The following is a 222,198-nucleotide window of genomic DNA, read 5'->3' on the forward strand; positions in this document are numbered from 1 at the left end:
CGGCTACCGTTGCTGGCATGAACTACAAGGTCCGTTCCATGCGCGCCGACGAGTGGCGCGAAGTGAAGGCGCTGCGGCTGGCCTCGCTGCGGGATCCGGTGGCGCACCTCGCCTTCCTCGAGACCTACGAGCAGGCCGCCGCCCACCCCGATTCCTTCTGGCAGGAGCGTGCCGTCAGTGGTGCCGAGGGAGCCGTCGGTGTGCAGCAGATCATCGCCGAGGGTCCGGACGGCGAGTGGGTCGGGACGTTGACCGTGCTGATCGAGGAGGCCGGGTCGACCGACTGGGCCGGCTTTCCGGTGGAGCGGAAGCAGGGGCATGTCGTCGGGGTGTACGTACGGCCCGAGTGCCGGGGCATAGGGCTGACGGAGGTCCTGTTCGACGCCGGGCTGGAGTGGGCCTGGGCGCAGGGCGTGGAGCGGGTGCGGCTCATCGTGCACGAGGACAACACGCGGGCCCAGCGGCTGTATCGGAAGGTCGGGTTCGCACCGACCGGGGTGACCGTGCCGTTGGCGCAGGCCAAGGGGGAGTTGGAGCTGGAGTACGCCCTGGAGCGGGAAGCCGACTGAGCGGAGCCGGAAGGCGACGGAGGGCCTCACACCGGCAGTTCGTCGTGGGGCCAGCGGGCGCGGCCCTGTTCGCGGGAGCGGAGCAGGGCCAGCGTCGGCAGGCCCCGGTCCGCTCCGGTGGCCAGCAGCTCCGGCAGCTGAGGCAGCGGCGCCACGGCGGCGACGTCGTCCAGGACGAGCGTGAGTGGTGGGTCGAGGCGACCGGAGGATGACCGTTCGGCCATGCGCCGGCCGCGCTCGACCACGCTTGAGACGAGAGCCGTCAAGAGGGGCATCGCGCCCGGGTTGGTCCTGGGGTCCTCGATGGATTCCCCCACCACATAAAGCGTGCCCCCTTCGTCCACGAAGGAATCCAAGGCGAGGGCATCGGTTCGGTTTGGAGTGCACGCCTCTCGGATGTTGACCGTGAAGAGTGAGGACAGTGCGCGGCTGGTCAACTCCTGAGCCATGTCACGGCGTTCGGGGTGGGCGGTGAGCTCCGCTTCGAGCTCGCCGGCGGAGCCGGGGGACGCCTTGGGGTTCGTGCGCAGGATGCGGACCGCGTCCTGGACCTGGGTGCCCTGGGACCAGCGGTGGACGTGGCGGATGGTGCGGCCGTCCACGGCGGCGGCGTGCAGGTAGCTGCGCAGGAGCGTTTCGGCGGTCGCCGAGAGGGCCTGGTCGAGCTTGGCGGTGGGGCGGACGGGGGCGAGTATCGCGGCGGCTCTCGCGGTGGCCGTCTGTCTGTCCTCGCAGCCCGCGGTGGGGGACCAGTGGAGACGGGCCGGGGTGTCGCAGAGGTGGGTGGGGTCGTAGAGGAGGATCGGGCCCAGTTTCGCGCGGGCGTCCTTGGTGTCCGACCAGACGGCCGGGTTGGAGGTGATGACGAGGGCCGGGCCCTCGGCGTCGCGTACGGCCTGGGTGGCGGCCGGTCGGCGGCTCGCAGGGGGTCCGTAGTGCACCGCGCCGTTCGGCAGGCCCAGGACCGGCTCCGTGGGCAGCGCCGGCGCGGGTTCCGTGCGCTGTACGGGCACCTCGTGCACGACCGCGACCGGCGCCTCGTACACCTGCGTCGGCGCAGGTGTCGGCTCCGGCTCCTCCCGCACGGCCTCGGCCGCGGCCGTCGCCTTCCCGAGCGCCGTCGTCCGCTCGGCGCGCCGCCTTATGCGCCCCGCGCGCCAACGGGCCAGCGTCCCCATCGCGAACACGGTCAGGACGAACAGGACCATCAGCTGGCCGATGAACAGGCCCCAGAACAGGCCGTACCCCGACAGCTGGGCGGTCGGGGTGTCCGGCCAGGCGCCGGCGATGTCGTGCGGCCGGCCGATGAGGTGGCGCATGGCCAGGGGGGTGCGGGTGAAGGTGACGCCGGTGGGCCAGGAGCCCTGGGCGAACAGCCCGGCCAGTCCGGTCGCCGACCAGACCAGCAGGGTCATGCCGAGCAGGAAGGCGAGTATGCCGACCAGCAGCCCGTCGGGGATGCCGCCCTGGCCCTCCCGGCCTTCCCGCCGGCGGTCCTCCGGTCTGACCACTGCCGCCTCCCTACGCCACCGTCGACTCGGAGTCCCCGACGTGCTGCTCCACGAAGGCCGCCGCCCGCTCCTCGGCCTCCAGTTCCGCGGCGCGCAGGGCGTCGTCGGCCAGGTCGCTGGAGGACTCGGTCATCGCGCGGTCGGTGAAGACCAGCGGGCGTTCGGTCTCGGTGACCAGGTGCTTGACCACCTGGACGTTGCCGTTGACGTCCCAGACCGCGATGCCGGGGGTGAGGGTGGGGATGATCTCCACCGCCCACCTGGGCAGGCCCAGGACCCGGCCCGTCGCCCGTGCCTCGTCGGCCTTCTGGGCGTAGATCGTCCGTGTCGACGCCATCTTCAGGATCGCGGCCGCCTCCTTGGCCGCCGCGCCGTCCACGACGTCGGACAGGTGGTGGACGACCGCCACGAAGGACAGGCCCAGACGGCGGCCGAACTTCAGCAGCCGCTGGAACAGCTGGGCCACGAACGGGCTGTTGATGATGTGCCAGGCCTCTTCGACCAGGAAGATGCGCTTCTTGCGGTCGGGGCGGATCCAGGTGTGCTCCAGCCACACGCCGACGATCGCCATCAGGATGGGCATGGCGATGGAGTTGCGGTCGATGTGGGACAGGTCGAACACGATGAGCGGCGCGTCGAGGTCGATGCCGACCGTGGTGGGGCCGTCGAACATGCCGCGCAGGTCACCGTCGACGAGACGGTCCAGCACCAGGGCGACGTCGAGCCCCCACGCCCGTACGTCCTCTATGTCGACGTTCATCGCCTCGGCCGACTCCGGCTCGGGGTGCCGTAGCTGCTCGACGATGTCCGTCAGGATCGGCTGGCGTTCGACGATCGTCTCGTTGACGTAGGCGTGCGCGACCTTGAGGGCGAAGCCGGAGCGCTCGTCGAGGCCGTGGCCCATCGCGACCTCGATGATCGTCCGGAGCAGCGCCAGCTGGCCGGTGGTGGTGATCGCCGGGTCGAGCGGGTTGAGGCGGATGCCGTGGTCCAGGGCGGCCGTGGGGTCGAGCCGGATGGGCGTTATCCCCAGCTCCTCCGCGATGAGGTTCCACTCGCCCACCCCGTCCTCGCCCTGTGCGTCGAGGACGACGACCTGGCGGTCGCGGAAGCGCAGCTGGCGCAGGACGTACGTCTTCTCCAGCGCCGACTTGCCGTTGCCGGACTCGCCGAGGACCAGCCAGTGGGGGGCGGGGAGCTGCTGGCCGTAGAGCTGGAAGGGGTCGTAGATGTAGCCCTTGCCGGAGTACACCTCGCGGCCGATGATCACGCCCGAGTCGCCGAGGCCGGGAGCGGCCGTGGGCAGGTAGACGGCCTGGGCCTGGCCGGTGGAGGTGCGGACCGGCAGGCGGGTCGTCTCCACCTTGCCGAACAGGAACGACGTGAAGGCCTCGGTGAGGACGGACAGCGGATCCCGCATCAGAGCTCAGCCCCTACCTTCGGATGCCGGTGGCGAACGGGAGTGTGTTCACGAAGGCGCGGTGGTGCTCGCGGTCGCACCACTCCAGCTTCAGGTACGACTTTCCGGCCGAGGCGCGGATGGTCCGCTTGTCGCGGGCCAGGGCCTCGGGGGAGCGGGAGGAGACGGTGATGTAGCCGACCAGGTTGACGCCGGCGGCCCCGCTGGCGAGGTCCTCGCCGCGCTGGTCGAGGCGGGTGTGGGCGGCCACGTCGCGGGGGTCGACGGTGCGGTTCATCTTGGCGGCGCGGGAGGCTTCGGCCTCGTCGTTGGTCTTCTCGGTCAGCATGCGTTCGATGGCTACCTCGGTGGGTTCGAGATCCATCGTCACGGCGACCGTTCGGATGACGTCCGGGGTGTGGACCAGCAGCGGGGCCAGGAAGTTCACGCCGACCGGGGTCATCGGCCACTCCTTCACCCAGGCGGTGGCGTGGCACCAGGGCGCGCGGGTGGACGACTCGCGGGTCTTGGCCTGGAGGTAGGTGGGCTCCATGGCGTCGAGCTCGGCCGGCCAGGCGTTGCGCTTGGTCATCGCCTGGATGTGGTCGATCGGGTGGTCGGGGTCGTACATGGAGTGGATGAGGGAGGCGAGCCGGCCCTGCCCGAGGGGCTGGCGGACGCGGATGTCGGCCTCCTGCAGGCGCGAGCAGATGTCGGTGAGCTCGCGGGCCATGACGACGGCCAGTCCCGCGTCCCGGTCGACCTTGCGGCCGCTGTGCGGGCGGGCCGCCCGCGCCATGGCCTGCGCCTCGGCCGCCAGCTCGCGGGTGTAGTGCATGCAGGCGACCAGGTAGGCGCGGTGCTGCTCGCTGCTGGTCGACACCATGGACTGAAGCTGGTCGTACGACTGCTGGAGCCATCCCGGCGCCTTGTCGTCCCCGCGGACGGCGACGTCCTTGGCGTGGGCGTCGGGGTCGGCGGGGAGGGTGCGGGCGAGCATCTGGAGGCGGGTGACGAAGCCGTCGCCGTTGGCCACGTGCTTGAGCAGGGTGCCGAAGCGGTCGACGAGGGCTTCCTGGTCCTCGGAGTCGCGCAGGCCCACGCCGGGGCCCTCGATCTCGATGGCGGCGGTGACCGTCTTGCGGTCCGCGTGCAGCAGGACGGCGATCTCGTCGGGGCCGAAGGGGGCGGCGAGCCAGGTGATACGGCCGATGCCGGGCGGCGGTCCGATCTCGACCTCCCGCCCGTCCAGGCGCGTGCCGGCCTCCATGGCCGCCGAGCGGTAGACCGTGCCCTGCTTGAGGGTGCGCTTGTAGCTGCGGTTGATCTCGAACCACTTGTAGAACGTGCGGTTCTTGTACGGCACGTAGACCGCCGCCAGCGCCAGCAGCGGGAAGCCCATCAGCAGCACGATGCGCAGGGAGAGGACGGGGACGACGAGCCCGCACATCATGCCGAGGAACGCGCCCGCGATGATCAGCGCGATCTCGCCGGACTCGCGGTTCCGGCCGATGATCGCGTTCGGCCGGGCGCGGCCGATGAGATATGTACGGCGGGGCGTGACCGGATGGGACAGGTGGGACTCGGTCGTCAACGCCCTTCACCTCCCGTGCGGTTGGTACTGCTGTTGCGGGTGTTGCTGGCGTGCGGGGTGTTCACCGGGCTGGCCGAACGGGGTGCGGGTGCGGCGGAGGGGACAGATCCGCCGCCACCACCGTTCGGGGTGCGGGTGCTGTGCGCCGCGACGCCGCCGGTGGCCGGGTTGGCCGGGCGGGGGCCGCCGCCGCCCGAGGACGACTGGCCGCCGCCCCCGTTGTCGTTGGCCCGGGTGCTGTGGGTCTTGATGCCCTGGGCGACCAGGGTGGCGGGGCTGCTGATGACCGCGGCGGCCTTGCTCTCGGCGCCCTGCATGATGCGGTTGCTGCGGCTGTTGGCGATCTCGTCGCCGAAGCCGGGGACGAAGCGGTAGATCATCGCGCTGGCGAAGATGGCGAGCAGGATGATGGCGAGGCCGGAGACGACGGCGGAGAAGGCGTCCGGGCCGTTGTCGGACGACAGGGCGCCGGCCAGGCCGAGGACGATGACGATGACCGGCTTGACCAGGATGACGGCGATCATGATGCCGGCCCAGCGGCGGACGTGGCCCCACAGGTTCTTGTCGACCAGGCCGGCGTAGACGACGGTGCCGAGGAGGGCGCCGACGTAGAGGAGGGCGGCTCTGATGACGAGCTCCAGCCACAGGACGCCGGCGGCGAGGATGCTGACCAGGGAGACGACGATCAGCATGATGGGGCCGCCGCCGATGTCGGTGCCCTGGTTGAGGGCGCCGGAGAAGGTGCCGAAGAACGTGTCCGCCTGGTCGCCGGTCGCCTTCGCGAGGACGTCGGTGACGCCGTCCGCGGCGGAGACGACGGTGTAGAGGATCAGGGGGGTGAAGGCGGAGGCCAGCACGGTCAGCCAGAGGAAGCCGACGGCTTCGGAGATGGCGGTGGTCAGGGGGACGCCCCTGACGGCTCGCTTGGCGACGGCGAGGAGCCACAGCAGGAGGGTGAGGATGGAGGAGGCGGCGAACACGACGGCGTACTGCTGAAGGAACTTCTGGTTCGTGAAGTCGACGTTGGCGGTCTCCTTCACGGCGTCACTGAGCTTCCCGATGGTCCAGGACGCGGCCTTGGCACAGCCCTTGGCGAGGGAGGAGAGGGGGTCGAGGGTGGAGGTGGGGTCGAGCGAAGTGGACCCACCGGCGCCCTTGTCGTTGTTGCCGCGTTCGCAGTACTGCTTGGCGGGGCCGACGATGAGGTCGCACTTGTCGTCCGACGCCGTAGGTGAGGGAGAGGGCGCGGCGGCGGCACGCGTGGCCAACAGTACGGCCGTGGTCTGTACGGCTGCGAGAACAGCGGTGATCTTGAGTGCGCGGCTACCGGGCATAGGTGAAGCCTCCGTACTCCTGGACGGCCTTGGCCATTTCGTCGGCGCTGGACGCCTTGTCGTCGCCCGGGACGGGGGCGGGGCCGTCCTTCTGCGAGAAGCTGTCGACCTTCCAGTCACTGTCCGCCCAGCGCAGCTGGAGCGTCATGGTGAACCAGTCGCTGGTCACAGGGTTGGTCGAGGTCTCCCCCGCTGTGCCGTAGAGCCCGGTGCACCAGACGTCAAGCGTGGCCGTGGTGTCCGAATAGCCGACGGTTTTGGTGCCGATCGGAACGGTGCGTGACACGTAGGCGTTGCCGGCGGCTGCGTTGCCGTTCTGATCCAGCCCGAGCTTGCTCAGGAAGTCCTTTGAGTACGCCTTGTCGAGCTGGCTCTGGAGCGCGGCCTGTTTGTCGGCCACGAAGACCTGGTGGACGATCTGGGCCCGCCTGGCCGGCTTGAGGATGTCGGCAGAGACCAGCACCGTGGCGTAATTGGCCGCCGCACTCTGCGCCCCCTGTTCGTCATGCGCGAACCCCGTCGGGATGCCGCCGGCCTTTGTTGTGACCGGCTTTGTGCCGGAGGCTGTTGTGGAGGATGTGTCCGGCTTGGAGCCGGCGGTGTTCTCGCCGGCGGAGTCGTCGCCTCCGCGGTTCGCGAAGGCGATTGCTGCGATCAGGAGGACCACCACGCCGACCACCGTCACCAGGCTCCGGGACGACGACCGGCCCCCCCTCCGTGCGCCTCCGTACACGTCGCCGCCGTCCGGCAGCGTGGTCCGGGTGTGCCCCTCGTCTCCGAGACTCATGCCGCGTACGCCCTCTCCACCTCGTAGACATACGACGGTAGCCGTGCTGGTTCCCGCGCGGGCGCGGTGTGGTGACTCGACATCAGGGAAACGCAACCTCAGCCGGGAGGGGACGACCGGGCGTGCCCGGGGAGGGAGGGGGAAGGGCCTGCTAGACGGCCATGCCGTACACGATGGTGAAGAGCGTGCCCAGGGATCCGATGATGAAGACCCCGGTCAGCCCGGCGATGATGAGGCCTTTGCCCTGCTCCGCGCTGAAGGTGTCGCGCAGCGCCGTCGCGCCGATGCGCTGCTTGGCCGCGCCCCACACGGCGATGCCGAGGCAGAGCAGGATGGCGACCGCCATCACGACCTCGATCATGACCTTGGCCTCGTTGCCCAGGCTGCCGAAGGGGCCCCAGTCCGGAGCGATCCCGCCGATGATGGTGTTGATGTCTCCCTTGTCGGCCGCAAAGAGCATGTAAGTCACCGCCCCTGGTGGGTAGTTCCGTTCCTCGGTCCCCTGCGGGGATGCAGAGGTCAGGCTCATTCTCGCTGACGATGCCGCCGTCGTATGTCGACTTGGCGCCATTGCCTGGCGGGTTTCGTACGAAAAGCACGCTCGGTCACTCTGTGTATCACGGCTGGTCACGCCGGGCAATGAGGCCTGAGCGGAACCTTTGTGTGATTTCGTCGTTGACCTTCCTTACGGCCCGGTCGGGTCGGTGACGGCCGTTCAGGTGAGGTTTCGGGTCGATGTTCTCATGCGGGACGGGTGGAGGGGGAACAGGCGGAGGGGGCCCCGGCGCTCGGGCGCCGGGGCCCCCTCACCGGGGCGGGGCGGTCAGCCGGTGAAGGCCGAGACGCCCTCCGGGGTGCCCCAGCCGGTCGGGCCGTCGTACCCCGACTGGGCGGTGCACAGGTAGGTGGTGGTGCAGGAGCCGTTGTTCCCGCTGGTCACGTCGTTGAGGGCGGAGGTGCCGGCCTTCGCGTAGGGGAAGGAGGCCGGGTAGGAGGACGAGGACGGGGTGCCGGCGAGGGCGTAGACGCCGGCGATGATCGGCGCGGAGGCGCTGGTGCCGCCGAAGGTGTACCAGCCGGCGGTGATGCCGTAGGAGTCGTAGACCGAGACGCCGGTCGCCGGGTCGGCCACCGCGGAGACGTCCGAGATCGTGCGCTTGGAGCAGCCGGTGTCGGTCTGCCAGGTCGGCTTCGCGTCGTACGAGGAGCAGCCGGAGCCGGTTCCCTCGGTGCTGGAGGTCTTCCAGACGGTCTCGGTCCAGCCGCGGGTGGTGGAGGAGGACGTCGAGAGCTTGGTGCCGCCCACGGAGGTCACGTACTTCGACGCGGCCGGGTACTCCGCGCCGTAGCCGCTGTCGCCGGCGCTGACGGTGATGGCGACGCCGGGGTGGTTGAAGTACGAGGAGTCGTACGAGGTGTCGCTGGAGGACTCCGAGCCGCCGTAGCTGTTGGAGACGTACTTGGCGCCCAGGGTGACCGCACGGTTCACGGCCGTACCGAGGTTGGCCATGGTGGCGGAGGTCGCCTCGACGAGGAGGATGTTGCACTTCGGGCAGATGGCGGAGGCCATGTCGAGGTCGAGGGAGATCTCCTCGGCCCAGCCGGTGTTGGCGGAGGGCAGGGAGGTCGTCGAGCCGGTCTGGCTGACCTTCTTGAAGCAGCCGTTCGCCGTCGTGCAGGCGGACAGACCGTAGTACGAGCGGTAGGTGGCGAGGTCGGCCTCGGCGTTGGGGTCGTCGTAGGCGTCGACGATGGCGATGGTCTCGCCGGAGCCGTTGGAGGCGGCCGCGGAGGTCAGGCCGTAGGCGGCCTGGAGGTTGGTGGGGCCGTACCCGGAGGGGGTGGAGGCGTCGGCGGCCTTGGGGGTGACGCCGGTGCGTGCCGCCTGCTGCTTCTGGAAGGCGGTCAGACCGCCCGTCACACGGTAGGAGTTGCAGGCGAGTTCGCCCTTGTGCGCCGGGACGGAGCAGGGGGTGGCGGTGTACGTCACCTTCGTCGGGGCGGCGGACTGTGCCGCGTCGGCCTGGACGGCGGTGCCGAAGCCGGTGAGGAGCAGGGCGGCCGTCGCCGCTGTGGCGGTGCCTATGCGGCGCCAGCCCCGTCGGGTGGACGGTCTGTTGGGGGGAGTGGAACGCATCGAGCAGCCTCCTGATGTTCCTGATGGGGTGGAACAGGACGTGCGGGTGCGTGCCGCCGGTACGGGTTCCCCGGCGGCGGGCGGCGGCCCGCGTCGAGGCTCTCTTGTTGAGTACGCGACAACAAGGGAGTTACGGAATCCTGACTTCCGGCTTACTGAAGCTGGTTCAGGCTTTTACTCAACACACAGGCGGTTCAAGGGAGTTGCATGGAAAGCGCACGGGCCGGCGCGGAAAAAACGGGTCACGGCCGGCTGCCGTGACCCGTTCCTCCTGCCGTGCGCGCGGGAAGGCCCCACGCACTCCCCGCACGGGCGGCGCGCTCGGCCGGTGAAGGCGTCCACGCCCTCGGGGTGCCGTAGCCGATCGCGGGATGTCGGCGGACGCCTTCGGGGGGACGGCGGCCGGCCTGACGCCCTTCCTCGCGGCCTGTTCCGGAGGCGGCGGCCCGCGACGACGATCCCTTGTTGAGTACGCGACAAACAAGGCGGGTCCGGGAATTCTGACTTCCGCATTACTGAAGGGCGTTGGCGGTTTAGGGGGCGATGGGGGCCGGATGGAGGGGGGATGGGAGCGGCTTGACCCTGGGCACAGAGGACGCACAGCTTGGCGCGCGTTGGTCGGATGCCGGTCGGGTGCTGGGCGGCGTCAGAGGGCGGGGGTGAGCACGATCCGTCGACCGGTCGGAACGGGGGCCCGCCAGATCTGCTCGACGTCCTTGAGGGGGACGGGCGCCGGGTCGACCGCGAAGGCGCCGGAGGTGATCTCCGCGGCCAGGGCGGGGAGTTCGGCGAGGATGCCGGCCGTGCTGACGGAACCCTGGCCGCTGCCCAGGAGGTGGAGGTCGGCGGCGCGCAGGTACTGCGAGGGCAGGGTGAGTTCGGTGCCCGCCATGGAGCCGATCTGGATCCAGGTGAGCGGCTTGGCGCGGTCGGTGCGGGCGGTGAGCAGGACGGGCAGGGCGGCCTCGGTGGCCCGGCCCCAGAGGTAGTCGAGGACGACGTCGGCGTCGGCGGCGACCGCGAGGCCCCGGGGGTCGTCGAGCGGGACGGTGGCGTCGGCGCCCAGGCCGGCCAGCAGGGCGAGGCGTTCGGGGTCGCGGCCGGCGGCGGTGACACGGCCGGCGCCGAGATGTCTGGCGATCTGGACGGCGAGCCGCCCCGCGTTGCCGGTCGCGCCCAGGACCAGCACGTGGGCGCCGGGCGCGAGGGCGGTACGGCGGCGCAGGGCGACCCAGGAGGACATGCCGGGGTTCATCGCGGCGGCGACGGCGACGGGATCGGTGCCCGGAGGCAGGGCGACGGCCCGGCGGCGGTCGGCGAGGGCCTGCTCGGCCATGGTGCCGGGGGCGTCGTCGGGGGCGACGAAGTAGAGCAGCTCGCCGTCGGGAGCGCGGCCGACGGCGTCGACGCCGGGGACGAGGGGGAGGGTGCCGGCGGAGGTGTAGTGGGTGCCGTCGGCGGCGGAACGGACGCGGGGGTGGAGACCGGCGGCGAGGACGTCGACGAGGGTTTCGTCGGGCGTGCGGGGGGTGGGCGCGGGGACGGTGTCGTAGCGGGGCGGGGCGTCGAAGGAATGGACGACGGCTGCGTGCATGGGCGGGCTCCCTGTCGGACGACGTCTGTCGGGGGTGTCGCGCTGCGGCATGAATGGTTTGTGTCGCGTACTACTTCCGTCCGCGACGGTAGTTTGCGGCGCGTACTAGGTCAAGAGGTTTGTGACACGTACTATCTGGGGGTTGCCGGATACGGGAAGCGAGGAGGCCCTGTGTCGGACACCGACGTGGAAGCGCAGAAGACGGTGGACTCCCTGGTCCAGCTGTCGTTCCTGGTGCAGGGGCTGCTGGCGGACGTCGCCGCCGCGCACGACCTCTCGATGGCGCAGGTCCGTCTGCTCGGCATCCTGCGCGACCGGCGGCCCGGCATGCTCGAACTCGCCCGGCACCTCGGTCTGGACAAGTCCTCGATGACGGGGCTGGTCGGGCGCGCGGAGAAGCGGGGGCTGGTGCGGCGGGCGCCGTCGCCGGTGGACGGCAGGGGCGTACTGGTCGGCCTGACGCCGGACGGGCGGGAGCTGGCGGAGGCGTGCACGGCCGAGATGAGCCGGCGGGTGGCGGAACTGACGGCCGCGCTGACGGGGGAGGAGCGGGTACGGCTGCGGGCACTGGCCGGGAAACTGCTCACCGCCGCCCCCGCGGACCCGGACGGGCCGCGGCCCTGACCGCGTTCCGATCGCGCCGGTCACATGCGCCGGGCTCCGGCCGTCAGGGAGGTGACGGAACGGGGAGCCGGGAGGTGACGCCATGCGCGGGGTCGGGTACTGGACGGCGACGTCGCTGGTCAGCGCGGAGCTGGTGACCGGCGGGGTGTGGGACGTGCTGAGGGTGCCGGAGGTGCGGGGGGTGGTGGAGCACCTCGGCTACCCCTCGTACTTCCTGGTCATCCTCGGCACCTGGAAACTCCTGGCCGCCCCGGCCCTCCTCGCGCCGGGCTTCCCGCTCCTGAAGGAGTGGGCCTACGCGGGCGTCTTCTTCGCCGACACCGGCGCGATCGCCTCCCACCTCGCCGCGGACTACCAGCTCTCGGAACTGGCGTTCCTGGTCCCCCTGACCGCACTGACGGTGCTTTCGTGGGGGTTGCGGCCGGCCTCCCGGCACTGCGGAGGCGGGGGTGCTCGGGGCGTCGTATCGTGAGTGTGGTGTCTGACCGGTTCGGCTGGTTTGTCTGACGTTCCTCTCACCTTCGTACGACACAGTGGCCCCGATGAAGCGCACTCACCGCATCACCAGTCCCCTGTACGTCGCGATCGTGCTGGTCGCGTCGGGTGTCACCTCCGCCTCGCTCGCCTCGGCCGATGACGGGCCCGGGCCGCTCGGGGTCACCGTGGTGGCCGCGGCCACGGCGCAGAGCGCGCGGGTCGGGGCGCTGTTCGGTGCCGGCCGGGCCCCTTCGCGGCTCGCCGGGGGGCACTTCTGCACCGCCTCCGTCGTGCGCAGTCCGCACCGCGACCTCATCGTCACCGCCGCGCACTGCCTGGACGGGGACGACGCCGGCGATCTCGTGTTCGTGCCCGGGTACGGGGACGGCCGGGCGCCCCACGGCGTCTGGAAGGTGCGGCGGCGGTTCCTGCCCGACGGGTGGGCCGACGGGCAGGACGAGGACAGCGACGTCGCCTTCGCCGTCCTCGAGGACCGGGACGGCAAGGGGGTCGAAGACGTCGTCGGGGGGAACCGGTTCGCGACCCGGACCGCCACCGGGGCCACCGCCGTCACCGTCACCGGGTACCCCAGCTCCCGCGAGGTGCCGATCAGCTGCACCAACAAGCCGACCGCCCACAGCCGTACCCAGCAGCGCATAGCCTGCCCCGACTTCACCGGCGGGACCAGCGGCAGCCCCTGGGTCAACGGCGACGGGCAGGTGGTCGGGGTCGTCGGCGGGCACGAGCACGGCGGGGCCACCGCCGACATCTCCTACAGCGTGGTGCTGGGGACCGAGGCGGCCGAGCTGTACGAGGACGCGGCCGCCGATCCGTGACGGTCGTCAGTAGTTCGACTGGTTCCAGACGTACAGGGCCAGCCACAGCACCGGCAGGAGCAGCGGTACATAGGCGAGCGGACGGTGGAAGACCGGCTTGCCCGGGTCCAGCACCACGCCCGTCGGCGACGGTGACGGCTGCGGGAACCTCGCCAGCCTGAAGTGCACGAACAGGTTCCACAGCAGGGTGAGCGGGGCGGCGAGCAGCGACACCGGGCTCCACCAGCCGGCCGCCAGCGTGTGGGTCGTCATCTCACGGTGCACGGCGACCCCGCAGGAACGGCACAGCGGCCCTTCCACCTTCCCCCAGCGCAGGGCGACCAGCAGTCCCGTGTGCCGGCGGATGGTGATCTCGCGGGCCGGGAACGCACCGCATATGCGGCAGGAGAGGGCGGGGGCGGGAGCGGGCACGGGAGCGGCCGGTGCGTACGCCTGCGGTGCCGCGCCGAACCCCTGCGGCCCGCCCGGACCTTGCGGCACTCCGTACCCCTGCGGCACCCCGTAGGCCGGATACTGCCCCCCGCCTGTCCCATAACCCCCTTGCGTCGCGTACGGGTTGCCCGGAACCGGGTTCTGGGGCGGGTATGGCGTCGCCACGTGCGGTTTCTCCTTCTGCGTGATCACCCCGGATGACAGGAGGCGCCCCTACACTGACGTGGGCGACGGACTCCGGCGTGCAGAGGGGCGGTTGACGGTGCGTAAGGCATGGATCGTAGCGACCGTTGCGGTCGGCGCCGCACTGTCCTTCGTGATGCTGCTCGTCGTGGGGGTCTACGTCGTCGCCGGGAACCTCGTCAACGGGGTCGGCGGGAGCACGAAGGCGCTCGCCAAGGGGTCCGTGCCGGCCGCCTACTCGGCCATCGTGCAGAAGTGGGGCAACCTGTGCTCCGCCCTCAACCCGGCCCTCCTCGCCGCCCAGCTCTACCAGGAGAGCGGCTTCAACCCGAACGCGAGGAGTGCGGCGGCCGCCGAAGGGATAGCGCAGTTCATTCCCGGCACCTGGGCCACCCACGGGATCGACGGGAACGGGGACGGCAAGAAGGACGTGTGGGATCCGGAGGATGCCATTCCGTCCGCGGCGTCGTACGACTGCAAGCTGGCGTCGTACGTGAAGGACGTACCCGGGAATCTGACCGAAAACATGCTCGCCTCGTACAACGCCGGGGCCTACGCGGTGATCAAGTACGGAGGCGTGCCGCCGTACAAGGAGACGCAGAACTACGTCAAGACGATCACCACGCTGGAGGAGAGCTTCGCCGCGCCCGTGACCCGGGTGGACCCGAGCAAGCAGGCCGCCGGGGCCATCTACTACGCGCAGAAGAAGCTCGGCACGCCCTACCTCTGGGGCGGCAACGGCACCGCCGCCGACGGCGGTCGTTTCGACTGCTCGGGGCTGACCAAGGCCGCGTACGAGAGCGTGGGGATCGAGCTGCCGCGGGTGGCCAACGACCAGTACAACGCCGGGCCGCACCCCGCACGGGACGAGCTGCTCCCCGGCGACCTGGTCTTCTTCTCCAACGACCCCACCAACTCCCGCGCCATCCACCACGTGGGCATCTACGTGGGCGGCGGGTACATGATCGACGCGCCGCGGACCGGTGCCGTGATCCGGTTCGACCCCATCGACACCGCGGACTACTTCGGCGCCACCCGGGTCACCGAAGATGGCGCGAAAGCACTCCCCACGACGGTCTGAACCGAGTGTGAAACTCCCCCCTGAGCTGCAGTGATGTGTCTCTCTTCGATAACGTCTGCGTGATCATTCGGTGGAGTGTGGAACGTATCAACCGGGGCCGTGCGTTCCTGTTGACGGAGCCGACCACGGGGGTGGCAGCAGCGGCGTGCGCACGAGCACGCCGAGAGAGACGACGAAGGGGCCGCAGCACGATGGCTGGACTCGCCGAATCCGGGTCGAACCCCGACGTCGACCTGCTCTATGACATCAACGGCCTCGCCAAGGACGCCCCGCACTGGTTCGACCGGATCATGGAGTTCGTCGGCGAGTACGGACTGCTGCTCGCCCTGGTGCTGCTGGTGCTGTGGTGCTGGTGGTCCGTGCGCCGGAAGGGCGGCGAGGACGCCGCCGCCTCCGTGGCCGCCCTGGTGTGGGCGCCGCTCGCGGCCGGGCTCGCGGTGCTGGTGAACGTGCCGATACGGGGGTTCGTGGAGCGGCCCCGGCCGTTCCGGGAGCACCAGGGGCTGGACGTCCTCGTCTCCGGCAAGACCGACTACTCGTTCGTCAGCGACCACGCGACCATCGCCATGGCCCTGGGTGTCGGACTCTTCGTCGCCCACCGGAGGTTCGGGCTCGCCGGCATCGCTCTCGCGCTGCTCGAAGGGTTCTGCCGGGTCTACATGGGCGTGCACTACCCGACCGACGTCGTCGGCGGGTTCGCGCTCGGCACGGCGGTCGCGCTGCTGCTGTCGCCGCTCGCCATGGCCCTGCTCACCCCGCTGATGAAGGCCGTGGAGCGCTCGCCGCACGGGCGGTGGCTGGTCCGCGCCGGAGGGCGGGGGTCCGTGGAGCGGGAGGCGGTGATCCCGGGCGCCCGCAAAGAGGCCGTGAGCTCGGAGGAGCGGGACCTGGCGGCCTGACGAGGCGTCGGGCCGGGCCGCTCAGAGCGCTTGCGGGTAGGTGAAGAAGCGGTCCGGGTCGTACTGCTTCTTCAGCTGTGCCAGGCGGCCCGCCGCGTCGCCGTAGTACGCCTTGCGCCAGTCCGTCAGCGTCGGGTCCGTGTAGTTCTGGTACGCGGCCCCCGAGGCGTACGGCTTCATCGCGCCGTGCGCCGACGTCAGCCAGGACTGGGCCGTCGTGCCGGACGTGCCCGGCTGCCAGGAGGCGATGTACTGGGCCAGCATCCGCGAGCGGCGGTGCACGAAGGCCGTCGCCGTCGGCGCCACACGGTTGACCGCGCCGCCGAGCGCGGTGAGGGCGACGCTGCCCGAGCCGCCGCGCACCGCCGCGACCTGCCGGAGCAGGGTCTGGACGCCGGCCGAGGAGATCGAGCGGTCGAAGAAGTCGGAGCGGGCCGCGTACGTCTCCCGGTTCAGCGCCCCCCGCGGGCTGCGGCCCGGCGTCGAACCGGGCAGATGGCACTGGGCCTCGGTCGGGAAGGACGAGCAGCCGGCGTAGGCCTCCATCGCCTCCTCGTACGAGTGCCGCCTGAGCGTCACGCTGCGTGCGGCGGCGCCGACCTTCGCGGCCAGCCGGTCCAGCGCGTTCTGCAGCTCGCCGTAGGTGCCGAGGGAGAACGCGGCGACGGCGACGGAGGGCGAACCGCCGTTCTCCAGATGGCAGGAGGACCAGATCTCGTCCGGCTGGTCCGGACCCCACTCCTGCCAGGCCCGCACCACCGCCGCCGCCCGCGACCACGGCCAGGTCACGTACGCCGACACGGCCTGCGGCGCCGGGTGGGTCCGGAAGTGCAGCTCGGTCACCACGCCGAAGTTGCCGTTGCCCGCGCCGCGCAGCGCCCAGAACAGGTCCTTGTTCTCGCGCGCGTTCGCCACCAGCTGCCTGCCGTCCGCCGTGACGAGCGTGGCCTGGGTGAGGCTGTCGCAGGTCAGCCCGTAGGCCCGGGAGACCACGCCGTGGCCGCCGCCGAGGACCAGGCCCGAGACGCCGACGGTGGGGCAGGAGCCGGCGGGTATGGTCACGCCCTTCGCCGCCAGGCCCCGGTAGACGTCGATCAGTTTGGCGCCGGCGCCGACGACGGCCGAACCGCCGCCGACCCGCAGGGAGTTCAGCCGGGAGACGTCGAGGACCAGCGTGCCGTTGCCCGAGGACCAGCCGGCGTAGGAGTGGCCGCCGTTGCGGACGGCGACCCGGACGCCGTGGGCGCGGGCGTAGGCCAGGACCGTCCGGATGTCGTCCGTGTGGGCGACGTAGGCGACCGCCGCCGGTTTCAGCGTGTCGAAGCGGGTGTTGTACAGGCGGCGGGCGGTGTTCCACTGCGCGTCGCCCGGCCGCACCAGGCTGCCGTCGAGATCGCGGGCCAGGGCGGACCAGTTCGCGGCGGCCCGGACCGGCGCACCGGACGCGGAGACGGCCCTCGTGCCGCTCGCCGCGTCGGCGGAGCCGCCACCCCGGCAGGCGGCCATGGTGACCCCCGCGACGGCCGCCGCGCCGCCGCCTATGAACGTACGCCGTTCCATGTTCTGCCTCCCGATGGCTCTCGGGGAACGAGACGGCTCGCCGGACGCAGGGGTTCCAGGAGAACTGTCACTCCTGTGTCACCGTGGGGCCGGAACCTCCACGTGCCCTCCCCGTGAGCGTTCCGTGACCTAACCACAACGTCTGCAGGGGTTCACCTTGCGTTCATTTACGGCCATAGGCGCCTTCACCTGATCTGCCTAATTTCGGCCTTACGCGATGCGGGCCGCCTCCGAGGACGTGTCCCCATCATCCGGACTTTCGCACGCCGCCGATTCAGGACGGCGGCTACTGGAAGGATCTCCCTCAAGTGAAGCTTCAGCGCATGAACCGGCGGGCCCTTGCTCTCGGTGCTCTCGCCGCCACCGGCGCCCTGGTCCTCACGGCGTGCGGCTCGGACGACACCAGCAGCGGCAGCGACAGCAGCGCGTCCGCCACGACCGGCGCGAGCTCGATCAAGTGTGACAACGCCAAGGGCCAGCTGCTGTCCGACGGCTCCTCCGCGCAGAAGAACGCCATCGACGCGTGGGTGGCGAACTTCTCCAAGGCCTGTGGCGTCCAGATCAACTACAAGGCCGGCGGTTCCGGTGCGGGTGTCACCTCCTTCACCCAGGGCCAGCTCGCCTTCGCCGGCTCCGACTCCGCGCTGAAGCCCGAAGAGGTCACCGCGTCCAAGAAGGTCTGCTCCGGCGGCCAGGGCATCGACCTGCCGATGGTCGGCGGCCCGATCGCGGTCGGCTACAACCTCTCCGGCGTGGACAACCTGGTCCTCGACGCCTCGACCCTCGCCAAGATCTTCGACAGCAAGATCTCCTACTGGGACGACGCGGCCATCAAGAAGCTGAACCCGTCGGCGAAGCTTCCGCACACCAAGATCCAGGCCTTCCACCGCTCGGACGAGTCCGGCACCACGGACAACTTCACCAAGTACCTGATCGCCGCCGCGCCGAACGACTGGAAGTACTCCGGCGGCAAGGCCTGGCAGGCCAAGGGCGGTCAGTCCGCCGCGCAGTCCTCCGGTGTCGCGGCCCAGGTCAAGCAGACCAACGGTGCCATCGGCTACTTCGAGCTGTCCTACGTCGCCGACGGCATGAAGGCCGTCAGCATCGACACCGGCGCCGGCTCCGCCGTGGCCCCGAGCAGCGACTCCGCCTCCAAGGCGATCGCCGACGCCAAGGTCGTGGGTACGGGCAAGGACCTGTCGCTCCAGCTGAACTACGCCACCAAGGCCGACGGCGCCTACCCGATCACCCTGGTCACCTACGAGATCGTCTGTGACAAGGGCAACAAGGCGGACACCCTGCCCGCCACCAAGGCGTTCCTGCGCTACATCGCCTCCGAGGACGGCCAGAACGTCCTCACCGGCCTGAAGTACGCCCCCATCCCCGACGACATCATCTCCAAGGTCCGCACCACCATCGAGGGCCTGAGCTGATCTGAGTGTGCGGTCCGGTCCCGGGCCAGACCCCGGGACCGGACCGCACCGTCCGGTGCACCGCCGCCAGCAAGCCGTACGCCGAGTACGGCTTCGTGAGGCCGCTGAACAGCGGCTTCGCAGACCGGAGAACCCGATGGACATAACCACCAAGAACGTAGAAGACACACCACCCCCTCTCCCGCAGCCGACCGAGGCCGAGCAGAAGCGCAACGCCCGCGGTGCCACCCGGCCCGGCGACCGGATCTTCCTCGGTCTCTCCCGTGGGTCGGGCATCCTGCTGCTGGTGATCATGGCCGCGATCGCGGTCTTCCTCACCTACCGTGCGTACCTCGCCATCAGCAAGGACCACGGCAACTTCCTCACCACCTTCGAGTGGAACACCAACGTCACGCCGCCGAGCTTCGGCATCGCGGTGCTGGCCTACGGCACGGTGATCTCCTCGATCATCGCCATGGTCATCGCGGTCCCCATCGCCGTGGCCATCGCGCTGTTCCTCACGCACTACGCCCCGCGCCGGCTGAGCGGTCCCATCGCCTACGTGATCGACCTGCTCGCCGCGGTGCCCTCCATCGTCTACGGCCTGTGGGGCGCGCTGATCCTGGTGCCGCACATGACCGGCCTGTTCAGCTGGCTCGACGACTACTTCGGCTGGACCGGCATCCTCTCCTGGGACGGCGGTGCCCCGCGCTCGCTGCTCACCGTGGGCGTGCTGCTCGCGATCATGATCCTGCCGATCATCACCAACGTCAGCCGCGAGGTCTTCCGGCAGGTCCCGCAGATGCACGAGGAGGCGGCCCTGGCGCTCGGCGCCACGCGCTGGGAGGTCATCCGCATGGCCGTCCTGCCCTTCGGCCGCTCCGGTGTGATCTCCGCCTCGATGCTCGGCCTCGGCCGTGCCCTCGGCGAGACGATGGCCGTCGCCACCGTCCTGTCCCCGGACTTCCTGATCCACGGCAGCCTGCTCAACCCGGGCGGCGGCACCTTCGCCCAGAACATCGCCAGCAAGTTCGGCGAGGCGACCGAGTACGGCCGTGACGCGCTGATCGCCTCCGGTCTGGTCCTGTTCGTCATCACCCTGCTGGTCAACGGCGCGGCCCGCATGATCATCGCCCGCCGCAAGGAGTACTCGGGGGCCAACGCATGAGCACCGCCGCCATCGCCGACAAGCGCCCCAGCACCCTGCGCGGCGCCTCCCTGCCGAAGTGGTCGCCGTGGGCGATCGCCGCCGGCTCCGTGGTCGTGGCCGTCGTCATCGGCGTGGCCGCCGACCTGTCCAGCAAGGTCCAGTGGGGCCTGATCGCGGGCCTGGTCTTCCTGGTCGCCACCTATGGCATCGCCGCCAAGGTCGAGGGCCGCCGCCAGGCCAAGGACCGCATCGCCACCGGCCTGGTCTGGGTGGCCTTCCTGCTCGCCGTCGTGCCGCTGGTCTCCCTGGTGTGGGTCACCGTCGCACGCGGTGTGAAGGTCCTCGACCTCTACTTCCTGACGCACTCGATGGGCGTCGTCGCCGACTCCCAGCCCGGCGGTGGCATCTACCACGCCATCATCGGCAGCCTGGAGCAGGTCGGTCTGGCGACGATCATCGCCGCGCCGATCGGTGTGCTCACCGCGATCTACCTGGTCGAGTACGGCCGCGGCAACCTCGCCCGGTCCGTCACCTTCTTCGTCGACGTCATGACCGGCATCCCGTCGATCGTCGCGGGTCTGTTCATCCTGTCGCTGATGCTGATCTTCGACATGGAGCCCTTCGGCTTCGCCGGTTCGCTGGCCCTGGCCATCCTGATGATGCCGGTGGTCGTGCGCTCCACGGAGGAGATGCTCAAGCTCGTCCCGAACGAGCTGCGCGAGGCGTCCCTGGCGCTCGGCGTCCCGAAGTGGCGCACCATCCTGAAGGTGGTCCTGCCGACCTCCATCGGCGGCATCACGACCGGCATCATGCTGGCGATCGCCCGTATCGCCGGTGAGACCGCGCCCGTGCTGCTGCTGGTGTTCGGCAACCGGTTCATCAACAACAACCCGTTCGAAGGTGCGCAGCAGTCGCTTCCGCTGTACATCTACCAGCAGTACGCGAACAGCGCGGGCGCGAACGCGGCGTACGACCGGGCCTGGGCGGCGTCCCTCACGCTGATCGCCTTCGTGATGATCCTGAACCTGGTGGCCCGCGGCATCGCCCGCTGGAAGGCCCCGAAGACCGGTCGCTGACCGGCCGACAGCGACCGATCAAGACTTTTTCTGGAAGTGACGTAATCATGGCCAAGCGAATCGACGTAAGCGGGCTGACCGCCTACTACGGCTCCCACAAGGCGATCGAGGACATCTCGATGACCGTCGAGCCCCGCACGGTGACGGCCTTCATCGGCCCCTCCGGCTGCGGCAAGTCGACGTTCCTGCGCACCCTCAACCGGATGCACGAGGTCACCTCGGGCGGCCGGGTCGAGGGCAAGGTCCTGCTGGACGACGAGGACCTGTACGGGCCCGGGATCGACCCGGTGTCCGTGCGCCGCGAGGTCGGCATGGTCTTCCAGCGCCCGAACCCCTTCCCCACGATGTCGATCTTCGACAACGTGGCCGCGGGCCTGCGCCTGAACGGCAACTACAAGAAGAGCGAACTGCACGACGTCGTCGAGAAGTCGCTCAAGGGCGCCAACCTCTGGAACGAGGTCAAGGACCGCCTGAACAAGCCCGGCTCCGGCCTCTCCGGCGGCCAGCAGCAGCGTCTGTGCATCGCCCGCGCGATCGCGGTCGAGCCGAAGGTGCTGCTGATGGACGAGCCCTGCTCCGCCCTGGACCCGATCTCCACCCTCGCCATCGAGGACCTGATCGGCGAGCTGAAGGAGCGCTTCACGATCGTCATCGTGACGCACAACATGCAGCAGGCGGCGCGCGTCTCGGACCGTACGGCCTTCTTCAACCTCGCGGCGGTCGGCCAGCCCGGCAAGCTGATCGAGATAGACGACACCGAGCGCATCTTCTCCAACCCCTCGGTCCAGGCCACCGAGGACTACATCTCCGGCCGCTTCGGCTGACCGAGACCCCTCGCGGTGCTGCATGGCGGTGCCACCGCGAGGACGGTGAAGGGCCCGCCCCCTGCACAGGGGGCGGGCCCGTCGTCGTAGGACCTGTGCCGGCCCAGCGCTCCGCGGGATGTGCGGCGACGGACCGTCCTTCGGCCGCGGCGCCGGCGACTTCACCGGGTCCGCTCAGAGGAACGCCAGGTTCACCAGGCCGAAGGCGCCCGCCGCCACCAGTGCCGCGGCCGGCATGGTGATGAACCAGCCCAGGACGATGTTCTTCGCGACGCCCCAGCGCACCGCGTTGAGCCGCTTGGTCGCGCCGACGCCCATGATGGCCGAGGTGATGACGTGGGTGGTGGAGATCGGCGCCTTGAACAGGAAGGCCGTACCGAACATGATCGACGCGCCGGTGGCCTCCGCGGCGAAGCCCTGCGGCGGGTCCAGCTCGATGATCTTGCGGCCGAGGGTGCGCATGATGCGCCAGCCGCCCGCGTAGGTGCCCAGCGACAGCATCACCGCGGAGACGATCTTCACCCAGACCGGGATCGGGTCGCCGAAGGTCTCGTGGCCGGAGATCACCAGGGCCATCACCACGACGCCCATGGTCTTCTGCGCGTCCTGCAGGCCGTGCCCGAGGGCCATGCCGGCCGCGGAGACGGTCTGCGCGATCCGGAAGCCGCGCTTGGCCTTGTGCGGGTTGGCCCGGCGGAAGATCCACATGATGGCCGTCATCACCAGGTAGCCGACGAGCAGGCCGACCACCGGGGACAGGAACATCGGGATGACGACCTTGTCCAGGACGCCGTGCCACAGCACGTCCGTGCCGCCGGCCAGCGCCGCGCCCACCAGGCCGCCGAACAGGGCGTGGGAGGACGAGGAGGGCAGGCCGTAGTACCAGGTGACCAGGTTCCACACGATCGCGCCCAGCAGGGCCGCGAAGAGGATGCCCATCCCCTTGGAGCCGTCCGGGGTCTCGATCAGGCCCTCGCTGACGGTCTTGGCGACCCCGGAGCCGAGGAAGGCGCCCGCGAGGTTCATCACGGCGGCCATCAGCAGGGCCGCCCGCGGGGTCAGCGCCCGGGTGGAGACGGAGGTCGCGATGGCGTTCGCGGAGTCGTGGAAGCCGTTGGTGTACGTGAAGAACAGCGCGACCGCGACGGTCACGATGAGAGCGAAGGTGTCCATCGACGCCTCAGGACTCCTTGACGGCGATGGTCTCCACCGTGTTCGCCACGTGCTCGAAAGCGTCGGCGGCCTCTTCCAGGACGTCCACGATCTGCTTGAGCTTGAGCACCTCGATGGCGTCGTACTTGCCGTTGAACAGGTGCGCGAGCAGCTTCCGGTGGATCTGGTCGGCCTGGTTCTCCAGCCGGTTGACCTCGATCCAGTACTCGGTGAGGTTGTCCAGCGTCCGCAGGTTCGGCATGGCCTCCGCCGTGAGCTCGGCGGCCCGCGCGAGGACCTCGATCTGCTGCTCGACGCCCTTCGGCAGCTCCTCGACGTTGTAGAGGACGACCAGGTCGACGGCCTCCTCCATGAAGTCCATGATGTCGTCGAGGGAGGAGGCGAGGGAGTAGATGTCCTCGCGGTCGAACGGCGTGATGAAGGAGGAGTTCAGCTGGTGGAAGATCGCGTGCGTGGCGTCGTCACCTGCGTGTTCCGCGGCCCGCATACGCTCTGCGATCTCGGCTCGGGCAGGTGCGTCCGCCCCGAGCAGTTCCATCAGGAGCTTGGAGCCGGTGACGATGTTGTCCGCGGATGCGGCGAACATGTCGTAGAAGCTCGTCTCCCTGGGGGTCAGACGAAATCGCACAAGGGGTCCTCGGGGTGCATCGGTTTCGGTCAGGCTGATGCTAAGTGCATCATCCGGCCACGGCTATCGGGCCGCCCACCAGTGTCGCCCATCAGGCAGAGTGATCAGTACGGGGGCGTACCAAGGGCCCTATACCCAGCAAACTTCGTTACGATATACCCTCTAGGGGTATATGCCGCAAACTCGTCTCCACAATCTTCGACAAGGGGGCCGCGATGACGACCACCGAGGCCGGCGCGACGGCGCCCTCCGAGAACCCCGCCCACGTGACGCACGGGTACCACAAGCAGAAGGACGAGCACCTCAAGCGGCTGCGCCGGATCGAGGGCCAGATCCGCGGCCTGCAGCGGATGGTCGACGAGGACGTCTACTGCATCGACATACTCACCCAGGTCTCCGCCTCCACCAAGGCCCTGCAGTCCTTCGCGCTGCAACTCCTCGAGGAGCACCTGCGGCACTGCGTCGCGGACGCGGCCCTCAGGGGAGGCGACGAGATCGACGCCAAGGTGGACGAGGCGACGAAGGCGATCGCCCGCCTCCTGCGCACCTGACGGGCGTCAGTCGCGGGAGGCGGCGTCGCGTTCCTCGGTCACCCTCAGCACCTCGTCGATGCTCTCCAGGCTGAGCCGGTCCCCGCGGGCGGCCGAGGCCGCGATGATCAGCTCTCCGCACAGCTCGATCTCGGCGAGGGCGACGTGGTCCTGAACTGCCGTACCGCCGACCGGAGCCACGTGCATCACCTCATCTCTGCCGTCACCGACTTCCTAGAGTAGGGAGTGGCCTACACAACGCGCATGGCACGGACGGGCTAGTTCTCGACGCCCGTCACCGCGACGCGGCACCGTATCACTGCTCGGCGATCTTCCCGGCGTAGATGTCCCGCGGGTCCGGCAGCCGTACGGTGACGGGGGTGCCGAAGTCGTACAGCAGCGTCGTCGACCACACCGCGACGGCGTCCTTCTGCCGCCCGTTGACGAACCGGAAGCGGTGCCGGATCTTGCGGATGCGGCCCTGTTCGTCGAGGTAGACGTCGAACGGCACCGCCCGCCCGGCGAACCCTTTCGCCACCGCCGGCGCCAGCTCGGTCGTCCCGCGGTAGTGCCACACCCGCGTGCCCGCGAACTCCGTCCGGCCCAGATACGTCGCCGAGCGCGTCGAGCGCAGCAACTCGGCCGCGGCGTACGGGTCGGTGGCCCCGCCGGTGACCAGGTTGCCGTCGGTGAGCGTGGCCGTGTCCACTCGCACCCACTTGTCGGCGGGGACGCCGGCGCCCCGGTTCTTCATGAACAGGGCGCCGGGCGCGAGGAGTTCCGTGATGGGCCGGTGTTCGGCGGCGCCGGCGGGGTCCCGCGGCAGCTCCACCCGCAGCCGGCCCAGCTGCCGGCGGTAGTCGTACACGCCCTCGCCGCGGATGGTGACCCGGGTGCCGCCGGAGGCCATCTCCATCGACGTGCTCGCCTTGGAGCTGCCCGCCGCGACCAGCGTGCCGGCCGCCCGCCGCACGGTCGCGACCGGGTCGGCGGACGCCCTGGAGTCGTCGGTGCCGTGGCCGGCACAGCCGCAGGCCCAGACCAGCAGTCCCGCCGTGACGACCGCGTGCGTGTGCTGCCGCCTAGCCATCGCCTGCCCTACCCCCAGCCGGTACGTCCGTCACGGGTGCCCCGTCGTCGGGTTAACGAGGGGTGGGAAGGGCCGTCACGCCTCACATCCGGCGTTTACCCGGCCTGGGTAACGTTGTCGGCGTGGCTCAGCCGGAACACCGCACACAGACCGTCGAAGAGGGCCGTTTCTGCGTGGCCCGGTGCAGTTGCGGATGGCGTGGTCCGGCCCGCAGAGCCCGCAGCCAGGCCCGGACGGACGCCGAGCACCACTCGGAGTTACAGCGGCAGTAGCTCGTCGATGAGGGTCCGGTCGCGGAACTGGGTCAGACGGCTGCGGGCGGCGGCCGGGGAGAGCCACAGGATGCGGTCCACCTCGTCGTTCGGGGTGAAGTGACCGCCGGTGGCCTCCGCCGACCAGTAACGAACCTGCTTGGGGCGGCCGTTGGCCATGTAGCGCACGGTGGGCAGCTCGGCCCCGGGCGACGCGCGGTACCCGGTCTCCTCCTCGACCTCGCGCAGCGCGCCGGCCAGCGGGTCCTCGCCGCGCCTCAACTTGCCCTTGGGATGCGACCAGTCGTCGTACTTGGGCCGGTGGACGAGGCAGATCTCCCGTTCTCCGTCGATCGGGGAGCGGCGCCACAGGACGCAGCCGGCCGCCTGGACGAGGGTGTGGTCGGTATCGGTCACGTACTCACCACCTGCTTCTGCCAACACTGCTGGAACGCGAACCGGGCGGCCTCCACTTCGTGTCGCTGGTCCGCGTGGAGCACGCCGAGCGCGTAGGCCGTCGCCGGCGCGATGCGCGGGGTACGGGCCGCCGAGGCCGCGGCGGCCGCCGCCTCCGAGGCGTCCCGGTGCCGGTCCAGGGCCTGGCCCGCGGTGAGCAGCCGCACGTCCAGCGGGGCCTCGTCGCCGTACAGGGCCTCGCGGGCGTAGCGGTGCAGGCGCAGCAGCAGGCGCACCTGGTGCCAGGGGGCGTCCTGGGGGTGCGGGGCGGGGTCGGGGGAGAGGCCGTGGACGAGGGCCTCCGCGTTGTAGGGGTGGCCGGCGGTGACCAGGGGCAGCGCGGCGATGGCGTCGGTGAGGCGCTCCTCGGCCGCGGCGGCGAGGGGGCGCAGGTCGGTGCCGGGCGCGCCGGGCGTGAGCGGGACCTCGCTGGCGAGTACGGCGATCTTGTCGGCGACGGCGTGGAAGCGGCTGGAGCCGAGGGCCTGCAGGGCGGTGCTGTGGGCGCGCGTCTTGGCGAGGGTGAGCTGGCGTTCCAGCAGGGCGCCCGCCTTCGCCGCGCCCACGGTGAGGTTGCCGCGGTCCGGGGCGGGGGGCGCTGCGTGCGACGGCACGGCGGGCGGGGCGGCCGTCGCCGCGGCCGCCGACTGGGCCGGGAAGACCGCCGCCCCCGACAGCCGGTGCAGCGCCAGCAGCAGCCGCTCCAGGCGGCCCGCGTACGCGTGCTCCATCGACAACGTCCCCGACAGCCAGGCCAGTTCGGGCCGCAGGGCCTCGGACCAGTCGGCGTCCAGCAGGGGGCGGTAGGTGTGCAGGCTGCCGCTGATGCGGCGGACCGAGCGGCGCAGGGCGCGCGCCGCGTCGACGGACTCCTCCGGGGGGTGTCCCGCGGTGCCTCCGTTGCCCCCGGCCGTACCGGTCTCCCGGTGCAGCCGCAGGGCGCGGAGGAACTCGGTGGCCTGGGCCCGCAGGTAGCCCGCGAGGGCGTCGCCTGTCGCCGGCCCGGCCGTGGGGTCCGTCGGGTCAAGGTGTTGCTGTGCCACGCCGGCGCCTCCGGGCGTCTATGAGCATCTCCTGGATGTTCCGCAGGGGTTGGCCGTCCGCGTCGGTGGCGTGCCGGGTCCACGCGCCGTCCGGGCCAAGGTGCCAGGACGCGGTGGTGTCGGACATGCCGGTCTCCAACAGCCGGTTCAGGGCTGCGCGGTGGGCCGGGTCGGTGACCCTGACCAGGGCCTCGATACGGCGGTCGAGGTTGCGGTGCATCATGTCGGCGCTGCCGATCCACACCTCCGGCTCGCCGCCGTTGCCGAAGGCGAACACCCGTGAGTGTTCGAGGAACCGGCCGAGGATCGAGCGGACCCGGATGTTCTCCGAAAGGCCCGTGACACCCGGGCGGATGGCGCAGATGCCGCGCACCCAGATGTCGACCGGCACACCGGCCTGGGACGCTCGGTAGAGCGCGTCGATGACGGCCTCGTCGACGATCGAGTTGACCTTGATGCGGATGAACGCCGGACGTCCGGCACGGTGGTGCTGGACCTCCTTGTTGATCCGTGAGATCAGGCCGTCACGAAGGGACTTGGGGGCCACCAGCAGGCGGCGGTAGGTCTCCCGGCGGGAGTAGCCGGACAGGCGGTTGAAGAGGTCCGAGAGGTCCGCGCCGACCTGCGGGTCGGCCGTCAGCAGGCCCAGGTCCTCGTACAGCCGTGCCGTCTTGGGGTGGTAGTTGCCCGTGCCGACGTGGCTGTAGCGCCGTAGCGTGTCGCCTTCCTGACGGACCACCAGGGACAGCTTGCAGTGGGTCTTCAGGCCGACCAGGCCGTACACCACATGGCAGCCGGCCTCCTCCAGGCGCTTGGCCCACTTGATGTTCGCGTGCTCGTCGAAGCGGGCCTTGATCTCGACCAGGACGAGGACCTGCTTGCCGGCCTCGGCCGCGTCGATGAGCGCGTTGACGATGGGGGAGTCGCCCGACGTCCGGTACAGCGTCTGCTTGATGGCGAGGACGTCGGGGTCCTCGGCCGCCTGCTCCAGGAAGGCCTGCACCGACGTGGAGAAGGAGTCGTAGGGGTGGTGCAGCAGCACGTCCCGGGTGCGCAGGGCGGCGAAGATGTCGGGCGCGGAGGCCGACTCGACCTCGGCGAGGTCGCGGTGGACGCCGGCGATGAACTTCTTGTACTTCAGCTCGGGCCGGTCCAGGCCGTGGATGCGGAACAGGCCGGTGAGGTCGAGCGGGCCGGGCAGCGGGTAGACCTCCGCCTCGGAGATCTTCAGTTCGCGCACCAGCAGGTCGAGCACCTCGCGGTCGATGGACTCCTCGACCTCCAGGCGCACCGGCGGCCCGAAGCGGCGCCGCATGAGCTCCTTCTCCAGCGCCTGGAGCAGGTTCTCGGCGTCGTCCTCCTCGACCTCCAGGTCCTCGTTCCGGGTGAGCCGGAAGGCGTGGTGCTCCAGCACCTCCATGCCCGGGAACAGCTCCTCCAGGTGGGCGGCGATGACGTCCTCGATGGGGACGTAGCGGCCCGGGGAGCTCTCCAGGAAGCGGGAGAGCAGCGGCGGCACCTTCACGCGGGCGAAGTGCCGGTGGCCGGTGACGGGGTTGCGGACGACGACCGCGAGGTTGAGCGACAGGCCGGAGATGTACGGGAAGGGGTGCGCGGGGTCGACGGCCAGCGGGGTGAGGACGGGGAAGATCTGGTGCCGGAAGAGCGTGAACAGGCGCGCCTGCTCCTTCTCGGTCAGCTCGCTCCAGCGGATCAGGTGGATGCCCTCCTCCGCGAGGGCGGGGGCGACGTCCTCGTGGAAGCAGGCGGCGTGCCGGGCCATCAGCTCGCGGGAGCGGGCCCAGATCATCTCCAGCACCTCGCGCGGCTGGAGGCCGGAGGCGGAGCGGGTGGCGACGCCGGTGGCGATACGGCGCTTCAGGCCGGCCACCCGGACCATGAAGAACTCGTCCAGGTTGCTGGCGAAGATGGCGAGGAAGTTCGCCCGTTCCAGCAGGGGCGTGTTCGGGTCCTCGGCCAGTTCGAGGACCCGCTCGTTGAACGCGAGCCAGCTGCGCTCCCGGTCGAGGAAACGACCCTGCGGGAGCTGGACGCCGTCCTGCTGGGTCTCCTCGTAGGCGTCGAGATCGGCGTCGATGTCGGGGATGTCGGGCTCCAGATCGGAGACCGTGGCAGCCACCGTGTGCGGGCGGTGCGCCGCTATGGAGCCCACGGAGGGCTGGACGTGCTGGACCTCTGCCTGGGGGTTCGACTGGCTCATGGACCCATTCTTCCGCGCAACGGGCATGACGGGCGCGTCGGAAGCGGCGGGTTCGAGAGCGGTCACGGAGCGGCGGGCGTCCCCGTTCCCCGCGCTCCCCTCGGGGGGCGGCGAAGGCTCTGGCACGGCGGGCGTCATTGGCCGAGCGTCGCAAGCCCGTCTGAACCATTGGTTACGGCGACATGGCGTGCGGGAAATCTGGAGGCGGCTCCCGCGCGTCCACATGACGGGGGCGCCGCCACCCGCGGCTCACCTCGACGCGCGTCGCACCACCCGGAACGCGGCGGTCACCGCGAGCGCCGCCAGGGCCAGCAGGACGCCGGTCTCCAGCAGCTGGCGGGGCCAGTAGTCCGGCGACGGCAGGTATTCCCGGCCGAAACGGACGACGTCGTGGTGCGCGAGGCACTTCAGGCTGTCCTGGCAGCCGGGGTCGTCGATTTCGGCGCCGGTGGACGTGACCGCCCAGCTGTGGGAGGTGAGGTCCGGCTGCCGGTAGCGGCCCTGGAAGGGCCAGTGGTTGCCCCGGAAGGCGTAGACGAGGAAGTACGCGAGGCCGCTGAGCGTCATCGCGGGCAGGACGCGGCGCACGGCGAGGCCGATGAGCGCGCCGAGGGCCAGGCCGAGCAGCGGCGCGGCGACGGTGGCCGGACCGAGGGAGAAGTACAGGGAGCGCGGTCCGATACCGGCCGCCAGCAGGTTGCTGTGGGCCGCCCACAGCCGCCGGTAGAGCAGGACCAGCAGCCCCGTGCCGAGGACGACGAAGCACGCCGGCACGGTGAGCTTGGCGGCGAGCCAGCGGGCCGGGGAGACGGACTGCGTCCAGGCCAGCTGCGCGGTGCCGTTCTCCAGCTCGCGGGCGGTCAGCGGGCCGGCCGCGAACAGGGCCAGGGCGAAGGAGGCCAGGGTGATGAGGGTGTCGGGGTTGTAGAAGAGGTCGTTGTACGCGCCGGAGGTGAAGGAGCCGATCGTGCCGGCGCTCCAGGCGGCCTCCAGGACCCCGCTGTAGCCGTACGTCTCCAGTTTCCGCTGCGTGGCGTCGGCGCCGGGCCCGGTCAGCCACAGCAGGAACCCGGCGGTGGCGGCGACGAAGAGGAGCCAGAGGGTGAGGGCGGTGCGGTGCAGCCGCAGGACCGTCCAGGTCAGGCCGCGGGGGCGGACCGGTAGGCGGCGGCCCGCGGCGGCGGTGCGGGGAGCGGGGGCGAGGGTGGTCATGCGGTCACCGCCTGGGGGGTCGTCGTCACGGTCGTGCCCGGCGTGAGCAGGGCGGGGGTGCCGGGGGAGCGCAGGTGGGCGAGGAGGAGTTCCTCCAGGGACGGCTCCTCGGTGACCCAGCCCCCGGCGACCGGGCCCTCGCGGCGGATCAGCGCCGTCAGCCCGCGGCCGGTGGCGCGGGACTCGACGACCGTGTGCGGGGCGAGGTCGGCGGGCGTGCCCCGGCCGGTGACCAGGGTGTGCGCGGCGAGCAGGTCGTCGATGCCGCCGCCGAGCCGGATCCGGCCGCCGTTCAGGAGCAGCAGGTGGTCGCAGGCGTCGGCGAGTTCGCTGACGATGTGCGAGGACATCAGCACCGTCGTGCCGTGCTCGGCGGCGTCGGCCATCAGCGTGCCCATCAGTTCGTGCCGGGCCAGCGGGTCGAGGTCGGCCATCGGCTCGTCGAGCAGCAGCAGCCCGGGCCGCTTGCCGAGGGCGAGGGCGAGTGCGACCCGGGTGCGCTGGCCGCCGGAGAGCTCGCGGACCTTCAGCGCCGGGTCGAGGGCGCCCTGCTCGACGATTGCCGCGGCGTGGGCCGCGTCCCAGTGGACGGGGTTGAGCTCGGCGCCCAGCCGCAGGGTCTCGGCGACGGTCAGCCGCGGGTAGAGGGGCTTGTCCTGGCCCAGGTAGGAGACGCGCTCGCGCAGCTCGCCGGGCGGTGCGCCGAAGACGGTGAGCGTGCCGGAGGTGGGCCGCAGCAGGCCGGCGGCCATCCGCAGCAGGGTGGACTTGCCCGCGCCGTTGGGGCCGACCAGTGCGCTGACCCGGCCCGCGGGCAGCCGGAACGTACAGCCGTCCAGGGCGTGGGCGCCCCGGCGGCCGTAGCGCATGCCGAGCCCGGTCGCCTCCAGGGCGACGGCCGGGGTGGTGCGGGTGGAACTCACTGGTCCCCCTTCGGGAGGTGCTCGTCGGGTTTGGGGAAGTGCTCGTCCAGCGCGGCGGTGAACAGCGCGTCCACGTCCTCGCGGCCGAGGCCGGCCGCCTGTGCGCGCCGGGCCCAGTCGGCGAGCTCGGCCCGCAGCGGGGAGTCGGCGGGGGCGGTGCTCAGGCCCTGGCGGACGAACGTGCCGAGGCCGCGGCGGGCCTCGACCAGGCCCTCGCGCTCCAGTTCCCGGTAGGCCTTCAGGACGGTGTTGGGGTTGATCGCGGTGGCCTCCACGACCTCGCGGGCCGTGGGCAGCCGGTCCCCCGGCTCCAGCAGGCCCAGGCGCAGGGCCTGTTTGGTCTGCTGGACGATCTGCAGATAGGTGGCGACGCCGGAGCGCCGGTCGATGCGGTACTCGACCACCCGTACAACCACCCTTTCACTAATTGAGTAGTGAAAGGGTGGTGGCAGGGGTCTGCGAAAGTCAAGCCCGGCCGTGTGAACCGATCGGCCCGCGCCGTCCGATGAGGAGACGTGAGCGAAACGAGAAGCGACGGGGAGCTGCTGCGGGCCGCCGCGGACGGCGACCGGCGGGCCTTCGAGGAGCTGTACCGCCGGTACGCCCCCTGGCTGACGGCCCGGCTGCGCGGCCGCTGCGCGGACCCGGCCGTCGTCGACGACGTCGTCCAGGAGACGTTCCTGGCGATCTGGCGGGGCACGGCCCGCTACCGGGACGACGTCGCCTCGGCGGACGCGGCCGGCTGGCTGTGGCGCATCGGGTCGCGGCGGCTGGTCGACGCGCTGCGCGGCGACGGGGCGCGCGGCCGGCTGCGGCAGGCGCTGGCGCGGCTGCGGCACCGGGACGAGGCGTCCGCGGAGGAACGCGTGCTCGCGGGGGTGGAGCACGGGGACCTCGCGGGCGCCCTCGTCCGGCTGTCGCCGGAACTGCGCGCGGTGCTGCAGGCGACGGTCGTCGACGGGCTGACCACCCGCGAGGCCGCCGTCCTGCTCGGCATCCCGCCGGGGACGGTCAAGACACGGGCGATGCGGGCCCGGAAGCAACTGCGGGAGGCGCTGGCATGACCTGGCATGTGGCCGAAGAGGATCTACGAGCCTACGTCCGCGGCGAGTTGGCGGCCCCGTCCCTGTGGTCCGCCGACACCCACCTCGTCTCCTGCGCCCGCTGCCGGGGCGTGGTCGCCGACCTGACCGACCCCACCGGCCTCGACGCCGGCTGGGCCCGCCTGGACGCCGAACTGGACGCGCCACGCCCCGGCGTGGCCGAGCGGCTGCTGACGCGGCTCGGGGTGCCCGAGCACACCGCACGGCTGCTCACGGCGACCCCCGTGCTGCGCCGCTCCTGGCTGCTGGCGGTGGTGTCCGTGCTGGTCATGACGGTGCTGATGGTGCACACGGCGGACTCGCCCGCCCTCTTCCTCGCCCTGGCCCCGCTGCTGCCCCTCGCGGGCGTCGCCATGGCCTACGGCCCCGGGCTCGACCCCACCCACGAGATGACCGTCGTCGCCCCGCTGCACGGCTTCCGGCTGCTGATGATCCGCACGGTGGCCGTCCTCGCCGCGGGCCTCGCCCTCAACGGCCTGGCCACCCTCGCCCTGCCCGAGTACGGGCTGCGCGCCCTGGCCTGGCTGCTGCCCGCCCTCGCCCTCACCGGCACCGGGCTGGCGCTGATGCCCCGGCTCGGCCCGGTCTTCGCGCCCGCGCTGACCGGCGGGGCGTGGCTCGGGCTGCTGGTGGCCGCACACGCGGCGGCCCACGGCGCGACACCGGCGCCCTTCACGGCGGCCGGACAGACGGCGGCGGGCGTGCTCGCCGTGGGTGCCGCGCTGCTGCTGCACCGGCTGCGGGACCGGTTCGACGCCCCCAAGTCCGCCTTCACGCACGGGAGTTCCGTATGACGTCCACCGTCACCGCCACCGGCCTGACCCTCCGCTACGGCGGCACGCCCGCCCTGGACGACGTCTCGCTGCGCCTGGGCGAGGGCGTCACCGGGCTGCTCGGACCCAACGGGGCCGGCAAGACCACGCTGCTCAGGGTTCTCGCCACCGCGATCCCCGCCGACCGGGGCACCTTCACCGTGCTCGGCCACGACCCCGGCACGGCGGCCGGCCGCCACCAGGTGCGCCGCGCGCTCGGCTACCTCCCGCAGAGCCCCGGGTTCCACCCGGACTTCACCGCCTTCGAGTTCGTCGACTACGTGGCGATCCTCAAGGAGCTGACCGACCGCACCGCCCGCCACCGCGAGGTGCGCCGGGTGCTGGACGCCGTCGACCTCGCCGACGTGCGCGGCAGGCGCATGAAGCGCCTGTCGGGCGGGATGCGCCAGCGGGTGGCGCTCGCCGCGGCCCTCGTCGGCGACCCCGGCTTCCTCGTCCTGGACGAGCCGACGGTCGGCCTGGACCCCGAACAGCGCGTCCGCTTCCGGGAGTTGGTCGCCCAGTCCGGCGAGGGCCGCACGGTGCTGCTGTCCACGCACCAGACGGAGGACGTGGCGATGCTCTGCCACCGCGTGATCGTGCTGGCCGAGGGCCGCGTCCGCTTCCAGGGCACCCCCGCCGAGCTGACCGCACGGGCCGCGGGCCGCGTGTGGAGCAGCACCGAGCGCGACCCCGCCGCCCGGGCCGGCTGGCGCACCGGCACCGGCTCCTTCCGCAACGTCGGCGATCCGCCCGAGGGCGCCGACCTGCTCGAACCGACCCTGGAGGACGGCTATCTGCTCACCCTCGACGCGCGGACCACGGAGGTGACCGCATGAGCACCACCCTCACCAGACCGGCGCCGGCGCTGCGGGTGCGGGAGGCGGGCGAGTGGCGGGCGGTGCCGGCCCTGGCCCGCTTCGAGGCCCGCGAACTCGCCCTGCAGATCCCGGTGTTCGTCTTCCTGACCGGGTACGTGGCCTACCGGGCGTGGATGCTGGTCTCCCGGGGCTACACCTACCCCGCCCTCCAGGACGTCGACCGCTCCACCCAGTTCGGCCCCGAACTGGTCGGCCTCGCCCTGCTGGTGTGCGTCAACCGGGCCACCCTGCGCTCCCACCGGCACGGCACCGACGCCCACTTCGACGTCCTGCCGCTCGCGCCCTGGCGGCGCACGCTCGCCCACGCCCTCTCCGTCGTGCCGTACGCGCTCGTCGTCGCCGTCGTCGTCACCGTCCAGTTCACCTGGGCGGCGCTGCAACCGGGCGCGGTGGGCCACGGCTCGCCCGCCGAACTGGCCACCGGTCCGCTGTCCGTCCTGCTGCTGGGCGTGACCGGCACCCTGCTGGCCCGGATGTTCCGCACCACCCTGGCCACCGTCCTGTTCGTGGCGGGCGGCTACGTGGCCTTCGCCCTGGCGCTGACACAGGCGGGCGACGCGCACTGGCTGACCTGGCTGATGCCGTCCGTCACCGACAGCGGCGCCGACCCGGTCCCCTCCGCCCTGGTGGGCCGCCCGGCCGCCTGGCACGCGCTGTACCTGGCCGGACTGACCGTGCTGCTGGCGTGCCTCGCGGTCCTGCTCGGCGGCGGCCGCACCCGGGCGGTCAAGGCGGTGACCGGCCTCGCGCTCGCGGCGACGGCGGCCGGCGTCGCGGGCCAGTCCCCGGGCGACCCGGCCGCCCTCACGGCGGCGCGGCGGGCGGCGACCGTGGCTCCGCAGCACCAGCAGACCTGCGTCCCGCACGGCACCTCCACCTACTGCGCCTTCCCGGAGTGGTCCGGCCGCACCGCCGACTGGGCCGCCGTCGTCGCCGACGTGCAGCGTTACGCGGGCGGTACGGCGGCGCACGCCCGGCTGACGGTACGGCAGCGGATCGACGCCACGGCCGGCCTGACCTCCGACAGCGCGCTCAGCCCGGCCACCACGCCCGGCCAGGTCACCGTCGGCACGAACTGGGGCGGCACACGCGTCCACGAGTTCGCCGCCGGTGTCGCCACCGTCCTGGTCACCGGCGACGAGGCGGCGGGCGGCGGCCAGTTGTGCGACGCGCGCACCGTGACGATCACCTGGCTGGCGCTGGCGGCGCAGGAGCACCCGCTGGCGGCGTTCCGCGACGTCCGCCTGGACGACAGCGTGCGCGGTTCGGGAGTCGTGCTGACCCCGACGAACCCGTACGTCCTCGACGCCCGGCAGACGGACGTGGTGCGGGAGTCGCTGAGCCGCCCGCGCGACGAGGTGGCCGCCGCCGTGCGGGCGCACTGGAGCGAACTGACCTCCGCGCGGACGCCGTTGGCGAGGGTGGCCGAGGTGCTGGGCGTCAAGGCGCCGAAGGGGGGCGGCGATTCGTGCGGGGAGTAGGGAGCGGGACGTTCGCCGTGGCGCGTGCGCTGCTGTTGCCCGTCGCGCGGTCGCTGCCCCGGGGGCGGCCGGCCGCGGGGGCCGGGCTCGGGCTGCTGCTGGCGGGGGTGGCCCGGATGCACGGCGCGGACGGCCTGGCGCTGCTGCGGGGCGCCGCCGTGTGCTTCGCCGCCGGGGCCGCCTTCCTGCTGGACGACCCCGCCCGCCGCACCACGGAGGCCGTGCCGACCGGACGCCCGCTGCGGACGGGGCTGCGGGTGACGCTGCTCGTGCCGGCCGCCGCGCTCTGGTGGACGGCGGCCGTGCTCCTCGTACCGGCACCGGCCCGCCCGCCGGTGGGCGCGGTGACCCTGGAGGCGGCGGCCCTCACGGGCTGCGCGCTGGCCCTGGCGACGGCGGCCGTGCGGTGCACGGAACGCGAGCGGCCGGGCGGGAGCGTGCTGGTACGGCTGCTGACCCTCACGGCCGCGGTGATGCTCGTACCGGAGCGGTGGGGGCTGTTCGTCGGGGCGGACAGCCCGAGGTGGGGCGCGGCGCACGGATGGTGGGCGGCCGTGCTGGGCGGAGGGCTCGTGGTGGCGGTGGTGTGCGTACGGGAGCCGCTGAGACGCCGGTGGGCGCACCTCGGACCCGTACGCGGGTGAGGCGCGTCCCCCGTCGGCTCAGGTCTCGGTCCGGTACATCAGGTCCGTCTCGTACGTCTCGAAGCCCAGCCGTTCGTACACCGACACCGCCGCCTTGTTGTCGGCGTCGACGTACAGCATCGCCGTCGGCAGCCCCTGCGCCGCCAGGTGCCGCAGCCCGATCGTGGTGAGCGCCTTGCCCAGGCCCCCGCCCTGCGCGCCCGGCCGCACCCCGAGGACGTACACCTCGCCCAGCCCCTCCTCCGCGTGCACCTTCGTCCAGTGGAAGCCGACGAGTTCGGCATCGCGGAAGGCGAGGAAGAAGCCGGCCGGATCGAACCACGGCTCGCCCATGCGGTCGTCCAGGTCCCGCTGGACCAGGGAGCCCTGCTCGGGATGGTGGGCGAAGGCCGCCGCGTTCACGGCGAGCCACTGCGCGTCGTCCCGCCCGGGCTCGAAGGTCCGCACGGTCACCCCCGCGGGCAGCACCGGCTCCGGCAGGTCGAGACCCGTCAACGGCCGCCGCATCTGGCGCAGTTCGCGGAAGAGGGTGAGCCCGAGGACCTGGGCGAGGTGGCGGGCGGCGGAGTGCCCGCCGTGGGCCCACACCCGCAGCCGCTTGCCGGACGCGGCGAGCAGGGCCGTGCCCAGCGCCCGCCCGTGCCCCCGCCCCCGGTGCGAGGGGTGGACGACCAGCTCGGCGGCCGGCGCCTCCACCGGGTCGGTGTCCTCCAGCTGCGCGTAGCCGACGAGTTCGTCGTCGGCCGTCAGCAGCAGGTGGGAGATGCCCTCGCGCGGGCCGCCGCGCAGTTGCAGCCGCCCCTGCTCGGACACCGCCTGCCGGCCGTCGTACCGGGCGGCCTCCGCCAGCAGGGCGAGGACGGCCTCGGTCTGCCGCGGGGAGAGTTCGACGAAGGTCTCGATGGAGCGGGTCCGGCCGGGGCGTGCGGTGTCGTCGCTGGTCATGCGTACGAGGGTAAGGGGCGCGTCGGCCAAAGTGGCGAAACGGGGAAGAGGAACGACCAGGCAAAGCAGAGGGCAAAGGGAAACCAGGATGTAACCAAGAACCCCCTGTCGCGCTACGCGCGTTGACCCTAGGCTGCGCCGGACGGTCCACCACCACAGCAGACCCACAGGGGGGCGTATGCCAGCCACTGCCCAGCCGAACCCGCGCCGCAGACGGCCCTACCGCCTGCTCGCCGCGGCCGCGGCGCTCGCCACCGCCGGCGCCCTGGCCGCCGCGCTGCCGGCCGACGCGCACGAGGCACGGCCGGACGGCCGGCTGCCCGGCCGCTACCAGGACGTGCAACTGCTGTCCTTCAACGACCTGCACGGCAACCTTGAGCCGCCGTCGGGCTCCTCCGGGCGCGTGAGCGAACTCCAGCCCGACGGCACGACGAAGACACTCGACGCGGGCGGCGTCGAGTACCTCGCCACGCATCTGCGCGAGGCCCGCAAGGGACACCCGTACTCCGTCACCGCCGCCGGCGGCGACATGGTCGGCGCCTCCCCGCTGATCTCGGGCCTCTTCCACGACGAGCCCACCATCGAGGCGCTCAACAAGCTCGACCTGGACGTCACCAGCGTCGGCAACCACGAGTTCGACGAGGGCGCGCGCGAGCTCGCCCGGCTGCAGAACGGCGGCTGCCACCCCACCGACGGCTGCTACACCGACGAGGGCTTCGCGGGCGCCGACTTCCCCTACCTCGCCGCGAACGTCCTCGACGAGAAGACGAACAAGCCGATCCTCAAGCCGTACTGGGTGTGGAAGAAGAAGGACGTCCGCATCGGGTTCATCGGCGTGACCCTGGAGGGCACTCCGGGCATCGTCTCCGCCGACGGGGTCAAGGGCCTGTCCTTCAAGGACGAGGTCGAGACGATCAACAAGTACGCCAGGGTGCTGCGGGCCCAGGGCGTGAACTCCATCGTCGCCCTGATCCACGAGGGCGGCCTGCCGGCCTCCGGCGCGTACAACTACGACTGCGACTCCTCGGGCGCCGGCGCCGGCATCTCCGGCCCGATCGTGGACATCGCGAAGAACATCAGCCCGTCCGTCGACGCCCTCGTCACCGGCCACACCCACGCGGCGTACGTCTGCACGATCCCGGACCCGTCCGGCAAGCCCCGCATGGTCACCTCGGCCGCGTCCTTCGGCCGCCTCTACACCGACACCACGCTGACCTACGACCGCGTCACCGGTGACATCGCGCGTACGTCGGTGAAGTCGGCGAACCACGTGGTCACCCGGACCGTCGCCAAGGCGCCGGACATGACCGAGCTGATCGGCAAGTGGAACACCCTGGCCGCGCCGATCGGCGACCGCCCCATCGGCTACATCTCCGCCGACGTCCCCAACACCGGCACCGAGTCCCCGATGGGCGACCTGATCGCCGACGCGCAGCTCGCGTACGGCAGGAAGCTGGACGCGGAGACCGACCTCGCGCTGATGAACCCGGGCGGGGTGCGGGCCGGACTGACCTACGCGGCCAAGGGCAGTGAGGGCGACGGGGTCGTCACCTACGCCGAGGGCTTCACCGTGCAGCCCTTCGCCAACACCGTGAACCTCCAGGACTTCACGGGCGCCCAGCTGATCCAGGTGCTCAGGGAGCAGGTGAGCGGGGCGAACGCGTCGGCGCCGAAGATCCTCCAGCCGTCGGCGAACCTGACGTACACCCTCGACCTGACGAAGACGGGCGCGGACCGCGTGGTCACCGACTCCATCAGGCTGAACGGCGCCGCGATCGACCCGGCCGCCACCTACCGCGTCGCCACCAACAGCTTCCTCGCGGGCGGCGGCGACGGCTTCACCACGCTGGGCCAGGGCGTCAACGACCTCGTCGGCACGGACGACCTGGCGGCCCTGGCGGAGTATCTGACGGCGAACTCGTCGGCGTCCGGCCCGCTGGCGCCGCCGGCCGCGAACCGCATCACGATCGTCCAGTAGCCCGCACGTCCCTCTCCAGGCGGCCGCGTCCTCGACGCGGCCGCCTTTCGCATGTGCGACGCGCGGGCCCGACGTAAAGCCTGTGTGAGCCCCGGTTCAGTTCCCGCACCTCTGTAGCAGTTTAGTTTCAGAGGCAATTCACATCGCTTCTTATTGACGTCTAAGGCGATTTGGCTTTTCCGGCTTCGGAAATGCCGTAGTGTTTTCCATGTCGAAAGCGAACGGCGCGGACGACACGAAAGCGAAGGAGAGAACGATGAGCTTCCACAAGATCGCCCCGGTGAAGAAGACCCGCAAGCCCGCTCCGGCACCGAAGAAGGCGGCGCCGAAGAAGGCGGCCCCGGCCCCCAAGCGCCGCCCGGTCGGCCAGAAGTAAGCAGAAGTAAGCACCCCGTAAAAGAATTCAGGGAGGGAAACACCATGAGCTTCCACAAGATCGTCCCCGTCAAGAAGACCCGCAAGCCCGCTCCCGCGCCCAAGAAGGCCGCCCCGAAGAAGGCGGCGCCGAAGCGGCGCCCGGTCGAGCACAAGAACTAACGCAGAATTCACTGACGTAAAGCACAGGCAATTGCAGCAGATCGGTTGAAGGACTGTTGCACAACCACGGCGAAGAGGGACACAGACATGAGCTTCCACAAGATCACCCCGGTGAAGAAGACCCGCAAGCCGGCTCCGGCAGCGAAGGCCGCCGCCAGGAAGCCCGCGCCGAAGAAGGCCGCCAAGCGCCGCCCCGTCGGCCACCAGGGCTGAGGCACGCCGTGAGGCGGGGTCACCGGTCAGCGGGCAGCACCCGCCCGGTGGCCCCGCCTCGGCCATGCCGTCGGGCACCATCCGAAGGAGTCGACCATGAGGGAAGTCCGCCAGGCCTTCCGCCGCTTCTGGCCGCTGACCCGCGGCGACCGCAGGTGGCTGGCGGTGATCATCGCCTGCGTCGTGCTGTCCGCGCTCGCCGAGACCGCCTCGATCCTGCTGTTCGCCGACCTCACCGACAACGCCCTGAAGGCCGGCTCGCTCTCCGCCTTCTGGGGCCCGGCCGGCGCCTGGCTGGGCGTGGCCGCGCTCGGCGCGCTCGTCGGCTACCTCGGCAACTCGCTCGCCACCTGGACCGCCGAGAGATTCGTGCTGCGCCTGCGCGCGACGGTCTTCCGGCACGTCCAGACCCTGCCGCCGCACTTCTTCCAGCGGCACCGCCAGGGCGACCTGGTGGAACGCCTGACCGGGGACGTCGAGGCCATCGAACAGATGGTCGTCTCCGGCGTCGTCGGCACGGTCGCCGCCGCCTTCTCGGCCGTCTTCTACTCCGCCGCCGCCCTCTACCTGCGCTGGGACCTGGCCCTGGCCACCTTCGTCCTCGCGCCCCTGTTCCTGCTCGCCGCCCGCCGCTTCTCCGGCCGCATCCGCACCGCCTCCCGGGACGAGCGGGTCGCCGACGGCGCCATCACCTCCGTCGTCGAGGAGTCGCTCGGCAACATCGTCCTCACCCAGGCCTACAACCGCCGCCGCGACGAGGAACAGCGCCTGGACCGCGAGGCCCGCGCCTGGATGCGGGCGTCCGTGCGGGGCGCCCGGCTGAGCGAGATGTACGAGCAGTTCGTCGAGGTCGTCGAGACCCTGTGCGTGCTCGCCGTGATCGGCCTGGGCGTGTGGGAGATCTCCGCCGACCGCATGACGCTGGGCCAGTTGCTGGCGTTCGCCGCCTTCATCGGCTACCTCTACCCGCCGGTGCGCAACCTCGGCCAGCTCGGCCTCACCCTCACCGCGGCCACCGCCGGCGCCCAGCGCCTGAACGACATCCTCGACACCCGCCCGGCCGTCACCGACCCCGCCGAACCGGTCGCGAAGTGGCCCGTGCGCGGCTGGGTCGGCTTCCACAACGTCTCGTTCCGCTACCCCGAGTCCCGCCGCGCCTCCCTGCGCGACGTCAGCTTCACCGCGGGCCCCGGCGAGCTGGTCATCGTCACCGGATCGAGCGGCGCCGGCAAGTCCACCCTCTCCAAGCTGCTGACCCGCTTCTACGACCCCTCGCAGGGCACCGTCACCCTCGACGGCGTCCCGCTCGCGGACATGCCGCTGGAGTTCCTGCGCGAGAACGTGGCCCTGCTGCCCCAGGAGACCCTCGTCCTCAACGGCACCATCCGGGAGAACATCGCCTGCGGGCGCCCCGGCGCGAGCGAGGAGGAGATCCGGCAGGCGGCGCGGGAGGCGGCGGCGCACAACTTCATCACCGCCCTGCCCGAGGGCTACGACACCCCCCTCGCCCCCGGCACGGCCGCCCTCTCCGGCGGTCAGCTCCAGCGCGTCGCCATCGCCCGCGCCATGCTGCGCGCCGCACCGGTCCTCGTCCTGGACGAGCCGACGGCCGGGCTGGACGCGGTCGCCGCCCGTCAGGTCGTGCAGCCGCTGCGCAGGCTCATGGCGGGCCGTACGACGATCATGATCACCCACGATCTGAGCCTCGCGCCGGACGCGGACCGCATCGTGGTCGTCGACCGCGGCCGGCTGGTGGAGACGGGCACCCACGAGGAACTGCTCGCCCGGGGCGGCGCCTACGCCCGGCTCGCCGAGCCGCTGCCGGACGCGGTGGCCGACGCGCCGCCGGCCCACGACGAGACCATGATCCTCAGGTGGTGACGATGCTCAGGCGATGACGACTCTCAGGTGGTCACGCGGAGGCTGTAGCCCAGCCCCCGCACGGTCTGGACGAGCCGCGGTGCGCCGCGGCTCTCCAGCTTCCGGCGCAGGTACATGACGTACACGTCGAGGGTGTTGGAGGTGGGCTCGAAGTCGAAGCCCCAGACGTGCTTGAGGATCTGCCTGCGGGTGAGCACCTTGCCCGGGTGCCGCATCAGGTACTCCAGCAGCAGGTACTCGGTCTTGGTGAGGTCCAGCGGACGCCCGCCGCGGGTGACGGTCCGGGTGCGCCGGCACAGCGAGACGTCCGCGAAGACCAGCCGGTCGCCGGCCTCGGGGGCGCGGGCGGGGGGCTCCTTCGGGGAGCGCCGCAGCAGCGCCCGTACCCGCGCCAGCAGTTCCTCCGCGGCGAACGGCTTCATCAGATAGCCGTCGGCGCCGTTGTCGAGGGCGACGATCCGGTCGCCGACCGCGTCCCGCCCGGTGATCATCAGGATCGGCACGGTGGATCCGGAGGCCCGGATCCGCCGCGTCGCGGCCAGTCCGTCCAGGACCGGCATGGTCACGTCCATCAGGATGAGGTCGGGCGGGTCCGCCACCAGGTCCAGCGCGGCCCGTCCGTCCTCGGCGAGAAGCGTCTCGTACCCCTCGAACCTCAGCAGCCGTCCGATGCCTTCCCTCACGGCCGCGTCGTCGTCGGCCAGCAGAATCTTCCGTGCCATCCCCTCACGGTGGGACGCGGGGCTGTGCCGGGGCTGGCAGCCGGATATGGCTGAGCTGGGGGCGGGGGTTCAGGAAGCCGGTACAGGCGTTGACCAGGACGCCCTTGCGGCCGGCCGCGGTGGACGGCGCCGTGACGTACCCGGCCGAGGAGCCGTCCGGGCCAGGAAGTCGTCGGCCTCGACGGTGACGGTGGCGCTGCCGCCGGTGCCCCGGATGGTGACGTGCGGCTTGATCACCACGCGGGAGGGGCTGTCGGCCGGTACGGCGTTCACGGCGGCCGCCGTGGAGACCGCCGTGCTCACGCAACTCCGCGGACCCCCAACGGACTTGACGATGCCCGGCACACCGGCGGCGGTCGTCACCCGTCCGCGGAAGGCTGCCGGGGCGTGGGCGCGGTGTGCGCGCTCTCGCGGTTCTGGCGGCTCAACTGGACGGCGTGCAGCAGCGTGCCGACCGCGGCGAGGCCACTGAGCAGGGAGCCGAGGGAGGTCATCAGGTCACTGCCGCCGCCCCCGCCGCCACCGGGACTGACGGCGACGACGGTCTGGGTGACGACCGGGGCGGGACCGGGACCGGTCGCGGCCCCGGCGGTGGGCTCCTCCGTGTACCAGCTCGTCGACGGCCGGCCGCCGCCCATCGAACCGCCGCCGTCCCGGTCCGCCACCGCCGAGACGAGCAGCGACACCGCGAGCGCCAGCAACACGACGCCCAGGGCGGCCCACAGCGCGATGTTCCGGCGCGAGTTCTTCACCATCACTCCCCCTCGCCCCAAGGGTATGGGTGATCACCCAACGCTGCCTACGGCACCTCGGGTGGCGGGGTCGGGGCGCCCGGCAGGCGTACCGTCGCCACCGTGCCGCCGCCGTCCGCGCGGGCCAGGGTGACCTCGCCGCCGGCCTGTTCCACGGTGCGGGCCACGATGGACAGGCCGAGGCCCGACCCCGGCAGGGCGCGGGCGCTCGGGGAGCGCCAGAAGCGGTCGAAGACGTGCGGGAGTTCGTCCTCCGCGATGCCGGGGCCGTGGTCGCGGACGGTCAGGACGCCGTCGGTGAGCTCGACCTCGATCGTGCCGGCCTCGGGGCTGAACTTCACCGCGTTGTCCAGGATGTTGACCACCGCGCGCTCCAGCGCGGCCGGTTCCGCCCGCGTGTACCACGGCTGGAGGTGCGCGGTGATCGTCAGCTCCGGTCCGCGCAGCCGCGCCCGGCGCAGGGCCGCCTCGACGGTGTCCTCCAGCGAGACGACCTGCACGCGCTCGCCGCGCTGGCCCTCCGACCGCGACAGCTCCTGCAGGTCGCCGATGAGGGAGGCCAGTTCGGTCATCTGCGCCTTCACCGACGCCAGCAGCGCCTTGCGGTCCGCCTCGGGGATCGGGCGGCCCGTCTCCTCGCTGCGGGTGAGCAGTTCGATGTTGGTGCGCAGGGAGGTGAGGGGGGTGCGCAGCTCGTGCCCGGCGTCGGCGATCAGCTGCTGCTGGAGCTCGCGGGAGCTGGCCAGGGAGGAGGTCATGGAGTTGAAGGAACGGGAGAGCCGGGCCACCTCGTCCTCGCGGTCCTCCGCCACGGGGATGCGGATGCTCAGGTCCTCGGTCCGGGCCACGTGCTCGACGGCCTCGGTGAGCTTGTCGACGGGCCGCAGCCCGGCCCGCGCGACGGCGAGCCCGGCGGCCCCGGCACCGAGCACGCCGATGCCGGAGACGAGGAGGAGGATGAGGGCGAGGTCGTTGAGGGTGTTCTGGGTGCCCTTCAGCGGTACGGCGACGATGAAACCGACGTTCGGCCCGGCCGTCCCGGAGGTCGTGGTGGTGGCGCCCAGCGGCTGGACCATCACGCGGACGTCGTTGCCGTCCTCATCGGTGCCGTTGCGGAAGAAGACCTTCTGGAAGTCCCCGCCCTTGATCTCGTTCTTGTCGGCCTGGGTCACCTTGACGGCGCCCGCCGAGTCCTGCGTGACGCAGACCTTGCCGTTCTCCGTCACGACCTGGGAGTAGTTGTTGCCGAAGAACCCGTCACCGCCCTGCGCGGTCTGCGAGCAGTCGTTCAGAGCGGCCTGGGCCCGCGCGATCTGCGGACCCCGCATGCCCCTCTGGAGGTCGTTGTCGACCTGCTCGTACAGCTTCCCCTGCACGATGAACCAGCACGTCACCGACACCGCCGCCACCGCGAACGCCACCGCCGCCGCGACCAGCATCGCCAGCCGTGCCCGGATCGGCAGGGAGCGGTACCGGCGTACCAGCTTGCTCACTCCGCGCCGCCCTGTCGCAACACGTACCCCACCCCGCGCACGGTGTGGACGAGCCTCGGCTCACCCCCGGCCTCGGTCTTGCGGCGCAGGTACATCACGTACACGTCCAGCGAGTTGGACGACGGCTCGAAGTCGAAGCCCCACACCGCCTTCAGGATCTGCTCGCGGGTGAGGACCTGGCGCGGATGCGCCATGAACATCTCCAGCAGCGTGAACTCCGTACGGGTCAGCTCCACCGGCCGCCCCCCGCGCGTGACCTCCCGCGTCGCCAGATCCATCCGCAGGTCGGCGAAGGTCAGCGCCTCGTCCTCCTGCTCCGCGCCCGCCGCGGCCGCCGCCGCGTAGGAGCTGCGGCGCAGCAGCGCCCGGACCCGGGCGAAGAGTTCGTCGAGTTCGAAGGGCTTGACCAGGTAGTCGTCGGCCCCGGCGTCGAGGCCCGTGACCCGGTCGCCGACGGTGTCCCGGGCCGTCAGCATGAGGATCGGCGTCGTGTCGCCCGCGCCGCGGATGCGCCGCGCGGCGGTGAGCCCGTCCATGCGGGGCATCTGGATGTCCAGGACGACCAGGTCGGGCTTGTAGACGGTCGCCTTGTCCAGCGCGTCGGCGCCGTCGACCGCCACCTCGGTGTCGTACCCCTCGAAGGCGAGGCTGCGCTGGAGTGCTTCGCGCACGGCCGGCTCGTCGTCGACGATCAGGATGCGCTGGGGGTCACGGTCGCCTTCGGCGGGGCTCATGGGCGGGTTCCTCGGGTGCGGTGGTCTGTCCGGGCTGACGATCTCAGCCTCGCACGGTTTCAGCCTCGGACGGTACGGCGCCGGGTGGCCCGCGCGGCCGTGGCCCGGCGTCCGGCGGCCAGGGCGGGGGCCACCTCCGGGGCGCGGCCGGCCGGCGCGTGCAGTGCGTACGCCACCTCTAGGGCCAGGGCGAAGCCGGCCGGGTCGGTGCCGGCGACGGTGTGGGAAACCTGCTTGATCATGACGTACTCCCTGTCGGTGGGGTGGCGGCCGGGGCTCAGCTGTCGCTGCCGCCGGCCCGGAGGGTGGCGAGGTCCGCCTTGACGGTGTTGATGGGGATGGCGAAGCCGAGGCCGACGCTGCCGGCGTCCGAGGACGAGGAGGAGCCGGAACTGGCCGAGTACATCGCGGAGTTGATGCCGATGATGTTGCCGCTGGCGTCGATGAGCGCGCCGCCGGAGTTGCCGGGGTTCAGGGACGCGTCGGTCTGGATCGCCTTGTAGGTCGTGGTCGAGGAGCCGGTGTCGCCGTTGAACTGCTGGCCGCCGAACTGGAACGGCCAGTTGCCGTCGCCGCCCTGGTTCTGGCCCTGGTTCTCGTCGGTCGAGACGGTGACGTCACGGTTGAGGGCGGAGACGATGCCGCTGGTGACCGTGCCGGTCAGGCCCTCGGGGGAGCCGATCGCGACGACCGTGTCGCCGACCTGGACGCCGTCGGAGTTGCCGAGGGTGGCCGGCGTGAGGCCGGAGGCGCCCTCCAGCTTGATCAGGGCGAGGTCCTTCTTGCTGTCGGTGCCGACGACCTGCGCGGTGTACGACTTGCCGTCGCTGGTGGTCACCTTGATCGAGGACGCGCCGGAGATGACGTGGTTGTTGGTGATGATCTCGCCGTTGCTGGTGATGATCACGCCGGAACCGGTCGAGGAGCCGTTGCTGAGCGTGGCGTTGATCTCGACGACGCTGGGGCTGACGGCCGCGGCGATGGCGGCGACGTCGCCCTTCTTGCTGGAGGGCACGACGTTGGTGGTGGTGCTGCTGGTGGCGACGGTGTCGTTGCCGGTGAGCTCCTGGATGCCGTACGCGGTGCCGCCGCCTATGGCCGCGGCGACGATCGCGACGGCCGCGAGGAGGGCGATGGGGCCGCGGTTGCGCTTCTTCGGCGTAGCCGCGGGCGCCGGCGCGGCGGGCTCGGCCGGGGCCGCGGTGAGGACGGCCGTACCGCCGCCGCCCGCGCCGTCGCCGCCGAACGCCTCGCCGCCCTGCGCGGCGAAACCGGCCGGCGCGGCGGCCTGGGAGGCGTGGGCCGGCCACACGGTGGTGCCGGGCTCGACGGTGACCGGCTCCACGGGCTGCGCGGCCTGCTGGGCGGGCGGCTGCGCCGGCGGGGGCGGCCACTCGGGGTTCACGGGGGAGGAGGCGTGCTGCTGCTGGGCGCCCTGGTACGGGGTGTCGTAGTCGCCGCTGCGGCGGAAGCTCTCGGTCATGGCACACAGCTTGTCCCGCGACCATGAGAGCCCCCTGAGGGCCCGCTGAGAACGCCGCCAGAACCTCGTATGCCCGATATAAAGACGCTTCTCGGCGCTCGCGGAGCCCTCTCAGGAAGCTCTCAGAAATCCCTCAGGAAGGCCCGTGCGGCCCTCATGCGCACCCGCAGGACCGGCGCACCACCAGCCGCGACGGGAACACCTTCAGCCGCTCCCGGCGCGAGCCCGCCACCCGCAGACCGTCGTCGAGGACCAGGTCGACCGCCTCGCGGGCCATCGCCGAGCGGTCCGAGGCGACGGTCGTCAGCGGCGGATCCGCGAGCGCCGCCTCCTTGATGTCGTCGAAGCCGGCCACCGCCAGCTCGCCCGGCACGTCGATGCGCAGCTCGCGGGCGGCCCGCAGCACGCCGATGGCCTGGTCGTCGGTGGAGCAGAAGATCGCCGGCGGGCGCCGGGGCCCGGCGAGGATCTCCAGGGCGATCCGGTAGGCGTCGTAGCGGTTGTACGGCGCCTCGAACAGCCGTCCCTCGGTCGGCAGCCCGGCCTCCTCCATCGCGCGCCGCCAGCCCTCGACGTGGTCGGAGACGGGGTCGCCGACGGAGGGGGTCTCGGCGGTGCCGCCCATACAGGCGACGTAGTCGTAGCCGTGCTCCAGCAGATGGGTGACGGCGTGCTTCGCGCCGGTGAGGTCGTCGAGGACGACGGCGACGTCGTCGATCGCCTCGGGCCGCTCGTGCAGCAGCACCACCCGCGCGTCCCACGCCTCGATCTCGGCGGCGGCCAGGTCGTTGAGCTGGTGGCTGACCAGGATGAGCCCGGAGACGCGCATGCCGAGGAACGCCCGCAGGTAGTGGGTCTCGCGCTCGGCGACGTAGTCGGTGTTGCCGACGAGGACCATCTTCCCCCGCTCGGCGGCGGCCTGTTCGACCGCGTGCGCCATCTCCCCGAAGAAGGGCTGGCGCGCGTCCGGGATGATCAGGCCTATGAGATCGGTGCGCCGGGACGCCATCGCCTGGGCGACCCGGTCGGGCCGGTACCCCAGCTCCTTGATCGCGGCGAGGACACGCTCGCGCGTGGCCGGGGCGACCGGCCGGGGTCCGTTGTTGATGACATAGCTCACGACGGCGGTGGATGTTCCCGCCAGTCGTGCCACGTCATCCCGAGTCACCTTGGCCACGCGCGGAGTCTACGCGGAGAGACCCGCTCTGGGCAGGGCGTGAGGGAGCTTCGCGGGCGCCCGCGGCGCGGTGCCGTGGGGGAGCGATGCCCTGCCCGGGGCGCGTTCATGCCTCCGCGTGGACCTCGGCGCCCTCCAGGGCCGCCGTCTCGTCCGCATCCTCCGCCTTTGCGCGCTCCGCCTTGGCCTTGGCCTCGTCGGAGACGCGGTCGCCCTTCTCGGGAGTAACGAATCGATAACCGACGTTCCGGACGGTTCCGATCAGCGACTCGTGCTCGGGCCCGAGTTTGGCGCGCAGCCGTCGTACGTGGACGTCGACCGTCCGGGTGCCGCCGAAGTAGTCGTAGCCCCAGACCTCCTGTAGCAGCTGCGCGCGCGTGAAGACGCGGCCCGGGTGCTGGGCGAGGTACTTCAGGAGCTCGAACTCCTTGAAGGTCAGGTCCAGGACCCGGCCCTTGAGCTTGGCGCTGTAGGTCGCCTCGTCGACCGACAGGTCGCCGTTGCGGATCTCCATCGGGGAGTCGTCGTTGACGATCTGCTGACGGCCCATGGCGAGCCGGAGGCGGGCTTCCACCTCCGCGGGGCCCGCGGTGTCGAGGAGGACGTCGTCGATGCCCCAGTCGGCCGTGACGGCGGCCAGGCCGCCCTCGGTGACGACGAGGATGAGCGGGCAGCCGGGGCCGGTGGAGCGCAGCAGCTGGCACAGGCTGCGCACCTGGGGCAGGTCACGGCGTCCGTCGATGAGGATGACGTCGGCACCGGGGGTGTCGACGAGGGCGGGGCCTTCCGCCGGCGCCACGCGCACGTTGTGCAGCAGCAGGCCGAGCGCGGGAAGCACTTCTGTGGACGGCTGAAGGGCATTGGTCAGGAGCAGCAGAGAACTCATACGTCTGGTTCCTCCTCGGTCCCTGCGAGGACGCGTGCGGTACGTCACCTGCTCTGCGATCCCGGCGGCCCCGTACACCAGCGGTCACCTGGAGTTTCCCGCTTCGTATACAACGCTTCCGAAAGCACAAAAGGACCCGGGGGCTACGCTGCCCGAGTCCTCTGTCCAGCAGAATAGCCCACATGAGCGCTGGCACGGCAGGTCATGTGGCACGATCCACCGTTCGTCCGAACTCCGAGACGACCAGACGCACACCTATGCGGACGTTTCTGCACACAGACGACGGGGTGACGATCGATTCCGTATACGAACCAGGAGACGTCGTATACGACTCCTCCCGGCCACCCACGCGTGACCTGGTGTTCGTGATCGCGCACGGCTTCACGGGCGACGCCGACAAGCCGCACGTGCGGCGCGTGGCGAAGGCGTTCGCCCAGTACGGCGCCGTGGTCACCTTCTCCTTCCGCGGCCACGGGGCCTCCGGCGGGCGCTCCACGGTCGGCGACCGGGAGGTGCTCGACCTGGCCGCCGCGGTGGCCTGGGCGCGGGAGCTCGGGCACGCGCGCGTGGCGACCGTCGGCTTCTCCATGGGCGGTTCGGTGGTGCTGCGACATGCGGCGCTGTACGGACCGCAGCGCGGGGGGCGCACCGGAGCGGGCACGGACGCGGTGGTCTCGGTGAGCGCGCCGGCCCGCTGGTACTACCGGGGCACGGCCCCCATGCGGAAGCTGCACTGGCTGGTGACGCGCCCGGAGGGCCGCCTGGTCGGCCGCTACGGCTTCGGTACGCGCATCCACCACCGGGAGTGGGACCCGGTGCCGCTCTCCCCGGTGGAGGCGGTCCCGCGGATCGCCCCCACCCCCCTGCTGATCGTGCACGGCGACCGGGACGGCTACTTCCCCGTCGACCATCCCCGCATGCTCGCCGAGGCCGCCGGCGGCCACGCGGACCTGTGGATCGAGCCGATGGGCCACGCCGAACACGCGTCCTCCGACGAGTTGCTGAGCCGCATCGGGGAGTGGGCCGTCGGTCATGGCGGACAGGCCCTAACCTTGCCCGGTACACAGCCGAACTGATTGAGGAACCGATGCCAAAGGTCACGGTGCGCTACTGGGCCGCCGCCAAGGCCGCGGCCGGGGTCGCCGAGGAGCCGTACGAGGCGGGCACGCTCGCCGAGGCGCTGGACGCCGTGCGCGGACGACACCCCGGCGAACTCGCGCGCGTACTTCAGCGATGCTCGTTCCTCGTGGACGGTGACCCCGTGGGCACCCGCGGACATGAGACGGTACGGCTGGCCGACGGCGGCACGGTCGAGGTGCTCCCGCCGTTCGCAGGAGGGTGACGATGACCGAGCAGCCGTATCCCCACGACCAGGGCCAGAACCCGTATCAGCAGGGTTACGACCCGCAGTGGCAACAGGCGTACGACGATCCGTACGCCGCCCAGCAGTACACGCAGCAGTGGCAGGGCCAGACCTGGGAGACGCAGGTCCAGGCACCGGTGCCGGCGGCGGAGACGGCGTACCTGCCGCAGCAGGAGGCGCCGGCCCCGCAGGGCTACGGCACGCCCGCCTGGCACCAGCCGCAGCCGCAACCACTGCCCCAGCCCCAGCCCCCTGCCTCCACCCCGGGCCCCGAGCCCGCCTACGGTCCCGCCACTCTCGCCGGCAACGCGCGCGTCACCGACGCCCAGCGGGCCCGTCTGGAGGGCCGTTCCCCGGTCATCGAGCCCGGCATGCAGCCGGCCGCGCTCACGGCGCTGCTGGGGCTGCTGCTGTCCGGCACGGCGGCGATCGGCTCGTACGCGCTGCTCGTGCCGCTCGTCGTGCTGCAGGGCGTCACCGCGGCGGGCTGGTTCCGGCTGAACGGCATGTGGCCGGCCCGCCAGGGCATCGCCCTGGCCTTCCTCGGCGCGCTCGTCGCGGACGTGGCGCTGCTCGCCGCGGGCCGTGAGCACGGACCGGCGGCCATCCTCGGCACCCTCGGCGTGTGGGTCCTGCTCTGCCTGGTCCTGCAACTGCGCTCGCACGCGGACCCGGACGAGCGGATGTACGGCCTGATGGCGACGGTCGCCTCCGCGGCCCTGTCGATCGTGGCGGCCGGTCACCTCGCGGCCGACGCGGACGCGGTGACGGTCGGCGCGGCGGCGGTCGCGGTGGCGGTCCTGGCGCGCGCGCTGCCGCTGCCGACCCCGGCGTCGGTGGTGGTGTCCCTGCTCGCCGCGGCGGGCGCGGGGATCGCGGTCGGCGGGATGACCGACCTGGGCGCGAAGGGGGCGCTGCTGGGCGCGGGGGCGGCGGTGTGCGCGCTGATCGGGCACCGGGTGGCCAGTTACGACTACCCGTCCCGCTTCGTCCACTTCACCGCGGGCGTGGCCCTGCCCCTGGCGGCCGCGGCCCCGGCGGTCTACGTGCTGGGCCGGGCCTTCGGCTGACCCCGGCCGTCAGGGCCGCTTCTTGCCGTCCAGCTCGTCCCACCACTCGTCGGACTTGGGGTCCCCGGACGGGTCGTCCCACCACCGGTCGTCGGGCCCCCGCCGGTTGGCCACCATCGCGGCGACCGGCGGGATGACCATGGCGACGACGCACATCCCCACGGCCGCCGGGACGGACCAGATCCGTACGACCCCCCACGCCAGGACGAACAGCGCGATGCAGACCCCCATCATCGCGAAGTAGGTGTGCCGCCTGCGTGCGTACATGCCTCCAGGGTAGGCCGGGGGTCCGGACGTGGCGAAGGGCCGCACCTCCGGGGATCAGCCGTGAGGTGCGGCCCTTCGGGACGCCGGGGTCAGACCGCGATGGCGACCTCGGCCAGGCCGCCCTGCTGGGCGACGACCGTGCGGTCGGCCGTGGCGCCGGGCACGAGGGCGCGGACGGTCCAGGTGCCCTCGGCCGCGTAGAAGCGGAACTGTCCGGTGGCGGAGGTCGGGACCTCCGCGGTGAACTCGCCGGTCGAGTCGAGCAGGCGCACGTAGCCCTGCACCGGCTCGCCGTCGCGGGTCACCTGGCCCTGGATCGTGGTCTCACCGGGCTTGATCGTCGAGGCGTCGGGGCCGCCGGCCTTCGCACCGCACATGTCGAACTCCTAGAGGGGTAAAGGTCGGAAGGACTTACTTGCCGGCGCCGAGCTCGATCGGCACGCCGACGAGGGAGCCGTACTCGGTCCAGGAGCCGTCGTAGTTCTTGACGTTCTCCACGCCGAGCAGCTCGTGCAGCACGAACCAGGTCAGCGCCGAGCGCTCACCGATGCGGCAGTAGGCGATCGTGTCCTTGGCGAGGTCCACGTTCTCCTCGGCGTAGAGCTCCTTGAGCTCCTCGTCCGACTTGAAGGTGCCGTCGTCGTTGGCGTTCTTCGACCACGGGATGTTCTTCGCGGACGGGACGTGACCGGGACGCTGCGACTGCTCCTGCGGCAGGTGCGCCGGCGCGAGCAGCTTGCCGGAGAACTCGTCGGGCGAGCGCACGTCGACGAGGTTGTGCGAGCCGATGGCCGCCACGACGTCGTCGCGGAAGGCGCGGATCGCGGTGTTCTGCGGCTTGGCCTTGTACTCGGTCGCCGGCCGCTCGGGCACCTCGGTGCCGTCGACCAGCTCGCGGGCGTCCAGCTCCCACTTCTTGCGGCCGCCGTCGAGGAGCTTGACGTTCTCGTGGCCGTAGAGCTTGAAGTACCAGTAGGCGTAGGACGCGAACCAGTTGTTGTTGCCGCCGTAGAGGATCACCAGCGTGTCGTTGGCGATGCCCTTCGCCGACAGGAGTTTCTCGAAGCCCTCCTGGTCGATGAAGTCACGGCGGACCGGGTCCTGGAGGTCCTTGGTCCAGTCGATCCGGATCGCGTTCCTGATGTGGTTCTTCTCGTAGGCGGACGTGTCCTCGTCGACCTCGACAATGGCGATGTCCGGGTCGTCCAGGTGGTCCTGCAGCCAGTCGGCGTCTACCAGGACGTCGCTGCGGCTCATGCTCTTTCTCCTCCGGGGCAGTTGCGGCGGGGCGTGCGGGTGTGCGGGGTGCGCGCGCTCCGCTCGGGCGCGGGCGGCGCACGGATGCCCTGGGCAGGGCGGGGGGACGCGGAAGCCGGTGCTTCCGCTCAGAAGGGGCGACAGAGCATGGCGGCAACGCGGCACAGGTCTACTGCCCGCCGCTTCGTGAGATCCGCCTGTCGCTTCATGCCGTCGATCGTAGGGACGGACAGCGTGGCGTGTCACCGGCGTGTCGTATTCTGAGACGCGATCGTCCGGGATGTGGGAAAGGATCAGGCGCAGGGCCGTCGCCGCACGGGATTCGGCCCGTTGTATCCGTCGTCACATCTACGCTGCGGACACGGCCGTCTCACGCTGCGGACGCCGTCGCGGACGGCCCTTCGGACGCCCGGTGGAGCGCGCCGCCCGTCGTCCTACCCGGCCAGCTTGACGTTCGAACCCTTCACCTTGATCTCCACACCGTCCTGCGCGGCCCGCACACTGTCCAGCTTGATGCCGCCCGGCAGCTGGTCGATGGTCTGCTGGAAGTCGGTGATCGTCCGGATCCGGGACTCGGCGAGGTCCACGACCAGCCTGGGCAGCGAGTCGGCGTGCACCTGCACCGTGTCTCCCTCGACCGTCACCGAGCTGAGCACGGGGTACGTCTGCGAGGCGCCGGCCACCGTGACCTTGATCTCTACCTTGATCTTGCCGTTGCCGCCGTCGGAGAGGCCGACGACCTGGGCGTGGACGCCGGGGAAGATCCGCGTCGGCTCGGACTTGGCCGCCTTGACGAGCTCGTCGTAGGAGACGAGGGCGGTGCCGGTGGCGTGGGCCGCGGTGGCGGAGCTGTAGTCGCCGGAGAAGCTGACGCCCTTCATGTCGGCCTTGAGGTCGTCGATCCGGATCGTCTTGGGGCCGCCGCTGCTTCCGGCGCCGGTGTCCGCGTCGTAGTCCTTGATGCCCACCTGGACGTCGTCGAGCTCGCCGGAGGCGACCTGGGTGAGGAAGGGGAAGCCCTTGATGGAGACGTCGGGGGTGGAGTCCAGCCCTTCGGTCGTCCGGATCTTGTCCGCGGCCTCGTTCTGGGCGAGGTGCACCGCGACCCGGTCCGCGATCACGAACAGGCCGCCCAGGATCACGACGACGATCAGGAGTATTCGCAGGGCGCGCATTCCGTGTTCCCCCACCTAGGCGGACATCGACGAGACCGGACACGGACGACCGGGTGGCCGCCCCGGCGCGAGCGTAACCCTGGCCGGGGGCCCGACCGGAGGACTGTAGATCAGTTGTGACAGCCGATTGCGGGCCGTCCACGTGATTGCGGGCCGCCCGCGGGCTGCGATACGAAGACCTCCATGTCGCTCCCCAAGCTGTCCGCCACCGTGATGGACGCGCCGGATGCGCATGTCCTCGCCGACTTCTACGCACGCCTGCTCGGCTTCGTCGTCCGCGACGACGAGCCCGACTGGGTGGCCATCGAACCGCCGGGCGGGGGCATGAGGCTGTCCTTCCAGACGGAACCCGAGTACGTGCCGCCGGTGTGGCCCACCCGCAGGCCCGGGGAACAGCAGATGATGCTGCATCTCGACATCGAGGTGGACGACCTGGAGGCCGAGGTCGCGCGAGCCGTGGCCGGGGGCGCGCGGCTGGCGGAGTTCCAGCCGCAGGCCGATGTGCGGGTGCTCTTCGATCCTGCCGGGCATCCCTTCTGTCTGTGGACGCGGGAAGTGCCGTAGGCCGGGGCGGGGCTCAGTAGACGAGCGCCTGGGTCTCGTCCGCCAGTGCCTCCTGGACGAAGACCTGGGCGCCCGCGATGCGTACGCCTTCGATGACGTCCTTCTCCGTGATGTCCCGGCGGGCCGCGCACTGCGTGCACAGGGTGACGCGGCCGCCCGCCAGGAGGGCGTCGAGGAGGTCGGGGAGCGGTGCCGCGTGCGGGAGCTCGAACTCGGCGGCCCGGCCAGGCAGGGCGAACCACGCGGACTCGCCGGTCAGCCACAGGGAGACGTCGACACCGCTGGCCACGGCCACGGCGGCGACCGTGAAGGCCTGGGAGCAGCGTTCGGGGGCGTCCGCCCCCGCCGTCACCTTGATCACGAGCTTCTTCGGCATGGCCGAATCGTAATCACTTCGCCCACAACTCCGGTCGTCGGCCGTGAGTCTCCTGTGCAGCGCGCAGACGGAATGCGCGCTTCACCTTCTGTGGGGGAACGTCTTGGAAGAACCCGAAGAGCCCGCCGACGCCCCGGACGCGCCGGACGTGCCGGTCGCGCCCGATACGCCCGAGGCTCCCGGTGCGCCCCGGCCCCGGTCCCGTCGGCGTCGCCGCACCGCGCTGTTCCTCGCCGGTGCCGCCGTCCTCGGCGTCGTCGCCGGCACCTGCACCGGATACCTCGTCCAGGCCCACCGTGCGCCCACCAAGCTGCCCTCCCTCGCGCAGCCCGCCCTCGCGCAGGCGAAGGGCGACGGCCCCGAACCGCTGTCGGCCGCGCAGGACCGCCGGGTGCGGACCGACGGCGACCTGCGCACCCTGCTGCTGAAGAAGCCGGCCGGCGCCCGCAAGGCCGAGTGGCTGGGCGGCAGCGACGGCTGGATGGACCTGGCCGACTACGCCGAGAGCTACGACAAGCCCGCCGGCGCGTTCGGCGACCTGATCAGCGCCGAGTTCCGCCGCGCGGCCCTCACCGGCTGGGACGTCGGCAGCCACCGGACCGTGGAGATCCGGCTGGTGCAGTACCGCCAGCTGGAGTCCACGGAGGCCGCCGACGCCGTCGACAACGCGCAGTACTGGGCGGGGAAGGGCGGCGGCACGGACAGCTGGCCCCTGCCCGGCACCGGCAGCGGCCAGGTGTACGTGCAGACCAGGCCGCACACCGAGGCCGGCTACCTGCCGACGTACACCGCCGAGGCGCACGCCTACCGCGGCGACATCGCCATGGAGATGTGGATCACCGACACCCGGCCCGTCACCAAGGCCACGATCATGGACCTGGCGAAGCGGCAGATGGAGCGGCTGTGAACGCGAACGAGACCGAGAGCCCGAGCGAGCCGGTGGGCGAGAGACCGGGTGGGCCGGTGGGTGAAGTGGGGCCCGTCGAGCTCGCGTACGGCGGCGATCCCGCCGCCTCCGTCCCGGACCCCGGCCGTCGCGGCCGCCGTGGCCGTGCCGCCGTGATCGCCGGCTCCGCCCTGCTGGCCGCGGCCCTCCTCGGCGGCGTCGGATACACCGTGGTCACCGTCCATGGCGCCGACCGCGACGCGGGTGCCCCGGTGTGGACGTTTCCCAAGGACAAGGCCGCGGACACCAAGGCGGCTCCCGCCAAGGGCCTCGCCGGGCTGCTCGTGCCGTACGGGGCCGACGGCTGGAGCCGCGGGCCCGACATCGGCGAGTTCGGCTCCGACGCGCAGCTCGACGGCGCCCAGGCGACGGCCCTGCGCAAGGAGGCGCTCGCCGGGCTGCCCCGCTCCCGGCGCACCCGCCTGGAGCAGCAGATCGACAAGCAGCGCATCCAGGGGATGGCCATGCGCAGCTACGTCAGCACCGACGAGCTCGCGTCGGTCTACACGGCCCAGGCGTCCACCGTGAGCATTCAGCTGGTCAGGATGGAGAACAGGGCGGCCGTCCGGAACATCTCGCAGTTCCAGAACGAGTTCCTCGCCGCTCTCGACGTCTTCCGCGAGGGTCCGCGCGTCGAGGGCCACAAGAACGCCCGCTGCTTCCTGCCGCCCAAGGACAAGGACGAGAAGCTCGACGCCATGTACTGCTCCGCCTACCAGGGAGACGTCCTGGTCACCCTCACCGCCGAGAGCGCCAAGCCGCTGCAGACGTACGGGGTCGCCAGGCTGCTGAAGGAACAGCTCGACCGCATCGGCGAGCCGGGGGAGTCGGTATGAGCGAGCAGACGCACCAGGACGAACAGACGCTCACGCCGGCACCGACGGCCCCCTCCGCACCGGCTGCGCCCCCCGCACAGCCCCCGGCGCCGAAGGACCGGCGGCGGCTTCGGGCCGTGGCGCGCTGGGTCGCCGGCGCCGTCGTGTTCGCCGTGGCCGGGGCCGGCACGGCGTACGGCATCACCGGCATGGAGCGGACCGACGTACCGGGACTGGCGACCGCCTCGGACGGGCGGTGGGACTACCCGACGCTCACCAGGCCGGCGCTGCCGGCGGGCAGCCCGGAGCCCTTCGCCGCGTCGAACAAGGCCGGGGCCCACTACGCCGACCTGCGGGAACTGGTGCTGCCCGCGCCCGAGGGGGCGACGGAGGACAAGGCGCTGCGCGGCGCGGACGGCTGGCTGGCGACGAAGGACTTCCTCGCCGAGTACGCCGGCGGGACGGAGCGCGCCGAGCTGGGGCACAAGCTCGTCGACGGCGGCCTGCGGCACATCGCGGCCCGCGGCTGGACCACCGCCGACGGCACGCACACCCGCGTCTACCTGCTGCAGTTCGACACCGCCGCGGTCGTGGACGGCGTCTTCGGCGAGGACATCGCCCCCTACGGCGCACCGGGCTACCTGCTGCGCGGCGCCGGCGCCTCCGGCTTCGACGCCGGTTTCGCATCGGACGCGCAGGTCGACCACGTCCAGCGCAGCGCCTACGTCGAGCAGAAGCCCTACGGCGCCGAGCAGGTCCGGCAGGCCTACCTCGCCGCCGGTGACGTCCTCGCCCTGGTCGTGCAGTCCAGGAAGGGCGGCGCGCGGGCCGTGCCGTTCCAGCAGACGGTCGTCCTGCAGAGCCAGCTGCTGGGCTGAGGGCCGGGGCGGCGTACCTCACCACGAGCGCCGGGCCCCGGCCGCGTAAGCTGGGGCCCGGCTCTCGTACCGCCCACTGTCGCTCACCAAGGAGCACCCCGTGCTTGAGGCATTCTTCGAAACCCTGCTGGTCCTGGTCTGCGTCGGCGTCCTCGCCTTCGCCTACCTGACCGTGAAGAAGCTGTACCAGGGCCAGCGCTGACCCCTTCCTAGGAACCCCGCTCATGATCGAGATCCCGTCCGACCTCCACAAGGACCTCGTCCCCCTCGCCTTCCTGCTCGGCACCTGGGCGGGCGCGGGCGTGCACGACTTCCCCGGCTCCGAGAAGTGCAACTTCGGGCAGGAGGTCACCTTCACCCACGACGGCCGGGACTTCCTGGAGTACCACTCCCGCACCTGGGTGCTGGACAACGACGGCAACAAGGTCCGTCCCCTGGAGTCGGAGTACGGCTACTGGCGCATCGACGCCGACCGCAAGGTCGAGGTGACGATGACCCGCGACGACGGCGTCATCGAGATCTGGTACGGCGAGCTCGCCGACAAGAAGCCGCAGATCGACCTGGTGACGGACGCGGTGGCGCGCACGGCGGCCGCCGAGCCCTACAGCGGCGGCAAGCGGCTGTACGGCTACGTCAAGAGCGACCTGATGTGGGTCGGCGAGAAGCAGACCCCCGAGGTCGAGCTGCGCCCCTACATGTCGGCGCACCTGAAGAAGGTCGTCACCCCCGAGGAGGTCGAGCGCTGGGCGAAGGCCCTGCCGGACGACCTGCCGGACGACGGGATCGCCTTCTTCAAGTAGTTCTAGACTCGTCGGTGTGGTGAGCACCGACTGGAAGAGTGATCTGCGGCAGCGCGGCTACCGGCTGACCCCGCAGCGGCAACTTGTGCTCGAAGCCGTGGACACCCTTGAGCACGCGACCCCCGACGACATCCTCACGGAAGTGAAGAAGACGGCGTCGGGGGTCAACATTTCCACGGTCTACCGGACCCTGGAGCTCCTGGAGGAGCTCGGGCTGGTCTCCCACGCCCATCTCGGCCACGGCGCGCCCACGTACCACCTGGCCGACCGGCACCACCACATCCACCTGGTCTGCCGGGACTGCCAGAACGTGATCGAGGCCGATGTGTCGGTGGCGGCGGAGTTCACGGCGAAGCTGCGGCGGGAGTTCGGCTTCGAGACGGACATGAAGCACTTCGCGATCTTCGGGCGCTGCCGGGACTGCTCGCTCAAGACTTCAACTACCGAGTCGTAGGCTTGTGGATATGAAGAGCCCCCTGCTGTCCCTGCCCGGCGCCGTCCCCGCGGAGGGCGTGGACGAAGGCGTCGCCGCCCACTACGGCGACCTGTTCCGCGAGCAGCGCGCCCTCTCCGACGGCACCGGATTCGTCGACCTCTCGCACCGCGGGGTCGTCACCGTCTCCGGCGAGGACCGGCTGAGCTGGCTGCACCTGCTCCTCACCCAGCACGTGAGCGAACTGCCCGCCGGCCAGGCCACCGAGGCCCTGATCCTGTCCGCCCACGGCCACATCGAGCACGCGCTCTACCTGGTCGACGACGGCACGACGGTCTGGGCCCACGTGGAGCCCGGCACACAGGACGCGCTGATCGCGTACCTGGAGTCGATGAAGTTCTTCTACAGGGTCGAAGTCGCCGACCGCACGGCCGAGTTCGCGGTCGTCCACGTGCCGGCCGGCTCGATCGCGGAGATCCCGCCCGGGGTCGTCGTCCGCGAGACCCCGTACGGCCGCGACCTCTTCCTCCCCCGCGCGGACCTGGAGCCCTACGCCGAGAAGGCCGGCCCGCCGGCCGGGATCCTCGCCTACGAGGCGCTGCGCGTCGAACACCACCGCCCCCGCCTCGGCTTCGAGACCGACCACCGCACCATCCCGCACGAGCTGGGCTGGATCGGCACGGCCGTCCACCTCCAGAAGGGCTGCTACCGGGGTCAGGAGACGGTCGCCCGCGTCCAGAACCTGGGCAGGCCGCCGCGCCGCCTGGTCTTCCTCCACCTGGACGGCAGCGAGGTCCACCTCCCCGTCCCCGGCACCGACCTCCACCTCGCCGAGGAGGGCCCCGACGGCCGCAAGATCGGCTTCGTCACGTCCTCCGCCCGCCACCACGAACTGGGCCCGATCGCCTTGGCGCTGGTCAAGCGGAACGTGCCCCTGGACGCACGCCTGATGGCGGGGGAGACGGCGGCGGCACAGGAGGTCGTCGTCGAGCCGTAGGGACCGTGGCGCTCGCGGACCCGGCGGCTCAGATGTCGAGCAGGACGGTGAACGGGCCGTCGTTGGTCAGGGAGACCCGCATCTTGGCGCCGAAGCGGCCGGTGGCCACCGTGGCGCCCAGGGCGCGGAGTTGGGCGACGACCTCGTCGACCAGGGGCTCGGCGACGTCGCCGGGGGCGGCGGCGTTCCAGGTGGGACGGCGGCCCTTGCGGGCGTCGCCGTAGAGGGTGAACTGGCTGACGACCAGGAGCGGGGCGTCGACGTCGCTGCACGACCTCTCGTCGTTCAGCACGCGCAGGGACCAGAGCTTGCGGGCGAGCTGGGCCGCCTTCTCCTTGGTGTCCTCGTGTGTCACACCGACCAGGACGCACAGCCCCTCGCCGGTGATCTCCCCGACCGTCTCGCCGTCCACGACGACGCTCGCGCCGTCCACTCTCTGCACCACTGCACGCATGGGCCCATGATGCCGTGCGGCCCCGACAGCCTCGTCGGGGCCCTTCTTTTTGATCCTTAACCCCCCATCTGGGGCCGTTCGGGGGCACTCGGTCACATAGCGGCCACTTGGGGTGGCACGATGCTTCCCACACGCCGGTCGAGGGGACGGTAGAGGCACATGAGCACACCGAGTACCGGGCAGCCGCCCGCTGTCGGGGGTTTGGGGAATGGCGTCCTGAGCACTCCGGGGATGCCGGGGGGTCCGCGGCTGCCCGCCGAGCCGCCCGAGCACGACCTGACCGGACTGAGCCTGCCCGAACTGCGCGCCCTGCGCCGGGACGCCCAGCGTGACGAGGCCGACCTCAGTTACGTACGGCGGCTGCTGCAGGGCCGTATCGACATCCTGCGCGCCGAACTGGTCCGCCGTTCCCCGGCGGGCGCGGGCGCGGTGGTCGACCGTCTGCCCGAGATCCTCACGGACGCGCCCGCCCGCCAGCGCTCCTCCGCCCGCCACGTCACGCTCGGCACCCCGCACAGCGAGGAGTACCGGCAGCTGGCCGCCGACATGCTCGCCGAGGTCGAGCTCTCCGACCTCGACGCGCGTACGGACCTGGAGCTGAACACCGCGATGGGCCGGCTCGTACGGTACGAGCAGCAGGTCTCCCGGCGCCGTCAGCGCCTGCAGCGCACGACCGACGACTGCAGCGCGGAGATCGCGCGCCGGTACCGTGAGGGAGAGGCACAGGTGGACGACCTGCTGATCTGAGCGATCCGAGCGATGTGAGGTCCGTGTGACGGTACTGGCCGAGGTCGTGCGCTCGGGGTTCGTCGAGAGCAGGCACCGGGGCGCGCTGGTGCTGCTGGCGGCGGACGGGTCGGTGGCGCTGGCGCTGGGCGACGTGACGTCACCGGTCTTCCCGCGCTCGGCCAACAAACCGATGCAGGCGGCCGGGATGCTGCGGGCGGGGCTGCGGCTGGCCGGTGAGCGGCTCGCGTTGGCCGCCGGCAGCCACTCGGGCGAGCCGTTCCACCTGGACCTGGTGGAGAAGGTGCTGGACGAGCACGGCCTGTCGCCGGACCACCTCCAGTGCCCGCCCGACCTCCCCCTCGACCCCGCCGAGCGCGAGGCGTGGCTCTCGGCGGGCCGCCCGCCCTCCCGCCTGGCGATGAACTGCTCCGGCAAACACGCGGCGATGCTCGCGGCGTGCGCCCTGCGCGGCTGGCCCCTGGACACGTACCTCGACCCCGCCCACCCGCTCCAGCGGCTCATCCACAGCACTGTGGAGGAAGCGGCGGGCGAACGGATCGCGGCGACCGGCGTGGACGGCTGCGGCGCCCCCGTCCTGGCCATCAGCCTCCGGGGCCTGGCCCGCGCCTTCCGCTCCCACGTCCTCGCAGCCCCGCCCGCCCCCCGGCGCCGCGTGGCCGACGCCATGCGCGCCCACCCCGAGTACGTCGCCGGCACCCACCGCCACGACACCTGGCTCATGCGCGACCTCCCCGGCACGGTGGCCAAGGTGGGCGCGGAGGCGGTCCAGGCGGCGGCCCTGCCGGACGGCCGGGCGCTGGCGTTCAAGGTGGAGGACGGGGGCGTACGGGCCCTGGGGCCGGTACTGGCGCGGGCGCTGCGGCTGCTGGGGGTGGGGGAGGAGCCGGTGGAGCGGTTCGCGGGGGTGGCGGTGCGCGGGGGCGGACGGGAGGTGGGGGAGGTACGGGCGGCGTTCTGAGGACGCGGGGATTCCGAGGGCGGGGGATTCCGAGGGCGCGGGGATTCCGAGGGCGGGGGTCCTGAGGTCTGCGGGTGTTGTGAGGTCTGCGGGCGTTGTCAGGTCCTCGGGCGTTGCGAGGTCTGCGGGTGTTGTGAGGTCTGCGGGTGTTGTCAGGTCCTCGGGCGTTGCGAGGTCTGCGGGCGTTGTCAGGTCCTCGGGCGTTGTGAAGTCTCGGGCGTTGTGAAGTCTCTGGCGTTGTGAGGTCTTCGAGGGCCTGGAAAATCGCGCGACACCTCACCGTCGTACACATACCGTGACCCCATGACCCGCGACCGCGAGCCCTCCGACATCGACGTCCGTCCGATCACCGAGGCCGAGTTCCCGGAGTGGCTACGCGCCGTCAACGCGGGATTCCTGCGCGCCCCCAGCGTCTCGGACGCCGAACTCGAGGCCCGCCGCACCCAGTTCGCACCGGGCCGTTACACCGGCGCCTTCGACGGCGGCCGCTGCGTGGCGACGTTCCGCTCCTTCGCCCAGGAACTCACCGCCGTGGGCGGCACCCTCGTTCCCGCCAACGCCGTCACCGGCGTCACCGTCACCGCCACCCACCGCCGCCGCGGCCTCCTCACCCGCATGATGACCCGCGACCTCGCCGCCGCGAAGGACCGCGGGGACGTCGTGGCGACGCTCATCGCCGCCGAGTACCCGATCTACGGCCGCTTCGGCTTCGGCCCCGCGGCCGCCACCGCGGAATGGACGGTCGACGTCCCCCGTACCGGCCTCGACCCGCGCCGCCGCATCCCCGAAGACGGAGGCCGGATCGACCTCCTCGACGCCGCGGACGTCCGCAAACTCGGTCCCGAGCTGCACGACCGCGTGCGCCGCGCCACCCCGGGTGCCATCAGCCGGACCGACTGGTGGTGGCAGCTCAACACCGGCGTCGTGAGCATCGACCCGAAGTGGACCGAGCCCTTCTTCGCCGCCTACCGCGCCCCCGACGGCACCATGGAGGGCCTCGTCGCGTACGAGGTGGACGACACCTGGGGCGACGGCAAGCAGCCGCAGGACACGGCGACCGTCCGCGGCCTGATCGCCACGAGCCCGGCCGCCGAGCGCGCCCTGTGGCACTACCTGTGCTCCATCGACTGGGTCACCCGGATCAAGACCGGCCCCCGCGCCCCCGACGACCTGCTGCCCCTCTACCTGCCGGACGCGCGGGCGGCGAGCATCACGACGCTGAGCGACTGGCTGTGGGTGCGGATCCTGGACGTCGTACGGGCGCTGGAGGCGCGGACGTACGAGGGCGCCGGCTCCCTGGTGCTGGAGGTGCTCGACGGCTCGGGACTGACGGGCGGCGGCCGCTACCGGCTGGAGGTGGCGGAGCGGGGCGGGTCCGGATCCTGCACACCGACGCGTGAGGCCGCGGAACTCACCCTGGACATAACCGGGTTGGCGTCACTGTGGCTGGGCGACGAGTCGGCCGTGCGGCTGGCGGCGGCGGGCCGGGTGCGGGAAGAACGAGCGGGCGCCGCCAGGTTGGCCGACGCCCTGCTGCGAACGTCCAGGCGACCGTGGTGCCCGGACATGTTCTGACGGCTCCTTCCCGAAGGGGACGGTGGACTATCCGTAGCTGTGCTCTTCAGTTGTGACGGTGCTCTTCAGTTGTGACGGTGCTCTTCGGTTGTGGCTGTGCGGTCGTCCGTATGAACTTGTCGGTGTTCACTTGTGACTGTGCCGTTGGTGCAGACTGACCGGGCTCCCGGCTCCCCTCCGGAAGGGAGCCCGATCAGCCGGATCGCGGATGCTCCCCCTGATGGACGGTGGATGGCGCCAACCCCTCTGGTACTTGACCATCTTGCCGAAGTTGGCGACCAACTTCACTGTCCTTATCTCCGTTTGGAGTCGTCTTATAACCACCTTCGGAAGAACTGCCATAAGATGGCGGGAAGTTGTAGTGTTTGGTCGTGGACCCGAAACACGTCTCCGCCAATGGGCGGACGAGGTCACAGCGGCCACAGAAATCCCATCGTGAGGTGGCCGACGAGCTCCGCGCCCGCATCAGGTCGGGCCGGCTCCAGCCGGGCCAGCGCATGCCCACGCAGGCGAAACTGGCCGACGAGTTCGGCGTCGAGCGCGGCGCCGTACGCCAGGCGCTGCGCATCCTCCAGTCGGAGCACCTGCTGACCAACGTGTCCAAGGGCGCCCCCGCGACCGTCGCCCCCGACCTGGACCTGACCAGGGTCGTCACCGGCCCCGCGGCCCCGCCGCTGCCGACGATGGTGGCGCTGGCCCCGCGCATCGAGGCCGCGTTCGCGGACACGCACGTCGAGATAGACGCCCTGTGCCTGACCTCGATCTCCCTGAACCTCGCGCTGGCCGTGCCGTTGCGGCAGATCCACGCCGGGCGACTGAAACCGGCCAAGGTCGACGTGCGGATCCTGCTGCCGAGCCGGGACATCGACCTGGCCTTCCCGACGCCGGTCGACCCCTCGGCCGACGGCCGCCTGCAGCGGCACTGGCTGACCAACCGCAACGCGCAGGGGCAGGTCCTGCGGCACAACCTGCTCGCCCTGCGCTCCACGCACGGCATCGACGTCCACGTCACGTTCCGGGCCCTGCCCTTCACTCCGCCGGTGAAGCTGTACCTGCTCAACGGCACGGAGGCGCTCTTCGCGTACTACACGCTGACGCGGCGCGAGGAGGAGATCGACCACGAGCACCTGGAGATGTACGACGCCGAGGGCACCCAGTCGATGCTGTTCGCCTTCGAGCAGGGGGCGAGCCTGCGCGACTCGACCTTCGTCGAGCAGTCGCACCTGTGGTTCAACGCACTGTGGGAGACGATCAGCTCGGAGCTGACGCTCACGGGCTGACGTCTCCCACAGGACTGTCTGTCAGAGGGCGGGCCCCGCGACCAGCAGGGCGAGCACGATGGCTCCGGCGGAGCTGACGGCGGGGTTCTTGGCCTTGATGCCCACGGTGAGCAGCAGCAGGCCGATGATGCCGGCGGCGCCGTACTTCCAGCTCACGAGCTGCTCGAAGCCGACGACGAAGACCGCGGACAGGAGGGCGAGGGCAGGCACGGTGTTTCCCCCTTCGTGCGTGGGCGGGACGGTCGTGGGGGGACGGAGAGCCGGAGAGGAAGCAAAACTTCCACCAACTCAACCAAGTTGGCAACCAACTCTGATTAAGTTGTTCCCACTTGGTACCTACTCATAAACAAGTCGCCAGCAACTCCCCATAGATGGATCGAAGTTGTAGCGTTTGGTCGTGACCCAGGAGAACGTGGCGGAGAACGTGGCAGTGAACGGCAGCAGAAGGCGGTCCCCGCAGGAGATCGCCGACATCCTCCGGGACCGTATCCGCAGCGGCGACCTCAAGGCGGGCGACCGCCTGCCCACCCAGGCCGAGCTCGCGGACGAGTTCGGCGTGGAACGCGGCACCGTCCGCCAGGCTCTACGGGCACTCCAGGAGGACGGCCTGCTGAGCAACGTCAGCAAGGGCAGCCCGCCCCGGATCGCCGAACCGCCGCCCGTCACCGGCGAACCCCAGCCCACGATGGTGGGCCTCGCCCCCCGCCTCGCCGAGGCCTTCTCCGCCCCGCACGTGCGCGTCGACGCCGCGTGCCTGACCGCCGAGACGCTGATGCTGGCCCTGGGCGAGCCGCTGCGCCGCATCCACGCCGGCGAGATACGCCCCGAGTCCATCGACGTCCGCATCCTGCTGCCCAGCCGCAAGATCGACCTGGCCTTCCCGGTGCCGGTCGACGGCCGCGGCGAGGACGACGCGGTCCACCAGCGCTGGCTCGCCCAGCGCAACGCCCAGGTCCAGGTCCTCCAGCACAACCTCCGCGCCCTGCGCTCCTCGCACCGCATCGACGTACGGGTCACCTTCCGCGCCCTGCCCTTCACCCCACCCATCAAGCTCTACCTGCTCAACGGCACGGAAGCCCTGGTCGCCTACTACATGATCACCAAACGAGAGGAGGAATGGGACACCGGAACCCTGGAGATGTACGACGCCCTGGGCGGCAAGTCCCTCCTCTTCTCCTTCGAACAACGAGCCGGTCAACGCGACGCCGCCTTCGTGGAGCAATCCCAGAAGTGGTTCGACGCCCTCTGGGAAACCATCACGACGGACCTGACACTCTCCTAGTGACTTCTGATACGACGCAGACTGAACCGGTGACAGTAGAGACAGGGAACCTGCGAGAACTGATCACCAACGCCCGCTTCGTGCTCTTCGACTTCGACGGCCCCATCTGTCAGCTGTTCGCGGGGCACTCGGCGGAGCAGGTGGCGAGCGAGCTCGTCGCCTGGCTGGAGGGGCAGGGGCTGCGTGGCTTGCTGACCGAGGAGGAACAGGTCCATCCCGACCCCATGGTCGTGCTCTACGCCGTCAACCGGCGGCATCCGCGCAGCGACCTGGTGGCGGAACTGGAGGCACGGCTCACGCAGTTGGAGCGCAAGGCGGCCGTCTCCGCGATGCCGACGGCGTACGCGGATCCGCTGATACGCACCTGGACGGCCGTCGGCAGCCGGCTGGCGGTCGCCACCAACAACTCCCCGCGCACGGTCGCCGACTACCTCTCCAGCCGCGGCCTGGCCGACTGCTTCGCCCCGCACGTCTACGGCCGCACCGCCGAGCTCGACCTCCTCAAACCGGACCCGCACTGCCTCAACCGCGCTCTCAGCGCCATGGGCGCGGCCCCCACCTCCGCCCTCATGATCGGCGACGCCCCCACCGACCTCCACGCCGCCGAAGCGGCCGGCGTCCCGTTCCTGGGCTACGCGCGTAACGCGTACAAACACCAGCAACTGAAGGACGCGGGCGCCCAGCACATCGTCGGCTCTTTGCTGCCGGTGCTGCGGTTGCTGCGGAGTCAGACCTGACGGCAGCGGAGTCAGGCCTGGAGGCACAGGGCGACCAGGGCGACCACAAGGCCCGCCGCCCACCATTCTGGGCTGGTGTGGATCGTACGCAGGAGGCGCGGTACCCACACCCGGATGAGAACCGGAACCACGGTCAGCAGGAGCGCGCCTCCGAGTCCGGCGAGCCCGAGCTGCGTCTGCACCAATTGGCCCAGGCCGAATTGGAGGACTGCTCCTACCAGTTGAAAGAAGATCACGGCCCCACCCCGTCCACTTCAGTGATTCGATCAACTAGCCGTCCAATTGGACTGCTACTCCTGACTGGGGTGTGCCCTGCCTGCTAGATCCCTTAACTGTCCAATCCCGGCCGTATATGCCAACCGGCCAACCGATCCGCCAATTTGACTGGAACCGGTTTGTCGGTGGACGGGTCGCGGTACGGTCGCGATGTGAGCGAAGAGCGCGGCGACGGAGGCGGCACGGAGTTCGAGCGTGTCCTGTCGGCGTTGCGCGCGCGGATCGCCGACGGCACGTACACGGTCGGCTCGCAGCTTCCGCCCCAGCGGGAACTCGCCGAAGAGTTCCGGGTGTCGAGGGACACGATCCAGCGCGTCATGCGCGAACTGAACAACGAGGGCTGGATCAGGTCCCGCCAGGGCAGCGGTTCGCGTGTGGTGAAGAGCCCCACGCATGCCGGCTCGCCGCCCAGACAGGAGGCGCCCCGGGTGAGAGCCGCGCTGGGCACGTTCATCGACCGGGCTTTCGCACAGCGGGTCGTCCAACTAGACGTGTTCACCCTGACATCCGAGTCCCTGGACGCCCACATCCGACTCCAGGCCGAACGCATCCGCCTCGGCGAGATCCGTCCCGATCGCATCGAACTGCGCATGCTGCTGCCCTCGGAGTGGCTGGAGCTGCCGTACCCCCGCGCGAAGAAGCAGGACGAGGGGGAGCGGGAGGAGCGGGAAGCAGGCCAATCGGACCGGTTGCAGGAGCGGCTGCGCGCCATCACGCGCCGGCACACCACCTCCTTGCGTGTCGCGCTGCGTGACCTGAAGGCGGAGGGCCTCGTACCGGACATCGAGGTGGCGATCCGGCACGTGCCGCTGACGCCCGCCTTCAAGCTGTACCTGCGCCCCGGTGTCGAAGCGCTGTTCGGACCGTACGAGGTGGTGGAGCGCACCATCATGCTGGACGACGGCACCGAGGTCGAAGCCCAGGACGTGCTGGGCCTGGGCTCGACACTGACCCGCCACGTCAACGACGAGGGCGATCCGGATTCCCCCGGATCCGTGTTCATGGAGAGCATGCAGGCCTGGTTCGACTCGTGCTGGGGGCTTCTTTCCGAAACCCCCTGAACCGGCTGTGAGTCCACCGAGTTTCGAACGCCGTGCGCCTGTCGGGTGGTAACTCTCTCAAGTCGGTATCGAATGCCGGAGCCCGTTCATACGTGAGTGAGGACAAGCACTAAGGTGTGCTCACTCTCTAGCGACGCATGAACATCACAAGCGCCGCACAGTCATGCAGGAGTGGCCCGTGGGCGTTCCGCCACTGCCCGGTATCCGCGCTCTGGAAAGAGCTGAGGACACCAAGTACGACGAGTTCGTACGCTACGCGCGGGCCCTGGGGTGGTTCGGGCGCGGTCACCACAACCTGAACTACATGGTGCGGCCAACGGCCGGCCACTCCAGTCTGGTGCCCGGGGAGGAAGGGCGGCCCGTCACGGTGCGGCTGCCCGTTCCCACGGCGCTGCCGGTGGTCATCCGGACCTGGCAGGACGAGGCGGAACTGCTCAACACCATCCGCCGGTACCTGCCGAACGTGCCGCAGTGCCTGGTCAAGCGCCAGGACATGACCATCCTCAGCTACGTGGAGGGCGTGCCGCTCTCCAGCATCTGCCCGAACGGCAAGCCGGTCGACTCCGATCTGATCGCCGCACTCGCCGGCCTGTTCGCGGACATGGCACAGGTACGCAGGCAGCACCTGCCTCCGCTGCCTCCGTCCTGGCCGCGGTCCAGCCGGAACAGCAACGCGTATCTGCGGGCGCTCGCAGCCGCGGCGGAGGAGCAGATCCGCAAGCGCAACTGGGCCAAGTTCGGCGGCCTGTTCGCCATGCTCGGCATCCCCGAGGACGCCATGGTGCGGTTCGCGGAACGGGTGCCGTCGCTGATCAAGCGCCCCTTCAGCCTCCTCCACACGGACCTCCACCGGGACAACGTGATCGTGTCCTACCACGGAGATCCACCCCTGATCTGCGTGGACTGGGAGCTGGCGTCCTTCGGCGACCCGCTGCACGACCTCGCCACTCATCTGGTCCGGATGCAGTACCCCGTCGACCAGTGGCAGGAGGTGATCGAGGCGTGGCGCGAGACGATGGGCCGGCGCAACAGCAAGGCCGTCGAGGGCCTCGACCGGGATCTGAAGCACTACCTCGCCTTCGAGCGCGCCCAGTCCGTCTATCCGGACGTGATGCGTGCCGCGACCTCGCTCGGTGACTCGTTCGACCAGCGCGATCTGGACGCTGCGACGACTGCGGTGCACACGGCTCTGGAGGCGGCCGAGAAGCCGCTGCGGCTGAAGAAGGTGCCGGATACGGCCGAGATCGAGCGCACGCTCTTTCGTTGGAACGAGTCCCACGGTGTGACGGCGAGCCGGGAGAGGTCCGTCTTCCAGATCGTCTGGCAGCGTGATGACCGGGTCCCGCTGGGACCGGACTTTCCGGACCGGGCGGTGAGCCAGGCCCTCTTCGAGGAAGGTGCGGCCTCCGCCGACCGGGTCTTCAAGGGGACGGCGCACCTCAACACGGCAGTCGAGGTCCCGGGAGTGCCGTTCCCGGTGATGGTGCGCCGGAAGGTCGGTTCCGCGACCCCGCGGGAACGGAGGTTCCTCAACGAGCACGCCGTATTGATGGCCATCGAGAAGTCACGGGCAGCGGTTCACGCACCGCGTGTGCTGGCTCTCGGCGTCAGCGGGTTGGACGAGCCCTTCACCATCCACTCCTACGAGGGTTCACGACAGGGCATCAAACCTCCGGACCACCCCGCGAACGGCCTGACGCCGCACGAGGCGGACGACCTGGTGGACCAACTGCGTGCGCTGACGGAGGTCGACTGCTCGCACCTCGACCCGATACAGGGCCAGGACTTCTACTGGGAACTCCAGTACGAGCTGGTCCGCATGGTCGAAGAGCTCCCCAAGGCGACCACGGAGGTGGCGCGCGAGCTCGGTCTGCCGAGTGGCTACCGCCTGCTCGAGATGCTGGAACGTCACACCGTCGTCCCGCGTCGGCCGGTGCTCCTGCACGGCGACCTCAACCCGTGGAATCTCGTCCGCCGCGAGGAGGGAGGGCTGACGCTCATCGACTGGGAGATGGCGATGATCGGCGACCCGCTGTACGACCTGGTCCGCCACATGCACCTCACTCCGACGCGTCCCGAGATCCGCGAGCGGATGTTCGCCCGCTGGTACCACGCGTTGCCGGAGGACTGCACCAAGGGCTGGCACCAGGACTGGCGTGTGTACCGGTGGATGGAGATCGTCCGCTCGGCCTATGTGGACCTGGACCGCCTCGTCACCGGGGACAGCCTGGAGGCGCCCAACGTCCGCCGCGCGGTGGACGCCTACACCATGACGCTGGCCGCCGCCACGGCCGCGCTGGGCCTGCCCCACCGGTCGAAGAAGCCCGCGAACCCTTACCTTGCCCGCGCGTTCATGCACCGCGACGATGGAGGGGCACAGACAGCTGGGGTCTCCGCGGATGTCTGACCTGCCGTCGGCCCCTTCGGCATGCACGGGGGAAGGGACGACGGATGTCCGCGGGCGTGAACAGGCCGGTCGAGGGCGGCATAGGCGAGCACCTGAAGCGTTTCCAGTCCCGCTACGAGCCCGCGGTCGTCCGGCTCCTGCTGCTGGCGATCTTCGCCACCGGACTGGTGGCCCAGTTCGTCAAGCCGGTCGGAGACGCCCTGGAGGACAAGGCGTTCCTGGGCGGCGCCCTGCTCAGTCTGGTCGGCTACGTGCTCTACGACACGGTCAAAGAGCTCGCGGTGACGCTTCGGCAGCCACCGCGGGTCCAGGTCGAGTCGCGGGAACTGGGGACCTTCGTGACCGAGGCGTTCCGCGCCCGTGAGGTGGAGATCAGTTTTCTGGGCTACACGGGGGAGACCCTCTGCAACGAGCTCTTCCACCGCCTGGAGGCCCTGCTCGAAGACCCCGGCCCCACCAGGCACGTCTCCGTCAGGGTCCTGGTACCGGACTTCGGCCAGCCGATGACCGTGCCGTCGCGCGTGGGCGAGGACGACGAGCCGGTGGACGACCCCGACTTCCGCAAACGCCTGGAACTCAAGTGCCAGGAGTACGACGAGACGATCTCGGGCATAGAGGAGCGCCTCAACGCACTGGGCCGCGTCAGCGCGGAGTGCGAGTACCGCGTCTACCCCGGCATCCCCAGGGAGAAGGTCTGCATCTTCAACCGGGAACAGGTGCTGCACGGTCTCTACAACGTCGCCGCCCGCAGCATGCTCCGCAGCGGTGGCCCCGAGTTCTACGACCCCAAGGGCTACCGCACCGACCTCAGCGTCTGGGCCCGGGGCGCCGGCGAGGACGCCAAGGCCATCGTCGCCACCTGGAGCAAACACCTCGACGATCTGTGGCGCCTGTCGCTGGCACCCGGCTGGCGACGCGTGGCCGGCGAGTGAGCCTAGGCTCGCTGCATGACCCAACCCGGCCTCCGAGCGCGCAAGAAGCAGCGGATGTATCAGGAGCTCTCCGACACCGCCATCCGGCTGTTCCTGGAGAAGGGCTTCGACGCCGTCTCCGTCGCCGAGATCGCCGCCGCCGCCGAGGTGTCGAAGCCGACGCTCTTCCGGTACTTCCCGGCCAAGGAGGACCTGGTCCTGTACCGGATCGCCGATCACGAGGACGAGGCGGCGCGGATCGTCGCGGGGGCGGCGAAGCCGTTGGAGGCGTTGCGGCAGAGGTTTCTAAAGGGGCTGGAGAGCGGGGACCCCGTGACCGGGCTCAGCGATCACCCGCAGGTTCTCGCCTTTCACTCGCTCCTCTACGGCACCCCGTCCCTCGTCGCCCGTGCCCACACGCACCTGGAGCGGGCGGAGGCCGCGCTCGCCGAGGTGCTCGGCGGGGATCTGGACGCGCGGCTGGCGGCCGGGCAGATCATCGCCGTACAGCGGATTCTCGCGCTGGAGAACTGGCGGCGGATCGCCGCGGGGGAGCGGGTGGAGGACGTGCGCCCGGACGCCGTCGCCGCGGCCGAGCGGGCGTTCGGGCTGCTCAAGGCCGGATTGCCGCATCTGGCCGGGAGACAAGGCCGCCCTGTGGATACTGAGTAATAAATTTAACTCGGTCACGAAATCTCGTATCGTGTGGCCCATGACCTCAGACGACCGCGCCCTCCAGGAAGCCCTCCGGCGCGAACGCGCCCATCACGACCGCTGCCGGGCCGCCCTCGCCGGCATGGTCGACGGCGCCGAGGAACAGGTCGTCGTCGGTGAGAACGCCTCCGCCTCCGGGGCCGACGCCGAAGTGCTGGGGTACGAGCTGCGCAGCCGGGCCAGGCATATGCGGGAGCTGCCCGAAGGGCCGCTGTTCTTCGGGCGGTTGGACCACGCCGAGGGGGCCGGGGAGCACGCCGGGCAGAGTTACCACATCGGCCGGCTGCGCATCAGCGAGCAGCCGACCGTGCCGCCCCTCGTCGTCGACTGGCGCGCACCCGTCTCCCGCGCCTTCTACCAGGCGAGCGCCCGCGATCCCCAAGGGGTCGCGAACAGGCGGCGGTTCGGCTGGGCGCCCGGCAGCAAGGGGGACTCGGCCGACCTGACGGGCTTCGAGGACGAGCACCTCGGGCGCGGCGAGTCCCGCGTCAGCGACATCGTCGCCCGCGAGATCGAACGCCCCCGCGTCGGCCCGATGCGCGACATCGCGGCCACCATCCAGCCCGAGCAGGACGATCTCGTACGAGGGGACCTCGGACTGTCGGTGTGCGTGCAGGGCGCTCCGGGCACCGGCAAGACCGCCGTCGGCCTGCACCGGGCCGCCTATCTGCTCTACACCCACCCGCAGCGCATCCGGCGCGGCGGCCTCCTCATCCTCGGTCCCAACCGGACCTTCCTCTCCTACATCGGCGAGGTGCTCCCCGCGCTGGGCGAGACCGGCGTACGGCAGTCCACCCTGCATGAGGAGATCGCCCACCACCCCGTCACCGGGACGGACAGCGAACGGACCGCCGTTCTCAAGCACGACGTGCGGATGGCGGAGGTGCTGCGCCGGGCCCTGTACGCGCGCGTGACCACCGACGGCCTCGAACCCCTCGCCGTGACGGACGGTTCGTATCGGTGGCGGGTGGGGGTCGGTGAACTCGTGCGGATCGTGGAAGGGGTGCGGGCGGAGCAACCGCCCTACGGCGTCGGGCGGGAGCGGGTGCGGATGCGGGCCGTGCGGTGCGTTCAGGAGCAGGCGGAGCGGCGAGCCGGGCCGCAGCCCGCGAGTTGGGTGCAGAGGGTCTCGCGGGCGCGGGCGGTGAGCGCGTACGTCGACGCCGTCTGGCCCCGGGTGCGGGCGGAGGAAGTCGTCGCCCAACTGCTGAGCAGCAAGGAGGAGTTGGCCGCCGCCTGTGTGGGGCTGTACGACGCCGACGAGCAGCTCGCGCTGCTGTGGGACCGGCCGCCGCGGTCCTGGAAGTCGGCCCGCTGGTCCGCCGCCGACGTCGTCCTGCTCGACGAGGTCGCCGGGGTCGTCGAGCACCCCGAGGGGTACGGGCACGTCGTCGTCGACGAGGCGCAGGACCTGTCCCCGATGGAGTGCCGGGCGATCGCGCGCCGGGCGGTCTTCGGGTCGGTGACGGTGCTGGGCGACCTCGCGCAGGGCACCGCGCCCTGGGCCGCGCGGTCGTGGCGGACGACCCTGCGTCATCTGGGCAAGCCCGACGCGGCCGTGGTGCCGCTGACCACGGGGTTCCGGGTGCCGGCGGCCGTGGTCACGCTGGCCAACCGGCTCCTCGAACGGCTCGACGTCGACGTCCCCGCGGGGCGTTCGCTGCGCGGAGACGGGGAGTTGAGGGTGCGGCGGGTGGCGGACGGTGACCTGCCGGAGGCGGTCGTCGGCGCCGTGCGCGAGGCGCTGGGGCGTGAGGGGTCGGTGGGGGTCGTGGCCGCCGACGCGGACGTGACGTGGGTGCGGGCGGCGCTCGGCGCGGCCGGGATCGCGGCGGCGGGCGCGGACGAACCGGGTGCGCGGGTGGCCGTCGTACCGGCGAGTGTCGTCAAGGGACTCGAGTACGACCATGTCGTGGCCGTCGAACCGGCGGCCATCGCGGAGGCCGAGCCACGCGGACTGCACCGCTTGTACGTGGTGCTGACCCGGGCGGTGTCACGACTGGAGGTGGTCCACGAGCGGGCGCTGCCGTTCTAGGGGCGGCCTGCGGGCGGGCGACGGTACCGTCCGTCGCATGACCGACGTCACCGACTTCCACGGCATCCCGACCACCACCCTCGCCGACCTCCTCGGCCACGACCACGTGATGGACCTCGGCATCCGCGCGCTGTGGGGACCGGACGGGCGGGTTGCCGGGCCGGCGTTCACCGTGAGCTGCGCGCCCGGCGACAACCTGATGCTGCACGCCGCCATCCACCGGGCGGCACCCGGCTCGGTGGTCGTCGTGGAGTCCGGCGACCTGGACTGGGCGCTGGCCGGCGGCAACGTCTGCGCCGTGGCCCAGCGCCGCGGCATCGCGGCGTTCGTCCTGGACGGCGTCATCCGCGACCTCGCCGAGATCCGCGACCTGCGCTTCCCCGTCTTCGCCCGCGGCGTCGTCCCGATCCCGGGCGCCAAGTCGGTCGTACGGCCGTTGGGGCGCCCGGTGCGGTGCGGTGGCGTCACGGTCGCGGCGGGCGACGTGGTGGTCGCCGACGAGGACGGCGTCGTCACCGTGCCGGGTCCGCGGGCCGGGGAGATCCACGCCGCGGCCCGCACCAAACTCGCGAAGGAGGCCGCCGAGTCCCTGGACGACTGGGAGGCGGCCCACCGCGCCCGCATCGACAAGATCCTGGCGGGCCAGGGCTACGAGGGCTGATCATCGTAGGAAGAGGCTCCTCTTCCTCGATGTCGACGGAACCCTGATCCCCTTCGGCAGTCCGGGACCGTACCTGTCGTACGACTCGCCGTGTGAGCCGGTGTGGGCGACGACCTGGATGGACGAGGCGAACGCGTTGGTCGCGCCCTGGCTGGGGCTGCCCCCGCTACCGCCGCGCCCCCTGGTGGACTGGGCTCGCGGCCGTTCGTTCGTGTGGGTCGATGACGAGATCACGGACGCCGATCGGGCCTGGGTGGCGGGGCATCATCCCGGGGCCGCCCTCGTGCACCGCGTCGATCACCGGTACGGGCTCACCGGCGCCGGTCTCGAGCTGGTGGCCGCGTGGGTCGGAGGGAGTCCAGCCAGGTTGTGAGGCGGGCGCCCTCGCGGGTCATCACGGTTGGGTCGCGTAGGGCGTTGGTCAGTAGGGACATGCCCTGGTAGGCGCCGACCAGGGTCAGTGCCAGGGCGTCGGGGTCGGGCTGGTCCAGTTCGCGGAACTGGTCGGCCACCCAGGCCAGCAGCCGGCGCAGCAGCCTGCCCGCCTCCGCGTCGAGGCCGCCGTCGGCCGGGCGCTTGCCGAGTTCGGCGGCGAGGGTGCCGGTGGGGCAGCCGTAGCGGGCGGCGAGGTCCCGCTGTGCGACCCAGCCCGCGACCAGGGCCTTGAGGCGCTCGCGCGGGTCGGGCAGGCGGTCCAACTCGGCGGTGACACGGCTCAGTTGGTCGCCGTGCTCGGCGAGTGCGGCGGCGACCAGGTCGTCCTTGGTCTTGAAGTAGTAGTAGACGTTCCCCGTCGGGACGCCCGCCGCCTGAGCGATGTCGGCGATGGTCGTCCGCTCGACGCCCTGCCGGTGCACGACATCGGCCGCGGCGGCCATCAGCCGGCGCCGCTTGTCCAGGGCCGTCCTCGTCCGCGCGCTCTGTGAGTTGGTCACCCGACTGACTATACGGCCGTGCGTGTGCTAGCGTCCTGGGAGTGAGTTAGTCGTCTGACTGACTCACTTCGCTTCCACAGCCCCTGGGGGACAGCCATGTTCGTAGTCACCGGTGCCACCGGAAACGTCGGGCGCACTCTCGTACGACTGCTCGTCGCCGCCGGCGAGGAGGTGACCGCCGTGGCCCGCCAGGTCACCGCGGCCGACGTCCCGCCCGGCGTGCGCGCCGTCGCCGCCGACCTGGGCGACGTCGAGAGCCTTCGGCCGGCACTGCGGGGCGCCCGGGCCGTGTTCCTGCTGGTCGCGGGGGAGGACCCGGAGGGGATCGTGGGCGCGGCCAAGGCGGCCGGCGTGGCGCGGATCGTGCTGCTGTCCAGCCAGGGCGCCGGCACCCGGCCGGACGCCTACGCGCACGCGGCCCGCTTCGAGGCGGCCGTACGGAACTCGGGGCTGGAGTGGACCGTCCTGCGCTCCGGCGGCCTGGCCTCCAACGCGCTCGCCTGGGCCGAGCCGATCCGGCGGCACCGCACCGCCGCCGCGCCCTTCGCGGACGTGGCCCTGCCCTTCGTCGACCCCGACGACGTGGCCGCGGTCGGCGCCGCCGTCCTGCGCGAGCCGGGACACGCCGGCGCCGTCTACACCCTCACCGGCCCCGCCCCGACCACCCCGCGCGAGCGCGCCGCCGCCGTCGCCGACGCCCTCGGCGAACCGGTGCGCTTCCAGGAGCAGACCCGGGCCGAGGCCCACGCGCAGCTGTCCCGCTTCATGCCGCCGCCCGTCGTCGAGGGCACGCTGGCCGTGCTGGGCGAACCGACCGGCGAGGAGCGCCGGGTGAGCCCGGACGTGGAGCGCGTCCTCGGACGCGCCCCCCGTCCCTTCGCGCAGTGGGCCGCCCGCAACGCCGGGGCGTTCCGCTGAGCGGCCCTCCGCTGCCCCGCCTCCCCGGTCAGGCGCCGACGTACTTCGCCAGGTGCTCCGCCGTGAGCGTCGAGCGGGCCGCCACCAGCTCGGCGGGCGTGCCCTCGAAGACGACCCGGCCGCCGTCGTGGCCGGCGCCCGGTCCGAGGTCGATGATCCAGTCGGCGTGGGCCATGACCGCCTGGTGGTGCTCGACGACGATGACGGACTTGCCGGAGTCGACGAGCCGGTCCAGCAGGCCGAGGAGCTGCTCGACGTCGGCGAGGTGGAGACCGGCCGTCGGCTCGTCGAGGACGTAGATCCCGCCCTTCTCGGCCATGTGCGTGGCGAGCTTGAGGCGCTGGCGCTCACCGCCGGAGAGGGTGGTGAGCGGCTGGCCCAGGGTGAGGTAGCCGAGTCCGACGTCGGCAAGGCGGCCGAGGACCGCGTGGGCGGCCGGGGTGCGCGCCTCGCCGGAGCCGAAGAACTCCAGCGCCTCGGACACCGGCATCGCCAGCACCTCGCTGATGTCCCGGCCGCCGAGGCGGTACTCGAGCACCGACGCGTCGAACCGCTTGCCCTCGCACTCCTCGCACACCGTCGCCACCCCGGCCATCATCGCCAGGTCGGTGTAGATCACGCCGGCGCCGTTGCAGGACGGGCAGGCGCCCTCGGAGTTGGCGCTGAACAGGGCCGGCTTGACGCCGTTGGCCTTGGCGAACGCCTTGCGGATCGGTTCGAGCAGACCCGTGTACGTCGCCGGGTTGCTGCGCCGCGAACCGCGGATGCCGCCCTGGTCGACCGAGACCACGCCCGCGCCGGCCGGGATCGACCCGTGCACCAGCGAGCTCTTGCCCGACCCGGCGACCCCGGTGACCACGCACAGCACCCCGAGGGGCACGTCGACGTCGACGTTCCGCAGGTTGTGCGTGTCGGCGCCGCGGATCTCCAGCGTGCCGGTGGCCTTGCGCACCGTCTCCTTCAGCCCGGCCCGGTCGTCGAGGTGGCGGCCGGTGACCGTACCGGAGGCGCGCAGCCCCTCGACGGTGCCCTCGAAGCAGACGCTGCCCCCGGCCGTCCCGGCGCCGGGGCCGAGGTCGACCACGTGGTCGGCGATCGCGATGACCTCCGGCTTGTGCTCCACGACCAGCACCGTGTTGCCCTTGTCGCGCAGCCGCAGCAGCAGCTCGTTCATGCGCTGGATGTCGTGCGGGTGCAGACCGATGGTCGGCTCGTCGAAGACGTACGTCACATCCGTGAGCGAGGAGCCGAGGTGGCGGATCATCTTGGTGCGCTGCGCCTCACCGCCCGACAGGGTGCCCGAGGGCCGCTCCAGCGACAGATAGCCGAGGCCGATCTCCACGAAGGAGTCGAGGGTCTGCCGGAGCGCCGAGAGCAGCGGCGCCACCGACGGCTCGTCCAGCCCGCGCACCCACGCGGCCAGGTCGCTGATCTGCATCGCGCAGGCGTCGGCGATGCTGATGCCGGCGATCTTCGAGGAGCGGGCGGCCTCGGTGAGCCGGGTGCCCTCGCAGTCGGGGCAGACGGTGAAGGTGACCGCGCGGTCCACGAACTCCCGGATGTGCGGCTGCATGCCCTCCCGGTCCTTGGAGAGCATCGACTTCTGGATGCGCGGGATCAGACCCTCGTAGGTCATGTTGATGCCCGCGATCTTCATCCGGGTCGGCTCGCGGTGCAGGAAGTCGTACAGCTCCTTCTTGGTGTACTTGCGGATCGGCTTGTCCGGGTCGAAGAAGCCGGACTCGATGTAGAGGCGGGAGTTCCAGCCGCCGCCCTTGTACCCGGGCACCGTGATCGCGCCCTCGGCCAGCGACTTGGAGTCGTCGTAGAGCTGGGCGAGGTCGAGGTCGGTGACGTTGCCCCGGCCCTCGCAGCGCGGGCACATGCCGCCGGTGATGCTGAAGCTGCGCCGCTCCTTCACCTTCTGCCCGGCGCGCTCGACGGTCACCGCGCCGGCGCCGCTGATCGAGGCGACGTTGAAGGAGAACGCCTTGGGCGAGCCGATGTGCGGGGTGCCGAGCCGGCTGAAGAGGATACGCAGCATGGCGTTGGCGTCGGTGGCGGTGCCGACGGTGGAGCGCGGGTCGCTGCCGAGCCGCTGCTGGTCGACGGTGATCACGGTGGTCAGCCCGTCGAGTACGTCGACCTCGGGCCGCGCCAGCGTCGGCATGAAGCCCTGCACGAACGCGCTGTACGTCTCGTTGATCAGCCGCTGCGACTCGGCGGCGATCGTGTCGAACACCAGCGAGCTCTTGCCCGAGCCGGAGACGCCCGTGAACACCGTCAGCCGGCGCTTGGGGATCTCGATGCTGACGTCCTTGAGGTTGTTCTCGCGCGCGCCGTGCACGCGGATGAGGGCGTGGCTGTCGGCGACGTGCGGCGCGGCGGCCCGCGCGTCTGCCTTCGTGGCCGTGCTCATCGTGTCTCCTCCGTCGGGCGGGCGTGGTCGGGTGGCGTGGCAGTCACGCTAAGCGCAGGAGGGGCCCCGGCGCTTCTCGAATCCTGATCTGTCCTCTCCTTCGGATCCTTCGGACTCCGTTGCCTGCGGATGTCACGCGCGCGCTTCCGCCGGTGTCTTCATGCCGAACAGCCACCGAGCACATCCGTATCCGTTCCGTGAGTCCCCGAGGGAGAACACCATGGCGCTCCGCGTTCCGAAGGCCGAGATCGCACCCGAGGTCAGCGAGAGCATGATCAAGCAGTTCGGGGTCGTGCCGGCGCCCCTGGAGGCGACCTGGCACCAGCCCGACGTCGCCCGCACCGCGCAGGAGATGGGGGCCGGCGTCCAGGCGTGGGACAAGGCCGACGAGAGCCTGAAGTCGTTCGCGCACATGGCCGTCGCCGCGCAGGTCGGCTGCGGCTGGTGCCTGGACATCAACTACTTCATGGCGCAGAACAAGAACCTCGACCTGACCAAGGCGAGCCAGGTGCCGCGCTGGCGCGAGTCGGACGTGTTCACGCCGCTGGAGCGGGACGTGCTGGAGTACGCCGAGGCGATGACGGTGACCCCGACCGCCGTCACCGACGAACTCGCGGCCCGCCTGCTGGACCGGCTCGGCCCGGCCGCGCTGGTCGAGCTGACCGCGGCGATCGCCTTCGCCAACTTCGCGACCAGGAACAACACGGCCCTCGGCATCGGCTCGCAGGGCTTCTCCGACGCCTGCGAGATCCCACTGGCGACCCGCCCGGAGCAGCCGGCGGCGGCCCCCACGGCATGACCGACAACCCGGCCCCGACCAACGGCACACCACCGGAGCCCCCCTCGCCCCCCGACCGCACCCCAGCCGGAAACCCATCGGTTCTTGGCCAGGGTGCGGGGGTGGGGGTGGGGGAGTCATCGGCTCTTGGCCAGGGTGCGGGGGTGGGGGAGTCATCGGCTCTTGGCCAGAGTGCGGGGGTGGGGGAGTCATCGGCTCTTGGCCAGAGTGCCAGGGTCGGGGAGTCATCGGCCCGGCGCCAGGACGCCCCGGTCGGGGAGTCATCTGCCCCTGGCCAGGGCGTCCGGGCTGGGGAGTCATCGGCCGTTGGCCAGGGCGCCCCGGTCGGGGACTCATCTGCCCCTGGCCAAGGCGCCGGGGCTGGGGAGGCATCCGCTCTTCACCAAGGCGCCCCAGCCGGAAACCCATCCGCCCCCCACCAAGATGCCCGGGCTGGGGAGTCATCGGCCCTTGGCCAGGGCGTCCGGGCTGGGGAGGCATCCGCTCTTCACCAAGGCGCCCCGGTCGGGGACCCATCCGTCCTGCGCCAGGGCGCCCCGGTCGGGAGCCCATCCGTCCTGCGCCAGGGCGCCTCGGTCGGGGACTCATCCGCCGTGTGCCAGGGCGCCTCGGTCGGGAGCCCATCCGCCGTGTGCCAGGGCGCTTCGGCCGGGGACCCATCCGCCCTGCGCCAGGGCGCCTCGGTCGGGGACCCATCCGCCCTGCGCCAGGGCGCCCCGGTCGGGAGCCCATCCGCCCTGCGCCAGGGCGCCCCAGCCGGGGACCCATCCGCCCTCCACCAAGGCGTCCGGGCCGGAGAGTCATCCGTCCCGCGCCAAGGCGCCCCGGCCGGGGACCCTTCCGTCTCCCGTCGCCGTGTACCGGACCACGTCACCTCGTCCGAGGACCCCTTCGTCGTCCACCGTGCGCTTCTCTTCACGGTCGCCTACGAGTTGCTCGGGTCGGTGGCCGACGCGGAGGACGTGGTGCAGGAGTCCTGGCTGCGCTGGGCCGGCGTGGACCGTGCCCGGGTGCGTGACCCGCGGTCGTACCTGGTCCGCACCGTCACCCGCCAGTCGCTCAACCGGCTGCGCTCGCTCGCGCGCCGGCGCGAGGACTACGTCGGCGAGTGGCTGCCGGAACCCCTGCTGACCAGCCCCGACGTCGCCGAGGACGTGGAGCTCGCGGAGAGCGTGTCGATCGCGATGCTCACCGTCCTGGAAACCCTCGGGCCGACGGAACGGGCGGTCTTCGTCCTGCGCGAGGTCTTCGACCTGCCGTACGACGAGATCGCGGAGGCGGTGGGGAAGTCCGCGCCGACGGTACGGCAGATCGCGCGCCGGGCCCGCGAGCACGTGGCGGCGCGCCGGCCGCGGGTGCGGGTGAGCCGGTCCGAGCAGCGGGAGGTGGTGGACCGCTTCCTGGCCGCCCTGCGCACCGGGCACCTGCAGGAGCTGCTGGCGGTCATGGCGCCGGACGTGGTGATGATCGCCGACGGTGGCGGTGTGGTGCCCGCCGCCCTGACCCCCCTGCACGGCGCCGAGACGATCGCGCAGCTGCTCGCCCGGGCGCACCGGGCGGTGGACGTCTTCGAGGCGACCGCCGTCCACCTCAACGGCGCCCCCGCCGGCCGCCTGGACCTCGACGGCGTTCCCACGGCGGTCAGCGTCACGGTGGAGGAGGGCCGTATCACCCGCATCCACGTGGTGCGCAACCCCGGCAAGCTCACCCGCCTGGACGAACCGGTCGACCTCAGCAGAGAGCCGGCCCCCTGACGGCCTCGGCGATCCGCGAGGCGGCCTGCTCCGGCGTGATGTGCGTGGTGTCGACGACCTCGGCCGCCGCGTGCAGCCAGGAGCGGGCCGCCTCGGCGTACGGCTCCAGGTGGGCGAGCCGGAACGTGGAGGGTCCGAGCACCGTGTCCTTCTCGATGCGCCCGCGCAGCGTGTCCTGATCGGCGTGCAGGACGAAGTGCCGTACCGGAATGGAGTGCCGGGCCAGGCCCGCGCTGATCTCACGCCAGTACTCCTCGACCAGGATCGTCATCGGCACCACGAGCGTGCCGCCGGCGTAGTCGAGGACGCGCCGGGCGGTCTCGACGACGAGCGGCCGCCACGGCGGCCAGTGCTGGAAGTTCTTCGTCCCGCGGCCCGGCAGCGCCGGCCTGATGTCCATGAGCGTCTCGCCGACCTTCTCGGCGTCGAACACCCGCGAACCCGGAATCAGTTGCTGCACCAGCGGACCGGTCGTCGACTTGCCCGCGCCATGGGTGCCGTTGATCCATACGATCACGGCCCCGAGGCTAGCCCCGCACCGGCCCCGAGTGACACGGCGCACTATTGCAAGCACCTGCTTGCAATAGTTAGCGGACGGGTGCACAGTGGAGGCATGGCATCGCTCAACGTCGGCAATCTCGGTGAGTACCTGCGCGAGCAGCGGCGCAACGCGCAGCTGTCGCTCAGGCAGCTCGCCGACGCCGCCGGGGTGTCCAATCCGTATCTGAGCCAGATCGAGCGCGGGCTGCGCAAGCCGAGCGCGGAGGTGCTCCAGCAGGTCGCCAAGGCGCTGCGGATCTCCGCCGAGACGCTGTACGTGCGCGCCGGCATCCTCGACGCCGAGCGGGACCGGGACGAGGTGGAGACCCGCGCGGTCATCCTCGCCGATCCCACGCTGAACGAGCGGCAGAAGCAGGTGCTGCTGCAGATCTACGAGTCCTTCCGCAAGGAGAACGGATTCGGGACCGGGACGGCGGACGAGACGGCCGAGGCCGCGCAGACGAACGAGGCGGTCGCCGAGGCCGTCGCGTCCGGCGACGGTGCGGTGGACTCCGAGGACGCCGACGCGGTCGTACGACGTACCCGCAAGGCTCCCCAGACCCGCACGTCCGCCCCGCGCCGCACCCGCACGTCCGACGGCGGCGACGCCGAACCGCACGATCCGCACGACCCGCAGCAGTCCGCCGGCTGACCGGACCGCGCGGCCCCGAAACCCTCAGCTGAAAGCGACCGGGAAGGACCATGGCCATGGCCATCACCGACGACCTCCGCAAGACCCTCAGCGACCCGACGCCGCTCTACTTCGCCGCCGGCACCGCCGACCTCGCCCTCCAGCAGGCGAAGAAGGTGCCCGGCCTGGTGGAGCAGCTGCGCGCCGAGGCCCCGGCCCGGATCGAGGCCGTCCGCAACACCGACCCCAAGGCCGTCCAGGAGAAGGCCGCCGCCCGCGCGAAGGAGGCGCAGGCCCGCGTCAAGGAGACGCAGGAGTCCCTCCAGGCCAAGGTCAACGAGTTCCTCAGCACCCTCGACGGCGACTTCAAGAAGATCGGCGCCACCCTCGACGCCGACCTTAAGAAGTTCGGCGAGGCCGCCCAGGACATCGCCCTGCGCGGTGTGGGCGTCGCCGCCGAGTACGCCGTGAAGGCCCGCGAGACCTACGAGAAGGTCGCCGAGCACGGCGAGCAGGCCGTGCGCACCTGGCGCGGCGAGGCCGCCGAGGGCATCGAGAACGTGGCCGAGGAGGTCGAGGAGCTGGCCGTGGCCGTGGAGCCGAAGGCCGAGCCCGTCGAGGTCAAGGACAAGCCGAAGCCCGCCGAGGCCAAGGCCGAGCCCGCCCCCGCGAAGAAGGCCGCCGCCAAGAAGGCGCCGGCCCGCAAGACGACGGCGAAGAAGACCACGCCGCCGGCGAAGTAAGAAGTCGAGAACAGCCGAGGCAAGACGCAAGGACGGCCGGAGCAGGAACGGACGCGCAACAAGCGACGCGGGCCGGGCACTTACCGAGTGCCCGGCCCGTTGTCCGGGTAGCGGGGTTCCGGGACGGGGTACGGTGACCGCGTAGGGACGAGCCGAGTCGGGTGGTGGACGTTGTGCTGATGCAGGGGTTCGCAGGGTTCATGTGGCTGCTGAGCATGGCCCTGATCCTTTTCAGCGGTTTCGCGCTGTTCGACGCCGCGATCCGCCGCGAGGACGCCTACCGTGCGGCCGACAAGCAGACGAAGCCGTTCTGGCTGATCATCCTCGGGCTCGCCTTCGTGGTGAACCTGATCTTCAACATCCTGTCGTTCCTGCCGATCATCGGCCTCATCGCGACCATCGTGTACATGGTCGACGTCCGTCCGGCCGTCCGCGCCATCTCCGGCGGAGGCGGCCGGGGCAGGCGCGGCTCCAGCAGCGACGGCCCGTACGGCCCGTGGAACGGCGGCCGCTGACAGCGCCGGCCCGACGCCCCTCGAACCGGCGAGCCGTCCGGTCGCTCAGACCCCCCGCTCCCGGTCGAGCAGCAGGACCGCCACGTCGTCCGTCAGTTCGCCGCCGTTCATCTCCCGCACCTCGTTCACGGCCGCCCGCAGCAGGGCCTCACCCCGCAGGCCCTCGGCGAGCTGCCGTCGGACCATCTCGACCATGCCGTCCTGCCCGAGCCGCTCGCGCCCCGCGCCGACGTGCCCCTCGATGAGCCCGTCCGTGTAGAGCATCAGGCTCCACTCCCGCCCCAGCTCCACCTGCATCCGCGGCCACCGGGCCCCGGGCAGCAGCCCCAGCGCGGGCCCGTTGTTGTCGTACGGCAGCAGCTGCGCGCCCAGCCCCGGCCGCACCAGCAGCGGCGACGGATGCCCGGCCAGGCACAGTCCGGCCCGCCGCCCGTCGGCGGCGATGTCGACCGTGCACAGCGTGGCGAAGATCTCGTCGTCGGACCGCTCGTGTTCGAGCACCTCCTGCAGGGTCCCGAGCAACTGGTCCCCGCACAGCCCCGCCAGGGTCAGCGCCCGCCACGCGATCCGCAGCTCCACCCCGAGCGCCGCCTCGTCGGGCCCGTGCCCGCAGACGTCGCCGATCATGGCGTGCACGGTGCCGTCGGGCGTGCGGACGACGTCGTAGAAGTCCCCGCCCAGCAGCGCGCGCGAGCGCCCCGGCCGGTAGCGGGCCGCGAACCGCAGCGAGGAGCCCTCCAGCAGCGGCGTGGGCAGCAGCCCGCGCTCCAGCCGGCGGTTCTCCTGCGCGCGCACCCGGCCCTCGGCCAGCCTCCGCTCGGCAGTGTCGGAACGTTTCCTCTCCACGGCGTACCGGATCGCGCGGCTCAGCAGCCGCCCGTCCAGCTCGTCCCGGAAGAGATAGTCCTGGGCGCCCACGCGCACCGCTTCTGCGGCCCGCTCGGCGTCACCGGAGGCGGTCAGCGCCAGCACGGCCTGCCGGGGCGCCAGCTCCAGCACATGCCGCAGCACGGCGAGCTCGTCCTCCTCGCCGGCGCGGCCCGGGGCCGGCAGCGCGAGGTCGAGCAGGATGCAGTGGACGTCGTCGGTCAGCAGCCGCTCGGCCTCGGTGAGGTTGCGGGCGGTGCGGACGCGGATGGGCTTGCCGGAGGAGTCCTGCAGCTCGGGCAGGGCCGTCGAGCCGCCCGGATCGTCCTCGATCAGCAGCAGCGTCAGATGTGTGGTGGCGGCGTTGTTCTCGACCGTGGCTTCCTTGCGCGGGGTCTGTTCCGTGGAGGTCGCCTGACCACTCTCCGCGGCCGGGATCTCTCTCTGCCGCGGTATGGGTACGGGCATCGTCCTGGATTCCTTCCCTCCCCCCGAGGGCATGGCGGGGCGAGGGACCTCGACCCACCGACGGGGACCATAGCGGTACTCGGCGGGCCAGCGGAATGGTGTGGGCCACGCCCCTTGGCAGGCGGCCACCGTCATATGCCGCGATCCGTACCGCAGTTGGACAGGGCACCCCACCAGCGAGGATGACGAACGTCACGTCCCAGGGGCGTTTGAGGACCCGCCGACGTGACCGGGCCCACGTGGCCCGGCTCACGCGTCGGGCCGCACCACGCCGAGGATCGGCATGGACCCGGCGCCCGCGATCGTCACGGTCCGCCCCGGCCGCGGGGCGTGCACGATGGCCCCGTCCCCCACGTACATCCCCACATGACTGGCGTCATCGAAGTAGATGACGAGATCCCCCGGCCGCATGTCCTTGACGTCCACGTGCTTGAGCTGTTTCCACTGCTCCTGCGAGGTCCGCGGAATCGGGTGCCCGGCGTGCAGCCAGGCCTGGGACGTCAGCCCCGAGCAGTCGTACGAGTCGGGCCCCTCGGCGCCCCACACGTACGGCTTCCCGATCTGCGCCGTGGCGAACTCCACGGCCTTCTTCCCGGACTCGGACGCCTTGCTGCTGATCTCCTTCAGCACGCCGGTGTCCAGCCAGGCGGTCTGCGCCCGGTGGGCGGCGGCCTCCTCCAGCTTGGCGAGCCGCTCCTTCTCCTTCTTCTCCAGCCGGGATTCGAGCTTCTCGGCCGCGGCGATCTGCGCCTTGATCCTCTTCCGGGCGGCGTCCTTGGCCTTCCTGCCGGCCTCCAGCTTCTTCCACTGGGCGGAGGCGTCCGCGGCGTACTGCCGCAAGTCGTTCCGCGTACGGGTGACTTCCGCGATGAGGGCCTTGGCCGCCCGCTCACCCTGCAACACCCGCCCGGCCCCGTCCAGGAACTCCTGCGGATCGTCACTGAGCAACAACCGCGCCTCGTCCGGCACCCCGCCACTGCGGTACTGCGCGGCGGCGGCCGCCCCGGCCCGCTCCTTCAGCGCGTCGAGCCGCTTCTGTTCCGCAACGATCTTCCTGGCCAGGGAGACGATCTCGGCGGACTGCTTCCGCGCCTTCTCCTCGGCGGCGTTGTAGGCGTCCGTGGCCACCGCGGCATCGTGATAGAGCCGGTCGAGCCGCTGGCGTACGGCCTCAAGGTCCTTGGTGCTGACGGCAGTCGCCGGCGGAGTCGGATCCGGACTGGCGAAGGCCGTACCCGGGGCGGCCAGCACAGTGACCGCACAGACCACGGTGACCGCCGTCGCGAGAAGTCCGCCCTTGCCCACTGCCATGTCACTTCCCCCACAACCTGATTGACCGTCAGTAACTTACGGCGCCCGGGGGATCGTGCCACGCCACAGCGCAAAACGACAGAGCACACCCCCCACCACATCCCCCGGCGCGACGATCTCCCCACCTTCTGTGACGAACGACTCAGGAAGGTCGTTCCTCACCCCCGCGGAGCCAACGCCTCCCACCGCACGGTCACTTCCCCCTGCCGCCACCGCACCGGCCCGTCCACCACGGGCCAGTCACCGGAGAGATCCCGCACTGCTCGTATCCACCGCTGCCGGGCGCCGTAGGAGGCGTAGGGCGCGGCGGCGGCCCAGGCCCGGTCGAAGTCCCGCAGGAAGGCGTGCACCGGCTCGCCGGCCACGTTCCGGTGAATCAACGCCTTCGGCAGCCGCTCGGCGAGATCGGACGGCCGCTCCAGCGACCCCAGCCGGGCGGCGAAGGTGACCGTACGAGGCCCGTCGCCGCCCAACGCCACCCACACATGCCGCCGCCCGACCTCGTCACAGGTCCCCTCGACGACAAGCCCCCCGACGGCCAGCCGCGCACACAGCCGCTCCCAAACCCCCCGGACCTCCCCCTCCTCGTACTGCCGCAGCACATTGGCGGCGCGCACCAGCAGGGGCCGCTCCGGAATCGGGATCTCGAAGCCACCGTGCCGGAACGAGAGCCCCTCCCGCTCATAGGGTCTGGCGGCCACCACCCGGGCGGGCTCGATCTCCACCCCGACCACCCGCACGCCGGGTGCCACCCGCCGCAGCCGCCCGAGCAGCTCCACGGCGGTCCAGGGCGCGGCCCCGTACCCCAGATCCACGGCCACCGCCTCCCCGGCCCGCCGCAACACGGGCCCGTGCACGGCGGCGATCCACCGGTCCATCCGACGCAGCCGATTGGGATTGGTGGTCCCGCGGGTGACGGAGCCCACGGGCCGGGTCACAGCACGGGAGGTCATACGTACGAGGGTATGCGGCTTCCAGGGGCCACCACCCGCACGGGCCGCCGCAGGCATCGTCCACCCCACCCGCACCCCCAACGCGCTGCCGCCCCGAACAGTTGAGCGATCTCCGGTAATGCCTCGGCAAAAACCGGGGCACCCGGAATGGGAAGCGGTCCCTCCGCTGTTGGACCCCCTTGGAGGGCGCCCCACACCCTCCCCACGGCATGCCCGCAGCAAGGAGGAACGCCACGTGAGCCAGTACGTCAGCAGGCTCGGGCGTCGCTCTCCGGCCACGCCCCCGCGGCTCAGGCTCCACCGCCGCCCCCGCCGCGTGGCCATGCTCTCCGTGCACACGTCCCCCCTCCACCAGCCCGGCACCGGCGACGCGGGCGGCATGAACGTCTACATCGTCGAACTGGCCCAACGCCTCGCCGCGCTCAACATCGAGGTGGAGATCTTCACCCGGGCCACCACCGCCGCCCTGCCTCCCACCGTGGAACTGGCCCCCGGCGTCCTGGTCCGCCACGTGGACGCCGGCCCCTACGAGGGCCTCGCCAAGGAGGACCTCCCCGCCCAGCTCTGCGCCTTCACCCACGGCGTGATGCAGGCGTGGGCCGGCCACCGCCCCGGCTACTACGACCTCGTCCACTCCCACTACTGGCTCTCGGGCCACGTCGGCTGGCTCGCCGCCCAACGCTGGGGCGTCCCCCTCGTGCACGCCATGCACACCATGGCCAAGGTCAAGAACGCCAACCTGGCCGACGGCGACACCCCCGAGCCCGCCGCCCGCGTCATCGGCGAGACCCAGATCGTCGCCGCCGCGGACCGGCTGATCGCCAACACCGAGGAGGAGGCGGCCGAACTCGTACGCCACTACAGCGCCGCCCCCGAGAAGGTCGCCGTCGTCCACCCCGGCGTCAATCTCGACCGCTTCCGCCCGGCGGACGGCCGAGCCGCCGCGCGGGCCCGCCTGGACCTGCCCCAGGACGCCCTGATCCCGCTCTTCGCCGGCCGCATCCAGCCCCTGAAGGCGCCGGACATCCTCCTGCGCGCCGTGGCGGTCCTCCTCGACGACCGCCCCGACCTCCGCTCCCGCATCGTCGTACCGGTCGTCGGCGGCCCCAGCGGCAGCGGCCTCGCCAAACCGGAGGGCCTGCAGAAGCTCGCCGCCCGCCTGGGCATCGCGGACGTCGTGCGCTTCCGCCCGCCCGTCGACCAGGACCAGCTGGCGGACTGGTTCCGAGCGGCGTCCCTGCTGGTGATGCCGTCGTACAGCGAGTCCTTCGGCCTGGTGGCCATAGAGGCCCAGGCCACCGGCACCCCGGTCCTCGCGGCGGCGGTGGGCGGCCTCCCCGTGGCGGTCCAGGACACCCGCACCGGCTTCCTCGTGCAGGGCCACAACCCGGCCGACTACGCCCGCGTCCTGGGCGCCTTCGCCGACGACCCCGCCCTCACGCCGCGCCTGGGCGAGGCCGCGGCGCGCCACGCCCGCTCGTTCGGCTGGGACACGGCGGCGGCCGCGACGGCGGACGTGTACACCGCGGCGATCCAGTCCCACCGCCGTCGCGTACGCTCCCACCATGGGTGACGCAACGGAAGCGAGCACGGAGACGGCGGTCCGGGCCATCGAGTCGACGCTCAAGGACGCCGAACTCGACTACGAGAGCCCGGCCCCCGGCAACTACGTCGTCAAACTCCCCGGCACCCGCAAGCTCTCCACCACGGTCTCGCTCCTCGTGGGCCGCCACTCCCTCTCCCTCAACGCCTTCGTCATCCGCCACCCCGACGAGAACGAAGAGGGCGTGCACCGCTGGCTCCTGGAGCGCAACCTCAAGCTGTACGGCATCAGTTACGCGGTGGACCACCTCGGCGACATCTACGTCACCGCCAGGCTCCCCCTCTCCGCCGTCACCCCCGACGAGGTCGACCGCCTCCTCGGCCAGGTCCTGGAGGCGGCGGACGGCAGCTTCAACACGCTGCTGGAGCTGGGTTTCGCCTCGGCGATCCGCAGGGAGTACGAGTGGCGGGTCTCCCGCGGCGAGTCGACGCGCAACCTGGACGCGTTCACGCACCTGACCCAGCGGTCCGCCGACTGAATTCTGGTCCGCACCAACCAACCCCCTGCGCGAAGTCTTCCTCAACCGCAGGGTCCGTGGCATGCTCACGCTCGACGCACATCTGAACGTCGTTCACATCCATGAAAAGGCACCATGGAAGGACGTACGGACATGAGCCCCGCGCACGACCCGGGCGTGACCAGGAGAACGGTGCTGTACGGAGCGGCCGCACTGGTCGCACCCGTCCACGCCGCCACGCCGAAGTCCCCGTCGCCGCAACCCGCCTCCCTCTGGCGGGAGTTCACCCGGACTCCCTACACCCACCCGCAGATCCCGTACATCGCCCGATCCGGCTACCGGTCCGGCACCCCCCGCTTCCCACGCCGCCCCGTCGTGGCCGACGTACGCGACCACGGCGCCGTGCCGGACGGCACCACGGACTGCGCCCCCGCGATCAACCGTGCCATCGCCGCTGCCGGAAGGGCCGGCGGTGGCACGGTCACCATCCCGCCCGGCACTTTCCGCATCGACGGCCTGATCCACATCGGATACGACAACGTCGTACTGCGGGGCGCCGGGAGCGTCCGGACCACCCTCTACGCCACCAGGAGCCTCACCGAGCTCATCGGCGTCTACGGCTCCCGCTACGGCGGCACCAAGTCGGCCTGGTCCTGGGCCGGCGGCCTGATCTGGCTCTGCCCGAACGCCCGTTGGGACTCCCTGGTCGCCGCCGTCAAGGCACAGACCTGGCCGTTCGAGGGCTGGACCGGGAACCGGCGGGACGAGTGGCGGACGCTCACCGCCGTCGCCCCCGCCCGCCAGGGCGACCGGACGGTCACCGTCGCCGACCCCTCCGCCCTGCGCCCCGGCCGCCTGGTCCTGCTCCGCGTCGCCGACGACCCGGCCCACACGCTCCTGCAGCACATGGCGGGCGGCGGCCCGGGCCCTGCGGCCTACTACTGGGAGGACAAGACCAAGCTCCTGTCCTACGTCCCCTACGAATGGCCCGTGCGCATCACCGCGCTCCACGGCCACCACGCCACCCTGGAACGCCCGCTCCCGGTGGACCTCCGCCCCGAATGGGACCCCCAGTTCACCACGCACGTAAGGGAGTTGACGGGCTCCGGCGTCGAAGGGATCACCCTCCACGTCATGGAGACGCCCCAGTCACCGCACCTCCTCGACAAGGGCTACAACGGCGTCGTCCTGCAGTGCGCGTACGACTGCTGGGCGGACGACGTCACCGTCCGCAACGTCGACAACGGCTTCGGCCTGGTCGCGGCCTCCGCCTGCACCCTGCGCCGCACCCGCGTGGGCGGCCGTGGCTCGCACCACCCCTACTTCTGCCGCGAGGGCTCGCACGACAACCTGGTCGAGGACTTCACCGTCGAGGACCGCACGGTCCCCGCCCCCGACGGCACCCAGCTCCACGGCATCAACGTCGAGGGCCTGTCCTCCCACAACGTCTGGTCCCGCGGCGACATGCGGATGGGCACCTTCGACTCCCACCGCGGCCTGCCCTTCGCCAACGTCCGCACCGACATCACGGTGAACAACAACGGCCGCCACGGCGGCGACGCCAACGCCGGCCCCCTCTTCGGCGCCCGCTTCACGCACTGGAACATCCGCGTCACCAACGGCCGCGCGGGCCTGATGAAACTCGACGCCCTGGCCCCGTACTCGGCGACGGTCGGCCTCAACGAGGTCACGGAGTTCGACCAGACCGACGTCCCCGACTTCACCGGCGACCTGCACACGCGGCTGGAGCTGTACCCGACGACCGACGTCGTCCGGCCCGGGAACCTGTACGAGGCTCAGCGCAGGACGTCGTAGCCGACGAAGGCGAACATCCGCTCGCCGGGCGTCAGTGGCCGGGGCACACCGGTGAAGCGGTGCGCCCCGACGCCGAAGCCGAGGCCCGGTTCGGACACCCACAGACGCTCGAACCCGCGCTCCTCCAGCCAGCCGCACACCCGCGGTACGAGATCGGGCTCGATCTGCCGGCTGCGGGTCCACACGACCGTGCCGCCGGTCCGGCACAGCCGCGTGCAGTACTCCAGCGTCCGTTCCACGTCCGCGTCGGTGATGTTGCCGAGCACACCGCACACGAGGACCAGATCGGCGGGGACCATCCCGGCATAGCTGTCGGTCAGCGAGGCGTCCCCGGCAAACACCTCGACCCCCGGCAGCCCGGCGTCCCGCGCCGCGGCCCGGGCCGCCGCGACGTTGCGCTCGTCCAGCTCGACCAGCCGGGCGCGGACGTCGGCCCGCCGGGGATGGTCGCGCAGGACGCCGATCAGGTCATGGCCCTGGCCCGCGCAGACGCTGACGGCCGTGAGGGGCCCGGGAGGGGCGGTGTCGAGGGCGAGGCGGACTCGGTCCTGGACCACGGCCAGGCGTCGGCTCAGAGGGGAATCCGGGGAGTCGTACCTGCCGTGCCACTCGTGCCAGTCCATACGCGGAGCGTACGGCGCTCAGCCGCGCGCCGCCCGCCGGTATCGCCCCGGCGGCACGCCCACCAACTTCCGGAAATGGCGCGTGAGATGGGACTGGTCGAAGAACCCGGTCGCCGAGGCGGTCTCCGCCGGGCTGCGGCCTTCCAGGAGCAGGCGGCGGGCGCGGTCGACGCGGCGCGAGTTGAGGTACTGGTGCGGGGCGATGCCGTAGGCGGTGCTGAACGCACGTACCAGATGGGCGGGATGGGCCTGGAGCAGCCCCGCCGCCTCCTCCAGCGCCAGTCCCTCGACGAGCCGCGCGTCGAGGAGTTCGCGCAGACGGCGGGCGAGGGCGGGGTCCGGGCGCCGCGGGGCGGTGGGCCGGGGCCGCAGATGGCCGCGCAGCCGCTCGCCGATGAGGGTGAGCCGGCTCGCGGCCTCCAGTTCGTCGCCGGCGTGCCCGAGCGCGGTGTGCAGTTGGCCGACGCGCCGCCGCAGCACGGGGTCCCGCAGGTCGGGGCTGTCGACGGCGGCCCCGATGAGGTCCTCGCCGAGGTGGGTGCCGTCGAGGTACAGGACGCGCTTGCGGAAGCCGTGCGGGGTGGCGGGGGAGCCGTTGTGCGGGACGTGCGGCGGAAGGAGGGTGACCGTGTCGTGCGGGGTGCCGTGCTCGTGCCGGTCCAGGTCGTACCGTACGGCCCCGTCGTCCACGATGAGCAGCGTCCACGCGTCGTGGACGTGCATCGGGTAGGCGTACTCGGTGAAGTGGGCGTGGAAGACCTCGACGACGCCCGTCACGGCCGGGCGCCAGGCGGAGACTTCCTGCCGGGTGGCCATGCAAAGAACGTACAAGACGACGTCGTACGGCGGACGGCAGTCTCACTGCATGAACAGCGTGCACACCGAACCCGTCCGCTTCGACACCAAGATCGCCGTCCTGCTGCGCGGGGACCTGGAGCCCTGGCAGCGCCTGAACGTCACCGCGTTCCTGGTCAGCGGCCTGGGCAGCCAGGTCCCCGAGGTGATCGGGGAGCCGTACGAGGACGCCGACGGAGTGGCGTATCTGCCCATGTTCCGCCAGCCCGTCCTGGTCTTCGAGGGCACGAAGGAGACCCTCACGGCCGCCCACGGCCGCGCCCTCTCCCGCGCCCTGCCCCGCGCCCTCTTCACCTCCGACCTGTTCACCACCGGCCACGACGGCGCCAACCGCGCGGCGGTCCGGGCCGTGCCGACGGCGGAACTGGATCTCGTGGGTCTGTCGGTGTACGGGCCGAAGAACGCGGTGGACAAGGTGCTCAAGGGGGCACGGATGCATCCGTGAGCGCGGCTGCCCGGCGCGTGTGGTGAAGGCCGGCTTCGGCCGGACGAGTCCTAGGCGGCGCCGACCTCGGCCTGCACGGCGCCCGGCTCCTCCGCTTCCGGCTCCTCCGCTGCCGCCTCCTGCCCCGGCAGCCGGCGCATCAGCACCCCGTACCCGGCCGCCGCCACCGTGCCCACGGCCGCGCACGTCCCCCACAGCCAGTCGGCGCCGAAGTGGTCGATCACGAAGCCGGACATCAGCGGGGCGACGAGGGAGGCGACGGCCCAGGAAAGGGTGTACACGCCCTGGTAGCGGCCGCGGCCCTGCACGGGGGAGAGACGGACGACCAGGCCGGTCTGCGTCGGCGCGTTGATCATCTCGCCCAGGGTCCACACGCACACGGTGAGGGCGAAGACGCCGACCGCCCCGGCGAAGGCGGTCAGCCCGAAGCCGTACCCGGCGAGCAGGGCCGAGACCACCAGGAGCCGGCGCGGGTCCCGGTGCTCGATGAGCCGGGTGACCGGGAGCTGCAGCGCGACGATGAGCAGACCGTTGACGGCGATCGCCAGGCCGTAGTCGGCGGGCGTGAAGCCGGCCTCGCCCATCGCGACGGGCAGCCCGACCGAGCCCTGCTGGAAGACGAGGGCGATCAGGAAGGACAGCCCGACGACGCCCATGAAGCGCCCGTCGCGCAGGACGGACCCGAGGCCGACGGTGTCCTCGTGCGCCGACCGGACCGTCTCGGCCGGCTTGGACTCGGGCAGCCTGAGGAAGACGACGACCGCGCAGACCGCCGTCATGCCGGCCTCGATCAGGAAGCCGGCGAGGTAGCTGACCTGCGCGATGAAACCGGCGGCGGCGGAGGAGACGGCGAAGCCGAGGTTGATCGCCCAGTAGTTGAGGGAGAAGGCGCGGACGCGGTCCTCGGGGCGGACGATGTCGGCCATCATCGCCTGCACGGCGGGCCGGGAGGCGTTGGAGGCCATGCCGACGAGGAAGGCGACGGCGGCGATCGCGAGGGGGTCGTGCACGAAGCCGAGCAGGGCGACGGAGACGGCGGTGGACGACTGCGCGATCAGCAGCGTGGGCCGTCTGCCGAGCCGGTCCGTCATCACGCCCGCGCCGACGGACGACACGACTCCGCCGAGGCCGTGCAGGGAGGCGACGAGGCCGGCGTAGGAGGCGGAGTAGCCGCGGTCGAGGGTCAGGTACAGCGCCATGAAGGTGGCGACGAAGGCGCCGAGCCGGTTGACGAGGGTGCTGGTCCACAGCCACCAGAAGGCGCGGGGGAGTCCGGAGACGGTTTCGCGGGCGGCGCGTCTCAGGCTGGCTGCGGACATGGCGGAACCCCCGGGGCGGTAAGTGGCAGGCGAGGCAGTCACAACTTACGAGCGCGGGTGGCGGGGCGGCCAACGAATTAACAGAAGCCGTCAATCGACGAACGGGCGGAAACAGGGACCGAAGGGCCGATCGAGCCCCCTGGACCCGTGGATTACGCTCTGGGGCATGGCCGACGCACCGTACAAGCTGATCCTCCTCCGCCACGGCGAGAGCGAGTGGAACGCGAAGAACCTGTTCACCGGCTGGGTGGACGTCAACCTCAACGAGAAGGGCGAGAAGGAGGCAGTCCGCGGTGGCGAGCTTCTGAAGGACGCCGACCTGCTGCCCGACGTGGTCCACACGTCCCTCCAGAAGCGCGCGATCCGCACGGCGCAGCTGGCCCTGGAGGCCGCCGACCGCCACTGGATCCCCGTCCACCGCTCCTGGCGCCTGAACGAGCGCCACTACGGCGCCCTCCAGGGCAAGGACAAGGCGCAGACGCTCGCCGAGTTCGGCGAGGAGCAGTTCATGCTGTGGCGCCGGTCCTACGACACCCCGCCGCCGCCGCTCGAGGACGGCGCGGAGTGGTCCCAGTCCTCCGACCCCCGCTACGCGACGATCCCGCCGGAGCTGCGCCCGCGCACGGAGTGCCTCAAGGACGTCGTCATCCGCATGCTCCCGTACTGGTACGACGGCATCGTCCCCGACCTCCTGGCCGGCCGCACGGTCCTCGTCGCCGCCCACGGCAACAGCCTGCGCGCCCTGGTCAAGCACCTCGACGGCATCTCGGACGCCGACATCGCGGGCCTGAACATCCCGACGGGCATCCCCCTCTACTACGAGCTGGACACCGACTTCAAGCCGACCACCCCCGGCGGCAAGTACCTCGACCCGGAGGCGGCCGCAGCAGCGATCGAGGCGGTCAAGAACCAGGGCAAGAAGAAGTAACCGCCCACGCGTAAGCCCCCTGTCTGCGGTCTCTCCGCTGGGAGGGGGCTTTTCTCGGCGAGCCGGGCGGGTGTGGCCGTCAGACCGACAGGGGTACCGGGTGGATTTCGTCTGCCTTGTGGCCCGCTCGTTCGTGGATGCGTTGGACCGCTTCGGCCGACGGGGCCTCCGAGAGGCAGTAGACCGTGCCGGAGTCGGGGTCCGCCCAGGCCTGTTCGAAGTGGACGTTCTCTTCCTCTTCTATGGCGAGGTCCGCCTGGTGGGCCTGGTGGAGCTGGTCCGCCGTGATGCCGTTCATTCCGTGGTGGACGTCCATGAAGCGAGCCATGGGGTCCCACCTCCTCTCGGGCGGAAGGGAATGCCGGATTCCGATTCGGTTCCCTTTCATGGTGCGCTCGCGCGGACCTTCCTGCGACGCGGCGACGCGCGGCGACGCGAGACGACGCGAAAGGGCCCCGGCACGGTCTCGTGCCGGGGCCCTCGGCGGCGTGGCGTCAACCGCACTGGCACGGATTGCCCTGCTGGCACCCGCAGCCGCAGCCCGAGCCGCAGCCGCACGCGCCGAAGAGCGGGAGGCTCTTGATCTCGGCGGGCTGGTCCGTCTCGCGCTCCTGCGTGGGGTCGGGCGTGGTGCTGGGGGCTTCGGCCATGGGTCCCTCCTCAAGGCGAGGGCCTGACGACGTCGGATCAGGCCCTGTGCCCATTGCATGCCCGCTCCGCTGGGCGCATCAACGGCGCACGGAGGCTCCTGAGCGCCCCCGGCGACGGCCTTACGCCCCCTCGCCCCCGGCCACCGGCTGGATCTCCGGCTGCACGTCCGCCTGGAGGTCGTCCGCGTGCTCGCCGGTGACCAGGAAGACGACGCGCTTGGCGACGGCCACCGCGTGGTCGGCGAACCGCTCGTAGTAGCGGCCCAGCAGCGTGACGTCCACCGCCGTCTCGATGCCGTGCTTCCAGCGGTCGTCCAGCAGGTGCTGGAAGAGCGTGCGGTGCAGCAGGTCCATCTCGTCGTCGTCCGTCTCCAGTTGCAGCGCCAGGTCGACGTCCTTGGTGACGATCACCTCGGCCGCCTTCGCCATCAGGCGCTGCGCGAGCTGGCCCATCTCCAGGATCGTGGCGTGCAGGTCCTGCGGGATCGCCCGCTCCGGGAAGCGCAGCCGGGCCAGCTTCGCCACGTGCTGGGCCAGGTCGCCCGAGCGCTCCAGGTCCGCGGACATGCGCAGCGACGTGACGACGATCCGCAGGTCCGTCGCCACCGGCTGCTGGCGGGCCAGCAGTTCTATGGCCTTGGCCTCCAGGTCGTGCTGGAGCTCGTCGATCTTCTTGTCGGCCTCGATCACGCTCTCGGCCAGCTTCAGATCGGCGTCGAGGATGGCGGTCGTGGCGCGCCCGATCGCCGACCCGACCAGCCTGGCCATCTCCACCAGACCGTCGCCGATCGAATCCAGTTCCTCGTGGTACGCGTCCCGCATCAGGGTTCCCTCTCGTGCGTGTTCGTCGGGGGCTGCCGGGGGTCGGGGCCCGCCGTGAAAACCGGCGCTTCGCACCCCACGCTCCCACGATCCGGCCGGAACGCGTCGGTTTCCGTCACCCTAAATGAACCGACCCTGGCTCTCAGGTGAACTCTGGGCGACGAGTGTTCGAGCTCGGCCCCCGACGGCTGTGGCGATGTCGTACCCCATGCCTAACCTGGACGCATGGACGTGAACGCGGCGGTCGCCGCAGCGGCAGCGATCGCCGGGGTGCTCACCGGCGTGATCGCCATGCTGGCGTTCCGCTGGAGCGAGCGGGAGCAGAAGCGCCCCACGCGCACCTCCCTGCACACCGACCCGGTGCTCCCACCGGGTGTGGACACCGTCCTGTCCGTGCTCCGGTCGTCGGCCGTCGTCCTGGACGAGGCCGACGCCGTCGTCAAGGCCAGCTCCGCGGCGTACGCCCTGGGCCTGGTCCGCGGCGGCCGGCTCTCCGTGGAGCCGATGCTGCAGATGGCCCGGGACACCCGGCGGGACGGGGAGATACGCCAGGTCGAGCTGGACCTGCCGCGCCGCGGGACCGGACGGGGCGAGGCCCTCGCGGTCTCCGCGCGGGTGGCCCCGCTCGGCTCCCGGCTGGTGCTCCTGCTCGTCGAGGACCTGACCGAGGCCCGCCGCATCGAGGCGGTACGACGCGACTTCGTCGCCAACGTCAGCCATGAGCTGAAGACCCCCGTCGGCGCGCTCTCCCTCCTCTCCGAGGCCGTCATGGACGCCTCGGACGACCCGGAGGCCGTGGAGCGCTTCGCCGGCCGGATGCAGATCGAGGCGACCCGGCTGACCAACCTGGTCCAGGAGCTCATCGACCTCTCCCGGGTGCAGAACGACGACCCGCTGGAGGACGCCGAGCCGGTCCGGGTCGACGAACTGGTCGCCGAGGCCATCGACCGCTGCCGGCACGCGGCCGGCACGAAGCAGATCACGATGGCCGCGGGCGGCACCGCCGACCTGAGCGTGTGGGGCAACCGCGGCCAGCTCGCCGCCGCCCTCGGCAACCTGGTCGAGAACGCCGTCAACTACTCGCCCGCCCGCACCCGCGTCGGCATAGCCGCCCGCCGGGTGACCGCGCCCGGCGGGGACCACATCGAGATCGCCGTCACCGACCAGGGCATCGGCATCTCGGACAAGGACAAGGAGCGCATCTTCGAGCGCTTCTACCGCGTGGACCCGGCCCGCTCCCGTGCCACCGGCGGCACCGGCCTGGGCCTGGCGATCGTCAAGCACGTGGCCGCCTCGCACGGCGGGGAGGTCACGGTGTGGAGCTCGGAGGGACAGGGCTCCACGTTCACCCTTCGGCTGCCGGAGGCGGGTGCGGCCCGCGACCGTGCGCACGAGCACCCCGATCTCGACGACGAGGCCGGGCAGTCCCCAGAACCAACCCCGTACGAACCGCTTCCCGCCCCGGAGGTCCTTCCGTGACCCGAGTGCTCGTCGTCGAGGACGAGGAGTCCTTCTCCGACGCCCTGTCGTACATGCTCCGCAAGGAGGGCTTCGAGGTCGCCGTCGCGACCACCGGGCCCGACGGACTCGACGAGTTCGAGCGCAACGGCGCCGACCTCGTCCTCCTCGACCTGATGCTGCCGGGGCTGCCCGGCACCGAGGTGTGCCGTCAGCTGCGCGGCCGCTCCAACGTCCCGGTCATCATGGTGACCGCCAAGGACAGCGAGATCGACAAGGTTGTCGGGCTGGAGATAGGAGCCGACGACTACGTCACCAAGCCGTTCTCCTCGCGTGAGCTGGTCGCCCGCATCCGCGCGGTCCTGCGCCGCCGTGGGGAGCCCGAGGAGGTCACCCCGGCCGCCCTCGAAGCCGGGCCGGTCCGCATGGACGTCGACCGGCACGTCGTGACGGTCTCCGGCTCCAAGGTCGACCTCCCCCTCAAGGAGTTCGACCTCCTGGAGATGCTGCTGCGCAACGCCGGCCGCGTCCTGACCCGCATGCAGCTCATCGACCGCGTCTGGGGCGCCGACTACGTCGGTGACACCAAGACCCTCGACGTCCACGTCAAGCGCCTGCGCGCCAAGATCGAGCCGGACCCGGGCGCGCCGCGGTACCTGGTGACGGTGCGGGGCCTCGGCTACAAGTTCGAGCCGTAAACAGCACGGACGTACGTACGGCACAGGGGCGGGACCTCCCGGTGAGGTCCCGCCCCTGTGCCGTACGACTGCTCGCCGCGCCGCCTACTGCGCCGTCGCGCTCGCCGAAGCGGAGTCCGTCGGGGTGGCCGACGTGGTGGCCGACTCCGAGGGCGAGGCCGAGGGGGAGGTGCTCTTGCCCGGCTTGGCGCTCGCGCTGGCCGTCGGCGAGGGGATGTCGCTCGGGCCCCACTTGGAGAAGTAGCTCTTGGCCGGGACCACGAAGGCGCGCAGGCTCACGTCACCGCTCTTGCTGAAGGTGAAGGTGACCTTCTGGGCGTTGCCGTCCTGGACGGCCTCGCGGCTGCTGGACAGGACCGCGGCGGCGTTGCCCTTGCCGCCGATCACGACGGAGCCGTGCGCCGGGACGCTGAGCTTCCCCGTGCCCTTGGCCGGCGTGATCTCGGCGCTCTTGCCGGTGCCGGGGACGGTGATGGCGTCCAGGGTCTGGGCGGTGTCGCCGTTGTTGAAGACGGTCGCGGAGATCACGGCCGGGCCCGTCGACTCCAGGTCGGGCTGGGTGATGATCGTGACGTTCTGGAGCTTGATGTCGCCGACCGTGACGGCCGCGTTGTCCGGCTTGATCTGCAGGGTCTGGGCATCACTGCCGGCGCCGCACGCGGCGAGCGAGGCGATCGAGAACGCGATGGCGGCGGCGCCGAGGGCGCCGCGTCGAAGGCTGCTGCTCACGGCGGCGGCAACTCCTTGACTCGAACGTGGCGGCTGATAAAGCCGCCCCAAGTGTCTGTCAGCGGCCTTAGGTTACCGAGCCGTTCCCGGCCTCCCGCACCCGACCCTCCCCCAAGCGGTCGTCTTCCCCCGGCAGGCGGTAGCCGCGCGCACTCGTCCGGCATTCACATAAGCCCCTCGCGCATACGCCAGGCGGCGGCGCGCAAAATTTCCGTGAAGGAATGCGCGACCGTCCCGGAATTGATCACGCCGGGCTACAACCGACCGCCCAGTCGGCCGCGTGTGATCAATTCCGGAATCGGCGCGGAAGCGTCCGTCGGCACCGAACGGAGTAGCGGAAGTCGCACATCTGGAACCAGACATATGGGGATGTTCCTCCTCGTCGGGAGGGCTCCGGATGCGTGTAACGTACGCGTTTCACCTCACCCGGAGAGCGGCTCCGACCTGCGAATACCTGCTTCCGCCCGGCCCTCACAGCACGTTCCTGTTGCTGTTGTCAAGCCCCGAGATATGCCCTGACCTGCGAAAACGCCATTCAGAACCGCCGGTTTCCGTGTTACCCTGGATAGCCACGGAAGGGGTACCTGTCACATGACGTTCAAGGTTGGCGACACCGTGGTCTATCCCCATCACGGGGCCGCGCTGATCGAGGCCATCGAAACTCGCCAGATCAAAGGCGTGGACAAGACCTACTTGGTGCTGAAGGTCGCCCAGGGTGACCTGACGGTGCGTGTGCCAGCGGACAATGCGGAGTTCGTCGGCGTACGTGATGTGGTCGGTCAGGACGGACTGGACCGGGTCTTCGAGGTGCTGCGCGCGCCGTACGCCGAGGAGCCCACGAACTGGTCGCGTCGATACAAGGCAAATCTCGAGAAGCTCGCCTCCGGCGATGTCATCAAGGTCGCGGAAGTCGTGCGTGACCTGTGGCGTCGTGAGCGCGAGCGCGGACTGTCCGCCGGTGAGAAGCGCATGCTCGCCAAGGCCCGCCAGATCCTGGTGAGCGAGCTCGCCCTCGCCGAGAACACGAACGAGGACAAGGCCGAGGCCCTGCTCGACGAGGTTCTCGCGTCCTGAACGCCTGACGCAGGCGCAAGCCCGCTTCAGCACTCAGCACATTGAGCACAGTGAAATGCCGCGGTGCCCGTTGACGTATCTCCGTCGCCGGGCGCTGCGGCATGTTCGTACCCGGACGACGTCCGTACGCCACACTGTCCGTGCATCACGCTCGTACACCATGCTTCGGGGAGTCCCCCGATACTTGGCGTGCCGGGCCCGGGCAGCTGGCTCGACCAGGGTCACGGAAGGGTCCGGTCAAGGCGTCGCGCCCGGCACTTCCCAGGCCATACCCACGCCAGGCTGGCACACAAACCTGACAGGAACCGATGTCTGACGATTCGCGCCCTTCGCCCACGGAGCTTCGTACGGCCGCGGTGATTCCGGCCGCCGGCCGGGGCGTGCGCCTCGGTCCGGGCGCCCCCAAGGCGCTGCGCGCGCTGGGCGGTACCCCCATGCTCATCCACGCGGTGCGCGCGATGGCCGCGTCCCGCGCGGTCTCCCTGGTCGTCGTCGTGGCTCCGCCGGACGGCGCGCCCGAGGTCAAGTCGCTCCTCGACGCGCACGCGCTGCCCGGGGGTCCCCCCAGCGGTAGCTGGGGGAGGACGGACTTCCTCGTCGTCCCCGGCGGCCAGTCGCGGCAGGAGTCCGTGAAGCTCGGGCTCGACGCGTTGCCGCCCGACTACGACATCGTGCTGGTGCACGACGCCGCGCGGCCGCTGGTGCCGGTGGACACGGTGGACGCGGTGATCGAGGCGGTACGGGAGGGCGCGCCGGCCGTGGTGCCCGCGCTGCCGCTCGCCGACACCGTGAAGGAGGTCGAGCCGGCGGCCGTCGCGGGGGAGCCGGAGCCGGTCGTCGCCACGCCGGTGCGGGCGCGGCTGCGGGCGGTGCAGACACCGCAGGGCTTCGACCGCCGGACGCTGGTGCGGGCCCACGAGGAGGTCACCGAGGACGTCACCGACGACGCGAGCATGGTGGAGCGGCTCGGCGAGACGGTGCTGCTCGTGCCCGGGCACGAGGAGGCCTTCAAGGTGACGCGGCCGCTGGATCTGGTCCTCGCGGAGGCGGTTCTGGCGCGCAGGAGGCTGAACGATGGCTTCTGAGGAGCGGTTCGTCCTGCCCCAGGTGGGCATCGGCACCGACATCCACGCCTTCGAGGAGGGCCGGGAGCTGTGGTGCGCCGGGCTGAAGTGGGAGGGGGAGGGCCCGGGGCTGGCCGGCCACTCCGACGCGGACGTCGTCGCGCACGCCGCGTGCAACGCGCTGTTCTCCGCGGCCGGACTCGGCGACCTGGGGCAGCACTTCGGGACCGGGCGGCCGGAGTGGTCCGGGGCGTCGGGGGTGACGCTGCTGACGGAGGCGGCACGGATCGTGCGCGAGGCCGGTTTCCGCATCGGGAACATCGCCGTGCAGGTCGTGGGCCCGCGCCCGAAGATCGGCAAGCGCCGGGACGAGGCGCAGAAACTCCTCTCCGAGGCGGCGGGGGCGCCGGTGTCCGTGTCCGGGGCCACGACGGACGGGCTCGGCTTCCCGGGCCGCGACGAGGGACTGATGGCGGTGGCCACGGCGCTCGTCGTGCGGACCGGGTGACCTCCGTCTCCCGCGCGGCCGTCGCTTTCGGGGCAAGGGTCTTTCGGGGCAAGCGTCTGAGGCACTGGCTCGCGCCCACTACCCTGGACACGTGACGATTCGCCTGTACGACACCAGCGCCCGGCAGATCCGTGACTTCACCCCGCTCAAGCCGGGTTGTGTCTCGATCTACCTGTGTGGCGCCACCGTGCAGGCGGCCCCGCACATCGGGCACATCCGGTCGGGGCTCAACTTCGACATCATGCGCCGGTGGTTCGAGTACCGCGGCTACGACGTGACGTTCGTCCGGAACGTCACGGACATCGACGACAAGATCATCGCCAAGGCCGCCGAACAGGGGCGGCCCTGGTGGGCCATCGGGTACGAGAACGAGCGGGCCTTCAACGACGGTTACACCGCCCTCGGCTGCCTGCCGCCGACCTACGAGCCCCGTGCCACCGGGCACGTGACCGAGATGGTCGAGATGATGCAGGGCCTCATCGAGCGCGGGCACGCCTACGAGGCCGACGGCAACGTCTACTTCGACGTACGGTCCTTCCCCGGCTACCTGGAGCTGTCCCGGCAGGAGCTCGACAACCTGCAGCAGCCCTCGGGGACGGGGGAGACCGGCAAGCGGGACCCCCGCGACTTCGCCATGTGGAAGGCGGCGAAGCCCGGGGAGCCGACGTGGGCGACACCGTGGGGCCGCGGGCGCCCCGGCTGGCACCTGGAGTGCTCGGCCATGGCGCACAAGTACCTGGGCAGCGCCTTCGACATCCACGGCGGCGGACTGGACCTGATCTTCCCGCACCACGAGAACGAGATCGCCCAGGCCAAGGCCTACGGCGACGACTTCGCCCAGTACTGGGTGCACAACGCCTGGGTGACCATGGCCGGCGACAAGATGTCCAAGTCGCTGGGCAACAGCGTCCTCGTGAGCGAGATGGTCAAGCAGTGGCGGCCCATCGTGCTGCGCTACTACCTCGGCACGCCCCACTACCGCTCCATGATCGAGTACAGCGAGGAGGCGCTGCGCGAGGCCGAGTCGGCCTTCGCCCGCATCGAGGGCTTCGTGCAGCGCGTCGTCGAGAAGGCCGGCACCGTCGAGCCCGCCGCCGACGTGCCGCCCGCCTTCGCCGAGGCGATGGACGACGACCTGGGCGTCCCGCAGGCCCTCGCCGTCGTGCACACCACGGTGCGCCAGGGCAACTCCGCCCTCGCCGCCGACGACAAGGAAGCCGCCGTGGCCCGCCTCGCCGAGGTCCGTGCCATGCTCGGCGTCCTGGGCCTGGACCCGCTCGACGCGACCTGGGCCGGCGAGGGCGCCGACCGCGGGGAGGACCTGCACGGCGTGGTGGACAGCCTCGTCCGGCTCGTCCTCGACCAGCGCGAGTCGGCCCGCGCCCGCAAGGACTGGGCCACCGCGGACGCCATCCGCGACCAGCTGGGCCAGTCGGGCCTGACCATCGAGGACAGCCCGCAGGGCCCGCGCTGGACCCTCGGCCCGCGCTGAGCGGCCACCGGCCACGCAAGATCGACTGTGCCGCCCGGCCCTCCGGGCGGCACACTGCATAAGACGTACGTACGACACTCACGAAGACAGGTAGGTCATGGCCGCGAACAACCGCCGCATGTCCGGCAAGAAGGGCGCGCAGGTCGGCAGCGGCGGCAAGCGGCGCCGGGGCCTGGAGGGCAAGGGTCCGACCCCGCCCGCCGAGATGCGCAAGGGACACGCCAAGCAGCGCGCCGCCCAGGCCAAGGCGCGCCGGGGGCAGGGGCGTCCGCAGGCCCGCCGGGGCGGCAAGGGCACCTCCGAGCTCGTCGTCGGCCGCAACCCGGTCGTCGAGGCGCTGCGCGAGGGCGTGCCCGCCTCCACGCTCTACGTCCAGCAGTTCATCGACAACGACGAGCGGGTGCGCGAGGCGCTCCAGCTCGCCGGCGAGCGCGGCGGCATCAACCTCATGGAGGCCCCGCGCCCCGAGCTCGACCGCATGACCAACGGCCTCAACCACCAGGGCCTCGTGCTCCAGGTGCCGCCCTACGAGTACGCCCACCCCGAGGACCTGGCCCAGGCGGCCTACGACGAGGGCGAGGACCCCCTCATCGTCGCCCTCGACGGGGTGACCGACCCGCGCAACCTCGGCGCGGTGGTCCGCTCCGTGTCGGCCTTCGGCGGCCACGGCGTCGTCGTGCCCGAGCGGCGCGCGGCCGGGATGACCGCCGGCGCGTGGAAGACGTCGGCCGGTACGGCGGCCCGTACGCCCGTCGCCCGCGCCACCAACCTGACGCGCGCCCTGGAGGCGTACAAGAAGGCGGGCATCGTGGTCGTCGGCCTCGCCGCCGACGGCGACCACGAGATCGGCGACCTGGAGGCCCTGCAGGGCCCGGTCGTCATCGTGGTCGGCAGCGAGGGCAAGGGCCTGTCGCGGCTGGTCGGCGAAACCTGCGACTTCCGCGTCCGCATCCCGATGCCGGGCGGCGCCGAGTCGCTCAACGCCGGTGTGGCGGCGGGCATCGTGCTGTACGAGGCGGCGCGCCGGCGGGGCTGAACACGCGTCCGGCGGATCACCCGTGCGGGGCAAACCCGGCGTCCAGGGCAAGCTTGACGGAGACCGGACAGATCCGCCCGGTCAAAGCAGTGTCCTAAACACACGTCACTCGGTTAGATGAGTGTGGACACCAGAACACCCCGCACACCCACGGGGGACCGCTCGTCGGGCCTCAGCCCCGGATTCGACTCCGGGTTCGACGACGCTCCCGCGCTGAGCATGGTGAAGGTGCCGAGCGATCCGGCGCAGGTCATCGTCAATCATGCGAGCTTCCGCGTGCAGCTGGGCGCGTCGACGCGCGCCCAATCCCCGCGGATCGCACGGCACCTGACCGCCACCGAGGACACCGCCCGCATCCCCGCCGTCGGCGCGGCGAGCAGAGCCGGCGCCCCCGCGGGCGCCCGCCGCCGCCCCGTCGTCTGGAGCGGCAAGTCCGCCCCGGACGACACCGGCGCGCACCGCCTCCTGCAGGCCGTGCGGGGCAACAGCGTCCGGCACGGCGACGAGCCGTCCGCGGACGCCGGGGCCACGCAGGTCATCCCGCGCGTCGAGGACACCGGCGGCAGCTACGACGAGATCTACGACGAGCTGGACCCGACCGTCGAGACCCCCGTCGTCGGCGCCCAGCGCACCCACGACGGCACCCGCCTGCTCCCCGGCATGCGCACGGTCGGCAGCGCCTACGACGAGGAACTCCCGTACGAGGACGAGGAGTTCGAGGCGGAGGAGGCCGAGGACGGCGAACGGACCGCCCGGCGCCACGGCGACGACCCGGCCCGGCACGCCTACTACCCGGGCCGCCGCATGAACCTCGGCGTGGTCCTCCTCCCGCTCCGCATCTTCCTCGGCTTCATCTCCATCTACGCCGGCATGGGCAAGCTCTGCGACCCCGTCTACTTCGACGGCGGCAAACGCGGCTCCATGGTGAAGTGGCTCAACACCCTGCACCCCTGGGACGTCGCCGAGCCGCTGCGGCAGTTCGCCCTGCACCATCCCGTCGGCTCCGGCCTCGTCATCGCCTTCGCCCAGGTCGTCGTGGGCGTGCTCACGGTCCTCGGCTGCTGGCAGCGCGTGGCCGCCGTCTTCGGCGCCCTGCTGTCCGCCGCGCTGATCGTCACCGTCAGCTGGAAGACGGTCCCCGCCTACGACGCCCCCGACATCATCTACCTCGCCGCCTGGTCCCCGCTGATCATCGCCGGCGCCCCCGTCTACTCCATCGACGGCCGCCTCGCGGGCAGCGCCTGGCGCCGGCTCGGCCCCCGCTCCGACATCTGGGAACTGCGCGCCTACGTCCTGCGCCGCGGCGCCCTCGTCACGGCGATCGTCGTCGGCCTCACCCTCCTCATCGGCTCCCTGCTCGGCGGCGCCGTCCGCGACGCCGACCGCGTGGTCGTCCCCGGCCCCGGCGAGGCGCCCCGCAACGAACTGCCGGGCTCCCCGCTCCCACAGGAGCCCGGCAAGCGGCACCGGCAGTCGCCGTCGGCCTCGGCCCCGGCGTCGACGGCGGGCGCCACGGCCGGCACGACCCCGTCCGGCGCCGCGACCACGCCCGGCGCGACCCGGGGCACGGCCACCGGAGGCGCGCCCAGCCAGACGCAGGGCACCACGGGACGCACGTCGCCCCAGCAGTCCTCCCCGGCCGGCCAGGCACCCAGCACCACCTCCGGCCCCAGCTCCGGCGGCGGCTCCGGCGGAGGCTCCGGCTCCACCGGCGGCTCCGGCACCTCGACCGGCCAACCCGGCCTGGTGGGCGGCCTGTTGGGGTAGCCGAGCCGGTGGGCGACATCCTGGGCAAGCCCACCGGCTGAGACACACCGCCCAAAAAGGGCCCCGCACCGAGGTGCGGGGCCCTTTCGGCTGCCGAGCGGCGACCGAGCTCTACCGTCCCAGCGCCGCCAGCTCCTTCGCGGCCTCGGTCAGGTCCTTCGCCGTGTCGATGGCCCGCCAGTACGCCCCCTGCGGAATCGGGAACCCCGCAAGCCTCCGCTCGCGCGCCAGATGCGGAAACGTCGTCCGCTCGTGATCCCCCCGCTCCGGCAGCAACCCGGCGAACTCCGGCGAGAAGACGTACACGCCCGCGTTGATCTCGAACGTGGACGGCGGTGCCTCGATGAAGTCGGTGATGTGCCCGAACCCGTCCGTGCGCACCGCACCCCACGGAATCCGCGGCCGGGCCAGCGCCAGGGTCGCGACGGCGTCCCGCTCGGTGTGGAAGTCGGCCATGTCCCGCAGGGAGAAACGGGTCCAGATGTCACCGTTGGTGGCGTACCAGGGCCGGTCCGGGTACGGCAGATGCGACGCCGCGTACTTCAGCCCGCCGCCGCGCCCGAGGGGCTCCGTCTCGACGGCGGTCGTCACCTTCACCGGCAGGTCGGCCGAGTCCAGCCAGCTCTGCAGCACGTCGGCGAGATGCCCGCAGCTGACCACGACGTCCGTGACGCCCTCCTCGGCCAGCCAGGCGAGCTGATGGCCGATGATCGGCGTCCCCGTGCCGGGGATCTCGACCATCGGCTTGGGCCGGTCGTCGGTGTAGGGACGCAGCCGGGACCCCTGGCCACCGGCCAGGACGACGGCTTGGACGGGACGCGCGGCGGCGTTCGGATCGGTCATGACCGGAACTGTACGTGGCGCTCCGGCCGTCGCTTCGGGCGGCAACCGATCCTTAACCAGCCGTTACCCTCCGCCGGCCCGTGCGGCCGGCGGAGGGTGACGGCGGGACTCAGCCGCGCGCGGCGGCGACGCCCGAGGCGAACGAGGTGTCGCAGACCGGGCGGGCGAAGGACTGGGCCTTCGAGGGCCCGTAGACCCGGGCTGCGGCCCGCCCCAGGGCGCGGGCGATGGAGACGCAGTGCTCGGCCAGCGACGGACGCGCGGTCACGGCCTCCTGGAGGTGGGTGAGGACCACACCCGGGTCGTCGTCCTGGAGCTCGGACAGCAGCCTGTCGCGCAGGACGTCCTGCGGGGCCCGGTGGGCCGCGGCCGCGGCGGCGCCGCCCTTGGCGTCGTCGATCGTGTCGGAGGCGGTGAGCACCGAGGACGAAGGGCTCCCCGTCCAGTTGACTCGGGTGACCGCGAGGGTCCCGGAGAGCACCAGGACGACGGGCAGGACGAGGGCGAGCGTGCGGCCGATCCGGCGGGCGGGGCCCCGGCCGCTTCGCGTCTGTTGGCTAGTGGAGTGCTTCACGCGAGTGAGGGTAGCGCCCGGTAATGATTTGGCGACATTTAGTCACCGGTTCGGGGGATGAACTGGTGCCTCGAATTGGGTAGTGCGTTGACGTACGGCGCTCGAAATGCCCGTTGTGCCGGGGTATTTGTCGACAACGAGAAGGGCCCCGCAGTGGTCTGCGGGGCCCTCTTCGTCAAGGCGGGCGAATGATCCGGGTTTCCGCCGGCCTGGACCGGCCCGGCTCAGTCGGACAGGCGCTCGCCCGTGGAGGTCGAGAACACGTGGGTCTCGCCCGGCCGCGGCACGACGTGCAGCGTGGTGCCCTTCTCCGGGACGCGGCGGCCCTCGACGCGCACGACCAGGTCCTTCGTCTGGCCGCCGACCTCGGCGGTGCCGTAGACGTAGCCGTCGGCGCCGAGCTCCTCGACGACGTTCACGGAGACGGCGAGGCCGGCCGGGGCGTCCTCGGTGTCCTTCGAGAGGGCGGAGGCGGCGCCGCCGTTCTGCTCGACGATGTCGAAGTGCTCCGGGCGGACACCGACGGTCACCGTCTTGTCACCCTTGTCGGTGGCGGCCTTGAGGGCGTCGCGGTTGACCGGGACGACGCTGTTGCCGAACTTCACGCCGCCGTCGGTGATCGGGACCTCGACCAGGTTCATGGCCGGGGAGCCGATGAAGCCGGCGACGAAGAGGTTGGCCGGACGGTCGTACATGTTGCGGGGGCTGTCCACCTGCTGGAGCAGCCCGTCCTTCAGGACGGCCACGCGGTCGCCCATCGTCATGGCCTCGACCTGGTCGTGGGTGACGTAGACGGTGGTGATGCCGAGGCGGCGCTGCAGCGAGGCGATCTGCGTACGGGTGGAGACACGCAGCTTGGCGTCGAGGTTGGACAGCGGCTCGTCCATGAGGAAGACCTGCGGCTCACGCACGATCGCGCGGCCCATGGCGACACGCTGACGCTGGCCGCCGGAGAGCGCCTTCGGCTTGCGGTCCAGGTACTCGGTCAGGTCGAGGATCTTCGCGGCCTCCTCGACCTTCTTGCGGATCTCCGCCTTGTTGACGCCGGCGATCTTCAGGGCGAAGCCCATGTTGTCGGCGACGGTCATGTGCGGGTACAGCGCGTAGTTCTGGAACACCATGGCGATGTCCCGGTCCTTCGGCGGCAGGTGCGTCACGTCGCGGTCGCCGATGCGGATGGCGCCGGAGTTGACGTCCTCGAGCCCCGCGAGCATGCGGAGCGAGGTGGACTTGCCGCAGCCGGACGGGCCGACCAGAACGAGGAACTCGCCGTCCTCGATCTCGATGTTCAGCGCGTCCACGGCGGGCTTCTCGGAACCCGGGTAGATCCGGGTCGCCTTGTCGAACGAGACAGTGGCCATGGTGAATGGGCCCCCTTCTACCGGCAGGAACGTGCCGGACGATCCGTTGTAGGAAGGTGGTGGTGTAGTCCACGAGGGTGAACTGGCTCAGGACGGTACCTGCCGTTCGCCCGTATGTCAGTACCTGGCGGCATGTGAACTTCGCGGAAACTTTCGACCGGTGGCCGCCGTGGCCCCTCGGTTCCCCCCGAAGGACTCCCGTAGCGGCGTCCGGGTCGGCACACTGTGGGTGACGCGGAACGCGCGGAGTGTGATCGGGGGACACATGGCTGCCCGGCGAGTGGCGTTGCTGATCGCCACGTACGACTACGAGGACGCGGGGCTGCGGCGGCTGACCGCACCGGCGCACGACGCCGAGGCCCTGGCCGCCGTACTGGAACGCCCGGACATCGCCGGCTTCGAGGTCACCACGCTGGTCAACGAGCCGCACTACCGCGCCGGCGAGGCCATCGCCGACCTCTACCGCGACCGGCGGCGCGACGACCTCACCCTGCTCTACTTCACCGGTCACGGACTCAAGGACGACGACGGCCGGCTGTACCTGGCCACCGCCAACACCCGCCGCGACAACCTGCTGTTCACCTCGCTGCCCGCCGAGCAGATCGACCAGGCCATGTCCGCCAGCAGGTCCCGGCAGAACGTGCTGATCCTCGACTGCTGCTACAGCGGCGCCTTCCCCACCGGCGGTCTGACGAAGGCCGACGCCGCCGTGCACACGCTGGAACGGTTCCGGGGACAGGGCCGCACCATCCTCACCGCGTCCGACGCCACCGAGTACTCCTTCGAGGGCGACCGGCCCCACGGCGCCGCCCGGCAGTCGGTCTTCACCCACCACCTGGTCACCGGGCTGCGCGAGGGCGCGGCCGACCTGGACGGCGACGGGGACATCACGGTCGACGAGCTCTACAGCTACGTCCACGACCGGGTGGTGGACGAACGGCCCCAGCAGCGCCCGAAGAAGCAGGACAACGTCGAGGGCCGCATCGTCATCGCCCGGAACGTCAACTGGACCCTGCCGCCCCATCTCGCCCGCGCCCTCACCAGCCCCCTCGCCGACGACCGGCTGGCCGCCCTGGAGGGCCTGGACCACCTGCGCAGGACCGGCAACGCGTTCGTCCGGGGCCGGATCACCGACGAGTACCGCCGCCTCGCGGAGGACGACAGCAGGGTGGTGTCGGTGGCGGCACGGGCACGGCTGGGGGAGACCGGGCCCGGGCTCGGGGCGCCGCCGCCTGCGCGGGAGCAGCGACCCGAGCCCGAGCCCGAGTCGGTGCCTGTGACCGAGTCGGTGCCTGTGCCCGTGCCGCCGCCTCCGCCCACCCCGGGGCACGCCGCCCGGCTGTGGCGGGACCTCGCCGACCTCGGCACCGACGTGCGGCGCCGGGCGTGGGACTGGCTACGGCGAAGAGTGCTCGCCGACGTCCTCGGCCTGTTCCCCGCCGCGGCCGCGGCCCTCCTCACGACCGCCCTCGTCCTGGACGTCCGCTCGGCCTACGACCATCTGTCGGCCGGCCCCGGCCACGACCTCCTCTGGTACGTCGGCGGCACGGCGCTGACCGCACTGGCCGCCGCCGTCTGCGCGTACCTGCCCCGCACCCGGGGCCCCGTCGCGCAGGGCCTCACGCTCGGCGCGGCCGTGGCGTCGGTCTGGGGGCTGGTGTACTTCTGCCTCCAGAAGGCCGACAGCGGCGAAACGGCGTTCCGGCTCGCCCTCGCCGGCCACGTCGTCCTCGCGGCCGGTGCCTGCGTCACCGCGTACGTGCTGATCCGCGGTCCGGAGGTCCGCTTCGAGCTGCGCCGCCCGGCCGACCCGTGGACCTGGATCGCCGTCGCGGTGGGTGGGCTGGCCGCGCTGTCGGGGGCCGCGGTCCTCGCCCGGGAGCTGTACGAGGTGGCCCGGGCCTACGTCCGGCACGGCGGACCCGGGTACGCCGACCCGGGCGCGTGGCCCTACCTCGCGGCGGTCGTGGGGGCGGTGTGCGTGCCCCTGTGGGCGGCGGTGACGGCACCGCGCCGGTTCGGCGTGTCCCTGCTGACCGGCTGGCTCGCCGGCGCCTGCGCCATCGCCGTCGTCACCTTCTTCCGGTACGACGACTCGCACGGCACCGTCCTCGACCTCGCCGCCGCGCTGCTGGTGCTGGCGGCCGCGGCGGCGTTCCTCGCCCTCCGCTCCACCACCGCCGGTCTGCCGCGCCTCCCGCCCCGGAGCGTGCTGGTCACCGCGCTGGCGGTGGTACCGCTGCTGGCCGCCGGCGGCGGGCTCCTCGCCGACCAGCGCGCACACGCCCCGGTGCGTGAGGCGGCGCCGTTCTTCGTGGCGGTCAGCCCGGACGGGAAGCGCCTCTACGTCATCAGCAGCCTGCGGGGAACGGGCATCCCGTTCGACCTGACGGGCGACAACGACCCCGGCGAGCTCACGATCGTCGACACGGCGACCCGGAAGACCGTGCGCAAGCCGCTCGACCTGGGCAAGGGCCTGGCTGGCGTGGCGGTCGGCCACGGCGGGGACTACGCCTATGTCGCGAGCGTCGCGACCGACAGCGTGATCGTGATCAGCGGCCTGGAGAACAGGACCGTCGGCAAGCCGGTCCCGGTCGGCGACCGGCCGACCCGCGTGACGGCCGTGGCGGACGGCAGACGCGTGGTCGCCGTCGGTCTCCGCTCCCACAGCCTCTCCGTCCTCGACACGACGACCAACACGACCACGGGCGCGCCGATCGACCTGGGCAAGAGCGCCACGAGCGCGGTCGTGGGCCCGGACGGACGGGTCTACGTCAGCCGCGGAAAGTCGGGCACGCTGTCCGCGCTCGACTCCGAGACGGGCAGGACCACCCGGAACCTCGGCACGCTGGGCTTCGAGCCGGAGACCCTGGCGATCAGCCCCGACGGCCGCCACCTCTACGCCGTGGGCGGCGCCACCCCCGACACGACCGTGCTGACCGCCCTCGACACCACCACCGGCCGGACCTCCGCCCCGGTCCCCCTGGGCATCGGCCCCCACTTCGGCATCGCCGTCAGCCCGAACGGGCGCCGCGCCTACGTGGCGAACTTCTTCGGCACGACGGTCTCGGCCATCGACACCGACACGAACGCCGCCGTCGGCGAACCCATCCCCGTCGGCAGCGCCCCCGCCGACATCGCGATCAGCCCGGACAACGAGGTCGTCTACGTGGCACTCCCCAGCCAGGGCAAGGTCGCCACCTTCCGCGCCGCCGACCCGGACACCGTCTCCTACATCGACATCAAGCCCCGCTGACCCCTCGCCGGAACCGAAACGTCATGGCTTGGAGAAACGGCCTCTGTGTACAGTGGACCCGCTCAGACGCACGGCGACCCGTGCGCAGCGCCTCCTTAGCTCAGCTGGTCAGAGCGCCGCTCTTGTAAAGCGAAGGTCGTCGGTTCGAATCCGACAGGGGGCTCCGAACAGCCCAGGTCAGACCTCCTCTGACCTGGGCTTTCGCGTGCCCAACGCCTGCAGTGCCGCGTCCGTCAGGCGGTATGTCGTCCATTCCGTCTGGGGGGTTGCGCCGAGGGAGTCGTAGAAGGTGATGGCGGGGGTGTTCCAGTTCAGGACGGACCATTCCAGGCGTTCGTAGCCGCGGGTGACGCAGATGCGGGCCAGTTCGGCGAGGAGGGCCTTGCCGTGGCCGGTGCCGCGGGCGGTGGGGCGGACGTAGAGGTCCTCCAGGTGGATGCCGTGGACGCCGCGCCAGGTGGAGAAGTTGAGGAACCACAGGGCGAAGCCGACGGGTTCGCCGGTCGTGTCGTCGGCCGCGATGTGGGCGTAGGCGGCCGGGTGGTCGCCGAAGAGGGCGTCGTGGAGCTGTCGCTCCGTCGCCCGCGCCTCCTGCGGGGCCTTCTCGTAGGCCGCCAGTTCGCGGATCAGGGCGTGGATGACGGGGATGTCGGCGGGGGTCGCGGTACGGATCACCAGGGGAGGTTAGACCGCGCGGGGCAGCAGGCGCTCGGCGATATCCAGGTGGGCGGGGAGGGGGCGGCGGCCCTCCTCCAGCTGCCAGACCGAGTTCTGCAGGACCCTCGCCAGCGTCCACGCGCGTGCCTGTCCCCGGTCCAGGCCCAGGACGTCCGTCATCGCGTCGAAGCGCCAGCGCACCTCGTCCGCGTCGAAGCGGTTCCACAGGGCGGGCAGGAGGTCGAAGCCGGGGTGGCCGGCGAGGGGTTTGGGGTCGATGGCGAGCCAGGGGGCGCGGTCGGCGGCCAGGACGTTCTCGAAGTGCAGGTCCCAGTGCAGGAGGCGGTCGCCGGGGTCGTCCAGCACCTCGCGGGTCGCCGCCGCGCAGGCGTCGAGGAGGGGAGTGAGGGGCACCGCCGCCGTCCGTTCCAGCAGGCGCGAGGCCACGTCACCCAGGTGGCGCAGGCCCGGCGGAGCCGGTACGGCCGTCAGCCGGGCGAGCAGGTGGGCCACGACCAGCGTCGCCTCGCGGGAATCCGGCAGGTCCGCCAGCCGCCGTCCGGCGTCCAGGCGTTCGAGCAGCAGCGTGCCGGTGCCGGTGTCGGCGGCCAGGAGCCGGGCGGCGCCGGCGCCGTTCCAGGTGCGCAGGGCGAGCGGCTCGCCGGCCGTCTCCTCGTCGACGTCCTGGAGCTTGAGCACGGCCGGTGTGCCGTCGTCGCGCCGGACGGGCAGCACCAGCGCGCACCGGCCGTACATCGACGGTCCGTCCACCCGCAGCCCCCACCGGTCGAGGAACCGCTCGGCGCGTCCGGGCAGCGAGGCGACGAAGGCGCGGCCGGCCGCTCCGCCGTGCCGCTCGTGCTGGGCGACGAGCCCGTCCGGAATGTCGATCACGCACGTGACGTTACCGCCGTGCGTGAATCGGCTCATGCGAATTGTCCGGGGCATCGGCACCAGGGCGCGGGCGTACGTCCGCAGCGCTCCCGGCACGTACGTGTGGCTGGTGATCCTGTTCTTCACGACGGTGGCCGCGCATCGCATGTCACCGGAGTTCGAGCAGGAGTTCCTGCGGCAGCGCTCGACCAACCTCCACGAACTGTCCGACAACCCGGTGCGGGTGCTCGTGCAGAGCGCGATGTGGATCGACGGCGGCTACTGGCTGCCGTACGCCTTCCTGTACAGCGTCTTCCACGCGCAGGCCGAGCGCTGGCTCGGTACGGCGCGCTGGCTGGTGGTGGTCGTGGCCGCGCACGTGCTGGCGACGCTGATCAGCGAGGGGGCGCTGCTGATGGCGATCAGCGCCGGGATGGCGCCGGTGTCGGCGGTCAACACGCTGGACGTGGGCGTGAGTTACGCGCTGGCGGGGGTGGTGGGGGTGCTCGTGTACCGGATCGCGCCGCCCTGGCGGTACGGCTGTCTGGTGGTCGTCCTCGTCGTGTACGGCGTCCCGCTCACGTCCACGCCGACCTTCACCGACCTCGGGCACTTCGTCTCCGTGCTGATCGGGCTGGCGTGTCATCCGCTGGTCAGGGGGCGGGGAAGAGCATGGAATCCGAAGGAGACAGTGGCCGCGTTCAGGAGCTAACGTCCGGCCATGAGCACCTCGGCGAGCAGCGCCGTCAACGGCGGCATCTCCTTCTGGTACGCGGACGACGGCCTCCCGGCGGTGCGGGGGCCGCTCGCGGGTGACGCCTCGGCGGACGTCGTGATCGTGGGCGGCGGGTACACGGGGCTGTGGACCGCGTACTACCTGAAGAAGGCGGCGCCCTTCCTGCGGGTGACGGTCCTGGAGGAGAGGTTCTGCGGGTACGGTGCCTCGGGGCGCAACGGCGGCTGGCTGTACAACGGGATCGCGGGGCGGGACCGGTACGCGCGGCTGCACGGCCACGAGGCCGCCGTACGGTTGCAGAAGGCGATGAACGCGACCGTCGACGAGGTCGTCGCGGTGGCGGCGGCGGAGGGCATCGAGGCCGACATCCATCGCGGTGGAGTGCTCGAAGTGGCCACCACTCCCGCGCAGTTGGCCCGGCTGAGGGCCTTTTACGCGCACGAGCTGTCGTACGGCGAGAAGGACCGCGAGCTGTACGGCGCCGAGGAGACCGCCGAGCGGATCAGGGTGGCCGGCGCGGTCGGTTCGACGTGGACTCCGCACGGGGCGCGGCTGCAGCCGGTGAAGCTGGTGAAGGGGCTGGCGGCGGCGGTCGAGGCGCTGGGCGTGACGATCCACGAGTCGACGCCGGTGACGGAGATCCGGCCGAAGCAGGCGGTGACGCCGTACGGGACGGTCCGGGCGCCGTATGTGCTGCGCTGCACCGAGGGGTTCACCGCGAGCCTGAAGGGGCAGCGGCGCACCTGGCTGCCGATGAACTCCTCGATGATCGCGACCGAGCCGCTCACGGACGCGCAGTGGGAGTCGGTGGGCTGGGAGGGCCGGGAGACGCTGGGCGACATGGCGCACGCGTACATGTACGCGCAGCGCACGGCCGACGGGCGGATCGCCCTGGGCGGGCGGGGGGTTCCGTACCGTTTCGGTTCGCGGACCGACAACGACGGCCGGACTCAGGAGGCGACGGCCGAGGCGTTGCGGGAGATCCTGGTGCGGTTCTTCCCGGCGCTGGCGGGGGTGCGGATCGCGCATGCCTGGTCGGGGGTGCTGGGGGTGCCGCGGGACTGGTGCGCGACGGTGACGCTGGACCGGTCGACGGGGCTCGGGTGGGCCGGGGGGTACGTCGGTTCGGGCGTCGCCACCACCAACCTCGCCGCGCGGACGCTGCGCGACCTGGTCCAGCTCGACTCGGGGCAGGGCGGGCGCACGGAGCTGACGGATCTGCCGTGGGTCGGGCACCGGGTGCGCAAGTGGGAGCCGGAGCCGCTGCGTTGGCTCGGCGTGCAGGGGATGTACGCCACCTACCGGGCGGCGGACCGGCGCGAACTGGCCACGCACAGCGCCGAGTCGTCCCGGCTGGCGCGGCTCGCGGACCGGGTGGCCGGGAGGAACTAGCCGCTTTCTGAGGCGCCGCTGGCGAATTTTTGCCCCTTGATTGCTTTCACAGGATGCTCTCAGGTCCCTCTCCCCGTCAAAGCTGTTGGCCAGCTCATGTCACTGCTCCAAGGGGAGGGCACTTCATGGCAGCCGACGGCTGGCGAAGAAGACGAGTATGGGCGGTGCTGGCCACCGGCGCCGCGCTGGGTCTGACGGTGACACAGGCCCAGGCGGCGCACGGCGGCACCGATCCCTTCGGCGTACGGCAACTCCGGGAACAGGCCCTTCTGCACCAGCAGCAGAAGGGCCTGTCGGCGTTCGCGGAGACGGGGGACGACGAGGGCGACGACGAGGCGATGGAGGAGGCCGAACAGGCCGAGCAGTACGCCGAGGCCCGCACCTCACCGGGCGTGGTGGCGCCGGGCGCCTACGGGGCGGCGTACGACGCGCTGAGGAACCTGCCCCGCACGAAAGGCAGTTGGAGCGATCTGACGCGGCTGCCCTACGACTCCGACGACCCCCGCTACCGGGACATCAACTCCAACTCCAGCGGCGGGGCCGGCCGGGTGACCGGCCGGGTCACCGGGCTCGCGGCCGACAACCACGGCTATGTGTACGCCGGTTCGGCCAACGGCGGTGTCTTCCGCTCCCGCTCCGGCGGCGGCCACTGGACGAACATCTCCGACAAGCTGCCCGCCCTGTCCACCGGCGACCTGCAACTCGACGGCCGCGGACGCCTCTGGTACGCCACCGGCGAGGCCAACACCAGCGCCACCTCCTTCCTGGGCACCGGCGTGTACGTCCTGGCCGACCCGCGGCACGGCAGCTTCAGCAAGCGGGACCGGGTCGGCGGCGACGAGCTGGAGTCGACCTCCGTCAACGCGCTGCGGTTCGGCGGCGACAAGGTGTGGGCGGCGACCACCGAGGGCGTGTGGAGCCACAGCACGAAGACGCTGAAGGGCCACTGGAAGCTGGAGTTCGCGCCCAACCCGAGCTATCTGCCGGGCGGTTCGCAGGCGAACGACCCCGACGCGCCGTACAAGAACATCACCAGCGACATCGCGATCGACCCGAAGGACCCGAGCAAGGTGGTGCTGGCGGTCGGCTGGCGCGGCGGGGACACCTACAACGGCTTCTACGCCAAGTCCGGCGGGAGCTGGCAGCGGCTGACCGGGCTCGGCGACCTGCCGGGCAACGCGGAGGACGTCGGCAACGTCACCTTCGCGCGCAGCGCGGACGGCTCGCGGTACTACGCCATCGACCAGTCGCCGGAGATGACGGCGGAGAACCCCGACAGCGGCCTTGAGGGCATCTTCGTCTCCAAGTCCGGCTCGCCCACCGGCCCGTGGACGCGGATCGCGACCTACCAGCAGCTGCGCGACTCGGGTTCGGCGCTGACCGGCGACGGCTACCAGCCCGGCATCCAGGCCTGGTACAACCAGTTCCTCACCGTCGACCCGAAGAACCCGGACCATGTGTACGCCGGTCTGGAGGAGGTCTTCGAGACCAAGGACGGCGGCAAGAACTGGACCGTGCCCGGCCCGTACTGGAACTTCGGCTTCCCCTGCTGGTCCATCGACCCGTCGAAGCAGTCCGGTGACTGCCCGGCGACCACGCACCCCGACCAGCACTCGGTGGCCATCGGCAGCAACGGCGGCGCGCCGTACGTCATCGTCGGCGACGACGGCGGCACCTACCGGCGTCCGCTGAACGGCAGCGCGAACGCCGCGGGGCACGCGACCGACTGGACGTCCCTGAACGACGGCACGATGGACGCCCTGCAGTACTACTCGGTCGGCGTCGGCGTCGACCCCTCCCGCAAGGGCCTCGCGGTCACCGGCGGTCTGCAGGACAACGGGCAGTCCCAACTGCGGCCCGGCGACCGGGTGATGGGCTCCAACTTCGGCGGCGACGGCGGCGACACGATCACCGATCCGGCCAACGGGTGCAACATCGCCCAGGAGTACGTGTACCTGGCGGTGTCCGTCACCAACAACTGCGCGGTCAACGACGGCAGCTGGGTCACCGACCCGTCCAAGGCGACGTCGTACTCCGTCGCCCCGCCCGACAACGCCACCGGCGAGGCGCGCTTCATCGCGCCGCTGAACGCGGACATCAAGAACCCGGACGTGTGGATCGCGGGCGGCCGGCACGTGTGGATCAACACCAAGGGGTACGCGATCCGCAGCGGCACCGAGTGGTTCGGCGCCTACGACCTGGGCGCGGGCCACACCGCCACGGCGGTCGCCTCCTCCGGCGGCAGGGTGTACGCCGCCTGGTGCGGGCCCTGCAACAACCAGGGCTTCACGCGGGGCATCGCGGTCGGCAACGCGGACGGAACGGGCTGGCACCAGCTGAACCTGCCGGTCGACGGCACGGTGCCCAACCGCTACCTGTCCGGGCTGGCGATCGACCCGAAGAACGCCGACCACGTCCTGCTCGCCGTCAACGGCTTCTCCCGCAAGTGGACCGAGGGTCCGGGCGCGGGCGTCGGCCACCTCTTCGAGACCCGGGACGGCGGCGCGACCTGGAAGGACGTCTCCGGCAACCTGCCCGACGTGCCGGCCGACTCGGTGGTGCTTTTGAGGAACGGCACGGTGGCCCTGGGCACCGACCTCGGCGTCCTGGTCCGCACGCCGGGCGCGAAGACCTGGAAGGTGGCCGGCACCAACCTCCCGACCACCGCGGTCCTCCAGCTCCGCACGGGCCCCGACGGCCGCCTGTACGCCGCCACCCACGGCCGCGGCATCTGGGCCATCGACCCGCGAAGGCTGCGGTGAGGGTCAACTGCCGTGTACGTGCTGCCGGTTGACGCATGACTGGCTGGCATGAAATGTTCCACCGCCTGAATTCAGCTCCAGGCGCGGAAACAGGGGAAAAGCCCGCCCCCGGTTCCCCTCACGGGGATGGGGGCCGGGGGCGGGCGCTCCCCTCCGCCGGGTCCCGGGCGGGTCCTGCCGGGACCCGTCGTCCGCGCAGGAGGGTGCCCCGGTCTCCCCGGACCGGGGCACCGCTCTCGTGTGGTCGTCTCTTGTGTGGTCGTCAGGCCGCCGGTTCCGGGACCGGGGTCTCGGCCGGGGCGTGTTTCGGGGGCTTGGCCGTGACCATCAGGCCCGCGATCAGGCCGGCCAGGAGCATGACGCCGGCGGCCCACCAGATGGCGACCGTGTAGCCGTGCACGACGCCCTCGCGGGCGACCAGCGCCTTCTGGGCGGGGTTGTGCAGGTGCGCGGCGATGTAGGTCGTGGCGCTGGACGTGGCGATCGTGTTCAGCAGCGCCGTACCGATCGAACCCCCCACCTGCTGCGAGGTGTTGACCGTCGCCGAGGTCACGCCCGCGTCCTGCGGCGCGATCCCCGCGGTGGCGGTGGCGAACACCGGCATGAAGGTCAGGCCCATGCCGAGGCCCATCAGCAGCAGGGCGGGCAGGATCTCGGTGGCGTAGGAGGAGTGCACCGTCATCCGGGTGAGGATCAGCATGCCGCCGGCCGCGAGGACCATGCCGGGCACCATCAGCACGCGCGGCGCGACGTGGTGCAGCAGCCGGGCCGAGATCTGCGTGGACCCGATGATGATCGCGGCCGTCAGCGGCAGGAAGCCCAGTCCGGTCTTCACGGGCGAGTAGCCGAGGACGCCCTGCAGGTAGTACGTCATGAACAGGAACAGCCCGAACATGCCGATCGTGGCGAGCGCCATGGTCAGGAAGCACCCGGCGCGGTTGCGGTCCTTGACGATGTGCAGCGGCAGCAGCGGCGAGGGCGCCCGGTTCTGCCACCACACGAACGCGGCCAGCAGCACGACGCCCGCCGCGAACAGCGTCAGCACCAGCGGGTCGCTCCAGCCCCGCGGCTCGGCCTCGCTGAAGCCGTACACGATCGCCACCAGCCCGCCGCAGCCCAGCAGCACGCCGGGCACGTCGAGGCGGGCACCCGTGTGGCCGGGACGGTCGTGCAGCAGGACGACGGCGCCGATCACCGCGACGACGGCGATGGGGACGTTGACGTACAGGCACCAGCGCCAGTTCAGGTACTCGGTGAGCAGGCCGCCCACGATGAACCCGATGGCCGAGCCGCTGCCGGCCAGCGCGCCGTAGATGCCGAAGGCCTTGCCGCGCTCCTTGGGGTCGGTGAACGTCGTGGTCAGCAGCGACAGCGCGGACGGCGCCAGGACGGCGGCGAAGACACCCTGCAGGGCGCGCGCGCCGAAGAGCATGCCGGAGCCGGTGGCGGCGCCGCCGAGCGCGGAGGCGGCGGCGAAGCCGACCAGGCCGAAGATGAAGGTGCGTTTGCGGCCCACCAGGTCGGCGATCCGGCCGCCGAGCAGCAGCAGTCCGCCGAAGGCGAGGGTGTAGGCGGTGATGACCCACTGCCGGTTGCCGTCCGACATGCCCAGGTCGGCCTGGGCGGAGGGCAGGGCGATGTTCACGATGGTCGCGTCGAGGACGACCATCAGCTGGGCGAGCGCGATGACCACCAGACCCCACCAGCGGCGAGGATCGGGGCCCGCGGCCTCCTCCGTGGGGGTGTCACTCGTTCGGCTCATCCGGCCAGCAGACCATGAATCGGTACGTATCGCATCCGTAGGAGTGTTGCGGCTGTTGCTCATGGTTCGAGCACCACCTTTCCGATCGTGCCGCGCGTTTCGAGCGCGCGGTGCGCAGCGGCCGCCTCGGCCAGCGGGAAGCGCTGCACGGCAGGGCGCAGCCGTCCCGCGGCGGCCTCGGCGAGGGCGCGCAGTTCCAGGGTTCGAAGGGGGGTCTTCCGGGTCATCACCGGGCCGAGCACCTGCTGGGAGACGCCCTCGACGAGGTGCGGGGAGCCACCGCGGACGCCCTCGGCGGACCAGCCGAAGACGAGGTGCCGGCCACCGGGACCGAGCAGGGCGACGGCCTCGCGGGCCACGTCACCGCCCACACCGTCGAAGACGACGGTCGCCGGGCGGCCGCCCAGGCAGGCACGCACCTTGTCGGGCCACGCGGGCTCGGTGTGGTCGACGGCCAGATCGGCGCCGTCGGCCTGCACCCGGGCGACCTTGCGGGCGCCGCCGGCCAGGCCGATCACCGTGGCGCCGGCGTTCTTCGCGTACTGCACGAGCAGCGTGCCGATGCCGCCGGCGGCCGCCGGGATCACGGCCACCGCGTCGGGTCCGAGCTCGGCGAACTGCACGATTCCCATGACCGTACGGCCCGTTCCGATCATGGCGACGGCCTCGGCGAAGTCCAGGTTCCCGGGGATCTCGTGGACCCGCTCGACGTCGGCGACGGCCAGCTCGGCGTAGCCGCCCGGGGCGAAACCGAGGTGGACGACCACGCGCCGGCCGAGCCACAGCCCGGCGACGCCCTCGCCGAGCGCGTCGACGACGCCGGCGACCTCGCGGCCGGGAACGGTGGGCAGCACGGCCGGCTCCGGCAGCGGGCCCTGCGCGCCCTCCCGCAGCGCGGTGTCGAGCAGGTGCACGCCGGCCGCCCGGACGGCGACGCGGACCTGGCCGGGGCCCGGCCGGGGGTCGGCGACCTCCTCGACGACGAGGTTCTCGGCCGGACCGAAGTGGTGCAGACGAACGGCGCGCATCCTGGACTCCCTGGATCTGACGGCGAGGACGTGACGGCATGGGCTTGACCGCGTGGGCGGTGCTGCACGAGACGGCCACTCCACCCTCCGACCTCAAGTCCGCTTGAGGTCAAGCCGCCCGCCTCCGCCCCAGCGCCAGCGACACCGCCGCGAGGGCGCTGTTGAACGACACCTCCGACAGCACGCCGGGGGCGGCGACCTGGTCGCCGGCGAGGTAGACGCCGTCGCCGCGGTCGACGGCCGGGCGGTCGCGCCAGCTGGTGCCGGGCAGGTCGACGGCGCCGGTACGGCCGTACGCGACGGACGCGCGCCGCCAGGTGACGCGCTCGCGCCAGCCGTCGAAGGCCAGGTCGAGGAGCTCCTCGGCGCGGGCGACCCCGTCGGCCTTGCCCTCGTGCGGGGCGATCGGGATCTGCCCCTGGATCAGCTGCTCGCCGCGCGGCGCGAGGCTGCGGTCCTGCGCGGTGAACCGCTCGATCCACCCGGGCGCGTCCAGGTCGGACACCGCGAAGGCGTCCCCGCGCCGGGTCCGCACGGCGAGGTCGACGAGCACCGTGCGCCCGCTCGTCCAGGCCAGGGAGGAGTCCCCGAGCAGCCGGCGGGCGGCGTCGAGGGAGGTCGCGACGACGACGGGCGTGTCGGTCGGGAGGGCGTCGACGCGGGAGAGCGTCTCCACCCGGACGCCGAGGTTCCACGCCCGGGCGGCCATCCGGTCGATGAGGCTCGCCCAGCCGCCGCGCGGATAGTGCGCCTCGGGCGGCAGCCGGGTGGCCCGCCGCAGACGTTCCTGCACGAACGCGGCGGACAGGGCGCCGGGGTTGTGGTGGAAGACGGCGACGGCCGCGTAGTGAGCGGCGGCGCGGGCGCCCTCCTCGCCCGCGACGCCGGTGGCCCAGGTCGCGAAGTCGACGTCGACGGGGGCCTGCTGGAGGCTCGGGCGGAGCAGTTTGAGCAGCGCGAAGGGCGGGGTGCGGCGTAGGCTTCCGTGGTGGCGCAGGCGCAGCCGGGCCGCCTCCAGGGGCGGGATCGGTGCCAGCGGTCCGATGAGGTCGCGCTGCCTGAGCCAGGTCCAGTGCGGGCCGCCGCTGTAGAGGGCGTGCGGGCCTTCGTTGGTCCGGTACGGCCCCTCGGCGGTCCGCGCCCGCCCGCCGAGGGTGTGGTGGGCTTCGTGGACGGTGACCTTGGCGCCCGCCTCGGCGGCGGTGATCGCGGCGGTCAGTCCGGCGAATCCGCCGCCGATGACGGTGATGCGGTGCATGGGTGGCGTCTCCCTCGGGTCGGTCGCCTGGGGCGTACGGGCTGTGCGGGCCGCGTGTGCGGGCGGTGCGCACGGCGTTCGTGCATACGACGGATCCAGGCGGCGGAATGTGACATCACGCGGTGTCCGTGCAGGTCAGGGCGATTGTCAGTGGCGGGGTGCAGCATGGGGGCATGGTGAGACGAGGGGTTGGCGGGAGCGGAGTGAAGGGCGCCGTGAAGGGGGCGCGACGGCCGGAGCTGCGGTTGCCGCCGCTGGAGCCGTTCGGCGGCGGGGAGCTGGAGCCGGACGGGGACTACGACGGCCTGGAGTTCCGGGACGCCGACCTCGCCGGGCAGGACGGCGGGGGCGCCCGCTTCATGGACTGCGCGCTGACGGGGTGCGCGGTGGACGAGACCCGGCTGCGGCACGCCCGCGTCCTCGACTCGGTGCTGACCGGTCTGCGCGGTGTGGGCACCGACCTCGCGGAGTCGACGCTGCGGGACGTCGAGGTGGTGGACGCGCGTCTGGGCGGGACGCAGGCGCACGGGGCGGTGCTGGAGCGGGTCGTCGTGCGCGGCGGCAAGATCGACTATCTGAACCTGCGCTCGGCGAAGCTCAAAGACGTCGTCTTCGAGAGCTGCGTGCTGGTCGAGCCGGACTTCGGCGGCGCCGCGCTGGAGCGGGTGGAGTTCGTGGACTGCGCGCTGAAGGGAGCGGATCTGCGCGGGGCGGTCCTGAAGGACGTGGACCTGAGAGGGGCGACGGAGCTGGCGGTCGCCCAGGGCGTGGACCGGCTGGCGGGCGCGGTGATCAGCACCGGGCAACTGATGGATCTGGCGCCGGTGCTGGCGGCCCAGATGGGGATTCGGGTGGAGGACTGAAGGTGGGGACCTTCTACGGGAACGTGGTCGTGGCCCGTCCGTGCGACGAGGTGGTGCCGCTGCTGGACGCGGAGAGCGGACCGGACGGCCGGAAGATACGGGGGTTCGCGCTGCCGGTGGGCCCCGGGCACACGGTGATCTACCCCGACCCGGAGACGGACGCCACCGAGGTGGCCGGCCCGCTGGGCCGACTGCTGCGGGCGCCCACGCTGGGCGCGTACGTCTTCGACTCCGACGTCCTGCTGATGACCGTGTACGACGAGCACGGTGAGCCGCGGCACCACTACGACTCCTGTCCCGGGTACTTCGAGGAGGCGGCGACCGACGAGGACGGCGACCCGCTGGGCGGCGGGGACTTCGCCTTCCCCGCACCGACCGGCGCCGACCCCGAGGCGTTCGTCCCGCTCGCGTTCGGCCCGGTGGACCGAGCGCTGCTGCGGTCCGTCCTGGGCGGCACCCCGCTCGACCCGGACGACGGCGAGGACGGACGGTACGTGTTCGCGGAGACCCAGCACTACGACGCGATGACCTGCCTGGGCCTGAACGCCTGCCGGCTGAGCACCGGCTACCGCTACCTCTCCCTCGGGGGGCTGCCGCACGAGACGACGGCGGAGGAGCTGCTGACCATAGGCGCCGGGGCCTGACGGGCACGGCATGAACAGGTGCCGGGGCTTCAAGCCACCCGGGGGAAGCGGGCCTGCAGCGTCCAGATCGCCGGGTTCTCGCCGAGGTCCTCGTGCAGGTCGACCAGGTCGGCGATCAGGTCGTGCAGGAAGTCCCGCGCCTCGCGGCGGAGTTCGCGGTGGGAGAAGGTCAGCGGGGGCTCCTCGGCCGGCGTCCAGTCGGCCTCCACGTCCACCCAGCCGAAGCGCCGCTCGAAGAGCACGCGGTCGGTGGACTCGGTGAAGTCCAGCTCCGCGCGCTGCGGCCGGGCGGCACGCGAGCCGGCCGGGTCCCGGTCGAGGCGCTCCACGATGTCGCACAGCGCCCACGCGAAGTCGAGCACCGGCACCCATCCCCAGGCTGTGGACAGCTCCCGGTCCGACGCGGTGTCGGCGAGATAGACGTCACCGCAGAACAGGTCGTGCCGCAGCGCGTGGACGTCCGCGCGCCGGTAGTCCGTCTGCGGCGGGTCGGGGAAGCGGTTGGAGAGGGCGTAGCCGATGTCGAGCACGTACGCGATGGTGTCACGTCGCCCTAGGATCGCTGCCGTGTCCCGATCCGCGCCCGTTGTCCCTTCCGTCCGTCTGGTCCCCGCCTTCCTTATCTCCCTCCTCCTCGCCCTGACGGCGTGCGCGGGCGGAGGCCACGACACCACCGGCAGCCCGGGCCGCGACGACCCGTACTTCCCCAAGGCGGGCAACGGCGGATACGACGTCACCCACTACGACCTGCGCCTGTCCTACGACCCCGCCCACGGCGGCCGCCTCACCGCCACCGCCGCCCTCACCGCCCGCGCCACCCAGGACCTGACCGCCTTCGACCTCGACCTCAAGGGCCTGCACGTGGACGGCGTCACCGTCGACGGCCGCGGCGCCTCGTTCGACCGCGCCGGCCAGGAACTCACCGTCCGCCCGCCCGACCGCCTCGACGCCGGCACCGCCTTCCGCACCACCGTCCGCTACTCCGGCACCCCCGAGCGGATCACCGACCCCGACGGCTCCCGGGAGGGCTGGCTGCGCACCGCCGACGGCGCCCTCGCCCTCGGCGAACCGACCGGCTCCATGGCGTGGTTCCCCGGCGACCACCACCCCGCCGACAAGGCGTCGTACGACATCGCGATCACTGTGCCGAAGGGCCTCCAGGCGGTCTCCAACGGCGAGTTGAAGGGGGAGCCGACCACGGAGAACGGCCGTACGACCTACACCTGGCACACCGCCGAGCCCATGGCGAGCTACCTCGCCACGGTCGCCGTCGGCCACTACGCCGTCAGCCGCTCCACCCTCGCCGACGGCCTGCCGGTGTACACCGCCGTCGACCCGGCCGAGGCGAAGGCGGCCCGCGGGGTGCTGGCGAAGATCCCCGAGATCATGGAGTGGGAGCAGTGCAACTTCGGCCCGTACCCCTTCTCCTCCACCGGCGCGGTCGTCGACCGGCCCGAGGACGCCGAATACGCCCTGGAGACCCAGAACCGGCCCGTCTTCCCCGGCGCCCCCGACACCGCGACCCTCGTCCACGAACTGGCCCACCAGTGGTACGGCGACTCCGTCACGCCGAAGACGTGGCGGGACATGTGGCTCAACGAGGGCTTCGCGACCTACGCCGAGTGGCTGTGGGACGAGGACCACGGCGGCGACAGCGCCCAGCAGACGTTCGACCGGCTTTATGCCCACGGCGAGGACGACTACCCCGACCTGTGGTCCTTCCCGCCGGCGCGCCCCAGTGGCGCAGCGCACATCTCCGACGACCCGGTCTACGTGCGCGGCGCGATGGTCCTCCAGAAGATCCGGCGGACGGTGGGCGACGACACCTTCTACGACATCATCCAGGGCTGGGCGGCGACGTACCGTCACGGCACCGCGGACACCGCCGACTTCACGGCGTACGTCGAGAAGAAGGCACCGGACAAGGACTTCACCGGCATCTGGAAGGACTGGCTGTACGGGAACGGAAAGCCCGGTTCACGCCGCTGAGCCGGCCACGTCCTTCGTGCCGCCGGAGCCCTCGGCCGTCACCGGCGTCACCGAGGGCTCCCGCTCAGCGCAGCGCGTTGTGTCAGACGTTGACGCCGAAGTCCTGGGCGATGCCGACCAGGCCGGACGCGTAGCCCTGGCCCACCGCGCGGAACTTCCACTCCGCGCCGTTGCGGTAGAGCTCGCCGAAGACCATCGCCGTCTCCGTGGCCGCGTCCTCGGAGAGGTCGTAGCGGGCGATCTCCGCGCCGCCGGCCTGGTTGACGATGCGGATGTAGGCGTTGCGGACCTGGCCGAAGTTCTGCGAGCGGTTCTCCGCGTCGTAGATGGAGACCGGGAAGACGATCTTGTCGATGTCGGCCGGGAGAGCCGCCAGGTTGACGTTGATCGCCTCGTCGTCGCCCTCGCCCGCGCCCGTGCGGTTGTCGCCGGTGTGGACGATGGAGTTGTCCGGGGTCTGCTTGTTGTTGAAGAAGACGAAGTGGGCGTCCGAGTAGACCTTGCCCTGGGCGTTCACCGCGATCGCGGAGGCGTCGAGGTCGAAGTCCGTGCCGGTGGTGGTGCGGACGTCCCAGCCGAGGCCCACGGTGACGGCGGTCAGGCCCGGAGCCTCCTTGGTGAGCGAGACGTTGCCACCCTTGGACAGGCTTACAGCCATTGTTGGGAGTCCCTTCCCTCGGTTCGGTACGGCAGAAAAGCTACAGCTACCCGTATGAACGCCGACCGAGCCGCCAAAGGTTCCGACTTCCTTTACTTTCTTTACCGAACAGCGGGTGAACCTTATTCGCGTGACGTGTGCCGGTCAGTCGCGCGACCATGGGGGACATGTCCGGTCCCTACCTCATCCGCGGCTCCGTCCCGCTCCCCGAGGCCGAGCTCATGTGGCGTTTCTCGCGGTCGTCGGGGCCGGGAGGCCAGCACGTCAACACCAGTGACTCACAGGTGGAGCTGCGCTTCGACCTCGCCAACACCGAGGCCCTGCCGGAGGTGTGGAAGGCGCGGGCGCTGGAGCGGCTGGCCGGGCGGCTCGTCGACGGCGTGATCGTCGTACGCGCCTCCGAGCACCGCTCGCAGTGGCGCAACCGGGAGACCGCCGCCGTACGCCTCGCGGCGCTGCTCGCGGAGGCCACCGCGCCACCGCCCAAGCCGCGCAGGCCCACCCGCATCCCGCGCGGCATCAACGAACGCCGGCTGCGGGAGAAGAAGCAGCGCTCCGAGACGAAGCGGGGGCGTTCCGGGCGCGACTGGGGCTGACGCGCCCCCCACGCATGACGCCGGTGTCACCCGAGTTGCCGGTACCGCCCCCGGAAGTACGTCAGCGGCCCCCCGTCTGCGCTCGGCACCCCCGCCCCCAGCACCCGGCCGATCACCAGCGTGTGGTCGCCCGCCGGCACGCGCTGCTCGGTGCGGCACTCCAGCGTGGCCAGGGCGCCGCCCACCAGGGGCGCGCCGGAGTGGATGCCGCGGACGTACGGGATGTCCTCGAAGAGCAGGCGGTCGCTGATGCGGCCCTTCATCGCGAAGCGGCCCGCGATGTGGCGCTGGCTCTCGGACAGGACCGACACCGCCCACAGGGGCTGTTCGTCGAGCAGGTCGTCCATGCGGGAGCCCGTGCGCAGGCTGACCAGGACCAGCGGCGGGTCCAGGGAGACGGACATGAACGCCGTCGCCGTCATGCCGACGTCCTCGCCGGCCGGCGCCGACGGGTCGTCGGGGTCCAGCGGCGGCTCCTGCGCGGTCACCAGGACCACGCCCGCGGCCAGCCGGGACATCGCGGCCCGGAACTCGTCGTTGCTCACCCCCTCAGCATGCCGGGCGGCGGGCAGCGGGACGGACGGGGACGTGGCGGGAGAGGTGTTCGGCACGTCCGAAACGCTAATCGGCGCCGTCCGGCGCGCGCATCGGGCGGCAGGACCAGGTGGGAGGAGGGAGGACCTAGGACCGGCGACCGACGGCTGCGGCTCCCGCCGGGTGGTGAGCGCGTACTCTGCGGAAGCGTTCGCGTACTCTTGGGCACGCGCCCTCACATGCGTACAAAGATTGCGTTCAGTAAACGCACAGGGAAAACGCAGAAACTCCACTCAATTGTTCATGTTTAGCTGTGACTTGAGTCACAAGGGGCATGAATTGTTGACCCTGTGTACCGAGTGGGCAGCGCGCTGTGATTCAGTGGCGGGGAAGCTGCCAGAACGATACGCCGATGAGAACCCTTGATTCGCTGCGAGGTCTCGGGGGGAGGGCGAGCATGGAGACCGAGTCGGAGCCCTACGTCCGGCTTACCACCCTGCGACGACTGCACCAGGTCATGGCGGACATGAACGCCGCCCGCAGCCTGGCGGACACGCTGCAGACGGTCGCCGACGGCGTCGTCAACGGCCTCGGGTACGAGCTGGCGTGCGTCAACCTCGTCCGCCCCGACGGCGACCTCGTCGTCGCCGCCTTCTCGGGCAACGCGGCGGCGGAAGCGCTGATCACCGGCCGGGTCGGCTCGCGCGAGTCCTGGGACCGCCGGCTGTCCATGGGTGAGCACTGGGGCGACCTGGTGTTCATACCGCACACCGAGGGCTGGATCCTCGACGACGACGACGTCCCGCAGTGGTACACCGACGGTCCCGCGCCCCGCTTCGAGGACGAGTGGCACCCCTCCGACCGGCTCTTCGCCCCCATGTACACGCCGAACGTGCAGGGCGGCTCGTGCGGCGAACTGATCGGCGTCCTGTCCGTGGACCGGCCGCGCAACGGCCGGCGACCGGGCGCATGGGGCCGTGAAGCGCTCCAGATGTACGCGTTCCAGGCCGCGATCGCGATCAGCAACGCACGCCTGCGCGCCAACATGCAGCGCGCACTGGTCAGGCTCGAACGCGAGCAGCAGGCCCTCAGGGCGAGCGAGGAGAGCTTCCGGCAGGCCTTCGAGTACGCCCCCTCCGGCATGGCCATCGCCGAGATGGGCGGCGACCAGCACGGACGCATACTGCGCACCAACGACGCCCTGTGCCGGCTGCTGGGCCGCCCCGCCTCCGCGATGCGCCGCTACTCCTTCTCCGACCTCGTCCACCCCGAGGACATAGGCACCCTGCTGAGAACCTCCGCCGAGGGCGGACGCGCGGAGCTGCGCCTGGGCCGGCGGGACGGGACGTACGTCTGGGTCTCCCTGCGCAACTCGGTGGTCGCCGACGCCGCCGACGGGCCCCGCTTCCTGCTCACCCACGTCGAGGACATAGAGGAGCGCAAGCGCCGCGAGCTCCAGCTCGCCCACCGCGCCTCCCACGACTCGCTCACCGGCCTGCCCAACAGCGCCGAGCTGCGCTCCCGGCTCTCCTCCCGGCTGTGCCAGCGGCCCACCCACCCCGGCGCCCTGGAGTCCCTGGACGCCGCCTACGGCCACCCCGCCTTCGACGCGGCCGGCCACGGCTTCGACTTCCGGCCGGGCGGCGCGGAGGCGTACGACGCCTTCGACCACCACGTGCACACCGTCGCCCCCGAGGGCGACCGCGACGACGGCACCAAGGGGCTCGCGGTCCTCTTCTGCGACCTCGACGGCTTCAAGTCGATCAACGACCGCTTCGGGCACAACGCCGGCGACGCCGTCCTCATCGAGGTCGCCCGGCGCCTGAGCCGGGGCGTGCGCGACGGCGACACGGTCGCCCGGCTCGGCGGCGACGAGTTCGTGATCCTCGCCGACGGGCTCGGCAAGGCCGACGCGCAGGACCTCGCCGTACGGCTGCGCAACGAGATCATCCAGCCGATCCGGGCGGAGGGCCGGGCCGTGCGGGTGGGCGCCAGCTTCGGCATCGGGTGGGCGCACTGCGGCATGACCGCGGACGAGGTGCTGAAATCCGCCGACGAGCGGATGTACGTAGAGAAACGATCTCGTCCCAAACAGCACCGACGCGCGGGATGATCTCCAGGTCAGCGGGTTGATGCGATCCGAGTCACCTGTTTGGGCCATCGGAACCGGGTAGGCTCGACATTCTGACCCAGCTCATCGCATCCGACCCGCACCTGTTCGAGGAGTACCCAAGGGATGACGTCCGGCAACAACGGCGCCAGCACGCCCGAGGACGACGACCCGTTCGGCTACCTCTACGCCGACGGGCAGGCCAACGGCGCCCAGCCGCCCTCCGGTGGCTACGGCTACCCGAACTCCGTCAACCGGGTGCGCGCGGTCGGCCAGCGGCAGTACGGCCCGCAGCAGACGGCGCCGACCGCGCCGTACGGCCAGGTCCCGCAGCAGCCGGGCGGCTACGGCCAACCGAACGCGCACTACGCCGCCCCGGAGACGTTCCCCGGCGGCGCCCCCACCGCGCCCCAGCAGCCCGCGTACAGCGGCGGCAACGGCGGCGGGCGGGGCCGCGGACCCAACACCAAGGGACTGCTGATCGGCGCGATCGCGGTGGTCGCCGCGGTCGTCATCGGCATCAGCGTGGCCATGCTCGGCGGCGACTCGAACGACGACAACGCGGGCGGGGACGCCTCGACGTCGCCGTCCGCCCAGCAGAGCAGCGAGCCGAGCCAGTCCGCCAGCAGCAGCGCCTCCGCCGCGGCGGACCTGCCGACGGTCGACGCGAAGGCGCTGCGCCTGGACGGCGGGGCCACGCTCGCCTCGGACGTCCAGGGCGCCGAGGCCGACGGCGGGATCTACGTCACCGGGCTCGACTCCACCGGCGCCGGGGTCACCTGGACGGTGAACGACATCCCGGCCGACGGCGTCTACACCCTCTTCGCGCACTACAGCGCGACCGGCGACGACCAGTCGATGACGCTCACCATCAACGGCAAGGTCTTCGGCAGCAAGCTCAACCTCGGCAACTTCACCGGCGCCGAGGACGGCGACTTCGCCAAGGGCTGGACGAAGACCTACGCCTACCCGAGCCTGAAGAAGGGCACCAACACGATCTCGCTGTCCTGCCAGGACGGCGACAAGTGCAACGTGCTGCTCGACCAGCTCTGGCTGAAGCAGGGCCAGGTCAAGAACTAGGACTCGGGTAAGGGCCAGGGCAGCCGTTAGGCGGCGGTCGCCTCGGTGGTCACCGACACCCGGGTGAGCAGGTCCTCGTAGGCCGCGTGGTCGAACTCGCCCGCCGCCGGCGCCAGTACGGTCGCCGCCGACAGGGCGACCGCGCGGGCGAGGCGGTCCGGCCAGGGGAGGCGCTCCACCAGCCCGGACAGCAGCCCCGCGACCGCGGAGTCGCCGGCGCCCGCCGGATTGCCGTGGACGCGGCCCGGCGGCGCCGCCCGCCAGCGGCCCTCCGGCGCCGTGGCCAGCAGGCCCTCGGCGCCCAGGGAGGCGACCACCGTCCGGGCGCCGCGCCGGCGGGCGTCCTGCGTGGCCCGCGACGGCTCGTGGGAGCCGGTCAGTTCGGCGAGCTCGTCGGCGTTCGGCTTGACCAGGTCGGGCCGGGCGGCGACCCCGCGGCGCAGCGGCTCCCCGCTGGTGTCCAGCAGCACGGGCACCCCGGCCGCCCTGGCCGCCCGGACGAGACCGGCGTACGCCCCGACCGGCACCCCCGGCGGCAGGCTGCCGCACAGGGCCACCGCGGACGCCGACGCCAGCAGGTCCTCGTACGCCTCCTGGAAGGCGGACCACTCGGCCGGGGTGATGTGCGGGCCCGGTTCGTTGAACTGCGTGGTGTCGCCGGTGTGTTCGTCGACGACGGCGATGGTGCGCCGGGTCGCGCCCTCGACCGGCACCAGAGCGTCCACCACGCCCGCGGTGGCCGTCAGCCGTTCCTGGACGACGCGTCCGGTGGCGCCGCCCGCGAAGCCGGTGACCGTCACCTCGTGGCCGAGCGCCGCCAGCACCCGGGCGACGTTGACGCCCTTGCCGCCGGGCCGTTCCGTCACCTCGGTGACCCGGTGCGCGGCGTGCGGCCGGAGGGAGCCGACGCGGTAGGTGATGTCGAGAGCGGTGTTCAGCGTGACCGTGAGGATCACCTGGGCCGACCTCCCCCGAAGAAAGAACCAGAGCCTGTAGTGGTGTCCGGGCGATCATGCCAAACGGACGGCGGTCCTCCCAGTCTCCCAGGACAACCGCCGCCCTCAACAGCGGGACATCTCATCCCAGTTGGGGATCGACCACCCATTCTCCCCGGCGCATGACGCCCTTGAGGTCGAATCGGTGGTCCAGAAGGACCAGGTCGGCGTCCTTGCCGGGCTCCAGCGAGCCGATCCGGTCGGCCATGCCCAGCAGCCGGGCGGGGTTGGCCGAGATCGCGGCCACCACGTCCTCGACGGGGAGCCGGTCCACGGTCACCGCCCGCTTGAACGCGCGGTCCAGGGTGAGCGTCGACCCGGCGATGGAACCGCCCTCGACCAGCCGGGCCACGCCCTCGCTGACCTCGACCTCCAGCGGGCCGAGCATGTAGCGCCCGTCGCCGAAACCGGCCGCGTCCATCGCGTCCGTGATGAACGCGACCCGGCCCGCACCGGCGTGGTGGAACGCCAACTGGAGGGCGGCCGGGTGCAGATGGGTGCCGTCGTCGATGAGTTCGACCGTGATCCGCTCGTCCTCCAGGAGGGCGGTGATCGGGCCCGGCGCGCGGTGGCCGATCTGCGGCATCGCGTTGAAGAGGTGCGTGGCGACCGTGGCGCCCGCCTCGATCGCCGCCAGCGTCTGCTCGTACGTCGCGTCGGTGTGCCCGACCGCCGCGATGACGCCGTGCTCGGCGAGCAGCCGTACGGAGTCGAGGCCGCCGGGGAGTTCGGTGGCCAGGGTGACCATGACGGCCCTGCCGCGCGCCGCGTCGACCAGCTTGCGGACCTCGGCCGGGTCGGGGTGGCGCAGCAGCGCCTCGGAGTGCGCGCCCTTGCGGCACGGGGAGATGAACGGCCCCTCGAAGTGGATGCCGGCGATGTCGCCCTGTTCGGCCAGTTCGCTCAGCAGCCCCGCCCGTTGGGCGAGGAAGTCCATGTCGCCGGTGACGGTGGAGGCGACGAGGGTGGTCGTGCCGTGCAGGCGGTGGGTGTGGATGCCGTGCAGGATCTCGTCGACCGTGCCGGAGGTGAAGGAGGCTCCGCCGCCGCCGTGGTTGTGGATGTCGACGAACCCCGGTACGAGCCAGTGTCCGGTGACGTCGAGAAGGCGGGCGTCGCCGGGGGCCGCGTCGGTGATGCGGGTGCCGTCCACGACCACCCGGCCGCCCTCGACGGTTCCTGTGGGCAGGACCACGTGGGCGCCGGAGAGCACCAGGGGGAGTGGGGCGTTGGCCATCAGGCGGATACCTCCGTACGGTCGGTTGTGTCGAGGAGATCCCAGGCCAGGAGCCCCGCACCCAGGCAGCCCGCCGTGTCGCCCAGGGCCGCCGGGACGATCGTCGGCAGTTTCTGGAAGGTCGCCCGTGCGCGGACGGCCTCTCTCAGCGGTGTGAACAAGGTTTCCCCCGCCTCGGCGAGGCCGCCACCGATGATCAGCGTGCGGGGGTCCAGCAGGGTGAGCGCGGTGACCAGGCCGTCGGCCAGGGCGTCGACGGCGCCCTGCCAGACCCGGACGGCGTTCGGGTCGCCGGACGCGACGGCCTTCGCGCAGTCCGCCGCGTCCGCCTCGTCGTCACCGCAGGCCGCGGCCCAGGCCTCGCTGACGGCCGCCGCGGAGGCGTACCGCTCCAGACAGCCGCGCTGCCCGCACGGGCAGGGCGTGCCGGACGGCCGTACGACGATGTGGCCGATCTCGCCCGCGAAGCCGTGCGCGCCCGCCTCCACCCGGCCCGCGACGCCGATGGCGCCCGCGATGCCGGTGCCGAGGGCGACGAAGAGGAAGCGGTCGGCGCCCTGCCCGGCGCCGAGCCGGCCCTCCGCCAGTCCGCCGGTGCGCACGTCGTGGCCGAGGGCGACCGGCACGCCGAGGCGGGCCGAGAGCAGGTCGCGCAGGGGGACGTCACGCCAGCCGAGGTTGGCCGAGTAGGCGGCGAGGCCGCCGGCCTCGTCCACGATGCCGGGGACGGCCACGCCGGCGGCACGGGCGGGCTCGCCCAGGTGCGCGGCGCCGTGGGCGCGCAGATCGGCGGCGAAGCCGAGGATGGCCTCGACGACCGCGTCCGGTCCGCGCTCGCGCCCGGTCGCCCGGCGCGCCTGGTGCAGCACGGCGCCGTCCGCCCCGACCAGAGCGGCCTTCATCCCGGTGCCGCCCACATCGAGGGCGATGACATGTCTCACGGGGGACAGTGTGACCCCACGACCCGCAAGAGGTCTAGTCCACTCACGTGGTGTAGACCTATGCTGTCCGCATGGTGGACGCAGAACAGTCATGAACGACGAGATGGTTGGGGCAGTACGCAGTGCAGCGGCGACGTAGGACAGGAACGATCGCGGTGGTGTCCGCTCTGGGCATGACGGCGGTCCTCGGCGGCTGCGGCCTCACCGGCGGCTCGGGTGACGTCACCCTCAGACTGGTCGCGGCCGACTACGGCAGCTCCGCGGCCGACAGCTCCCGGAAGTACTGGGACAAGCTGGTGAAGGAGTACGAGAGCACGCACTCCGGCGTGAAGATCCAGGTCAGCGTCTACTCCTGGAACGACGTCGACCGCAAGGTCAAGGAGATGGTCGACGCCGGCCACGCGCCGGACATGGCGCAGATCGGGGCGTACGCCGACTACGCCGACAAGGGCCTGCTCTACTCGGCCGACGACCTGCTCTCCATCGGCACCCAGGCCGACTTCGCCCCCCAGCTCGCCTCCGCGGGCCAGGTCAAGGACGTGCAGTACGGCATGCCGTTCGCCGCCTCGACGCGGCTGCTGTTCTACAACAAGACCCTCTTCAAGCAGGCCGGCCTCACCCCGCCGAAGACGTGGGCGCAGCTCAGGTCCGACGCCGAGGCGCTCAAGGCGCGGGGCGTGACCTACCCGTACGCACTGCCGCTCGGGCCGGAGGAGGCGCAGGCCGAGACGATGCAGTGGCTGCTGAGCGGCGGCGGCGACTACACCGACAGCTTCGGCACCTACGCCATCGACTCCACGCAGAACATCGACACCTTCACCTGGCTCAAGAACGACCTCGTCGACGAGGGCCTGACCGGGCCCGTCGCGCCGGGCAGGCTCAATCGCGCCGACGCCTTCAAGGCGTTCGCGAACGGCGAGGTCGGCATGCTCAACGGGCATCCCTCGCTGATGAAGACGGCCGAGAGCAAGGGCGTGAAGTTCGGCATGGTCCCGATGCCCGGCGTGGACGGGCAGACCAAGAACTCCATGGGCGTCGCCGACTGGATGATGGCCTTCAAGCAGAACGGCCACGCCCAGCAGGTCGGCGACTTCCTCGACTTCGTCTACAGCGAGAAGAACGTCCTCGCCTTCTCGCGCCAGTACGACCTGCTGCCGGTGACCACCTCCGCGTCCGACGCGATGAGCACCGCGCGGCAGGACGCCGACCTCAAGCCCTTCCTTGAGGAGCTGCCCTCCTCCGAGCTGTATCCGGTGGGCGACTCCTCCTGGGCGACGGTCAGCGCGGCGGTCAAGAAGCGCATCGGCCAGGCGGTCGCCTCCGACGGCAACCCCGCCTCGGTGCTCCAGCAGCTCCAGGTCACGGCGGCCACCGCGCAGAACGCGCAGTAGGCGGGGGCCGTTGTCAGCGGCGGGCGTTACGGTCGTGGACATGGAACGACTCGGCGCCCGTGAGCAGGCCATCCTCGCTCTGGAGCGCCGGGGCTTCACCGGCCCCGGCGCCAAGGAGCGCGCGATACGCGAGGAGCTGGGCCTGGCGCCCGTGCGCTACTACCAGCTGCTCAACGCCCTGCTGGACGACGAGCGGGCGCTGGCCCACGACCCGGTGACGGTCAACAGGCTGCGGCGGGTGCGGGAGCAGCGGCGCTCGGAGCGCTGACGCCTCGGTGAGCTGCGGAGTGCCGACGCCCCCGTGAGCCATGGGTGCGCCCCGCTGCCGCCGGTTAAGGTCGCCGTATGGGCACCCACATGGATCACATGGACACGGACCCCCTGCCGACCCCGGCCACCCCGGCCGGCCGCGACGGGCTGGAGGCGCTGCTGCGGCACCCCGAGAGGTCGGTGATCGCCCTCGACTTCGACGGCACGCTCGCGCCGATCGTCGCCGACCCCGAGCAGGCCCGCGCCCACCCGGACGCGGTCCCGGCGCTCGCCGCGCTCGCCCCCAGGGTCGCCGCGATCGCGGTCGTCACCGGCCGCCCCGCCGGGGTCGCCGTCCGCTACGGCGGCTTCGCGGGCGTGCCCGGCCTGGAACACCTCGTCGTGCTGGGCCACTACGGCGCCGAGCGCTGGGACGCCGTCAGCGGCGAGGTCAGCGCACCCGCCCCGCATCCCGGCGTCGCCGCCGTGCGCTCCGAACTGCCCGGCTTCCTCGACCGCATCGGCGCCTGGCAGGGCACGTGGATCGAGGAGAAGGGCCGTGCCGTCGCCGTCCACACCCGCCGCGCCGCCGACCCGCAGGCCGCGTTCGAGGCGCTGCGCGGCCCCCTCGCCGACCTCGCCACCCGCCACGGCCTGATCGTCGAGCCCGGCCGCATGGTCCTGGAGCTGCGACCGCCCGGCATGGACAAGGGCGTGGCCCTCCTCGACTACGTCCGCCGGACCGACGCCGCGGCCGTCCTCTACGCCGGCGACGACCTCGGCGACCTCCCCGCCTTCGCCGCCGTCGACAAACTCCGCTCCGACGGCACACCGGGCGTGCTGGTGTGCAGCGGCAGCGACGAGGTGACGGAGCTGCGGGAGCGGGCCGACCTGGTGGTGGACGGCCCGGAAGGAGTGGTCGCGCTGCTGACCCGCATCGCCGCTCAGCTCGGCTGATCGTCCAGGGCGTGCAACTGGTCCAGGAACCACTGCGCCGGCGGCAGCGCCGTCGCCGCGGCGGCCAGCCGCTTGGTGCGCTCCGCCCGCTCCTCGCGCGGCATCGTCAGTGCCTCGTGCAGGGCGCGGGCGGTGCCGACGACGTCGTACGGGTTCACGGCGATCGCGTCCCTGCCCAGCTCCTGGAAGGCCCCCGCCTCCCGGGACAGCACCAGCGCGCACCCCTCGTCGGAGACCACCGGCACCTCCTTGGCGACGAGGTTCATGCCGTCCCGGATGGGGTTGACCAGGGCCACGTCGGCGAGCCGGTAGGCCGCCAGGGAGCGCGCGAAGTCGTCCTTGACGTGCAGCACCACCGGTGTCCAACCGGGCGTGCCGTACTCGGAGTTGATCTCCTCCGACAGGCGCTGCACCTCGGCCGTGTACTCCCGGTAGACGGCCAGGTCCTGCCGGGAGGGGTAGGCGAAGGCCACGTGCACGACCCGCTCGCGCCACTCCGGGTGGTCGTCGAGCAGCTGCCGGTACGCCAGCAGCCCGCGCACGATGTTCTTGGACAGCTCGGTCCGGTCCACCCGCACGATGGTCCTGCGGCCCGCGCCGATCTCCTCGCGCAGGGCGGCCATGCGCTCCTCGACGTCCGCCTGCCGGGAGCGGGACTGCAGGAACTCCGCGTCGGCCCCGAGGCCGTGGACGCCGACGAGGGTGCGGCGGGTGACCCGGTCGCCGTCCAGGTGCTCGATGACGGGGGACGTGTCCGAGGGCGGGCCGGCGAGCCGGCGACCGGCGTCGGCTTCCTCGGCGCACCGCTGGAACGCCGTCGCCCACGGCCAGGTCAGGAAGGCCACCCGGTCCGCGCCGAGCATGCCCTCCAGCAGCCGCGCCCGGATGTCGTCGGGCAGCATCCGGAAGTACTCCGGCGGCGCCCACGGCGTGTGCGAGAAGTGGCCGATCCTCAGGTCCGGCCGCAGCTCCCGCAGCATCCCCGGCACCAGGCACAGGTGGTAGTCCTGCACCAGCACGGCCGCCCCCTCGGCCGCCTCCTCGGCCAGCGCCTCGGCGAAGGCCCGGTTGTAGGTCTCGTACGAGGCCCACTGCCGGCGGAACTCCGCGTCGAAGACCGGCTCCAGCGGCGTCTGGTACAGCATGTGGTGGACGAACCACAGGACCGAGTTGGCGATGCCGTTGTACGCGTCCGCGTGCACGTCGGCCGGGATGTCCAGCATCCGCACGCCGTCCTCGCCGACCCCGCGCCGGACGGCCTCCCGGTCGCCGTCGGACAGCGCCGAGCACACCCACAGGGCGCCCGCGTCGGGTCCGATGGCCGACAGCCCGGAGACCACCCCGCCACCGCCGCGGCGGGCGTCGAGCGAGCCGTCCTGCCGCACCTCGTACGAGACCGGGCCGCGGTTGGACGCGACCAGCACCTGAGCCTTCTGAACAGCACCGTGCGTGGAAGCCATACGCCTCAACCTAGCCCGGCCCGGAAACGCTCAAACGTACAGGCCGCCCGGTGGAGGTGTGCCGCGCACCACCCTGCCTCAGGCCACCCGGCGGGAGGCGTACTCCGCTATCTCCACCATCGGCGGACGCTCCTCCGTGTCCACGGAGTACGTGCGCGGCTCGAAACCGTCGTCGCCGCGTTCGAACTGGGTGAGGGAGGGGCGGATGAGGTGGCCGCGGGCCAGGCGGAGCTGGGCGGTGCGGTAGATCGCCGCCGCCATCCGGCCGAGGGCCTGGCCGTCCTGGTGGCGGTGCTTGCGGACGCCGACGTCGACCTGGGCGAGGGCGTCGAGGCCCACCAGGTGCAGGGCGTCGACCAGCATGCCGAGCTCGACGCCGTAGCCGACCGGGAAGGGCAGCTGCTCCAGCAGGCTGCGCCGGGCCGCGTACTCGCCGCCGAGCGGCTGGACGAAGCCGGCCAGCTGCGGCCAGTGCATGTTCAGCAGGGGGCGCGCCATCAGCTCGGTGACCCGGCCGCCCTGGCCCTGCGCGCCGGCCAGCGGACGGTCGTACATGCCCTTGACCAGGTCGATCCCGGGGTCGGTGAGCAGCGGGCCGACGATGCCGGAGACGAAGTCCGAGGAGAACTCCTTCAGGTCGGCGTCGACGAAGCAGACGATGTCCCCGCGGGTGACCAGCAGGGAGCGCCACAGGACCTCGCCCTTGCCGGGGACGGCCGGGAGGTGCGGCAGGATCTCGTCGCGGTGCACGACGGTCGCGCCGGCCGCGGCGGCGACCGCGGAGGTGCGGTCGGTGGAACCGGAGTCGACGACGACGATCTCGTCGACGAGCGGCACCTGCTGCACGAGGTCGTGCCGGATCACGGCGACGATGTCGCCGACGGTCTCCTCCTCGTTGAGCGCCGGCAGCACGACGCTGACCGTCTGCCCCGTGCGCTGCTTGGCGGCCATGATCTGGTGGAGCGGGCGATCGGTGACGGACCAGGAGCGGGTGGTCAGCCAGCGCTCGACTTCTTCCAGCACGTAGGCGGCTCCTTGTCTTGTGATCCATCTCGCGGTTCGGACGACTATCTCAACTGTCCTGGTCGTCGGTTACAGTCTTGAACAACGCGGGTGACCATCGCATGTCCTGGCCCGCCGTGAACAACTTCATACCGCTCATCCAGAGGGGCAGAGGGATACGGCCCGATGAAGCCCCGGCAACCCTCCAGTCGGTACTCGTAGATCACTGTCGATCGCTCCGCGAGGCTCCCGGCTAGGGAAGGTGCCAAATCCGTCTCACGGCGAGATGCGTCGTGAGGAAGATGAGGAGAAAGGGCCTCGCCTCACATGGCTGTGCAGACTGTTGCAAGCACCACGGACTCCACCGTCGACCTCGGCCCCGCCGCGGCGCTGTCCTGCCGCGAATGCGGCCACCGGGTGCCGCTCGGCCCCGTCTTCGCGTGCGAGGAGTGTTTCGGCCCGCTGGAGATCGCCTACGACTTCTCGGCCTACGACACCGAGGAGCTCCGGCGGCGCATCGAGGCGGGACCCTCGAACATCTGGCGCTACGCCCCGCTGCTGCCCGTCCCCGCCGACGTGGCCGGCAAGCCGAACATCAACCCCGGCTGGACCAAGCTCGTCAAGGCCGACAACCTCGCCCGCGAGCTCGGGATCACCGGCGGGTTGTATGTGAAGGACGACTCCGGTAACCCGACGCACTCCTTCAAGGACCGCGTCGTCGCCCAGGCCCTGGAGGCCGCCCGCGCCTTCGGCTTCACCACCCTCTCCTGCTCCTCCACCGGCAACCTCGCCGGCGCGGTGGGCGCCGCGGCGGCCCGCGCCGGCTTCCGCTCCTGCGTGTTCATCCCGCACGACCTGGAGCAGGGCAAGGTCGTCATGGCCGCCGTCTACGGCGGCGAGCTCGTCGGCATCGAGGGCAACTACGACGACGTCAACCGCTTCTGCTCGGAGCTCATCGGAGACCCGGCCGGCGAGGGCTGGGGCTTCGTCAACGTCAACCTGCGGCCGTACTACGCGGAGGGCTCCAAGACGCTCGCGTACGAGGTGTGCGAGCAGCTCGGCTGGCGGCTGCCGGACCAGATCGTCGTGCCCATCGCCTCCGGCTCGCAGCTGACCAAGGTCGACAAGGGCCTGCAGGAGCTGATCAAACTCGGGCTCGTCGAGGACAGGCCGTACAAGATCTTCGGCGCGCAGGCCGAGGGGTGCTCGCCGGTGTCGACGGCCTTCAAGGCCGGCCACGACGTGGTGCGCCCGCAGAAGCCGAACACCATCGCCAAGTCGCTGGCCATCGGCAACCCGGCCGACGGTCCGTACGTGCTCGACATCGCGCGGCGCACCGGTGGCGCGGTGGAGGACGTGACGGACGAGCAGGTCGTGGACGCCATCAAGCTGCTGGCCCGCACGGAGGGCATCTTCGCCGAGACGGCGGGTGGCGTGACCGTGGGCGTGACGCGCAAGCTGATCGAGAACGGCGTACTCGACCCCACCAAGACGACGGTCGTCCTCAACACGGGCGACGGCCTGAAGACCCTCGACGCGGTGGCCGGCACCGGCCTGACCGCGACGATCCGCCCGAACCTCGACTCCTTCCGAGAGGCTGGCCTCGCATCATGAGCGTCAACGTCCGCATCCCCACCATCCTGCGCACCTACACCGGCGGGCAGGCCGAGGTGACCGCCGAGGGCGCCACCCTCGCCGAGGTCATCGCCGACCTGGAGAAGAACCACACGGGAATCGCGGCCCGCGTGCTCGACGACCAGGGCAAGCTGCGGCGGTTCGTCAACGTGTACGTCAACGACGACGACGTGCGTTTCGAGCAGGGGCTGGAGACGGCGACCCCCGACGGTGCGGGCGTTTCCATCATCCCGGCCGTGGCCGGCGGCTGACCGAACCACCGAATTGGCGAACGGTTGAACCAACAAACCACCGGGCGCCGAATGACCGAACATTACCGTTGGTAAGGCCGGTCACGAAGAGTTCATCGAATTGCCCCCTCCGTGAGAGAAGCGGAGGGGGCAATTCTGTGTGGTTGAGCGCGGTACAGTTGGGGAACCCGCTGCCGGTCCACGGACCGGAAGCCCTGGAAACCTGCTCCTTGCCCGACAAGATGTAGCCAAAGTGCGCGCGTCTTTCGTGGCTTTTGTGTATTTTGCGGGGCCCGACTTGCCCTGAAACCTGGTGAATTCTCGGCAGATTCCCGACCGGGCCCGTCCAGAATTCTCGTCCGATTGACCTGTTGCAGACGGCAGTTGGACAGATACATTCAGCCGCGGTCGACGCGTTCCGGCGCACGCCCCCAACCGTGGGGGGTGAGGTCTGACCCGGATCCGCGAAGTGCGGGTCCGTGCAAGGGCCAGTAATAGGGGAGTTAGGCATGGCTCAGGGCACCGTCAAGTGGTTCAACGCGGAGAAGGGGTACGGCTTCATCGCGGTCGACGGTGGTGCGGACGTCTTCGTCCACTACAGCGCGATTCAGATGGACGGCTACCGCACCCTGGAAGAGGGCCAGCGGGTCGAGTTCGAGATCTCGCAGGGTCAGAAGGGCCCGCAGGCCGACATGGTTCGCGTCACCGCCTAGAACATTCACATGACGAGGGCCCGCACCCGCGAGGGTGCGGGCCCTCGTCATGTGCCCGCCCCCTGTTCGCGCCGGGCGGAGCGCCCCGCCCGATCCCCGAGAGCCGCTTGCACTCGCAGGGGGCGAGTGCTAATCATTGGCGTTAGCACTCTGAAGGTGAGAGTGACAAAGAAGGACCGGGTCGGTGAGGCCCGCGGACCGGGTGGGGCAAGGAACCCACGGGTCGGCGAGCCGTCCGTCGCGGGCGCGGGCGCGGTCCGAAGGAATCACCCCCAGTCCTGGAGGGACCACTTCACATGGCCAAGATCATCGCGTTCGACGAGGAGGCGCGGCGCGGCCTCGAGCGCGGCATGAACCAGCTCGCGGACGCCGTGAAGGTGACGCTCGGCCCCAAGGGCCGCAACGTCGTCCTCGAGAAGAAGTGGGGCGCCCCCACGATCACCAACGACGGTGTCTCCATCGCCAAGGAGATCGAACTCGAGGACCCGTACGAGAAGATCGGCGCCGAGCTGGTCAAGGAAGTCGCCAAGAAGACGGACGACGTCGCCGGTGACGGTACGACCACCGCGACCGTTCTCGCCCAGGCCCTGGTCAAGGAGGGCCTGCGCAACGTGGCCGCCGGCGCCAACCCGATGGCCCTCAAGCGCGGCATCGAGAAGGCCGTCGAGGCCGTCTCCGGTGCCCTGCTGGAGCAGGCGAAGGACGTCGAGACCAAGGAGCAGATCGCCTCCACGGCCTCCATCTCCGCCGCCGACACCCAGATCGGCGAGCTCATCGCCGAGGCCATGGACAAGGTCGGCAAGGAAGGCGTCATCACCGTCGAGGAGTCCCAGACCTTCGGTCTGGAGCTGGAGCTCACCGAGGGTATGCGCTTCGACAAGGGCTACATCTCGGCGTACTTCGCCACCGACATGGAGCGTATGGAGGCGTCCCTCGACGACCCGTACATCCTGATCGCCAACTCCAAGATCTCCTCGGTCAAGGACCTGCTCCCGCTGCTGGAGAAGGTCATGCAGTCGGGCAAGCCGCTGCTGATCATCGCCGAGGACGTCGAGGGCGAGGCCCTGTCGACCCTGGTCGTCAACAAGATCCGCGGCACCTTCAAGTCCGTCGCCGTCAAGGCCCCGGGCTTCGGCGACCGCCGCAAGGCCATGCTCGGCGACATCGCCATCCTCACGGGCGGCGAGGTCATCTCCGAGGAGGTCGGCCTCAAGCTGGAGAACGCGACCCTGGACCTCCTGGGCCGCGCCCGCAAGGTCGTCATCACCAAGGACGAGACCACCATCGTCGACGGTGCCGGCTCCTCCGACCAGGTCAACGGCCGCGTCAACCAGATCCGCGCCGAGATCGAGAACAGCGACTCCGACTACGACCGCGAGAAGCTTCAGGAGCGCCTGGCGAAGCTCGCCGGCGGTGTCGCGGTCATCAAGGCCGGTGCCGCCACCGAGGTGGAGCTCAAGGAGCGCAAGCACCGCATCGAGGACGCCGTGCGCAACGCCAAGGCGGCCGTCGAGGAGGGCATCGTCGCCGGTGGTGGCGTGGCCCTGCTCCAGGCCTCCCAGGTCTTCGAGAAGCTGGAGCTGGAGGGTGACGAGGCGACCGGCGCCCAGGCGGTCAAGCTCGCGCTCGAAGCCCCGCTGAAGCAGATCGCCGTCAACGCCGGCCTGGAGGGCGGCGTCGTGGTGGAGAAGGTCCGCAACCTCACCCCGGGCCACGGCCTGAACGCCGCGACCGGTGAGTACGTCGACCTGGTCAAGGAAGGCATCATCGACCCGGCGAAGGTCACGCGCTCCGCTCTGCAGAACGCCGCCTCCATCGCCGCGCTCTTCCTCACCACCGAGGCCGTCATCGCCGACAAGCCGGAGAAGGCCGCCGCGCCCGCCGGTGGCGGCATGCCGGGCGGTGACATGGACTTCTGATCGACCTCCGGGGCTCCGGCCTCCGGTTGATCAACGTCCTTGCCGAGGGCGGCACTTCCGGGATTCCCCGGGGGTGCCGCCCTCGGGCGTGTCCGGGGTCACAGAGGGATTGGTTAAGGTAGTGCAACAATGCATACGCACATACCGTCCGGTTATCTCCGAGGAGTCCCCCACGTGACCGCCACCCCTTCCCGCGCCGCGGAGATCCTCTCCCGCCCCGCCACGATCAACGGTCTGACCGTCCCGAACCGCATCGCGATGGCGCCGATGACCCGGATGTTCTCCCCGGGCGGCGTCCCGGGCGAGGACGTGGTGTCGTACTACGCGCGCCGGGCCGCCGCCGGTGTCGGCCTGATCGTCACCGAGGGCACCTACGTCGGCCACGAGTCGGCCGGACAGAGCGACCGCGTCCCCCGCTTCCACGGGGAGGAGCAGCTCGCGGGCTGGGCGAAGGTCGCCGAGGCCGTGCACGCGGCGGGCGGCACGATCGTGCCGCAGCTATGGCACATCGGCACCGTCCGCAACCAGGGTGAGCCGCCCTACCCGCAGGCCCCCTCGCACGGCCCCTCCGGCCTGCGGGTCACCGGCGTCGACGACGCGACCCCCATGACCCAGGCCGACATCGACGCCGTCATCGGCGCGTTCGCCGAGGCCGCGGCCGCCGCCGAGCGCATCGGCTTCGACGGCGTGGAGCTGCACGGCGCCCACGGCTACCTGATCGACCAGTTCCTGTGGGCCGGCACCAACCGCCGCACGGACGCCTACGGCGGCGACCCGGTCGCCCGTACCAAGTTCGCCGCCGAGATCGTGGCCGCCGTCCGCGAGACCGTCTCCCCCGACTTCCCCGTCATCTTCCGCTACTCGCAGTGGAAGCAGGAGGCGTACAAGGCCCGGCTCGCCGAGACGCCCGAGGAGCTGGAGGCCATCCTCACGCCGCTGGCCGCCGCCGGCGTCGACGCCTTCCACGCCTCCACGCGCCGCTACTGGCTGCCCGAGTTCGACGGCTCCGACCTCAACCTGGCCGGCTGGACGAAGAAGCTCACCGGCAAGACCACCATCACCGTCGGCTCGGTCGGCCTCGACGGCGACTTCATCCGCGCCTTCGCGGGCGAGGGCTCCCCGGTCAAGGGCATCGACGACCTGCTCGACGCCCTGGAGCGCGAGGAGTACGACCTGGTCGCCGTCGGCCGCGCCCTGCTCCAGGACCCCGAGTGGGCCCGCAAGGTCCTCGACGGCCGCTTCGAGGAACTGAAGCCGTACGACGCGGCGGCCCTGAAGACGCTGAGCTGAGCACCGCCTCCGGCAGCCTGTGAAGGTAGTGTCCGGGAGATGCGGATACTTCACCTCTCGGACACCCATGTCGAACGCACCGACGCCCGCGGGGCCCACGCCACCGACTCGTTGCGGCTGATGCTCGCCGAACTCCGGTACCAGCAGGGCGTGGACGCGGTCGTCGTCACCGGGGACATCGCCGACGACGGGTCGGTGGAGGCGTACACGACCGTGCGGGAGCTCATGACGGAGTTCGGGCGGGAGATGGGCGCGCCCGTCCTCTACACCACCGGCAACCACGACGAACGCACGGCCTTCGGGAAGGTCCTGGGCTGCGGGCACCACGAGCCGGACGCCGTCTTCGAATCGGAGGCCGGGGAGCGGGCCGCGGTGAGCACGGTGGGCGGGTGGCGCATCGTGACGCTGGACTCGCTCGTGCCGGGGAAGGTGTACGGGCGGTTGGGCGCGGGCCAACTGGAGTGGCTGCGGGATGTGTTGAGCGTCCCCGCCGAGCACGGCACCGTCCTCGCCTTCCACCATCCGCCGATCGCCCTCGACATCTCGGCCACCCAGCCGGTCTTCGGGCTGCGCAACCCGCGGGAGCTGGCGGACGCGGTCCGGGGGAGCGACGTACGGGCGGTGCTGACCGGGCACTACCACCTCCAGCTCTTCGGGATGCTGGAGTCGGTGCCGGTCTGGGTCACGCCCGGCGTCGTCAACCGCATCGACCTGACGACCCGGCCCGGCACCGAGCGCGCGGTGCGCGGGGCGTCGGCCTCGCTGGTGGAACTGGGCGGGGAGACGGGGCCGATGTTCCACACCTTCCACGCACGGGACCCGCGGGCGCACGAGACGGTGTACGAACTGGACGAGGAGCGGACCCGCGAGCTGATCCGCAAGCACGGCTGAATCCGCGAGCACGGCTGAATCCGCGAGCACGGCTGAATCCGCGAGCACGGCTGAATCCGCGAGCGGCAGGCTGGTCGGGAGCGTGGTTACCAGCGCGCGTGATCGCTGACTAGTGAGGAGTCACCATGACGGCAGTCGAGCCCGGGTCTCGGGACGTCGTGCGCACCGCCGCCGGAGCGGTGCGCGGGCGGCGCGAGGAGGGCCTCACGGTCTTCCGCGGCATACCGTTCGCCGAGCCCCCCGTCGGCCAGGCCCGGTTCGGGGCACCCCGGCCCGTGCGGGCGTGGGAGGGCACCCGGGAGGCGTACGCCTTCGGCCCGCCGCCCCCGCAGGAGTCGGCTTTCGCGGGCCGCAGCGCCGTCCAGGAGACGCCGCTCGGGGACGACTGGCTGACCGTCAACGTCTGGACTCCGGACGCCGATCCGGCCGCCCGGCGCCCGGTCATGGTGTGGATCTACGGCGGCGCCTACAAGCTGGGCCACTCGGGCAGCCCCGGCTACGACGCCCAGCACATCGCCCGTGCCGGGGACGTGGTCGTCGTCAGCCTCAACTACCGGCTCGGCATGGAGGGGTTCGCGCACATCGAGGGCGCGCCGGCCAACCGGGGGCTGCTGGACCAGGTGGCGGCGCTGGAGTGGGTACGGGACAACATCGCGGAGTTCGGCGGCGACCCCGGCCAGGTCACCGTGTTCGGCGAGTCGGCGGGCGCGGGGTCGGTCGCCTCCCTCCTCGCCATGCCGAGCGCGCGGGGCCTGTTCCGGCGGGCGATCGCGCAGAGCGTGCCCGGCACGTACTTCTCCGACGAACTGGCCCGTGACATCGCCTCCGCCCTCGCCGCGGAGGCGGGCCTGCGCCCGACGGTCGCCGACCTGGCCACCGTGGACCCGCGTCAACTCCCCTCGGCCGGTGAGGCGTTGGCGTCCACCATGCGGCGGTACGAGGACCGGTGGGGCCGGGTCGCGCCCACCGTGACGCCGTTCTCGCCGGTCGTGGACGGCGAGGTGCTGCCGACCACGCCGTGGCGGGCGCTGGCGGAGGGGGCCGGCCGGGACGTGGATCTGCTGGTGGGGCACAACCGCGACGAGTGGCAGCTGTTCCTCGTCATGGCCGGGCAGCTCGGCAAGATCGGCGAGGAGCGGGCGGCGTGGGCGCTGCGCACGTTCGGTCCGGGCCCGGACGCCGAAGCGGCCTACCGGGCGGCCTTCCCCGACGCGACGCCGGAACAGCTCTACGTCCGCGTCCAGACGGACTGGCTCTTCAGCATGCCGTCCCTGGGCCTCGCGGAGGCGCAGGTCGCCGGGGGCGGGCGCGCGCACGTCTACGAACTGACCTGGCCGGCACCGGGCGCCGGGGGCGCCCTCGGGGCCTGTCACGGCCTGGACATCCCGCTGCTGTTCGGCACGTACGAGGCGGACCTGGGCGCCCTGCTGTTCGCGGGAAGCGGGGTGCCGGAGGAGGCTCGAGCGCTGTCGGAGCGCTTCCGCGCCTCCTGGACGGCGTTCGCGCGGAGCGGGGACCCGGGCTGGCCGTCGTACGACCCCGGCCGGCGGCTGGTGCAGGTGCTGGACGCGCGGCCGGAGGTGCGGGCGTATCCGGAGGAGACGTCGAGGCGGCTGTGGGAGGGACACGACTTCGCGGAGCTGCCGCTGCTGGCCTGAGAGCCCTACAGGTTGCCCATCGGCTCGATGTCGACCTTCACCGGGGTGCCCCACACCCGCAGTACCTCGTAGTCGGTGAACTCGTGCACGAGCCGGTACGCCATCGCCGGCCGCGGTCCGCGGCGCTGCGCGGCCAGGTACAGCTCGGCCTCCCGGCGGTCGCGCCTCGGCGTCCCGCACAACTGCCACTCCTGCCCGTTCCACAGCTCCGGCAGCCACCGCTGCTGGGGCTGCGGGCGGTCACCGCGGACGCCGTAGCGGGAGGGCGCGTGCTCGGTGGGCGCCTGGGGCAGGGGCCCACCGCTGTACTCGGCCCGCCGCGCGGCCCGGCGCCGGGTCTCGCACAGCAGACACAGGTCGGGGGCGCCTTCGTCGACGGGGCCGTGGGGGTGCTCCGGGCACCGCGTGCTGGGCGCGGCGCCGGAGACACTCTCGTCCAGCAGTTCCAGCGCACGCCGGAGATCGGCCTTGACCTCGTGCAACTTGCCGTCGGGCGTATCGGCCCCGAGCGCTTCCCCATGCTCCCCGAGCAACCGGAGAGCGCGACCGAGGGCGGTGAGTTGGGCGTGGTTCATAAGGACAGTCTGTACACGAGCGGTCCGTCCGTGCGCGGGTGGGCGCGAGACCTCGCGGGGACAGGCCGGGCGCTGGACGTCGGCTGCGGTGCCGGGGATCTGGCTCGGCTGCGTGCGGGGCGGGCGGTGGAGGCGGTCGGGGTCGACGGGCTGCCCCCGGGCCGTACGACGTCATCACCTGTGTCGCCGTACTGCGTCATCTGCCGCTCACCGACACCCTCACCCGGCTCCGGGAACTCCTCGCGCCCGGAGGTCGGGTTCGGGAGGTCGCGCGGGAGGCGTGGCGGCTGCTGCCAGGGGCCCGGCTGCGGCGGCGGCTGTGCTGGCGCTACACGCTGCTGCGGCGGGATTCGGCCAACTCCGCCGGGTCGGGGTGAAGTGTTGACGATTTTGGCGGCAACGTGCGGCGTTCGGCGGCATCCTTGAGGCACCGCTGCTGCACTCAGTCCGCACGAGCGCCAACACAAGAGACGGAAGTGAAGCGAGTGAAGCGCAGAACCGTGGTCAAGGGGCTCACCGCAGCCGCCGTGGTGCCGTCCGTCGTAGCAGCCGCCCCCGCGCGGGCCGCGGCCAGGGGGAGCGCCGCCGCCACCTCCCTGGTCTTCGACCCGGCCGCCTACACCGAGCTCACCCTCGCCATCACCGACACGGCCGGCACCGCCCACGAGGTCGTCTACCACTTCTACAAGGTCGCCTCGTACGTGGCGAACCCGGTCGACGTCACCTACCAGGGGCTCAACGTCAGCGTGCCGGTCACGATCGACGGCAGCGCGGTCGACGCCACCGACGCGCCCATCCTGTTCGCCAACTCCGTCGGCGGCTACATGCCGTCCTCCGTCGCGAACGCCACCGGCATCGGCGGCGGTGCCGGCGGCCCGGGCGGTCCCGGCGGACCCGGTGGCCCCGGCGGCGGCCCGAACCGCACCCTGCTCGCCCTCCTCGCCGGGTACGTGGTCGTCGAGCCCGGCGCCCGCGGCCGTACGCTCGTCGACGCCGACGGGGTCTACTACGGCGTCGCGCCCGCCGCGATCGTCGACCTCAAGGCCGCCGTGCGGTACGTGAAGTTCAACCGGGGCCGCATCCCCGGCAACGTCGAACGGATCGTCTCGTCCGGCACCAGCGCCGGCGGCGCCCTGTCCGCGCTGCTGGGCGCCTCCGGCGACAGCCCGCTCTACGACCCGTACCTCGGCGCCATCGGCGCGGCCGACACCAGCGACGCCGTGTTCGCCAGCGGCGACTGGTGCCCGATCACCGACCTCGAACACGCCGACATGTCGTACGAGTGGTGCTGGGGCACGAACCCGCTCGCCGACGGCTCCTCCGTCGACCAGACCGTCTCCGGCGAGCTGAAGGCCCAGTTCACGGACTATCTCGCCGCGCTGCGCCTGACCGCGCCCGGATACGGCCGCCTCACCGTGCGCAACCTCGACGACTACCTGGTCCGCACCCACCTGGAGCCCTCGGCGACCCGCTACCTCGCCGCCCTGTCCGACGCCGACCGGGCCGCCTACCTCGCGGCCAACCCCTTCATCGGCTGGGACGGCACGCAGGCGACCTTCACCTGGGCGGACTTCCTCACCCACGTCGGCGCCCGCAGGAAGGGCGCGCCCTCCTTCGACGCCTTCGACCTGTCGACGCCGGAGTGCAACGAGTTCGGCAACGGCACGACGGCCGCGCGCCACTTCACGCCGTACGCGCTCGACCACGACACGACCGGCTCCACCGCGACCCGGCTCGACCAGGACATCCCCGAGAAGCTCGCGACGATGAACCCGATGTACCACCTGGTCGAGAAGGTCAACCCGCACCGCGCGCACCACTGGTGGATCCGCCTCGGCACGAAGGACAGCGACACCTCGCTGACCATCGCCGCCAACCTCGCCGCCCGCCTGCGCAACCTCGGTGACGACGTCGACCTCCGGTACTACTGGGACGCCGGCCACGGCGCCGACCAGGACCCCGGTGACTTCGTCACCTGGATCGCCGCGATCAGCGGCTACACCGCCAAGCGCCGCTAGGGACCCACCCGGGGCCGGCGCCCGGGGCCGCTGTCGGAGGCGGCCCCGGGCGACACCGGGCCGAAGCCGAAGGCGTACGTCGTCAGGAACCCCACCGTGTACGCCGTGCCCAGGCCGCCCGCGTAGAGCGCCGCCGTGAGGGCCGGGGAGCCGTTGCCCGACAGAAGGGGGAACAGGGCCCAGCCCGAGGGGCCGATCGCCGTCGCTCCCACCCTGGTGCCGAGCGTCGCGAAGAAGCCGACGAAGGCGCCGCCCGCCGCCCCTCCCACGCAGGCGGTCAGGAACGGGCGGCCCAGCGGCAGGCAGACGCCGTAGATGAGGGGTTCGCCCACGCCCAGGAGGCCGGCCGGGAGGGCGGATCTGATCGTCGTGCGCAGGGACGTGTCGTGGCGCAGACGGACGTACACCGCCAGGGCCGCGCCCACCTGGCCCGCGCCCGCCATCGCCAGGAGCGGGAGCAGGACGGTGTAGCCCTGCTGTTCGATGAGCGTGGTGTGCAGGGGGATCAGGGCCTGGTGGAGGCCCAGCATGACGAGGGGGAGGAAGAGGCCGCCGAGGACCAGCCCGGCCAGCGGGCCCGTCGTCGTCAGGAGCCGGTCGGACGCCGTGCCGATGGCCGACGAGACGGTGCCGGCCGCGTACATGAGGCCGTAGAGCGTCGCCAGGCCGGCGACGAGGACGGTGAGGGTGGGGGTGAGGAGGACGTCGAGGGTGGCCGGCATCCAGGTGCGGCACCACTTCTCGACGTACGTCCCCAGCAACGCGGCGGCCAGCGCGCCGAGCACCCCGCCCTGGCCGGGGGCGAGGGCGACCCCGAAGGCCGTCACCTTCGCCACCCCCGGGTAGACGACGGTCGCCGCCACCGCCCCGCCCAGCACCGGCGTGCCGCCGAACTCCTTCGCCGTGTTGTGGCCGACGAAGACGGCGATCAACGCCATGAAGGCCGAGGAGAGCACCGAGAGGGACGGGGTGAGGGACGGAAGCCGACCCAGGTTCAGCAGCAGGCCGTTGACGCCCGTCAGGACTCCGCAGCCGACGAGGGCGGGGATGAGCGGGACGAAGACGTTCGCGACGCGGCGCAGCAGGGCTTTGCCGGGGGTCGCGTTGCGTCGGCGCTGTGAGGCCCGCAACCGCTCGCCGCGCGCGGCCAGTGGGGACGCCGGGGTGAGGAGCGCCGTCAGGTCCGCCGTCACCCGCGTCACCGCTCCCGGCCCCAGCACGATCTGGTACGTCTCGTCGGACACCACCCCGAGCACTCCCGGCACCCGCCGGACCGCCTCCTCGTCCACCAGGGAACGGTCGGCCAGACCCAGGCGCAGGCGGGTCATGCAGTGCGCGACGGAGGTGATGTTGGCGGGGCCGCCCACGAGGGGGAGGAGGGCGGCGGCGAGGGTCTCGGTGCTCGGCATGGGCCGAGCGTGCAGGTCAGCGTGGTGCCGCCGCCAGCGCGGCGCGCAGATGGCCGCCGGACTCCTCCAGAAGGCGGGTGGCCGTGGGGCCGTCGACGCCGGCCAGGAGGGCGAGGATCGCGTGCTTGACCTCGCCGTCGGTGGCCGCCAGGGCCCGTTCGACCTCGTCGTCCGTCGCGCCCGTGGCGAGCGCGACGATGCGGCGGGAGCGGGCGCGCAGCTTGGCGTTCGAGGCGCGTACGTCGACCATCAGGTTCCCGTACGTCTTGCCCAGGCGGATCATCGTGATCGTCGAGAGCATGTTGAGGACGAGCTTCTGGGCGGTGCCGGCCTTGAGGCGGGTGGAGCCGGTGAGCAGCTCGGGGCCGACGACGACCTCGATGCCGTGGTCCGCGGCGGCCGCCAGCGCGCTGTTCGGGTTGCAGGCCAGCCCGATGGTCAGGGCGCCCAGCGCGCGGGCGTGCTCCACCGCGCCGATCGCGTACGGCGTGCGTCCGGACGCGGAGACGCCGACCACCGTGTCGGCGGGGGTGAGGGCGAGGGTGTCCAGGTCGGCGCGGGCGAGCTCGGCGGAGTCCTCGGCGCCCTCGACGGAGGTGACCATGGCGGGTGGGCCGCCCGCGATCAGGCCGACGACCTGCTCGGGCTCGGTGTTGAAGGTGGGCGGGCACTCGGAGGCGTCCAGTACACCGAGCCGGCCGGCGGTGCCGGCACCGGCGTAGACCAGCCGGCCGCCGCGTGCCATGCGCTCGGCGACGGCGTCGATGGCGGCGGCGATGGCCGGGAGCTGCCGGGCGACGGCCTGCGGGACGGTGGTGTCCTCGCCGTTCATGAGACGGGCGATGTCGAGGGTGGGCAGCTGGTCGATGTCGGCGAGTTCGGGGCGGAAGGCCTCGGTGGTCAGCGATTCCAACTCGGCGCGCAGATCACGGGGGTTGGAGGTGGAGGTCATCGGGGCGGCTCTTTCGGTCAGTACGAGGGTCCGGGAGGAAGACGGGGAGGTGCTACCGCCGGTGCCGGTGCGCGAGCGCCTCGTACGACGCCGCCAGCGCGGGCGCGGCCGTGTCGTACGTCCTTTGGGCCACCCCCACGAACAGGCAGTCCACGACCAGCAGTTGGCTCGTCCGGGACGACATCGCCGCGGGGCGCAGCTCGCTCTCCCGCGCGGTCGAGGTGGTCAGTACGTGGTCGGCGTACTGGGCGACCGGGCCGTCCGGCCGCCCGGTGATCGCCACCGTCGTGGCCCCGTGCTCGAAGGCCACCCGCAGCGGCTCGATGACGTCGCCCGTCGACCCGGAGTGCGTGATCGCGATGGCGACGTCGCCGCCGCGCAGCTGCACCGCGTTCGTCACCGCGAGGTGCGGGTCGCTGTGCGCGTGGGCCATGAGCCCTATCCGCAGCAGCTTCTGCGCCAGGTCCTGGGCGACCAGGCCGGAGGCGCCGACCCCGTACACGTCGATGCGCCGCGCGCTCGCCGCGGCGGTGACCGCGGCCCCCAGCTGGACGGTGTCGAGGCCGGCCGCCGTGTCCGCGAGGGTCTGCTGCTCGTCGTAGGCGAGTTTCGCGACGACGTCGGCGATGGGGTCGTCGACCGCTATGTCGGTGGTGATGGCGGGGGCGCGCCCCGACTGCTGCTGGGCGGCCAGGCCCGCGAGGGCGAGGCGCAGGTCGCGGTAGCCGGGGTAGCCGAGCAGCCGGGCCGTGCGCACGACCGTCGCCTCGCTGGTGCCGGTGAGCTCGGCGAGGCCGGTGACCGTGAGCGCCGCGCAGCCGGCCGGGTCGTTCGCGACGGCTTCGGCGACGCGCTGCATGGAGCGGGTCATGGAGGGCGCGAGGGTGCGCACCTTGGCGGCGAGGGCGGCCGGTGCGGGCGGGGCGCCGGGCGTGCCCTGGCCGAGGGGGGTGCCGAAAATTTCCTTCACGTCCTGGGTCACGTATGAAAGATATTTTCGGTTCGGTGGTGTGGTCAAGAGTGCGCACAATGGGGGCATGGACGATCCCTCCGGCACCCCTGTCAGCCCCCTGGAACAGGCGTTGCACGCGGCCCGCGCCCTGGTGCTCGCCGACCTGGTCGCGGGGCGGGTCGCCGACGCGGACGTGGTCTCGCTGGTCGAGGAGTCCGTCGTGCAGCGGCGCTGGTGGGTGGAGCAGTGGCCGGACGGCGCGGACTTCGTGGCCGGTCTGGTCGCCCAGGACGTCCAGGACGCCCTCCTCGAACGGCACGGGCGCTGGCCCCTGTGCCCGGTCTGCGGCGCGGGCGACCCGCACGCCCTGGAGGTCGAGCCGGAGCTGGGCCCCGACCCGCACTGGGTCTGCCACCAGGCCGGCGTGAAGGTCGCGGCCGTGGGCTCCCTCGGGCGGGCCGCGGGCGGGACGCCGTCCTCGTGACGCTCTACATCGACCCACCGGACTGGCCCGGCCACGGCCGCATGTGGTCCCACCTCATCAGCGACGTCTCCCACGAGGAACTCCGCCTGTTCGCCGACGGGTTGGGCATCCCCCGGCGCGCCTTCGAACGCGACCACTACGACATCCCCGCGCACCGGTACGCGGAGGTGGTGCGCGCCGGCGCGGTGGAGGTCAGCAGCCGGGAGGTGGTGCGGCTGCTGAACCGGGCGGGGTTGCGGCGGCGGAAGGGGCGGAGCGTTCCTCCTCGGCAGGGGTGAACCAGGTCTCGGCCTCGTGGCGGATGCCCAGGCCGGTGGCCGTGAGGGCGGTCTCGCGCAGGGTCCTGCCGGCGCGCATGGCCGTCAGGGCCAGGGAGACGAGGGAGACCGTGGCGCCTTCGTAGGGGATGAGGGGAGACCGGCCCGGGTCGCTCAGCGCGTCGAGGACGCGTTCCTCCAGGCGCCGTTCCTCCAGCCACGCGTCGGAGGGCGGGATCACCTCGTAGCCCAGGGCGGTGAGCGAGGCGGCTGTCTCGTCGTACGACCGCCCGGAGTGGTGGGCCGCCGCCCGGACGGCGTCCGGGGAGACGGGGCCGGCCTTCTCCGGCTCCGGGTACAGCTCGAAGATCAGCGTCTGGACGTCCTGTTCGCGCAGCGGGGCGACGGCCTCCGGGTCGAAGGCGAAGCGGTAGCCCAGGTCGGTGAGCCGGTCGACCGCCTTGGCCAGGGTGAGCTTGCTCTCGTGCGCGGCCCGGGCGACGCGGGGCAGGGAGACCGGGCGGTCCAGGTCGGCCAGTGCGGCGTCCGTGCCGAGGAAGGTGATGTCCTCGCGGGAGGGAAGGTCCTCGTCGCCGGGTACGTCGGGAGTGCGGTAGCCGAGCTCACGGAGCCGTTCGGCGAGGACGCGGGCGGGGCGGTTGAGGCGGCGCGCGGCCGCCACGACGTAGCGCAGGGGTACCTCTCGGTCCACGCACGGATCACGGGCGAGCAGCGCCCGGTCGTCGTCGGTCAGTTCGGGCAGCTCCGGCGCGTCGGGCGGCAGCACGAAGCCGAGTTCGCCGAGGAGGCCGGTGACGTAACGCAGCGGCAGGTCCGTCTTGTAGGCGACGGCGGCCAGTTGGGCGAGCGAGACCCGGACCGCCTCCTCGGGCGCGGGCGGGATGTCGTACGCCGTCCACAGCTCCTCGACGACCTTGCGCTCCTCCTCGCCCCACTGCTCGCGGACCGGGCACTGATCAGGCACCCCGAAGCCCAGGTCGGCGAGGCGCCGTGCGGCCCACGGGGTGGGGCGGCCGGCCCGCACCGCGCTGACGCTGACCTGGGCGGCCGACAGGGCGGTGCCGGGCGTCAGCCAGCCCTCCGGGTCGCCCAGCGGCCGCAGCAGCGGCAGATCGGAGTGCTCGGCCCGGGCGCAGCCGCCCAGCGGCTCGGCGCGGTAGCCCAGTTCGGCCAGCCGCCGGACGACCCCGGCGGGGGAGAGCCCGGTCCGCTCGCTCAGGTCGAAGGCGTCCGCCGGACGGACGGGGACGTCGGGCGCCCGCCACTGGTACAGGGTCTTGATGCTCGGCATGCCGGTGGCGGCGAACTGCTGGGACGGCGCGTGAATGGTGAACGTGGCGCTCGACAGCGGACCCCGCAGCCAGCTCAGGCGCCGCACACGCCAGTCGGCGAACCTCTCCGTGGTGCTCAGCAGCAGCAGATCCGACGGACGCGCCCACCCGGCCCCGCCCTCCCCGTCGTCCGGCAACGAGACCTGCCCGCCCAGCCCCGCCCCGTACAGCGCCCGCAGCCGCCAGCGGAGCACGGGCAGCGGCATCGTGACGAAGTACGAGGCGAGCAGGGCCCGGTCGGGATCGCGGTAGCGACCGGTCACCAGGGGCAGCAGGTCGGTGTCGGGCGGGAAGAAGCCCACCTGGCCGAAGGGCGCGCCGACGTCGTCCTGGAGCTGCCAGGTCAGCCCGGTCGCGGGGATCTGCCCGGCCACCTGGTCGGCGAAGGCCACGGACCAGTTGCCGACGTCGTTCAGCCAGCCGGGGTTGAGCAGGTCGGTTCCGCGCGCGGTGAGGCTGGGGATGGCGTCCTTCATGCGCCTCAGCACGAGCTCCTTGTCGTAGGACCGCACGCTCTTGCGGTCCACGGTGAGCTCCGGTGCGTGCTCGCCGGTCAGGTTGACGACGGCGCCGTAGACCCGGTTGCTGTACTCGGGTTCGGCCAGCAGCCCGTCGGCGAGCAGGACGCCGTCGCCGCCGATCCACCACAGGTCCGGATCGGCCGACGGGACGCACAGGACGTGGCCCTCGCGGGCGTGGACCGCGGGCGAGTAGATCTCCAGGGTCCCCGGCGAGAGCTCCCCGGGCGGCCACTCCCGCGACCGTGCCCCGTGCGCGGCCGTCGTCCGGTACGGCGCCACCCACAGCACCGTCTCCAGCGCGTTCACGCAGGACACCGACCGGCGCTCCTTGCTGAGCAGCAGCTCCACCGTGGTGCCGGCGTCCGCGCCGGGCCCCAGGTCCTCGACGCGGAAGAAGTTGCCCGGCCCGGCGATCGTCACCCGCAACTGCCGTCCGGGCCGCCCGTCACGCCCGAGCCGGCAGGTGCGTACGACGATCTCGTCGGCCAGCATGAAGTAGCTGAGCACACCGATGCCGAAGCGCGAGTTGGGATGCAACTCCGGTTTGGGGTCCGGCAGCTGCGCCCACGCGGCCTGCTCCTCGACGTACTCCGGAAGGTCCACGAAGCGGGCGCCGCCCTGCGAGAAGACGGTGCTCAGCTCGGTCAGGCCCATGCCGATGCCGTTGTCCGTGCAGGACAGGTAGGGGCGGCCGTCGGAGCGGACGCCCTGTACGAACTCGATCCGGCCCTCCCAGTCGGCGACCGCGTGTCCGGTGCGCCGCAGGTACTGCGTGCGGCAGTCCCGGTAGCGCACGGCGTCCAGCGCGTTCTGGTACAGCTCCCGCACCGCCAGCTCGCTGTCGCCGTAGAGCTCCTCGCCCATCAGGAGTTCCTGCACGCGGTCCTCGGCCAGCTGGAAGCGGATGCCGTCGGAGAGCTGGTCGGGGGTGTTGCCGTCGAGGCGGACCCGGCCGCCGTCGGCGTAGGGCGGGAGGGTGCGCAGCGGGGCGAGGGCGGGCAGGTCGCCGCGGTTGATGTCGCGCAGCAGGACGTCGACCCGGGCCGCGTGCTCGCGCAGGGCGACCTGGACCGCCGGGTGGGTGCAGACGGCGTTGAGCGAGCGGCCCAGACCGGAGGCCCGCCAGTCGGAGCGCTGGACGGTGGTCAGCAGGTCTTCGGGGTCGACGCTGTCGTGGACGCCGATGTGCTCGACGACGATCTCGGACAGGTCGACCGGGTCCACGGCCATCGCGCAGGCGGCCTTGACCAGCGCGGTGACCAGGGCGGGGCGCACCTTGTGCTCGTGTCCCTTGCTGGCGGCGATGACGTCGTGGTCGTCGTCCGCCGTGCGCGCGCCGTACGACGGCGGGGCGGTGGTGGAGCGGCGCATGGTGAAGGGGGCCGCGCGGTGCTCCCGCAGCAGATCCGCCAGCCGCCTGCCGGAGATGGCGTCGGCGACCCAGGAAGGATGGTCACGGTCCGCGGTCACGTCCCCGAGCAGGGACTTCAGGCGTTCGGCCGTGTACAGCTCGGGCTGTTTGATGAGCCAGCGGTGGAAGAGCCACCACCTGATGCGCTGCACCGCGTCGCCGACGCCCTTCTGGTGCTCCAGCGCGCGCAACCGGCGCCTGAGCCGGGGGAAGCCCTGGGCGAACTTGTCGAAGCTGTGGTGGTCGGGGCCGTCGGCGGTCGCCTCCGCGGTGCCGGAGCCGTCGGGCCGGCCCGCCTCCGCCGTGAGGACGCCGACCCGCTGGGCCGCCTCCTGGGCCCAGAACGTCTGGGCGACGAGCGGGAAGAGGAAGGCGAGCGCGGCCTCGGTCGGCGACAGCCGCTCCTCCTTGGAGAGCTGACCGACCAGGAAGGCGAGCCGCTCGTGGGCGCGCTCGGCCAGCTCGGGGTCGTGCCAGGCGTCACCGGCCAGCGCCCGCGCCGCGCTCTCGTAGGTCTCGGCCAGCCGCCCCGCCAGCACCCGGCACACGTCCCTGAGCGTCTCCCGGGTCGGGCCCTCGGGCGTGCGGTGCCACGGGTACTCGTCGACGCTCCGCACCCAGGGGTGCACCTCGGTGCGCCGCTGCGCCCCCGTCAGCAGGGGGAAGTCGCCCCCGTCGGCGTCGCTCTCGCAGGTCACGCGCACCTGCTGCGGCTCGCCCCGCTTCCCGTACGCCCGGTGGTAGACGTCGACCCGCTCCTGCACGAGCCGGGCGAACTCCCGCAGGCCCAGGGCGTGCGGGTCGGCGGCGACCACGTCCGCGACCGCCCGCGAGAAGAGGCTGAACGACTCGCCCGCCTGCGTGCCCACGTCGACGCCGGGCCGTACGGTGTCCGTCTCCCGTACGAACAGGGCCGGCTGGGGTGCCGCGCAGGCGTGGACGTAGGCGACCTTGCGGCGCAGGGCGGCGTAGATCTCGGGGGCCTTCCAGGGCCGCGTGCCGGGGATCGACTTGGTGTCCGGCGCCCGGCCCTCGCGGCAGGCGTCGATGAGGAAGACCACGCGTTCGGCGGGGGACTTCTCCACCTCCTTGTGCCAGCCGATCTCGATGCAGCCGTCGGTGAAGGGCTCGGCGTCGGGGGCGTCCTCCGGGACGAGGTAGTCCCTGCCCTCGATGTGGATGCCGTGCCCGCTGAGCACGACGAGCAGCGTGTCCCCGGCACGGGCCTCGCCCAGGAGGCGGTGGACGGCTCCGCGCACGGTGTTCTGGGTGATGCCGCGCCGGTTCTCCAGGACCTCGGCCTGGAAGCCGCGGCCGGTCAGGACCTCGCGCAGCCGCTGGAGGTCGTCCCGGACGAAGAGCAGGTCGCCGTAGCCGGGGATGTCGGAGTAGTCGCCGGCTCCGATGAGCAGCGCCTTGTGCTGGGGCATGGGCCGCGCCCGCTCAGGCGGGCCGCTTGAACGTCAGCGTCAGGCTCCGGCCGTTCTGCATTTGCCCGGAGCCCACGAACTGGATGCCTCCGCCGGCGGTGACCTGGAAGGAGAGCTGGGCCTCGGCCAGCGGAAGGGGGCCGCCGCGGTCGGCGACCTCCTGGAAGACCTGCTGGAGGGCGTCGACCGCCTCGGCGAGGTTGCGGCGCAGCGGGCCGAGGGGCACCGCGCGCAGGACGGCGTCCCCGTCCCGGCTGAACAGGCCCATGGTGTCGCTCTGCCGGGCGGCGAGGGCGATGTCCTCCTCGGTCGCCGTCACCCAGAAGTCCAGGGTCCGCCCGTCCTCCACGGCCTGCTCGGTCATGCCGCACCGTCCCCCTCAGTCCTGTCACGTCCGTCACCAGGTGTGGCCGGAGGACAACTCTAGTTCCACCAGAGGCGTTTGCGGTCGGGCATACCGTGACCTGATCCGATCGGCCGCGTTATCCCCGCAGTTCGTAGGCGTACCCCTCCTCGTCCTCCCCCGCCTTCCGGAAGCCGGCGCGTGTGACGACCCGTTGGGAGGGGGTGTTGGCGCGGTCGATGGTGGCGAAGAGGGTTCGTACGTCGTCCCGGGCCAGGGCCCACTCGCTCAGCGCGCGCAGCGCCTCCGTGGCGTAGCCCCGGCCGCGGGCGCCCTCGACGAGGTCGTAGCCGATCTCCGCGCGGCCCTCCTCGTCCGGCGGGCCGTGGAAGCCCATGGCGCCGACGGCGAGCCCGTCCTCGCGACGGACCAGGACGAACAGGCCGAACTCCGGCCGGTGCACGCCCTGTTCGTACGCCTTGACGACCATCCCGGCGGCCTCCCGGGTGCCTTCGAAGGGGCCGCCCACGATCCAGTCGAAGCCGCCGGTGCCGCCCGCGCGCAGGTCGGCGGCGGCGGCCGGGGTGGCGCCCTGGAGGGTGAGGCGCTCGGCCGTCAGGACGAGGTTGTTCATCCAGCGCCACTCGGTGACCGGGGCGCGGCCGGGCAGCTCGCCGCGGCCGGTCGCCCACAGCAGGGTGCGCCAGTGGTCGGGGCCCGGCTGGACGTGCGGGAAGATGCGGGTGAGGACGAACTCCGGCAGCACGGAAGGGGGTTCGTACGGCAGTCCGAGGCCCCGCGCCATGTCGTGCGTGTGCAGCAGCACCTCGGCGACGCCCATCGCCGCGAAGCCCTCGCGGCCGGCGCTGCGGAACGGGTACGGGTGGAAGGCGCGGACCTCGGGCGGGGTGGTGCGGATCGCCGCGACGAACAGGGCGCCGGTGGTCTCGATCACCTGGAGCAGACCGGCGTTGTCGGCGTCCTCGTCGAGGGTGATGTCGAAGGGGACGTACGCCTCCTGCGCGCGCCCCGCCAACTGCCCCGCGTACGCGAGGAGATCGGAGGCGATGTGCAGCCCCGTCTCCCGGCAGTCCCAGTCCAGGCCGCCGGCCCGCACCCCTCTCCAGTCCCGGTCCGCCGCCGTGCGCAGCAGCGCCACGCTGTCCGCCACGGCCTGTGCCACGAGTTCCCCGCCCACGTCACGCATGCAGGCAGGCTAGAGGAGCCCGCCGCTCACAGCGACAGCATTTCCAGCTCGGCGGTGAGGTTGTAGCGGGCCGTCGCCTCCCATTCGCGCATGCCGAAGGGGGTGTGGAACAGGCTGGGCAGGGCGAGGAGTTGGCGCAGGATCGTGGCGCGGCCCGCCCGGAAGGCATCGTTCGGCACGAAGTGGTACTCCTCGCGCACGGCCGTGGTGTAGGCGGCGTACGCGGAGGGCGGCGAGGCGAGGATCGCCAGATCGGCGTCGCACAGCACCGCGCCGTTCGCGTCGTCGGGGGCGGGCGCGTGGGTGACGGTGAGGCGGACCAGGCGGGCCACCTCGGCGGTCCTGTCGGCGGGGACGCCGGCCTCGGGAAGGGCGCGTTCGGCGAGGCGGGCGGAGCGCTCCTCGTTCTCGGAGCGGTCGGGCAGGTAGACCGCGTCGTGGAACCAGGCGGCCAGGCGTACGACGTCCGGGTCGTGCGCGTGTTCCTCCAGTACGTCGATGTGGTCCAGGACCGCCGTCAGGTGGGCGACCGTGTGGTACCGGCGCTGCGGTTCGCGCCAGCGGGCGAGCAGGTCGTCGGCGTACGGGAGCGGGTCGGGGCCGGCGTCGCGGGCTCCCTCCAGGGCGCGGGAGAAGCGCAGGCGCAGGGCGTCGAGATCGGCCATGCCCCCATTCTCCCCGCGATCACCGGCCGCGCCCTAGCGTGGAGCCATGACTACAGACGACGTACGCGACCCGGAACTGCCCGGACGCCTGCTGACCGTCGAGCGCGACGCGCTGATCCCGCTGCTGCGCGAGCGCCCGGACGAGGACTTCGCCCTGCCGACCGCCGGCTGTCCCCGCTGGACCGTGCGGGAGGTGCTCGCGCACTGTTCCTCCGTGCTGATGCGGGTGGTGGAGAGCCGCTACGAGAAGGGGGTCTTCTCGCCCGAGTGCAACGACCGGGACATCGCCGAGCGCGCCGCGTGGACGAACCAGCAGGTCGTGGACGAGCTGGAGCGCGGGATGACGGAGGCCGGGCCGGTGATCGCCAAGGCGGGCGGGGCGCTGGACATGGTCGGGCTGGGCGAGTGGGTGCACGCCGGGGACGTGCGGGACGTGTGGGGCCTGCCGGGGGCGTACGGCGGTCCGGGGCTGCCGGACGCGCTGGCGCTGCTCGCCCGGGGCACACGGGAGAAGGGGCGCGTGCCGCTGCACGCCGACCTCGACGACCTGGACGAGCCGCTGCTGCTGGGCGAGGCGAGCGGCGAGCGGACCCCGGCCCGTTTCATCGGCGACGCCTCCACGCTCGTACGGCTGTGCACGGGGCGGCCGGTGCCGGACGGGACGGCGTACGAGCTGGCGGGCGCGGAGGCGGCGGAGCTCAACGTCTTCGGCTGAGCTCCCCGTCGCTCCCCCGGGCCCCGGCGATCTGGCGCTCCACGGCAGCGTAGTCTTGAATTGGACTAGACCTGTAGCCGCCCGTTGAACGCCGACGAATGGGGTCCCATGAGCAAGCGTGCAGTCCTGGAGGTGATCGCCCTCGACGTCGAGGACGCGGTCGCCGCCCAGGCCGGAGGCGCGGACCGCCTCGAACTGGTCACCGACATGGCGGCCGACGGGCTCACCCCGTCGGCCGCCGCCTTTGCCGGGATCCGCGCCGCCGTGGACATCTCGCTGCGCGTGATGCTGCGCCTGGAGGACGGGTTCGCGGCGGGCGACGCGAGCCGCCTGGTGCGGGCGGCGAGCGAGATGCGGGCCGCGGGGGCGCAGGAGTTCGTGCTCGGGTTCCTGGACCGGGACGGCGGGGTCGACCTGGCGGCCGTCGAGCAGGTCGTGGGCGAGCTGGACGGCTGCGCGTGGACGTTCCACCGCGCCATCGACCGGGCCGCCGACCGGGACGCCCTGCGCAAGCAGCTGGACGGCCTGCCGGGCCTGGACGCCTACCTCACGGCGGGCTCGCCGGACGGCGTCGACGCCGGCCTTCCCACGCTCCTCGCGGAGGCGGCGCGGCGCGGCGAGCCGGGGTACGAGCCGCGGCTGATGGTCGGCGGCGGACTGCGCCTGGACCACGTACCGCGGCTGCGCTCCGCCGGCATCGACGCCTTCCACATCGGCGGCGCGGCCCGCCCGGAGGGCTGGCGGGGGCCGGTGACGGCGGAGGCGGTGGCGCGGTGGCGGGGGGTGCTGGACGGCGAGGACGGCGCGGTGGGCGGCGGGGGCTGACCCGTCCCCGCCCGAGCAGGGCGTCAGCCCGTCGCCCGCGGCTTCCAGTCCTCGGCGAGGAGGCCGAGCAGCACCTCGTCCAGGAACTCGCCCATCACCCAGGCCGAGGAGCGCAGGACGCCCTCGCGGACGAAGCCGTTGCGCTCGGCGGAGCGCAGCATCGCGGCGTTGTCCGCCAGCGTCTCGATCTGCAGCCGGTGCAGGCCGCGGACGACGAAGCCGTAGTGGCACAGCACCGCGACCACGTCGGTGCCGTACCCCTTGCCGCGCGCGGCCGGCAGCAGGCCCAGCCCGATGTGCGCGCAGCGGTTGTGCGTGTCGATGCCCCACAGCGTCGCCGTGCCGACCAGTGTGCCGCCCGCCAGCTCGACCACCGAGAAGGGGACGACCCGCTCGTTGTCGTCGTCGCCCACGAGCCGCGGGTCCTTCGCACCCGGCGAGACCGGCCGCCACGGCCCGCCCTCGGCCCGCGACGAGTTGACCACGTCGTCGTAGAGCTCTGCCCGCAGAACCGGGATGTCGTCCTCGTGCCGGGCCCTCAGCCCCACCGTGCCGCCTCGTAGCATGCAGGCTTCCTATCCGACCGGCGCGACCCGCGGCAAACGGCTGTCGAGGCGGGACGCGGCGCGGTCGGCGGAATCAGTGGAAGCAGAGGCAGAACGGGTGGCCGGCCGGGTCCGCGTAGACGCGCCAGTTGGCCCCCGGACGGATCTGGTCCGTCCGCTCCAGCAGCGTCGCGCCGAGGGCGAGCGCCCGATTCTCCTCCCCGTCGAGGTCGTCCACGTCGAAGTCCAGGTGGGCCTGTTGCGGGCGTTCCTGGCCGGGCCACTCGGGCGGCCGGTAGCCCTCCACCCGCTGGCAGGCGATCGGCGTGCCCTCGAACCCGTGCACCTCGATCCACCCGGGCTCCTCCGGGTCGGCGACCACCCGGCCGCCGAGCAGTTCCGCGTAGAACCGCGCGAGCCGTTCCGGGTCGGCGCAGTCCAGCGCGACCGCCTGCAGCTTCCGGATCACCTGCGACACTCCTCGCTCCACGGCCGCTTCCGCGGCGCCTTCCGTACGGACCCTAGGACAGCTGCGGCGGCAGCGGGGCCGCGTGGGTGACGATCAGGCCCGACACGGCCCTGGTCAGGGTGACGTACAGGCGGCGCAGGCCGGTGCGTTCGTCGGGTTCGCCGTCCACGACCGCCTGGGGCTCGTCGAGGACGACGTAGTCGTACTCGAGGCCCTTCGCCAGGGACGCCGGGACCAGGGTCAGGCGGGTCTCGCCGGTCGTCTCCTCGCCGGGGCCGAGGTAGCCGAGCCCGGCCTTCCTCAGCGCCCCGGCCAGCGCCGGCACCCGGGCGTCGGCGGCGATGAGGCCCGTCGAGCCCTCGTGGCGCAGCAACTCCTGGCAGGCGGCGACCACGTCGTCCGTGCCGGTGACGGGGCGCAGGGCGAAGAAGCCCGGGTTCTCGCGGACCGAGGCGACCGGGGTGAGGCCCGGCGCGATGTGCGGCAGGAGGCGGGAGGCGTAGGTGATGACGTCCGTGGGGACGCGGAAGCCCGCCGTCAGCTCCTCGATGACGCCGTCCGGTTTGCCGAGGTGGGCCAGCGCCTCGTCCCAGCTCCGCGTCGCCCAGGGGGTCGTGCCCTGCGCCAGGTCGCCGAGCACGGTCGCCGAACCCGTCGTGCAGCGCCGCCCCACCGCCCGGTACTGCATGGGCGACAGGTCCTGCGCCTCGTCCAGCACCACGTGCCCCAGGGAGGGCGTGCGCTGCACGAGATCGGTCGTCTCGTCGATCAACACCGCGTCGGCGGCGGACCACTTGGCGGCCTTGACGCTGCGCACCGGCTTCGCCCACAGGATCGTCTTCTGCTCGTCCTCCGAGAGGATCCCGTCCGCGTGGACGGCGAGGAAGCCGGCGTCCGTGAGCAGCCGCAGGACGAGTTTCGCCGGGTCGACCGGCGGCCAGAGCTGCTTGACGGCGGCCTTCACCGCGGCGTTGCGGGCCACCGCGTCCTGCACCCGGTCGTCCGGCGCCTCACCGGAGCGCTCCATCTGCACCAGCACGGCGTGCGCGATGCGCTGCGGCAGGGCCTCCCGGGCGGCGCCGTACCGGATGTCCCGCTGGAGCAACTCCCGGACGATGTCCTCCAGTTCGTACGCCGGTACCCGCCACCTGCGCGAGCCGCGCACCACCACGACCGGCTCGGTCGGCATGCTCACGTGCGCGTACACGGCCCGCCGGAGCACCTCGGCCATCCGCGCGTCGCCCTTGACGATCGCGGCCGCCGCGTCGTCGGTGCCCCGGATCTCCACCCCGCGGGCCACCAGGTCGTCCACCGTGGCCTGCTGGACCGTCAACTCGCCCAGCGCGGGCAGCACCTGCTCGATGTAGTGCAGGAAGGACCGGTTCGGCCCGATGACGAGCGTGCCGGTGCGGGCGAGCCGCTCCCGGTGGGCGTAGAGCAGATAGGCCACGCGGTGCAGGCCGACGGCCGTCTTCCCGGTCCCCGGGCCTCCCTGCACGCACACCGTCCCGCCGAGCCCGCTGCGCACGATCTCGTCCTGCTCGGGCTGGATGGTGGCGACGATGTCCCGCATCGGGCCCACGCGCGGGCGCTCGATCTCCTGCTGGAGCAGCTTGCTGGTGCGGGCGGCCTCGGCCGGGTCGGAGAGGTGCTCGTCCTCGTACGCCGTGAGCTCGCCGCCCGTGTACCCGAACCGGCGGCGCAGCGCGATGTCCATCGGGTCCTTCTTGGAGGCCCGGTAGAACGGCTGCGAGACCGGCGCACGCCAGTCGATGACCATGGGGTCGCCGTCGTGGTCGTGTACGTGCCGGCGCCCGATGTGCAGTGTCCGGTAACCGGCCTCCGGCCGCGGGCGCTCGCCGTCCGCGCCCTCCGCCCGGTCGGCGCCGGGGGCGTGCAGGTAGTCGAGGCGGCCGAAGAACAGCGGGGTGTCGCTGAGGTCGGCCAGCGCCTTGATCCGCTCGTCGATCTGGCGGGCCAGGACCTCGGCGTTGACCCAGTTCGCGGTGACGTCGCTGATGTCCAGCGACTCGACGTCCTCGCGCATGGCACGCAGGGCGGCGCGGGAGGCGGCGAGGTGGGCGCGCTCGCGGGAGAGGGGGTCGTCGGCGGACAAGGGGGTGCCTCCGAAGGTGCTGCGGGGTGGATGGGTGCGGTCTGCCGACCGGTTTCCGACCGGACGGCGGCGCTCCGTGAAGGGAGGCGGGCAAGAGCGGAAATTCTAGGTGAGCGGCCGGTGTCGCGGCCAACGAGTTTCCGCGGACCCCGTCAGCCCGTGGCGGCCGCCGTCCGTCCCCTAGGGGATTCCCCCTCCATCCGGCGACGGAGGCGCGGCCCGCACAGGGTGTACCCAGGTATCACAGCAAGTGGGGACCTTGGACCGATGCTCTCCTTATGCCGGGAAAGCCACCATGGACACATGAGTGCAGCGACCTTCACCCCGGCCCCCGGTCGCCCGTCCGGCGCGACCCCCCTCTCGGGTGCCCACCCCACCCACCGCCTCGGCAGCGCCCTGCGCGCGATCCGCGTCTTCGCGGGCGCCGCCTTCGACGTCGTCATACTCGGCGAGTACGGCGAGGAAGCCGGCGTCCGCCGCAAGTGACCCCGCAGGCTCAGCTCTCCGCCAGCAGCTCGTCCGCGTCCACGATCCGGTACGCGTACCCCTGCTCCGCCAGGAACCGCTGCCGGTGCGCGGCGAAGTCCTGGTCGATCGTGTCCCGGGCGACCACGGAGTAGAAGTGGGCCTGGTGCCCGTCCGCCTTCGGCCGCAGCACGCGTCCCAGCCGCTGCGCCTCCTCCTGCCGCGACCCGAAGGTGCCGGACACCTGGATGGCGACCGTCGCCTCGGGCAGGTCGATGGAGAAGTTCGCCACCTTCGACACCACCAGCACGCTGATCTCGCCCTCCCGGAACGCGTCGAAGAGCTTCTCGCGCTGCGCGTTGGAGGTCTCACCCTTGATGACCGGGGCGTTCAGGTGCTCGCCCAGTTCGTCGAGCTGGTCGATGTACTGCCCGATGACGAGGATCTGCTGCCCGGCGAACCGGCGCACCAGGGCCTCCGTGACCTTCCGCTTGGTCGCGGTCGTCGCACAGAACCGGTACTTCTCCTCCTGCTCGGCCGTCGCGTACGCCAGCCGCTCGGAGTCGGTGAGGTTGACCCGCACCTCCACGCAGTCGGCGGGCGCGATGTAGCCCTGCGCCTCGATCTCCTTCCAGGGCGCGTCGAACCGCTTGGGGCCGATGAGCGAGAAGACGTCCGACTCGCGGCCGTCCTCCCGCACCAGGGTCGCCGTCAGGCCCAGCCGCCGCCGTGCCTGGAGGTCCGCCGTGAACTTGAAGACCGGCGCGGGCAGCAGGTGCACCTCGTCGTAGACGATGAGCCCCCAGTCGCGGGAGTCGAAGAGCTCCAGGTGTGGGTAGACGCCCTTCCGCTTCGTCGTCAGCACCTGGTAGGTGGCGATGGTGACGGGCCGGATCTCCTTGCGGGTCCCGCTGTACTCGCCGATCTCCTCCTCGGTCAGCGAGGTGCGCTTCACCAGCTCGTGCTTCCACTGCCGGGCGGAGACGGTGTTGGTGACGAGGATCAGCGTCGTCGACTTCGCCTGGGCCATGGAACCGGCCCCGACCAGCGTCTTGCCCGCCCCGCAGGGCAGCACGACGACCCCGCTGCCGCCGTGCCAGAAGTTCTCCACCGCCTGCTTCTGGTACGGCCGCAGGGCCCATCCGTCCTCGGCCAGCTCGATCGGGTGCGCCTCACCGTCGACGTATCCGGCGAGGTCCTCGGCCGGCCAGCCCAGCTTCAGCAGCACCTGCTTGATCTGCCCGCGCTCGGAGGGGTGCACGGCGACGGTGTCCGGGTCGATGCGGGCACCGACGAGGGGCGCGACGCGCTTGGAGCGCAGCACCTCCTCCAGGACCGGCCGGTCGGTGGTGGTCAGCACGAGGCCGTGCGCGGGGTGCTTGCTCAGCGTGAGCCGGCCGTACCGGTCCATCGTCTCGGCGACGTCGACGAGCAGCGCGTGCGGCACCGGGTAGCGGCTGTACTGCACCAGCGCGTCGACGACCTGCTCGGCGTCGTGCCCGGCGGCGCGCGCGTTCCACAGGCCCAGGGGCGTCACCCGGTAGGTGTGGATGTGCTCGGGCGCCCGCTCCAGCTCCGCGAAGGCCGCGATGGCGCGACGGCACTCGTCGGCCTGCTCGTGGTCGACCTCCAGCAGCAGTGTCTTGTCGGACTGGACGATCAGCGGACCATTCACGCGCGGCACACCCTTTCCGTACGGCCAAACGTCCAGTGTGCCCTATACGCCGACGATCAGGTCGGGCCTCGCTCCGGGCCCCCTGTGCAACCCCGGCGCCCTTTCACGTGTCTGGACCTGCGGGGGAGTGCCGGGGAGGAGTGGGTGGGGAGGAGTTCCGGGGTGATGTCGGCGGGCAGATGGGCGACGGGGGCCGGGGCGGTCGTGGTGCTGGTGGCGGCGGGGGCGTGGGCGATGCGGCCGGGGGGCGACGTCGACGCGGGGCTGTGGGCGCAGGTGCGGCCGGTGATCGAGGCCCGCCTGGTGCACGACTCCCAGGGCGACGGCTACGGGGAGGACGAGCCCGCGCTGAGGGCGCGCTGGTTCTGCCGGGCCGAGGCGCTGCGGCTGGAGGAGAACGGCGACCGGGTGCGGGCCGGGGTGAACACGCTGTGCGTGGAGTACGGCGTCCGCGACCGGGCGCTCGTCGCGTGCGGGGGCGCGCAGTACCCGCGGGTGATGCTGCTGCGGCGGGACGCCGGCGGCGGCTACCGCGTCGTGTCGAGCGAGGAGGCACCGGACGGCGCGGGCCACGCGCAGTGGCGGAAGACCCACTTCGGCACCTTCGCCGACGCCGCCCTGAACACCCCCCAGTCCGCCACCCCGCTGGAATCCGCCGCCCGCCGCCACTTCGGCCTGCCGGCGGACAGCCCCGTCGGGGACTGCTGAGCACCGCGCGCGCCGGCCGCCGAAAACCTACTCCTCGGCCAGCTCCGCCACCCCCGTCACCCGGTGCAGTGGGTACGTCCGTACCTCGTCCGCCGTGTGGTCGTACGCCGTCACGAAGCCGCCCTCCACGCGGATCGGGGCGATGACGCGCTGGCTGGCGGTGCCCTCGGCGTTGACGTAGCCGATCCACAGGGCCTCGCCGGTCAGGACGGCGGCCTGCATGGTGGCGAGGGTCTCGGCGGAACTGGTGCGGGGGAGCTCGCCGTTGGCGGCGGGGGCCTGTTTGAGGGGGGTCGTCGAGGCGCGGTCGCCGGCCCTGATCGCGCGGATCGCTGCGGACAGCAGGGTCGCGTCGGGCGTGGGCGGGCCGTCCGGGACCGGCTCCGGCGGGGTGCGGGGCGGGGTGCGGCGGGCGTCGGCGCGGGTGATCAGGACGTCGCCCTCGGCGGACTCCGCGGCCGGCGCGAACCCCAGCGCGCGCAGCCCCTCCAGCAGGGCCGCCGGGTCGGCCTGGGTGGCCAGCACCGTGGGGGCCAGCCGGCGCAGCCGCAGCGCGGCGGCCCGCTTGTCGGCGAGGATCTCGCTGAGCAGGGCGTCGTCGTCGCAGCGCACGTACGCGGAGGCGGCGCCCACCCGCAGATGGCCGTGTTTGCGGGCCACGTCGTCGATCAGGTACGTCAGCGGCTGCGGGACCGGCGTGCGGGAGTGCGCGGCCAGGAACGCGTGCAGGTCGGCCGCGGTCCGCCCGGCGTCCAGGGCCCGCCGTACCGAACCGGGCGTGAAGCGGTAGACCGTCGCCCCGCCCTTGGACTCCACGTCCGCGAGCACGCCCAGCATGTCGGCCAGCGGCCGCTCCAGCGGGCCGGGCGCCACCGCGGTCAGGTCGGCCTGGAGCAGGACGTGGTCCAGGGGCTCGGGCAGCAGCGGGGCGAGCAGGCGGGCGGCGGCCGCGGAGGCGGTGGCCTGCTCGGCGGGGGACAGGGGCTCCACGGCGACCGGCACGTGGTGCACGGGCAGCCGGTCGCCGGGTCCGTCCGCCGCCGGGGCGGGCGTGCTCGGCGCCGGCGCTCCCAGCAGGGCCCGCCCGTGCGCCGACAGCGCGCCGCGCCCGGTGACGCCCAGCGTCTCCGCCTCCGACAGCGTCCACCGGGCGAGCCGGGCGCGCAGGTCGTCCTCCCGGCGCTGCGGACGCTCCCACGCCAGCCGCGCCAGCACGGAGTCGGCCGACGGCGAGGCGCCCTCCGGGAGCCCGGCGAGCAGGGTCAGCACCCGGTGCCGTACCTCCGGGGCCGCCGACCGGTCCAGGCCGGGCCCCAGCGCCGACAGCGTGCGGTCCTTCGCGTCCCGCCCGCCGACCAGCCCGGACGTGCGGGTCGCCGTCAGCCACGCCTCCGCCAGCCGTGTCCAGCGCTGCGCGGCGGGCTGCTCCCGCCACTCGTCGTACGCCGGGGTCGCCGCGTACCGCTCGTCGGCCTCCCCGTCGGAGGCGATCAGACCGGCCGCGTAGGCGAGTTCGACCCAGAACGCGGCGACCGGCTCGGGCACGTCGAGGGCGACCGCGGTGCGCTTGAGGTCGCGCACGCTCAGGCCGCCGGCCCGCAGCACGCCCGGCCCGCCCTCGTCCCAGTCCTTCAGCAGCTCCTCCACGGTCGCCAGCGCCGTGTACGCCTGCCCGGCCGCGGTCGCGTCCACAACCTGTGGACGGTGTGTGGCGACGGGTTCGAGCGCGGGCGGCAGCGGCTCGGTGGCGCGGTGCGCGCGCCCGCCGCGCAGGTGCAGGGCCACCTCGCGGGGCAGTACGACGGTGCCGGGCGCGGTCGGCAGCAGCAGCCCGCGGTCCAGCAGCCAGCGCAGATGCGCCGCCGGGTCCGCGGTGACCTGTCCGTACGGCGGCCCCCAGACCAGCCGGGACAGCACCGCCTGCGACTCCTCGGGGGCGGCCTCCAGCAGCGCCGTCATGCGGGCGCGGTCGGTGAACAGTGCGCTGAGCGCGGTCACCGCCGACACCGAGTCGTGCGTGGAGGGCAGCCCGGCCGCCGTGACGATCTCCTGGATCCGCCCCGGCGACATCCCCGCCGTCGCCTCGCGCACCGTCGGCCCGAGGCCCGTCGGGGAGGGGTGCTGCGGGGACGGCGCGAGCAGTTCGCGGGCGGTGCGCACCAGCCGCAGCCGGTCGTCGCCGCCCCAGACGAGGGCCTGTTCGCGCAGGGTGCCGAGGGCGCGGGGGAGCGCGGCGGCGACCGCGGGATCGCCCGAGTCGCCGGTCATCAGTCCGCGCAGCTCGTCGTACGACGCCGGGTCGCCCGCCACGGCCAGCGCCTGCGCCGTCTGCAGCGCGAACCGGTCCAGCCGCTCCAGCGCCCGCACGACCGAGGCCCGGGTGCCGGCCCGGGTGGCGAGCTGGGTGAGGTCGGTGGGGACGGGGGTGATGAGATCGGGGCGGTTGCGCAGCAACGCGGCCAGGGAGGCGTCGTCCCTGGCACGGAGGGCTTCCGCGAGCGAGCGTGGACCGGGGGTGCTCATCTGACCCACGGTAGCGGGTGGCCGGCGCCGCAGCGGGCGTCCCCGGGGCTGCGCGCCCGAACCCCCGTGGCGGCCGGTCTGGTCTCGTCGGCTTCCTGCGCTACCGTCGTCACCACGGGAATTCAACGCACCCGCCCCGGAGGGGACTGCGTGGGTATCGAGAGCGACAAGGTCGTCTACGAGTATCTGAGCCGCGTCGGCGACGTCGCGCAGCAGCGGCAGTTGCCCTCGGCCGCGCGGATGCGCCTCGTGTCCGAGCTGCGCGACGAGATCGACCGGCGCCGGGCCAGGGCCGCCGTCGACAGTCCCGCCGCCGTCCGCCGGATCATCTCCCGGCTCGGCAGCCCCGACGAGGTCGTGAACGCGGCGGGAGGCACCGCCGCCGCGCCGGAACAGCCGCCCGCCCACGTGCCCGTGCAACGCGACGACGAACCGGCCGAGGGCAAGCGTCTGCCCAAGAGCCTGCGCCGGGTCGTGCCGCGTCCCCGGCCCACCGAGACCGACCGGCCCGCCCCCGCGGACGTGCCCTCGCCGCCCCACCTGGCCAGCGCCGCGGAACTCGGCGGCAGCGCGGTGCAGCCCGACTGGTGGCGGGTGGGCGGCGCGCCCCTCGGGGACAGCGTGCCCGCGGGGTTCGTCGGCGGTGTGGAGATCCCGGAGCTGCTCAGGCCGCCGCAGCCCAGGCAGAAGGAGCCCGAGCCGCGGCCGGAACCCGAGGCCGTGGAGCAGGAGGCCGTGCCGGAGACCCCGGCCGCCGCCCCCCGCCGCCGTTTCTCCCTCCCCGCCGGGAGCTGGAGCAACCCCCTGCTGCTGATCGCCGCCGCGGCGCTCGTCGTCGGCGCGGTGCTCGGCAACTGGTTCGCCCTGCTGCTGGGCTGGGCCATCGCCTACGCCTCCCGCCGGCTGACCCCCAACGAGTCCAAGTGGGCGGTCATGGGCATGCCGGGCCTGGCGGTGGCCGCCGGTGTGGTGTGGCTGTGGGGGCGGGACAACGGCCGCTGGGGCGACCCCATCGCCCAGGGGCACATGAACGACGCGGTCGCGCAGACCTGGCCGTGGGTGGTGCGGGGCGCGGCCGTGCTGTCGGCGCTGTTCCTGGTGTGGCGGTCGCAGCGCGGAAAGGTGTAGGTCACACCCGCCGGGCGGCCGGGCGCCGTACGGGCTGGGCACAATGGCCCATATGGCCTTCACGACGTCCTCCGCCCCCGCCCTCACCGTCGGCTTCGACCTCGACATGACCCTCATCGACTCCCGGCCCGGCATCCGCGCCTGCTACGAGGCGCTGTCGGAGCGCACGGGGACGTACATCGACGCCGACCTCGCCGTCACCCGGCTCGGGCCGCCGCTCGCGGAGGAGCTGGTCAACTGGTTCCCGGCGGAGCTGATCGCGGAGATGAGCGAGCTGTACCGGTCGATGTACCCGACGATCGCCATCGGCGCGACGCCCGCGATGACCGGCGCGCGGGAGGCGATCGCCGCGGTGCGGGAGGCCGGCGGGCGGGCGATCGTCGTCACCGCCAAGTACGAGCCCAACGCCAAACTGCACCTGGAGCACCTCGGCATCGAGCCCGACGCGGTGATCGGCGACCTGTGGGCGGAGCAGAAGGCGCAGGCGCTGCGCGAGCACGGCGCGTCCGTCTACGTCGGCGACCACGTCGGGGACGTGCGCGGGGCGCGGGCCGCCGAGGCCCTGTCGGTCGCGGTGGCGACCGGACCGTGCAGCGCGGCCGAGCTCACCGCGGCCGGGGCGGACGTCGTGCTCGGGGACCTGACGGAGTTTCCGGCGTGGCTCGCGGGCTACCGTCCCGTGCGCGCCTGACGGCGGCCCGCCGCGACCGACCGCAGCACGCCCGCGCCGGCCAGGACGAAGCCCACGGCCATGAGCATGCTCAGGCCGTACATGTATGTCGGAAATGGCTTCGCGTGCAGGAAGAGCGGAGTCACTGTGACGAGAGTGGCCAGCGCACCGAGGAAGAACACGATGGCACCGGCACGGATCAGTCGGTCACCGGGCTCGGCGGAATTCGTTTGGGTTTTGTCACGCACCGGACCAGGGTAGTTCCCAGCGCGAAGGAACAACCGGGCGACGTCTTGTCACCCGCCTGAAGACCATTAGCCTGGGTACCGGCGGGTCCCGACGACCCGCCCCAGTGCTATCAAGACCAGTTCCCTGGCGTTTTCCCGAAGCAGTTTTCCGACGAGTACGAGGACGAGGACAGACGTGCCTACCGGCAAGGTCAAGTGGTTCAACAGCGAGAAGGGCTTCGGCTTTCTCTCCCGGGACGACGGCGGTGACGTCTTCGTCCATTCCTCGGTCCTCCCCGCCGGAGTCGAGACACTCAAGCCGGGACAGCGCGTGGAGTTCGGTGTGGTCGCCGGACAGCGTGGCGACCAGGCCCTCTCGGTCACCCTCCTCGACCCGACGCCCTCGGTCGCGGCGGCCCAGCGCAAGAAGCCGGACGAACTGGCCTCCATCGTCCAGGATCTGACGACCCTGCTGGAGAACATCACGCCGATGCTGGAGAAGGGCCGCTACCCCGACAAGGCCTCCGGCAAGAAGATCGCCGGTCTGCTGCGCGCGGTCGCCGACCAGCTGGACGTGTGACCCGGCCGGCGTGAGCACGTGAGCGACATACCCCCCGGTCCGCCCTCCGCCGAGCTGCTGGAGCTGATCCGGCGGCAGCGGCGGCACACCCTGGAGCTGCTCACCGTCTGCGCGGTCGGTCTCGTGCCGTGGACGGTCCTGCTGTGGTTCACGCTGCCGAGCGGTTACACGGTCCGGCAGTGGCGTACGGCGTGGGTGGGGTTCGACGTCCTGCTGGTGCTGGCGATGGCGTGCACCGCGGTGCTCGGCTGGCGCCGGCACCGGGGCGTGGTCGTGGCGGCCGTCGTGACCGGGGCGCTGCTGGTCTGCGACGCGTGGTTCGACGTGTCGCTGGCCCTCGGCACCCCGGACGTGTGGCTGTCGGCGGCCCTCGCGGTCTGTGTGGAGCTGCCCCTGGCGGGCTTCCTCATCCGCAAGGTCCTGGGCATGCTCTCCCTCGCCCACTGGCCGTCGGCCACCCCGCTGGGCGACCGGGAGAAGGAGAGGGACGCCGCTTAGGGGACGTTCAGGGGAAGTCCAGCGCGTCCGGTCCGAGGGCCGGAACCAGCCCCTCCGCCGCGGCCCGCGTCAGCAGCCCCCGCACCGCCGCGTATCCGTCCGGCCCCAGGTCCGCCGTGAACTCGTTGACGTACAGCCCGATGTGCTGGTCGGCGACGGCCGGGTCCATCTCCTGGGCGTGCTCCATGACGTACGGGCGGGAGGCCTCGGGGTCGTCCCAGGCGGCCTGTACGGACGTACGGACGGACTCGGCGAGCAGCCGCAGCGTCTGCGCGCCCAGGGAGCGCTTGGCGATGATCGCGCCGAGCGGGATGGGCAGCCCGGTCGTGTCCTCCCAGTGCTCGCCCATGTCCGCGAGCTTGTGCAGCCCGTAGTTCCGGTACGTGAAGCGTGCCTCGTGGATCACCAGTCCCGCGTCGACCTTCCCGTCCCGCACGGCCGGCATGATCTCGTGGAAGGGCATCACCACGATCTCGCCCACCCCGCCGGGGACGGTGTCCGCGGCCCACAGCCGGAACAGCAGATACGCCGTCGACTTCTCGCTGGGCACGGCGACCGTACGGCCCGTGAGGTCGGCGCCCGCCTCGCGTGTGAGCACCAGCGGCCCGCAGCCCCGCCCCAGCGCGCCCCCGCACGGCAGCAGCGCGTACGCGTCGAGGACGTACGGCAGCACGGCGTACGACACCTTCAGCACGTCGAGCTCGCCGCGCTCGGCCATGCCGTTGGTGACGTCGATGTCGGCGAACGTGACGTCGAGCGCGGGCGCGTCCGGCACGCGGCCGTGGGCGAGGGCGTCGAAGACGAAGGTGTCGTTCGGGCAGGGGGAGTACGCGATCTCAAGCCTCATGCCGGTTCCAACTCTCCAGGACGGGTGCGAGCTTCCCGAAGCCCGCGGTCAGGGCCGCGAGCGCGTCGCCGATGCGCCAGGCGGCGCGGTCGCGCGGGCCGACGGGGTTGGAGACGGCCCGGATCTCCACCACCGGCACGCCGTGCGCGGCGGCCGCCTCGGCGACCCCGAAGCCCTCCATAGCCTCCGCCAGGGCGCGGGGGTGGCGGCGGCGCAGCTCGGCGGCGCGCTCGGCGGTGCCGGTCACCGTGGAGACGGTGAGTACGGCTCCGGTGCGGGCGCCGGTGGCGGTGGCGAGGTCTCGTACGAGTGATGCGGGCGGCCGGTGGGTGACGGTGCCGAAGCCGAGTTCCGTGACCGGCAGGAACCCCTCGGGCGTCTCGGCGCCCAGGTCGGCGACGGTGATCTCGTCGGCGACGACGAGCGAGCCGACGGGCGCCCCGGGCTGGAAGCCGCCGGCGATCCCGGCGGAGACGACCAGGTCGTAGGGGGTGCCGCGGAGTGCGGCGGTGGTCAGGGCGGTGGCGGTGCCGGCGGCGGCGAGCGCGGGGCCCACGCCGACGGCGAGGACCGTCAGGCGGTCGCCCGCACCGGTGGCCTGTGCCACCGCGTCCCGCTCGACCGGGACCGCGGTGGCCACCAGGACCCGTAGCGACGACGTGATCAGTCGTCCTTCTTCAGCTTGAACGACCACAGACCGGTGACCGTGTTGCTGTTCTTCTTGCCGTCGGACGCCTTGATGGACACCAGCGTGGAGTTGCCCTGGGCGCCGTACTGGGCGTTGAAGAAGACGCTGCCCGGGATGGTGCGGTAGGTCTTGGTGCTGTCCTCGGTGAGGGGCTGACCGTTCATCAGGATCGTCCACCGCTTGTCGGCGATGTCGGGGTCGACGCCGAAGCGGACGGTCTCGTCGGGATCGACCTTGATGGACTTGATGTCGGTCGCCTTCAGGCAGGTCGCCAGGTCCGCGCTCTTCAGGGCGTCGCCCTCGCCGCCGCAGGTGGCCTCCTCGCTCACCGAGGACGTGCCGACGGTGATCGTGGAGCGCGGCGTCGGCTTGTCACAGGCCGACAGGACGAGCAGTCCGGCACTCACGGCGCCGGCGGCGGCGACGGCGCGGCGGCGTCGCACAGCGGATTGCATCGAGGTCATGGCGGAAGGCTATCGGTCACACCCGACACGATCTTTACGCGGGGTCCGGCGTGCCCACACCTTCCCCGCCCCCAGGGCCCTGCGTTCCCGACCGGCCCGGCGTCACGGGCCCTGGCACGCGCTTCCCCACGCGCGGCTTCGCCCGCCCGGGGGCACCCCCATCGCCCCCGCTCGGGCCGGCCACGATGCGCCGTGCCCGGCAGCCGGACTGATCCGGAAGACAGGGCCTACGCCACGCGGGGCTTGGTGCCGCTGCTGTGGCGGGACGCGGTGAGGAGGCCGCGCAGCGTGGTGGTCAGGCCCAGGGCGAGGACCGCGGCGGCCACGCACAGGCCCGCCGCGCCGTTGAGCGGCATCACGATGCCGATGGCGCCGCCCAGCACCCAGGCCATCTGCAGCAGCGTCTCCGAGCGCGCGAACGCCGACGTGCGCACCTGCTCCGGCACGTCCCGCTGGATCAGCGCGTCCAGGGACAGCTTGGCCAGCGCGTAGGAGAACCCGGCGATGCCGGCCAGGCAGGCCACCAGGAACGCCCCGAAGAAGATCGCCGCGGTGATCGTCGCGCCCAGCACGACCGCCAGCATCGTCACGATGATGATCTCCGGCGCCCGGGACTTCAGCCACGCCCCGACCGCGGTGCCGAGCGCGTTGCCCACGCCGGCCGCGACGACCACCATGCCCAGCGACACGGCGGCACTGGAGCCGGTGAGCGGGTGCTCGCGCAGCAGGAAGGCGAGGAAGAACGTGAGGAAGCCCGACAGCCAGCGCATGGCGGCGTTCGCGCCGAGCGCGTGGGTGACGGCCGAGCCGACGGTCCGCAGGCCCGGGCGTTTGACCGGCTGCCGGTGCGGCCCGTGCAGGTGCTCCTCGTCCGAGGCGAGCAGCGCGACGTCCTCGCCCTTGGCGGAGTCGACCTTCGGCAGCAGCGAGAACGACAGGAACATGCCCGCGATGTACAGCACGAAGGCGCCGTACAGCGGCCACTGCGGCCCGATCGCGTGCAGCCCGGCGCCGATCGGCCCGGCGATCCCCGTGGCCAGCAGCCCGCCCAGCGTCACACGGGAGTTGGCCTTCACGAGCGAGAACCGCGGTGGCAGCAGCCGGGGCACGACGGCGCTTCTGACCACGCCGTACGCCTTCGACGCCACCAGCACGCCCAGCGCCGCCGGATACAGCTCCAGACTGCCGGTGGAGACGGCGCCGGAGATCACCAGGGCGAGCAGGGCGCGGGCCAGCATGGAGCCCGCCATCGCGGCCCGGCGGCCGTGCGGGAGGCGGTCCAGGAGCGGGCCGATGACCGGAGCGAGCACGGTGAACGGTGCCATGGTGATGGCGAGGTAGAGCGCCACCCGGCCGCGCGCCTCGTCCGTCGGCACGGAGAAGAAGACCGTCGAGGCGAGCGCCACGGTGATCATGACGTCGCCCGCGCCGTTCACGGCGTGCAGCTCGATCAGCTTGCCGAGCCCGGACTCGCCGGCGCCGTGCGCGTGCGTCGCCTTCCTGATCCCGCGCGCGGTTCCGGTCACCGGCAGGTGCAGGGCACGCCCGACCGCGCGGACGGACCCGCCCAACCGGCGGCCCGAACCGCCGGCCCTGGTGGCTCCTTGGGGAGTCCTTGCGGTTGCCACGACGTCATAGTGCCCCGAGATGGGCGTGCGTAGTGCCCTCAACGCACGTATGGAGCCGACCGGTCTCGTAACAGAATGCGGCACGCGAGCCGCGCGGGGACCGTCCCGAGCCGTGCCTGGGAATCTTTTCCGACCCGTCGGTGTAGGCCGAGCGCACGCGAGAAGGTAGCGTGCGTATCTCAGCCATCTTGCACAATGGATGGCACAGGTGCGCCCGAGCGCGAGCGGGCGTGGACGTCGACGCGGTCCGAAGGTCCGCTCCGTCCGCCTCGCCGCCGACCGGCGCCGCACCTGAATGACGGCGTAGGAGAGAAGCGATACCTGTGAGCGCAGCGACAACGCGAAGCCGCACCCCCGACCGCCTGTGCGCCGAGGCCGTCGACCTCGCCCGCGCCGCAGCCGAGGAGGCCGCCGCGCCCGGCGTCGTGGGCGAGCACGTGGGGCTCACCGTCGAGGGCGACCGCGTCGTCACGCATCTCTTCGAGTGCAAGGAGCTCGGCTACCGCGGCTGGCGCTGGGCCGTCACGGTCGCCCGCGCCTCCCGCGCCAAGGTCGTCACCCTGGACGAGGTCGTCCTGCTGCCCGGCCCGGACGCGCTGCTGGCTCCCGAGTGGGTGCCCTGGAGCGAGCGGCTGCGCCCCGGCGACCTGGGTCCGGGCGACCTGCTGCCGACGGACGCCGACGACCTGCGCCTGGAGCCGGGCTGGACCGGCGAGGACGAGCCGGCGCCGAACTCCCCGGTCTCCGAGGAGATGGCCGAACTGGTCGAGGCGGAGGACGCGGAGGTCGCCGGCGGCACCCCGGCCGGCCTCCCGGTCGCGCCGGCCCGCGGCTCCATCGCCGCCGTCGCCGAGGAACTGGGCCTGCGCCGCGCCCGGGTGCTGTCCCGCTACGGACTGCACATCGCCGCCGACCGCTGGGAGGAGGCGTACGGCGCCAAGACCCCGATGGCCCAGGCGGCCCCGGCGTCCTGCGTCAGCTGCGGCTTCCTCGCGCCGATCGGCGGCTCGCTGGGCCAGGCCTTCGGCGTCTGCGCCAACGAGTTCTCCCCGGCCGACGGGCGCGTGGTGTCGCTGTCGTACGGCTGCGGGGGCCACTCGGAGGCGGCGGTCATGCCGAAGCCGCCCCAGCCGGCCCCGCCGGTCATCGACGAGACCCGCGTCGACCCCTTCCCGCTGCGCCCCGCCTCCGACTCCGGTTCGGTACCGGTGACGGAGGACGAGTCGTCGGCGGAACTGGGGCACTCCTGACCTCAGCGGCGCGGCAGCCGTTCGCGCAACACCTCGGCCAGGGTGCGGGGTTCACGCCCCAGCAGGGTGGCCAGGGTGGGGTCCACGGCTGAGAACTCGCCGGCCCGGGCGGCGGCGAAGATGCCCAGCAGCTGCTCCGCCCTCTCGGCGGGGACGCCGTGGCCGGTCAGCTGCTCCCGGAACCCGTCGTCGGACGCGGTGGTCCTCGTGATGGTGCGGCCGGTGAGCTCGGAGGCCACGGCGGCGATCTCGTCGAAGGTGAGCGTCCGACCGCCGGTGAGCGGCGGGGTGGGGCCGTCGAAGCGGCCCTCGTCGGCCAGGATCACGGCCGCGGCCTCCGCGAGGTCGGCGTGCGCGGTCCAGGCGACCGGCCCGTCCGCGGGCAGCACGAGCCGGCCCGACTCCAGCGCGGGGTCGAGGAACTGCGCCGCGCTGGTGGCGTAGAAGCCGTTGCGCAGCGAGGTGAAGGGCACGCCGCTGCTGCGCAGCGCCTCCTCGGTGGCGGCGTGGTCGCGGCACGCCTGGAAACGGGACGCCGGGGCGGCGCCCATCTGGCTGGTGTAGAGGATGCGGCGGGCGCCCGCGTTGACGGCCGCCTCGATCGCGGTGCGGTGCTGCTTGACGCACTCGTCGCCCATCTTGTCGACGGAGACGATCAGCACCTGCGTGGCGCCCTCGAAGGCGTGGGCGAGGCCGCCGGGGTCGGTGAAGCTGCCCTGGCGTACCCGTATGCCCTGCTCGGCGAGGTCCTGTGCCTTGTGCGGGTCGCGGACGCTGACGCCGAGCCGCCCGGCCGGCACGCGCGTGAGCAGCCGCTCGACGATCTGGCGCCCCAGCTGCCCGGTGGCCCCGGTCACGATGATCATGATGCGCTCCCGTGTGTGGATGACAGGTGTTTCCAGTGGAAACGCAGTGATGGTATCACTGATATTAACGACGGAAACCCCCATGCGATATCCGCGATATCATCGGGTCATGCAGTCACGTGAGCAGACCCGGCAGCGGGTCGTCGAGGCCGCCATCGACCTGCTGACCCGCGGGGGACGGGACGCGGTCACCACCCGGGCGGTCGCCGACGCGGCGGGGCTGCAGCCCCCGGCCATCTACCGGCTGTTCGGCGACAAGGACGGGCTGCTGGACGCGGTGGCCGAGCACGGCTTCACCGCCTTCCTGGCCACCAAGCGCGTCGACCCCGACCCCGCCGATCCGGTCGAGGACCTCCGGGCGGGGTGGGACGTCGCGGCCGAGTTCGGGCTCGCCAACCCCGCGCTGTTCACGCTGATGTACACCGAGCCCGCCCGGCACACCTCGGCCGCGTTCCGGACCGGCATGGAGATCCTGCGGGGCCGCATCCGGCGCCTGGCCGCCGGCGGCTGGCTCCGCGTCGACGAGGAACTCGCCGCCCAGATCATCCACGCCACCATGCGCGGTGCGGTGCTCACCTGGCTCTCGCTGCCCGAGGAGCGGCGCGACCCGGCCCTGCTGACGACGATGCGCGAGTCGATGGTCGCCGCCGTCACCCACCGGGAGCCCGCCGTGCGGGAGTCGGGCCCCGCGGGCGCCGCCCGCGCCCTGCGCGCCGTGCTGCCCGAGCAGACGGTCCTCAGCGGCGCGGAACGGCACCTGCTGGCGGAGTGGCTGGACCGCCTGGCCGCCGACGACCGGCCGGACGCCCCCGGCGCGGCTCCCGGCGCGTGATCCGGGCCCCTTCGGGTTCGGTACCTTCTTGCACACGTCGACGAGGAGAGTGAACGTGAGCAAGTTCGTGCGGCCGGCCCCCGAGGGGGCGGACCCCTTCGGTACCGCCCGTCTGCGCCGCGGGGTGCTCGACGCCTGGGCCACCAGTCCCGCCCGCTTCCGTGAGGACGCCAACGCCGAGGAGGAACTCGTCCTCGGCGGCTACCGGGACCGGCTGATCGTCGAGCTCGCCCAGAACGCCGCCGACGCGGCCGCCCGGGCGGGCGTGCCGGGCCGCCTCCGCCTCACCCTCCGCGACGGTGTCCTCGCCGCCGCCAACACCGGTGCCCCCCTCGACGCGGCCGGCGTCGAGTCCCTCGCCACCCTGCGCGCCTCCGCCAAGCGCGACACCCCCTCCGTCGGCCGCTTCGGCGTCGGCTTCGCGGCCGTCCTCGCCGTCACCGACGAGCCCGCGGTCGTCGGCCGGCACGGCGGCGTGCGCTGGTCCCTCGCCGAGGCGCGGGAGCTGGCCGGCGAGACCGCCCGGCACAGCCCCGGGCTCGGCGACGAGATCCGGCGCCGCGACGGGCACGTACCGCTGCTGCGGCTGCCGTTCGCCGCCGAGGGCAGCGCGCCCGAGTCGTACGACACCGTCGTCATCCTCCCGCTGCGCGACGCGGCCGCCGCCGACCTCGCCGAGCGCCTGCTGCACGCCGTCGACGACGCCCTGCTCCTCGCCCTGCCGGGCCTGGAGGAGGTGGTGGTGGAGACCGGCACCGTCCGCACCCTGCGCCGCACCGCCGACGGCCCCCTCACCGTCGTCGCGGACACCCGGGAGGGCACCACCCGCTGGCGCACCGCCGCCGCGCACGGCCCCCTCACCCCCGACCTGCTCGCCGACCGCCCGGTCGAGGAGCGGCTGCGCCCGCACTGGTCGGTCACCTGGGCCGTCCCCGTGGGCCCCGACGGCGCCCCGGAACGGCCCCGCACCAGCCCGTACGTCCACGCCCCCACCCCCAGCGACGAGCCCCTCGGCGTCCCCGCCCTGCTCATCGCCTCCTTCCCCCTCGACAGCACCCGCCGGCACGCGGCGCCCGGCCCGCTGACCGACTTCCTCGTCCAGCGCGCGGCCGACGCCTACGCCGAACTCCTCGCCGGCTGGCGCCCGGTGGGCGAGGGCGTCATCGGCCTGGTGCCGGGCCCGCTGGGCAAGGGGGAGCTGGACGGGGCCCTGCGCGCCGCGATCCTGGAGCGGCTGCCGCGCACCTCCTTCCTGCCGCCCGCCGCGGAGCCCGACGGCGACCTGCCCGAGGCGCTGCGCCCCCGGGACGCCGAGATCGTCGAGGGCGCCGGCGTCGAGACCGTGCGGGTGCTGGCGGAGGTGCTGCCGACGCTGCTGCCCGCCGGGCTCGAACGGCGCGTGGAGCTGCGGACGCTGGGCGTGGCCCGGATTCCGCTCACCGACGCCGTCGACCGGCTGGCCGGGCTGGAGAAGGAGCCCGGCTGGTGGCGGCGGCTGTACGACAGCCTCGCCGGCGTCGACCCCGACCGGCTCACCGGGCTGCCCGTGCCGCTCGCCGACGGCCGGACGACCATCGGGCCCCGGCAGGTGCTGCTGCCGACCCCCGACGGCGTGGGTGTCGACCCGGAGGTGCTCGCCCGGCTCGGCCTGAAGGTCGCCCACCCGGACGCCGCGCACCCGCTGCTGGAGAAGCTGGGCGCGCTGCCCGCCTCGCCGCGCGCGGTGCTGACCACCCCGCAGGTGCGGGCCGCCGTCGCCGCCTCCCTGGACGACGAGGGCGCTCTGGACTGGGAGCAGCACGCGCCCGACGCCGAGGAACTGGCCGACACCGTCCTCGCGCTGGTGCGGGACGCGGGGCTGGAGCCCGGTGACGAGCCGTGGCTCGGCGCGCTGGCCCTGCCCGACGAGGACGGCGAGCTCGCGCCCGCCGGAGAACTGGTCTTCCCCGGCGGCCCGTTCCACCAGGTGATGCGGGAGGGCGAACTCGCCGCCGTGGACCCCGAGCTGGCCGACAAGTGGGGCGAACAGCCGCTGGCCGCCTGCGGGGTGCTCGTCACCTTCGCGCTGGTGCGGGCCACCGACGTCGTCCTCGACCCCGACGAACTGGAGCCCCGCGAGGGCGACTTCGCCGAACCCGACGACGCCGGATTGCTGGACGCCGTCGACGTGTGGAGCGAGGACGTCCTCGACCGCTTCCCCGACACACCGGTCCCGCCGGTCGCCACGGAACTGGTCGCCGTACGGGATCTGGACCTCGTCGACGACGACAAGTGGCCGCAGGCCCTCGCCCTGCTCGCCCGGCCGCCGCTGCGCGACGCCCTCACCCAGCAGGTGCGCGTGCTGCTGCCGGACGGCACCCATGAGGTCGTACGGCCGTACACCGCCTGGTGGTTGCGCGGGCACCCGGTCATCGACGGCCGGCGCCCGGCCGGTCTGCTGGCCGCCGGGGGCGACCCGCTGCTGCGCGGCCTGTACGACGAGGCGGACGCGACCGGGTTCGACGACGAGCAGGTGCTGCGGGCGCTCGGCGTGCGCACCTCCGTGGCCGCGCTGCTGGACGAGCCGGGCGGCGCCGCGGAGCTGCTGGACCGGCTCGCCGACCCCGAGCGGCCGGTCACCGGCGCCCAACTGCACCGCCTGTACGGCGCGCTGGCCGACCTGGACCCCGAGCAGGTGACCCTGCCGGACGAGCTGCGGGCCGTCGTCGACGGGCGGGTGGAGGTCGTGGACGCGGCCGACGCGGTGGTGTGCGACTCGCCCGACCTGCTGCCGTTCACCGAGGGCGTGCCGCTGCTGCCGGTGCGCCCGGCGCGGGCCGCGGAGCTGGCCGAGCTGTTCCAGGTGCGGCGGCTGAGCGAGTCGGTGACGGGGGAGGTCGACTCCGAGGGCGTGGAGCACGACGTACCCGAGTCGGTACGGGTGCTGCTCGGGGCGCGGACTCCCCGGACCTACGTCGAGCACGAGGAACTCGTCGTCGACGGCGTGGAACTGGACTGGCGGCTCACCGGCGACGGGGTGCTGCACGCGGCGACCCTGGAGGGCGTGGCCGCGGGGCTGGCCTGGGCCGCCGGTCAGTGGCCGCGCCGCTTCGAGGTGGCGGCCCTGCTGGAAGACCCCTCGCGGACGGAGGAGTTGGCGCGGGACCGGTGGTTCGACTGAGGTGTCCGTGCGACGAGCGCCGGTGATCTTCAACTTTCTCGCACGAACTTCTTACCTGCCGTACAACCTTTCCCCTCCGTCAGGAATCTGATCACGTGAGCCAACAGGCTCACCGATCACTTGGGCCCCGGCGCGATGACGAGCCGTGGGGGACGACCACGCCGGGGCCCCTTTTCCTACGTGGGGAACACATGCGTATACGCGCCACTGTGGCCGCCGTCTCCGGCGCCCTGGCCCTCTCCGCCCTCGCCGCGCCGGCCGCCCTCGCCGCCGACGCCAAGGTGCCCGCCGACGTCGCCGGCGCCGTCAAGGCCGCCCACGCCGACGGCGGCAGGGCCGCCTTCAGCACCGCCGCGACGGGCACCCCGTACGCCCTGGACGCCTCCTTCTCCAACGTGAAGGTCAACAAGGGCAAGAACATCGTCGTCGGCACCACCGCCGTCGTGAAGGCGCCGGTCTCCTTCACGCTGACGCACGGCGCGGACGTCGACATCCACGCCGCGGACTTCGTCTCCGGCATCGAGCTGTACCGCGGCGCCTCCTTCGACGACGAGGAGTGGTGGTTCGACAGCGACACCGCCGCCTGCACGGACACCTCCACCACGACCGCCTCCTGCACGGCCACCGTGGAGATCGACCCGGCGCTGCTGCTGAACGAGGACGCCGGTTCCTGGAAGGCGGCCGGCTTCGCGGTCGCGTTCAACGGCGAGGACCCGAACAACCCGAACCTGGACAACGTCGGCGTCGCCGTCACCGACAAGGTGGCCGCCTTCAAGCTCCAGCGCCGCTCCACCCTGACGGTCAACGCCTCGCCGGAGCCGGTGGCGAAGGGCAAGACCATCACGATCACGGGCAAGCTCTCCCGCGCCAACTGGGACGACGGCAAGTACCACGGCTACGCCAACCAGCCGGTGAAGCTCCAGTTCCGCAAGAAGAGCTCCAGCACGTACTCGACCCTCAAGGGCGTCTACACGTCCTCCACGGGCACGCTGAAGACCACCTCGAAGGCGACGGTCGACGGTTACTGGCGCTTCTCCTTCGCGGGCAGCACCACCACCCCGGCGGTCAGCGCCACGGGTGACTACGTCGACGTGCGCTGACCCAGCGCGTGTGAACCGAGTGACGGCCGCGTCCGGGCGGGGACCCCGGAGGCGGCCGTTTCTCTCGGGCTCGCAAGGGCTTCGTAATACACGCTCAAAATCCGCGGAGACCGTACAACCAGCCACATCCGCCACGGATCTGATCCTGCGAGTCAACAGACTCCACGATCACTTTTCTCCACCTGGGGAACACATGCGTATACGCGCCACCGTGGCCGCCGTTTCCGGCGCCGTGGCCCTCTCCGCCCTCGCCGCGCCGGCCGCCCTCGCCGCCGACGCCAAGGTGCCCGCCGATGTCGTCGCCGCCGCGAAGGCCGCCCACACCGGCTCCGGCAAGACCGCCTTCAGCACCGCCGCGACGGGCACCCCGTACGCCCTGGACGCCTCCTTCTCCAACGTGAAGGTCAACAAGGGCAAGAACATCGTCGTCGGCACCACCGCCGTCGTGAAGGCGCCGGTCTCCTTCACGCTGACGCACGGCGCGGACGTCGACATCCACGCCGCGGACTTCTTCTCCGCCGTCGAGCTCTACCGCGGTGCGGACTTCGCGAACGAGGACGAGTGGATCGACAGCACCAACGCGACCTGCACGGACACCTCCACCACCGTCGCCAGCTGCACCGCGACGATCCAGCTCGACCCGACGCAGCTGCTGAACTCGGATGCCGGCAGCTGGAAGGCCGGCGCGTTCGCGGTCGCCTTCAACGGTGAGGACCCGAGCAACCCGAACCTGGACAACGTCGGTGTGGCCACGCAGGACAACGTCACGGCCACCAAGCTCCAGCGCCGCTCCACCCTCACGGTCAACGCCTCGCCGGAGCCGGTGAGGAAGGGCGCGACCGTCACGATCACCGGCAAGCTCTCCCGGGCCAACTGGGAGGACGGCAAGTACCACGGCTACGCCAACCAGCCGGTGAAGCTCCAGTTCCGCAAGAAGGGCACCACGACCTACACCACCCTCAAGGGCATCTACTCGTCCTCGACGGGCACGCTGAAGACCACCTCGAAGGCGACGGTCGACGGCTACTGGCGCTTCTCCTTCGCGGGCACCTCGACCACCCCGGCGGTCAGCGCCACGGGTGACTACGTCGACGTGCAGTAGGCGCCTGCGGCGGTCCTAGGCCGGAAAGCGGCGGTCCACCCACCTCCACAGCAGTTCCAGGGTGGCCGCCGCCACCGCCGAGATGCCCACCGCCGTCCACGGCATCGTCACGCCGACCAGCTTCAGGGCGAAGAAGTGCTGGAGCCAGGGGACGGCGAGGACCAGGACGAAGGCCGCGCCCATCGAGGCGACCAGGGTGACGCGCCACCAGGTGTAGGGGCGGGCGATGATGGCCAGGACCCACATCGAGACGAGGAAGAGGGTCAGCGTGGCCGCGCTGGTCTCCGCGTCCAACTGGCCGCTGCCGCTGTAGTGGTGACGGGCGATCAGATACGTCGTGAAGGTGGCGATCGCCGCCACCACGCCGCCCGGCACCGAGTAGCGCATCACCCGCCGTACGAAGTGGGGCTGCGCACGCTCCGTGTTGGGGGCCAGGGCGAGGAAGAAGGCCGGGACGCCGATCGTCAGGGTGGACAGCAGGGTCAGGTGGCGGGGGAGGAAGGGGTACTCCACGCCCCAGCAGACCACCAGCAGGGCCAGCAGCACCGAGTAGACCGTCTTGACCAGGAAGAGGGTCGCCACCCTCGTGATGTTGCCGATGACCCGTCGGCCCTCCGCCACCACCGACGGCAGGGTGGCGAAACTGTTGTTCAGCAGCACGATCTGGGCGACCGCCCGCGTCGCCTCCGAACCCGAGCCCATCGAGACGCCGATGTCCGCGTCCTTGAGGGCGAGGACGTCGTTCACGCCGTCGCCGGTCATCGCGACCGTGTGGCCGCGGGACTGCAACGCGCCCACCATCTCCCGCTTCTGCTGCGGAGTGACCCGCCCGAAGACCGTGCCCTCGTCCAGCGCCCTCGCCAGCTCGTCCGGCTCGGCGGGCAGCCGGCGGGCGTCCACCGTGGAGCCGGTCAGCCCCAGCTTCGCCGCCACCGCCCCCACCGACACCGCGTTGTCCCCGGAGATGACCTTGGCGTGCACGTCCTGCTCGGCGAAGTAGCGCAGCGTCTCGGCCGCGTCGGGCCGCAGCCGCTGTTCGAGGACGACCAGCGCGGTCGGGCGGGCGGACCGGGCCGCCGCCGGGGAGTCGAGGTCGCCGGAGGTGCGGGCCAGCAGCAGCACCCGCAGGCCCTGCCGGTTGAGCCGGTCGGTCTCGGCGAGGGCCGGGTCGTCCGGGTCCAGCAGCACGTCCGGCGCCCCCAGCAGCCACGTACTGGACTCGCCGTCGCCCTCGCTGAAGCGGGCCCCGCTGTACTTGCGGGCGGAGGAGAACGGCAGCGACTCGGTGCACCGCCAGTCCTCGACGTCCGGGTAGGCGTCGATGATCGCCTGGAGTGAGGCGTTGGGGCGCGGGTCGGACTCGCCGAGGGCGCCCAGCACCTTGCGCACGTACGCCTCGTCGGCGCCCTGCAGCGGGCGCAGCTCGGTGACGTCCATGCCGCCCTCGGTGAGGGTGCCGGTCTTGTCGAGGCAGACGGTGTCGATGCGGGCGAGGCCCTCGATGGCGGGGAGTTCCTGGACCAGGCACTGTTTCCGGCCGAGCCGGATCACGCCGATCGCGAAGGCCACGGAGGTCAGCAGCACCAGGCCCTCGGGGACCATCGGCACGATGCCGCCCACCGTGCGCGCGACCGAGTCCTTGAACCCGTGCTGCTTGACGACCAGTTGGCTGATCACCAGGCCGATCGCGGTCGGGACCATCATCCAGGTGACGTACTTCAGGATCGTGGAGATGCCGGTGCGCAGTTCGGAGTGGACGAGGGTGAAGCGGGAGGCCTCCTCGGCGAGTTGGGCGGCGTACGCCTCGCGGCCCACCTTCGTCGCCCGGAACGCGCCGCCGCCCGCGACGACGAAGCTGCCCGACATGATCTCGTCCCCGGGCCGCTTGACGACGGGGTCGGCCTCGCCGGTCAGCAGTGACTCGTCGATTTCCAGCCCGTCGGCCTCGACGCAGACCCCGTCCACGACGGCTTTGTCACCCGGCCCGATCTCGATCACGTCGTCCAGCACGATCTGCGAGGTGGCGACCTCGGCGGCCACCCCGTCCCGCCGTACCGTCGGCCGCGCCTCCCCGATCACCGCGAGCGAGTCCAGCGTCCGCTTCGCCCGCCACTCCTGGATGATCCCGATGCCGGTGTTGGCGAGGATGACGTACCCGAACAGGCTGTCCTGGAACGGCGCGACGAACAGCATGATCAGCCAGAGCACACCGATGATCGCGTTGAACCGGGTGAAGACGTTCGCCCGGACGATCTCGCCCATCGACCGGCTGCTGCGCACCGGCACGTCGTTGACCTGCCCGCGCGCCACCCGCTCGGCGACCTCGGCCGCGGTCAGGCCGTGGGCCGGGGCCGCGGGGTACGGGGCATGCGCAGGGTCGAGCTCGGCGTCCGCGTCGAGGTGCGTCATGCCTTCGACGGTACGTGCGCATTTGCGGCTTCACCCGCCGAGTGGGCGGAAGATCCGACCTGGGGAGGAGCCGGTTCCTGCGGTGGTTGTACGTGCTACTCGGCCGACCCCGACTTCTCGGCGGACGCACGCTTGATCGCCGCGTCCCGCTTGCGCACGAACCAGACGCCGTACAGGCCGAGCACCCCGCCGGTCAGACAGGTCCACAGCCACCAGGTGTGGCCGTGGTCGGCGTACCAGCCGTAGAACGGCAGCTGGACGAGGAAGAGGACGAACCAGATGATCGTGCCGCCCGTGATGGTGGCGACCACGGGGCCCTCCAGGGGCTCCGGCGCTTCGTGCTTGAGGGGTCCCGAGAAGAATCCGGCCATGGAGGACAGCTTACGAGGCGATCACATCTACGCGCGGAGATGGCCTTCACGGGATTCATATGTTCATACTGAAACTGTTTGCGTCTGTCCACTTCTGCTCGTAGGAATCTCCAATGCCCACCTCGGCTCCCGCCAAGGCCGCCGCCCCGCAGCAGCCGGGAAAGGCCCCCGCGTCCGGCGCGCTCGACCGCTACTTCAAGATCTCCGAGCGGGGCAGCACCCTCGCCCGTGAGGTCCGTGGCGGTTTCGCCACCTTCTTCGCGATGGCCTACATCATCGTGCTCAACCCGATCATCCTGGGCAGCGCGAAGGACATGTACGGGCATCACCTGGACAACGGCCAGCTGGTGACCGCCACCGCGGTGACCGCGGCCTTCACCACCCTCCTCATGGGCGTCGTCGGCAACGTCCCGATCGCGCTCGCCGCCGGCCTCGGCGTGAACTCGGTCGTCGCGCTCCAGCTGGCCCCCCGGATGTCCTGGCCGGACGCCATGGGCATGGTCGTGCTGGCCGGCCTCGTGGTGATGCTGCTGGTGGCCACCGGCCTGCGGGAGCGCGTCATGAACGCCGTGCCCTTCGGGCTGCGCAAGGCGATCTCCATCGGCATCGGCCTGTTCATCATGCTGATCGGGCTCGTCGACTCCGGTTTCGTCTCCCGCATCCCGGACGCAGCCCAGACCACCGTCCCGCTCCAGCTCGGCGCCGACGGTCACCTCAACGGCTGGCCGGTGCTGGTCTTCGTGCTGGGCGCGCTGCTCACGCTCGCCCTGATCGTCCGCAAGGTCTCCGGCGCCATCCTGATCTCCATCGTGTCGATGACCGTCCTCGCGGTGATCGTCAACGCCGTGGCCAAGGTGCCGAGCTGGGGTCTGACGACGCCGAAGTGGCCGGGCAACCCGGTCGCCACCCCGGACTTCGGCCTGATCGGCAAGGTCAGCCTGTTCGGCGGTTTCTCCAAGGTCGGCGTGCTGACCGGCGTCCTGTTCGTCTTCACGGTCCTGCTGTCCTGCTTCTTCGACGCCATGGGCACGATCATGGGCGTCAGCGACGAGGCGAAGCTGACCAACGCCAAGGGCGAGATGCCCGGCATCAACAAGGTCCTGTTCGTCGACGGCCTCGCGGTCGCGGCGGGCGGCGCCAGCTCCTCCTCGGCGACCACGGCCTTCGTGGAGTCCACGGCGGGCGTCGGCGAGGGGGCCCGTACGGGCTTCGCGAACGTCGTCACCGGCGGACTGTTCGCCATCGCCCTGTTCCTGACCCCCGTGGCCACCATGGTCCCCTCGCAGGCGGCCACCCCCGCCCTGCTGGCGGTCGGCTTCCTCATCCTGGCCGGCTCCGTCAAGGAGATCGACTGGGCGGACCACACCATCGCCATCCCGGCCTTCGTCACGATGGTGATGATGCCGTTCACCTACTCCATCACCAACGGCATCGGCATGGGCTTCATCACCTTCGCCCTGCTGCGCCTGGCGGCCGGCCGCGGCCGGGAGGTGCCGGTGCCGATGTACGTCGTGGCGGCGGTGTTCGGCTTCTACTACCTGATGCCGGCCCTCGGCCTCACCTGAGCCGCGCTCAGGTGACCCCGTAGAACCTCTCCGTCTCCTCCACGGCGGTCTGGAACCGCTGGTCGAAGTCATCGCGAATGAGCGTCCGGACGACGTAGTCCTGGACGCTCATTCCCCTTTTCGCCGCGTGGTGCCGGAGCCGTTCGAGCAGCTCCCCGTCTATCCGCAGGCTGAGCACGCTGGTCCCCATGGGTACGAGGGTCCCGGCAGCCTTCCCCGCGGTGCGTGACGTTCCGCGTCCGGATCACCCATATGAGTGACGTTCCGATTCAGTGGCCGACATCACGGGCATGCTGACGCCGACAGGGTTCCTTAGCGAGGGTAATGAGTTACTCTAAAGACATGTCGGACCTCACCCATGGCGACGACGCTGCCGCCGTGAACTCCCTTCGGTCAGCCGTCATGCGGCTGTCCCGCCGCCTCAAGCACCAGCGGGTGGACGAGTCGCTGAGCCCCACCGAGATGTCGGTGCTGGGCACCCTGTCGAACTGCGGCAGTGCCACGCCGGGCGAGCTCGCCCGCAAGGAACACGTCCAGCCGCCGTCGATGACCCGCATCGTCGCGCTGCTGGAGGCCAAGGGGCTGGTCCGGCTGGAGCCGCACCCCGAGGACCGGCGCCAGAAGGTCGTCACCAAGACCGAACAGGCCGAGGCCATGCTCGCGGAGAGCCGCGCCAAGCGGAACGCGTTCCTGGCCAACCTGGTCGAGGGCCTGGACGAGGACGAGTGGGCCACACTGCGCGCCGCCGCCCCCGTGCTGGAGAAGCTCGCACATCTGTAAGCAGTGGTTCTACGCAAGGAGGCGAACCCTTTTGAGTTCGGGACCCGGAGCAGATTCCGCCCCCGCACCGACCCCTACTACCCCCGCCCCCGGCAAGCCTTCCAAGTCCTCGATGTTCAGCTCCCTCAAGGTGCGCAACTACCGCCTGTTCTTCCTGGGCCAGGTCGTCTCGAACATCGGCACCTGGATGCAGCGCATCGCCCAGGACTGGCTCGTGCTCAGCCTCACCGGCTCCGCGACCGCCGTCGGTGTCACCACCGCCCTGCAGTTCCTGCCGATGCTGCTCTTCGGCCTCTACGGCGGCGTCCTGGTCGACCGCCTGCCCAAGCGCCGCACGCTGCTGTTCACCCAGTCCTCGATGGCCGTCACCGGCGTCGCGCTCGCCGCGCTGACGCTCACCGGCCACGTCCAGGTCTGGCACGTCTACCTCGCCGCCTTCGCCGTGGGCCTGGCCACCGTCGTCGACAACCCCGCCCGCCAGTCCTTCGTCACCGAGATGGTCGGCCCGGACCAGCTGCAGAACGCGGTCAGCCTGAACTCCGCGAACTTCCAGTCCGCCCGCCTGGTCGGCCCCGCCGTCGCGGGCCTGATGATCACCGGCGTGGGCACCGGCTGGGCGTTCCTCTTCAACGGCCTGTCCTTCGTCGCGCCCATCGTGGGCCTGCTGCTGATGCGGGCGCGTGAGCTGTACGTGGTCCAGCGGGCGCCGCGCGGCAAGGGCCAGCTGCGCGAGGGCCTGCACTACGTCGCCGGCCGCCCCGACCTGATCTGGACGATCGTCCTGATCGGCTTCGTCGGCACCTTCGGCTTCAACTTCCCCGTCTACCTCTCCGCCTTCGCCGACGACGTCTTCCACGCCGGCGCCGGCTCCTACAGCGCCTTCAACACGCTGATGGCCGTCGGCTCCCTGGTCGGCGCCCTGCTCGCGGCCCGGCGCGGCACCGCGAGGATGCGGGTGATGATCGGCGCGGCGGTGGCCTTCGGCGCGCTGGAGCTGGTCGCGGCCGCGGCGCCCTCGCTGTGGCTGTTCTGCCTGCTGATGGTCCCCATCGGCATGTTCGGCATGACGATCAACGTCACCGCCAACACCACGGTCCAGATGGGCACCGACCCCGCCATGCGGGGCCGCGTGATGGCCCTCTACATGATGGTCTTCATGGGCGGTTCGCCCGTCGGCGCGCCCATCGCCGGCTGGATCACCGACGCGTACGGCGTCCGGGCGGGCCTCGCCGTCGGCGGCGCGATCGCCGCGGTCGCGGCCGCCGTCATCGGCCTGGTGCTGGCCCGCGTCGGCGGACTGCGCCTGTCGGTCGGCTGGCACAACGGCCACCCGCACGTGCGCTTCGTGCCGCGCGAGCGGCGGGAGGAACTGGCGACGGCGGTGTGACCCGTTCTTTGGCAGGCTGGCGCCCATGAGACTCTTCGCCGCCGTGCTGCCTCCCGAGGAGGCCGCCGAGGAACTCGCCGCCGCGGTGGCCGGGTTGAAGGACCTGCCCGGTGCGGACGGGCTGCGCTGGACCGGGCGGGAGGGGTGGCACCTCACGCTCGCCTTCTACGGCGAGGTGGCGGAGGACGTCGTACCCGATCTGTCGGCCCGGCTGGAGCGCGCGGCCGGGCGCAGCGAGCCGCCGACGCTCGCGTTGCGCGGCGGCGGCCAGTTCGGGCACGGGCGCGCGCTGTGGGTGGGCGCGCAGGGGGACGTGGCGGCCCTGCGGCTGCTGGCCGGGCGGGCGGAGGCGGCGGCCCGGAAGGCGGGCGTGCCGATGGGGGAGCACCGGCGGTACAAGCCGCATCTGACGGTGGCGCGCAGCCGGAACGCGGTGGACCACCGGCCCTACGTGCAGGCCCTCGGCGACTTCACCGGCCGCACCTGGACCGTGTCGGACCTGGTCCTGGTGCGCAGCCGGCTGCCGAGGTCGGGGGTGCCGGGGGAGCAGCCGCGTTACGAGACGGTCGCCCGCTGGGCGCTCGGCGGGGCCGGTTAGGCTCGGACACGTGGACCCGAAGACCCGGAACCGGATCATGGCCGGTGCGCTCGTGCTGTTGTTCATCGTGGTGGCGTTGGCGGCGGCGCTCGGCAAGTAGCGTGGCCGGGCGCCGCCGTCCGCGTGCCGCCGGTCCTACCAGGCGAACGCCTCCGGGGACGGCCCCGGACCCGGGAAGATCTCGTCCAGGCCGGTCAGGACCTCCTCGCTCAGCTCCAGCTCCACGGCCCGCAGCGCCGACTGGAGCTGCTCCGCCGTGCGCGGTCCGACGATCGGGCCCGTGACGCCCGGACGGGTGAGCAGCCAGGCCAGGGCCGCCTCGCCGGGCTCCAGGCCGTGCTTGGCGAGCAGGTCCTCGTACGACTGGATCTGCGCCCGCGTGGCCGGGTCGGCGAGCGTGTCGGCGGCCCGTCCGGAGGCGCGGCGACCGCCCTCGACCTCCTTGCGGATGACCCCGCCCAGCAGACCGCCGTGCAGCGGCGACCAGGGGATCACGCCGAGGCCGTACTCCTGCGCGGCCGGAATGACCTCCATCTCGGCCCGGCGCTCGGCGAGGTTGTAGAGGCACTGCTCGCTGACGAGCCCGATGGTCCCCGAGCGCTTCGCGGCGATCTCGTTGGCCTGGGCGATCTTGTAACCGGGGAAGTTGGAGGAGCCGACGTAGAGGATCTTGCCCTGGGTGATCAGGGTGTCGATCGCCTGCCAGATCTCCTCGAACGGGGTGGCGCGGTCGATGTGGTGGAACTGGTAGACGTCGATGTAGTCGGTCTGCAGCCGCTTGAGGCTGGCGTCCACGGCACGCCGGATGTTGACGGCCGACAGCTTGTCGTGGTTGGGCCAGGCGTCGCCGTCGCCGGCCATGTTGCCGTACACCTTGGTGGCGAGGACCACCTTGTCGCGGTGGGCCGCGCTCTTGGCGAACCAGTTGCCGATGATCTCTTCGGTACGGCCCTTGTTCTCACCCCAGCCGTACACGTTCGCCGTGTCGAAGAAGTTGATGCCCGCGTCCAGCGCCGCGTCCATGATCGCGTGGCTGTCCGCCTCGTCGGTCTGCGGACCGAAGTTCATGGTGCCGAGGACCAGTCGGCTGACCTTGAGTCCCGTGCGTCCGAGCTGCGTGTACTTCATGACCACCTAGCCAACGTCGTGGAGTGCACTCTAGGCAAGTGAGGCGAGGAAAGCGGTCCAGGTGGCGGGGGAGAGGGTGAGGGTGGGGGCGTGGTCTTCGGGGGTTTTGGAGTCGCGGATGTGGATGACGGTGGTGACGGCTATCTCCAGGCACTCGCCCTGGTCGCCGCTGTAACTGCTCTTGAACCAGTGGAGGTCCGCGCTCATAGCCCCTCTGCCACCTCGTCGATCACCTTCGCGGACTCGTCAGGGTTGAGAGCCTGCGCCCGCAGAATGCCATACCGGGCGAACAGCTCGGCAAGATCGGGCTGTTCGCTCACGAAGTAGCCGCCGCTCGGGCCTTCGACGTAGGCGAACTGCCGGTGCTCTGCCGTCTCCAGGAGGATCATGGCGCCGTTCAGACCGGCATGGGCCTGCCGGTCGTGCGGCATGACCTGGATCTCGACGTGGCGCAGCCGGCCGATCGTGAGGATGTGCCGCAACTGTTCCCGGAGGGTCTCCGGGCCGCCCAGCGGACGGGTGAGGCTGCTCTCCTCCAGTACGTAACTGACGAGCGGCCGGGGCTTGCGCTCGAAGAGCTGCTGGCGTTCCAGGCGTGCCGCCACGCGCCTGTCGATCTCGTCGTCGTCCAGGGCCGGGACGTGGCAGTTGTAGACCGCCCGCGCATACGCCTCGGTCTGCAGCGAGCCCGGGATGACGTGGTTCTGGTACACGTGCACCGCGGCGGCCTTGCGCTCCTCCGCCAGATAGTCCTCCGTCCACGGCGGCAACCCGCCCCTGAACTCCTTCTCCGCCAGCACCAGCAGTGCACCCTGTGCACCCACCACCCGGTCGGCCACCTCGACGAACGTCCCCCGGGGGAACCGCTCGCCGCGCTCCACCATCGCCACCTGGGACTTGGAGTAGCCGACGTGTCTGCCCAGCGCCTCCTGCGTCATTCCGGCCCGCTCCCGGTAGAACCGGAGCATCGCCCCGAACGTCTCCGAACCCCGTTCACCGGAGCGCACAACCGCCTCCCCAAGTGCACAGCCCCGCACCAGGCTTACGAACCCCTGGTCACAGTATGTGAGCAGGCGTCAGCCTTTGCGTCATGAACGACAGAATCTCCGCCCCCTGGATCCCGACCTGGATCCCCGCCTCCGGCCACGCCCTGCGGCACGCCGGCATCCACTTCGACGCGGTCCGCATCAAGGGCACGTGGGGTGAACGCGTCGCCTCCGAGCTGCTGTTGCGCACGGACTTCGACGCCGGCCCGGTCGTCCGCGAGCTGACGGGCGACCGGAACATGTACTTCCTGCTCCCCCCGCAGACCGCGACCACGCACCGCTGGCCGCCGGGCGTACGGGCGTTGACGCGGCGTGACGGCTGCCAGGCGTACGTGGGGGTGCCGGCGCTGTCCGGGATGACGTGGCCGCTGGACTGGAGGTCGGCGCCGACCAGGGAAACGGCGTTCGTGGCGGGCGAGTTGCTGAGCGAGCTGACGGCCCTGGTCAGCCCTGAGGGGCGGGGCGCAGGACGGCGAACACGGCCCTGAGCCGGTTCGTGCCGTCCGGTGCCTGCCAGGCGCCGGTGACGTGGCCGAGGGCGTGCTCGGGGCGGGTGTCGGGGGCGGTGGGGTCCAGGACGCGGTGGACGTGCAGGGCCGTGCCGTCGGGGACGGACAGCGTGGTGCCGGTCGCGTCGTCGGTGACGGGGACCGGCCAGTCGCCGGCGGCGATGCCCGGGCCGGCGTAGGAGCGGGCCACCTCGTGGTCGGGGGTGTCGCTGACGCTCTGCGCCTGGGCCTGGGCGCGGCCCTCGACCAGGGCCAGCAGCTCGGCGTACAGCACCGGGTCGTGGCAGCCGTCGTAGGCCCAGCGGGCGCCCAGCACGCCGTGTTCCATCGTGCCGACGAGGGCGTCCTCGGCGCCGGGGAGGGGAGCGCCGCGGTAGGTCAGGGGCACGTGGTAGGCGACGGGTTCGGGGCCGGAGGAGTCGACGGCCACCAGGAACTCGATGCCGACCTCGCCCTCCGGGTCGTCCAGCCGGAATCCGCCGGCGCGGGTCAGCTCCGGTGCGCCGGAGCCGACGTACCACGGGCGGGTGGGCAGCCAGGCGGTGAGGAGTTCCAGCTTGGTGGGCTTGACGGTGGTGCGGTGGATGATCGACATGCCGCGGATTGTGCCAGTCAGTCGCGGGGGAACTCATCGGTCTTGAGGGTGAGACCCAAGGGGGTGGCGGTCATGTCGACGTCCGCTCCGAAGGTGACGGACAGCCCGGTGAGGTACTCGCCGTCCTTTGAGCGTACGTGGACTTCTTGGGGCCGTAGTCGTTGTGTGCCGTGCCTTTGGAGATGACTTCTCCGATGAACTCGACGTCCTGGTAGTACCAGCCGCCTTGAGGGGTCTGTACGGCCTTGTCCCGCAGCTTGGCCACATCCGGAGCCAGCCCGTTGAGCACGCCGGGGAAGTCGATGCGCGCGTCCGAGGCGATCTTGGCGTCCATGCCAAACCATCCCTCGGGGACGGGCATGCGCTCAAGACGCTCGAACAGGGCGTCGAGCGTGAGCTCCTCGCTCTCGTGGGCCGCCCCTGGGACGAGGGCATCCGCGCAGTGCAACGATACGCACGGTCAGCAGGTCACGTCGGTCAGAGCGCGTACGGCTCCCCGACCCCCCACGCCTGATGCATCGCGTCCGCGAAGGCCGCCGCGATCTTGTGCTCGCCGCTCGCGTTCGGGTGCGTGCCGTCGTAGGTGTCGAGGTTGATGTCGTAGGAGGGGGGAGGGGAGGCGAGCAGCAGGGGGGAGCGGGGCTCGTCCAGGTCGGCCAGGGTCTTCGCCAGGAGTTCGTTGAAGCGGGTCACCTGCACGGCGAAGGACGCGTCGGTGGCGGCGCGGACGTTCGGTATCACCGGCAGGACGGTCACCCGGACGCGCGGATTGGCCGCGCGGGCCCCGGTGAGGAAGCGGCGGACGTTCTCGGCGGTCTGCTCCGCGTTCGTGTAGAAGCCGAGGTCGATCAGGCCGAGCGACACCAGCAGCACGTCGGCCCGGTGCGCGCGCACCGCCTCGCCGATCAGCGGGGCCATGTGCAGCCAGCCCTCGCCCCAGCCGGCCAGGTGGGCGCGGGGGAAGTCCGGATCGGCGTAGTCGTACGACGTCGGCGCGTCCGTCGCCTTGTCGTACAGCGTCTCGCGCGGGCCGACGAGCGCGAACGGGCCGCCGTAGGTGTCCCGCAGGTGCTGCCACATGCGGTAACGCCAGGTGTGTTCCCCCGCGCTTCCGATCGTCATCGAGTCACCGACCGGCATGAACCTGAGCATCCGCTCATGATGGACGATGCGCGGGGGATCAAAGGGACGGGCGGGGTGTGAGGCCCGCCACGCGGCCCGTGACGGGGCGTCGGGATGGCAGGCTTGGGGCATGCGCCGACCCTTCGCCCTCCTCGCCGGGGCCCTGCTCGTGGGCGCCCTCGCCCTGCCCGCCTCCGCCGCCGACGGAGCCGGCGACCAGAGCTTCACGATCAAGGACTCGCGCATCACCGAGTCCAGCGGCCTGGCCGCCTCCCGGCTGCACCCCGGGATCTACTGGACCCACAACGACAGCGACGACGGCCCGTACATCTACGCCGTCGACAGCGCCACCGGCAAGACGGTCGCCCGCGTCACCTACAGCGGTGTCGGCACACCGCGGGACGTCGAGGCGATCAGCATCGGCCCGGACAACCAGATCTACCTGGGCGACATCGGCGACAACCTCGGCGGCAAGTGGCCGTACGTGTGGATCTACCGGCTGCCGGAGCCCGGGAAGCTCGTCGACCAGACCGTCCGGGCCACGCAGTACGTGGTGAAGTACTCGGACGGGGCGCGCAACGCCGAGTCGCTGGTGGTGGACCCGAAGAGCGGACGGCCGTACATCATCGACAAGAACGAGGACGGCGGGCACCTGTACCAGGGCCCGGCGAAGCTGTCCTCGTCCGGGACGAACGTCTTCCGCCCCGTCGCCACCGTCGACCTGTGGGCCACGGACGCCGCGATCTCCCCCAACGGCAAGCAGCTCGCCGTGCGCGGCTATCTCGGCGGGATCTACTACGACTGGAACGGCGGCGCGATCAAGCGGAAGGGCCGCCTGGACGTGCCGTTGCAGGGCCAGGGCGAGTCCGTCAGCTACTCGGCCGACGGCACGAAACTCCTGTACGGCAGCGAGGGCACCGACAGCCCGGTCCAGGCGGAGGACGCGCCCGGGGGCAGCACCGACGGCTCCAAGTCGAGCTCACCCGGCGGAAGTTCGGCCCCCTCGAACGACGACGGCACGAGCGGCAACCTCAAGGTGGGCGCGGTGGCGGTGGCGGTGGCGGCGGCCTTGCTGTTCGGCTTGCGGCGGCTGTCCCGCCGTACCCCTTCGTAACGCCCCGTAACGTGGCTCCCATGCCCCACGTCTACCTCTCGGCGCTCCGCAGGACGGCCCCGCTCGGCGCGCTCGCCGGCGCTCTCGTCGGCCTGGTCTTCGCCGCCTCGATGACGGCGGAGGGCGACGCGCTGTCCGCCGCCGCCGTCACGTTCCTGGAGGTGGGCGCGGTGTTCACGGTGGTGTTCACGGCCGTCGTCGCGGCCGGGAGCACGGGGATGGCGGTGCGGACGGCACGGTGGGAGGGGGCCCGGCCGGAGCGCGGCATCCTCGCCACCGAGCACACCGCCGAGAGGCATCTGCGCGGTATCGCGGAGCGACACCCCAACCACGTCCTGGGCTCGCTCCTCGGCCGGCTGGGCCCCGAGGCCGAGCTGAAGCGGCGGGACGTCGGGAGGGATGGCAGTGCGACCGCCGACGTGGTCTGCCGGAGCACCTCGGGGCTCCGCGTCACGGCCGCGATCCGGGTCGCCGCCTCCGGGGACGGATTCACTGTCGTCGGGCGGACGGCTCCCGCCCAGACCTGGCGCAAGCTGGACGGCGGCGCCTCATGGGAGGTTCTTCGGCACGTGATGCGGGCGGCGGCGGAGGAGAGGGTGTGAGGGGCCTGCCGCACGCGTATTGACGGGAGCATGACTGAATCTGTTTCCTGGGAGACGCGCGGGGCATGGGAGCGCTCCCATTGTTCCGGGCCCGCGCCTCCCGAGAGGAAAGCAGCGACATGTTCCGCAGCCTGAGAAGAGCGCTGTGCGCGGTCGCCGCGGCGCTGCTGCTGCCGCTGGCCGCCGTGCACGCGGCCGACGCGGCGCCCGCAGCCGACAGCGCCGCCGGCGCCGGGTACTGGCACACCAGCGGGCGGCAGATCCTCGACGCGGCCGGGCAGCCGGTGCGCATCGCCGGCATCAACTGGTTCGGCTTCGAGACCGCCAACTACGTCGTGCACGGCCTGTGGTCCCGCGACTACAAGTCCATGATCGACCAGATGAAGTCGCTGGGCTACAACACCATCCGGCTCCCCTACAGCGACGACATCTTCAAGTCGTCCACCGTCCCCAACAGCATCGACTTCAGCAGCGGGAAGAACGCCGACCTGCAAGGGCTCACCTCCCTGCAAGTCATGGACAAGATCGTCGCGTACGCCGGCCAGGACGGCCTCAAGGTCATCCTCGACCGGCACCGGCCGGACTCCGGCGGGCAGTCGGCGCTCTGGTACACCTCGGCCGTTCCCGAGTCGACCTGGATCGCCGACCTCAAGTCCATCGCGGCGCGTTACAAGGGCCAGGACACCGTCATCGGCATCGACCTGCACAACGAGCCGCACGATCCCGCCTGCTGGGGCTGCGGGGACACCGCGACCGACTGGCGGCTGGCCGCGCAACGGGCCGGGAACGCCGTGCTGTCCGTCAACCCCGACCTGCTGATCTTCGTCGAGGGCGTGCAGACGTACAACGGCGTGTCGGGGTGGTGGGGCGGCAACCTGATGGGCGCCGCCCAGTACCCGGTGCAACTGGACGTGGCCAACCGGGTCGTGTACTCCGCCCACGACTACGCCACCAGCGTCGCCCAGCAGAGCTGGTTCAGCGACCCGTCCTTCCCCGACAACATGCCGGGCGTCTGGGACAAGTACTGGGGTTACCTCTTCAAGCAGAACATCGCGCCGGTGTGGGTGGGCGAGTTCGGCACCACGCTGGCGTCGACGACCGACCAGAAGTGGCTGGCGGCGCTGGTGAGTTACCTGCGGCCGACGTCGACGTACGGCGCCGACTCCTTCCACTGGACGTTCTGGTCCTGGAACCCCAACTCCGGTGACACGGGCGGAATCCTGAAGGACGACTGGCAGACGGTCGACACGGTGAAGGACGGCTACCTGGCGAGCGTCAAGGCGCCGCTGTTCCCGAGCACGGGCGGGGGAGGCGGCGGTGGCGGCGGCGGTGGCGGGAGCACCGCTTCCTGCTCGGCCGCCTACACCGTCAGCAGTGACTGGGGCAGCGGGTTCAACGCCGAGGTGAAGGTGACCAACACCGGTACCACGGCGATCAGTTCGTGGAAGGTGACCTGGACCTGGAGCGGTGCACAGAAGGTCACGTCCATGTGGAACGCGTCGTACACCCAGAGCGGGTCGACCGTGACGGCGGCGAACGCCTCCCACAACGGCTCGATAGCGGCGGGCGCTTCCACGACCTTCGGCTTCGGCGGCGCCCCGGGCGGCGGCGCGGCGCCGACCGCGACCTGCACGGCGACCTGAGGGAGGGGCGCCCCGCGATGCTTCGCGGGGCGCCCCTCGCCGTCGTACCGGAGCCGCTACAGCTTCTCGATCACGTAGTCGATGCACTTCGTCAGGGCCTCGATGTCCGCCGGGTCGATCGCCGGGAACATCGCGACGCGCAACTGGTTGCGGCCGAGCTTGCGGTAGGGCTCGGTGTCGACGATGCCGTTGGCGCGCAGGACCTTGGCGACGGCGGCGGCGTCGATCTCGTCGGCGAAGTCGATCGTGCCGATGACCTGGGAGCGCTTGGCCGGGTCGGTGACGAAGGGGGTGGCGTACTTGACGTCCTCGGCCCAGCCGTAGAGCGTGCGCGAGGAGGTGGCCGTGCGGCGGACCGACCAGTCCAGACCGCCCTGGCCGTTGAGCCACTCCAGCTGCTCGTTCAGGAGGAACAGCGTGGCGAGGGCCGGGGTGTTGTACGTCTGGTTCTTGCGGGAGTTGTCGATCGCCGTGGGGAGGCTGAAGAACTCCGGCACGTGGCGGCCCGACGCGTGGACGCGCTCGGCGCGCTCGATCGCGGCCGGGGAGAAGACGCCGATCCACAGGCCGCCGTCGGAGGCGAAGGACTTCTGCGGGGCGAAGTAGTAGACGTCCGTCTCGGAGACGTCGACGGGCAGGCCGCCGGCGCCGGAGGTGGCGTCGACCAGGACCAGCGCGCCCTCGTCGGCCCCGGCCACGCGCTTGATCGGCATGGCGACACCGGTCGAGGTCTCGTTGTGGGTGAAGGCGTAGACGTCGACGCCCGCCTCCGCCCGCGGCTCGGGGTGCGTGCCCGGGTCGGTGGAGATGACGGTGGGCTCGGCCAGCCAGGGGGCGAGCTTGGCCGCCTTGGCGAACTTCGAGGAGAACTCGCCGAAGCTGAGGTGCTGCGACTTGTTCTCGATCAGCCCGTGGGTCGCGATGTCCCAGAAGGCCGTCGAGCCGCCGTTGCCGAGGATCACCTCGTAGCCCTCGGGCAGCCGGAACAGCTCGGAGATGCCCTCGCGGACCTTGCCGACCAGGTTCTTCACCGGAGCCTGGCGGTGTGAGGTGCCGAGCAGGGAGGTACCGGTCGCGGCCAGCGCGTCCAGCGCTTCCGTCCGCACCTTGGAGGGGCCCGCGCCGAATCGACCGTCGGCGGGCTTGATGTCAGCGGGAATCTGGATCTCAGCCACGGACGGGAGCGTAGTCGTTTCGGGAAACCTGGGCGAAACGTGGTCCGTCCGGTGAGACGAAGCAGGCTGGTCCCGCCCCTCGTGGAGCTGTGGATTCCGCGTCACACTCGGCAGATCCGGACAAGGGGGCGAGTGCGGTGGGCAGTCTGGGCGGCGGCCGGTACGAGTTGCTCAGGCTGCTCGGTGACGGCGGGATGGGGCAGGTCTGGCAGGCCCGGGACCACGTGATGCGCCGCGAGGTCGCCGTCAAGGTGATGCGCGCCCACCACCTCGACGACCGCACCATGCTGCGCAGGTTCGAACGGGAGCTGGACCTCACCGCCCGGCTGCAGCACGGGAACGTGATCCGTGCCTACGACCGCGGATGGGACGACTGGAACGGCCGGCGCGCGATGTACCTGGTCATGGAGCTGCTGGACGGCATGTCGCTCGACGCTCGCATCGGGCGGGCTCCCCAGGGCGGGCTGGCCCTGCGTGACGTGATCGCCTGGGGCGGACACATAGTCCGGGGACTGGAGGCGGCGCACGAGGCCGGCCTCATCCACCGTGACCTCAAGCCCTCCAACGTCCAGATCACCCGCCGGGACGAGGCGGTGCTCCTCGACTTCGGCATCGCCTGCCTCCAGGAGGACCAGGAAGGGCTCACCCGGATCACCGGCGACGGCGTCGTGGTGGGCACCCCGCCCTACATGTCCCCGGAACAGTGCCGGGGCTCCGCCGTCACGGTCGGTTCCGACCTGTACTCGTTCGGATGCGTGCTCTACGCGATGTTGACGGGCAGGCCGCCGTTCCTGGGACCCGACGTGATGCGCCGGCACCAGAGCGAGACCCCGCTGGCACCCCAGGCACGCCGGGCCGACGTACCGGACGAGCTGGACGAACTCGTCATGGACCTCCTGGAGAAGCGGCCCGAGAAGCGCCCCTCCCCGGCGGCGGTGCGCGACCGGCTGAACGAGGTCGACCCGTGTCACGTGCGGCAGGAGTTCAGGTCGGAGCCACCGCCGTCGGAGCCACCGCCGTGGACCGGGGCGGGCGCGGGCTCCGGAGCCCGCGCCCCGGGAGGCGCGAAGACCGCGCCACCGCCGCCCCAGCGGCAGCAGCCCTCCGCGCCGGCCGCCGTCGACCCCGTACGGGCCGACATCTGGGGCCAGGCGACGGGCGCGAGCCTGCTGTCCGGCGTGGGCGTGTTCGGCCTGCTGTGCGGGGTGGACGGGACCGGCGTGGCCGAGTCCGTCGTGTGGGGCGCGGTGGTGGCCGGGGTCCTGCTCCTGGTGGGTGTGGCGACGGCCTACGCCACGGGGAACTCCCTCGACGAGGTGGAGCTCGGCTGTCTGACCTGCCTCTCGGCCCTGGGCTGGCTGGCGCTCCTCGTCGGCTGTGTCTGGCTGACCGCCGCGAGAGGCGACTTTCCCTGGTACTACGACTTCCTCGTCGGACTCGGGCTCAGCGTCGGCGTCACACTGCTGCTGGCAGGCGCCTACGGCGTGGGCGAGAACACCGGCCTGAGCCCGGCCGCGGGCGTACTGACGCTGCTGTGCGCGACCCTGCTGGGCACCCTCGGCTCGATCTCCTTCGCCGTGCACGAGCACCTCGTCTGGTGGGCCACCCTGCTGAGCGGTCTGGGTCTGGCGGCGGCCGCCGTCCTCGTGGTCGCCGCCTTCTACGCGACGACCTGACCCCACCCGTCGCCGCACGCGTGTCCCGAACGGCGACGGACGGGCGACTGCCCGCGAGGCGCTACGCGGTCAGCCGCACCGGCAGTTCGAACAGGTCGTTCTGGGTGACCACCGGCTTGTTGCGGAGTTCGGACGGGGGGACCGCCAGGTCCAGGGTGGGGAAGCGGGTGTAGAGGGCCGGGAGGGCCACGCCGGCCTCCAGGCGGGAGAGGGCGGCGCCGGGGCAGACGTGGGGGCCGTGGCCGAAGGAGATGTGGCGGTTGGCGGAGGTGCGGGTGATGTCGAACTCGCCCGCCGTGGGGCCGTGCGCCCGCTCGTCGCGGCCGATCGCGGCGTACGACACGATCAGCGCGTCGCCCGCCGGCAGGACCTTGTCGCCGACCTGGACGTCCTCCGTGGCGAAGCGGATCAGGACGTGCGAGGTGGGCGTGGAGTGGCGCAGCGTCTCCTCGACGACGGCGGACCAGTCGGCCTCGCCGGACAGGACCAGGGCGCGCTGGTCGGGGTGGAGCGACAGCTGGACCACCGCGTTGACGATGAGCGAGATCGTCGTCTCGTGGCCGGCCGCGACCATCAGCTGGAGCGTGGAGACGATCTCCTCGTCGGTGAGGTGGTCGCCGCTCTCCGAGGCCTGGATCAGCGCGGAGGTGAGGTCGTCGCCGGGCGCGGCCCGCTTGGCGGCGACCGTGTCCGCCATGATGCCCGCGAGCTCGGTGAGGGTGGCGATGACCTCGGCCGGCGGGGTCTGCGTCGAGAAGAACTTCTCGAAGAGCTCCTTCAGCCGGGGCAGCCTCGCCTCGTCGATGCCCATGAGGTCGGCGATGACGTACATGGGCAGCGGGTAGGCGAAGGCGGCCTTCAGGTCCACCACCTCGCCCGTGAGCCCGTCCAGCAGGCTCTCGGTCAGCTCGGTGATGCGGCCCCGCATCCGCTCCACCCGGCGCGGGGTGAGCGCCTGGGCGACCAGGGTGCGCAGCCGGCGGTGGTCGGCGCCGTCGACGGTGAGCATGGAGCGGCCGGGGTTGGCGAGGCCGATCAGGGGCCAGTCCGGCGGGATCTCCCCGCGCTGCCAGGCGCCCCACACGTTGATGTCCTTGACCAGCCGCGGGTCGGTCAGCAGCTGCTTCGCCTCGGCGTGGTGGGTGACGGCCCACACGGGCACCCCGCCGGGCAGTTCCACGGCGGCCAGCGGCCCGGCGGCACGCAGCCTCGCGCTCTCGCCGTCCAGGTCGGTGACGAAGGGGTCCAGGGCTATCCGGGTGTCGTCCGCACGCGTCTCTTCGATGCCGGTCGTCATACGGGGGAGCCTCCAACGGCAGGGGTCGGGGTGAACCGCACTGGCAACTCGGTCAGTCCTCGCAGCCAGGGCGAGGGCCGACGGGTGAGGGACTCGGCCGGGACGGCCAGGTCGATGTCGGGGAGGCGGTCCAGTACGACCTCGATGCCCGTGCGCGCGATGACCTCGGCGATCTCCTGCGCCGGGAACGGGCAGCGGTGCTCGCCGTGCCCGAAGGAGAAGTGCGCGCCGTTGCCGCCGGTCAGCGCGGCGCCGTCGGTGCGGACCCGCGGGTCGGAGTTGGCGCCCTGCAGGCCGAGCAGCAGCAGGTCGCCGGCGCGGATGTGCCGGCCGCCCAGATGTGTGTCGCGGGAGGCCCAGCGGCCGGCCACGTTCTGCGTCGGCGCGTCCTCCCACAGCACCTCGTTCATGGCCTCGGCGACGCTGTTGCGGCCGCCGAAGAGCGAGGCGGCGAAACGGTCGTCGGTGAGCATCAGCCGCAGCGAGTTGCCGATCCAGTCGGCGGTGGGCTGGTGGCCGGCGGCCATCATGACCATCAGGTCCTGCGCGACCTCCTCGTCACCGAAGCCGCTGCGGTTCGCGAGCATCCTCGACACGACGTCGTCGGCGGGCTCGGCCTTCCGGTCCGCCAGCAACCGCGCCATGGAGGTGGCCAGATGGGTCTGGCCCGCGATCGCCCGCTCCCGCCCGTCGATCATGTCGTTGAGCGCGGTGACCAGCCCAGGGCCCTGCTCGTCGGCGAACCCGTACAGCCGGGCCAGGACCCGCACGGGCAGCAGCATGGCGTAGTCGGCGATGAGGTCCGTCTCGCCCTTGGCGCACACCGCGTCCAGCAGCTCGTCGGCGAACCGCTCGGCGTAGCCGCGCAGTCGGGTGGGGTCGACGGCCTCCAGCGCGTCGCTGATCATCGCCGCGCGCTCGCGGTGGCGTTCGCCGACCGTGTAGAGGATCGACGGCTGCTTGCGGCCGATCATCGGCAGCAGCGGCCAGTCGTCGGGGATGTGCTCCCACTGGTTCCACAGCTCGGAGTCCCGGCTGAACAGCACCGGGTCGCCGGTGACCTGGTGCAGCTCGCGGTAGCCGAGCACCAGCCAGGCCGGCACGTCCCCGTCGAGCACGACCGGGGTGACCGCGCCGTGCTCGCGCCGCATCTCGCGGTACAGCCGGGCCGGTTCGGTCTGGAACCTGGGTCCGCCGAGCGGTACGGGCGCGCTCACAGGGCCAACTCCTCGTGGCTGTGGGGTGCTTGGGTGACGGCGTACCGGCTCCTGACGTGCTCGACCAGGGTGATCAGGACCTGCTTGCCGGAGGCCCGCAGGCGGGCGTCGCAGTCGACCAGCGGCACGTGCGGGTCGAGGTCGAGGGCCTCGCGGATCTGCCGCGGGGCGTAGGCGGGGCCGCCGAAGTCGTTGCAGGCCACGATGAACGGCGTGCCGTGGTGTTCGAGGCGGTCGATGGCGTACCAGGAGTCGTCGATGCGGCGAGTGTCGACGAGGACGACCGCGCCGAGCGTGCCGGAGAAGAGCCGGTCCCACAGGAACCAGAAACGCTCCTGGCCGGGCGCGCCGAACAGGTAGAGCACGTTGCGGGCGTCCAGCGTGATCCGGCCGAAGTCGAAGGCGACCGTGGTGGCCGTCTTGCCACGGATCTCGCTGACGTCGTCGACGTGCGCGCCGGCCTGGGTCATCGTCTCCTCGGTGTTGAGGGGACGTATCTCGCTGACCGAGCGGACCAGCGTGGTCTTGCCGACGCCGAAGCCGCCGACGACGACGATCTTCAGGCCGTTGTCGGCCGAGGCGCCCAGCGGCGTGCGGGCGTCAGAGGTTGCGGAGTCCAACGAGCACCTGTTCCAGGACGTCGGGGTCGATGACGGCGGCCTTCCTCGGGTGGCGGGCGCTGACGCGGCCCGCCGCGAGGAGGTCGGACAGCAGGATCTTGGTGATGCCGACCGGCAGCTTCAGCTCCGCGGCCAGCTCGACCACCGCCATGGGCAGTCGGGTCAGCCGCAGGATCCTCGCGTGTTCCGACTGCATGCCGGGTGCCGGGTCGGACTCGGCGACCACCAGGGTCACCAGGTCGAACGGGTTGTCCGGCGCGGCGTGGGCGCGGCCGCCGGTGAGGGTGTAGAGGCGGTCGGGCGAGTCGTCCCTGCCGGGGCGGCTCATGACGTACGGGGCTGCGCGGTCAGGTGTTCGCCGAGCTGTTCCACGAGTTCGCTCATGTTGTGGCCGACCAGTCCGGCGTCCGCGTCCTCGGTGGTGACGACGGCCAGGTGGGCGCCCTCACCCGCCTCGACGATGAACAGCACCCCGCCGTAGAACTCGGTCATCGCCGACCGTACGCCCCCGCTGCCGTCCCCGAACTCCACCGAGGCCCCGTGGGACAGCGACTGGATGCCGGCGGCGATCGCGGCGAGCTGGTCGGCCTGGTCGACGGTGAGCTCCGGCGTCCGGCACAGCTTCAGGCCGTCCCGGGACAGCACGAGCGCGTGCCGCGCGCCGGGCGTGCGCTTCAGGAGGCCCTCGATGAGCCAGGTGAGCTTCTCGTCGACGGTCGTCGTGCCGGTCATGAGGTGGGGTCGCCTTCCGGGTGCGAGGGGGAACGGGGGGTGGCTGGTTCGGGGGTGTCCGTGGCGGGCGCGGCCTGCTGTACGGGGCCGCCCTGGTCGGAGAGCGAGCCGTGCACGGCCCGGCGGAAGCTGCTGAAGCGGGCGGCGCGGGTGAGCGGGTCGTCGAGGGCGGTGGGGGTGTCGAAGGCGGCGGGGACGTCGCGGGTGGAGGGGGCGTGGCGGGTGGAGGGGACGTCGTGGGTGGCCGGGGCCTCGTCGGCACGCGCGCGTGCCCGGTCGGCGTCAGCGGCACGCGCGCGTGCCCGTGCCCGCTCGCGCTCGGCGGCGGCGAGCGCCTGCCCGCGACGGCGCTTGGGCAGCCCGTCGGGCAGCCCGTCGGACCCGCCCTCGGCGTGCCTGTCGGAGACCGTGCCGAAGGCGAAGAGCTCGCCGGAGGGAGCGCCGGAGGCACTTCCGGACAGGGTGTCGGAGAGCCTGTCGGTCGGCTGCTCGGGACGCGGTCCGGCGCCTCGGTCGGCGGACTCGTGGCCGGGGAGGGCATCGTCCCGGGTGTCCTGGTCGGGCGCGGCGGTGGCGTGATGGGCGTCGTCCGACTCGTCCGACCCGTCCTGCCGGCGGTCGCCCGTGCCACCGGTGTCGACGGCTGCGTCCGTGCTGCCCGTGTCACCCGTTTCCGTGTCGGCCCGCGCCCCCGCGGCCTCGTCGGCCCCGCGCGTCTCCTGGGCCGGCGGCCTCGGCAGGGTGAGCGGGCCCTGGGGGCGGGCCGCGTCCTTGGGTACGAGGATGTCGAGGGGGACGAGCATCAGGACGCCGGTGCCGCCGCGGGCGGAGGGGCGGTAGGACACCTTCAGGCCGTACTTGCGGGCCAGGCGCCCGACGACCGCGAGGCCCAGGCGTGTGCCGGTGAGACCGCCGAGGTCCTCCGTGTCGCCGGAGACGGCCCGCTCCGCGCGGCGCAGCTGCACCTCGCCCATGACCAGGCCGCTGTCCTCGACGGACACGATGACCCCGGCCGGCACCTCCTCGACGTACACGTGCACCTCGGCCGTCGGCGGCGAGAAGTTCGCCGCGTTGTCGAGGAGTTCGGCCAGCGCGTGCATCACGCCCTCCGCCGCGTGCCCGGCGACGGCGGCCTCGCAGGCGGAGTGCACCCGCACCCGCTGGTAGCCGCTGATCCGTCCCATCGCGCCGCGCAGGATCGACTCCATGGCGATCGGGCGGGCCCAGCGCCGCCCGGAGCGGGCGCCCGCGAGGACGGCGACGGAGTCGGCGAGCCGGCCCGCCTGCGCGGTGCGGTGGTCGAGGTGGAGCAGGTCGGCGAGGACGTCCTCGTCGGAGTGCCGCTCCTCCATGGCGCGCAGGTCGGCGAGCATGCCGGTGGTCAGGGCCTGCATGCGGCCGGCCGCGTTGGCGGTGGCCGAAACGGCGACGGCGCGCTCGTGGGCGGCGCGGCGCGCCTGCTCGGCGAGGCGCGTGTTGTCGGCGGTGAGGCGGTCGCGTTCGGCGGCGTGCTCCTCCGTCAGCCGGTCGCGTTCGGCGGTGTGCTCCTCCGTCAGCCGCGTGCGCTCCTCGGTGAAGGCGGCGGTGAGCCGGGCGCGCTCCTGCTCGAACTCGGCGGTCAGCCGGGCGCGTTCCTGGGCGAGCTCGGCGGTGCGCCGGGCCCGTTCGTGGGTCAGCTCCTCGGTCAGCTGCACGCGTTCCCGGTCGAACTCGGCGCTCTGCCGGGCCCGGTCCTGCAGCAGCCGGCCGGCGTCCTGGGTGACGGCCTCCAGGCGGCGCCGGGTGGCCTGGGCGGTCAGCAGGGCGTGCGTGGCCACGGCGACGGCGACCGTCAGCAGCACGGCACCCGCTCCGGCGCCGCACGCCAGCGGCACGCGCGCGGAGTCGGGCGCGGCGGCGACCGCACCGCCGACCGCGACCGCGGCCAGGACGGCGGTGAGCAGCGGCGCGGGCAGGAGTGCGCGCAGGGCGGGGCGTTCGCCCGGCAGGGTGGGGGCGGTCATGAATCGGTCCTCGGTCGGGGTCCTCGGTGGGGTCCTCGGTCGTCCTTGGTCGGCGGTCCGCTGTCGTCCGGAGTCCTGTCCTTGCGGTCGGATCTGGTCACAGTGCTGGGCGAGTAGCGTCACCATGCGTGCAACTGGCGGTCACTATATGGGAGTTCGTGATCGAATTGGGAAGGTTCTGGATGCGTTCACAGGTTTCGCCGGTCGGTTCGCCCTCTTCGGTGCCGGACCGTGACCGGTCACTGTCGGTGTCCGGATGCATGCTGGACGCATGACGGATCTGGAGGCGGAGCTGCGCGGCGTCGTCCGGGGAGAGGTCGGCTTCGACGTCACCTCCCGGGCGCTGGTGACCATGGACGCGTCCAACTACCGGCGCGTCCCCCTCGGAGTCGTCACCCCGCGTGACGCCGACGACGTGGCGGCCGTGCTGGAGGTGTGCCGCACGCGCGGGGTGCCGGTCGTCGCGCGCGGCGGCGGCACGTCGATCGCCGGACAGGCCACCGGCACGGGCGTGGTGCTGGACTTCACCCGTCACATGAACCGGCTGCTCGCCCTGGACCCCGGCTCCCGCACGGCCGTCGTCCAGCCCGGCCTCGTCCTCGACCGCCTCCAGGAGGCCGCCGCCCCGCACGGACTGCGCTTCGGCCCCGACCCCTCCACCCACGGCCGCTGCACGCTCGGCGGGATGATCGGGAACAACTCGTGCGGCGCGCACTCGGTGGCCTGGGGCACCACCGCGGACAGCGTGCGCGAGCTGGCGGTGATCACCGCGCGCGGGCGGCGGCTGCGGCTCGGGCGCGACTGGGCCGGGGCGCCCGAGGGCCTGCGGGCGCTGGTGGAGGGCGGGCTGGCACCGCTGCGCACGGGGTTCCCGCAGCTGCCCCGCCGCATCTCGGGGTACGCGCTGGACGCGCTGCTGCCGGAGAACGGCGCGGACGTCGCCCGGTCCTTCTGCGGCTCGGAGGGCACCCTGGGAGTACTCACCGAGGCGGTCGTCGACCTGGTCGAGACGCCCCGCGCGCGTGCCCTGGCCGTGCTGGGCTACGCGGACGAGAGCGGGGCCGCGGAGGCCGCCGCCGGCCTGCTGGCGTACGGCCCCCTGACGGTGGAGGGCATGGCGGCCGACCTGGTGCCCTCGGCCGTCGCGCTGCCCCGGGGCGGGGCCTGGCTGTTCGTGGAGACCGGCGGCGAGTCGGCGGGCGAGGCACGCGCGCGTGCGGAGGCGATCGTGCGCGCCGCCGACGTCGTCGACGCGCTCGTGGTGACCGACCCGGCCGACCAGCGGGCGCTGTGGCGCATCCGGGAGGACGCGAGCGGTACGGCGACCCGGATGCCGGATGGTGGGGGCACCTCCCGGTCGGGCGGAGCAGGGACCGGGGGAGAGGCGTGGCCCGGCTGGGAGGACTGCGCGGTGCCGCCGGCCCGACTGGGCGCGTATCTGCGGGACTTCCGCGCCCTGCTGGCCGCGCACGGGCTGCGCGGGACGCCGTACGGGCACTTCGGCGACGGCTGCATCCACGTCCGCATCGACTTCGACCTGATGACCGAGGCGGGCGTCGGCCGCTTCCGGCGCTTCTCGGAGGAGCTCGCCGACGTGGTCGTGGCGCACGGCGGGTCACTGTCCGGGGAGCACGGGGACGGGCAGGCGCGGGCCGAACTGCTGCCGAGGATGTACGGCCCCGACCTGATCGCCCTCTTCGAGCGCGCCAAGGCCGTCTGGGACCCCGACGACCTCCTCAACCCGGGCATGCTGGTCCGTCCCGCCCCCCTCGACGCCGGCCTGCGCTTCTCCGTCCTGCCCCGGGAACCGGTCGACGTGGCCTTCGGCTACCCGGCGGACGGCGGCGACTTCTCGGCCGCGGTCCGGCGCTGCGTGGGCGTCGCGAAGTGCCGTACGACCACGGCCTCCGGACCGTCCGTCATGTGCCCGTCCTTCCGGGCGACCGGCGCCGAGGAGCACTCCACGCGCGGGCGGGCCCGGCTGCTGCACGAGATGCTCGCCGGCGAACTGGTCACCGGCGGCTGGCGTTCCCCCGAGGTCCGGGACGCCCTGGACCTGTGCCTGTCCTGCAAGGGGTGCCGCTCCGACTGCCCGGTCGGCGTCGACATGGCCACGTACAAGGCGGAGTTCCTGCACCACCACCACGCGGGCCGGCGCCGGCCGGCCGCCCACTACAGCATGGGCCGGCTGCCGCAGTGGCTGCGCTGGGTGTCCCGTACGCGCACCGCCCGGCTGGTCAACGCCCTCGCCGCCGTGGGGCCGTTGGCGGCGCTCGGGAAACGGCTCGGCGGGATCGCGCCCGAGCGGCGCATCCCCCGGGTGGCCTCGCGGACGTTCAGCCGGTGGTGGCGGCGGGAGCTGACGCGGCGCCTGCGCGGGTGGGCAGGCGAGGTGCGGGCCGGGCGGCGGCCCGACTTCCCCCGGCAGACGGTCTTCCTGTGGCCGGACACCTTCACGGAACACCTGTCGCCGTCCGTGGGCCGGGCGGCCGTGCGCGTGCTGGAGGCGGCGGGGCTGGGCCCGATGCCGCTGCCGACGAGCGCGGCGACCGTGCACAGGTCGCCGGAGGGAGACCTCGAAGGCATCGGCGGGCACCCGCCGACGGCCCGCCGGTCCCGCGCCTGCTGCGGTCTGACGTACCTCTCCACGGGCCAACTCGACCAGGCCCGCGCGGTGTTGCGGCGCACCCTCGACCTCCTGGAGCCCTTCCTGCTGCCCGAGCAGGAGGACGACGCGCGCACGCCGTTCGTCGTCCTGGAACCGAGCTGCGCGGCGGCCCTCCGCACCGACCTGCCCGAACTCCTGCCCGACGACCCGCGCGCGACCCGCCTGGCCGCCTCCGTCGTCACCTTCGCCGAGGCCCTGCGGACGTACGCCCCCGACTGGATCCCCCCGGCCATCGACCGCCCGGTCACCGGCCAGACCCACTGCCACCAGCACGCGGTCCTCGGCGACACCCCCGACCGCGAGCTGCGCGAGGCGGCCGGCCTCACCGGCGAACTGGCCGGCGGCTGCTGCGGACTGGCGGGCAACTTCGGCTTCGAGAAGGGGCATTACGAGGTCTCGGTGGCCTGCGCGGAGGAACAGCTGCTGCCCGCGGTGCGCTCCGCGGCGCCCGGCACCATCGTCCTGGCCGACGGCTTCTCCTGCCGCACCCAGCTGGAACAGCTGGCGGGGGTGCGCGGCCGGCACCTGGCGGAGGTGCTGGCGGAGGCGCTGGACGCCGCCGAGGACCGGAATCCACAGGATTCACAGGGTTCATAAGGCCGCTCTCAGCTTCATAAGAGAATTCTCAGCTTCGGCGGGGCTCGCCCAGGATTCACCCAGGTATTCACAGCGGCTGTTTGCCGTTACCTCGCCGACTTTGCCGTTGCTTGAGCCCGGCGACGTGTAAGTTCTTCGTTGTCGGGCGGCGGGGAGATCCCGGATGACGATCCGGAGCGAAATCCCCGACGCTTCCGTAGAGAATTCTCGCACCACCTGCACCGCATACTCTCAAGGAGTCGGAATGAGCCTCAAGAAGCTCGCCCCGCTGCCCCCGAAGCCCAAGAACAAGCAGCTTCCGCCCCCGCCGAAGCCGAAGCCGAAGAAGCACCAGCCCAAGGCGCCGGCCCCCAAGCCGATCCCCGGTGGCGACAACCAGTGAGTTGTGAGAGGGCCGGCGGCTGAGCCGTCGGCCCTCTTTCCGCCCCCGGACCTGTTCTTCTCCGGCCGGGCCGGGAAATCGCGTGACGGAATGCGGAGGGAATGTGAAATGGGCTGGGACGAGGATGAAGAACTCGAATACGAGGACACGCCCACCATTCCGGCCCGTGCCGCGTTCCGCCGTTTCTGGCCGCTGACGAAGGGGCTGCGCGGCTGGCTGCTGCTGGTCTGGCTGTGCACGGTGCTCGCCGCGCTCGCCGAGACCGAGGCCATCCTGGTCTTCAGCGACCTCACCGACAACGCCCTCCAGAAGGGGTCGCCGGCCGCCTTCTGGGCCCCGGCCGGCCAGTGGCTCGCCGTGGCCACCGTCGGCGCGCTCGTCGCCTACGCCGGCAACTCCCTCGCCGCGTGGCTGACCGAGCGCTTCGTGATGCGGCTGCGCGAACACGTCTTCGACCATGTACAGCAGTTGCCGCCGCACTTCTTCCAACGCCACCGCCAGGGCGACCTGTTGTCCCGGCTGACCAGCGACGTCGAGGCGATCGAGACCATGGTCGTCTCGGGACTGGTCGGCGCCGCCTCCGCCGCCTTCTCCGCCCTCTTCTACGCGGCCGCCGCCTTCTGGCTGCGCTGGGACCTGGCCGCCGCCACCTTCGTCCTCGCCCCCCTCTTCTGGCTGGCCGCGCGCCGCTTCTCCGGCTCCATCAAGGACGTCTCCCGGGCCGGACGGGTCGCGGACGGCGCGATCACCTCCGTCGTCGAGGAGTCGCTCGGCAACATCGTGCTCACCCAGGCCTACGACCGCCGGGACGCCGAACGCCGGCGGCTGCGCGAGGAGGCGAACGCCTGGTTCCGCGCCTCCGTCCGCTCCACCCGCCTCAACGAGGCCTACGAACAGCTCGTCACCGTCATCGAGACGGTCTGCGTGCTCGCCGTGATCGGCATCGGCGCCTGGGAGATCTCCACCGGCCGCATGACCCTCGGCCGGCTCCTCGCCTTCGCCGCCTTCCTCGGCTACCTCTACCCGCCGGTGCGGGGCCTGGCCCAGCTCGGCCTCACGGTCACCGCGGCCACGGCCGGCGCCGAGCGCCTGATCGAGATCCTCGACGTCCGGCCGTCGGTGACGGACCCGCGCCGGGGCGCGGAGACCGGCCGCCCCGACGGCACCGTCCAGGTGCGCGACGTCGGCTTCACCTACCCCGGCGCGGACACGGTGGCCCTGGAGGGCCTGTCCTTCGACGTCAGCCCCGGCGAGCTGGTGATCATCACCGGCCCGAGCGGCGCGGGCAAGTCCACCGTCTCCAAGCTCCTGCTGCGCTTCTACGACCCCGACGCCGGCGACATCCTGCTGGACGGCACCCCGCTGCGGGACTTCCCGCTGGCCCGGCTGCGCGAGTACGTCACCCTGCTGCCCCAGGAGACGCTGGTCCTGCACGACACCGTGCGCGCCAACATCGCCTGCGGCCGGCCCGGCGCCAGCGACCAGGCCATCGAGGAGGCGGCGAAGGCGGCCGACGCGCACGACTTCATCCTCCGGCTGCCCGAGGGCTACGACACCCGGGTCGACCCCAACTCCGCCCGGCTCTCCGGCGGCCAGCTCCAGCGCCTCGCCATCGCCCGCGCGATCCTGCGGGACGCCCCCGTCCTGGTCCTCGACGAGCCGACCACCGGACTGGACGCGATGGCCGCCCGCCGGGTCGTCAAGCCGCTCCGGCGCCTGATGACCGGCCGGACGACGATCATGATCACGCACGACCTCAACCTCGCCCCCGATGCCGACCGCATCCTCGTCGTCGACCGCGGCCGCATCGTGGAGACCGGTCGCCACGACGACCTGCTCGCCCGGGGCGGCGCGTACGCCCGCCTGCACCGCTCGCAGAACAATGCGGTCATGGACACCGGCGAGCTGCGCCTCCCGCTGGACGCGCTCCAGCCGGGGCCGGGGTGCGGGCAGGAGACGTACGCCCCGCAGGCGACCTGGCAGGAGCAGCCGTACGGCCATGACCACGGTCACGCCTATATGCCGGACGCCCATGTGTATGGCGCCTATGTGCAGGACGACCATGCGTACGACGCCCATGGCCGGTACGCCCATGCCGCGGTCCCGGCCTCGGTGCCCACCGCGCTCCCCGACGGCCGCCCCCTCTTCCGGGACGAGGTGCCCTGGCCGGGCATCTGAGACGCCCTCGGTCCACCCCTCGGGACAGTCGCATAACGGGTTCACACGCCTGACCGGGTCCATTAGCCTGAACTCGGAAGTGCATCACGATGGACACCACCTCATCGCGATGAGCGCCCCATAGAACCCGTAGAGCCGAGCCCCTGGACCGCCCGTGACCACCCCGAACACCGCCGCCACCGCGCCTTCGGCGACCCGCGCCCCCGCCGCCCCGCCCGGCCGCGGCGCCCTCGGCTCCGTCGGCCTGGTCCTGGCGGGCGGGGTCTCCGTGCAGTTCGGCGGGGCGCTCGCCGTGAGCCTGATGCCCCGGGCCGGCGCGCTCGGCGTCGTCACGCTCCGCCTGATCGCGGCGGCCGTCGTCCTGCTGCTGGTCTGCCGGCCCCGGCTGCGCGGCCACTCGCGCGCCGACTGGGGGACCGTGATCGTCTTCGGCGTCACCATGGGCGCGATGAACGCCCTGTTCTACCAGGCGGTCGCCCGCATCCCCCTCGGTCCGGCGGTCACGTTGGAGGTGCTCGGCCCGCTCGCCCTCTCCGTCCTCGCCTCCCGCCGCGCCGTCAACGCCGTGTGGGCCGCGCTCGCCCTGGGCGGTGTGTTCCTCCTCGGCGGCGGGGGCTTCGGGGACCTCGACCCCACGGGAGCGGCGTTCGCTGTGGGCGCGGGCGCCATGTGGGCGGCGTACATCGTCTTCAGCGCGCGGACGGGGCGGCGGTTCCCGCAGGCCGACGGGCTGGCGCTGGCCATGGCGGTGGCGGCGCTGCTCGTGCTGCCGCTGGGGGCCGCCGAGTCGGGCGCGCGGCTGACCGACCCGACGACGGTCGCGCTGGGCTCCGCCGTCGCGATCATGTCCTCCGTGCTGCCGTACACCCTCGAACTGCTCGCCCTGCGCCGCCTGCCCGCCTCGGCCTTCGCCATCCTGATGAGCCTGGAGCCGGCGCTCGCGGCGACGGCCGGCTTCCTCGTCCTCGGACAGTCCCTGTCCGCCGTCCAGGCCGTCGCCATCGCCCTGGTGATCGCGGCGAGCATGGGCGCGGTCCGCACCCAGGTCGGCCGGGGCAAGGCCCGCGTGGAGGCCCCGGTGTCCTGAACGCCACCGTCCACCCCGGCGCCCTCAACGCCACCGCTCACCTCGCCAACTCGTCGACCCCCCACACCGCCGCCACCGGCATGAACCGGTGCTCGGCCGCGTGTGCAGCCATCCGGGCGTTGCGCGCGTCCGCCTCGGGCCCGTCCGGCAGGTGGAACTCGTCGCCCGCGCGCGCGGAACGGCTCTGCATGCCGGTCGCGCCGGACAGCCGGCGGCGCACGTACCGGTCCAGCGCACCGGGCACGTCGGCCGGTGTCGCCCCCCTCAGACAGTCGCCCAGCACAGCCGCGTCCAGGATCGCCTGCACCGCCCCCTGGGCCTGGAACGGCACCATCGCGTGCGCGCTGTCGCCCAGCAGCGTCACCCGGCCCGCGTTCCACCGCTCAAGCGGGGCGCGCGTGTGGATGCCGTAGCGGAGCATCCGCCCGGCGCGCTCCAGGACCCGCAGCACCCGCGGATCCCAGCCCTCGAACGCGCGCAGCTGCTCGCCCGGCTCGGCCAGCGCGGTCCACGACTCCTCGGTCTCGGTCTCCGCCTGGACGATGCCCACGACGTTGAGGAACTCCCCGCGGCGCACCCAGTAGTGGACGAAGTGCCGCCCCGGCCCGAGCCACACGGCGAGCTCCGGCAGCCCCAGGTCGGCCACCCGCCGCGCCGGGAGCAGCGCCCGGTAGGCGGCCGTCTTCGAGAACACCGCCTCGTCCGCGCCGAACAGCCACCGCCGCGCCGCCGAGCGCACCCCGTCCGCGGCCACGACCAGGTCCGCGCTCAGCCGTTCCCCGTGTGCCGTCACCACATGGGCCGCCCTCTCGTCCTGGTCGATGCCCACGACGAGGGTGTCCAGCCGCACCGAGGCGTCCGGCACCGCGGCCGCCAGCACACCGTGCAGATCGGCCCGGTGCACCACCAGATACGGCGCCCCGAACGCCTCCTCGGCCTCCCGGCCCAGCGCGTAACGGCAGATCTCCGACCCGTCCGACCAGGTGCGGAAGCCGACGTACGGAGGGCGGCAGGCGCGCGCGGCGACCGCGTCGAGCAGCCCCAGCCGGCGCAGTTCCCGCGTGCCGTTGGGCGCGAGCTGGATACCGGCGCCGATGTCGCCGAACCGCCCCGCCTGCTCGACCACCGTGACCTCCAGGCCGGCCCTGCGCAGACTCACCGCGGCGGCCAGTCCGCCGACCCCCGCACCCACGACGACGGCCCTCATGCGCCGACCCTAACCAGGCGGCGGACGCGGGCGACCCGTCGCTTCCGGCCAACAGAATTAATGCAAGCATGCTTGCTTGTTTCTGGTCCCGCTGCCATGCTCGCCCCATGGCCGACCCGACCCCCGTGATCGACGACCTGTGCGCCGAGAGCGAAGAACTCGACCGACTGGTGGCCGAGTTGCGCCCCGAGCAGTGGGCGCTCGCGACCCCCGCCGCCGGCTGGACCCTCGCCCACCAGATCGCCCACCTCGCCTGGACCGACCACTCGGCCGTGCTGGCCCTGACCGACCACGACGCCTTCGCCCGCGAGGTGGAGAAGGCGCTGGCCGCGCCGGGCGACTTCGTGGACAACGGCGCGGAGGAGGGCGCGGCGAAACCGCCCGCGCAGCTCCTCGCGGACTGGCGGACGGGCCGTAAGGCTCTGGAGGAGGCGCTGCGGGCGGCCCCCGCCGATGTGCGCTTCCCCTGGTACGGCCCACCCATGTCGGCCGCCTCCATGGCCACGGCCCGACTCATGGAGACCTGGGCCCATGGACTGGACGTCGCGGACACCCTGGGTGTGGTGCGCCCACCCACCGACCGGCTGAAGCATGTGGCCCGGCTCGGGGTGCGCACCCGCGACTTCGCCTTCGGAGTGCACGGACTGACCCCGCCGTTCGAGGAGTTCCGCGTGGAGCTCACCGGCCCGTCCGGCGAGCTGTGGGTGTACGGCCCCGAGGACGCCACCGACCGCGTCACCGGCCCGGCGCTCGACTTCTGCCTCCTGGTCACCCAGCGCGCCCACCGCGCCGACCTGGCCCTGCGCGCCGAAGGCGCCGACGCCGGCCGCTGGCTGGACATCGCCCAGGCCTTCGCCGGCCCGCCCGGCGAGGGGCGCGCGCCCAAGGAGGCCGGCCGGTGACCCTGCGCGTCGGCAACGCCTCCGGTTTCTACGGCGACCGCTTCGACGCCCTGCGCGAGATGCTCACCGGCGGCGAACTGGACGTCCTGACCGGCGACTACCTCGCCGAGCTGACCATGCTGATCCTCGGCCGCGACCGGCTGAAGGACCCCGGCGCCGGATACGCCCGCACCTTCCTGCGCCAGCTGGAGGAGTGCCTCGGCCTCGCCCACGAGCGGGGCGTGAGGATCGTGACCAACGCCGGCGGCCTCAACCCCGCCGGACTCGCCGCCCGGGTGCGGGAGCTGGCGGACCGGCTCGGGCTGCCCGTGCGCGTCGCCCACGTCGAGGGCGACGACCTGGGCGCCCGCCACCCGGACAGCCTCGCCGCCCACGCCTACCTCGGCGGCTTCGGCATCGCGGAGTGCCTCAGCGCGGGCGCGGACGTGGTCGTCACCGGGCGCGTGACGGACGCGGCGCTGGTCACCGGGCCCGCCGCCGCCCACTTCGGCTGGCGGCCCGACGCCTACGACCGGCTCGCGGGCGCGGTGGTCGCCGGACATGTGCTGGAGTGCGGGGCGCAGGCCACCGGCGGCAACTACGCCTTCTTCGACGAGGGCGGCCACGACCTGCGGCGGCCCGGCTTCCCCCTCGCCGAGCTGCACGAGGACGGCACCGCCGTCATCACCAAGCACCCCGGCACCGGCGGCTTCGTCGACGTCGGCACGGTGACCGCGCAGCTGCTGTACGAGACCTCCGGCGCCCGGTACGCGGGACCGGACGTGACGGCGCGGCTGGACACCGTACGCCTCACCCAGGAGGGCCCCGACCGGGTCCGCGTCGAGGGCGTGCGCGGCGAGGCACCGCCGCCCACCCTCAAGGTCGGCCTCAACCGGCTCGGCGGCTTCCGCAACGAGGTCGTCTTCGTGCTCACCGGCCTCGCCGTCGAGGCCAAGGCCGCCCTGGTGCGCGAGCAACTGGAGCCGGTGCTCGGCAAGGTCGCCGACGTGCGCTGGGAGCTGGTCCGCACCGACCGGCCCGACGCCCCCACCGAGGAGACGGCGAGCGCGCTGCTGCGGCTGGTCGTGCGCGACCCCGACCAGGAGGCGGTCGGGCGGGCGCTGAGCGGGGCCGCGGTCGAGCTGGCACTCGCCAGCTACCCCGGCTTCCATGTGCTCGCACCACCTGGAAAGGGCGCGCCCTATGGGGTCTTCGAGGATGTGTACGTCCCCCATGGTGCCGTCGACCATGTGGCGGTGCTCCACGACGGACGCCGCATCCCTGTGGCGCCGGCCCACGACACGCGCGTACTGGAGAGCGTGCCGGAGCCGGAGCCGCCCGCGCCGCTGCCGCCCGGGCCCACGCGGAGGGCCCCGCTGGGGCTGGTCGCCGGGGCCCGCAGCGGGGACAAGGGCCCGAACGCCAACGTGGGGGTGTGGGTCCGCTCGGACGAGGCCTGGCGGTGGCTCGTGCACGAGCTGACGGCCGACCGGTTCCGGCAGCTGATCCCCGAGAGCGCCCCGCTGCCCGTCACCCGGCACGTCCTGCCCAGCCTGCGCGCCCTGAACTTCGTCGTGGAGGGCATCCTCGGCGCCGGCGTCGCCGCCCAGCACCGCTTCGACCCGCAGGCCAAGGCCCTCGGCGAATGGCTGCGCTCCCGCCACCTGGACATCCCGGAGGCCCTCCTGTGACCGTCCTGCCGTCCGCCCTGGACACCCACGGCCCCGACTACCTGGCCCACCGCGAGGCCATGCTCGCCAAGCTCGCCGACCTGGACGCCGAGCACGCCAAGGCCCTCGCGGGCGGCGGCGAGAAGTACGTCCAACGGCACCGCGGGCGCGGCAAGCTGCTGGCTCGCGAGCGCATCGAGCTGCTCCTCGACCCCGACACGCCGTTCCTGGAGCTGTCGCCGCTGGCCGCCTGGGGCAGCGACCACGCCGTCGGCGCCTCCCTCGTCACCGGCATCGGCGTGGTCGAGGGCGTGGAGTGCCTGATCACCGCCAACGACCCCACCGTGCGCGGCGGCGCCAGCAACCCCTGGTCGCTGAAGAAGGCCCTGCGCGCCAACGACATCGCCCTCGCCAACCGGCTGCCCTGCATCAGCCTGGTCGAGTCCGGCGGCGCCGACCTGCCCTCCCAGAAGGAGATCTTCATCCCCGGGGGCGCCATCTTCCGCGATTTGACCCGGCTGTCGGCGGCCGGCATCCCCACCGTCGCCGTCGTCTTCGGCAACTCCACCGCCGGCGGCGCCTACGTCCCCGGCATGTCCGACCACGTGATCATGGTCAAGGAGCGGGCCAAGGTCTTCCTCGGCGGGCCGCCCCTGGTGAAGATGGCCACCGGCGAGGAGAGCGACGACGAGTCGCTCGGCGGCGCGGAGATGCACGCGCGCGTGTCGGGTCTCGCGGACTACTTCGCCGTGGACGAGCCCGACGCGCTCCG

Annotated in this window: 216 protein-coding genes, 1 tRNA gene, 2 pseudogenes and 1 riboswitch (1 of these 220 only partly in view); of the genes and pseudogenes, 115 read left to right on the top strand and 104 right to left on the bottom strand. The window is 72.1% G+C overall.

Features of this window, described 5'->3' with window-relative positions:
* Positions 1-17 precede the first annotated feature (17 nt).
* Entirely contained in the window at positions 18-569 is a 552-nt protein-coding gene (locus tag ACYF6T_RS09830) for a GNAT family N-acetyltransferase (RefSeq protein ID WP_461695198.1), read from the top strand.
* Between the two features lie 26 nt (positions 570-595).
* On the opposite strand, the gene ACYF6T_RS09835 is transcribed toward ACYF6T_RS09830, so the two are convergent.
* The 8 genes from ACYF6T_RS09835 to ACYF6T_RS09870 all read right to left on the bottom strand — a co-directional run bounded on the left by ACYF6T_RS09835 (position 596) and on the right by ACYF6T_RS09870 (position 10,925).
* Positions 596-2,080, bottom strand: coding sequence for a type IV secretory system conjugative DNA transfer family protein (locus ACYF6T_RS09835; protein ID WP_461695200.1), 1,485 nt, complete (start codon positions 2,078-2,080; stop codon positions 596-598).
* Between the two features lie 10 nt (positions 2,081-2,090).
* Positions 2,091-3,500, bottom strand: a complete 1,410-nt coding sequence (locus tag ACYF6T_RS09840) for an ATP-binding protein (RefSeq protein WP_461695201.1) — start codon at positions 3,498-3,500, stop codon at positions 2,091-2,093.
* Between the two features lie 13 nt (positions 3,501-3,513).
* On the bottom strand, positions 3,514-5,073 hold the full coding sequence (locus tag ACYF6T_RS09845) for an SCO6880 family protein (protein ID WP_461695203.1): 1,560 nt from the start codon (positions 5,071-5,073) through the stop codon (positions 3,514-3,516).
* The gene (locus ACYF6T_RS09850; RefSeq protein WP_461695204.1) at positions 5,070-6,407 is read right to left on the bottom strand and encodes a hypothetical protein; all 1,338 of its coding nucleotides are present in this window, start codon (positions 6,405-6,407) and stop codon (positions 5,070-5,072) included. Before ACYF6T_RS09850 ends, ACYF6T_RS09845 begins: the two co-directional genes overlap by 4 nt.
* Complete coding sequence (locus tag ACYF6T_RS09855; RefSeq protein ID WP_461695206.1) at positions 6,397-7,194, bottom strand: hypothetical protein; 798 nt, start codon at positions 7,192-7,194, stop codon at positions 6,397-6,399. The genes ACYF6T_RS09850 and ACYF6T_RS09855 overlap by 11 nt, the downstream gene beginning before the upstream one ends.
* Positions 7,195-7,345: 151 nt before the next feature.
* On the bottom strand, positions 7,346-7,654 hold the full coding sequence (locus ACYF6T_RS09860) for a hypothetical protein (RefSeq protein ID WP_014673544.1): 309 nt from the start codon (positions 7,652-7,654) through the stop codon (positions 7,346-7,348).
* Between the two features lie 363 nt (positions 7,655-8,017).
* Entirely contained in the window at positions 8,018-9,331 is a 1,314-nt protein-coding gene (locus ACYF6T_RS09865; RefSeq protein WP_461695212.1) for a S53 family peptidase, read from the bottom strand.
* Positions 9,332-9,977: 646 nt separating this feature from the next.
* Positions 9,978-10,925, bottom strand: a complete 948-nt coding sequence (locus ACYF6T_RS09870) for a quinone oxidoreductase family protein (protein ID WP_461695214.1) — start codon at positions 10,923-10,925, stop codon at positions 9,978-9,980.
* Between the two features lie 171 nt (positions 10,926-11,096).
* Between ACYF6T_RS09870 and ACYF6T_RS09875 the strand changes: the two genes are divergently transcribed.
* The 3 genes from ACYF6T_RS09875 (at position 11,097) to ACYF6T_RS09885 (ending at position 12,862) form a co-directional block, all read left to right on the top strand.
* A complete protein-coding gene (locus tag ACYF6T_RS09875; protein WP_461695216.1) occupies positions 11,097-11,549 on the top strand; it encodes a MarR family winged helix-turn-helix transcriptional regulator in 453 nt (150 codons plus the stop codon).
* Positions 11,550-11,631: 82 nt separating this feature from the next.
* The gene (locus ACYF6T_RS09880) at positions 11,632-12,021 is read left to right on the top strand and encodes a DoxX family protein (RefSeq protein ID WP_461695218.1); all 390 of its coding nucleotides are present in this window, start codon (positions 11,632-11,634) and stop codon (positions 12,019-12,021) included.
* A 70-nt stretch (positions 12,022-12,091) separates the two neighbouring features.
* Positions 12,092-12,862, top strand: a complete 771-nt coding sequence (locus ACYF6T_RS09885; RefSeq protein WP_461695220.1) for a trypsin-like serine peptidase — start codon at positions 12,092-12,094, stop codon at positions 12,860-12,862.
* A 6-nt stretch (positions 12,863-12,868) separates the two neighbouring features.
* Here the strand turns inward: ACYF6T_RS09885 and ACYF6T_RS09890 are convergent, their stop codons facing one another.
* Positions 12,869-13,342 (bottom strand): hypothetical protein, encoded by a 474-nt coding sequence (locus ACYF6T_RS09890; protein WP_461695222.1) that lies wholly within the window; start codon positions 13,340-13,342, stop codon positions 12,869-12,871.
* Positions 13,343-13,550: 208 nt separating this feature from the next.
* Between ACYF6T_RS09890 and ACYF6T_RS09895 the strand changes: the two genes are divergently transcribed.
* Both ACYF6T_RS09895 and ACYF6T_RS09900 read left to right on the top strand, forming a co-directional pair.
* On the top strand, positions 13,551-14,558 hold the full coding sequence (locus ACYF6T_RS09895; RefSeq protein ID WP_461695224.1) for a C40 family peptidase: 1,008 nt from the start codon (positions 13,551-13,553) through the stop codon (positions 14,556-14,558).
* Between the two features lie 191 nt (positions 14,559-14,749).
* Complete coding sequence (locus ACYF6T_RS09900; RefSeq protein ID WP_461695226.1) at positions 14,750-15,457, top strand: phosphatase PAP2 family protein; 708 nt, start codon at positions 14,750-14,752, stop codon at positions 15,455-15,457.
* Positions 15,458-15,478: 21 nt separating this feature from the next.
* Here the strand turns inward: ACYF6T_RS09900 and ACYF6T_RS09905 are convergent, their stop codons facing one another.
* Positions 15,479-17,017, bottom strand: coding sequence for an FAD-binding oxidoreductase (locus ACYF6T_RS09905; protein ID WP_461695228.1), 1,539 nt, complete (start codon positions 17,015-17,017; stop codon positions 15,479-15,481).
* Between the two features lie 308 nt (positions 17,018-17,325).
* Between ACYF6T_RS09905 and pstS the strand changes: the two genes are divergently transcribed.
* The 4 genes from pstS (at position 17,326) to pstB (ending at position 21,479) form a co-directional block, all read left to right on the top strand.
* Entirely contained in the window at positions 17,326-18,450 is a 1,125-nt protein-coding gene (gene pstS, locus ACYF6T_RS09910) for a phosphate ABC transporter substrate-binding protein PstS (protein ID WP_461695230.1), read from the top strand.
* Positions 18,451-18,586: 136 nt separating this feature from the next.
* Positions 18,587-19,597, top strand: coding sequence for a phosphate ABC transporter permease subunit PstC (pstC, locus tag ACYF6T_RS09915; protein WP_461695232.1), 1,011 nt, complete (start codon positions 18,587-18,589; stop codon positions 19,595-19,597).
* Positions 19,594-20,655 carry a phosphate ABC transporter permease PstA gene (gene pstA, locus ACYF6T_RS09920; RefSeq protein WP_461695234.1) on the top strand — a complete coding sequence of 354 codons (1,062 nt, stop codon included), beginning with the start codon at positions 19,594-19,596 and terminating at the stop codon, positions 20,653-20,655. Before pstC ends, pstA begins: the two co-directional genes overlap by 4 nt.
* A gap of 47 nt (positions 20,656-20,702) precedes the next feature.
* The gene (gene pstB / locus ACYF6T_RS09925; protein WP_461695236.1) at positions 20,703-21,479 is read left to right on the top strand and encodes a phosphate ABC transporter ATP-binding protein PstB; all 777 of its coding nucleotides are present in this window, start codon (positions 20,703-20,705) and stop codon (positions 21,477-21,479) included.
* Between the two features lie 174 nt (positions 21,480-21,653).
* Here the strand turns inward: pstB and ACYF6T_RS09930 are convergent, their stop codons facing one another.
* On the bottom strand, positions 21,654-22,652 hold the full coding sequence (locus ACYF6T_RS09930; RefSeq protein ID WP_461695237.1) for an inorganic phosphate transporter: 999 nt from the start codon (positions 22,650-22,652) through the stop codon (positions 21,654-21,656).
* Between the two features lie 7 nt (positions 22,653-22,659).
* Entirely contained in the window at positions 22,660-23,280 is a 621-nt protein-coding gene (locus ACYF6T_RS09935) for a DUF47 domain-containing protein (protein ID WP_030941586.1), read from the bottom strand.
* 215 nt (positions 23,281-23,495) lie between these two features.
* On the opposite strand from ACYF6T_RS09935, the gene ACYF6T_RS09940 reads away from it, so the two are divergent.
* Entirely contained in the window at positions 23,496-23,831 is a 336-nt protein-coding gene (locus ACYF6T_RS09940) for a metal-sensitive transcriptional regulator (RefSeq protein WP_461695240.1), read from the top strand.
* A gap of 6 nt (positions 23,832-23,837) precedes the next feature.
* Here the strand turns inward: ACYF6T_RS09940 and ACYF6T_RS09945 are convergent, their stop codons facing one another.
* The 8 genes from ACYF6T_RS09945 to ACYF6T_RS09980 all read right to left on the bottom strand — a co-directional run bounded on the left by ACYF6T_RS09945 (position 23,838) and on the right by ACYF6T_RS09980 (position 31,410).
* Positions 23,838-24,017: a hypothetical protein gene (locus ACYF6T_RS09945; protein WP_461695241.1), complete on the bottom strand. Its 180-nt coding sequence runs from the start codon at positions 24,015-24,017 to the stop codon at positions 23,838-23,840.
* A 109-nt stretch (positions 24,018-24,126) separates the two neighbouring features.
* Positions 24,127-24,900 carry a hypothetical protein gene (locus ACYF6T_RS09950; RefSeq protein ID WP_461695243.1) on the bottom strand — a complete coding sequence of 258 codons (774 nt, stop codon included), beginning with the start codon at positions 24,898-24,900 and terminating at the stop codon, positions 24,127-24,129.
* Positions 24,901-25,157: 257 nt separating this feature from the next.
* Positions 25,158-25,568 carry an NUDIX hydrolase gene (locus tag ACYF6T_RS09955; protein ID WP_461695245.1) on the bottom strand — a complete coding sequence of 137 codons (411 nt, stop codon included), beginning with the start codon at positions 25,566-25,568 and terminating at the stop codon, positions 25,158-25,160.
* Positions 25,565-26,650: a CHAD domain-containing protein gene (locus ACYF6T_RS09960; RefSeq protein WP_461695247.1), complete on the bottom strand. Its 1,086-nt coding sequence runs from the start codon at positions 26,648-26,650 to the stop codon at positions 25,565-25,567. The genes ACYF6T_RS09955 and ACYF6T_RS09960 overlap by 4 nt, the downstream gene beginning before the upstream one ends.
* Positions 26,631-28,871, bottom strand: coding sequence for an RNA degradosome polyphosphate kinase (locus tag ACYF6T_RS09965; protein ID WP_461695249.1), 2,241 nt, complete (start codon positions 28,869-28,871; stop codon positions 26,631-26,633). The genes ACYF6T_RS09960 and ACYF6T_RS09965 overlap by 20 nt, the downstream gene beginning before the upstream one ends.
* A gap of 249 nt (positions 28,872-29,120) precedes the next feature.
* The gene (locus tag ACYF6T_RS09970) at positions 29,121-30,083 is read right to left on the bottom strand and encodes a hypothetical protein (RefSeq protein ID WP_461695251.1); all 963 of its coding nucleotides are present in this window, start codon (positions 30,081-30,083) and stop codon (positions 29,121-29,123) included.
* The gene (locus tag ACYF6T_RS09975) at positions 30,080-31,006 is read right to left on the bottom strand and encodes an ABC transporter ATP-binding protein (protein WP_461695252.1); all 927 of its coding nucleotides are present in this window, start codon (positions 31,004-31,006) and stop codon (positions 30,080-30,082) included. Before ACYF6T_RS09975 ends, ACYF6T_RS09970 begins: the two co-directional genes overlap by 4 nt.
* A complete protein-coding gene (locus tag ACYF6T_RS09980) occupies positions 31,003-31,410 on the bottom strand; it encodes a GntR family transcriptional regulator (protein ID WP_461695253.1) in 408 nt (135 codons plus the stop codon). The genes ACYF6T_RS09975 and ACYF6T_RS09980 overlap by 4 nt, the downstream gene beginning before the upstream one ends.
* Positions 31,411-31,521: 111 nt before the next feature.
* On the opposite strand from ACYF6T_RS09980, the gene ACYF6T_RS09985 reads away from it, so the two are divergent.
* From ACYF6T_RS09985 to ACYF6T_RS10005, 5 genes are read left to right on the top strand one after another with little or no spacing between them, the layout of a single operon-like run.
* Positions 31,522-32,070 (top strand): RNA polymerase sigma factor, encoded by a 549-nt coding sequence (locus ACYF6T_RS09985; RefSeq protein ID WP_461695254.1) that lies wholly within the window; start codon positions 31,522-31,524, stop codon positions 32,068-32,070.
* Positions 32,067-32,903, top strand: coding sequence for an anti-sigma factor (locus tag ACYF6T_RS09990; RefSeq protein ID WP_461695256.1), 837 nt, complete (start codon positions 32,067-32,069; stop codon positions 32,901-32,903). The genes ACYF6T_RS09985 and ACYF6T_RS09990 overlap by 4 nt, the downstream gene beginning before the upstream one ends.
* The gene (locus ACYF6T_RS09995) at positions 32,900-33,760 is read left to right on the top strand and encodes an ABC transporter ATP-binding protein (protein WP_461695258.1); all 861 of its coding nucleotides are present in this window, start codon (positions 32,900-32,902) and stop codon (positions 33,758-33,760) included. Before ACYF6T_RS09990 ends, ACYF6T_RS09995 begins: the two co-directional genes overlap by 4 nt.
* Positions 33,757-35,283, top strand: a complete 1,527-nt coding sequence (locus tag ACYF6T_RS10000) for an ABC transporter permease (protein WP_461695259.1) — start codon at positions 33,757-33,759, stop codon at positions 35,281-35,283. The genes ACYF6T_RS09995 and ACYF6T_RS10000 overlap by 4 nt, the downstream gene beginning before the upstream one ends.
* A 17-nt stretch (positions 35,284-35,300) precedes the next feature.
* A complete protein-coding gene (locus ACYF6T_RS10005; protein WP_461695260.1) occupies positions 35,301-35,927 on the top strand; it encodes an ABC transporter in 627 nt (208 codons plus the stop codon).
* An 18-nt stretch (positions 35,928-35,945) separates the two neighbouring features.
* Here ACYF6T_RS10005 and mshD read toward each other — a convergent pair whose 3' ends face one another.
* The gene (mshD, locus tag ACYF6T_RS10010; protein ID WP_461695261.1) at positions 35,946-36,872 is read right to left on the bottom strand and encodes a mycothiol synthase; all 927 of its coding nucleotides are present in this window, start codon (positions 36,870-36,872) and stop codon (positions 35,946-35,948) included.
* 178 nt (positions 36,873-37,050) lie between these two features.
* On the opposite strand from mshD, the gene ACYF6T_RS10015 reads away from it, so the two are divergent.
* The 3 genes from ACYF6T_RS10015 (at position 37,051) to ACYF6T_RS10025 (ending at position 41,481) form a co-directional block, all read left to right on the top strand.
* Positions 37,051-38,850, top strand: coding sequence for a bifunctional metallophosphatase/5'-nucleotidase (locus ACYF6T_RS10015; protein WP_461695262.1), 1,800 nt, complete (start codon positions 37,051-37,053; stop codon positions 38,848-38,850).
* 624 nt (positions 38,851-39,474) lie between these two features.
* On the top strand, positions 39,475-39,600 hold the full coding sequence (locus tag ACYF6T_RS10020) for a hypothetical protein (RefSeq protein WP_461695264.1): 126 nt from the start codon (positions 39,475-39,477) through the stop codon (positions 39,598-39,600).
* Between the two features lie 96 nt (positions 39,601-39,696).
* Positions 39,697-41,481: an ABC transporter ATP-binding protein gene (locus tag ACYF6T_RS10025; protein ID WP_461695266.1), complete on the top strand. Its 1,785-nt coding sequence runs from the start codon at positions 39,697-39,699 to the stop codon at positions 41,479-41,481.
* Positions 41,482-41,504: 23 nt separating this feature from the next.
* On the opposite strand, the gene ACYF6T_RS10030 is transcribed toward ACYF6T_RS10025, so the two are convergent.
* From ACYF6T_RS10030 to ACYF6T_RS10070, 9 genes are all read right to left on the bottom strand, one after another.
* Positions 41,505-42,203, bottom strand: a complete 699-nt coding sequence (locus tag ACYF6T_RS10030) for a response regulator transcription factor (RefSeq protein WP_461695268.1) — start codon at positions 42,201-42,203, stop codon at positions 41,505-41,507.
* A gap of 69 nt (positions 42,204-42,272) precedes the next feature.
* Positions 42,273-42,506: a hypothetical protein gene (locus ACYF6T_RS10035; protein WP_461695270.1), complete on the bottom strand. Its 234-nt coding sequence runs from the start codon at positions 42,504-42,506 to the stop codon at positions 42,273-42,275.
* A 56-nt stretch (positions 42,507-42,562) separates the two neighbouring features.
* Positions 42,563-42,958 (bottom strand): hypothetical protein, encoded by a 396-nt coding sequence (locus tag ACYF6T_RS10040; protein WP_461695271.1) that lies wholly within the window; start codon positions 42,956-42,958, stop codon positions 42,563-42,565.
* 44 nt (positions 42,959-43,002) lie between these two features.
* Positions 43,003-44,448, bottom strand: a complete 1,446-nt coding sequence (locus ACYF6T_RS10045) for a HAMP domain-containing sensor histidine kinase (protein WP_461695273.1) — start codon at positions 44,446-44,448, stop codon at positions 43,003-43,005.
* A complete protein-coding gene (locus ACYF6T_RS10050; protein ID WP_461695274.1) occupies positions 44,445-45,182 on the bottom strand; it encodes a response regulator transcription factor in 738 nt (245 codons plus the stop codon). Before ACYF6T_RS10050 ends, ACYF6T_RS10045 begins: the two co-directional genes overlap by 4 nt.
* Positions 45,183-45,241: 59 nt before the next feature.
* Positions 45,242-45,424: a hypothetical protein gene (locus ACYF6T_RS10055; protein WP_461695276.1), complete on the bottom strand. Its 183-nt coding sequence runs from the start codon at positions 45,422-45,424 to the stop codon at positions 45,242-45,244.
* Between the two features lie 35 nt (positions 45,425-45,459).
* Positions 45,460-46,665: a S1C family serine protease gene (locus tag ACYF6T_RS10060; protein WP_461695277.1), complete on the bottom strand. Its 1,206-nt coding sequence runs from the start codon at positions 46,663-46,665 to the stop codon at positions 45,460-45,462.
* 154 nt (positions 46,666-46,819) lie between these two features.
* Positions 46,820-47,842 (bottom strand): LacI family DNA-binding transcriptional regulator, encoded by a 1,023-nt coding sequence (locus ACYF6T_RS10065; RefSeq protein ID WP_461695278.1) that lies wholly within the window; start codon positions 47,840-47,842, stop codon positions 46,820-46,822.
* Between the two features lie 106 nt (positions 47,843-47,948).
* Positions 47,949-48,728 (bottom strand): response regulator transcription factor, encoded by a 780-nt coding sequence (locus ACYF6T_RS10070; RefSeq protein ID WP_461695280.1) that lies wholly within the window; start codon positions 48,726-48,728, stop codon positions 47,949-47,951.
* Positions 48,729-48,910: 182 nt separating this feature from the next.
* Here ACYF6T_RS10070 and ACYF6T_RS10075 point away from each other — a divergent pair, with 182 nt between their 5' ends.
* Genes ACYF6T_RS10075 through ACYF6T_RS10085 form a run of 3 tightly spaced genes read left to right on the top strand, consistent with a single transcriptional unit; the run spans position 48,911 to position 51,161 of the window.
* Entirely contained in the window at positions 48,911-49,804 is an 894-nt protein-coding gene (locus ACYF6T_RS10075) for an alpha/beta hydrolase (protein WP_461695282.1), read from the top strand.
* Between the two features lie 11 nt (positions 49,805-49,815).
* A complete protein-coding gene (locus tag ACYF6T_RS10080) occupies positions 49,816-50,070 on the top strand; it encodes a MoaD/ThiS family protein (protein WP_461695284.1) in 255 nt (84 codons plus the stop codon).
* 2 nt (positions 50,071-50,072) lie between these two features.
* Positions 50,073-51,161: a hypothetical protein gene (locus tag ACYF6T_RS10085; protein ID WP_461695286.1), complete on the top strand. Its 1,089-nt coding sequence runs from the start codon at positions 50,073-50,075 to the stop codon at positions 51,159-51,161.
* Positions 51,162-51,170: 9 nt separating this feature from the next.
* Here the strand turns inward: ACYF6T_RS10085 and ACYF6T_RS10090 are convergent, their stop codons facing one another.
* The 5 genes from ACYF6T_RS10090 to ACYF6T_RS10110 form a co-directional block, all read right to left on the bottom strand.
* Complete coding sequence (locus ACYF6T_RS10090; protein ID WP_461695288.1) at positions 51,171-51,428, bottom strand: DUF3099 domain-containing protein; 258 nt, start codon at positions 51,426-51,428, stop codon at positions 51,171-51,173.
* An 89-nt stretch (positions 51,429-51,517) separates the two neighbouring features.
* A complete protein-coding gene (locus ACYF6T_RS10095; protein ID WP_187825660.1) occupies positions 51,518-51,805 on the bottom strand; it encodes a DUF1416 domain-containing protein in 288 nt (95 codons plus the stop codon).
* 34 nt (positions 51,806-51,839) lie between these two features.
* The gene (locus tag ACYF6T_RS10100) at positions 51,840-52,685 is read right to left on the bottom strand and encodes a sulfurtransferase (RefSeq protein WP_461695289.1); all 846 of its coding nucleotides are present in this window, start codon (positions 52,683-52,685) and stop codon (positions 51,840-51,842) included.
* 128 nt (positions 52,686-52,813) lie between these two features.
* A complete protein-coding gene (locus ACYF6T_RS10105; protein WP_350751515.1) occupies positions 52,814-52,894 on the bottom strand; it encodes an Ms5788A family Cys-rich leader peptide in 81 nt (26 codons plus the stop codon).
* A gap of 225 nt (positions 52,895-53,119) precedes the next feature.
* The gene (locus ACYF6T_RS10110; protein WP_461695290.1) at positions 53,120-53,860 is read right to left on the bottom strand and encodes an LmeA family phospholipid-binding protein; all 741 of its coding nucleotides are present in this window, start codon (positions 53,858-53,860) and stop codon (positions 53,120-53,122) included.
* Positions 53,861-54,043: 183 nt separating this feature from the next.
* Between ACYF6T_RS10110 and ACYF6T_RS10115 the strand changes: the two genes are divergently transcribed.
* Positions 54,044-54,424 (top strand): VOC family protein, encoded by a 381-nt coding sequence (locus tag ACYF6T_RS10115; protein ID WP_461695291.1) that lies wholly within the window; start codon positions 54,044-54,046, stop codon positions 54,422-54,424.
* A 13-nt stretch (positions 54,425-54,437) separates the two neighbouring features.
* Here the strand turns inward: ACYF6T_RS10115 and ACYF6T_RS10120 are convergent, their stop codons facing one another.
* Positions 54,438-54,800: a DsrE family protein gene (locus ACYF6T_RS10120; protein ID WP_461695292.1), complete on the bottom strand. Its 363-nt coding sequence runs from the start codon at positions 54,798-54,800 to the stop codon at positions 54,438-54,440.
* A gap of 103 nt (positions 54,801-54,903) precedes the next feature.
* Between ACYF6T_RS10120 and ACYF6T_RS10125 the strand changes: the two genes are divergently transcribed.
* From ACYF6T_RS10125 to ygfZ, 6 genes are all read left to right on the top strand, one after another.
* On the top strand, positions 54,904-55,707 hold the full coding sequence (locus ACYF6T_RS10125) for a hypothetical protein (RefSeq protein ID WP_461695293.1): 804 nt from the start codon (positions 54,904-54,906) through the stop codon (positions 55,705-55,707).
* Positions 55,704-56,582, top strand: coding sequence for a hypothetical protein (locus ACYF6T_RS10130; RefSeq protein ID WP_461695294.1), 879 nt, complete (start codon positions 55,704-55,706; stop codon positions 56,580-56,582). Before ACYF6T_RS10125 ends, ACYF6T_RS10130 begins: the two co-directional genes overlap by 4 nt.
* Positions 56,579-57,439 (top strand): hypothetical protein, encoded by an 861-nt coding sequence (locus ACYF6T_RS10135; RefSeq protein ID WP_461695295.1) that lies wholly within the window; start codon positions 56,579-56,581, stop codon positions 57,437-57,439. Before ACYF6T_RS10130 ends, ACYF6T_RS10135 begins: the two co-directional genes overlap by 4 nt.
* Positions 57,440-57,663: 224 nt before the next feature.
* A complete protein-coding gene (locus ACYF6T_RS10140) occupies positions 57,664-58,239 on the top strand; it encodes a heme-binding beta-barrel domain-containing protein (RefSeq protein WP_461695296.1) in 576 nt (191 codons plus the stop codon).
* A 16-nt stretch (positions 58,240-58,255) separates the two neighbouring features.
* Positions 58,256-58,693, top strand: a complete 438-nt coding sequence (locus ACYF6T_RS10145) for a Fur family transcriptional regulator (RefSeq protein WP_461695297.1) — start codon at positions 58,256-58,258, stop codon at positions 58,691-58,693.
* 10 nt (positions 58,694-58,703) lie between these two features.
* A complete protein-coding gene (gene ygfZ, locus ACYF6T_RS10150) occupies positions 58,704-59,669 on the top strand; it encodes a CAF17-like 4Fe-4S cluster assembly/insertion protein YgfZ (protein WP_461695298.1) in 966 nt (321 codons plus the stop codon).
* Positions 59,670-59,697: 28 nt separating this feature from the next.
* On the opposite strand, the gene dtd is transcribed toward ygfZ, so the two are convergent.
* A complete protein-coding gene (dtd, locus tag ACYF6T_RS10155) occupies positions 59,698-60,123 on the bottom strand; it encodes a D-aminoacyl-tRNA deacylase (RefSeq protein ID WP_461695299.1) in 426 nt (141 codons plus the stop codon).
* A gap of 231 nt (positions 60,124-60,354) precedes the next feature.
* Here dtd and ACYF6T_RS10160 point away from each other — a divergent pair, with 231 nt between their 5' ends.
* From ACYF6T_RS10160 to ACYF6T_RS10175, 4 genes are all read left to right on the top strand, one after another.
* Positions 60,355-60,870 (top strand): RsiG family protein, encoded by a 516-nt coding sequence (locus ACYF6T_RS10160; protein ID WP_461695300.1) that lies wholly within the window; start codon positions 60,355-60,357, stop codon positions 60,868-60,870.
* Between the two features lie 25 nt (positions 60,871-60,895).
* Positions 60,896-61,831: an asparaginase gene (locus ACYF6T_RS10165; protein ID WP_461695302.1), complete on the top strand. Its 936-nt coding sequence runs from the start codon at positions 60,896-60,898 to the stop codon at positions 61,829-61,831.
* 303 nt (positions 61,832-62,134) lie between these two features.
* On the top strand, positions 62,135-63,406 hold the full coding sequence (locus tag ACYF6T_RS10170) for a GNAT family N-acetyltransferase (RefSeq protein ID WP_461695303.1): 1,272 nt from the start codon (positions 62,135-62,137) through the stop codon (positions 63,404-63,406).
* Between the two features lie 365 nt (positions 63,407-63,771).
* Entirely contained in the window at positions 63,772-64,686 is a 915-nt protein-coding gene (locus ACYF6T_RS10175) for a winged helix-turn-helix domain-containing protein (RefSeq protein WP_461695305.1), read from the top strand.
* A gap of 21 nt (positions 64,687-64,707) precedes the next feature.
* On the opposite strand, the gene ACYF6T_RS10180 is transcribed toward ACYF6T_RS10175, so the two are convergent.
* On the bottom strand, positions 64,708-64,896 hold the full coding sequence (locus ACYF6T_RS10180) for a hypothetical protein (RefSeq protein ID WP_461695306.1): 189 nt from the start codon (positions 64,894-64,896) through the stop codon (positions 64,708-64,710).
* Between the two features lie 181 nt (positions 64,897-65,077).
* On the opposite strand from ACYF6T_RS10180, the gene ACYF6T_RS10185 reads away from it, so the two are divergent.
* Entirely contained in the window at positions 65,078-65,968 is an 891-nt protein-coding gene (locus tag ACYF6T_RS10185; protein ID WP_461695307.1) for a GntR family transcriptional regulator, read from the top strand.
* Complete coding sequence (locus ACYF6T_RS10190) at positions 65,968-66,705, top strand: HAD family hydrolase (RefSeq protein WP_461695309.1); 738 nt, start codon at positions 65,968-65,970, stop codon at positions 66,703-66,705. The genes ACYF6T_RS10185 and ACYF6T_RS10190 overlap by 1 nt, the downstream gene beginning before the upstream one ends.
* Before the next feature lie 11 nt (positions 66,706-66,716).
* Here ACYF6T_RS10190 and ACYF6T_RS10195 read toward each other — a convergent pair whose 3' ends face one another.
* A complete protein-coding gene (locus ACYF6T_RS10195) occupies positions 66,717-66,941 on the bottom strand; it encodes a hypothetical protein (RefSeq protein WP_461695311.1) in 225 nt (74 codons plus the stop codon).
* Between the two features lie 192 nt (positions 66,942-67,133).
* Here ACYF6T_RS10195 and ACYF6T_RS10200 point away from each other — a divergent pair, with 192 nt between their 5' ends.
* From ACYF6T_RS10200 to ACYF6T_RS10230, 7 genes are all read left to right on the top strand, one after another.
* Complete coding sequence (locus tag ACYF6T_RS10200; protein ID WP_461695312.1) at positions 67,134-68,042, top strand: GntR family transcriptional regulator; 909 nt, start codon at positions 67,134-67,136, stop codon at positions 68,040-68,042.
* Between the two features lie 178 nt (positions 68,043-68,220).
* Positions 68,221-70,449 carry a phosphotransferase family protein gene (locus tag ACYF6T_RS10205; protein ID WP_461695313.1) on the top strand — a complete coding sequence of 743 codons (2,229 nt, stop codon included), beginning with the start codon at positions 68,221-68,223 and terminating at the stop codon, positions 70,447-70,449.
* 44 nt (positions 70,450-70,493) lie between these two features.
* Positions 70,494-71,381, top strand: a complete 888-nt coding sequence (locus ACYF6T_RS10210) for a hypothetical protein (RefSeq protein WP_461695314.1) — start codon at positions 70,494-70,496, stop codon at positions 71,379-71,381.
* A gap of 15 nt (positions 71,382-71,396) precedes the next feature.
* Complete coding sequence (locus ACYF6T_RS10215; RefSeq protein WP_461695315.1) at positions 71,397-72,032, top strand: TetR/AcrR family transcriptional regulator; 636 nt, start codon at positions 71,397-71,399, stop codon at positions 72,030-72,032.
* Positions 72,033-72,072: 40 nt separating this feature from the next.
* A complete protein-coding gene (locus ACYF6T_RS10220) occupies positions 72,073-74,109 on the top strand; it encodes a HelD family protein (protein WP_461695316.1) in 2,037 nt (678 codons plus the stop codon).
* A 37-nt stretch (positions 74,110-74,146) separates the two neighbouring features.
* Positions 74,147-74,770, top strand: a complete 624-nt coding sequence (locus ACYF6T_RS10225) for an RraA family protein (protein WP_461695318.1) — start codon at positions 74,147-74,149, stop codon at positions 74,768-74,770.
* Between the two features lie 43 nt (positions 74,771-74,813).
* Positions 74,814-75,143, top strand: a complete 330-nt coding sequence (locus ACYF6T_RS10230) for a hypothetical protein (RefSeq protein WP_461695642.1) — start codon at positions 74,814-74,816, stop codon at positions 75,141-75,143.
* On the opposite strand, the gene ACYF6T_RS10235 is transcribed toward ACYF6T_RS10230, so the two are convergent.
* Positions 75,082-75,705: a TetR/AcrR family transcriptional regulator gene (locus ACYF6T_RS10235; RefSeq protein ID WP_461695319.1), complete on the bottom strand. Its 624-nt coding sequence runs from the start codon at positions 75,703-75,705 to the stop codon at positions 75,082-75,084. The two genes, ACYF6T_RS10230 and ACYF6T_RS10235, sit on opposite strands and share 62 nt — an antisense overlap.
* A gap of 96 nt (positions 75,706-75,801) precedes the next feature.
* On the opposite strand from ACYF6T_RS10235, the gene ACYF6T_RS10240 reads away from it, so the two are divergent.
* Positions 75,802-76,623 (top strand): NAD(P)H-binding protein, encoded by an 822-nt coding sequence (locus tag ACYF6T_RS10240; protein WP_461695320.1) that lies wholly within the window; start codon positions 75,802-75,804, stop codon positions 76,621-76,623.
* Positions 76,624-76,651: 28 nt separating this feature from the next.
* Here ACYF6T_RS10240 and ACYF6T_RS10245 read toward each other — a convergent pair whose 3' ends face one another.
* Complete coding sequence (locus tag ACYF6T_RS10245; protein ID WP_461695321.1) at positions 76,652-79,042, bottom strand: ATP-binding cassette domain-containing protein; 2,391 nt, start codon at positions 79,040-79,042, stop codon at positions 76,652-76,654.
* A 220-nt stretch (positions 79,043-79,262) separates the two neighbouring features.
* On the opposite strand from ACYF6T_RS10245, the gene ACYF6T_RS10250 reads away from it, so the two are divergent.
* Both ACYF6T_RS10250 and ACYF6T_RS10255 read left to right on the top strand, forming a co-directional pair.
* Positions 79,263-79,841 (top strand): carboxymuconolactone decarboxylase family protein, encoded by a 579-nt coding sequence (locus ACYF6T_RS10250; RefSeq protein ID WP_461695322.1) that lies wholly within the window; start codon positions 79,263-79,265, stop codon positions 79,839-79,841.
* Positions 79,842-80,578: 737 nt separating this feature from the next.
* Positions 80,579-81,595 (top strand): RNA polymerase sigma-70 factor, encoded by a 1,017-nt coding sequence (locus tag ACYF6T_RS10255; protein ID WP_461695643.1) that lies wholly within the window; start codon positions 80,579-80,581, stop codon positions 81,593-81,595.
* Here the strand turns inward: ACYF6T_RS10255 and ACYF6T_RS10260 are convergent.
* Entirely contained in the window at positions 81,573-82,112 is a 540-nt protein-coding gene (locus tag ACYF6T_RS10260; protein ID WP_461695323.1) for an ATP-binding protein, read from the bottom strand. The two genes, ACYF6T_RS10255 and ACYF6T_RS10260, sit on opposite strands and share 23 nt — an antisense overlap.
* 96 nt (positions 82,113-82,208) lie before the next feature.
* On the opposite strand from ACYF6T_RS10260, the gene ACYF6T_RS10265 reads away from it, so the two are divergent.
* From ACYF6T_RS10265 to ACYF6T_RS10275, 3 genes are all read left to right on the top strand, one after another.
* Positions 82,209-82,787 carry a helix-turn-helix domain-containing protein gene (locus ACYF6T_RS10265; protein ID WP_461695325.1) on the top strand — a complete coding sequence of 193 codons (579 nt, stop codon included), beginning with the start codon at positions 82,209-82,211 and terminating at the stop codon, positions 82,785-82,787.
* A 56-nt stretch (positions 82,788-82,843) separates the two neighbouring features.
* Complete coding sequence (locus tag ACYF6T_RS10270) at positions 82,844-83,509, top strand: hypothetical protein (protein WP_461695326.1); 666 nt, start codon at positions 82,844-82,846, stop codon at positions 83,507-83,509.
* Between the two features lie 179 nt (positions 83,510-83,688).
* Positions 83,689-84,024, top strand: a complete 336-nt coding sequence (locus tag ACYF6T_RS10275; protein ID WP_461695327.1) for a DUF2516 family protein — start codon at positions 83,689-83,691, stop codon at positions 84,022-84,024.
* A gap of 45 nt (positions 84,025-84,069) precedes the next feature.
* On the opposite strand, the gene ACYF6T_RS10280 is transcribed toward ACYF6T_RS10275, so the two are convergent.
* From ACYF6T_RS10280 to ACYF6T_RS10290, 3 genes are all read right to left on the bottom strand, one after another.
* Positions 84,070-85,359, bottom strand: coding sequence for a PP2C family protein-serine/threonine phosphatase (locus tag ACYF6T_RS10280; protein ID WP_461695329.1), 1,290 nt, complete (start codon positions 85,357-85,359; stop codon positions 84,070-84,072).
* 249 nt (positions 85,360-85,608) lie between these two features.
* Positions 85,609-86,670, bottom strand: coding sequence for a C40 family peptidase (locus ACYF6T_RS10285; RefSeq protein WP_461695330.1), 1,062 nt, complete (start codon positions 86,668-86,670; stop codon positions 85,609-85,611).
* A gap of 158 nt (positions 86,671-86,828) precedes the next feature.
* Positions 86,829-87,623, bottom strand: a complete 795-nt coding sequence (locus ACYF6T_RS10290) for a class I SAM-dependent methyltransferase (RefSeq protein ID WP_461695332.1) — start codon at positions 87,621-87,623, stop codon at positions 86,829-86,831.
* Positions 87,624-87,858: 235 nt separating this feature from the next.
* Between ACYF6T_RS10290 and mshA the strand changes: the two genes are divergently transcribed.
* From mshA to ACYF6T_RS10305, 3 genes are all read left to right on the top strand, one after another.
* A complete protein-coding gene (mshA, locus tag ACYF6T_RS10295; RefSeq protein WP_461695333.1) occupies positions 87,859-89,196 on the top strand; it encodes a D-inositol-3-phosphate glycosyltransferase in 1,338 nt (445 codons plus the stop codon).
* Positions 89,189-89,704 carry a type III secretion system chaperone family protein gene (locus tag ACYF6T_RS10300; RefSeq protein WP_461695335.1) on the top strand — a complete coding sequence of 172 codons (516 nt, stop codon included), beginning with the start codon at positions 89,189-89,191 and terminating at the stop codon, positions 89,702-89,704. The genes mshA and ACYF6T_RS10300 overlap by 8 nt, the downstream gene beginning before the upstream one ends.
* A 132-nt stretch (positions 89,705-89,836) precedes the next feature.
* Positions 89,837-91,498 (top strand): glycosyl hydrolase family 28-related protein, encoded by a 1,662-nt coding sequence (locus ACYF6T_RS10305; RefSeq protein ID WP_461695336.1) that lies wholly within the window; start codon positions 89,837-89,839, stop codon positions 91,496-91,498.
* On the opposite strand, the gene ACYF6T_RS10310 is transcribed toward ACYF6T_RS10305, so the two are convergent.
* Positions 91,480-92,121 (bottom strand): methyltransferase domain-containing protein, encoded by a 642-nt coding sequence (locus ACYF6T_RS10310; RefSeq protein ID WP_461695338.1) that lies wholly within the window; start codon positions 92,119-92,121, stop codon positions 91,480-91,482. The genes ACYF6T_RS10305 and ACYF6T_RS10310 overlap by 19 nt on opposite strands.
* A gap of 18 nt (positions 92,122-92,139) precedes the next feature.
* Complete coding sequence (locus ACYF6T_RS10315) at positions 92,140-92,937, bottom strand: helix-turn-helix transcriptional regulator (RefSeq protein WP_461695340.1); 798 nt, start codon at positions 92,935-92,937, stop codon at positions 92,140-92,142.
* Between ACYF6T_RS10315 and ACYF6T_RS10320 the strand changes: the two genes are divergently transcribed.
* On the top strand, positions 92,936-93,421 hold the full coding sequence (locus ACYF6T_RS10320) for a DUF2000 family protein (protein WP_461695644.1): 486 nt from the start codon (positions 92,936-92,938) through the stop codon (positions 93,419-93,421). The two genes, ACYF6T_RS10315 and ACYF6T_RS10320, sit on opposite strands and share 2 nt — an antisense overlap.
* A 50-nt stretch (positions 93,422-93,471) precedes the next feature.
* Here the strand turns inward: ACYF6T_RS10320 and ACYF6T_RS10325 are convergent, their stop codons facing one another.
* Positions 93,472-94,740 (bottom strand): MDR family MFS transporter, encoded by a 1,269-nt coding sequence (locus ACYF6T_RS10325; protein WP_461695341.1) that lies wholly within the window; start codon positions 94,738-94,740, stop codon positions 93,472-93,474.
* 166 nt (positions 94,741-94,906) lie between these two features.
* Here ACYF6T_RS10325 and ACYF6T_RS10330 point away from each other — a divergent pair, with 166 nt between their 5' ends.
* A complete protein-coding gene (locus ACYF6T_RS10330; protein WP_461695343.1) occupies positions 94,907-95,668 on the top strand; it encodes a phosphoglyceromutase in 762 nt (253 codons plus the stop codon).
* 79 nt (positions 95,669-95,747) lie between these two features.
* On the opposite strand, the gene ACYF6T_RS10335 is transcribed toward ACYF6T_RS10330, so the two are convergent.
* The 3 genes from ACYF6T_RS10335 to phoU all read right to left on the bottom strand — a co-directional run bounded on the left by ACYF6T_RS10335 (position 95,748) and on the right by phoU (position 97,140).
* Positions 95,748-95,996 carry an SCO4226 family nickel-binding protein gene (locus ACYF6T_RS10335; protein WP_461695345.1) on the bottom strand — a complete coding sequence of 83 codons (249 nt, stop codon included), beginning with the start codon at positions 95,994-95,996 and terminating at the stop codon, positions 95,748-95,750.
* Between the two features lie 166 nt (positions 95,997-96,162).
* Positions 96,163-96,318 carry a hypothetical protein gene (locus tag ACYF6T_RS10340; RefSeq protein ID WP_461695347.1) on the bottom strand — a complete coding sequence of 52 codons (156 nt, stop codon included), beginning with the start codon at positions 96,316-96,318 and terminating at the stop codon, positions 96,163-96,165.
* Positions 96,319-96,438: 120 nt separating this feature from the next.
* On the bottom strand, positions 96,439-97,140 hold the full coding sequence (phoU, locus tag ACYF6T_RS10345; protein ID WP_461695348.1) for a phosphate signaling complex protein PhoU: 702 nt from the start codon (positions 97,138-97,140) through the stop codon (positions 96,439-96,441).
* Between the two features lie 225 nt (positions 97,141-97,365).
* On the opposite strand from phoU, the gene ACYF6T_RS10350 reads away from it, so the two are divergent.
* Both ACYF6T_RS10350 and ACYF6T_RS10355 read left to right on the top strand, forming a co-directional pair.
* Entirely contained in the window at positions 97,366-98,619 is a 1,254-nt protein-coding gene (locus tag ACYF6T_RS10350) for a sensor histidine kinase (protein WP_461695350.1), read from the top strand.
* Positions 98,616-99,296: a response regulator transcription factor gene (locus ACYF6T_RS10355; RefSeq protein WP_015659563.1), complete on the top strand. Its 681-nt coding sequence runs from the start codon at positions 98,616-98,618 to the stop codon at positions 99,294-99,296. Before ACYF6T_RS10350 ends, ACYF6T_RS10355 begins: the two co-directional genes overlap by 4 nt.
* 84 nt (positions 99,297-99,380) lie before the next feature.
* Here ACYF6T_RS10355 and ACYF6T_RS10360 read toward each other — a convergent pair whose 3' ends face one another.
* Positions 99,381-100,025, bottom strand: a complete 645-nt coding sequence (locus tag ACYF6T_RS10360; RefSeq protein ID WP_461695352.1) for a copper chaperone PCu(A)C — start codon at positions 100,023-100,025, stop codon at positions 99,381-99,383.
* 591 nt (positions 100,026-100,616) lie between these two features.
* Here ACYF6T_RS10360 and ACYF6T_RS10365 point away from each other — a divergent pair.
* The 6 genes from ACYF6T_RS10365 to ACYF6T_RS10390 all read left to right on the top strand — a co-directional run bounded on the left by ACYF6T_RS10365 (position 100,617) and on the right by ACYF6T_RS10390 (position 106,966).
* Positions 100,617-101,099: a CarD family transcriptional regulator gene (locus ACYF6T_RS10365; protein WP_003953493.1), complete on the top strand. Its 483-nt coding sequence runs from the start codon at positions 100,617-100,619 to the stop codon at positions 101,097-101,099.
* 308 nt (positions 101,100-101,407) lie between these two features.
* Entirely contained in the window at positions 101,408-102,184 is a 777-nt protein-coding gene (gene ispD / locus ACYF6T_RS10370; protein WP_461695354.1) for a 2-C-methyl-D-erythritol 4-phosphate cytidylyltransferase, read from the top strand.
* Positions 102,174-102,671 carry a 2-C-methyl-D-erythritol 2,4-cyclodiphosphate synthase gene (gene ispF, locus ACYF6T_RS10375; RefSeq protein ID WP_461695355.1) on the top strand — a complete coding sequence of 166 codons (498 nt, stop codon included), beginning with the start codon at positions 102,174-102,176 and terminating at the stop codon, positions 102,669-102,671. The genes ispD and ispF overlap by 11 nt, the downstream gene beginning before the upstream one ends.
* Positions 102,672-102,762: 91 nt before the next feature.
* Positions 102,763-104,163 carry a cysteine--tRNA ligase gene (gene cysS, locus ACYF6T_RS10380; RefSeq protein WP_461695356.1) on the top strand — a complete coding sequence of 467 codons (1,401 nt, stop codon included), beginning with the start codon at positions 102,763-102,765 and terminating at the stop codon, positions 104,161-104,163.
* A 97-nt stretch (positions 104,164-104,260) separates the two neighbouring features.
* On the top strand, positions 104,261-105,199 hold the full coding sequence (rlmB, locus tag ACYF6T_RS10385; RefSeq protein WP_461695357.1) for a 23S rRNA (guanosine(2251)-2'-O)-methyltransferase RlmB: 939 nt from the start codon (positions 104,261-104,263) through the stop codon (positions 105,197-105,199).
* Positions 105,200-105,316: 117 nt separating this feature from the next.
* The gene (locus tag ACYF6T_RS10390) at positions 105,317-106,966 is read left to right on the top strand and encodes a DoxX family membrane protein (protein WP_461695359.1); all 1,650 of its coding nucleotides are present in this window, start codon (positions 105,317-105,319) and stop codon (positions 106,964-106,966) included.
* Positions 106,967-107,077: 111 nt separating this feature from the next.
* Here the strand turns inward: ACYF6T_RS10390 and ACYF6T_RS10395 are convergent, their stop codons facing one another.
* The 3 genes from ACYF6T_RS10395 to ACYF6T_RS10405 all read right to left on the bottom strand — a co-directional run bounded on the left by ACYF6T_RS10395 (position 107,078) and on the right by ACYF6T_RS10405 (position 109,744).
* Positions 107,078-107,809, bottom strand: a complete 732-nt coding sequence (locus ACYF6T_RS10395) for a nucleotidyltransferase family protein (protein WP_461695361.1) — start codon at positions 107,807-107,809, stop codon at positions 107,078-107,080.
* Positions 107,810-107,918: 109 nt separating this feature from the next.
* Positions 107,919-108,383, bottom strand: a complete 465-nt coding sequence (locus tag ACYF6T_RS10400; RefSeq protein WP_461695363.1) for a hypothetical protein — start codon at positions 108,381-108,383, stop codon at positions 107,919-107,921.
* A 224-nt stretch (positions 108,384-108,607) separates the two neighbouring features.
* Entirely contained in the window at positions 108,608-109,744 is a 1,137-nt protein-coding gene (locus ACYF6T_RS10405) for an ABC transporter ATP-binding protein (RefSeq protein ID WP_461695364.1), read from the bottom strand.
* 265 nt (positions 109,745-110,009) lie between these two features.
* Here ACYF6T_RS10405 and ACYF6T_RS10410 point away from each other — a divergent pair, with 265 nt between their 5' ends.
* Together ACYF6T_RS10410 and ACYF6T_RS10415 are read left to right on the top strand one after the other, a co-directional pair.
* Entirely contained in the window at positions 110,010-113,000 is a 2,991-nt protein-coding gene (locus ACYF6T_RS10410) for a caspase, EACC1-associated type (RefSeq protein WP_461695365.1), read from the top strand.
* 89 nt (positions 113,001-113,089) lie between these two features.
* Positions 113,090-113,163 (top strand) — tRNA-Thr (locus ACYF6T_RS10415).
* 14 nt (positions 113,164-113,177) lie between these two features.
* Here the strand turns inward: ACYF6T_RS10415 and ACYF6T_RS10420 are convergent.
* Both ACYF6T_RS10420 and ACYF6T_RS10425 read right to left on the bottom strand, forming a co-directional pair.
* Positions 113,178-113,675, bottom strand: a complete 498-nt coding sequence (locus ACYF6T_RS10420) for a GNAT family N-acetyltransferase (RefSeq protein WP_461695367.1) — start codon at positions 113,673-113,675, stop codon at positions 113,178-113,180.
* A 9-nt stretch (positions 113,676-113,684) separates the two neighbouring features.
* Positions 113,685-114,587 carry an aminoglycoside phosphotransferase family protein gene (locus ACYF6T_RS10425; RefSeq protein ID WP_461695368.1) on the bottom strand — a complete coding sequence of 301 codons (903 nt, stop codon included), beginning with the start codon at positions 114,585-114,587 and terminating at the stop codon, positions 113,685-113,687.
* On the opposite strand from ACYF6T_RS10425, the gene ACYF6T_RS10430 reads away from it, so the two are divergent.
* From ACYF6T_RS10430 to ACYF6T_RS10440, 3 genes are all read left to right on the top strand, one after another.
* Entirely contained in the window at positions 114,586-115,242 is a 657-nt protein-coding gene (locus ACYF6T_RS10430) for a rhomboid-like protein (RefSeq protein ID WP_461695370.1), read from the top strand. The two genes, ACYF6T_RS10425 and ACYF6T_RS10430, sit on opposite strands and share 2 nt — an antisense overlap.
* 9 nt (positions 115,243-115,251) lie before the next feature.
* Entirely contained in the window at positions 115,252-116,658 is a 1,407-nt protein-coding gene (locus ACYF6T_RS10435; protein ID WP_461695372.1) for an NAD(P)/FAD-dependent oxidoreductase, read from the top strand.
* A gap of 125 nt (positions 116,659-116,783) precedes the next feature.
* Positions 116,784-119,420, top strand: a complete 2,637-nt coding sequence (locus ACYF6T_RS10440; protein ID WP_461695373.1) for a WD40/YVTN/BNR-like repeat-containing protein — start codon at positions 116,784-116,786, stop codon at positions 119,418-119,420.
* 262 nt (positions 119,421-119,682) lie between these two features.
* On the opposite strand, the gene ACYF6T_RS10445 is transcribed toward ACYF6T_RS10440, so the two are convergent.
* From ACYF6T_RS10445 to ACYF6T_RS10455, 3 genes are all read right to left on the bottom strand, one after another.
* Positions 119,683-121,182, bottom strand: a complete 1,500-nt coding sequence (locus tag ACYF6T_RS10445; RefSeq protein ID WP_461695374.1) for an MFS transporter — start codon at positions 121,180-121,182, stop codon at positions 119,683-119,685.
* 59 nt (positions 121,183-121,241) lie between these two features.
* Positions 121,242-122,210 carry a zinc-binding dehydrogenase gene (locus tag ACYF6T_RS10450; RefSeq protein ID WP_461695376.1) on the bottom strand — a complete coding sequence of 323 codons (969 nt, stop codon included), beginning with the start codon at positions 122,208-122,210 and terminating at the stop codon, positions 121,242-121,244.
* A gap of 109 nt (positions 122,211-122,319) precedes the next feature.
* Positions 122,320-123,468: an NAD(P)-binding protein gene (locus ACYF6T_RS10455; protein WP_461695377.1), complete on the bottom strand. Its 1,149-nt coding sequence runs from the start codon at positions 123,466-123,468 to the stop codon at positions 122,320-122,322.
* 215 nt (positions 123,469-123,683) lie between these two features.
* On the opposite strand from ACYF6T_RS10455, the gene ACYF6T_RS10460 reads away from it, so the two are divergent.
* Both ACYF6T_RS10460 and ACYF6T_RS10465 read left to right on the top strand, forming a co-directional pair.
* A complete protein-coding gene (locus ACYF6T_RS10460) occupies positions 123,684-124,331 on the top strand; it encodes a pentapeptide repeat-containing protein (RefSeq protein ID WP_461695378.1) in 648 nt (215 codons plus the stop codon).
* Between the two features lie 2 nt (positions 124,332-124,333).
* On the top strand, positions 124,334-124,975 hold the full coding sequence (locus ACYF6T_RS10465) for a hypothetical protein (RefSeq protein WP_461695380.1): 642 nt from the start codon (positions 124,334-124,336) through the stop codon (positions 124,973-124,975).
* Positions 124,976-125,004: 29 nt separating this feature from the next.
* On the opposite strand, the gene ACYF6T_RS10470 is transcribed toward ACYF6T_RS10465, so the two are convergent.
* Positions 125,005-125,505 (bottom strand): hypothetical protein, encoded by a 501-nt coding sequence (locus ACYF6T_RS10470; RefSeq protein ID WP_461695381.1) that lies wholly within the window; start codon positions 125,503-125,505, stop codon positions 125,005-125,007.
* Between the two features lie 7 nt (positions 125,506-125,512).
* Between ACYF6T_RS10470 and ACYF6T_RS10475 the strand changes: the two genes are divergently transcribed.
* Complete coding sequence (locus ACYF6T_RS10475; RefSeq protein WP_461695646.1) at positions 125,513-126,964, top strand: M1 family metallopeptidase; 1,452 nt, start codon at positions 125,513-125,515, stop codon at positions 126,962-126,964.
* Between the two features lie 82 nt (positions 126,965-127,046).
* Here the strand turns inward: ACYF6T_RS10475 and ACYF6T_RS10480 are convergent, their stop codons facing one another.
* Complete coding sequence (locus ACYF6T_RS10480; RefSeq protein WP_461695382.1) at positions 127,047-127,622, bottom strand: TerD family protein; 576 nt, start codon at positions 127,620-127,622, stop codon at positions 127,047-127,049.
* A gap of 158 nt (positions 127,623-127,780) precedes the next feature.
* Here ACYF6T_RS10480 and arfB point away from each other — a divergent pair, with 158 nt between their 5' ends.
* Positions 127,781-128,218 carry an alternative ribosome rescue aminoacyl-tRNA hydrolase ArfB gene (gene arfB / locus ACYF6T_RS10485; RefSeq protein ID WP_461695383.1) on the top strand — a complete coding sequence of 146 codons (438 nt, stop codon included), beginning with the start codon at positions 127,781-127,783 and terminating at the stop codon, positions 128,216-128,218.
* 26 nt (positions 128,219-128,244) lie between these two features.
* On the opposite strand, the gene ACYF6T_RS10490 is transcribed toward arfB, so the two are convergent.
* Positions 128,245-128,829 (bottom strand): flavin reductase family protein, encoded by a 585-nt coding sequence (locus ACYF6T_RS10490; protein ID WP_461695384.1) that lies wholly within the window; start codon positions 128,827-128,829, stop codon positions 128,245-128,247.
* Between the two features lie 380 nt (positions 128,830-129,209).
* On the opposite strand from ACYF6T_RS10490, the gene cdgB reads away from it, so the two are divergent.
* Both cdgB and ACYF6T_RS10500 read left to right on the top strand, forming a co-directional pair.
* A complete protein-coding gene (gene cdgB / locus ACYF6T_RS10495; protein WP_461695385.1) occupies positions 129,210-130,865 on the top strand; it encodes a diguanylate cyclase CdgB in 1,656 nt (551 codons plus the stop codon).
* A 123-nt stretch (positions 130,866-130,988) separates the two neighbouring features.
* A complete protein-coding gene (locus ACYF6T_RS10500) occupies positions 130,989-131,942 on the top strand; it encodes a carbohydrate-binding protein (RefSeq protein ID WP_461695386.1) in 954 nt (317 codons plus the stop codon).
* Positions 131,943-131,968: 26 nt separating this feature from the next.
* On the opposite strand, the gene ACYF6T_RS10505 is transcribed toward ACYF6T_RS10500, so the two are convergent.
* The 3 genes from ACYF6T_RS10505 to ACYF6T_RS10515 all read right to left on the bottom strand — a co-directional run bounded on the left by ACYF6T_RS10505 (position 131,969) and on the right by ACYF6T_RS10515 (position 135,115).
* The gene (locus tag ACYF6T_RS10505; protein ID WP_461695387.1) at positions 131,969-132,898 is read right to left on the bottom strand and encodes a 1-phosphofructokinase family hexose kinase; all 930 of its coding nucleotides are present in this window, start codon (positions 132,896-132,898) and stop codon (positions 131,969-131,971) included.
* 121 nt (positions 132,899-133,019) lie between these two features.
* Positions 133,020-134,174 carry an N-acetylglucosamine-6-phosphate deacetylase gene (nagA, locus tag ACYF6T_RS10510; RefSeq protein WP_461695388.1) on the bottom strand — a complete coding sequence of 385 codons (1,155 nt, stop codon included), beginning with the start codon at positions 134,172-134,174 and terminating at the stop codon, positions 133,020-133,022.
* Positions 134,174-135,115 (bottom strand): ROK family protein, encoded by a 942-nt coding sequence (locus tag ACYF6T_RS10515; protein ID WP_461695390.1) that lies wholly within the window; start codon positions 135,113-135,115, stop codon positions 134,174-134,176. Before ACYF6T_RS10515 ends, nagA begins: the two co-directional genes overlap by 1 nt.
* Positions 135,116-135,237: 122 nt before the next feature.
* On the opposite strand from ACYF6T_RS10515, the gene ACYF6T_RS10520 reads away from it, so the two are divergent.
* The 3 genes from ACYF6T_RS10520 (at position 135,238) to otsB (ending at position 137,712) form a co-directional block, all read left to right on the top strand.
* Positions 135,238-136,506, top strand: coding sequence for an ABC transporter substrate-binding protein (locus ACYF6T_RS10520; protein ID WP_461695647.1), 1,269 nt, complete (start codon positions 135,238-135,240; stop codon positions 136,504-136,506).
* A 40-nt stretch (positions 136,507-136,546) separates the two neighbouring features.
* Positions 136,547-136,774: a DUF3263 domain-containing protein gene (locus tag ACYF6T_RS10525; protein WP_461695391.1), complete on the top strand. Its 228-nt coding sequence runs from the start codon at positions 136,547-136,549 to the stop codon at positions 136,772-136,774.
* 77 nt (positions 136,775-136,851) lie between these two features.
* A complete protein-coding gene (otsB, locus tag ACYF6T_RS10530) occupies positions 136,852-137,712 on the top strand; it encodes a trehalose-phosphatase (RefSeq protein WP_461695393.1) in 861 nt (286 codons plus the stop codon).
* Here otsB and ACYF6T_RS10535 read toward each other — a convergent pair.
* Both ACYF6T_RS10535 and ACYF6T_RS10540 read right to left on the bottom strand, forming a co-directional pair.
* Complete coding sequence (locus tag ACYF6T_RS10535; RefSeq protein ID WP_461695395.1) at positions 137,700-139,172, bottom strand: alpha,alpha-trehalose-phosphate synthase (UDP-forming); 1,473 nt, start codon at positions 139,170-139,172, stop codon at positions 137,700-137,702. The genes otsB and ACYF6T_RS10535 overlap by 13 nt on opposite strands.
* Before the next feature lie 78 nt (positions 139,173-139,250).
* Positions 139,251-140,195, bottom strand: a complete 945-nt coding sequence (locus tag ACYF6T_RS10540; RefSeq protein ID WP_461695397.1) for a glucosyl-3-phosphoglycerate synthase — start codon at positions 140,193-140,195, stop codon at positions 139,251-139,253.
* A gap of 132 nt (positions 140,196-140,327) precedes the next feature.
* Positions 140,328-140,483, top strand: a riboswitch (SAM riboswitch).
* A gap of 18 nt (positions 140,484-140,501) precedes the next feature.
* On the opposite strand from ACYF6T_RS10540, the gene thrC reads away from it, so the two are divergent.
* The 7 genes from thrC to ACYF6T_RS10575 all read left to right on the top strand — a co-directional run bounded on the left by thrC (position 140,502) and on the right by ACYF6T_RS10575 (position 148,510).
* Positions 140,502-141,788 (top strand): threonine synthase, encoded by a 1,287-nt coding sequence (gene thrC, locus ACYF6T_RS10545; RefSeq protein WP_461695398.1) that lies wholly within the window; start codon positions 140,502-140,504, stop codon positions 141,786-141,788.
* Positions 141,785-142,060 (top strand): MoaD/ThiS family protein, encoded by a 276-nt coding sequence (locus ACYF6T_RS10550; RefSeq protein ID WP_128381122.1) that lies wholly within the window; start codon positions 141,785-141,787, stop codon positions 142,058-142,060. The genes thrC and ACYF6T_RS10550 overlap by 4 nt, the downstream gene beginning before the upstream one ends.
* A gap of 488 nt (positions 142,061-142,548) precedes the next feature.
* Positions 142,549-142,752, top strand: a complete 204-nt coding sequence (locus tag ACYF6T_RS10555; protein ID WP_004986573.1) for a cold-shock protein — start codon at positions 142,549-142,551, stop codon at positions 142,750-142,752.
* 296 nt (positions 142,753-143,048) lie between these two features.
* On the top strand, positions 143,049-144,671 hold the full coding sequence (gene groL, locus ACYF6T_RS10560; protein ID WP_461695401.1) for a chaperonin GroEL: 1,623 nt from the start codon (positions 143,049-143,051) through the stop codon (positions 144,669-144,671).
* Positions 144,672-144,800: 129 nt separating this feature from the next.
* Positions 144,801-145,961 (top strand): NADH:flavin oxidoreductase, encoded by a 1,161-nt coding sequence (locus ACYF6T_RS10565; protein WP_461695402.1) that lies wholly within the window; start codon positions 144,801-144,803, stop codon positions 145,959-145,961.
* A 39-nt stretch (positions 145,962-146,000) separates the two neighbouring features.
* Complete coding sequence (locus ACYF6T_RS10570) at positions 146,001-146,852, top strand: metallophosphoesterase family protein (protein ID WP_461695404.1); 852 nt, start codon at positions 146,001-146,003, stop codon at positions 146,850-146,852.
* Between the two features lie 125 nt (positions 146,853-146,977).
* Positions 146,978-148,510 (top strand): carboxylesterase/lipase family protein, encoded by a 1,533-nt coding sequence (locus ACYF6T_RS10575; RefSeq protein WP_461695405.1) that lies wholly within the window; start codon positions 146,978-146,980, stop codon positions 148,508-148,510.
* Between the two features lie 5 nt (positions 148,511-148,515).
* Here ACYF6T_RS10575 and ACYF6T_RS10580 read toward each other — a convergent pair whose 3' ends face one another.
* Positions 148,516-149,085 (bottom strand): hypothetical protein, encoded by a 570-nt coding sequence (locus ACYF6T_RS10580; RefSeq protein ID WP_461695407.1) that lies wholly within the window; start codon positions 149,083-149,085, stop codon positions 148,516-148,518.
* Between ACYF6T_RS10580 and ACYF6T_RS10585 the strand changes: the two are divergent.
* Positions 149,029-149,462 (top strand): annotated as a pseudogene (locus ACYF6T_RS10585) (class I SAM-dependent methyltransferase). The gene ACYF6T_RS10580 and the pseudogene ACYF6T_RS10585 sit on opposite strands and share 57 nt — an antisense overlap.
* Before the next feature lie 108 nt (positions 149,463-149,570).
* On the top strand, positions 149,571-151,103 hold the full coding sequence (locus tag ACYF6T_RS10590) for a subtype B tannase (protein ID WP_461695409.1): 1,533 nt from the start codon (positions 149,571-149,573) through the stop codon (positions 151,101-151,103).
* On the opposite strand, the gene ACYF6T_RS10595 is transcribed toward ACYF6T_RS10590, so the two are convergent.
* Genes ACYF6T_RS10595 through ACYF6T_RS10605 form a run of 3 tightly spaced genes read right to left on the bottom strand, consistent with a single transcriptional unit; the run spans position 151,100 to position 154,446 of the window.
* On the bottom strand, positions 151,100-152,512 hold the full coding sequence (locus ACYF6T_RS10595) for a PTS transporter subunit EIIC (RefSeq protein ID WP_461695410.1): 1,413 nt from the start codon (positions 152,510-152,512) through the stop codon (positions 151,100-151,102). The genes ACYF6T_RS10590 and ACYF6T_RS10595 overlap by 4 nt on opposite strands.
* Positions 152,513-152,528: 16 nt before the next feature.
* Positions 152,529-153,464 (bottom strand): N-acetylmuramic acid 6-phosphate etherase, encoded by a 936-nt coding sequence (gene murQ, locus ACYF6T_RS10600; protein ID WP_461695412.1) that lies wholly within the window; start codon positions 153,462-153,464, stop codon positions 152,529-152,531.
* Positions 153,465-153,516: 52 nt separating this feature from the next.
* Complete coding sequence (locus tag ACYF6T_RS10605) at positions 153,517-154,446, bottom strand: MurR/RpiR family transcriptional regulator (RefSeq protein ID WP_461695413.1); 930 nt, start codon at positions 154,444-154,446, stop codon at positions 153,517-153,519.
* A gap of 55 nt (positions 154,447-154,501) precedes the next feature.
* On the opposite strand from ACYF6T_RS10605, the gene ACYF6T_RS10610 reads away from it, so the two are divergent.
* The gene (locus ACYF6T_RS10610) at positions 154,502-154,900 is read left to right on the top strand and encodes a hypothetical protein (protein WP_461695415.1); all 399 of its coding nucleotides are present in this window, start codon (positions 154,502-154,504) and stop codon (positions 154,898-154,900) included.
* Positions 154,897-155,178, top strand: coding sequence for a DUF4031 domain-containing protein (locus ACYF6T_RS10615; RefSeq protein WP_461695416.1), 282 nt, complete (start codon positions 154,897-154,899; stop codon positions 155,176-155,178). Before ACYF6T_RS10610 ends, ACYF6T_RS10615 begins: the two co-directional genes overlap by 4 nt.
* Here the strand turns inward: ACYF6T_RS10615 and ACYF6T_RS10620 are convergent.
* The 4 genes from ACYF6T_RS10620 to ACYF6T_RS10635 all read right to left on the bottom strand — a co-directional run bounded on the left by ACYF6T_RS10620 (position 155,093) and on the right by ACYF6T_RS10635 (position 162,086).
* Positions 155,093-159,871: a wHTH domain-containing protein gene (locus tag ACYF6T_RS10620; protein WP_461695418.1), complete on the bottom strand. Its 4,779-nt coding sequence runs from the start codon at positions 159,869-159,871 to the stop codon at positions 155,093-155,095. The two genes, ACYF6T_RS10615 and ACYF6T_RS10620, sit on opposite strands and share 86 nt — an antisense overlap.
* Positions 159,872-159,884: 13 nt before the next feature.
* Complete coding sequence (locus tag ACYF6T_RS10625; RefSeq protein WP_461695419.1) at positions 159,885-160,235, bottom strand: Pepco domain-containing protein; 351 nt, start codon at positions 160,233-160,235, stop codon at positions 159,885-159,887.
* 118 nt (positions 160,236-160,353) lie between these two features.
* Complete coding sequence (locus tag ACYF6T_RS10630; RefSeq protein WP_461695420.1) at positions 160,354-161,421, bottom strand: GNAT family N-acetyltransferase; 1,068 nt, start codon at positions 161,419-161,421, stop codon at positions 160,354-160,356.
* A 26-nt stretch (positions 161,422-161,447) separates the two neighbouring features.
* Positions 161,448-162,086: an HD domain-containing protein gene (locus ACYF6T_RS10635; protein WP_461695421.1), complete on the bottom strand. Its 639-nt coding sequence runs from the start codon at positions 162,084-162,086 to the stop codon at positions 161,448-161,450.
* A gap of 46 nt (positions 162,087-162,132) precedes the next feature.
* Between ACYF6T_RS10635 and ACYF6T_RS10640 the strand changes: the two genes are divergently transcribed.
* Positions 162,133-162,801, top strand: a complete 669-nt coding sequence (locus ACYF6T_RS10640) for a maleylpyruvate isomerase family mycothiol-dependent enzyme (protein WP_461695423.1) — start codon at positions 162,133-162,135, stop codon at positions 162,799-162,801.
* A 108-nt stretch (positions 162,802-162,909) separates the two neighbouring features.
* Positions 162,910-163,626 (top strand): copper homeostasis protein CutC, encoded by a 717-nt coding sequence (locus tag ACYF6T_RS10645; protein ID WP_461695425.1) that lies wholly within the window; start codon positions 162,910-162,912, stop codon positions 163,624-163,626.
* Between the two features lie 23 nt (positions 163,627-163,649).
* Here ACYF6T_RS10645 and ACYF6T_RS10650 read toward each other — a convergent pair whose 3' ends face one another.
* From ACYF6T_RS10650 to ACYF6T_RS10660, 3 genes are all read right to left on the bottom strand, one after another.
* Positions 163,650-164,192 carry a GNAT family N-acetyltransferase gene (locus ACYF6T_RS10650; RefSeq protein ID WP_461695426.1) on the bottom strand — a complete coding sequence of 181 codons (543 nt, stop codon included), beginning with the start codon at positions 164,190-164,192 and terminating at the stop codon, positions 163,650-163,652.
* Positions 164,193-164,265: 73 nt separating this feature from the next.
* Positions 164,266-164,640, bottom strand: coding sequence for a VOC family protein (locus tag ACYF6T_RS10655; RefSeq protein WP_461695427.1), 375 nt, complete (start codon positions 164,638-164,640; stop codon positions 164,266-164,268).
* A gap of 52 nt (positions 164,641-164,692) precedes the next feature.
* On the bottom strand, positions 164,693-166,687 hold the full coding sequence (locus ACYF6T_RS10660) for a HelD family protein (RefSeq protein WP_461695648.1): 1,995 nt from the start codon (positions 166,685-166,687) through the stop codon (positions 164,693-164,695).
* Positions 166,688-167,059: 372 nt separating this feature from the next.
* On the opposite strand from ACYF6T_RS10660, the gene ACYF6T_RS10665 reads away from it, so the two are divergent.
* Positions 167,060-167,242, top strand: a complete 183-nt coding sequence (locus ACYF6T_RS10665; RefSeq protein ID WP_461695429.1) for a hypothetical protein — start codon at positions 167,060-167,062, stop codon at positions 167,240-167,242.
* Positions 167,243-167,252: 10 nt separating this feature from the next.
* On the opposite strand, the gene ACYF6T_RS10670 is transcribed toward ACYF6T_RS10665, so the two are convergent.
* Positions 167,253-168,896 (bottom strand): DNA repair helicase XPB, encoded by a 1,644-nt coding sequence (locus tag ACYF6T_RS10670; RefSeq protein ID WP_461695431.1) that lies wholly within the window; start codon positions 168,894-168,896, stop codon positions 167,253-167,255.
* A 165-nt stretch (positions 168,897-169,061) separates the two neighbouring features.
* Between ACYF6T_RS10670 and ACYF6T_RS10675 the strand changes: the two genes are divergently transcribed.
* Entirely contained in the window at positions 169,062-169,604 is a 543-nt protein-coding gene (locus tag ACYF6T_RS10675; protein ID WP_461695432.1) for a hypothetical protein, read from the top strand.
* 27 nt (positions 169,605-169,631) lie between these two features.
* On the opposite strand, the gene ACYF6T_RS10680 is transcribed toward ACYF6T_RS10675, so the two are convergent.
* Positions 169,632-172,127 (bottom strand): helicase-associated domain-containing protein, encoded by a 2,496-nt coding sequence (locus ACYF6T_RS10680; protein WP_461695434.1) that lies wholly within the window; start codon positions 172,125-172,127, stop codon positions 169,632-169,634.
* Between the two features lie 150 nt (positions 172,128-172,277).
* Between ACYF6T_RS10680 and ACYF6T_RS10685 the strand changes: the two genes are divergently transcribed.
* Both ACYF6T_RS10685 and ACYF6T_RS10690 read left to right on the top strand, forming a co-directional pair.
* Entirely contained in the window at positions 172,278-173,255 is a 978-nt protein-coding gene (locus ACYF6T_RS10685; RefSeq protein WP_461695435.1) for a hypothetical protein, read from the top strand.
* A 43-nt stretch (positions 173,256-173,298) separates the two neighbouring features.
* Positions 173,299-173,946 (top strand): HAD family hydrolase, encoded by a 648-nt coding sequence (locus ACYF6T_RS10690; RefSeq protein ID WP_461695437.1) that lies wholly within the window; start codon positions 173,299-173,301, stop codon positions 173,944-173,946.
* Here the strand turns inward: ACYF6T_RS10690 and ACYF6T_RS10695 are convergent.
* Complete coding sequence (locus ACYF6T_RS10695; protein ID WP_461695439.1) at positions 173,925-174,173, bottom strand: hypothetical protein; 249 nt, start codon at positions 174,171-174,173, stop codon at positions 173,925-173,927. The two genes, ACYF6T_RS10690 and ACYF6T_RS10695, sit on opposite strands and share 22 nt — an antisense overlap.
* Before the next feature lie 175 nt (positions 174,174-174,348).
* Between ACYF6T_RS10695 and ACYF6T_RS10700 the strand changes: the two genes are divergently transcribed.
* Together ACYF6T_RS10700 and ACYF6T_RS10705 are read left to right on the top strand one after the other, a co-directional pair.
* Positions 174,349-174,732: a cold-shock protein gene (locus ACYF6T_RS10700; RefSeq protein WP_129798464.1), complete on the top strand. Its 384-nt coding sequence runs from the start codon at positions 174,349-174,351 to the stop codon at positions 174,730-174,732.
* An 18-nt stretch (positions 174,733-174,750) separates the two neighbouring features.
* Entirely contained in the window at positions 174,751-175,230 is a 480-nt protein-coding gene (locus ACYF6T_RS10705; protein WP_461695441.1) for a hypothetical protein, read from the top strand.
* Positions 175,231-175,237: 7 nt separating this feature from the next.
* Here the strand turns inward: ACYF6T_RS10705 and ACYF6T_RS10710 are convergent, their stop codons facing one another.
* The 4 genes from ACYF6T_RS10710 to ACYF6T_RS10725 all read right to left on the bottom strand — a co-directional run bounded on the left by ACYF6T_RS10710 (position 175,238) and on the right by ACYF6T_RS10725 (position 178,857).
* The gene (locus ACYF6T_RS10710; RefSeq protein WP_461695442.1) at positions 175,238-176,077 is read right to left on the bottom strand and encodes a 1,4-dihydroxy-6-naphthoate synthase; all 840 of its coding nucleotides are present in this window, start codon (positions 176,075-176,077) and stop codon (positions 175,238-175,240) included.
* Positions 176,067-176,771 (bottom strand): futalosine hydrolase, encoded by a 705-nt coding sequence (locus tag ACYF6T_RS10715; protein WP_461695444.1) that lies wholly within the window; start codon positions 176,769-176,771, stop codon positions 176,067-176,069. Before ACYF6T_RS10715 ends, ACYF6T_RS10710 begins: the two co-directional genes overlap by 11 nt.
* Positions 176,741-177,229, bottom strand: a complete 489-nt coding sequence (locus tag ACYF6T_RS10720; protein ID WP_461695445.1) for a DUF2771 domain-containing protein — start codon at positions 177,227-177,229, stop codon at positions 176,741-176,743. Before ACYF6T_RS10720 ends, ACYF6T_RS10715 begins: the two co-directional genes overlap by 31 nt.
* Before the next feature lie 227 nt (positions 177,230-177,456).
* Positions 177,457-178,857 carry an MFS transporter gene (locus ACYF6T_RS10725; RefSeq protein ID WP_461695447.1) on the bottom strand — a complete coding sequence of 467 codons (1,401 nt, stop codon included), beginning with the start codon at positions 178,855-178,857 and terminating at the stop codon, positions 177,457-177,459.
* Positions 178,858-179,180: 323 nt separating this feature from the next.
* Between ACYF6T_RS10725 and ACYF6T_RS10730 the strand changes: the two genes are divergently transcribed.
* Complete coding sequence (locus ACYF6T_RS10730) at positions 179,181-180,107, top strand: DUF3027 domain-containing protein (RefSeq protein ID WP_461695448.1); 927 nt, start codon at positions 179,181-179,183, stop codon at positions 180,105-180,107.
* A 2-nt stretch (positions 180,108-180,109) separates the two neighbouring features.
* On the opposite strand, the gene ACYF6T_RS10735 is transcribed toward ACYF6T_RS10730, so the two are convergent.
* Positions 180,110-180,973: an SDR family oxidoreductase gene (locus ACYF6T_RS10735; protein WP_461695449.1), complete on the bottom strand. Its 864-nt coding sequence runs from the start codon at positions 180,971-180,973 to the stop codon at positions 180,110-180,112.
* Positions 180,974-181,082: 109 nt separating this feature from the next.
* Here ACYF6T_RS10735 and ACYF6T_RS10740 point away from each other — a divergent pair, with 109 nt between their 5' ends.
* The 4 genes from ACYF6T_RS10740 to ACYF6T_RS10755 all read left to right on the top strand — a co-directional run bounded on the left by ACYF6T_RS10740 (position 181,083) and on the right by ACYF6T_RS10755 (position 187,167).
* Positions 181,083-181,805: a TetR/AcrR family transcriptional regulator gene (locus ACYF6T_RS10740; RefSeq protein WP_461695451.1), complete on the top strand. Its 723-nt coding sequence runs from the start codon at positions 181,083-181,085 to the stop codon at positions 181,803-181,805.
* Between the two features lie 55 nt (positions 181,806-181,860).
* Positions 181,861-184,965 (top strand): sacsin N-terminal ATP-binding-like domain-containing protein, encoded by a 3,105-nt coding sequence (locus ACYF6T_RS10745; RefSeq protein ID WP_461695453.1) that lies wholly within the window; start codon positions 181,861-181,863, stop codon positions 184,963-184,965.
* Positions 184,966-185,156: 191 nt separating this feature from the next.
* Positions 185,157-186,065, top strand: a complete 909-nt coding sequence (locus tag ACYF6T_RS10750; RefSeq protein WP_461695454.1) for a hypothetical protein — start codon at positions 185,157-185,159, stop codon at positions 186,063-186,065.
* A 193-nt stretch (positions 186,066-186,258) separates the two neighbouring features.
* Positions 186,259-187,167: a hypothetical protein gene (locus tag ACYF6T_RS10755; protein WP_461695455.1), complete on the top strand. Its 909-nt coding sequence runs from the start codon at positions 186,259-186,261 to the stop codon at positions 187,165-187,167.
* A gap of 15 nt (positions 187,168-187,182) precedes the next feature.
* Here the strand turns inward: ACYF6T_RS10755 and ACYF6T_RS10760 are convergent, their stop codons facing one another.
* Together ACYF6T_RS10760 and ACYF6T_RS10765 are read right to left on the bottom strand one after the other, a co-directional pair.
* Complete coding sequence (locus tag ACYF6T_RS10760; RefSeq protein WP_461695457.1) at positions 187,183-189,576, bottom strand: HAD-IC family P-type ATPase; 2,394 nt, start codon at positions 189,574-189,576, stop codon at positions 187,183-187,185.
* A gap of 95 nt (positions 189,577-189,671) precedes the next feature.
* A complete protein-coding gene (locus tag ACYF6T_RS10765) occupies positions 189,672-189,947 on the bottom strand; it encodes a DUF2530 domain-containing protein (RefSeq protein ID WP_461695459.1) in 276 nt (91 codons plus the stop codon).
* Positions 189,948-190,060: 113 nt separating this feature from the next.
* On the opposite strand from ACYF6T_RS10765, the gene ACYF6T_RS10770 reads away from it, so the two are divergent.
* Positions 190,061-191,512, top strand: a complete 1,452-nt coding sequence (locus ACYF6T_RS10770) for an NCS2 family permease (protein WP_461695460.1) — start codon at positions 190,061-190,063, stop codon at positions 191,510-191,512.
* 7 nt (positions 191,513-191,519) lie between these two features.
* On the opposite strand, the gene ACYF6T_RS10775 is transcribed toward ACYF6T_RS10770, so the two are convergent.
* Positions 191,520-191,702 carry a ribbon-helix-helix protein, CopG family gene (locus ACYF6T_RS10775; protein ID WP_189294974.1) on the bottom strand — a complete coding sequence of 61 codons (183 nt, stop codon included), beginning with the start codon at positions 191,700-191,702 and terminating at the stop codon, positions 191,520-191,522.
* A gap of 152 nt (positions 191,703-191,854) precedes the next feature.
* Here ACYF6T_RS10775 and ACYF6T_RS10780 point away from each other — a divergent pair, with 152 nt between their 5' ends.
* The 3 genes from ACYF6T_RS10780 to thpR are packed head-to-tail and all read left to right on the top strand — an operon-like array spanning position 191,855 to position 194,277.
* Positions 191,855-192,292 (top strand): MarR family winged helix-turn-helix transcriptional regulator, encoded by a 438-nt coding sequence (locus ACYF6T_RS10780; protein WP_461695461.1) that lies wholly within the window; start codon positions 191,855-191,857, stop codon positions 192,290-192,292.
* A gap of 31 nt (positions 192,293-192,323) precedes the next feature.
* Positions 192,324-193,679, top strand: a complete 1,356-nt coding sequence (locus tag ACYF6T_RS10785) for an MFS transporter (protein ID WP_461695462.1) — start codon at positions 192,324-192,326, stop codon at positions 193,677-193,679.
* Positions 193,680-193,704: 25 nt separating this feature from the next.
* On the top strand, positions 193,705-194,277 hold the full coding sequence (gene thpR / locus ACYF6T_RS10790) for an RNA 2',3'-cyclic phosphodiesterase (protein WP_461695463.1): 573 nt from the start codon (positions 193,705-193,707) through the stop codon (positions 194,275-194,277).
* A 135-nt stretch (positions 194,278-194,412) separates the two neighbouring features.
* Here thpR and ACYF6T_RS10795 read toward each other — a convergent pair whose 3' ends face one another.
* From ACYF6T_RS10795 to ACYF6T_RS10805, 3 genes are read right to left on the bottom strand one after another with little or no spacing between them, the layout of a single operon-like run.
* On the bottom strand, positions 194,413-195,405 hold the full coding sequence (locus ACYF6T_RS10795) for an aldo/keto reductase (RefSeq protein WP_461695464.1): 993 nt from the start codon (positions 195,403-195,405) through the stop codon (positions 194,413-194,415).
* 30 nt (positions 195,406-195,435) lie between these two features.
* A complete protein-coding gene (locus tag ACYF6T_RS10800; protein WP_461695465.1) occupies positions 195,436-195,612 on the bottom strand; it encodes a DUF397 domain-containing protein in 177 nt (58 codons plus the stop codon).
* A complete protein-coding gene (locus ACYF6T_RS10805; protein WP_461695467.1) occupies positions 195,609-196,373 on the bottom strand; it encodes a helix-turn-helix domain-containing protein in 765 nt (254 codons plus the stop codon). The genes ACYF6T_RS10800 and ACYF6T_RS10805 overlap by 4 nt, the downstream gene beginning before the upstream one ends.
* A 122-nt stretch (positions 196,374-196,495) precedes the next feature.
* On the opposite strand from ACYF6T_RS10805, the gene ACYF6T_RS10810 reads away from it, so the two are divergent.
* A complete protein-coding gene (locus tag ACYF6T_RS10810) occupies positions 196,496-196,939 on the top strand; it encodes a hypothetical protein (RefSeq protein ID WP_461695468.1) in 444 nt (147 codons plus the stop codon).
* Here the strand turns inward: ACYF6T_RS10810 and ACYF6T_RS10815 are convergent.
* From ACYF6T_RS10815 to ACYF6T_RS10825, 3 genes and pseudogenes are all read right to left on the bottom strand, one after another.
* Positions 196,896-197,555: a maltokinase N-terminal cap-like domain-containing protein gene (locus ACYF6T_RS10815; RefSeq protein ID WP_461695469.1), complete on the bottom strand. Its 660-nt coding sequence runs from the start codon at positions 197,553-197,555 to the stop codon at positions 196,896-196,898. The two genes, ACYF6T_RS10810 and ACYF6T_RS10815, sit on opposite strands and share 44 nt — an antisense overlap.
* Before the next feature lie 17 nt (positions 197,556-197,572).
* Positions 197,573-197,916: pseudogene (locus tag ACYF6T_RS10820) on the bottom strand (PDDEXK family nuclease).
* A 116-nt stretch (positions 197,917-198,032) separates the two neighbouring features.
* Positions 198,033-198,707: an SGNH/GDSL hydrolase family protein gene (locus ACYF6T_RS10825; protein ID WP_461695471.1), complete on the bottom strand. Its 675-nt coding sequence runs from the start codon at positions 198,705-198,707 to the stop codon at positions 198,033-198,035.
* A gap of 100 nt (positions 198,708-198,807) precedes the next feature.
* Here ACYF6T_RS10825 and ACYF6T_RS10830 point away from each other — a divergent pair, with 100 nt between their 5' ends.
* From ACYF6T_RS10830 to ACYF6T_RS10840, 3 genes are all read left to right on the top strand, one after another.
* Positions 198,808-199,791 carry a WD40 repeat domain-containing protein gene (locus tag ACYF6T_RS10830; RefSeq protein ID WP_461695473.1) on the top strand — a complete coding sequence of 328 codons (984 nt, stop codon included), beginning with the start codon at positions 198,808-198,810 and terminating at the stop codon, positions 199,789-199,791.
* Between the two features lie 20 nt (positions 199,792-199,811).
* The gene (locus ACYF6T_RS10835) at positions 199,812-200,393 is read left to right on the top strand and encodes a hypothetical protein (RefSeq protein ID WP_461695475.1); all 582 of its coding nucleotides are present in this window, start codon (positions 199,812-199,814) and stop codon (positions 200,391-200,393) included.
* Between the two features lie 119 nt (positions 200,394-200,512).
* Positions 200,513-202,036, top strand: a complete 1,524-nt coding sequence (locus ACYF6T_RS10840; RefSeq protein WP_461695477.1) for a cellulase family glycosylhydrolase — start codon at positions 200,513-200,515, stop codon at positions 202,034-202,036.
* A 56-nt stretch (positions 202,037-202,092) separates the two neighbouring features.
* On the opposite strand, the gene serC is transcribed toward ACYF6T_RS10840, so the two are convergent.
* Complete coding sequence (gene serC, locus ACYF6T_RS10845; protein ID WP_461695479.1) at positions 202,093-203,211, bottom strand: phosphoserine transaminase; 1,119 nt, start codon at positions 203,209-203,211, stop codon at positions 202,093-202,095.
* A 137-nt stretch (positions 203,212-203,348) separates the two neighbouring features.
* Here serC and ACYF6T_RS10850 point away from each other — a divergent pair, with 137 nt between their 5' ends.
* Positions 203,349-204,887 carry a serine/threonine-protein kinase gene (locus ACYF6T_RS10850; protein WP_461695481.1) on the top strand — a complete coding sequence of 513 codons (1,539 nt, stop codon included), beginning with the start codon at positions 203,349-203,351 and terminating at the stop codon, positions 204,885-204,887.
* A 61-nt stretch (positions 204,888-204,948) separates the two neighbouring features.
* Here ACYF6T_RS10850 and ACYF6T_RS10855 read toward each other — a convergent pair whose 3' ends face one another.
* From ACYF6T_RS10855 to ACYF6T_RS10880, 6 genes are read right to left on the bottom strand one after another with little or no spacing between them, the layout of a single operon-like run.
* Positions 204,949-206,184 carry a cytochrome P450 family protein gene (locus ACYF6T_RS10855; protein WP_461695483.1) on the bottom strand — a complete coding sequence of 412 codons (1,236 nt, stop codon included), beginning with the start codon at positions 206,182-206,184 and terminating at the stop codon, positions 204,949-204,951.
* Positions 206,181-207,401, bottom strand: coding sequence for a cytochrome P450 (locus tag ACYF6T_RS10860; protein WP_461695485.1), 1,221 nt, complete (start codon positions 207,399-207,401; stop codon positions 206,181-206,183). The genes ACYF6T_RS10855 and ACYF6T_RS10860 overlap by 4 nt, the downstream gene beginning before the upstream one ends.
* Entirely contained in the window at positions 207,398-208,021 is a 624-nt protein-coding gene (locus tag ACYF6T_RS10865; RefSeq protein ID WP_461695487.1) for a GTP-binding protein, read from the bottom strand. Before ACYF6T_RS10865 ends, ACYF6T_RS10860 begins: the two co-directional genes overlap by 4 nt.
* Entirely contained in the window at positions 208,002-208,349 is a 348-nt protein-coding gene (locus tag ACYF6T_RS10870; protein WP_461695489.1) for a DUF742 domain-containing protein, read from the bottom strand. The genes ACYF6T_RS10865 and ACYF6T_RS10870 overlap by 20 nt, the downstream gene beginning before the upstream one ends.
* On the bottom strand, positions 208,346-208,753 hold the full coding sequence (locus ACYF6T_RS10875) for a roadblock/LC7 domain-containing protein (RefSeq protein WP_461695491.1): 408 nt from the start codon (positions 208,751-208,753) through the stop codon (positions 208,346-208,348). Before ACYF6T_RS10875 ends, ACYF6T_RS10870 begins: the two co-directional genes overlap by 4 nt.
* Positions 208,750-210,756 (bottom strand): sensor histidine kinase, encoded by a 2,007-nt coding sequence (locus ACYF6T_RS10880; RefSeq protein WP_461695493.1) that lies wholly within the window; start codon positions 210,754-210,756, stop codon positions 208,750-208,752. The genes ACYF6T_RS10875 and ACYF6T_RS10880 overlap by 4 nt, the downstream gene beginning before the upstream one ends.
* Positions 210,757-211,027: 271 nt before the next feature.
* On the opposite strand from ACYF6T_RS10880, the gene ACYF6T_RS10885 reads away from it, so the two are divergent.
* From ACYF6T_RS10885 to ACYF6T_RS10900, 4 genes are all read left to right on the top strand, one after another.
* Positions 211,028-214,021, top strand: coding sequence for an FAD-binding and (Fe-S)-binding domain-containing protein (locus tag ACYF6T_RS10885; protein WP_461695495.1), 2,994 nt, complete (start codon positions 211,028-211,030; stop codon positions 214,019-214,021).
* 244 nt (positions 214,022-214,265) lie between these two features.
* Entirely contained in the window at positions 214,266-214,403 is a 138-nt protein-coding gene (locus ACYF6T_RS10890) for a hypothetical protein (protein WP_461695497.1), read from the top strand.
* A 108-nt stretch (positions 214,404-214,511) separates the two neighbouring features.
* On the top strand, positions 214,512-216,581 hold the full coding sequence (locus tag ACYF6T_RS10895; protein WP_461695499.1) for an ABC transporter ATP-binding protein: 2,070 nt from the start codon (positions 214,512-214,514) through the stop codon (positions 216,579-216,581).
* A 154-nt stretch (positions 216,582-216,735) separates the two neighbouring features.
* The gene (locus ACYF6T_RS10900; RefSeq protein ID WP_461695501.1) at positions 216,736-217,668 is read left to right on the top strand and encodes an EamA family transporter; all 933 of its coding nucleotides are present in this window, start codon (positions 216,736-216,738) and stop codon (positions 217,666-217,668) included.
* A gap of 37 nt (positions 217,669-217,705) precedes the next feature.
* Here ACYF6T_RS10900 and ACYF6T_RS10905 read toward each other — a convergent pair whose 3' ends face one another.
* Positions 217,706-218,875 carry an FAD-dependent monooxygenase gene (locus tag ACYF6T_RS10905; protein WP_461695503.1) on the bottom strand — a complete coding sequence of 390 codons (1,170 nt, stop codon included), beginning with the start codon at positions 218,873-218,875 and terminating at the stop codon, positions 217,706-217,708.
* 107 nt (positions 218,876-218,982) lie between these two features.
* On the opposite strand from ACYF6T_RS10905, the gene ACYF6T_RS10910 reads away from it, so the two are divergent.
* The 3 genes in view from ACYF6T_RS10910 to ACYF6T_RS10920 are tightly spaced (each overlapping or abutting the next) and all read left to right on the top strand, a layout consistent with a single transcriptional unit that may run on beyond the window.
* Entirely contained in the window at positions 218,983-219,777 is a 795-nt protein-coding gene (locus tag ACYF6T_RS10910; RefSeq protein ID WP_461695505.1) for a TIGR03084 family metal-binding protein, read from the top strand.
* A complete protein-coding gene (locus tag ACYF6T_RS10915) occupies positions 219,774-221,447 on the top strand; it encodes an acyclic terpene utilization AtuA family protein (protein ID WP_461695507.1) in 1,674 nt (557 codons plus the stop codon). Before ACYF6T_RS10910 ends, ACYF6T_RS10915 begins: the two co-directional genes overlap by 4 nt.
* A protein-coding gene (locus tag ACYF6T_RS10920; RefSeq protein WP_461695509.1) for an acyl-CoA carboxylase subunit beta crosses the window boundary here: on the top strand, positions 221,444-222,198 show its 5' end (the start). The gene runs 844 nt beyond the window's last position; 755 of the gene's 1,599 nt are visible here — the first part of the coding sequence; it begins with the start codon at positions 221,444-221,446; its stop codon lies beyond the right edge, outside the window. Before ACYF6T_RS10915 ends, ACYF6T_RS10920 begins: the two co-directional genes overlap by 4 nt.

The sequence above is a fragment of the Streptomyces sp. 7R007 genome (assembly GCF_054850255.1).

Bases quoted from the DNA above. Each gene is read 5' to 3' on its own strand.
- thrC (WP_461695398.1), top strand. From the start codon at position 140,502: ATGGCTGTGCAGACTGTTGCAAGCACCACGGACTCCACCGTCGACCTC.
- ACYF6T_RS10565 (WP_461695402.1), top strand. From the start codon at position 144,801: ATGCATACGCACATACCGTCCGGTTATCTCCGAGGAGTCCCCCACGTG.
- ACYF6T_RS10160 (WP_461695300.1), top strand. From the start codon at position 60,355: ATGCCGGGGGGTCCGCGGCTGCCCGCCGAGCCGCCCGAGCACGACCTG.
- ACYF6T_RS10760 (WP_461695457.1), bottom strand. From the start codon at position 189,576: ATGACGCACCTCGACGCGGACGCCGAGCTCGACCCTGCGCATGCCCCG.
- ACYF6T_RS10025 (WP_461695266.1), top strand. From the start codon at position 39,697: ATGAGGGAAGTCCGCCAGGCCTTCCGCCGCTTCTGGCCGCTGACCCGC.
- ACYF6T_RS10835 (WP_461695475.1), top strand. From the start codon at position 199,812: ATGCCCCACGTCTACCTCTCGGCGCTCCGCAGGACGGCCCCGCTCGGC.
- ACYF6T_RS10405 (WP_461695364.1), bottom strand. From the start codon at position 109,744: ATGGCCACTGTCTCGTTCGACAAGGCGACCCGGATCTACCCGGGTTCC.
- pstC (WP_461695232.1), top strand. From the start codon at position 18,587: ATGGACATAACCACCAAGAACGTAGAAGACACACCACCCCCTCTCCCG.
- ACYF6T_RS10755 (WP_461695455.1), top strand. From the start codon at position 186,259: ATGCGTATACGCGCCACCGTGGCCGCCGTTTCCGGCGCCGTGGCCCTC.
- ACYF6T_RS10810 (WP_461695468.1), top strand. From the start codon at position 196,496: ATGAACGACAGAATCTCCGCCCCCTGGATCCCGACCTGGATCCCCGCC.
- ACYF6T_RS10365 (WP_003953493.1), top strand. From the start codon at position 100,617: ATGACGTTCAAGGTTGGCGACACCGTGGTCTATCCCCATCACGGGGCC.
- ACYF6T_RS09885 (WP_461695220.1), top strand. From the start codon at position 12,092: ATGAAGCGCACTCACCGCATCACCAGTCCCCTGTACGTCGCGATCGTG.
- ACYF6T_RS10765 (WP_461695459.1), bottom strand. From the start codon at position 189,947: ATGGCCGGATTCTTCTCGGGACCCCTCAAGCACGAAGCGCCGGAGCCC.
- ACYF6T_RS10875 (WP_461695491.1), bottom strand. From the start codon at position 208,753: ATGACCGGCACGACGACCGTCGACGAGAAGCTCACCTGGCTCATCGAG.
- ACYF6T_RS10910 (WP_461695505.1), top strand. From the start codon at position 218,983: ATGGCCGACCCGACCCCCGTGATCGACGACCTGTGCGCCGAGAGCGAA.
- ACYF6T_RS10735 (WP_461695449.1), bottom strand. From the start codon at position 180,973: ATGATCATCGTGACCGGGGCCACCGGGCAGCTGGGGCGCCAGATCGTC.
- ACYF6T_RS10575 (WP_461695405.1), top strand. From the start codon at position 146,978: ATGACGGCAGTCGAGCCCGGGTCTCGGGACGTCGTGCGCACCGCCGCC.
- ACYF6T_RS09880 (WP_461695218.1), top strand. From the start codon at position 11,632: ATGCGCGGGGTCGGGTACTGGACGGCGACGTCGCTGGTCAGCGCGGAG.
- ACYF6T_RS10395 (WP_461695361.1), bottom strand. From the start codon at position 107,809: ATGACCGATCCGAACGCCGCCGCGCGTCCCGTCCAAGCCGTCGTCCTG.
- ACYF6T_RS10325 (WP_461695341.1), bottom strand. From the start codon at position 94,740: ATGTCCGCAGCCAGCCTGAGACGCGCCGCCCGCGAAACCGTCTCCGGA.
- ACYF6T_RS09950 (WP_461695243.1), bottom strand. From the start codon at position 24,900: ATGGCTAGGCGGCAGCACACGCACGCGGTCGTCACGGCGGGACTGCTG.
- ACYF6T_RS10580 (WP_461695407.1), bottom strand. From the start codon at position 149,085: ATGAACCACGCCCAACTCACCGCCCTCGGTCGCGCTCTCCGGTTGCTC.
- ACYF6T_RS10135 (WP_461695295.1), top strand. From the start codon at position 56,579: ATGAGCGAGCAGACGCACCAGGACGAACAGACGCTCACGCCGGCACCG.
- ACYF6T_RS10055 (WP_461695276.1), bottom strand. From the start codon at position 45,424: ATGATCAAGCAGGTTTCCCACACCGTCGCCGGCACCGACCCGGCCGGC.
- ACYF6T_RS10825 (WP_461695471.1), bottom strand. From the start codon at position 198,707: ATGCTCAGGTTCATGCCGGTCGGTGACTCGATGACGATCGGAAGCGCG.
- ACYF6T_RS10905 (WP_461695503.1), bottom strand. From the start codon at position 218,875: ATGAGGGCCGTCGTCGTGGGTGCGGGGGTCGGCGGACTGGCCGCCGCG.
- ACYF6T_RS10480 (WP_461695382.1), bottom strand. From the start codon at position 127,622: ATGGCTGTAAGCCTGTCCAAGGGTGGCAACGTCTCGCTCACCAAGGAG.
- ACYF6T_RS09995 (WP_461695258.1), top strand. From the start codon at position 32,900: ATGACGTCCACCGTCACCGCCACCGGCCTGACCCTCCGCTACGGCGGC.
- ACYF6T_RS10105 (WP_350751515.1), bottom strand. From the start codon at position 52,894: ATGAAGCGACAGGCGGATCTCACGAAGCGGCGGGCAGTAGACCTGTGC.
- ACYF6T_RS10060 (WP_461695277.1), bottom strand. From the start codon at position 46,665: ATGACCGAGAGCTTCCGCCGCAGCGGCGACTACGACACCCCGTACCAG.
- pstA (WP_461695234.1), top strand. From the start codon at position 19,594: ATGAGCACCGCCGCCATCGCCGACAAGCGCCCCAGCACCCTGCGCGGC.
- ACYF6T_RS10620 (WP_461695418.1), bottom strand. From the start codon at position 159,871: ATGCCCCAGCACAAGGCGCTGCTCATCGGAGCCGGCGACTACTCCGAC.
- ACYF6T_RS10645 (WP_461695425.1), top strand. From the start codon at position 162,910: ATGAGCAAGCGTGCAGTCCTGGAGGTGATCGCCCTCGACGTCGAGGAC.
- ACYF6T_RS10690 (WP_461695437.1), top strand. From the start codon at position 173,299: ATGGCCCATATGGCCTTCACGACGTCCTCCGCCCCCGCCCTCACCGTC.
- ACYF6T_RS10140 (WP_461695296.1), top strand. From the start codon at position 57,664: ATGATCGAGATCCCGTCCGACCTCCACAAGGACCTCGTCCCCCTCGCC.
- ACYF6T_RS10805 (WP_461695467.1), bottom strand. From the start codon at position 196,373: ATGCTCCGGTTCTACCGGGAGCGGGCCGGAATGACGCAGGAGGCGCTG.
- ACYF6T_RS10240 (WP_461695320.1), top strand. From the start codon at position 75,802: ATGTTCGTAGTCACCGGTGCCACCGGAAACGTCGGGCGCACTCTCGTA.
- ACYF6T_RS10300 (WP_461695335.1), top strand. From the start codon at position 89,189: ATGGGTGACGCAACGGAAGCGAGCACGGAGACGGCGGTCCGGGCCATC.
- ACYF6T_RS10625 (WP_461695419.1), bottom strand. From the start codon at position 160,235: ATGACCGAGCAGGCCGTGGAGGACGGGCGGACCCTGGACTTCTGGGTG.
- ACYF6T_RS10100 (WP_461695289.1), bottom strand. From the start codon at position 52,685: ATGAGCCGCAGCGACGTCCTGGTAGACGCCGACTGGCTGCAGGACCAC.
- ACYF6T_RS10500 (WP_461695386.1), top strand. From the start codon at position 130,989: ATGACGTCCGGCAACAACGGCGCCAGCACGCCCGAGGACGACGACCCG.
- ACYF6T_RS09865 (WP_461695212.1), bottom strand. From the start codon at position 9,331: ATGCGTTCCACTCCCCCCAACAGACCGTCCACCCGACGGGGCTGGCGC.
- ispD (WP_461695354.1), top strand. From the start codon at position 101,408: ATGTCTGACGATTCGCGCCCTTCGCCCACGGAGCTTCGTACGGCCGCG.
- ygfZ (WP_461695298.1), top strand. From the start codon at position 58,704: ATGAAGAGCCCCCTGCTGTCCCTGCCCGGCGCCGTCCCCGCGGAGGGC.
- ACYF6T_RS10525 (WP_461695391.1), top strand. From the start codon at position 136,547: ATGGAACGACTCGGCGCCCGTGAGCAGGCCATCCTCGCTCTGGAGCGC.
- ACYF6T_RS10570 (WP_461695404.1), top strand. From the start codon at position 146,001: ATGCGGATACTTCACCTCTCGGACACCCATGTCGAACGCACCGACGCC.
- ACYF6T_RS10225 (WP_461695318.1), top strand. From the start codon at position 74,147: ATGACCGACGTCACCGACTTCCACGGCATCCCGACCACCACCCTCGCC.
- ACYF6T_RS10740 (WP_461695451.1), top strand. From the start codon at position 181,083: ATGCAGTCACGTGAGCAGACCCGGCAGCGGGTCGTCGAGGCCGCCATC.
- ACYF6T_RS10305 (WP_461695336.1), top strand. From the start codon at position 89,837: ATGAGCCCCGCGCACGACCCGGGCGTGACCAGGAGAACGGTGCTGTAC.
- ACYF6T_RS10800 (WP_461695465.1), bottom strand. From the start codon at position 195,612: ATGAGCGCGGACCTCCACTGGTTCAAGAGCAGTTACAGCGGCGACCAG.
- ACYF6T_RS10720 (WP_461695445.1), bottom strand. From the start codon at position 177,229: ATGACCTCGATGCAATCCGCTGTGCGACGCCGCCGCGCCGTCGCCGCC.
- ACYF6T_RS10710 (WP_461695442.1), bottom strand. From the start codon at position 176,077: ATGAGGCTTGAGATCGCGTACTCCCCCTGCCCGAACGACACCTTCGTC.
- ACYF6T_RS10120 (WP_461695292.1), bottom strand. From the start codon at position 54,800: ATGCCGAAGAAGCTCGTGATCAAGGTGACGGCGGGGGCGGACGCCCCC.
- ACYF6T_RS09850 (WP_461695204.1), bottom strand. From the start codon at position 6,407: ATGCCCGGTAGCCGCGCACTCAAGATCACCGCTGTTCTCGCAGCCGTA.
- ACYF6T_RS10320 (WP_461695644.1), top strand. From the start codon at position 92,936: ATGCAAAGAACGTACAAGACGACGTCGTACGGCGGACGGCAGTCTCAC.
- ACYF6T_RS10450 (WP_461695376.1), bottom strand. From the start codon at position 122,210: ATGCGCGCCGTTCGTCTGCACCACTTCGGTCCGGCCGAGAACCTCGTC.
- ACYF6T_RS10275 (WP_461695327.1), top strand. From the start codon at position 83,689: ATGCAGGGGTTCGCAGGGTTCATGTGGCTGCTGAGCATGGCCCTGATC.
- ACYF6T_RS10535 (WP_461695395.1), bottom strand. From the start codon at position 139,172: ATGGCTTCCACGCACGGTGCTGTTCAGAAGGCTCAGGTGCTGGTCGCG.
- ACYF6T_RS10315 (WP_461695340.1), bottom strand. From the start codon at position 92,937: ATGGCCACCCGGCAGGAAGTCTCCGCCTGGCGCCCGGCCGTGACGGGC.
- ACYF6T_RS10075 (WP_461695282.1), top strand. From the start codon at position 48,911: ATGAGCGCTGGCACGGCAGGTCATGTGGCACGATCCACCGTTCGTCCG.
- ACYF6T_RS10090 (WP_461695288.1), bottom strand. From the start codon at position 51,428: ATGTACGCACGCAGGCGGCACACCTACTTCGCGATGATGGGGGTCTGC.
- ACYF6T_RS10430 (WP_461695370.1), top strand. From the start codon at position 114,586: ATGCGAATTGTCCGGGGCATCGGCACCAGGGCGCGGGCGTACGTCCGC.
- ACYF6T_RS10455 (WP_461695377.1), bottom strand. From the start codon at position 123,468: ATGCACCGCATCACCGTCATCGGCGGCGGATTCGCCGGACTGACCGCC.
- ACYF6T_RS10830 (WP_461695473.1), top strand. From the start codon at position 198,808: ATGCGCCGACCCTTCGCCCTCCTCGCCGGGGCCCTGCTCGTGGGCGCC.
- ACYF6T_RS10775 (WP_189294974.1), bottom strand. From the start codon at position 191,702: ATGGGGACCAGCGTGCTCAGCCTGCGGATAGACGGGGAGCTGCTCGAA.
- ACYF6T_RS10550 (WP_128381122.1), top strand. From the start codon at position 141,785: ATGAGCGTCAACGTCCGCATCCCCACCATCCTGCGCACCTACACCGGC.
- ACYF6T_RS10435 (WP_461695372.1), top strand. From the start codon at position 115,252: ATGAGCACCTCGGCGAGCAGCGCCGTCAACGGCGGCATCTCCTTCTGG.
- ACYF6T_RS10630 (WP_461695420.1), bottom strand. From the start codon at position 161,421: ATGCGTGACGTGGGCGGGGAACTCGTGGCACAGGCCGTGGCGGACAGC.
- ACYF6T_RS10290 (WP_461695332.1), bottom strand. From the start codon at position 87,623: ATGACCTCCCGTGCTGTGACCCGGCCCGTGGGCTCCGTCACCCGCGGG.
- ACYF6T_RS09855 (WP_461695206.1), bottom strand. From the start codon at position 7,194: ATGAGTCTCGGAGACGAGGGGCACACCCGGACCACGCTGCCGGACGGC.
- ACYF6T_RS10340 (WP_461695347.1), bottom strand. From the start codon at position 96,318: ATGGCCGAAGCCCCCAGCACCACGCCCGACCCCACGCAGGAGCGCGAG.
- ACYF6T_RS10080 (WP_461695284.1), top strand. From the start codon at position 49,816: ATGCCAAAGGTCACGGTGCGCTACTGGGCCGCCGCCAAGGCCGCGGCC.
- ACYF6T_RS10885 (WP_461695495.1), top strand. From the start codon at position 211,028: ATGACGGATCTGGAGGCGGAGCTGCGCGGCGTCGTCCGGGGAGAGGTC.
- ACYF6T_RS09840 (WP_461695201.1), bottom strand. From the start codon at position 3,500: ATGCGGGATCCGCTGTCCGTCCTCACCGAGGCCTTCACGTCGTTCCTG.
- ACYF6T_RS10015 (WP_461695262.1), top strand. From the start codon at position 37,051: ATGCCAGCCACTGCCCAGCCGAACCCGCGCCGCAGACGGCCCTACCGC.
- ACYF6T_RS10635 (WP_461695421.1), bottom strand. From the start codon at position 162,086: ATGGCCGATCTCGACGCCCTGCGCCTGCGCTTCTCCCGCGCCCTGGAG.
- ACYF6T_RS09930 (WP_461695237.1), bottom strand. From the start codon at position 22,652: ATGGACACCTTCGCTCTCATCGTGACCGTCGCGGTCGCGCTGTTCTTC.
- ACYF6T_RS10840 (WP_461695477.1), top strand. From the start codon at position 200,513: ATGTTCCGCAGCCTGAGAAGAGCGCTGTGCGCGGTCGCCGCGGCGCTG.
- ACYF6T_RS10250 (WP_461695322.1), top strand. From the start codon at position 79,263: ATGGCGCTCCGCGTTCCGAAGGCCGAGATCGCACCCGAGGTCAGCGAG.
- ACYF6T_RS10085 (WP_461695286.1), top strand. From the start codon at position 50,073: ATGACCGAGCAGCCGTATCCCCACGACCAGGGCCAGAACCCGTATCAG.
- ACYF6T_RS10880 (WP_461695493.1), bottom strand. From the start codon at position 210,756: ATGACCGCCCCCACCCTGCCGGGCGAACGCCCCGCCCTGCGCGCACTC.
- ACYF6T_RS10265 (WP_461695325.1), top strand. From the start codon at position 82,209: ATGGCATCGCTCAACGTCGGCAATCTCGGTGAGTACCTGCGCGAGCAG.
- ACYF6T_RS10270 (WP_461695326.1), top strand. From the start codon at position 82,844: ATGGCCATCACCGACGACCTCCGCAAGACCCTCAGCGACCCGACGCCG.
- ACYF6T_RS10040 (WP_461695271.1), bottom strand. From the start codon at position 42,958: ATGGTGAAGAACTCGCGCCGGAACATCGCGCTGTGGGCCGCCCTGGGC.
- ACYF6T_RS10895 (WP_461695499.1), top strand. From the start codon at position 214,512: ATGGGCTGGGACGAGGATGAAGAACTCGAATACGAGGACACGCCCACC.
- ACYF6T_RS10220 (WP_461695316.1), top strand. From the start codon at position 72,073: ATGACCTCAGACGACCGCGCCCTCCAGGAAGCCCTCCGGCGCGAACGC.
- ACYF6T_RS10050 (WP_461695274.1), bottom strand. From the start codon at position 45,182: ATGAGCCCCGCCGAAGGCGACCGTGACCCCCAGCGCATCCTGATCGTC.
- murQ (WP_461695412.1), bottom strand. From the start codon at position 153,464: ATGACCTCCACCTCCAACCCCCGTGATCTGCGCGCCGAGTTGGAATCG.
- ACYF6T_RS09965 (WP_461695249.1), bottom strand. From the start codon at position 28,871: ATGAGCCAGTCGAACCCCCAGGCAGAGGTCCAGCACGTCCAGCCCTCC.
- mshD (WP_461695261.1), bottom strand. From the start codon at position 36,872: ATGACCAGCGACGACACCGCACGCCCCGGCCGGACCCGCTCCATCGAG.
- ACYF6T_RS10660 (WP_461695648.1), bottom strand. From the start codon at position 166,687: ATGCGCGAGGACGTCGAGTCGCTGGACATCAGCGACGTCACCGCGAAC.
- pstB (WP_461695236.1), top strand. From the start codon at position 20,703: ATGGCCAAGCGAATCGACGTAAGCGGGCTGACCGCCTACTACGGCTCC.
- ACYF6T_RS10815 (WP_461695469.1), bottom strand. From the start codon at position 197,555: ATGTCGATCATCCACCGCACCACCGTCAAGCCCACCAAGCTGGAACTC.
- ACYF6T_RS10390 (WP_461695359.1), top strand. From the start codon at position 105,317: ATGAGTGTGGACACCAGAACACCCCGCACACCCACGGGGGACCGCTCG.
- otsB (WP_461695393.1), top strand. From the start codon at position 136,852: ATGGGCACCCACATGGATCACATGGACACGGACCCCCTGCCGACCCCG.
- ACYF6T_RS10350 (WP_461695350.1), top strand. From the start codon at position 97,366: ATGGACGTGAACGCGGCGGTCGCCGCAGCGGCAGCGATCGCCGGGGTG.
- ACYF6T_RS10095 (WP_187825660.1), bottom strand. From the start codon at position 51,805: ATGTGCGGTGCGAAGGCCGGCGGCCCCGACGCCTCGACGATCAAGCCC.
- dtd (WP_461695299.1), bottom strand. From the start codon at position 60,123: ATGCGTGCAGTGGTGCAGAGAGTGGACGGCGCGAGCGTCGTCGTGGAC.
- ACYF6T_RS09905 (WP_461695228.1), bottom strand. From the start codon at position 17,017: ATGGAACGGCGTACGTTCATAGGCGGCGGCGCGGCGGCCGTCGCGGGG.
- arfB (WP_461695383.1), top strand. From the start codon at position 127,781: ATGGGGGACATGTCCGGTCCCTACCTCATCCGCGGCTCCGTCCCGCTC.
- ACYF6T_RS10675 (WP_461695432.1), top strand. From the start codon at position 169,062: ATGTCGGCGGGCAGATGGGCGACGGGGGCCGGGGCGGTCGTGGTGCTG.
- thpR (WP_461695463.1), top strand. From the start codon at position 193,705: ATGAGACTCTTCGCCGCCGTGCTGCCTCCCGAGGAGGCCGCCGAGGAA.
- ACYF6T_RS10000 (WP_461695259.1), top strand. From the start codon at position 33,757: ATGAGCACCACCCTCACCAGACCGGCGCCGGCGCTGCGGGTGCGGGAG.
- ACYF6T_RS10680 (WP_461695434.1), bottom strand. From the start codon at position 172,127: ATGAGCACCCCCGGTCCACGCTCGCTCGCGGAAGCCCTCCGTGCCAGG.
- ACYF6T_RS10245 (WP_461695321.1), bottom strand. From the start codon at position 79,042: ATGAGCACGGCCACGAAGGCAGACGCGCGGGCCGCCGCGCCGCACGTC.
- ACYF6T_RS10335 (WP_461695345.1), bottom strand. From the start codon at position 95,996: ATGGCTCGCTTCATGGACGTCCACCACGGAATGAACGGCATCACGGCG.
- ACYF6T_RS09970 (WP_461695251.1), bottom strand. From the start codon at position 30,083: ATGACCACCCTCGCCCCCGCTCCCCGCACCGCCGCCGCGGGCCGCCGC.
- ACYF6T_RS10640 (WP_461695423.1), top strand. From the start codon at position 162,133: ATGACTACAGACGACGTACGCGACCCGGAACTGCCCGGACGCCTGCTG.
- ACYF6T_RS10870 (WP_461695489.1), bottom strand. From the start codon at position 208,349: ATGAGCCGCCCCGGCAGGGACGACTCGCCCGACCGCCTCTACACCCTC.
- ACYF6T_RS10170 (WP_461695303.1), top strand. From the start codon at position 62,135: ATGACCCGCGACCGCGAGCCCTCCGACATCGACGTCCGTCCGATCACC.
- ACYF6T_RS10410 (WP_461695365.1), top strand. From the start codon at position 110,010: ATGGCTGCCCGGCGAGTGGCGTTGCTGATCGCCACGTACGACTACGAG.
- ispF (WP_461695355.1), top strand. From the start codon at position 102,174: ATGGCTTCTGAGGAGCGGTTCGTCCTGCCCCAGGTGGGCATCGGCACC.
- ACYF6T_RS10215 (WP_461695315.1), top strand. From the start codon at position 71,397: ATGACCCAACCCGGCCTCCGAGCGCGCAAGAAGCAGCGGATGTATCAG.
- ACYF6T_RS09900 (WP_461695226.1), top strand. From the start codon at position 14,750: ATGGCTGGACTCGCCGAATCCGGGTCGAACCCCGACGTCGACCTGCTC.
- ACYF6T_RS10310 (WP_461695338.1), bottom strand. From the start codon at position 92,121: ATGGACTGGCACGAGTGGCACGGCAGGTACGACTCCCCGGATTCCCCT.
- ACYF6T_RS10115 (WP_461695291.1), top strand. From the start codon at position 54,044: ATGTCGCTCCCCAAGCTGTCCGCCACCGTGATGGACGCGCCGGATGCG.
- ACYF6T_RS10610 (WP_461695415.1), top strand. From the start codon at position 154,502: ATGGACGATCCCTCCGGCACCCCTGTCAGCCCCCTGGAACAGGCGTTG.
- ACYF6T_RS10210 (WP_461695314.1), top strand. From the start codon at position 70,494: ATGTCCGCGGGCGTGAACAGGCCGGTCGAGGGCGGCATAGGCGAGCAC.
- phoU (WP_461695348.1), bottom strand. From the start codon at position 97,140: ATGCGGGACGCGTACCACGAGGAACTGGATTCGATCGGCGACGGTCTG.
- ACYF6T_RS10020 (WP_461695264.1), top strand. From the start codon at position 39,475: ATGAGCTTCCACAAGATCACCCCGGTGAAGAAGACCCGCAAGCCGGCT.
- ACYF6T_RS10555 (WP_004986573.1), top strand. From the start codon at position 142,549: ATGGCTCAGGGCACCGTCAAGTGGTTCAACGCGGAGAAGGGGTACGGC.
- ACYF6T_RS10780 (WP_461695461.1), top strand. From the start codon at position 191,855: ATGTCGGACCTCACCCATGGCGACGACGCTGCCGCCGTGAACTCCCTT.
- ACYF6T_RS10650 (WP_461695426.1), bottom strand. From the start codon at position 164,192: ATGCTACGAGGCGGCACGGTGGGGCTGAGGGCCCGGCACGAGGACGAC.
- ACYF6T_RS09945 (WP_461695241.1), bottom strand. From the start codon at position 24,017: ATGCACGTGGCTCCGGTCGGCGGTACGGCAGTTCAGGACCACGTCGCC.
- ACYF6T_RS10440 (WP_461695373.1), top strand. From the start codon at position 116,784: ATGGCAGCCGACGGCTGGCGAAGAAGACGAGTATGGGCGGTGCTGGCC.
- rlmB (WP_461695357.1), top strand. From the start codon at position 104,261: ATGGCCGCGAACAACCGCCGCATGTCCGGCAAGAAGGGCGCGCAGGTC.
- ACYF6T_RS09870 (WP_461695214.1), bottom strand. From the start codon at position 10,925: ATGCACGCAGCCGTCGTCCATTCCTTCGACGCCCCGCCCCGCTACGAC.
- ACYF6T_RS10280 (WP_461695329.1), bottom strand. From the start codon at position 85,359: ATGCCCGTACCCATACCGCGGCAGAGAGAGATCCCGGCCGCGGAGAGT.
- nagA (WP_461695388.1), bottom strand. From the start codon at position 134,174: ATGGCCAACGCCCCACTCCCCCTGGTGCTCTCCGGCGCCCACGTGGTC.
- ACYF6T_RS10425 (WP_461695368.1), bottom strand. From the start codon at position 114,587: ATGAGCCGATTCACGCACGGCGGTAACGTCACGTGCGTGATCGACATT.
- ACYF6T_RS10750 (WP_461695454.1), top strand. From the start codon at position 185,157: ATGCGTATACGCGCCACTGTGGCCGCCGTCTCCGGCGCCCTGGCCCTC.
- ACYF6T_RS10330 (WP_461695343.1), top strand. From the start codon at position 94,907: ATGGCCGACGCACCGTACAAGCTGATCCTCCTCCGCCACGGCGAGAGC.
- ACYF6T_RS10070 (WP_461695280.1), bottom strand. From the start codon at position 48,728: ATGAGTTCTCTGCTGCTCCTGACCAATGCCCTTCAGCCGTCCACAGAA.
- ACYF6T_RS10795 (WP_461695464.1), bottom strand. From the start codon at position 195,405: ATGAAGTACACGCAGCTCGGACGCACGGGACTCAAGGTCAGCCGACTG.
- ACYF6T_RS10110 (WP_461695290.1), bottom strand. From the start codon at position 53,860: ATGCGCGCCCTGCGAATACTCCTGATCGTCGTCGTGATCCTGGGCGGC.
- ACYF6T_RS10855 (WP_461695483.1), bottom strand. From the start codon at position 206,184: ATGACGACCGGCATCGAAGAGACGCGTGCGGACGACACCCGGATAGCC.
- ACYF6T_RS09990 (WP_461695256.1), top strand. From the start codon at position 32,067: ATGACCTGGCATGTGGCCGAAGAGGATCTACGAGCCTACGTCCGCGGC.
- ACYF6T_RS10770 (WP_461695460.1), top strand. From the start codon at position 190,061: ATGCCCACCTCGGCTCCCGCCAAGGCCGCCGCCCCGCAGCAGCCGGGA.
- cdgB (WP_461695385.1), top strand. From the start codon at position 129,210: ATGGAGACCGAGTCGGAGCCCTACGTCCGGCTTACCACCCTGCGACGA.
- ACYF6T_RS10890 (WP_461695497.1), top strand. From the start codon at position 214,266: ATGAGCCTCAAGAAGCTCGCCCCGCTGCCCCCGAAGCCCAAGAACAAG.
- ACYF6T_RS10665 (WP_461695429.1), top strand. From the start codon at position 167,060: ATGAGTGCAGCGACCTTCACCCCGGCCCCCGGTCGCCCGTCCGGCGCG.
- ACYF6T_RS10030 (WP_461695268.1), bottom strand. From the start codon at position 42,203: ATGGCACGGAAGATTCTGCTGGCCGACGACGACGCGGCCGTGAGGGAA.
- ACYF6T_RS10475 (WP_461695646.1), top strand. From the start codon at position 125,513: ATGGTGTCACGTCGCCCTAGGATCGCTGCCGTGTCCCGATCCGCGCCC.
- ACYF6T_RS09830 (WP_461695198.1), top strand. From the start codon at position 18: ATGAACTACAAGGTCCGTTCCATGCGCGCCGACGAGTGGCGCGAAGTG.
- ACYF6T_RS09860 (WP_014673544.1), bottom strand. From the start codon at position 7,654: ATGCTCTTTGCGGCCGACAAGGGAGACATCAACACCATCATCGGCGGG.
- ACYF6T_RS10285 (WP_461695330.1), bottom strand. From the start codon at position 86,670: ATGGCAGTGGGCAAGGGCGGACTTCTCGCGACGGCGGTCACCGTGGTC.
- groL (WP_461695401.1), top strand. From the start codon at position 143,049: ATGGCCAAGATCATCGCGTTCGACGAGGAGGCGCGGCGCGGCCTCGAG.
- ACYF6T_RS10595 (WP_461695410.1), bottom strand. From the start codon at position 152,512: ATGCCGAGCACCGAGACCCTCGCCGCCGCCCTCCTCCCCCTCGTGGGC.
- ACYF6T_RS10445 (WP_461695374.1), bottom strand. From the start codon at position 121,182: ATGAGCCGAACGAGTGACACCCCCACGGAGGAGGCCGCGGGCCCCGAT.
- ACYF6T_RS09940 (WP_461695240.1), top strand. From the start codon at position 23,496: ATGACGACCACCGAGGCCGGCGCGACGGCGCCCTCCGAGAACCCCGCC.